This is a genomic window from Alsobacter sp. P4_H11 (genome assembly GCF_056400925.1).
In genome coordinates this window covers 110,729-336,910 of sequence record NZ_JBFUKI010000004.1, presented here as the reverse complement: position 1 = coordinate 336,910, position 226,182 = coordinate 110,729, and the positions used below count along the sequence as shown (strand labels likewise).

The 226,182-nt window shown below is 69.1% G+C and carries 192 protein-coding genes, 2 tRNA genes, 2 other RNA genes, 2 pseudogenes and 1 other annotated feature (2 of these 199 only partly in view); of the genes and pseudogenes, 88 read left to right on the top strand and 110 right to left on the bottom strand.

Going from position 1 to position 226,182, the window contains the following annotated elements; genetic code table 11:
- The 3 genes from AC1DSZ_RS09290 to AC1DSZ_RS09280 all read left to right on the top strand — a co-directional run.
- Positions 1-865 carry the 3' portion of a PhzF family phenazine biosynthesis protein gene (locus AC1DSZ_RS09290; protein WP_476838085.1) on the top strand. Its footprint begins 41 nt before the window's first position, so only the last 865 of its 906 coding nucleotides appear in the window; its start codon lies beyond the left edge, outside the window; the stop codon is at positions 863-865.
- Positions 866-961: 96 nt separating this feature from the next.
- Positions 962-1,621, top strand: coding sequence for an NUDIX hydrolase (locus AC1DSZ_RS09285; RefSeq protein WP_476838084.1), 660 nt, complete (start codon positions 962-964; stop codon positions 1,619-1,621).
- Positions 1,622-1,734: 113 nt separating this feature from the next.
- Positions 1,735-2,184 (top strand): translation initiation factor 2, encoded by a 450-nt coding sequence (locus AC1DSZ_RS09280; RefSeq protein ID WP_476838083.1) that lies wholly within the window; start codon positions 1,735-1,737, stop codon positions 2,182-2,184.
- 38 nt (positions 2,185-2,222) lie between these two features.
- Here AC1DSZ_RS09280 and AC1DSZ_RS09275 read toward each other — a convergent pair whose 3' ends face one another.
- On the bottom strand, positions 2,223-2,582 hold the full coding sequence (locus tag AC1DSZ_RS09275; RefSeq protein WP_476838082.1) for a hypothetical protein: 360 nt from the start codon (positions 2,580-2,582) through the stop codon (positions 2,223-2,225).
- Between the two features lie 591 nt (positions 2,583-3,173).
- Between AC1DSZ_RS09275 and AC1DSZ_RS09270 the strand changes: the two genes are divergently transcribed.
- The 4 genes from AC1DSZ_RS09270 (at position 3,174) to AC1DSZ_RS09255 (ending at position 6,851) form a co-directional block, all read left to right on the top strand.
- The gene (locus tag AC1DSZ_RS09270; RefSeq protein WP_476838081.1) at positions 3,174-3,677 is read left to right on the top strand and encodes a BLUF domain-containing protein; all 504 of its coding nucleotides are present in this window, start codon (positions 3,174-3,176) and stop codon (positions 3,675-3,677) included.
- A gap of 354 nt (positions 3,678-4,031) precedes the next feature.
- Entirely contained in the window at positions 4,032-5,606 is a 1,575-nt protein-coding gene (locus AC1DSZ_RS09265; RefSeq protein WP_476838080.1) for a 2-isopropylmalate synthase, read from the top strand.
- 344 nt (positions 5,607-5,950) lie between these two features.
- Positions 5,951-6,026 (top strand) — tRNA-Lys (locus AC1DSZ_RS09260).
- Between the two features lie 126 nt (positions 6,027-6,152).
- Positions 6,153-6,851, top strand: coding sequence for an ABC transporter permease (locus tag AC1DSZ_RS09255; RefSeq protein ID WP_476838161.1), 699 nt, complete (start codon positions 6,153-6,155; stop codon positions 6,849-6,851).
- Between the two features lie 4 nt (positions 6,852-6,855).
- Here AC1DSZ_RS09255 and AC1DSZ_RS09250 read toward each other — a convergent pair whose 3' ends face one another.
- Together AC1DSZ_RS09250 and AC1DSZ_RS09245 are read right to left on the bottom strand one after the other, a co-directional pair.
- Positions 6,856-7,047 carry a DUF6494 family protein gene (locus AC1DSZ_RS09250; protein WP_476838079.1) on the bottom strand — a complete coding sequence of 64 codons (192 nt, stop codon included), beginning with the start codon at positions 7,045-7,047 and terminating at the stop codon, positions 6,856-6,858.
- A gap of 12 nt (positions 7,048-7,059) precedes the next feature.
- Positions 7,060-7,845, bottom strand: coding sequence for an ABC transporter substrate-binding protein (locus AC1DSZ_RS09245; protein ID WP_476838160.1), 786 nt, complete (start codon positions 7,843-7,845; stop codon positions 7,060-7,062).
- A gap of 355 nt (positions 7,846-8,200) precedes the next feature.
- Between AC1DSZ_RS09245 and AC1DSZ_RS09240 the strand changes: the two genes are divergently transcribed.
- The 9 genes from AC1DSZ_RS09240 (at position 8,201) to AC1DSZ_RS09200 (ending at position 23,354) form a co-directional block, all read left to right on the top strand.
- Positions 8,201-9,862 (top strand): OFA family MFS transporter, encoded by a 1,662-nt coding sequence (locus AC1DSZ_RS09240; RefSeq protein WP_476838078.1) that lies wholly within the window; start codon positions 8,201-8,203, stop codon positions 9,860-9,862.
- Positions 9,863-10,048: 186 nt separating this feature from the next.
- Positions 10,049-11,764: an NAD(P)H-dependent oxidoreductase subunit E gene (locus AC1DSZ_RS09235; protein ID WP_476838077.1), complete on the top strand. Its 1,716-nt coding sequence runs from the start codon at positions 10,049-10,051 to the stop codon at positions 11,762-11,764.
- Between the two features lie 13 nt (positions 11,765-11,777).
- A complete protein-coding gene (gene fdhF / locus AC1DSZ_RS09230; RefSeq protein ID WP_476838076.1) occupies positions 11,778-14,540 on the top strand; it encodes a formate dehydrogenase subunit alpha in 2,763 nt (920 codons plus the stop codon).
- 4 nt (positions 14,541-14,544) lie between these two features.
- Positions 14,545-15,075, top strand: a complete 531-nt coding sequence (gene mobB / locus AC1DSZ_RS09225) for a molybdopterin-guanine dinucleotide biosynthesis protein B (RefSeq protein ID WP_476838075.1) — start codon at positions 14,545-14,547, stop codon at positions 15,073-15,075.
- A 3-nt stretch (positions 15,076-15,078) separates the two neighbouring features.
- Positions 15,079-16,329: a molybdopterin molybdotransferase MoeA gene (locus AC1DSZ_RS09220; RefSeq protein ID WP_476838074.1), complete on the top strand. Its 1,251-nt coding sequence runs from the start codon at positions 15,079-15,081 to the stop codon at positions 16,327-16,329.
- A 4-nt stretch (positions 16,330-16,333) separates the two neighbouring features.
- On the top strand, positions 16,334-17,392 hold the full coding sequence (locus AC1DSZ_RS09215; protein ID WP_476838073.1) for a MoeA family protein: 1,059 nt from the start codon (positions 16,334-16,336) through the stop codon (positions 17,390-17,392).
- Positions 17,389-19,350 carry a molybdopterin biosynthesis protein gene (locus AC1DSZ_RS09210; RefSeq protein WP_476838072.1) on the top strand — a complete coding sequence of 654 codons (1,962 nt, stop codon included), beginning with the start codon at positions 17,389-17,391 and terminating at the stop codon, positions 19,348-19,350. The genes AC1DSZ_RS09215 and AC1DSZ_RS09210 overlap by 4 nt, the downstream gene beginning before the upstream one ends.
- Before the next feature lie 100 nt (positions 19,351-19,450).
- Complete coding sequence (locus AC1DSZ_RS09205; protein ID WP_476838071.1) at positions 19,451-21,757, top strand: MHYT domain-containing protein; 2,307 nt, start codon at positions 19,451-19,453, stop codon at positions 21,755-21,757.
- A gap of 115 nt (positions 21,758-21,872) precedes the next feature.
- Positions 21,873-23,354 carry a protein adenylyltransferase SelO gene (locus AC1DSZ_RS09200; protein WP_476838070.1) on the top strand — a complete coding sequence of 494 codons (1,482 nt, stop codon included), beginning with the start codon at positions 21,873-21,875 and terminating at the stop codon, positions 23,352-23,354.
- A gap of 52 nt (positions 23,355-23,406) precedes the next feature.
- Here the strand turns inward: AC1DSZ_RS09200 and AC1DSZ_RS09195 are convergent, their stop codons facing one another.
- The 5 genes from AC1DSZ_RS09195 to AC1DSZ_RS09175 all read right to left on the bottom strand — a co-directional run bounded on the left by AC1DSZ_RS09195 (position 23,407) and on the right by AC1DSZ_RS09175 (position 27,812).
- Positions 23,407-24,312 (bottom strand): hypothetical protein, encoded by a 906-nt coding sequence (locus AC1DSZ_RS09195; RefSeq protein WP_476838069.1) that lies wholly within the window; start codon positions 24,310-24,312, stop codon positions 23,407-23,409.
- A gap of 97 nt (positions 24,313-24,409) precedes the next feature.
- Positions 24,410-24,823 carry a DUF1236 domain-containing protein gene (locus AC1DSZ_RS09190; protein ID WP_476838068.1) on the bottom strand — a complete coding sequence of 138 codons (414 nt, stop codon included), beginning with the start codon at positions 24,821-24,823 and terminating at the stop codon, positions 24,410-24,412.
- A 279-nt stretch (positions 24,824-25,102) separates the two neighbouring features.
- Positions 25,103-26,125, bottom strand: coding sequence for an ABC transporter substrate-binding protein (locus tag AC1DSZ_RS09185; RefSeq protein WP_476838067.1), 1,023 nt, complete (start codon positions 26,123-26,125; stop codon positions 25,103-25,105).
- A gap of 59 nt (positions 26,126-26,184) precedes the next feature.
- Positions 26,185-26,970, bottom strand: a complete 786-nt coding sequence (locus tag AC1DSZ_RS09180) for an ABC transporter permease (protein WP_188519724.1) — start codon at positions 26,968-26,970, stop codon at positions 26,185-26,187.
- A gap of 5 nt (positions 26,971-26,975) precedes the next feature.
- A complete protein-coding gene (locus AC1DSZ_RS09175) occupies positions 26,976-27,812 on the bottom strand; it encodes an ABC transporter ATP-binding protein (RefSeq protein WP_476838066.1) in 837 nt (278 codons plus the stop codon).
- A 323-nt stretch (positions 27,813-28,135) separates the two neighbouring features.
- Between AC1DSZ_RS09175 and AC1DSZ_RS09170 the strand changes: the two genes are divergently transcribed.
- A complete protein-coding gene (locus AC1DSZ_RS09170; protein WP_476838065.1) occupies positions 28,136-28,672 on the top strand; it encodes a ComEA family DNA-binding protein in 537 nt (178 codons plus the stop codon).
- 323 nt (positions 28,673-28,995) lie between these two features.
- Here AC1DSZ_RS09170 and ilvC read toward each other — a convergent pair whose 3' ends face one another.
- On the bottom strand, positions 28,996-30,015 hold the full coding sequence (gene ilvC, locus AC1DSZ_RS09165) for a ketol-acid reductoisomerase (RefSeq protein ID WP_188519042.1): 1,020 nt from the start codon (positions 30,013-30,015) through the stop codon (positions 28,996-28,998).
- A 238-nt stretch (positions 30,016-30,253) separates the two neighbouring features.
- Here ilvC and AC1DSZ_RS09160 point away from each other — a divergent pair, with 238 nt between their 5' ends.
- Positions 30,254-30,802 carry a DUF924 family protein gene (locus tag AC1DSZ_RS09160; RefSeq protein ID WP_476838064.1) on the top strand — a complete coding sequence of 183 codons (549 nt, stop codon included), beginning with the start codon at positions 30,254-30,256 and terminating at the stop codon, positions 30,800-30,802.
- 24 nt (positions 30,803-30,826) lie between these two features.
- On the opposite strand, the gene AC1DSZ_RS09155 is transcribed toward AC1DSZ_RS09160, so the two are convergent.
- The 6 genes from AC1DSZ_RS09155 to miaA form a co-directional block, all read right to left on the bottom strand.
- Positions 30,827-31,468: a glutathione S-transferase family protein gene (locus AC1DSZ_RS09155; protein ID WP_476838063.1), complete on the bottom strand. Its 642-nt coding sequence runs from the start codon at positions 31,466-31,468 to the stop codon at positions 30,827-30,829.
- 30 nt (positions 31,469-31,498) lie between these two features.
- Positions 31,499-32,038, bottom strand: coding sequence for an acetolactate synthase small subunit (gene ilvN, locus AC1DSZ_RS09150; protein WP_371875801.1), 540 nt, complete (start codon positions 32,036-32,038; stop codon positions 31,499-31,501).
- A gap of 36 nt (positions 32,039-32,074) precedes the next feature.
- Complete coding sequence (locus AC1DSZ_RS09145) at positions 32,075-32,755, bottom strand: glutathione S-transferase family protein (RefSeq protein WP_476838062.1); 681 nt, start codon at positions 32,753-32,755, stop codon at positions 32,075-32,077.
- A 47-nt stretch (positions 32,756-32,802) separates the two neighbouring features.
- Positions 32,803-34,563 (bottom strand): acetolactate synthase 3 large subunit, encoded by a 1,761-nt coding sequence (locus AC1DSZ_RS09140; protein ID WP_476838061.1) that lies wholly within the window; start codon positions 34,561-34,563, stop codon positions 32,803-32,805.
- A 221-nt stretch (positions 34,564-34,784) separates the two neighbouring features.
- Positions 34,785-35,858, bottom strand: a complete 1,074-nt coding sequence (locus AC1DSZ_RS09135) for a hypothetical protein (protein WP_476838060.1) — start codon at positions 35,856-35,858, stop codon at positions 34,785-34,787.
- 75 nt (positions 35,859-35,933) lie between these two features.
- A complete protein-coding gene (miaA, locus tag AC1DSZ_RS09130) occupies positions 35,934-36,881 on the bottom strand; it encodes a tRNA (adenosine(37)-N6)-dimethylallyltransferase MiaA (protein ID WP_476838059.1) in 948 nt (315 codons plus the stop codon).
- Between the two features lie 33 nt (positions 36,882-36,914).
- Between miaA and serB the strand changes: the two genes are divergently transcribed.
- Positions 36,915-37,829 (top strand): phosphoserine phosphatase SerB, encoded by a 915-nt coding sequence (serB, locus tag AC1DSZ_RS09125; protein ID WP_476838058.1) that lies wholly within the window; start codon positions 36,915-36,917, stop codon positions 37,827-37,829.
- 622 nt (positions 37,830-38,451) lie between these two features.
- Here the strand turns inward: serB and AC1DSZ_RS09120 are convergent.
- The 6 genes from AC1DSZ_RS09120 to AC1DSZ_RS09095 all read right to left on the bottom strand — a co-directional run bounded on the left by AC1DSZ_RS09120 (position 38,452) and on the right by AC1DSZ_RS09095 (position 44,336).
- Complete coding sequence (locus AC1DSZ_RS09120) at positions 38,452-39,951, bottom strand: DegQ family serine endoprotease (RefSeq protein ID WP_476838057.1); 1,500 nt, start codon at positions 39,949-39,951, stop codon at positions 38,452-38,454.
- 312 nt (positions 39,952-40,263) lie between these two features.
- On the bottom strand, positions 40,264-41,229 hold the full coding sequence (gene hflC, locus AC1DSZ_RS09115) for a protease modulator HflC (RefSeq protein WP_188519050.1): 966 nt from the start codon (positions 41,227-41,229) through the stop codon (positions 40,264-40,266).
- Positions 41,226-42,359, bottom strand: coding sequence for an FtsH protease activity modulator HflK (hflK, locus tag AC1DSZ_RS09110; RefSeq protein WP_476838056.1), 1,134 nt, complete (start codon positions 42,357-42,359; stop codon positions 41,226-41,228). The genes hflC and hflK overlap by 4 nt, the downstream gene beginning before the upstream one ends.
- Before the next feature lie 152 nt (positions 42,360-42,511).
- Positions 42,512-43,039: a dihydrofolate reductase gene (locus AC1DSZ_RS09105; RefSeq protein ID WP_476838055.1), complete on the bottom strand. Its 528-nt coding sequence runs from the start codon at positions 43,037-43,039 to the stop codon at positions 42,512-42,514.
- A gap of 2 nt (positions 43,040-43,041) precedes the next feature.
- The gene (locus AC1DSZ_RS09100) at positions 43,042-43,527 is read right to left on the bottom strand and encodes an N-acetyltransferase family protein (protein WP_476838054.1); all 486 of its coding nucleotides are present in this window, start codon (positions 43,525-43,527) and stop codon (positions 43,042-43,044) included.
- A gap of 14 nt (positions 43,528-43,541) precedes the next feature.
- On the bottom strand, positions 43,542-44,336 hold the full coding sequence (locus AC1DSZ_RS09095; protein WP_476838053.1) for a thymidylate synthase: 795 nt from the start codon (positions 44,334-44,336) through the stop codon (positions 43,542-43,544).
- 138 nt (positions 44,337-44,474) lie between these two features.
- On the opposite strand from AC1DSZ_RS09095, the gene ssrA reads away from it, so the two are divergent.
- The 4 genes from ssrA (at position 44,475) to AC1DSZ_RS09075 (ending at position 45,904) form a co-directional block, all read left to right on the top strand.
- Positions 44,475-44,841: a transfer-messenger RNA gene (ssrA, locus tag AC1DSZ_RS09090) on the top strand.
- A gap of 27 nt (positions 44,842-44,868) precedes the next feature.
- Positions 44,869-45,423 (top strand): SspB family protein, encoded by a 555-nt coding sequence (locus AC1DSZ_RS09085; RefSeq protein WP_188519055.1) that lies wholly within the window; start codon positions 44,869-44,871, stop codon positions 45,421-45,423.
- Positions 45,424-45,440: 17 nt separating this feature from the next.
- Entirely contained in the window at positions 45,441-45,671 is a 231-nt protein-coding gene (locus tag AC1DSZ_RS09080; protein WP_476838052.1) for a DUF4169 family protein, read from the top strand.
- Positions 45,668-45,904: a ribbon-helix-helix domain-containing protein gene (locus AC1DSZ_RS09075; protein ID WP_476838051.1), complete on the top strand. Its 237-nt coding sequence runs from the start codon at positions 45,668-45,670 to the stop codon at positions 45,902-45,904. Before AC1DSZ_RS09080 ends, AC1DSZ_RS09075 begins: the two co-directional genes overlap by 4 nt.
- Here AC1DSZ_RS09075 and AC1DSZ_RS09070 read toward each other — a convergent pair.
- Both AC1DSZ_RS09070 and AC1DSZ_RS09065 read right to left on the bottom strand, forming a co-directional pair.
- On the bottom strand, positions 45,886-49,797 hold the full coding sequence (locus AC1DSZ_RS09070; protein ID WP_476838050.1) for an AsmA family protein: 3,912 nt from the start codon (positions 49,795-49,797) through the stop codon (positions 45,886-45,888). The two genes, AC1DSZ_RS09075 and AC1DSZ_RS09070, sit on opposite strands and share 19 nt — an antisense overlap.
- 116 nt (positions 49,798-49,913) lie before the next feature.
- Positions 49,914-51,341: an FAD-binding oxidoreductase gene (locus AC1DSZ_RS09065; protein WP_476838049.1), complete on the bottom strand. Its 1,428-nt coding sequence runs from the start codon at positions 51,339-51,341 to the stop codon at positions 49,914-49,916.
- A gap of 119 nt (positions 51,342-51,460) precedes the next feature.
- Here AC1DSZ_RS09065 and AC1DSZ_RS09060 point away from each other — a divergent pair, with 119 nt between their 5' ends.
- Entirely contained in the window at positions 51,461-51,994 is a 534-nt protein-coding gene (locus tag AC1DSZ_RS09060) for a thioesterase family protein (RefSeq protein WP_476838048.1), read from the top strand.
- A 5-nt stretch (positions 51,995-51,999) separates the two neighbouring features.
- Here the strand turns inward: AC1DSZ_RS09060 and AC1DSZ_RS09055 are convergent, their stop codons facing one another.
- Complete coding sequence (locus AC1DSZ_RS09055; RefSeq protein ID WP_476838047.1) at positions 52,000-52,632, bottom strand: LysE family translocator; 633 nt, start codon at positions 52,630-52,632, stop codon at positions 52,000-52,002.
- 545 nt (positions 52,633-53,177) lie between these two features.
- Between AC1DSZ_RS09055 and AC1DSZ_RS09050 the strand changes: the two genes are divergently transcribed.
- Complete coding sequence (locus AC1DSZ_RS09050) at positions 53,178-55,553, top strand: ATP-dependent helicase (protein ID WP_476838046.1); 2,376 nt, start codon at positions 53,178-53,180, stop codon at positions 55,551-55,553.
- Positions 55,554-55,557: 4 nt separating this feature from the next.
- Here AC1DSZ_RS09050 and AC1DSZ_RS09045 read toward each other — a convergent pair whose 3' ends face one another.
- The 3 genes from AC1DSZ_RS09045 to AC1DSZ_RS09035 form a co-directional block, all read right to left on the bottom strand.
- Positions 55,558-55,854 carry a type II toxin-antitoxin system HicB family antitoxin gene (locus tag AC1DSZ_RS09045; RefSeq protein WP_476838045.1) on the bottom strand — a complete coding sequence of 99 codons (297 nt, stop codon included), beginning with the start codon at positions 55,852-55,854 and terminating at the stop codon, positions 55,558-55,560.
- A gap of 10 nt (positions 55,855-55,864) precedes the next feature.
- A complete protein-coding gene (locus tag AC1DSZ_RS09040; RefSeq protein WP_476838044.1) occupies positions 55,865-56,035 on the bottom strand; it encodes a type II toxin-antitoxin system HicA family toxin in 171 nt (56 codons plus the stop codon).
- An 80-nt stretch (positions 56,036-56,115) separates the two neighbouring features.
- Positions 56,116-57,258, bottom strand: a complete 1,143-nt coding sequence (locus AC1DSZ_RS09035; RefSeq protein WP_476838043.1) for a YihY/virulence factor BrkB family protein — start codon at positions 57,256-57,258, stop codon at positions 56,116-56,118.
- A gap of 111 nt (positions 57,259-57,369) precedes the next feature.
- On the opposite strand from AC1DSZ_RS09035, the gene AC1DSZ_RS09030 reads away from it, so the two are divergent.
- A complete protein-coding gene (locus tag AC1DSZ_RS09030) occupies positions 57,370-58,293 on the top strand; it encodes a 50S ribosomal protein L11 methyltransferase (RefSeq protein ID WP_476838042.1) in 924 nt (307 codons plus the stop codon).
- Between the two features lie 90 nt (positions 58,294-58,383).
- Entirely contained in the window at positions 58,384-60,210 is a 1,827-nt protein-coding gene (locus AC1DSZ_RS09025) for an aminopeptidase P family protein (RefSeq protein ID WP_476838041.1), read from the top strand.
- A gap of 95 nt (positions 60,211-60,305) precedes the next feature.
- Here AC1DSZ_RS09025 and ligA read toward each other — a convergent pair whose 3' ends face one another.
- The 23 genes from ligA to AC1DSZ_RS08910 form a co-directional block, all read right to left on the bottom strand.
- Positions 60,306-62,426, bottom strand: coding sequence for an NAD-dependent DNA ligase LigA (gene ligA, locus AC1DSZ_RS09020; RefSeq protein ID WP_476838040.1), 2,121 nt, complete (start codon positions 62,424-62,426; stop codon positions 60,306-60,308).
- A gap of 239 nt (positions 62,427-62,665) precedes the next feature.
- Complete coding sequence (recN, locus tag AC1DSZ_RS09015) at positions 62,666-64,342, bottom strand: DNA repair protein RecN (RefSeq protein WP_476838039.1); 1,677 nt, start codon at positions 64,340-64,342, stop codon at positions 62,666-62,668.
- 527 nt (positions 64,343-64,869) lie between these two features.
- A complete protein-coding gene (locus AC1DSZ_RS09010; protein ID WP_476838038.1) occupies positions 64,870-65,760 on the bottom strand; it encodes an outer membrane protein assembly factor BamD in 891 nt (296 codons plus the stop codon).
- A 173-nt stretch (positions 65,761-65,933) separates the two neighbouring features.
- Positions 65,934-66,875: a UDP-3-O-acyl-N-acetylglucosamine deacetylase gene (gene lpxC / locus AC1DSZ_RS09005; protein WP_476838037.1), complete on the bottom strand. Its 942-nt coding sequence runs from the start codon at positions 66,873-66,875 to the stop codon at positions 65,934-65,936.
- 293 nt (positions 66,876-67,168) lie between these two features.
- On the bottom strand, positions 67,169-68,905 hold the full coding sequence (ftsZ, locus tag AC1DSZ_RS09000) for a cell division protein FtsZ (RefSeq protein ID WP_476838036.1): 1,737 nt from the start codon (positions 68,903-68,905) through the stop codon (positions 67,169-67,171).
- 93 nt (positions 68,906-68,998) lie between these two features.
- Positions 68,999-70,261 carry a cell division protein FtsA gene (ftsA, locus tag AC1DSZ_RS08995; RefSeq protein WP_188519727.1) on the bottom strand — a complete coding sequence of 421 codons (1,263 nt, stop codon included), beginning with the start codon at positions 70,259-70,261 and terminating at the stop codon, positions 68,999-69,001.
- Positions 70,262-70,317: 56 nt separating this feature from the next.
- Positions 70,318-71,274 (bottom strand): cell division protein FtsQ/DivIB, encoded by a 957-nt coding sequence (locus AC1DSZ_RS08990; RefSeq protein WP_476838035.1) that lies wholly within the window; start codon positions 71,272-71,274, stop codon positions 70,318-70,320.
- Complete coding sequence (locus tag AC1DSZ_RS08985; protein WP_476838034.1) at positions 71,271-72,194, bottom strand: D-alanine--D-alanine ligase; 924 nt, start codon at positions 72,192-72,194, stop codon at positions 71,271-71,273. Before AC1DSZ_RS08985 ends, AC1DSZ_RS08990 begins: the two co-directional genes overlap by 4 nt.
- Before the next feature lie 187 nt (positions 72,195-72,381).
- On the bottom strand, positions 72,382-73,296 hold the full coding sequence (murB, locus tag AC1DSZ_RS08980; RefSeq protein ID WP_476838033.1) for a UDP-N-acetylmuramate dehydrogenase: 915 nt from the start codon (positions 73,294-73,296) through the stop codon (positions 72,382-72,384).
- Positions 73,293-74,708 (bottom strand): UDP-N-acetylmuramate--L-alanine ligase, encoded by a 1,416-nt coding sequence (gene murC / locus AC1DSZ_RS08975; protein ID WP_476838032.1) that lies wholly within the window; start codon positions 74,706-74,708, stop codon positions 73,293-73,295. Before murC ends, murB begins: the two co-directional genes overlap by 4 nt.
- A 30-nt stretch (positions 74,709-74,738) precedes the next feature.
- A complete protein-coding gene (murG, locus tag AC1DSZ_RS08970) occupies positions 74,739-75,842 on the bottom strand; it encodes an undecaprenyldiphospho-muramoylpentapeptide beta-N-acetylglucosaminyltransferase (RefSeq protein ID WP_476838031.1) in 1,104 nt (367 codons plus the stop codon).
- Positions 75,842-76,999 (bottom strand): putative lipid II flippase FtsW, encoded by a 1,158-nt coding sequence (gene ftsW, locus AC1DSZ_RS08965; protein WP_476838030.1) that lies wholly within the window; start codon positions 76,997-76,999, stop codon positions 75,842-75,844. Before ftsW ends, murG begins: the two co-directional genes overlap by 1 nt.
- 3 nt (positions 77,000-77,002) lie before the next feature.
- The gene (gene murD, locus AC1DSZ_RS08960) at positions 77,003-78,403 is read right to left on the bottom strand and encodes a UDP-N-acetylmuramoyl-L-alanine--D-glutamate ligase (RefSeq protein WP_476838029.1); all 1,401 of its coding nucleotides are present in this window, start codon (positions 78,401-78,403) and stop codon (positions 77,003-77,005) included.
- A 217-nt stretch (positions 78,404-78,620) separates the two neighbouring features.
- On the bottom strand, positions 78,621-79,724 hold the full coding sequence (mraY, locus tag AC1DSZ_RS08955) for a phospho-N-acetylmuramoyl-pentapeptide-transferase (protein ID WP_476838028.1): 1,104 nt from the start codon (positions 79,722-79,724) through the stop codon (positions 78,621-78,623).
- A 12-nt stretch (positions 79,725-79,736) separates the two neighbouring features.
- On the bottom strand, positions 79,737-81,167 hold the full coding sequence (locus AC1DSZ_RS08950) for a UDP-N-acetylmuramoylalanyl-D-glutamyl-2,6-diaminopimelate--D-alanyl-D-alanine ligase (protein ID WP_476838159.1): 1,431 nt from the start codon (positions 81,165-81,167) through the stop codon (positions 79,737-79,739).
- 11 nt (positions 81,168-81,178) lie between these two features.
- The gene (locus AC1DSZ_RS08945; RefSeq protein ID WP_476838027.1) at positions 81,179-82,618 is read right to left on the bottom strand and encodes a UDP-N-acetylmuramoyl-L-alanyl-D-glutamate--2,6-diaminopimelate ligase; all 1,440 of its coding nucleotides are present in this window, start codon (positions 82,616-82,618) and stop codon (positions 81,179-81,181) included.
- Entirely contained in the window at positions 82,618-84,405 is a 1,788-nt protein-coding gene (locus tag AC1DSZ_RS08940; RefSeq protein ID WP_476838026.1) for a peptidoglycan D,D-transpeptidase FtsI family protein, read from the bottom strand. The genes AC1DSZ_RS08945 and AC1DSZ_RS08940 overlap by 1 nt, the downstream gene beginning before the upstream one ends.
- 7 nt (positions 84,406-84,412) lie before the next feature.
- A complete protein-coding gene (gene ftsL, locus AC1DSZ_RS08935; protein ID WP_476838025.1) occupies positions 84,413-84,823 on the bottom strand; it encodes a cell division protein FtsL in 411 nt (136 codons plus the stop codon).
- Between the two features lie 3 nt (positions 84,824-84,826).
- Positions 84,827-85,846 (bottom strand): 16S rRNA (cytosine(1402)-N(4))-methyltransferase RsmH, encoded by a 1,020-nt coding sequence (rsmH, locus tag AC1DSZ_RS08930; protein ID WP_476838024.1) that lies wholly within the window; start codon positions 85,844-85,846, stop codon positions 84,827-84,829.
- Positions 85,843-86,322, bottom strand: coding sequence for a division/cell wall cluster transcriptional repressor MraZ (mraZ, locus tag AC1DSZ_RS08925; protein WP_476838023.1), 480 nt, complete (start codon positions 86,320-86,322; stop codon positions 85,843-85,845). The genes rsmH and mraZ overlap by 4 nt, the downstream gene beginning before the upstream one ends.
- Before the next feature lie 465 nt (positions 86,323-86,787).
- An RNA gene (rnpB, locus tag AC1DSZ_RS08920) (RNase P RNA component class A) lies at positions 86,788-87,177 on the bottom strand.
- Positions 87,178-87,248: 71 nt separating this feature from the next.
- Positions 87,249-88,049 (bottom strand): lytic transglycosylase domain-containing protein, encoded by an 801-nt coding sequence (locus AC1DSZ_RS08915; RefSeq protein ID WP_476838022.1) that lies wholly within the window; start codon positions 88,047-88,049, stop codon positions 87,249-87,251.
- Positions 88,050-88,279: 230 nt separating this feature from the next.
- A complete protein-coding gene (locus tag AC1DSZ_RS08910) occupies positions 88,280-89,122 on the bottom strand; it encodes a lytic transglycosylase domain-containing protein (protein ID WP_476838021.1) in 843 nt (280 codons plus the stop codon).
- Between the two features lie 354 nt (positions 89,123-89,476).
- Between AC1DSZ_RS08910 and AC1DSZ_RS08905 the strand changes: the two genes are divergently transcribed.
- From AC1DSZ_RS08905 to AC1DSZ_RS08890, 4 genes are all read left to right on the top strand, one after another.
- Positions 89,477-89,755 (top strand): bacteriocin, encoded by a 279-nt coding sequence (locus tag AC1DSZ_RS08905; RefSeq protein WP_476838020.1) that lies wholly within the window; start codon positions 89,477-89,479, stop codon positions 89,753-89,755.
- A 95-nt stretch (positions 89,756-89,850) separates the two neighbouring features.
- Positions 89,851-90,555: a TerB family tellurite resistance protein gene (locus AC1DSZ_RS08900; protein WP_188519085.1), complete on the top strand. Its 705-nt coding sequence runs from the start codon at positions 89,851-89,853 to the stop codon at positions 90,553-90,555.
- Between the two features lie 22 nt (positions 90,556-90,577).
- On the top strand, positions 90,578-91,345 hold the full coding sequence (locus tag AC1DSZ_RS08895; protein ID WP_476838019.1) for an N-acetylmuramoyl-L-alanine amidase: 768 nt from the start codon (positions 90,578-90,580) through the stop codon (positions 91,343-91,345).
- A gap of 107 nt (positions 91,346-91,452) precedes the next feature.
- Positions 91,453-91,884, top strand: coding sequence for a DUF2852 domain-containing protein (locus tag AC1DSZ_RS08890; RefSeq protein ID WP_476838018.1), 432 nt, complete (start codon positions 91,453-91,455; stop codon positions 91,882-91,884).
- A gap of 131 nt (positions 91,885-92,015) precedes the next feature.
- Here AC1DSZ_RS08890 and metF read toward each other — a convergent pair whose 3' ends face one another.
- From metF to AC1DSZ_RS08870, 4 genes are all read right to left on the bottom strand, one after another.
- Entirely contained in the window at positions 92,016-92,954 is a 939-nt protein-coding gene (gene metF, locus AC1DSZ_RS08885; RefSeq protein WP_476838017.1) for a methylenetetrahydrofolate reductase [NAD(P)H], read from the bottom strand.
- Positions 92,954-93,985 (bottom strand): ArsR/SmtB family transcription factor, encoded by a 1,032-nt coding sequence (locus AC1DSZ_RS08880; protein WP_476838016.1) that lies wholly within the window; start codon positions 93,983-93,985, stop codon positions 92,954-92,956. Before AC1DSZ_RS08880 ends, metF begins: the two co-directional genes overlap by 1 nt.
- 212 nt (positions 93,986-94,197) lie before the next feature.
- A complete protein-coding gene (locus AC1DSZ_RS08875) occupies positions 94,198-94,905 on the bottom strand; it encodes a B3/B4 domain-containing protein (RefSeq protein ID WP_476838015.1) in 708 nt (235 codons plus the stop codon).
- A gap of 74 nt (positions 94,906-94,979) precedes the next feature.
- The gene (locus tag AC1DSZ_RS08870) at positions 94,980-96,476 is read right to left on the bottom strand and encodes an AMP nucleosidase (RefSeq protein ID WP_476838014.1); all 1,497 of its coding nucleotides are present in this window, start codon (positions 96,474-96,476) and stop codon (positions 94,980-94,982) included.
- 153 nt (positions 96,477-96,629) lie between these two features.
- On the opposite strand from AC1DSZ_RS08870, the gene AC1DSZ_RS08865 reads away from it, so the two are divergent.
- On the top strand, positions 96,630-98,711 hold the full coding sequence (locus AC1DSZ_RS08865) for an FIST N-terminal domain-containing protein (RefSeq protein ID WP_476838013.1): 2,082 nt from the start codon (positions 96,630-96,632) through the stop codon (positions 98,709-98,711).
- Between the two features lie 286 nt (positions 98,712-98,997).
- Here the strand turns inward: AC1DSZ_RS08865 and ettA are convergent, their stop codons facing one another.
- Entirely contained in the window at positions 98,998-100,653 is a 1,656-nt protein-coding gene (ettA, locus tag AC1DSZ_RS08860; RefSeq protein ID WP_476838012.1) for an energy-dependent translational throttle protein EttA, read from the bottom strand.
- Positions 100,654-100,831: 178 nt separating this feature from the next.
- Between ettA and AC1DSZ_RS08855 the strand changes: the two genes are divergently transcribed.
- Entirely contained in the window at positions 100,832-101,056 is a 225-nt protein-coding gene (locus AC1DSZ_RS08855) for a hypothetical protein (RefSeq protein ID WP_476838011.1), read from the top strand.
- 197 nt (positions 101,057-101,253) lie between these two features.
- On the opposite strand, the gene AC1DSZ_RS08850 is transcribed toward AC1DSZ_RS08855, so the two are convergent.
- Positions 101,254-101,511: a DUF2171 domain-containing protein gene (locus AC1DSZ_RS08850; protein ID WP_476838010.1), complete on the bottom strand. Its 258-nt coding sequence runs from the start codon at positions 101,509-101,511 to the stop codon at positions 101,254-101,256.
- Positions 101,512-101,638: 127 nt separating this feature from the next.
- Between AC1DSZ_RS08850 and AC1DSZ_RS08845 the strand changes: the two genes are divergently transcribed.
- A tRNA-Ile gene (locus AC1DSZ_RS08845) sits at positions 101,639-101,714 on the top strand.
- A 38-nt stretch (positions 101,715-101,752) separates the two neighbouring features.
- Here AC1DSZ_RS08845 and AC1DSZ_RS08840 read toward each other — a convergent pair.
- Genes AC1DSZ_RS08840 through AC1DSZ_RS08800 form a run of 9 tightly spaced genes read right to left on the bottom strand, consistent with a single transcriptional unit; the run spans position 101,753 to position 110,980 of the window.
- Positions 101,753-102,085 carry a cupin domain-containing protein gene (locus AC1DSZ_RS08840; protein WP_188519146.1) on the bottom strand — a complete coding sequence of 111 codons (333 nt, stop codon included), beginning with the start codon at positions 102,083-102,085 and terminating at the stop codon, positions 101,753-101,755.
- Positions 102,086-102,110: 25 nt separating this feature from the next.
- Positions 102,111-102,989, bottom strand: a complete 879-nt coding sequence (locus AC1DSZ_RS08835; protein ID WP_476838009.1) for a branched-chain amino acid ABC transporter permease — start codon at positions 102,987-102,989, stop codon at positions 102,111-102,113.
- On the bottom strand, positions 102,982-103,755 hold the full coding sequence (locus AC1DSZ_RS08830; RefSeq protein ID WP_476838008.1) for an ABC transporter ATP-binding protein: 774 nt from the start codon (positions 103,753-103,755) through the stop codon (positions 102,982-102,984). Before AC1DSZ_RS08830 ends, AC1DSZ_RS08835 begins: the two co-directional genes overlap by 8 nt.
- Positions 103,752-104,729, bottom strand: a complete 978-nt coding sequence (locus AC1DSZ_RS08825) for a branched-chain amino acid ABC transporter permease (protein ID WP_476838007.1) — start codon at positions 104,727-104,729, stop codon at positions 103,752-103,754. The genes AC1DSZ_RS08830 and AC1DSZ_RS08825 overlap by 4 nt, the downstream gene beginning before the upstream one ends.
- Positions 104,698-105,429, bottom strand: coding sequence for an ABC transporter ATP-binding protein (locus AC1DSZ_RS08820; RefSeq protein WP_476838006.1), 732 nt, complete (start codon positions 105,427-105,429; stop codon positions 104,698-104,700). The genes AC1DSZ_RS08825 and AC1DSZ_RS08820 overlap by 32 nt, the downstream gene beginning before the upstream one ends.
- A complete protein-coding gene (locus AC1DSZ_RS08815) occupies positions 105,426-106,565 on the bottom strand; it encodes an ABC transporter substrate-binding protein (RefSeq protein ID WP_476838005.1) in 1,140 nt (379 codons plus the stop codon). Before AC1DSZ_RS08815 ends, AC1DSZ_RS08820 begins: the two co-directional genes overlap by 4 nt.
- 36 nt (positions 106,566-106,601) lie before the next feature.
- Entirely contained in the window at positions 106,602-108,149 is a 1,548-nt protein-coding gene (locus tag AC1DSZ_RS08810) for a hydantoinase B/oxoprolinase family protein (RefSeq protein ID WP_476838004.1), read from the bottom strand.
- A 4-nt stretch (positions 108,150-108,153) separates the two neighbouring features.
- The gene (locus AC1DSZ_RS08805) at positions 108,154-110,217 is read right to left on the bottom strand and encodes a hydantoinase/oxoprolinase family protein (protein ID WP_476838003.1); all 2,064 of its coding nucleotides are present in this window, start codon (positions 110,215-110,217) and stop codon (positions 108,154-108,156) included.
- Between the two features lie 4 nt (positions 110,218-110,221).
- A complete protein-coding gene (locus AC1DSZ_RS08800) occupies positions 110,222-110,980 on the bottom strand; it encodes an IclR family transcriptional regulator (protein WP_476838002.1) in 759 nt (252 codons plus the stop codon).
- 219 nt (positions 110,981-111,199) lie between these two features.
- Between AC1DSZ_RS08800 and AC1DSZ_RS08795 the strand changes: the two genes are divergently transcribed.
- Positions 111,200-112,705, top strand: a complete 1,506-nt coding sequence (locus AC1DSZ_RS08795) for a class I adenylate-forming enzyme family protein (RefSeq protein WP_476838001.1) — start codon at positions 111,200-111,202, stop codon at positions 112,703-112,705.
- 148 nt (positions 112,706-112,853) lie between these two features.
- Positions 112,854-112,909 (top strand) — a sequence feature (sul1 is cis-regulatory element that is thought to sense ions involved in sulfur or methionine metabolism; They are found in Alphaproteobacteria).
- Positions 112,910-113,144: 235 nt separating this feature from the next.
- Positions 113,145-114,116, top strand: coding sequence for a methyltransferase domain-containing protein (locus tag AC1DSZ_RS08790; protein WP_476838000.1), 972 nt, complete (start codon positions 113,145-113,147; stop codon positions 114,114-114,116).
- A 7-nt stretch (positions 114,117-114,123) separates the two neighbouring features.
- On the opposite strand, the gene AC1DSZ_RS08785 is transcribed toward AC1DSZ_RS08790, so the two are convergent.
- The 4 genes from AC1DSZ_RS08785 to AC1DSZ_RS08770 all read right to left on the bottom strand — a co-directional run bounded on the left by AC1DSZ_RS08785 (position 114,124) and on the right by AC1DSZ_RS08770 (position 117,780).
- Entirely contained in the window at positions 114,124-115,155 is a 1,032-nt protein-coding gene (locus AC1DSZ_RS08785; protein WP_476837999.1) for a transketolase family protein, read from the bottom strand.
- Positions 115,155-116,009, bottom strand: a complete 855-nt coding sequence (locus tag AC1DSZ_RS08780; protein WP_476837998.1) for a transketolase — start codon at positions 116,007-116,009, stop codon at positions 115,155-115,157. The genes AC1DSZ_RS08785 and AC1DSZ_RS08780 overlap by 1 nt, the downstream gene beginning before the upstream one ends.
- 11 nt (positions 116,010-116,020) lie before the next feature.
- Positions 116,021-116,770, bottom strand: a complete 750-nt coding sequence (locus AC1DSZ_RS08775; protein ID WP_476837997.1) for an SDR family NAD(P)-dependent oxidoreductase — start codon at positions 116,768-116,770, stop codon at positions 116,021-116,023.
- Positions 116,771-117,075: 305 nt separating this feature from the next.
- Positions 117,076-117,780: a winged helix-turn-helix transcriptional regulator gene (locus tag AC1DSZ_RS08770; protein ID WP_476837996.1), complete on the bottom strand. Its 705-nt coding sequence runs from the start codon at positions 117,778-117,780 to the stop codon at positions 117,076-117,078.
- A 72-nt stretch (positions 117,781-117,852) separates the two neighbouring features.
- On the opposite strand from AC1DSZ_RS08770, the gene AC1DSZ_RS08765 reads away from it, so the two are divergent.
- From AC1DSZ_RS08765 to AC1DSZ_RS08730, 8 genes are all read left to right on the top strand, one after another.
- Positions 117,853-118,290: a VOC family protein gene (locus AC1DSZ_RS08765; protein ID WP_476837995.1), complete on the top strand. Its 438-nt coding sequence runs from the start codon at positions 117,853-117,855 to the stop codon at positions 118,288-118,290.
- 10 nt (positions 118,291-118,300) lie between these two features.
- Positions 118,301-118,786, top strand: coding sequence for a VOC family protein (locus tag AC1DSZ_RS08760; protein ID WP_476837994.1), 486 nt, complete (start codon positions 118,301-118,303; stop codon positions 118,784-118,786).
- A gap of 26 nt (positions 118,787-118,812) precedes the next feature.
- Positions 118,813-119,589 carry a VOC family protein gene (locus AC1DSZ_RS08755; RefSeq protein ID WP_476837993.1) on the top strand — a complete coding sequence of 259 codons (777 nt, stop codon included), beginning with the start codon at positions 118,813-118,815 and terminating at the stop codon, positions 119,587-119,589.
- A gap of 62 nt (positions 119,590-119,651) precedes the next feature.
- Positions 119,652-121,973, top strand: a complete 2,322-nt coding sequence (locus tag AC1DSZ_RS08750; protein ID WP_476837992.1) for a heavy metal translocating P-type ATPase — start codon at positions 119,652-119,654, stop codon at positions 121,971-121,973.
- 75 nt (positions 121,974-122,048) lie between these two features.
- Positions 122,049-123,161, top strand: coding sequence for a mandelate racemase/muconate lactonizing enzyme family protein (locus AC1DSZ_RS08745; RefSeq protein ID WP_476837991.1), 1,113 nt, complete (start codon positions 122,049-122,051; stop codon positions 123,159-123,161).
- Positions 123,162-123,428: 267 nt separating this feature from the next.
- Positions 123,429-123,647 carry a hypothetical protein gene (locus tag AC1DSZ_RS08740; protein WP_476837990.1) on the top strand — a complete coding sequence of 73 codons (219 nt, stop codon included), beginning with the start codon at positions 123,429-123,431 and terminating at the stop codon, positions 123,645-123,647.
- 98 nt (positions 123,648-123,745) lie between these two features.
- Positions 123,746-125,374, top strand: coding sequence for a catalase (locus AC1DSZ_RS08735; protein WP_476837989.1), 1,629 nt, complete (start codon positions 123,746-123,748; stop codon positions 125,372-125,374).
- 1,658 nt (positions 125,375-127,032) lie between these two features.
- Positions 127,033-129,129, top strand: a complete 2,097-nt coding sequence (locus tag AC1DSZ_RS08730) for a methyl-accepting chemotaxis protein (protein ID WP_476837988.1) — start codon at positions 127,033-127,035, stop codon at positions 129,127-129,129.
- Positions 129,130-129,153: 24 nt separating this feature from the next.
- Here the strand turns inward: AC1DSZ_RS08730 and AC1DSZ_RS08725 are convergent, their stop codons facing one another.
- Complete coding sequence (locus tag AC1DSZ_RS08725) at positions 129,154-131,871, bottom strand: ATP-binding protein (protein ID WP_476837987.1); 2,718 nt, start codon at positions 131,869-131,871, stop codon at positions 129,154-129,156.
- A gap of 169 nt (positions 131,872-132,040) precedes the next feature.
- Here AC1DSZ_RS08725 and AC1DSZ_RS08720 point away from each other — a divergent pair, with 169 nt between their 5' ends.
- Positions 132,041-132,643, top strand: coding sequence for a hypothetical protein (locus tag AC1DSZ_RS08720; protein ID WP_476837986.1), 603 nt, complete (start codon positions 132,041-132,043; stop codon positions 132,641-132,643).
- A gap of 478 nt (positions 132,644-133,121) precedes the next feature.
- The gene (locus AC1DSZ_RS08715) at positions 133,122-133,526 is read left to right on the top strand and encodes a group II truncated hemoglobin (protein ID WP_476837985.1); all 405 of its coding nucleotides are present in this window, start codon (positions 133,122-133,124) and stop codon (positions 133,524-133,526) included.
- Here AC1DSZ_RS08715 and AC1DSZ_RS08710 read toward each other — a convergent pair.
- Together AC1DSZ_RS08710 and AC1DSZ_RS08705 are read right to left on the bottom strand one after the other, a co-directional pair.
- Entirely contained in the window at positions 133,516-134,208 is a 693-nt protein-coding gene (locus AC1DSZ_RS08710; RefSeq protein ID WP_476837984.1) for a class I SAM-dependent methyltransferase, read from the bottom strand. The genes AC1DSZ_RS08715 and AC1DSZ_RS08710 overlap by 11 nt on opposite strands.
- 98 nt (positions 134,209-134,306) lie before the next feature.
- A pseudogene (locus AC1DSZ_RS08705) lies at positions 134,307-134,663 on the bottom strand (response regulator transcription factor); the annotation flags it as partial.
- A 254-nt stretch (positions 134,664-134,917) separates the two neighbouring features.
- Here AC1DSZ_RS08705 and AC1DSZ_RS08700 point away from each other — a divergent pair.
- Complete coding sequence (locus tag AC1DSZ_RS08700) at positions 134,918-135,157, top strand: hypothetical protein (protein WP_476837983.1); 240 nt, start codon at positions 134,918-134,920, stop codon at positions 135,155-135,157.
- Between the two features lie 16 nt (positions 135,158-135,173).
- On the opposite strand, the gene AC1DSZ_RS08695 is transcribed toward AC1DSZ_RS08700, so the two are convergent.
- Positions 135,174-136,343 (bottom strand): dipeptidase, encoded by a 1,170-nt coding sequence (locus tag AC1DSZ_RS08695; RefSeq protein WP_476837982.1) that lies wholly within the window; start codon positions 136,341-136,343, stop codon positions 135,174-135,176.
- 100 nt (positions 136,344-136,443) lie between these two features.
- Between AC1DSZ_RS08695 and AC1DSZ_RS08690 the strand changes: the two genes are divergently transcribed.
- The gene (locus tag AC1DSZ_RS08690) at positions 136,444-136,842 is read left to right on the top strand and encodes a response regulator (RefSeq protein ID WP_476837981.1); all 399 of its coding nucleotides are present in this window, start codon (positions 136,444-136,446) and stop codon (positions 136,840-136,842) included.
- Here the strand turns inward: AC1DSZ_RS08690 and AC1DSZ_RS08685 are convergent.
- The 9 genes from AC1DSZ_RS08685 to dnaG form a co-directional block, all read right to left on the bottom strand.
- Positions 136,839-137,870, bottom strand: coding sequence for a sensor histidine kinase (locus tag AC1DSZ_RS08685; protein ID WP_476837980.1), 1,032 nt, complete (start codon positions 137,868-137,870; stop codon positions 136,839-136,841). The genes AC1DSZ_RS08690 and AC1DSZ_RS08685 overlap by 4 nt on opposite strands.
- 3 nt (positions 137,871-137,873) lie before the next feature.
- A complete protein-coding gene (locus AC1DSZ_RS08680) occupies positions 137,874-138,341 on the bottom strand; it encodes a response regulator (protein WP_476837979.1) in 468 nt (155 codons plus the stop codon).
- Complete coding sequence (locus AC1DSZ_RS08675; RefSeq protein WP_476837978.1) at positions 138,341-140,560, bottom strand: ATP-binding protein; 2,220 nt, start codon at positions 140,558-140,560, stop codon at positions 138,341-138,343. Before AC1DSZ_RS08675 ends, AC1DSZ_RS08680 begins: the two co-directional genes overlap by 1 nt.
- Entirely contained in the window at positions 140,553-141,113 is a 561-nt protein-coding gene (locus AC1DSZ_RS08670; RefSeq protein ID WP_476837977.1) for a biliverdin-producing heme oxygenase, read from the bottom strand. Before AC1DSZ_RS08670 ends, AC1DSZ_RS08675 begins: the two co-directional genes overlap by 8 nt.
- 244 nt (positions 141,114-141,357) lie before the next feature.
- Positions 141,358-142,755, bottom strand: a complete 1,398-nt coding sequence (locus tag AC1DSZ_RS08665; protein WP_476837976.1) for an MATE family efflux transporter — start codon at positions 142,753-142,755, stop codon at positions 141,358-141,360.
- Between the two features lie 695 nt (positions 142,756-143,450).
- Complete coding sequence (locus tag AC1DSZ_RS08660; RefSeq protein ID WP_476837975.1) at positions 143,451-143,936, bottom strand: BA14K family protein; 486 nt, start codon at positions 143,934-143,936, stop codon at positions 143,451-143,453.
- Positions 143,937-144,022: 86 nt separating this feature from the next.
- Positions 144,023-144,631: a hypothetical protein gene (locus AC1DSZ_RS08655; protein ID WP_476837974.1), complete on the bottom strand. Its 609-nt coding sequence runs from the start codon at positions 144,629-144,631 to the stop codon at positions 144,023-144,025.
- 590 nt (positions 144,632-145,221) lie between these two features.
- The gene (rpoD, locus tag AC1DSZ_RS08650; protein ID WP_476837973.1) at positions 145,222-147,246 is read right to left on the bottom strand and encodes an RNA polymerase sigma factor RpoD; all 2,025 of its coding nucleotides are present in this window, start codon (positions 147,244-147,246) and stop codon (positions 145,222-145,224) included.
- A 228-nt stretch (positions 147,247-147,474) separates the two neighbouring features.
- Positions 147,475-149,424: a DNA primase gene (gene dnaG / locus AC1DSZ_RS08645; RefSeq protein WP_476837972.1), complete on the bottom strand. Its 1,950-nt coding sequence runs from the start codon at positions 149,422-149,424 to the stop codon at positions 147,475-147,477.
- 192 nt (positions 149,425-149,616) lie between these two features.
- On the opposite strand from dnaG, the gene AC1DSZ_RS08640 reads away from it, so the two are divergent.
- Positions 149,617-149,910 (top strand): BrnT family toxin, encoded by a 294-nt coding sequence (locus tag AC1DSZ_RS08640; RefSeq protein WP_476837971.1) that lies wholly within the window; start codon positions 149,617-149,619, stop codon positions 149,908-149,910.
- Positions 149,858-150,232 carry a BrnA antitoxin family protein gene (locus AC1DSZ_RS08635; RefSeq protein WP_476837970.1) on the top strand — a complete coding sequence of 125 codons (375 nt, stop codon included), beginning with the start codon at positions 149,858-149,860 and terminating at the stop codon, positions 150,230-150,232. The genes AC1DSZ_RS08640 and AC1DSZ_RS08635 overlap by 53 nt, the downstream gene beginning before the upstream one ends.
- Before the next feature lie 107 nt (positions 150,233-150,339).
- On the opposite strand, the gene AC1DSZ_RS08630 is transcribed toward AC1DSZ_RS08635, so the two are convergent.
- Positions 150,340-150,792, bottom strand: a complete 453-nt coding sequence (locus AC1DSZ_RS08630) for a GatB/YqeY domain-containing protein (protein ID WP_476837969.1) — start codon at positions 150,790-150,792, stop codon at positions 150,340-150,342.
- 268 nt (positions 150,793-151,060) lie between these two features.
- Between AC1DSZ_RS08630 and carA the strand changes: the two genes are divergently transcribed.
- The 3 genes from carA to AC1DSZ_RS08615 all read left to right on the top strand — a co-directional run bounded on the left by carA (position 151,061) and on the right by AC1DSZ_RS08615 (position 153,528).
- The gene (gene carA / locus AC1DSZ_RS08625) at positions 151,061-152,281 is read left to right on the top strand and encodes a glutamine-hydrolyzing carbamoyl-phosphate synthase small subunit (protein ID WP_476837968.1); all 1,221 of its coding nucleotides are present in this window, start codon (positions 151,061-151,063) and stop codon (positions 152,279-152,281) included.
- Between the two features lie 96 nt (positions 152,282-152,377).
- On the top strand, positions 152,378-152,716 hold the full coding sequence (locus AC1DSZ_RS08620; RefSeq protein WP_476837967.1) for a c-type cytochrome: 339 nt from the start codon (positions 152,378-152,380) through the stop codon (positions 152,714-152,716).
- 98 nt (positions 152,717-152,814) lie between these two features.
- Positions 152,815-153,528: a class I SAM-dependent methyltransferase gene (locus AC1DSZ_RS08615; protein ID WP_476837966.1), complete on the top strand. Its 714-nt coding sequence runs from the start codon at positions 152,815-152,817 to the stop codon at positions 153,526-153,528.
- Here the strand turns inward: AC1DSZ_RS08615 and AC1DSZ_RS08610 are convergent.
- The gene (locus tag AC1DSZ_RS08610; protein ID WP_476837965.1) at positions 153,525-153,833 is read right to left on the bottom strand and encodes a hypothetical protein; all 309 of its coding nucleotides are present in this window, start codon (positions 153,831-153,833) and stop codon (positions 153,525-153,527) included. The genes AC1DSZ_RS08615 and AC1DSZ_RS08610 overlap by 4 nt on opposite strands.
- 85 nt (positions 153,834-153,918) lie before the next feature.
- Positions 153,919-154,347 (bottom strand): GtrA family protein, encoded by a 429-nt coding sequence (locus AC1DSZ_RS08605; protein WP_476837964.1) that lies wholly within the window; start codon positions 154,345-154,347, stop codon positions 153,919-153,921.
- 277 nt (positions 154,348-154,624) lie between these two features.
- Between AC1DSZ_RS08605 and carB the strand changes: the two genes are divergently transcribed.
- The 3 genes from carB to AC1DSZ_RS08590 all read left to right on the top strand — a co-directional run bounded on the left by carB (position 154,625) and on the right by AC1DSZ_RS08590 (position 159,041).
- Complete coding sequence (carB, locus tag AC1DSZ_RS08600; RefSeq protein WP_476837963.1) at positions 154,625-157,957, top strand: carbamoyl-phosphate synthase large subunit; 3,333 nt, start codon at positions 154,625-154,627, stop codon at positions 157,955-157,957.
- A gap of 114 nt (positions 157,958-158,071) precedes the next feature.
- The gene (gene greA, locus AC1DSZ_RS08595) at positions 158,072-158,545 is read left to right on the top strand and encodes a transcription elongation factor GreA (RefSeq protein WP_188519190.1); all 474 of its coding nucleotides are present in this window, start codon (positions 158,072-158,074) and stop codon (positions 158,543-158,545) included.
- Complete coding sequence (locus tag AC1DSZ_RS08590; RefSeq protein ID WP_476837962.1) at positions 158,529-159,041, top strand: hypothetical protein; 513 nt, start codon at positions 158,529-158,531, stop codon at positions 159,039-159,041. Before greA ends, AC1DSZ_RS08590 begins: the two co-directional genes overlap by 17 nt.
- A 153-nt stretch (positions 159,042-159,194) precedes the next feature.
- On the opposite strand, the gene AC1DSZ_RS08585 is transcribed toward AC1DSZ_RS08590, so the two are convergent.
- The 6 genes from AC1DSZ_RS08585 to AC1DSZ_RS08560 all read right to left on the bottom strand — a co-directional run bounded on the left by AC1DSZ_RS08585 (position 159,195) and on the right by AC1DSZ_RS08560 (position 168,241).
- On the bottom strand, positions 159,195-161,663 hold the full coding sequence (locus tag AC1DSZ_RS08585) for a sensor histidine kinase (RefSeq protein ID WP_476837961.1): 2,469 nt from the start codon (positions 161,661-161,663) through the stop codon (positions 159,195-159,197).
- A complete protein-coding gene (locus AC1DSZ_RS08580) occupies positions 161,638-162,309 on the bottom strand; it encodes a response regulator transcription factor (RefSeq protein WP_476837960.1) in 672 nt (223 codons plus the stop codon). Before AC1DSZ_RS08580 ends, AC1DSZ_RS08585 begins: the two co-directional genes overlap by 26 nt.
- A gap of 63 nt (positions 162,310-162,372) precedes the next feature.
- Positions 162,373-163,560 (bottom strand): alpha/beta hydrolase-fold protein, encoded by a 1,188-nt coding sequence (locus tag AC1DSZ_RS08575; RefSeq protein WP_476837959.1) that lies wholly within the window; start codon positions 163,558-163,560, stop codon positions 162,373-162,375.
- Between the two features lie 140 nt (positions 163,561-163,700).
- Positions 163,701-165,314, bottom strand: a complete 1,614-nt coding sequence (treF, locus tag AC1DSZ_RS08570; protein WP_476837958.1) for an alpha,alpha-trehalase TreF — start codon at positions 165,312-165,314, stop codon at positions 163,701-163,703.
- 426 nt (positions 165,315-165,740) lie between these two features.
- Positions 165,741-166,613: a PPC domain-containing DNA-binding protein gene (locus tag AC1DSZ_RS08565; RefSeq protein WP_476837957.1), complete on the bottom strand. Its 873-nt coding sequence runs from the start codon at positions 166,611-166,613 to the stop codon at positions 165,741-165,743.
- Positions 166,610-168,241, bottom strand: a complete 1,632-nt coding sequence (locus AC1DSZ_RS08560) for an acyl-CoA synthetase (protein WP_476837956.1) — start codon at positions 168,239-168,241, stop codon at positions 166,610-166,612. The genes AC1DSZ_RS08565 and AC1DSZ_RS08560 overlap by 4 nt, the downstream gene beginning before the upstream one ends.
- Before the next feature lie 187 nt (positions 168,242-168,428).
- On the opposite strand from AC1DSZ_RS08560, the gene AC1DSZ_RS08555 reads away from it, so the two are divergent.
- The 12 genes from AC1DSZ_RS08555 to AC1DSZ_RS08500 all read left to right on the top strand — a co-directional run bounded on the left by AC1DSZ_RS08555 (position 168,429) and on the right by AC1DSZ_RS08500 (position 187,588).
- A complete protein-coding gene (locus AC1DSZ_RS08555; RefSeq protein WP_476837955.1) occupies positions 168,429-169,445 on the top strand; it encodes a TRAP transporter substrate-binding protein in 1,017 nt (338 codons plus the stop codon).
- Between the two features lie 254 nt (positions 169,446-169,699).
- The gene (locus tag AC1DSZ_RS08550) at positions 169,700-171,577 is read left to right on the top strand and encodes a TRAP transporter large permease (RefSeq protein ID WP_476837954.1); all 1,878 of its coding nucleotides are present in this window, start codon (positions 169,700-169,702) and stop codon (positions 171,575-171,577) included.
- Positions 171,578-171,926: 349 nt separating this feature from the next.
- The gene (locus tag AC1DSZ_RS08545) at positions 171,927-173,819 is read left to right on the top strand and encodes an autotransporter assembly complex protein TamA (protein ID WP_476837953.1); all 1,893 of its coding nucleotides are present in this window, start codon (positions 171,927-171,929) and stop codon (positions 173,817-173,819) included.
- Positions 173,819-178,105 carry a translocation/assembly module TamB domain-containing protein gene (locus tag AC1DSZ_RS08540; protein ID WP_476837952.1) on the top strand — a complete coding sequence of 1,429 codons (4,287 nt, stop codon included), beginning with the start codon at positions 173,819-173,821 and terminating at the stop codon, positions 178,103-178,105. The genes AC1DSZ_RS08545 and AC1DSZ_RS08540 overlap by 1 nt, the downstream gene beginning before the upstream one ends.
- A gap of 61 nt (positions 178,106-178,166) precedes the next feature.
- Positions 178,167-178,388 (top strand): antitoxin MazE-like protein, encoded by a 222-nt coding sequence (locus tag AC1DSZ_RS08535; RefSeq protein WP_476837951.1) that lies wholly within the window; start codon positions 178,167-178,169, stop codon positions 178,386-178,388.
- Positions 178,388-178,717, top strand: coding sequence for a type II toxin-antitoxin system PemK/MazF family toxin (locus AC1DSZ_RS08530; RefSeq protein WP_476837950.1), 330 nt, complete (start codon positions 178,388-178,390; stop codon positions 178,715-178,717). The genes AC1DSZ_RS08535 and AC1DSZ_RS08530 overlap by 1 nt, the downstream gene beginning before the upstream one ends.
- A 123-nt stretch (positions 178,718-178,840) precedes the next feature.
- Positions 178,841-180,286, top strand: a complete 1,446-nt coding sequence (locus AC1DSZ_RS08525; protein ID WP_476837949.1) for an NAD-dependent succinate-semialdehyde dehydrogenase — start codon at positions 178,841-178,843, stop codon at positions 180,284-180,286.
- A gap of 191 nt (positions 180,287-180,477) precedes the next feature.
- Positions 180,478-182,025 (top strand): acetolactate synthase large subunit, encoded by a 1,548-nt coding sequence (locus AC1DSZ_RS08520; protein ID WP_476837948.1) that lies wholly within the window; start codon positions 180,478-180,480, stop codon positions 182,023-182,025.
- Between the two features lie 153 nt (positions 182,026-182,178).
- Positions 182,179-182,781: a hypothetical protein gene (locus tag AC1DSZ_RS08515; protein ID WP_476837947.1), complete on the top strand. Its 603-nt coding sequence runs from the start codon at positions 182,179-182,181 to the stop codon at positions 182,779-182,781.
- Positions 182,782-182,904: 123 nt separating this feature from the next.
- Positions 182,905-183,882, top strand: a complete 978-nt coding sequence (locus AC1DSZ_RS08510; protein WP_476837946.1) for a DUF2865 domain-containing protein — start codon at positions 182,905-182,907, stop codon at positions 183,880-183,882.
- Between the two features lie 115 nt (positions 183,883-183,997).
- Positions 183,998-185,662, top strand: coding sequence for a DUF2865 domain-containing protein (locus tag AC1DSZ_RS08505; RefSeq protein WP_476837945.1), 1,665 nt, complete (start codon positions 183,998-184,000; stop codon positions 185,660-185,662).
- A 309-nt stretch (positions 185,663-185,971) separates the two neighbouring features.
- Positions 185,972-187,588, top strand: coding sequence for a peptide chain release factor 3 (locus AC1DSZ_RS08500; protein WP_476837944.1), 1,617 nt, complete (start codon positions 185,972-185,974; stop codon positions 187,586-187,588).
- Here the strand turns inward: AC1DSZ_RS08500 and AC1DSZ_RS08495 are convergent.
- Positions 187,564-187,788, bottom strand: a complete 225-nt coding sequence (locus tag AC1DSZ_RS08495; RefSeq protein WP_476837943.1) for a hypothetical protein — start codon at positions 187,786-187,788, stop codon at positions 187,564-187,566. The genes AC1DSZ_RS08500 and AC1DSZ_RS08495 overlap by 25 nt on opposite strands.
- A 404-nt stretch (positions 187,789-188,192) precedes the next feature.
- Between AC1DSZ_RS08495 and AC1DSZ_RS08490 the strand changes: the two genes are divergently transcribed.
- Positions 188,193-188,456: a SemiSWEET transporter gene (locus AC1DSZ_RS08490; protein WP_476837942.1), complete on the top strand. Its 264-nt coding sequence runs from the start codon at positions 188,193-188,195 to the stop codon at positions 188,454-188,456.
- Here the strand turns inward: AC1DSZ_RS08490 and AC1DSZ_RS08485 are convergent, their stop codons facing one another.
- On the bottom strand, positions 188,457-188,978 hold the full coding sequence (locus AC1DSZ_RS08485; RefSeq protein WP_476837941.1) for a DUF1499 domain-containing protein: 522 nt from the start codon (positions 188,976-188,978) through the stop codon (positions 188,457-188,459).
- Positions 188,979-189,084: 106 nt separating this feature from the next.
- On the opposite strand from AC1DSZ_RS08485, the gene AC1DSZ_RS08480 reads away from it, so the two are divergent.
- The gene (locus AC1DSZ_RS08480) at positions 189,085-189,444 is read left to right on the top strand and encodes a DMT family protein (RefSeq protein WP_476837940.1); all 360 of its coding nucleotides are present in this window, start codon (positions 189,085-189,087) and stop codon (positions 189,442-189,444) included.
- Positions 189,445-189,472: 28 nt separating this feature from the next.
- Here AC1DSZ_RS08480 and AC1DSZ_RS08475 read toward each other — a convergent pair whose 3' ends face one another.
- The gene (locus AC1DSZ_RS08475) at positions 189,473-189,697 is read right to left on the bottom strand and encodes a hypothetical protein (RefSeq protein ID WP_476837939.1); all 225 of its coding nucleotides are present in this window, start codon (positions 189,695-189,697) and stop codon (positions 189,473-189,475) included.
- A gap of 103 nt (positions 189,698-189,800) precedes the next feature.
- Entirely contained in the window at positions 189,801-192,770 is a 2,970-nt protein-coding gene (gene uvrB / locus AC1DSZ_RS08470; protein ID WP_476837938.1) for an excinuclease ABC subunit UvrB, read from the bottom strand.
- A 216-nt stretch (positions 192,771-192,986) separates the two neighbouring features.
- Here uvrB and AC1DSZ_RS08465 point away from each other — a divergent pair, with 216 nt between their 5' ends.
- From AC1DSZ_RS08465 to AC1DSZ_RS08435, 7 genes and pseudogenes are all read left to right on the top strand, one after another.
- Positions 192,987-194,447: a DUF1800 domain-containing protein gene (locus AC1DSZ_RS08465; protein ID WP_476837937.1), complete on the top strand. Its 1,461-nt coding sequence runs from the start codon at positions 192,987-192,989 to the stop codon at positions 194,445-194,447.
- Positions 194,448-194,461: 14 nt separating this feature from the next.
- The gene (locus tag AC1DSZ_RS08460; RefSeq protein ID WP_476837936.1) at positions 194,462-195,718 is read left to right on the top strand and encodes a DUF1501 domain-containing protein; all 1,257 of its coding nucleotides are present in this window, start codon (positions 194,462-194,464) and stop codon (positions 195,716-195,718) included.
- Between the two features lie 268 nt (positions 195,719-195,986).
- Entirely contained in the window at positions 195,987-196,472 is a 486-nt protein-coding gene (locus tag AC1DSZ_RS08455) for a DUF992 domain-containing protein (protein ID WP_476837935.1), read from the top strand.
- A 149-nt stretch (positions 196,473-196,621) separates the two neighbouring features.
- Positions 196,622-197,668, top strand: a complete 1,047-nt coding sequence (locus AC1DSZ_RS08450; RefSeq protein WP_476837934.1) for an ABC transporter substrate-binding protein — start codon at positions 196,622-196,624, stop codon at positions 197,666-197,668.
- Positions 197,669-197,915: 247 nt separating this feature from the next.
- Positions 197,916-198,617: pseudogene (locus AC1DSZ_RS08445) on the top strand (ABC transporter ATP-binding protein); the annotation flags it as partial.
- A complete protein-coding gene (locus AC1DSZ_RS08440; RefSeq protein WP_476837933.1) occupies positions 198,614-199,417 on the top strand; it encodes an ABC transporter permease in 804 nt (267 codons plus the stop codon). The pseudogene AC1DSZ_RS08445 and the gene AC1DSZ_RS08440, both read left to right, overlap by 4 nt.
- A gap of 280 nt (positions 199,418-199,697) precedes the next feature.
- A complete protein-coding gene (locus AC1DSZ_RS08435; protein ID WP_476837932.1) occupies positions 199,698-201,782 on the top strand; it encodes an elongation factor G in 2,085 nt (694 codons plus the stop codon).
- Between the two features lie 239 nt (positions 201,783-202,021).
- Here AC1DSZ_RS08435 and AC1DSZ_RS08430 read toward each other — a convergent pair whose 3' ends face one another.
- Positions 202,022-203,104, bottom strand: a complete 1,083-nt coding sequence (locus tag AC1DSZ_RS08430) for an extensin-like domain-containing protein (RefSeq protein ID WP_476837931.1) — start codon at positions 203,102-203,104, stop codon at positions 202,022-202,024.
- A 295-nt stretch (positions 203,105-203,399) separates the two neighbouring features.
- On the opposite strand from AC1DSZ_RS08430, the gene AC1DSZ_RS08425 reads away from it, so the two are divergent.
- Positions 203,400-205,064 carry an L-lactate permease gene (locus AC1DSZ_RS08425; RefSeq protein ID WP_476837930.1) on the top strand — a complete coding sequence of 555 codons (1,665 nt, stop codon included), beginning with the start codon at positions 203,400-203,402 and terminating at the stop codon, positions 205,062-205,064.
- Between the two features lie 72 nt (positions 205,065-205,136).
- Here the strand turns inward: AC1DSZ_RS08425 and AC1DSZ_RS08420 are convergent, their stop codons facing one another.
- From AC1DSZ_RS08420 to AC1DSZ_RS08380, 9 genes are all read right to left on the bottom strand, one after another.
- A complete protein-coding gene (locus tag AC1DSZ_RS08420) occupies positions 205,137-205,655 on the bottom strand; it encodes a DUF2852 domain-containing protein (protein WP_476837929.1) in 519 nt (172 codons plus the stop codon).
- Between the two features lie 230 nt (positions 205,656-205,885).
- Positions 205,886-206,521 (bottom strand): TetR/AcrR family transcriptional regulator, encoded by a 636-nt coding sequence (locus tag AC1DSZ_RS08415; RefSeq protein ID WP_476837928.1) that lies wholly within the window; start codon positions 206,519-206,521, stop codon positions 205,886-205,888.
- Between the two features lie 47 nt (positions 206,522-206,568).
- Positions 206,569-206,907, bottom strand: coding sequence for a hypothetical protein (locus tag AC1DSZ_RS08410; RefSeq protein ID WP_476837927.1), 339 nt, complete (start codon positions 206,905-206,907; stop codon positions 206,569-206,571).
- A gap of 102 nt (positions 206,908-207,009) precedes the next feature.
- On the bottom strand, positions 207,010-207,702 hold the full coding sequence (locus tag AC1DSZ_RS08405) for a ribonuclease T2 family protein (protein WP_476837926.1): 693 nt from the start codon (positions 207,700-207,702) through the stop codon (positions 207,010-207,012).
- Between the two features lie 81 nt (positions 207,703-207,783).
- A complete protein-coding gene (locus AC1DSZ_RS08400) occupies positions 207,784-208,251 on the bottom strand; it encodes a hypothetical protein (RefSeq protein WP_476837925.1) in 468 nt (155 codons plus the stop codon).
- 106 nt (positions 208,252-208,357) lie between these two features.
- Positions 208,358-208,888, bottom strand: a complete 531-nt coding sequence (locus AC1DSZ_RS08395) for a winged helix DNA-binding protein (protein WP_476837924.1) — start codon at positions 208,886-208,888, stop codon at positions 208,358-208,360.
- A 202-nt stretch (positions 208,889-209,090) separates the two neighbouring features.
- Positions 209,091-210,080, bottom strand: a complete 990-nt coding sequence (locus tag AC1DSZ_RS08390) for a TRAP transporter substrate-binding protein (RefSeq protein WP_476837923.1) — start codon at positions 210,078-210,080, stop codon at positions 209,091-209,093.
- A 23-nt stretch (positions 210,081-210,103) separates the two neighbouring features.
- Entirely contained in the window at positions 210,104-211,420 is a 1,317-nt protein-coding gene (locus AC1DSZ_RS08385) for a TRAP transporter large permease (protein ID WP_476837922.1), read from the bottom strand.
- 3 nt (positions 211,421-211,423) lie between these two features.
- Complete coding sequence (locus AC1DSZ_RS08380; protein ID WP_476837921.1) at positions 211,424-211,969, bottom strand: TRAP transporter small permease; 546 nt, start codon at positions 211,967-211,969, stop codon at positions 211,424-211,426.
- A gap of 168 nt (positions 211,970-212,137) precedes the next feature.
- Between AC1DSZ_RS08380 and AC1DSZ_RS08375 the strand changes: the two genes are divergently transcribed.
- The 4 genes from AC1DSZ_RS08375 (at position 212,138) to AC1DSZ_RS08360 (ending at position 217,946) form a co-directional block, all read left to right on the top strand.
- Complete coding sequence (locus AC1DSZ_RS08375) at positions 212,138-215,833, top strand: hydantoinase B/oxoprolinase family protein (protein WP_476837920.1); 3,696 nt, start codon at positions 212,138-212,140, stop codon at positions 215,831-215,833.
- Between the two features lie 97 nt (positions 215,834-215,930).
- Positions 215,931-216,503, top strand: coding sequence for a type 1 glutamine amidotransferase domain-containing protein (locus AC1DSZ_RS08370; RefSeq protein ID WP_476837919.1), 573 nt, complete (start codon positions 215,931-215,933; stop codon positions 216,501-216,503).
- A 79-nt stretch (positions 216,504-216,582) separates the two neighbouring features.
- A complete protein-coding gene (locus AC1DSZ_RS08365; protein WP_476837918.1) occupies positions 216,583-217,458 on the top strand; it encodes a 23S rRNA (adenine(2030)-N(6))-methyltransferase RlmJ in 876 nt (291 codons plus the stop codon).
- 269 nt (positions 217,459-217,727) lie between these two features.
- Positions 217,728-217,946, top strand: a complete 219-nt coding sequence (locus tag AC1DSZ_RS08360) for a cold-shock protein (RefSeq protein ID WP_188519231.1) — start codon at positions 217,728-217,730, stop codon at positions 217,944-217,946.
- Positions 217,947-218,010: 64 nt separating this feature from the next.
- On the opposite strand, the gene AC1DSZ_RS08355 is transcribed toward AC1DSZ_RS08360, so the two are convergent.
- On the bottom strand, positions 218,011-218,643 hold the full coding sequence (locus AC1DSZ_RS08355) for an outer membrane protein (protein WP_188519232.1): 633 nt from the start codon (positions 218,641-218,643) through the stop codon (positions 218,011-218,013).
- A 258-nt stretch (positions 218,644-218,901) separates the two neighbouring features.
- Between AC1DSZ_RS08355 and AC1DSZ_RS08350 the strand changes: the two genes are divergently transcribed.
- Together AC1DSZ_RS08350 and AC1DSZ_RS08345 are read left to right on the top strand one after the other, a co-directional pair.
- Complete coding sequence (locus AC1DSZ_RS08350) at positions 218,902-219,717, top strand: glycosyltransferase family 2 protein (protein ID WP_476837917.1); 816 nt, start codon at positions 218,902-218,904, stop codon at positions 219,715-219,717.
- A complete protein-coding gene (locus AC1DSZ_RS08345) occupies positions 219,714-220,460 on the top strand; it encodes an SDR family oxidoreductase (RefSeq protein ID WP_476837916.1) in 747 nt (248 codons plus the stop codon). The genes AC1DSZ_RS08350 and AC1DSZ_RS08345 overlap by 4 nt, the downstream gene beginning before the upstream one ends.
- 33 nt (positions 220,461-220,493) lie before the next feature.
- Here the strand turns inward: AC1DSZ_RS08345 and pgeF are convergent, their stop codons facing one another.
- From pgeF to lgt, 3 genes are read right to left on the bottom strand one after another with little or no spacing between them, the layout of a single operon-like run.
- Positions 220,494-221,258, bottom strand: a complete 765-nt coding sequence (pgeF, locus tag AC1DSZ_RS08340; protein ID WP_476837915.1) for a peptidoglycan editing factor PgeF — start codon at positions 221,256-221,258, stop codon at positions 220,494-220,496.
- Between the two features lie 33 nt (positions 221,259-221,291).
- A complete protein-coding gene (locus tag AC1DSZ_RS08335) occupies positions 221,292-222,383 on the bottom strand; it encodes a class I SAM-dependent methyltransferase (protein WP_476837914.1) in 1,092 nt (363 codons plus the stop codon).
- Entirely contained in the window at positions 222,380-223,210 is an 831-nt protein-coding gene (gene lgt, locus AC1DSZ_RS08330) for a prolipoprotein diacylglyceryl transferase (protein ID WP_476837913.1), read from the bottom strand. The genes AC1DSZ_RS08335 and lgt overlap by 4 nt, the downstream gene beginning before the upstream one ends.
- 157 nt (positions 223,211-223,367) lie before the next feature.
- Here lgt and AC1DSZ_RS08325 point away from each other — a divergent pair, with 157 nt between their 5' ends.
- The 4 genes from AC1DSZ_RS08325 to AC1DSZ_RS08310 all read left to right on the top strand — a co-directional run bounded on the left by AC1DSZ_RS08325 (position 223,368) and on the right by AC1DSZ_RS08310 (position 226,154).
- On the top strand, positions 223,368-223,643 hold the full coding sequence (locus AC1DSZ_RS08325) for an accessory factor UbiK family protein (protein ID WP_476837912.1): 276 nt from the start codon (positions 223,368-223,370) through the stop codon (positions 223,641-223,643).
- Between the two features lie 205 nt (positions 223,644-223,848).
- The gene (locus AC1DSZ_RS08320; RefSeq protein ID WP_188519238.1) at positions 223,849-224,352 is read left to right on the top strand and encodes a type III secretion system chaperone family protein; all 504 of its coding nucleotides are present in this window, start codon (positions 223,849-223,851) and stop codon (positions 224,350-224,352) included.
- 102 nt (positions 224,353-224,454) lie between these two features.
- A complete protein-coding gene (gene proC, locus AC1DSZ_RS08315) occupies positions 224,455-225,276 on the top strand; it encodes a pyrroline-5-carboxylate reductase (protein WP_476837911.1) in 822 nt (273 codons plus the stop codon).
- An 89-nt stretch (positions 225,277-225,365) separates the two neighbouring features.
- A complete protein-coding gene (locus AC1DSZ_RS08310) occupies positions 225,366-226,154 on the top strand; it encodes a TetR/AcrR family transcriptional regulator (RefSeq protein ID WP_476837910.1) in 789 nt (262 codons plus the stop codon).
- 4 nt (positions 226,155-226,158) lie between these two features.
- On the opposite strand, the gene AC1DSZ_RS08305 is transcribed toward AC1DSZ_RS08310, so the two are convergent.
- Positions 226,159-226,182: the final stretch of an ATP-binding protein gene (locus tag AC1DSZ_RS08305; RefSeq protein WP_476838158.1), read on the bottom strand. Its footprint extends 1,293 nt past the window's final position; the window shows 24 of its 1,317 coding nt (coding positions 1,294-1,317); the start codon falls outside the window, past its right edge; its stop codon occupies positions 226,159-226,161.

Genomic DNA, 226,182 nt, shown 5'->3' with positions numbered 1-226,182 from the left:
GCCGATGGCCGGCAACCCGCTTGCGGTGGTGCTGGACAGCCAGGGCCTCACCGACGCCGCCATGCAGGGCATCGCGCGCGAGTTCAACCTGTCCGAGACGGTGTTCGTGTTGCCGCCCGCCGATGCGCGCAACCGCGCCCGGCTGCGCATCTTCACGCCGGGACGCGAGCTGCCCTTCGCGGGGCATCCGACGGTCGGCGCCGCGGTGCTGCTCGGCTGCCTTGATCACGGCCCGGGCCACGGCGTGCTCGGCTTTGGGGTCGAGGAACAGGTCGGCCTCGTCGCCTGCGTGGTGGAGGTCAAGCACGACGGATGCGGCGAGGCGACCTTTACGCTGCCAAGGCTGCCCGAGAAGCTCGCCGCCCCGCCCTCCGGGGCCGCCATCGCGCGCGCCCTGAGCCTGACGGAGGCTGATCTCGGCTTCGGCGCGCACAGCCCCACGATCTACTCGGCCGGCAACGGCTTCACCTTCGCGCCGCTGCGCGACAAGGCCGCGGTCGATCGCGCCCGGCCGGACCTCTCCTCCTGGGACGCGGGGATCGGGCCCGCCGACCACCCCAACGCCTTCGTGTACACGCGCGAAACCAGCGACGCGTCGAGCGCCTATTACGCCCGCATGTTCGCGCCCGACATGGGCGTCATGGAAGATCCCGCCACGGGCTCGGCCGTGGCGGCGTTCGCCGGCGTCGTGATGGAGTTCGACAAGCCCAGGGACGGAGAGCACAGCCTCGTCATCGAGCAGGGCTACGCGATGGGCCGCCCGTCGCAGATCACGCTCGGCCTCAGCGTGGAAGGCGGGCGTCTCGTCCGCGCCACCATCGGCGGCGGCGCCGTGGTGGTCTCCGAAGGATCGCTGCGGCTCTGAGCGCCGCGGCACGCCATTTTTCAGCCCAGGGACATTGTTGTGACGGATGATTTGCCGCCTCCCGTTTTTGCGCGCGTGACGCGCATCGATTGCCGCGTGGAGCAAAGAACCTGGCATTGGGCTGAGAACGAGCGGGAGCGCATCGACGCGCATTGGGCCGCGCAGGTCGCCGACAACCCGGCGCTGTTCGACGGCAAAGTCCTTGTGCTGCACACCGGCGGCGTGGATGGAGACGTGTTCCGCGCCGCCTATCTGGAAACCCGGTTCTCGCGATTCCTGGCCTGGCGCGACTTCGGCTTTCCCGACCGCGGCATGCGCAACGGCTTCGCGATGGCGGCGCTGCGCAGCCGGGATGGCGCTTACCTTCTTGGCGTCATGGGCCCTCAGACCGCCAACGCGGGTAAAGTCTACTTCCCGGCCGGAACGCCCGACCCCAGCGACGTCTTCGATGGACGCGTCGACCTCGCCGGCAGCGTCGCGCGCGAGCTCGAGGAGGAAACCGGTCTGACGCAGGCGGACGTCACCTTTGCGGACGATTGGACGGTGGTGAGCCACGGCCAGCGTATCGCGCTCATGCGCAGGGTCGACTCCCCCGAACCGGCCGACGAACTCCGCGCTCGCATACTCGCGATCGTGGCGCGCGAGGAGCATCCGGAGTTGTCCGACATCCGGATCGTGCGCACGGCGGCCGATATCGACGAGGCCGCGATGCCGCCCTTCGTGGTGGCCTATCTGCGCAAGGCGCTCGCCGCTTGAGGCCGGCCGCGAGGCAGCTGGGGATAGCCGCGCGACGGACGCGGAAGGCGCCAAACCGAGCTTGAACGTAGCCTTAGGCCATGCTGCTTATCCGCCTTCGTTGAGGGGGAAGCATGAAGATCTTTTTCACACTCGCCGGCCTGGTCCTGATGACCACCGGATGCGCCACGGTCACCCGCGGCACGACCGGGCAGGTGACGTTCAATTCGGAGCCGTCAGGCGCCCAGATGCGGACCTCGCTGGGTCATACCTGCCCGACGCCCTGCACCCTGGAGATCTCCAGGAAATCCGAGTTTGTGGCTGTCTTCACCAAGGATGGTTACAAGGAGCAGCAGGTTCCGGTCGCGACGCGCGTCGCCGGTTCGGGCGCGGCGGGCTTTGCAGGCAACGTTCTGGTGGGTGGACTGGTCGGCATGGGCGTGGACGCCGCGACCGGCTCGACCCTCGAGCATTTCCCCAATCCGGTGAACGTCACCCTCGAGGCGCTCCATCGCGCTCCGGCGTCGACCGGCGGCCGCCGGGGACGCGCCCCGAAGGCCATGGCTCCCGCGCCCGACGCCTGAGGCGCATGCGTCGGCGGCCAACCGCCGACGCAAATCGATCAGCCTTGCGGATAACCATGCCGGCTGCGGGACGAACGGACGAGCGCCTCGGCCTCGCCATCGCGCCCGGCCTGGCACGCGGCTGACGCCTGGGCGATTTCGCCCTTGATCTTGTTGTAGACCGACTGGCTCACATGGCCGGAGTTCAGGTCGTTGTCCATGATGGCATCATAGCGCGCCACCGCGCCCGAACAGCCGCTTCCTTCCGGCAGCCGGAAGCCCGGAGGAGAGACCCCAGCCGGCAGATTGGCGTAGGCGGAGGATGCCGGAGGCGCAGCCGCGACCGGCGCCGGAGGCGTGCCGGCGGCGTTGCAGGCTGCGAGCGCAAAAACGAGAACAGGCGCGACCAGGCGGATCATCGGCGACTCCTTGACGAAGCCACCCGTTTGCATTCGACATGCGCTTGCGTCAACCCGAACATGATGGCCCGGGGATGGCAGGGCGGGCGGCGGAAGACCACGCCGTTGCTGTCGCATTTTCATTCAACGGGGTTCACCGGGAGATCGCCCGATCACCTCAATAACGAAAACACGGATTACTCGGCGAAATAGCATCAATGCTGTTTAAGAATATCACGTTCTTTTCTGGGATTGCATGCTCGGGGCATGGATACCGCCAAGATGCGGTTTCAGGCTCGACAGAGTTCATCGCATAGACGCACACTGCGGCAAGTCAGAACGACAAGACCCAATGGATCCGATCAAAGCGTGAGCGCATTCGCAATTCTGGCCCCAAGCCTGGTCTCGAAGAATTAAAAGCTGCCGTTCAACCTCTATCTTGGCCATTCTGCTGCGTCGGCCCGAGCGTGTTGACGAAGCTACGATCTCTACATGAATGACCGAAACAGCACGTCAGATCTGGAAATTAAACTGGTCGATACAATCCTGGGTTGCTCGACTGATTTGGACATACACCGTGAGTATTCGCGCATCTTTGTACGATAACAACTTGTGTATCCGACGAATCAGCGTAACGATCGCCGCGTTCACAACATGGTTGCTGCGATGCCTTTCAGAGCCATCTACGTCAGCAGTCACATCTTGCCTGTTCGCGAGGATGGGACCTGCGAGGAGTTTGATCGGATTGCCGAGCAGGCGCACCGGTGCAATGCGCGGACCGGGGTGTCGTTCTTTCTCGTCTGCACGCACCACTGGTTTTGCCAGGTGCTGGAGGGCAGTGAACCCGAGGTTCGCCGGACATTGGCCCGGATCGCTGCGGACAAGCGCCATTTCGACTGCCGCGTGATCGAGGCCACGGCGCAGGTTCACCACGCGAAGCTCGATGGCTACGCCACGGTCCACAAGAGCATCGCCAATCGCCTGCTTTTTCTCGAGCGCGGCTTCAGCCGCGCCATCGTACCCTACGACCGGACGCCGGCGGAATTGCTCGATCTCTGCAACGCTCTGCGGAGCTTTGGCGTCCCGAGCGAGCAGCGCCAATCCGAACTTTGCTGATTCCACCCGGGCGTGAGCGATCCAAGCCCGGCCCACGACGCTTGCGCTATGAACCGCGTTTCGTTTATGAAGCTTGTGGCGCGGCATAGCGCCGCCGAACGAGGACGCCGTGGCCGTATCCGCCGCCCATCGCCGCCAGCAGACGCAGACCGTTTCGGTCCGTCCGGCGACGTCGTGCGCGCAGTCCTCCCTGCTTCTTTCCGGGCTTCTTCTCCTTATCCGCCCCTGAGGGCCGGCTGGGCGCTTGCGCCTGGGCGCTCAGGGGTCGCCGAAGCCGGACGCAACGAAGCGCTCTGATCCGCCTTGGCCCACCATGCGGCCCGCGGCAGGCGCAAGCCACGACAAGGACAGCCCATGACCACCAATGCAGCGAGCCAGACCGTATCCGCCAAGGACCGCGTCCTGATCTTCGACACCACCTTGCGGGACGGCGAGCAGTCCCCCGGCGCGTCCATGACGCTGGAGGAGAAGCTGCAGGTCGCCGATCTGCTGGACGAAATGGGCGTCGACATCATCGAGGCCGGCTTTCCGATCGCCTCCGAGGGTGATTTCGAGGCCGTCACCGAGATTTCGCGCCTGGTGAAGCGCGCCACCGTGGCCGGCCTGGCCCGCGCCGGCCAGAAGGACATCGACCGCGCCGGCGAGGCCGTGAAGGGCGCGGTGAAGCCGCGCATCCATACCTTCATCTCCACCTCGCCCGTCCATATGAAGCACAAGCTGCAGATGGCGCCCGAGAAGGTGCTGGACCTGGTCACCTCCTCGGTGACCCGCGCCCGCAACTGGGTGGAGGACGTGGAGTGGTCGGCCGAGGACGGCACCCGCACCGAAATGGACTTCCTGTGCCGCTGCGTGGAAGCCGCCATTCGCGCCGGCGCGACCACGATCAACATTCCGGACACGGTGGGCTACACGACCCCTGAGGAATACGCCCGCATCTTCCGCACGGTGCGCGAGCGAGTGCCGAATTCCGACAAGGCGATCTTCTCGGTGCATTGCCACAACGACCTCGGCATGGCGGTCGCCAACACGCTGGCGGGCCTGCAGGGAGGCGCGCGGCAGATCGAGTGCACGGTGAACGGCATCGGCGAGCGCGCTGGCAACGCCGCGCTGGAAGAGATCGTCATGGCGATCAAGACCCGCAACGACGCCTTCCCGTATGAGTGCGGCGTCGAGACCACGATGCTGACCCGCGCCTCCAAGCTGGTGGCGGCCGTGACCTCGTTCCCGGTGCAGTACAACAAGGCCATCGTCGGCCGGAACGCCTTCGCGCACGAGAGCGGCATCCACCAGGACGGCATGCTCAAGAACACCGAGACCTACGAGATCATGACGCCCGAATCGGTCGGCGTGTCCAAGACCTCGCTGGTGATGGGCAAGCACTCCGGCCGCCACGCCTTCCGTGAGAAGCTGAAGGAACTGGGCTACGATTTGGGCGAGAACGCGCTGGAAGACGCCTTCAAGCGCATGAAGGATCTCGCCGACCGCAAGAAGCATGTCTACGACGAGGACATCGAGGCGCTGGTCGACGACGAGATCCTCACCGCCCACGACGGCATCAAGGTCGTGGCGCTGACCATCATCGCCGGCACCCAGGGGCCGCAGCTCGCCACCCTGACGCTGGACGTGAACGGCTCGCACAAAACCGTGCAGTCGACCGGCAACGGCCCGGTGGACGCCTGCTTCAACGCCATCCACGCGCTGGTGCCGCACGAGGCGCGGCTGGAGCTCTACCAGGTGCACGCCGTGACGGAAGGCACCGACGCGCAGGCCGAAGTCTCGGTGCGGCTCGCCGAGGACGGCAAGTCCGTCACCGCCAAGGCGGCCGATCCCGACACGCTGGTGGCTTCGTGCCGCGCCTATCTGGGCGCCCTCAACAAGCTGATGGTGAAGCGCCTGCGCGGCAAGCCCGAGGCGCTCGCGGCGGGCTGAAGGCAATGCGCGACGGACGGCTTGCGAGGCACGCCGTCCGCGCTCGACCTCGTTGGTGTTGAACGCGAATTTCTCCGTCATCCCCGGCGGCGCGCAGCGCTGGGAAGGGGATCCAGGAAACGGGGTCCACAGCCGGGGCCCCGCGGCCCCTGGATCCCCTTCCCGACCTGCTGCGCAGGTCGCCGGGGATGACGGCGGAGAGGCTTACGGGCCGGGCGATCATGAGAAGCCCTCCCCTCAGCGCGAAAAAGCGCGGCCGGAATGCAAACTGCCGCTGGACATCCCCGCGGGCCTTTGATACTCACCCCCTCGTCGCGGCGGCTTCGGCCCCCGGCAACTTTGATGGGCGCATAGCTCAGTTGGTAGAGCAGCTGACTCTTAATCAGCGGGTCCAAGGTTCGAGCCCTTGTGCGCCCACCATCAAAGTCCGTCAGGCGAGCAGTGATGTCGCTCCGGCTTCTCCCCTAATCTCGAGCTGCACTGGCGCTCAACCTCTCTGAACGTAACAGTGCTGTGTTTCGCGGCCGAACCTGCTATTGCGCCCGCGTGGAAGACCTGTCGCGCGCTTTTTCCCTCGCCGCACGCCTCATCGTGGGTGGGGACGCCGAATTGTTCGGGATCGTCGGGCTGTCGCTGCGCGTCAGCGGCGCGGCGACGCTGATCGCGTTTGTGTTGGGCGCGCCGCTCGGCGCCGCGCTGGCGGTCTGGCGCTTCCCGGGCCGGCACGCCGTGGTGGTCGCCGTGCACGCGCTGCTCGGGCTTCCGCCCGTGGTGGTCGGGTTGCTCTTGTATGTGGCGCTGTCGCGCTCGGGCCCGTTGGGCGCCATGGGCCTGCTGTTCACGCCCGCCGCCATGACGGCCGCGCAGGCGGTGCTCGCCCTGCCGATCGTCGTGGCGCTCACGCATCGGACCGTGGAGGGCTACTGGCGCGACTATGGCGCCGCGCTGCTCGTGGATGGCGCATCGCTGGCCCGCGCCTGCCTGGAGCTGCTCTCCATGGCGCGCGGGGCCCTGGTGACGGTTCTGCTCGCGGCCTTCGGCCGTTGCGTGGCCGAGGTCGGCGCGATCCTGGTGGTGGGCGGCAACATCCGCGGCTTCACCCGCACGATGACCACCGCGATCGCGCTGGAGACAAGCAAGGGCGACCTCGCGCTCGCGCTCGCGCTGGGCCTCACCCTGATCTCCATCAGCGCCGCCGTGAGCGCCGCCGCCTTTGGGCTGCAGCGCGTCGCCGAGGTTCGCTGACGGTTCAGCCGACCGGGATCTCGCCTTCCACCACGTGGTTCAGCGAGCCGTCGTCCGAGGTCAGCGTCATCTTGACCCGCAGCACGCCGCCGGTGGCCTTGCCGTCGCGCACGACCTTCTCGATCTCGCGCTGCGAGGTCACGCCGACCTCCTTCAGGAACTTCCGCAGCGCCATGTTGAAGCGTTCTTCGTCCATGCTCGTCTCCTCTCAGGACCGTTCGGTCGAGGCGTTGGGGAAAAAGAGCTGCTGCCCCTCGATCCGGTAGCTCGCGATGGACCCCTGGCCGTCCGGCGAGATCAGCCAGTCCACGAAGGCCTGCCCATCCTGCACTTTCACGTTCGGGTGCTTCTGCGGGTTCACGAGCATCACGCCGTACTGGTTGAACAGCCGCCGGTCGCCCTCCACCAGGATCGTGAGATCCTGACGGTTCTTGAATGACAGCCACGTTCCCCGGTCGGCGAGCACATAGCCGCCAATCGCGGCCGCCATGTTGAGCGCCGGGCCCATGCCCTGGCCGATCTCACGATACCAGCCATCCTTGGCGGCCGCGATGTCCACGCCCGCCTCCTTCCACGTGCGCAGCTCCGCCGCGTGCGTGCCCGAGCGGTCGCCGCGCGACACGAAGGGCGCCTTGGCGGCCGCGATCTTGCGGAAGGCGTCCAGCACGTCCGGGTCCTGCGCCGTCTTGGCGGGATCCTGCTTCGGGCCGACCACGATGAAGTCGTTGTACATCACGTCGAAGCGCTTCACGCCCTGGCCTTCGGCCATGAATTTGTCCTCGGCCGCCCGGTCATGCACGAACACCACGTCGGCGTCGCCGCGCCGACCGATGTCGAGCGCCTGGCCGGTGCCCACCGCGACCACCCGGACCTCGATGCCGGTCTTGGCCGTGAATGCCCCGAGCAGGTGGCCGAACAGGCCGGACTGCTCCGTCGACGTCGTGGACGCGACCGTGATGAAGCGCGACTGCGCGACGCCCGGCGACGCCGCCATCACGGCCACCCCGAGCGCGAACAATCCCGACACGATATTCTTCAGCATGGATCCTCCTTCCGAGGGCGGCAGCATAGGCAGCCGCTCCGCCGCATCGCAAGCCGGCGCGAACTGACGAAAGTCTCTCCGTATTTCCAAGAAATCTCACGTGCCATTGACGGAGTTGCAACCGACGCGCGTCGTTCTCAATGAAAGCCCGCGAGCCTAGACGAAAGTATAGTTGGTCTGCCTTCAAATCACACTCGTAAGCGCGATGGCTTGCACCTTGTGAGCCGATACACATGACGTAAGCGCCCTGGAACAACTCCGGGCGTCGACCGAGCGTTCGAGCAACGGACGCCTCAGGAGGAAGCACATGAGTGTGACGACCGCCCCCGGGTCCGCCACGGGCACGGCCGCTGGCCTGCTCGACCGCGAACGCATCATCGCGAAAGCTGGATTCAATCGATGGCTGGTTCCGCCGGCCGCCCTGGCCATCCACCTGTGCATCGGCATGGCGTATGGCTTCAGCGTGTTCTGGCTGCCGCTGTCGCAGGCGCTTGGCGTCAGCAAGCCTGTCGCCTGCCCGGATCTCGGCTTTGCGAGCGCCCTGTTCACGACGACCTGCGACTGGAAGGTCAGTGATCTCGGCTGGATGTACACCCTGTTCTTCGTGCTGCTCGGCTCCGCGGCCGCCATCTGGGGCGGTTGGCTCGAGCGCGCGGGACCCCGCAAGGCGGGCGTCGTCTCGGCGCTGTGCTGGTGCGGCGGCCTCCTGATTTCGGCGCTCGGCGTCTACACCCACCAGCTCTGGTTGCTGTGGCTGGGCTCCGGCGTGATCGGCGGCATCGGCCTCGGCCTCGGCTACATCTCGCCCGTCTCGACCCTCATCAAGTGGTTCCCGGATCGGCGCGGCATGGCGACCGGCATGGCCATCATGGGCTTCGGCGGCGGCGCGATGATCGGCTCGCCGCTGGCCGACATGCTGATGAACTACTTCAAGACGCCCACCTCCGTCGGCGTCTGGCAGACCTTCGTCACCATGGCGGCGATCTACTTCGTGTTCATGATGGCTGGCGCGTTCGGCTACCGCGTGCCGCCCGCCGGCTGGCGCCCGGAAGGCTGGACGGCTCCCACCGAGTCCACCAACGCGATGATCACCCACCGCGACGTCCACCTGCGCGACGCGCACCGGACGTGGCAGTTCTGGGCGATCTGGCTGGTGCTGATGCTGAACGTCAGCGCCGGCATCGGCGTGCTCGGCATGGCCTCGCCCATGCTGCAGGAGATCTTCGCCGGCTCGCTAATCGGCCAGCCCGCCGTCGGCTTCACCGATCTGAACCCCGACCAGAAGAAGTCGATTGCCACCATCGCGGCGGCCTTCGTGGGCCTGCTGTCGCTGTTCAACATCGGCGGCCGCTTCTTCTGGGCGTCGATGTCGGACCACATCGGCCGCAAGATGACCTACGCGACCTTCTTCGGCCTTGGCATCCTGCTCTACGCCCTGGCCCCGTGGGCCGCGCATGCGGGAAGCATGATCCTGTTCATCGGGTTCTTCTGCATCATCCTGTCGATGTACGGCGGCGGCTTCGCGACGGTGCCGGCCTATCTGGCCGACATCTTCGGCACGCAGTTCGTCGGCGCGATCCACGGCCGCCTGCTGACCGCGTGGTCGACGGCGGGCATCATCGGCCCGGTGGTGGTGAACTACATCCGCGAGGCGCAGATCGCCGCCGGCGTGCCGCGCGCCCAGGTCTATGACCGGACGATGTACATCCTGGCCGGCATGCTGGTGCTCGGCTTCCTGATCAACCTCACGATCCGGCCGCTGAACGAGAAGTGGTTCATGAAGGAGGAGGAAGTCGCCGCCCTGCAGGCCAAGGCCAAGGGGGCGGCTGCGGCGACCCAGGGCGGGGCCTTCGGCATCGGCCGCGGCGGGCTTACGCCGCTGTCAGGCCTTGCCTGGCTGGCGGTCGGCATCCCGATCGTCTGGGGCGTGTGGATCACGTTGTCGAAGTCCCTCGTGTTGTTCCGCTGAGACCGGGGCGGCGCCCGCAGTCCGCTGCCGGCGCCGCCCAAGCCAGCGACCACAAGGCGCAGCGTTTTGCTGCGCTGCAGTAATGACAGCGTCGCGGACCTGTGGTCTGATTGCTGGCATGCCAGATACCTCCGATACGGATCGCCAAGTTCCGACCGAGGTGAGAGGAAACGGGCCGAGCCAAGAATGAGCGACAATCGCGATCAGAACGTGCTGCGCTTCGAGCATCCCGGCTTGGGCCGCAAGCGCGCCAAATCCACCCCCAAGGGCCGGCAGGTCGATCCCGTCGCCCTGCAGGAAGTGATCGATCTCCTCGGCGACAGCCCGCGTCGCCGCGATCTGCTGATCGAGCACCTGCACCTCATCCAGGACCGTTATCACCAGATCTCCGCCGCCCACCTCGCCGCACTCGCGGACGAGATGAAGATGGCTTTCGCGGAAGTGTTCGAGGTCGCCACCTTCTACGCCCATTTCGATGTCGTGAAGGAAGGTGAGCCCGCCATCCCGCCGCTGACGGTTCGCGTCTGCGACAGCCTCACCTGCGAACTCTATGGCTCGGAGAAGCTCATCGCCGACCTCAAGGCCCAGGTCGGCCCCGACGTGCGCGTCGTGCGCGCCCCTTGCGTGGGTCTGTGCGACCAGGCGCCCGTGGCCGAGGTCGGCCACCACTTCATCCACCAGGCCACGCCCGCAAACGTCGCCGCCGCCATCGAGGCCGGAGACACGCACCCGCACGTGCCGGACGACTATGTCGACTACGATTCCTATGTGGCGGGCGGCGGCTACGCCCTGCTCGGCAAACTGCGCAGCGGCGAGATGTCGGTCGACGAACTGCTGACCAAGCTGGACGGCGCCGGCCTGCGCGGCCTTGGCGGCGCAGGCTTCCCGACGGCCCGCAAGTGGCGCGCCGTGCGCGGCGAGCCCGGCCCGCGCGTCATGGCGATCAACGCCGACGAGGGCGAGCCCGGCACCTTCAAGGATCGCCACTACCTCAACACCGACCCGCACCGCTTCCTGGAAGGCACGCTGATCGGCGCCCATGTGGTGGAGGCCGACGACGTCTACCTCTACCTGCGCGACGAATATCCGGTCGCGCGTGAGATCCTCATCCGCGAAATCGCCAAGCTGCCCGAGGGCGGCCCGCGCATCCATATGCGTCGCGGCGCCGGCGCCTATATCTGCGGCGAGGAATCCTCCCTGCTAGAGAGCCTCGAGGGCAAGCGCGGCCTGCCGCGCCACAAGCCGCCCTATCCGTTCCAGGTCGGCCTGTTCGGCCTGCCGACGCTCATCAACAATGTCGAGACCGTCTACTGGGTGCGCGACATCGTCGAAAAGGGCGCCGAGTGGTGGACCGGCCAGGGCCGCAACGGCCGGGTCGGCCTGCGCACCTTCTCGGTCTCGGGCCGCGTCAAGAACCCGGGCGTGAAGCTCACCCCGGCCGGCGTCACCATCCGCGAGCTCATCGACGAGTTTTGCGGCGGCATGCAGGACGGCCACAGCTTCAAGGCCTACCTGCCGGGCGGCGCCTCGGGCGGGATCCTGCCCGCCCACATGGACGACATCCCGCTCGATTTCGGCACGCTCGAGAAGTACGGCTGCTTCATCGGCTCGGCCGCCGTTGTGGTGTTGTCCGACAAGGACGACATGCGCTCCGCGGCGCTGAACCTGATGCGCTTCTTCGAGGACGAGAGCTGCGGCCAGTGCACGCCCTGCCGCATCGGCACCGAAAAGGCCGTGAAGCTGATGAACCGGCCGGTGTGGGACCAGGAGCTCCTCACGGAGTTGTCCCAGACCATGCGCGACGCCTCCATCTGCGGTCTCGGCCAGGCGGCCTCGAACCCACTGATGTGCGTCATCAAATATTTCCCCGACGAATTCGCCCCCCGCGTGGCGGCCGAGTAAGGGACTGCACGCCATGAACGTGACTTTCGAACTGGACGGCAAGACCGTCGAAGCAGCCCCCGGCGAGACGATCTGGCAGGTCGCCCAGCGCGAGGGCGTGCAGATCCCGCATCTGTGCTACCTGCCCGAGCCGGGCTACCGGCCGGACGGTAACTGCCGCGTCTGTATGGTGGAAATCGAGGGCGAGCGCGTGCTCGCCGCCTCCTGCATGCGCGCCCCGACCGTCGGCATGAAGGTGAAGACCGCCTCCGCCCGCGCCGAGAAGGCGCGCGAGATGGTGATGGAGCTCCTGGTCGCCGACCAGCCCGAGCGCGAGACCTCGCACAACCCTGATTCCAAGTTCTGGAACTGGGCCGACAAGACCGGCGTCACCGAGAGCCGCTTCCCGGCCGCCGAGCGCTGGGCTTCCGACGTCAGCCACACCGCCATGCGGGTGAACCTCGACGCCTGCATCCAGTGCGGCCTCTGCGCCCGCGGCTGCCGCGAGGTTCAGGTCAACGACGTGATCGGCATGGCGTATCGCAACGCCGCCGCCAAGATCGTGTTCGATTTCGACGACCCGATGGGCGAAAGCACCTGCGTGGCCTGCGGCGAGTGCGTGCAGGCTTGCCCGACCGGCGCTCTCATGCCGGCCGCCTATCTGGACGACAACCAGACCCGCACGGTCTACCCGGACAAAAAGGTCGACTCGCTCTGCCCCTATTGCGGCGTCGGCTGCCAGGTCACCTACAACGTCAAGGACGAGAAGATCGTCTACGCCGAGGGCCGCAACGGCCCGGCCAACCAGAACCGCCTCTGCGTCAAGGGCCGGTTCGGCTTCGACTACATCCACCATCCGGACCGGCTGACCAAGCCGCTCATTCGCCTGCCGAACGCGCCCAAGCACGCCAACGACCAGGTCGACCCGGCCAACCCGTGGACGCATTTCCGCGAGGCGACCTGGGAAGAGGCGCTGGACGCCGCAGGCTTCGGCCTGAAGAACATCCGGGACCAGCACGGCCGCAAGGCGCTGGCCGGCTTCGGCTCCGCCAAGGGCTCCAACGAGGAGGCCTACCTGTTTCAGAAGCTGGTGCGCACCGGCTTTGGCTCCAACAACGTCGACCACTGCACGCGCCTGTGCCACGCCTCCTCGGTGGCGGCGCTGATGGAGGGCGTGAACTCGGGCGCGGTGTCGGCGCCGTTCGCGGCCGCCCTGGACGCCGAGGTTATCATCGTGATCGGCGCGAACCCGACCGTGAACCACCCGGTCGCCGCCACCTACATCAAGAACGCGGTGAAGAACGGCGCGAAGCTGATCGTCGCCGATCCGCGCCGCCAGACCCTGTCGCGGCACGCGACCTACCACCTGCAGTTCAAGCCCGGCAGCGACGTGGCGATGCTCAACGCCATGCTCAACACCATCATCGAAGAGGGCCTGACCGACGACAACTACATCGCCGGCTACACGGAAGGCTTCGAGGAGCTGAAGGAGCGCATCAAGGAGTTCACGCCCGAGCGCATGGCTCCCGTCTGCGGCGTCGACGCCCAGACCCTGCGCGAAGTGGCGCGGCTCTACGCCCGCTCCAAGGCCTCGCTGATCTTCTGGGGCATGGGCATCAGCCAGCACGTGCACGGCACCGACAACGCCCGCTGCCTGATCGCGATGGCGCTCACCACCGGCCAGATCGGCCGCCCCGGCGCCGGCCTGCATCCGCTGCGCGGCCAGAACAACGTGCAGGGCGCCTCCGACGCCGGCCTGATCCCGATGGTTTTCCCCGACTACCAGTCCGTCGAGAAGCCGGACATCCACAAGATGTTCTCGGAGTTCTGGCAGAGCGAGCTCGACGACAAGCGCGGGCTCACGGTCGTCGAGATCATGAACGCGATCCACGCCGGCGAAATCCGCGGCATGTACATCGAGGGTGAGAACCCGGCGATGTCCGATCCGGACCTCCAGCACGCCCGCGAGGCGCTGGCCAAGCTCGACCACCTCGTCGTGCAGGACCTCTTCCTCACCGAGACGGCCTTCCACGCCGACGTGGTGCTGCCGGCTTCCGCCTTCGCCGAGAAGGTCGGCAGCTTCACCAACACCGACCGCCGCGTGCAGATTGCCCGCCAGGTCGTGAAGCCGCCGGGCGACGCCCGGCAGGATTGGTGGATCATCCAGGAGCTGGCGCGCCGCATGGGGCTGCCCTGGAACTACACGCATCCGGGCGAGATCTTCACCGAGATGGCGATGGTGATGCCCTCCTTCGCCAACATCACCTGGGAGCGGCTGGAGCGCGAAGGCGCGGTCACCTATCCGGTGGATGCGCCCGACAAGCCCGGCAACGAGATCATCTTCGCGCAGGGCTTCCCGACCGAGTCCGGCCGCGGCAAGATCGTGCCAGCCCGCGTCACCCCGCCCGACGAAGTGCCGGACGAGGAGTACCCGATGGTGCTCTCCACCGGCCGCGTGCTGGAGCATTGGCACACGGGCTCCATGACCCGCCGCGCCGGCGTGCTCGACGACCTCGAGCCCGAGGCCGTGGCCTTCATGTCGCCGCGCGACATGGGTCGCATGGGCGTGCGCGCCGGCGACTTCATCCGCATGGAAACGCGCCGCGGCGCAGTTTCGGTGAAGGTGCGGGCGGACCGTGACGTGCCGCAGAACATGGTGTTCATGCCGTTCTGCTACGCGGAGGCCGCCGCGAACCTGCTCACCAACCCGGCGCTGGACCCTTTCGGCAAGATCCCGGAGTTCAAGTTCTGCGCCGTGCGGGTTTCGGCGGAGGCGGCTGCGACCGCCGCGGAGTAGCCGCGTGCGCGTGATCGGCCTGGCGGGATGGAGCGGCTCGGGGAAGACCACCCTGCTGACCGCCCTCATCCCGCTGCTGACCGCGCGCGGGCTCTCGGTTTCGACGGTCAAGCACGCCCACCACGCCTTTGACGTGGACATGCCCGGTAAGGATTCCTGGGTCCACCGGCAGGCCGGCGCGACCGAGGTGCTGGTCTCCTCCGCGACCCGCTGGGCGCTGATGCACGAAGGCCGCGGCGCGCCCGAACCGCGGCTGGCCGAGCTTCTGGGCAAGCTCTCGCCCTGCGATCTCGTGATCGTGGAAGGCTTCAAGCGCGAGCCCATCCCGAAGCTCGAGATCTGGCGCGCGGCGGTCGGCAAGCCGCCGCTGCATGCCGACGACGACGCCATCGTGCTCGTCGCCTCCGACGACCCCTGCCCGGCCGCGCGCGTGCCGGTGCTGCCCCTGCGAGAACCGGCACGCGTGGCGGAAGCGTTGCTTGAAGCCGCGCAGCCGATCCGCCATGTGTTGGCTGGTCTCGAAGCAGGGGATTAGGCCATGGCGCAACTCACGGACGACGCCTTCGCGTTCGGCGGCGAGCTGATGCCTGTGGACCAGGCGATCGCGTTGATCGCCGAGCGGCTGCCGATCCTGGCCGGCGTCGAGGATGCGCCGCTCTGGAGCGCGGACGGCCGCGTGCTGGCCCACGATTTCGTCGCGCCCATCGCCCTGCCGCCCTTCGACAACTCCGCCGTGGACGGCTACGCGGCTCGCATGGCGGACCTCGCTCCCGGGGCCGCCACCCGCCTCCCCGTTCGGGGTCGCGTGGCGGCAGGACACGGCGCTGCTGCGCTGGGCGCCGGCTCCGCCGCCCGCGTGTTCACGGGCGCGCCCGTTCCGGCCGGAACCGACATCGTCTTCATGCAGGAGGACGTGACGCTCGACGGCGACCACGTCCTGCTTCCGCCCGGCCTCAAGCACGGGGCCAACCTGCGGCGCGCCGGCGAGGACACCGAGCGTGGGTCGTTGGCGTTGCCGGCCGGCCGGCGTCTGCGGCCGCAGGACGTCGCCCTCGCGGCGGCGCTGGGCTGCGCCTCCCTCCAGGTGCGCCGCCGTCTGCGCGTCGGCCTGTTCTCCACCGGCGACGAGCTGCGCGAGCCCGGCGAGACGCTGGGCCCCGCCCAGATCTACGATTGCAACCGCGCCCTGCTGGCGGCCCTGCTCGCCCGCATGGGCGTCGAGGTCAGCGATCTCGGCCGGCTGCGGGACGACCGCGACGCCGTACAGGCGGCGCTGAAGGAGGCGGCCGGCGCCCACGACCTGCTGGTCACGTCCGGCGGCGTCTCGATGGGCGAGGAGGACCATGTCCGCGCCGCCGTGGAGGCGACCGGCTCCATGGTGTTCTGGCGGCTCGCCATCAAGCCGGGCCGGCCGGTGGCGCTGGGCGTCGTGGACGGAACGCCGCTCGTAGGCCTGCCAGGCAACCCGGTCGCGGTGTTCGTCACCGGCGCGCACGTGCTGCGCCCCCTCGTCGCCCGCCTGCGCGGCGAGACGCTGGAGCCCTTGCAGGCGTTCCCGGTGCGGTGCGGCTTCAGCTATCGCAAGAAGGCCGGACGCCGCGAATATGTCCGCGTCAGCCTGCGGCAGGACACGGATGGCGGCGTCACGGCGGCCAAGCACCCGCGCGACGGAGCCGGCGTGCTGAGTTCGCTCACCGAGACCGCCGGGCTGATCGAACTCGAGGAAGACCGGCTCACCGTGGAGCCGGGCGAAAGCGCCCGCTTCATCCCCTACGGCCTGCTGTGGTGACCCGTTGACCCAAGGCGCGACGCCCCCCGCGCGCCCTTCCACGGTGATGCGCCTGACGCCCGTCGCGACGGTTCTGGACCGGATCGCGGAGGCGTTGGGCCCCGCTCCGGCGCGGCAGGTCCCGATCGATCACGCGGTCGGCTCTGTCCTCGCCGCCGATGTCGTGGCGCCCCGGGCCTTGCCGCGGTTCCCCACCGCGCTGCGCAACGGCTGGGCCGTGCTGGCCTCCGACACCGTCGGGGCGTCGCCCTACGGCCCGGCCGCGCTGTCGACGGCGCCTGTCCGCGTCGCGGCCGGCGACGCCCTGCCGGCCGGAACCGACGCCGCGCTGCCCCTTGGCGCGGTGGACGCCGGCGGCCCGATCCCGACCGCATCCGAGGCGGCCGCGCCCTTCGACAACGTCCGCGCGGCCGGCGCGGAGGTCCGGGCCGGCGAGACGCTCGCCCGGGGAGGCCAGCGCCTGTCCGCCCACCAGGCTGTCGCATGCGCGCAAGCGGGCGTCGAGGCCGTCCCGGCCCGGCGCTCCACGGTCGCGTTCGCGGCCGACTGCGACCCCGCCACCCGCGCGGTGATCGCCGGGCTGCTCGGCCGGGCCATCGCAGCCGACGACGGCGCAGGAGCATCCGTGCTGATCGCGCCCTGGAGCCCGCCCCCCACCACCGGCGAGGGCCTGATCTGCGAAGCCCTCGGCCTCGCGCCCGGCGAGGCGACCTGGATCGCCATCGAGAAAGGCCGCGCCGTGTTGCGGCTCCCGCCCGGCTTCGGCCCGGCGGCGGCTGTTGCGCTTGCGATCATCGCGCCGCTGCTGGACCGCCTGGCCGGCGTCGAAGGTCCCGCTCCCGCCCGCAGCATGCCCTTGGCCCGTAAGATCGCGTCCCGCATCGGCTGGAGCGAAATCGGGCTGCTGGGCGTTGAGGGCGAGCGTTGGACGCCCCTCACCGTGGGGGACATCACGATCGCGACGCTGGCCCGCGCAGCCGCTTGGGCGTTGATCCCGCCCGACAGCGAGGGCGCGCCCGTTGGCGCGATGCTGCCGGCGCGCCCCTTTGGAGATGTGCCGTGAGCGCTCCCACCAAGCCCCCTGCCGAGGCGTCCGCCGACCAGGCCCAGTTCCTGTCCGTCCTGTCGCGCGACGAAGCCCTGGTGCGCTGGACGGCTGCGCTGGACCCGAGGCCGTTGGGCTGCGAAACCGTCTCGCTCGACGCCTGCCTCGGCCGCGTGCTGGCCCGCTCGGTTCCGGCCCCCATCGACGTGCCGCCTTTCGATCGGTCGCAGATGGACGGCTTCGCGGTCCGCTCCGCCGATCTCGCGACCGCGACCGATGACGCGCCCGTCCGCCTCGTGCTGAACGCCGAGACCATCGCGTGCGGCGTCTCGCCCGCCCTCGCGGTGGCGCCCGGAACCGCCACCCCGATCGCGACCGGCGGGCCGATGCCGCGCGGCGCCGACGCAGTGATGATGATCGAGCATACCGATCCGGACGGCGACGCCGCGATCTGGGTCCGCCGCTCCGCCCCGCCCGGCGGCGCCATGGCGTATGCGGGCTCCGACATGGCCCGCGGCGAGGTCGTGCTGCGCGCCGGCGCGGTGCTGGGCGCCCGCGAGATTGGCATGCTGGCCGCCTGCGGCGTCGCCGCCGTGGAGGTCTGGCGCCGCCCCCGCGTCGCGGTGCTGTCCACCGGCGACGAGCTGGTGCAGCCCGGCGCGCCGCTCGGCCCGGCGCAGATCTACGATTCCAACGGCCCGATCGTGGCCGCCGCGCTGGCCGAGAACGGCTGCGAGCCCGTGCGCTACGGGGCCGTGCCGGACAATCTGGACGCGCTGGAAGCGGCGCTGCGCGACGCCCATGGGCGATGCGACGCCGTGATCCTGTCCGGCGGCACCAGCAAGGGCGCGGGCGACCTCACCTACCGGCTCATCGACCGGCTGGGCGCCCCCGGCATCGTGGCTCACGGCGTCGCGCTGAAGCCCGGCAAGCCGCTGTGCCTCGCGGTCTGCGCCGGAAAACCCGTGGTGGTGCTCCCCGGCTTCCCCACGTCGGCGATGTTCACCTTCCACGACATCGTCGCGCCGGTGTTGCGCCGTCTCGCCGGCCAGCCCGGTCGCGCCGAGGCGAGCGTGGAGGCGCGCGTGCCGGTGCGCATCGCGTCGGAGCTTGGCCGCACAGAATTCGTGATGGCGTCGCTGACGCGCGCGGAGGACGGCCTTGTGGCGTTTCCGCTGGGCAAAGGCTCCGGCGCGGTCTCGAGCTTCTCGCAGGCGGACGGCTTCCTCACCATCGACGCCCTTCATGACGGTCTCGACGCCGGCGCAACCGCAACCATAACCTTGCTGGACCCCGGCCATCGCCCGCCCGACCTGGTGATCGTCGGCAGCCACTGCGTCGGGCTCGAGCCCATTCTGGACAAACTCGCCCTTGAGGGCGTCTCCGCCCGCAGCATCGCTGTCGGGAGCCTTGCGGGTCTCGCTGCGCTCGGGCGCGGCGAATGCGACATCGCGCCGATCCACCTGATGGATCCCGAGTCCGGCGACTACAACACCGCCTTCGTGCCCGAAGACGCCGAGCTGATCCGCGGCTGGGGCCGGCCGCAAGGCTTGGTGTTTCGGGCGCAGGACGAGCGCTTCGCCGAACTGTCGCTCGAACGTGCGCTCGAGCGGGCGGCGGATGACCCGTCGTTGCTGATGGTGAACCGCAATCCGGGTTCCGGCACCCGCATCCTCACCGACAGGCTGCTCGGCGGGCGCAAGCCGGAGGGCTACCGGAACCAGCCCCGATCCCACAATGCCGTCGGCGCCGCTGTGGCGCATCGGCGCGCCGATTGGGGCGTGACCATCAAGCCCGTCGCGGACGCCTATGGCCTTGGGTTCCTGCCCATCCTGGACGAGAGCTACGACTTCGTGGTCCGGCGCTCCCGTTTGGGAGCGCCGGCCGTTCAAGCCTTCCTGCGCGCCTTGAAAGCGCCCGAGACCGTGTCGGTTTTGCAGCGCATCGGCTTCAAACCGATTGTAGACCCGGCCTGATTGCAATCATCGGTCGAAGAATTCGCAATCACACTAGACACTGAGCCGAGCCGAAACCAAGATTCGCCCAGAACAGGGCATCGAAGAGCCAGCCGCCACCATGCACCACGCCGGCGCCCACGACTCCCTGCTGGTCGCCTTGTCCATCGTGATCGCGGTGACGGCGTCCTATACGGCGCTCGATCTCGCGGCCCGGATGCGCGCCACGAGTGGTTGGCCCGCGCATGGATGGCTCGCCGCCTCCGCGATCGCGATGGGCGGCGGCGTCTGGTCCATGCATTTCATCGCCATGCTGGCTTTTCAGCTGCCCGGCGTAGAGGTCCGCTACGATCTTGGCCTGACGCTGCTCTCGCTCGCATTGCCGATCCTCGCGACCGCCTTCGGGTTCTCCACCGTGGACCGGTTTCGCCAGAGCCGGCCGGCGCTCCTGGCGAGCGGTTTCGTCATGGGGCTCGGCATTGCGGGCATGCACTACGCCGGAATGGCCGCGATGCAGATGCCCGCCGAGCTCACCTACGCGCGGCTGACTGTCGTCCTGTCGGTGCTGATCGCCATCGGGGCCGCCACGCTGGCGTTGTGGCTGGCATTCCGCAACTCCACGGTCGCCGAGCGGGCCTTGGCCGCCCTCATCATGGGCGCGGCTATCTCGGGCATGCACTACGTCGCGATGGCGGGCTCGACCTTCTCGGCCGTGCAGAGCATCGGCTCGCTGAACGATGTCGCGGATCTGTCCCAGACCAAGCTGGCGTTGTGGATCACCAGCACGACGTTCCTGATCCTCGTCCTCGCCCTCGTGGCCGCGATGTTCGACCGCCACTTCGCGAACCTGACCTCGCGCGAGGCCACGGCGCTGCGCGAGAGCGAGGAACGCTTCCGCCTCCTGGTCGAGAGCGTCACCGACTACGCCATCTTCATGCTCGACCGCGACGGGCGCGTCGCCAACTGGAACGCCGGCGCCGAACGCATCAAGGGCTACACCGCGCAGGAGATCGTCGGCAGCCACCTGTCCCGGTTCTATACCGCCGAGGCGCAGGCCATCGGCGCGCCGGAGGCGGCCCTGAAGACCGCCGCCGCCACCGGCAAGTTCGAGGACGAGACCTGGCGGGTCCGCAAGGACGGATCGCTGTTCTGGGCCAGCATCGTGATAGATCCTATTCGGGACGCGCGCGGCGAGCTCGTGGGCTACGCCAAGATCACGCGCGATTTCACCGAACGCAAACAGGCGCAGGAAGCGCTGGACCGGACGCGCGAGGCGCTGGCGCAAAGCCAGAAGATGGAAGCCGTCGGCCAGCTCACCGGCGGAGTGGCGCACGACTTCAACAACCTGCTGATGGCGATCCTGGGCAGCCTCGATCTGCTGCGCAAGCGCGTGCCGTCCGACGATCCGCGCATCACCCGCCTGATCGACAACGCCATCCAGGGCGCGGAACGCGGCGCATCGCTGACCCAGCGCATGCTGGCCTTCGCGCGACGCCAGGACCTGAACCCGCGCGCGGTGGACCTGCCCGATCTGGTTCGCGGCATGACGGAGTTGCTGAACAGGTCCATCGGCCCCCAGATCACCATCGAAACGCGGTTCCCGCTCGGGCTGCCGCGCGTGCAGGTGGACGCCAACCAGCTCGAACTCGCGTTGCTGAACCTCGTCGTCAACGCGCGTGACGCCATGCCGGGCGGCGGCCAGATCACCATCGGCGCCCGCGAGGAGCCTCCGGCGGATGGCGCCGGGAGCGCCACGCGCTACGCCAGCCTTTGGGTCCAGGACACCGGCGAAGGCATGGACGAAGCGACCCTCGCGCGGGCGCAGGAGCCGTTCTTCACCACCAAGGGCGTCGGCAAGGGGACGGGGCTGGGCCTCTCCATGGTGCACGGCCTCGCCGAGCAGTCCAATGGACGTCTCGTCCTGAAGAGCCGTAAGGGCGAGGGGACGATCGCCGAGATCCGTTTGCCGATCTCCGAGGATACCGAGCCGGAGGCCGCGCCCGCGACCGTGATCCCCTACCCGCGCATGGCGCCCCGTGCCTACACGGTGCTGGTCGTGGATGACGATCCGCTGGTGCTCGAGAACACCGCCGCCATGCTGGAGGATCTCGGCCATCGCGTCCTCGAGGCGCGGTCGGGCCGGGAGGCGCTCGAAATGGCGAGCCGCGCCCGGTCGCTGGATGTCGTCGTCACCGACCACGTCATGCCGGGCATGACCGGCATCGAGCTCATCGAGCGCCTCAACGTCGAGCGGCCCGGGCTGCCGGTCATCCTCGCCACCGGCTACGCGGAGCTCTCCGCGGCCGCGCAGAGCCTGCCGCGCCTCAACAAGCCGTTCGACCAGAACACGCTGGCGCGGGCCGTCGACCAGGCCGTACAGGGCCCCGAACCCGACGGCGTCGTCCCTTTCCGGCCCAAGCTCGCCTGAATCCTTCCGCACAACCGAAACAGAACCCTGAGCCGCCGGGGACTCGCCCCGGAGGGCGCCAAGGCCCATCTACCGACCCTAGGGCGCTTTCCAGCGCCGCCGGAGTTCTCGGCCCGTGACGATTTCGCTTCCCTTCGACAACAGCTACGCCCGCCTCGATGGGCCGTTCTTCACGCGGACCAGGCCGACGCCCGTCGGAGCGCCGCGGCTCGTGCGGCTGAACCACGCGCTCGCCGAGGAGCTCGGCCTCGACGCCGACGCGCTGGCGTCTCCCGAAGGCGTGGCGGCGCTCGCGGGGTCCAGCATCCCGGGCGGGGCCGAGCCGATCGCGGCCGCCTATTCGGGGCACCAGTTCGGGCACTTCTCGCCGCAACTGGGCGACGGTCGCGCGATCCTGCTCGGCGAGGTGATCGACCGCGCCGGCCGCCGCCGCGACATCCAGCTGAAGGGCTCCGGCCCGACCCCGTTCTCGCGCGGCGGCGATGGCCGGGCGGCGCTGGGGCCGGTGCTGCGCGAATACCTCGTCAGCGAGGCCATGGCGGCGCTCGGCGTCCCGACGACGCGCGCGCTCGCGGCTGTGATGACCGGCGAGCACGTGATGCGCGAGGACATCCTGCCCGGCGCGGTGCTGACGCGTGTCGCCGCCAGCCACATTCGGGTTGGCACGTTCCAGTTCTTCGCCGCGCGCCGCGACCTCACCTCCCTGCGCAAGCTCGCCGACTACGCCATCGCGCGGCATGATCCGGCTGCCGCCGCAGCGCCGAACCCCTACCTGGCCTTCTTCGAGGGCGTTGTGCGCCGGCAGGCCGACCTGATCGCCCAATGGCTGCTGCTCGGATTCATTCACGGCGTCATGAACACCGACAACATGTCGGTTTCCGGCGAAACCATCGACTACGGCCCCTGCGCGTTCATGGACGCCTATGACCCCGCCACGGTGTTCAGCTCCATCGACCGGCAAGGCCGCTACGCCTACGGGGCGCAGGCCGGCATCGCGCAGTGGAACCTCGCCCGGCTCGTCGAGGCTCTGCTGCCGCTGTTCGGCGAGGACGAGAACAAGGCCGTTGCGGACGCGCAGGCGGCGCTGGACGCCTATGTCGACCGCTTCAACGCCTCCTACCTGGCCGGCCTGCGGCGGAAGTTGGGGCTCACGACCGAGGGGCCGGACGACCTCGCGCTCGCGTCCGCGCTGCTGTCGCTGATGACGGCCGACCGGGTCGATTTCACGGTGCTGTTTCGCCGGCTGTCCGACCTCGCCGCCGACCCCGAGGCGAGCGGCCCGGTTCGCGACATGTTCATGGACCTCGCCGGCGTCGACGCCTGGCTGGCGCGCTGGCGCGACCGCCTGGCTGCGGAACCCGCCGTCGCCCCGGCCGAGCGCGCGAGCGCGATGCGGCGCGCGAACCCCGCCTTCATCCCGCGCAACCACCTAGTGGAGCGCATGATCGCGGCAGCCGTGGAGCGCCAGGATTTCGCGCCGTTCGAGGAGCTGCTGCAGGTTCTGGCCCGTCCCTACGACGACCAGCCCGAGTTCGCCGCCTACGCGGAAGCGCCGCCGCCGAGCCCGCAGGCTTATGTGACCTATTGCGGCACATGAAAAAGGCGCGACCCGCGGGCCGCGCCTCTTAAGCTGGTTCTCGATCAGGCGCTTACTGCGCAGCGCCGGTCTGCGGCTTGACGCTCTGCGAGCCGCCCGAACCCTGCATGCCCATGGAGCCGCCGGCCTTGCCGCTCATCGAGCCGGAGGAACGCGAGGTCGAGCCGCTGTTCACCGAACCGGAGCCCTGCATCTCGGCCTTGCCGCGCACGGAGCCGGTCTCGACGTTGCGCGTCTGCGAACGGGTGATCGCCGCCTCGCCGCGCTCGCGGCTCTCGGCCGAGAAGCGGGTCGTGGAGCGGCTGCGCTCGCCGGCCCGGATCGACACGCTGGTGGACGGCTCGGAATGGCCGTAGCGGGTCACCGTGCGGCTGCGCGTAACGGAGGACGGCTCATCCTGCCAGGTGCGCACGATGTGGCGCTTCTTGCGGATGGTCACGGACGGCTCTTCGACGTAGTGGCGCTTGTGCTTGCGCACGACCACGTACTTGCGGCGCGGCTCGTCATAGCGATGCACGATGCGCTTGCGGCGGATGGTCGTCGTGGTCGGCTCGTCGTCGTAGCTCGTCACCGAGCGGCGATGAACCGAGACGCTGGGGCTGCCTTCGGTGGTGCGCGTCCGGGTGCGGATCGAGACGCCGCCCTCTTCGCGGCTTCGCGAGCCGACCGTGGTCCGGCCCTCGACGCGGGTCGCCGAGGAACCCTCGACCCTGGCCGAGCCGGAGGCTTCGCCGCTGACGCCGGTCCGCTGGGACGAGCGCTGGGTGGTCGCGCCCGTGCTCTGCTTCTCGGCCGAGCCGCTCTTCTGGCGCTGCATGGTGGACGAATCGGAGCCCGAGCCGGAGCTCATCGAGGCGCCGCCGGAGGCGTTGGCGCCGCCGCTGGTGGAAAGGCTGGTCTGGGCCAGCGCCGTCGTGCTGACGAGCGCGAGGGCGAGCCCGAGGCTTGCGAGTTTCATGACATGTTCCCTTCTGGTCGCCGGGGCGCCTTGCGGCGGCATCCCGGCTCTTGATTGGATGAGGCGGACGTCAGGCCCGCCCCTCGTCGGCGATAGGTCAGTCGATGACCTGCACCACGCGGCGGGTGCTCGGGTCGACCAGCACGGTCCGGTCGTTCACGACCGAGTAGCGGTACTTGGTCTTCACGCCGACGGTCTCGGGCACCTCATAGAACTGCACCGAGGACGGCAGGGTCTCGCCGACCACGACCTTTTCCTGGACCCGTACGGACGGCCGGTGCTCACGCACCACGTATTCCTTGAACTTGGTCTCTTCCGGACCCGTCAGGCCGCCCACGACAGCGCCCGTCGCGCCGCCCACCACGGCCCCGACCGGGCCGCCCACAACCGCGCCGCCCACGGCGCCCGCCGTCGCGCCCGCAGCGGCGCCACCAGAAGACTGCGCCTGCGCGGCCATCGGCATCGCGATAGCTGTAGCCAGCGCGGCGGCGGCAAGAAGCGATTTCTTCATGACCATTCTCCGTTGCTCCGCCCCCGCGCAAACAACGAGATGACCGTCGGGCGGTTCCAGAAATCGTCATCGATGGATTGATAATGTGGTTTATGAATACGTGTTCATGACAAACATGAATAAGCATTCATCCACAACCCGAAACCCGATGCTTTCCGCCTGCTTCAATGAAAAAATCAAGCGCGATTGGAAACTTGTTGTGTGACACTGGGATGCCAAAACGAAACGGCCGGAGCATGCAGCCCCGGCCGTCTGGTCACACGCTTGAAAAGAGGCGCGCTATTTGATCGTAGCAGCCGCCTTCTTGGCGAAGCGGTCGTCGAACGTCGTCGCGAGGTCCACCTTGGCGTCCTTCAGCTCGGCGTCGAACTGCTTCAGCATGTCGAGCGTGCTCTTCATGCCGCTCTCGGACACGATGCCGGTCTGCGAGTAGGTCGGCTTGGAGTTCTTCACCGCGAGTTCGTAGAGCTCCTTGTCGCCCAGCAGGTACTCCTCCGGCACCGCGGCGGCGATCTCGGCCGGCGAGGACTTGTTGATCCACACCAGCGCCTTGTAGAGGCCGTTGGTGAGCGCCTGGACGGTGTTGGGGTTCTTGTCGATGAAGTCCTTCTTCACATAGAGCACCGCCGCCGGGTTGGAGCCGCCGAACAGCGCCTTGGTGCCTTCCTCCGTGCGGGTGTCGACCACGATCTTGATGTCGCCCGAGCGCTCCAGCATGGAGAGCACCGGCTCCAGGTGCGAGATCGCGTCGAGCTGCCCGTTGCGGATGGACGCCACCGCCGACTGGGCGCTGCCGACGCCGATGAAGGACGCGTCCTGCGGGGTGAGGCCTTCCTTGGCGAGCAGGAAGTTGACCAGCATGTTGGTGGAGGAGCCCGGCGCGGTGACGCCGATCTTCATGCCCTTGAGGTCCTTCGGCGACTTGTAGGCGTCCGCCTTGGCCTTCGCGATCCCCACCGCGATGCCCGGGAAGCGACCGAGCTCCAGCACGGCGCGGATGTCCTGGCCCTTCGCCTGCATGCGGATCGTGTGCTCATACGCGCCCGTCACCACGTCCAGCGAGCCGCCCACGAGTCCCTGCAGCGACTTCGCGCCGCCGGCGAAGTCCGAGATCTCGACGTCGAGCCCCTGCTCCTTGAAGAAGCCCTTCCGCTCCGCGATGGTGAGCGGCAGGTAGTAGAGCAGCGCCTTGCCGCCCACGCCGAGCTTGATGTCCTTCTTCTCGGGCGCCTGCGCGAAGGCGGCGCTCCCGGCCAGCAGCAGCGCCGCAGCCGCCGTGGCGATCAGCTTGAACGGACTCATGTTTTCACTCCCTGATCCGGTTCTTGTGAACCTTCATCTCGTTATAGTTGAACGTGAACTCAGGCATGGCTCGCAGGTTGCGGACGCCACACCAGCAGCCGGTTCTCGATCAGCGTCACCAGCCAGTCGATGAACAGCACGAAGGCGGCCAGGATCACCATGCCGGCGAAGACGCCGGTGACGTCGAACACGCCCTCGGCCTCGTGGATGAGGTAGCCGAGCCCGGCCGCCGAGCCGAGATACTCGCCAACCACCGCGCCCACCAGCGCAAACCCCACCGACGTGTGCAGCGACGAGAACATCCAGCTCAGCGCCGAGGGCCAATAAACGTGCCGGAACAGCTGGCGCTCGTTCATGCCCATCAGCCGCGCATTGGCGAGCACCACGGAGCTCACCTCCTTCACGCCCTGGTAGACGTTGAAGAACACGATGAAGAACACCAGCGTGACGCCGAGCGCCACCTTGCTCCAGATGCCGAGCCCCAGCCACAGCATGAAGATGGGCGCGAGAACCACGCGAGGCAGCGCGTTCGCCATCTTGACGTAGGGGTCGAACACCGCAGCCACGATCGGCTTGCGGGCGAACCAGAACCCGAACAGCACGCCGCCGACCGAGCCGATCAGAAACGCCAGCACGGTCTCGGTGAGCGTGATCGACAGGTGCTTCCAGATCTGCCCGCCCGCGAACAGCTTCCAGATGCGCGCGATCACGTCGCCCGGCGTCGAGAAGAAGAACTTCGGCAGCAGGTAGGTCCCGCCGATCGGCACGGTCGAGCCGACATGCCAGATCAGCAGCGCCACGGCGGCGACCAGCGCCTGCAGGGCGAAGAGCTTGGTGCGCGATATGCCGATCACGTCGCCGCTCCATACGCCTTTGTGACTTCGTCGCGCAGCTCGCTCCAGATCGCCCGGTGCAGCGCGTGGAAGCGCGGGTCGAGCCGCACCTCGGCCACGTCGCGCGGGCGCGGCAGATCGATGGCGTGGTCGCCGATGATGCGCGCCTTCGGGCCGCAGGACATGATCACGACGCGATCGGCCAGCGCGATCGCCTCCTCGAGATCATGCGTGACGAACAGCACCGCCTTGCGGTCGGTCGCCCAGAGCTCCAACAGCAGCGTGCCCATGATCTGCCGGGTCTGGGCGTCGAGCGGCCCGAAAGGCTCGTCCATCAGCAGGATCTTGGGATCGCGGATCAGCACCTGCGCGAGCCCGACGCGCTTGCGCTGGCCGCCCGAGAGCTGGTGCGGGTAGCGGTCCGCGAAGGCTGACAGGCCGACCCGGCCGAGCCACGCCTTGGCCTGCTTGCGCGCCTCGACGGCCGGGGTCCCGCCGACCTCGATCGCGATCGCGACGTTCTCCAGCGCGGTCTTCCAGGGCATGAGGGCGTCCTGTTGAAACAGGTACCCGGCCTTGCCGTTCAGCCCAGACAGCGGCTCGCCGAAGATCGCCACCGCGCCGCTGGCCGGTTTCAGCAGACCGGCGGCGGCATTCAGCAATGTCGACTTTCCGCACCCGGTCGGCCCCACAATCGCGACGAACTCGCTTTCGGCGACCCGCAGATTGGTGGGCGCGACGGCTTCGTAGAGCGGCTGGGCTCCGCCGCCATACGCGATCGACACGCCGTCCAGCGCCACGGCCGGCGGCTTGGCTCCTGGCGCATCGCGTTCGATGACGCGCAACACCACCATCCCGACGCTCTCCCGTTTTCCCGACCGGCCATGCGGCCTGTTTTCGGCCGTCACGGTAGTCAGCGGCGGGATCGAGGGCAAGAACAACGGGCCGCCGGTTCAGCCGAGAAGGCGAGCGCTGCGCCAGCCGCAGAGCTTGGCGCCCACGAGCGCGACGCCACAATCAATGTGAGCTTGAGCGCAGCTTTGCTTGCAAAAAGTCAAATTTGAGTCACGGTGTCGCGGCTTCCTATGCATGGCTCAACAACGAGCCGCCGCCAGTCGCCGCCGCCCGGCCGGCCCGGTGGATACAACTTCGCCGGGCCCCAGGACCGGACCCAATCATGTCCATCTCTCGCCTTCTCGCCGCTTCCGCTGTCCTCGGTCTCCTGGCCGGTCCCGCCCTGGCGCAGACCGCGCCCGCCACGGCTCCGACCGTGATCCCGCCCGCCACAACCGTGCCCGCAAAGCCGGCCGTCCCCGCGAAGCCGGCGACGCCTGCGGCGACCGTGCCGGCCAAGCCGGTCGTGGCCGCTCCGGCCGCGCCTTCGGCTGCAGCTCCGGCGAAGCCCGCCATGGCGGCTCCGGCCGCTCCCGCGGCGACGCCTGCAGTCGCGGCGACGCCTGCGGTCGCGACCCCGGCCAAGCCGGCAGTGGCAGCTCCCGCTCCGGCCGCCGCCGTCACGGGCGCCAAGGTCAACCTGAACACCGCCACGGTCGAGCAGCTCGACAAGCTGCCGCAGATCGGCCCGGCTCGCGCCAAGGCCATCGTCGAGGCTCGCGCCAAGGGCAAGTTCAAGGATTGGGCCGACTTCCAGGCCCGCAACGTGATCCCGTCCAACGCCGAGGCGGCGATCAAGGACCTCGCTATCGCGCAGTAAGCAGCGCAGTTCTCACGAGAAAGCCCCGGCGGATCGCTCCGCCGGGGCTTTTTTTTCACAATTGGCCTGCGTTCCCGGCCAAGCCGCCTGAACCCGCCCGGCCTAAGAGTCTGGCCGACTACTCGCTCCACGCCCCTCATCATGAGGAGCCATGCGACTTCGCATGGCGTCTCGAAGGACGAGGGGTTCCAGAAGGCTGAGTCGTCCAAGCTGGTCTGCCTCGTCCTTCGAGACGCAGGCCGAAAAACGGCCTGCTCCTCAGGATGAGGGCATCGAGGGTGTTCGAACGACTTTCCGGCGAGGCTCTAAGGGCCGCGAGCGCCTTAGTTCTTCGACTTGTCGACCAGCGCCTTGGCCTTGATCCAGGGCATCATGTCGCGCAGCTTGCCGCCGACTTCCTCGATCTGGTGGGCGGCGTTCTTGGCGCGCACGGCCTTGAACGAGGTCTGGTTGACCTTGTTCTCGAGCATCCAGTCGCGCGTGAACTTGCCGGTCTGGATGTCGTTCAGGACGCGCTTCATCTCGGCCTTGGTCTCCGAGGTGATGATGCGCGGGCCGGTCACGTACTCGCCGTACTCGGCGGTGTTCGAGATCGAGTAGTTCATGTTGGCGATGCCGCCCTCGTAGATGAGGTCGACGATCAGCTTCACCTCGTGCAGGCACTCGAAATAGGCCATCTCGGGGGCGTAGCCCGCCTCGACCAGCGTCTCGAAGCCGGCGCGGATCAGCTCCACGAGGCCGCCGCAGAGCACGACCTGCTCGCCGAAGAGGTCCGTCTCGCACTCTTCCTTGAAGGTGGTCTCGATCACGCCGGCGCGGCCGCCGCCGTTGGCCGAAGCGTAGGAGAGGCCGAGGTCATGCGCGTTGCCGGACGCGTCCTGGTGGATCGCGATCAGGGTCGGCACGCCGCCGCCGCGCTGGTACTCGGAGCGCACCGTGTGGCCGGGGCCCTTCGGGGCCACCATCAGCACGTCGAGGTCCTTGCGGGGCTCGATGAGGTTGAAATGCACGTTGAGGCCGTGCGCGAACATCAGGGCCGCGCCCTGCTTCATGTTCGGGGCGAGCTCGTCGCGGTAGATGTCGGCCTGCAGCTCGTCCGGAGTGAGCATCATCACCACGTCGGCCCACTTGGCGGCTTCCACCACGGTCATGACCTTGAGGCCTTCGCCCTCGGCCTTCTTGACCGTCGGCGAGCCGGCGCGCAGCGCCACCGCGATGTTCTTCACGCCGCTGTCGCGCAGGTTCAGCGCATGGGCGTGGCCCTGCGAGCCGTAGCCCACGATGGCGACGTTCTTGCCCTTGATCAGGTTGATGTCCGCGTCGCGGTCGTAATAAACGCGCATGGTCTGGTCCTCTCCTGGGCTCCCGCCCCCGGCGGTTCGGCCCTCGTGCTTCTGGTTCCGTCCGGCCGGGTGGTGGAAGGAAGGTCCGGCCGGTGCTTTACTGGTCAGGGGCCCGTGAAACAAGCCCCAAGGCCAAGGTTGGCTGCGCGGAACAGCCATGCCGCCGCGCAATGATGTTTCCGCCGCGCTCTACGTTCCGGCGCTTTCCTGCCCGCGAGCCGCATTTCAGGACACAAACATGCCCAAGCCCGCCGCCGCGTCATCGATCCTGGAGTTCTGGCGCGAGGCCGGCCGGGAACGCTGGTTCGCCAAGGACGACGCCTTCGACGCGCAACTGCGCGAGCGGTTCGAACCGACCCGCCAGGCCGCCGCTGCAGGAAAGCTCGACGCCTGGGCGGAGACGCCGGAGGGCGCGCTCGCGCTCGTGCTGCTGCTGGACCAGCTGCCGCGGAACCTCTTCCGCGGATCCGCCGAGGCTTTCGCGACCGACGAGAAGGCCCGCCATGTCGCCTCCGCGGCCCTGGAGCGCGGCTTCGACCGGCAGGTCGACCCGGTGTTGCGACCCTTCTTCTTTCTCCCCTTCATGCATTCGGAGGACCTCGCCGAGCAGGACCTTTGCGTCCGCCTCTATGAAGCCGCCGGCGACGAGGACGGCGCCAAATGGGCGAAGATGCATCGCGACATCATCGCCCGTTTCGGCCGGTTCCCCCACCGCAACCCGGCGCTGGGGCGGGACACAACCGCCGAGGAGGCCGCGTTCCTGGCCGGCGACGGCTTCAAGGGCTAGCGCCAGGCCTGAGCCTCCGGACGATCAGGCCGGAAGCTCCAGCCCTTCCTTCTCGAACACCTTTCGCACGGCCGGCCGCGCCGTGACCCTGCGCACGAGCGCGGTCCAGTTCGGGTAGTCGGCCGCCATGTCGAAGCCCAGAGTCGGGCCGCGGCCCCACAACCAGAACACCGTCAGATAAAGGTCAGCCACCGAGAAGCTGTCGCCGGCCGCCCACTCGCGACCCTTGAGCCGCGCGTCGACCTGCGCCCAGACGTCCCGGCACGTGGCCCGGCCGGCTTCGACCACCTCCGCCTTGGCGGCGTCGGACGCCGCGTAGCGCTCCGGCCGGCGCACATGCGCGTAGGAGACGTGAACCGTGGAGGAGCACCAGGCCAGCCACTCGGCGCAACGCACGTCGTCGCGCACGTCCTTGGGCCACAGGCCGGCGGCCGGATGGGTCAGCGCGACATAGCGCAGGATGGCCGGAACCTCGGTGAGCACCCAGTCGCCATCCGCCAGCGCGGGCACGCGCGCCTTGGGGTTGATCGCCAGGTAGGCCGGCGAACGCTGCTCGGCCTCGGCGAAGTTGATCCGCACGGCCTCGTAGTCCGCGCCGGCTTCCTCCAGCGCCATGTGGGCCGCGAGCGAGCAGGCGGCCGGCGAGAAGTAGAGCTTCAACGTCATGGCGTTTCCTTGGGTCTGTTGTTCGTTGTTTCAGAGCGCCTCGGCGCCGCGCGCCATGGCGGCAATGCCCGTGCGCGACACCTCCACGAGGCCCACCACCGCCATCACGCGCAGGAAGCGCTCGATCTCTTCGGTCGCGCCCGTGATCTCGAACACGAAGGAGGTCAGCGTGGCGTCCACCGTGCGCGCCCCGAAGGCGCTGGCGAGCCGCATGGCCTCGACCCGGCTCTCGCCCGAGCCGACCACCTTCACGAGCGCCAGCTCGCGCTCGATCGCCTCGCCCTGGATGGTGAGGTCCACCACGCGGTGCACCGGCACGAGCCGGTCGAGCTGCGCCTTGATCTGCTCGATCACCGGCCCGGTGCCGGTCGTCACGATGGTGATGCGCGAGACATGCGCCTCGTGCTCGGTTTCCGAGACGGTGAGGCTCTCGATGTTGTAGCCGCGGCCCGAGAACAGGCCCGAGATGCGGGCGAGAACGCCGGGCTCGTTGTCGACGAGCACCGACAGGGTGTGGCGCGCCGGCGGCTGGGTCTTCGGCGCGTCGGAATAGTGGGATTTCATCGGCATGTTCATCGTCGCCCCGCTTCGCTGTTCTGCTTGTTCTCAGCCCCTGAACGGCCCGACCTGCGGCTCGTCCACCTCGTCATGCGCGACGATCCAGGGCTCGGCCATGCCGGCCGCCTGCCACTCCACAAAGGCCGGGTGGTCCATCACGGCGTCCATGTAGGCGCGCGTATCCGCGTCCACCGGGATCGAATAGCCCTGCAGGCGCGTCACCACGGGCGCGAACATGGCGTCCGCCGCCGTGAACGCGCCGAACAGGAACGGCCCGCCTGCCTTCGCGCCGAAGCGCTCGCGCGCCTGCCGCCAGAGATGCGTGACGCGCGCCACGTCCTGCGCGACTTCCGCGCCGCGGTCCCGGGCGGCGTAGCGCTTGCGCAGGTTCATCGGGCAGGCCGCGCGAAGCGCCCGGAACCCCGCATGCATCTCCGACGCGATCGTGCGCGCGTACGCCCGAGCGGCGATGTCCGCCGGCCAGACCGCCTTCTCGGGGAAGCGGTCGGCCAGATACTCCATGATGGCCAGCGTCTCCCACACGGTGACGTCGCCATCCACGAGGATCGGCACCGTCCGCCCCGCCCCGTAAGCCTCCACGCGCGGCCTGAACTCCGGCGTGTCGAGCGGGATAAGATCCTCCTCGAACGGGACGCCGAGCGCCCGCAGCAGGATCCAGGGACGCAGCGACCAGGACGAATAGGCCTTGTTGCCGATGGCGAGCTTCATGGGGCGGGCTCCTGACGTCTAGTGACGGGCTCGCGCCCGCCCGGAAACTAAACCAACTCGCGCCCGCGCGCGTCGATGATGTCGCCGGTCTTGCCCTCGAAGTCAGGCAGGATCATCTCGTTATGCGCCTTGCCGGACGGGATCATCGGGAAGCAGTTCTCTTCCTTGGCGACGATGCAGTCGAAGATCACGGCCTTGGGGCTGTCGATCATCTCCATGATGGCGCGGTCGAGGTCGGCCGGGTCCGAGCAGCGGATGCCGTGGCCGCCATAGGCCTCGGCGAGCTTCACGAAGTCCGGCAGCGCCTGCGAGTAGCTCTCCGAGTAGCGCCCGCCATGCAGCAGCTCCTGCCACTGGCGCACCATGCCCATGTACTCATTGTTGAGGATGAAGATCTTCACCGGCAGCCGGTACTGCAGCGCGGTGGACATCTCCTGCATGTTCATCAGGATCGAGGCTTCGCCGGCGATGTCGATCACGAGTGCGCCCGGATGCGCCATCTGGGTGCCCACCGCCGCCGGCAGGCCATACCCCATGGTGCCGAGGCCGCCGGAGGTCATCCAGCGGTTCGGCTCCTCGAAGCGGTAATACTGCGCCGCCCACATCTGGTGCTGGCCGACTTCGGTGGTGATGTAGGTGTCGCGATCCTTGGTCAGCTCGTAGAGCCGCTGCACGGCGTATTGCGGCTTGATGACCTTGGCGTCGTTGCGGTAGCCGAGGCAGTTGCGCGCGCGCCAGCCCTCGATCCGCTTCCACCACTCGCCCAGCGCCGTCTTGTCGACCTGCGGGGCGCGGCTGCGCCACAGGCGGACCATGTCCTCCAGCACGTGCCCGCAATCGCCGATGATGCCGATGTCGACGCGCACGTTCTTGTTGATCGACGAGGGGTCGATATCGACGTGGATCTTCTTCGACTTCGGCGAGAACGCGTCCAGCCGGCCCGTGATGCGGTCGTCGAAGCGCGCGCCGATGCAGATCATGACGTCGCAGTCATGCATCGCGAGGTTCGCCTCGTAGGTGCCGTGCATGCCCAGCATGCCGAGCCACTGCGGGTCGGCGGCCGGATAGGCGCCGAGGCCCATCAGCGTCGACGTGATCGGGTAGCCCGTCAGCCGCACCAGCTCGCGCAGCAGCGCCGAGGCCTCGGGGCCCGAATTGATGACGCCGCCGCCCGTGTAGAACACCGGGCGCTTGGCGGACGCGATCAGGTCCACGGCCGCCTGGATCTTGCCCATGTCGCCCTTGATCTGCGGGCGATAGGTCTTGTGCTGGTTCGACATGGGGCGGACATAGGTGCCCTTGGCGAACTGCACGTCCTTCGGGATGTCGACCACGACCGGCCCGGGCCGCCCGTTCGAGGCGACGTAGAACGCCTCATGCAGGATGCGCGGCAGGTCCTCGATCGAGCGGACGAGGTAGTTGTGCTTGGTGCAGTGGCGCGTGATGCCGACCGTGTCGCACTCCTGGAATGCGTCGGAGCCGATCAGGTGCGTCGGCACCTGGCCGGTGATGCAGACCAGCGGGATCGAATCCAGCAGCGCGTCGGTCAGGCCCGTCACCGCGTTGGTCGCGCCGGGCCCCGAGGTCACCAGCACGCAGCCGACCTTGCCGGACGAGCGCGCATAGCCCTCGGCCGCATGCACGGCGCCCTGCTCGTGCCGCACCAGCACGTGCTTCACCTTGTCCTGCTGGAAGATGGCGTCGTAGATCGGCAGCACCGCGCCGCCCGGGTAGCCGAAGAGGTGTTCGACGCCCTGGTCCTGCATCGCCTGGACGACCATTTCGGCGCCGGTCATCTGTCGGGTCATCGGTTCGCTCCCATCGGTTCAATCAGTGTTCGTTCGAGGTGAGGCAGACATTCGGGCAACAAAAAAGGCCCCGTTAGGGACCTCGGACACGGCGCCATCGTCGGGAGAGCGGTCTTATGACCGTCCCGTCTCTGGCGCCACGGTTACAATAAGAATGTTGCGCACGCGCGCGTCCCTCGATTGCAAAACGTGCGGGACCGTAGTCGCCCGCGGAGACGCCGTCAAGCGCGGGCGATGATCGCATAGGCGAGTTTCTGCTCCGCCTGGCGCGGCAGGTCCGGCCGCGCGCGCTCGATGTCCTGGAACAGCTGGGTGATCCCGTGCATGCGCGTCGGCACGATGATCCGCCCGGCCGCGCCGGCCGAAATCACGCAGAACTCGCCCATGAACCGGCACGTCTGGATGTCCGCGAAGCGGATCGTTCGGCGACCGAAGAACCCCGTGAAGGCAATCTCGTCCCGGCTCCAATCGAAGGAGCAGTATTTGATGTGGTAGACCACTAAACTGAAAACGAGGATCGTGCCCAAGATCATCCCGATCCCGGCGCTTAGGATCATGACGCCGGACAGTTCCCCCCACATGAGCGCTCCTGCCGATTGAAGAGCGACGGCAAGCCCGAGGCCTGATCCAATGATGACCAGCGTCCACGGATAGGCAGACATGGGCCGGAGAACGAAACGGCCATCGGCGAGCGCTTCGGAACCTGTGTCGACGAACCGGCCTTGGAACATCGCCTCCACGGGAACACCCTGGCCTTCAGCATCGGCCAACAGTTCACTCCAGCCGATGGGAGCCGAGCGAACCCTGAATTCCAGCCCGTTGTGAAGAGTGATCCGTCCGTCGTTGATGCTCCGAACGGCCGGCCACGGCGTGAAACATTCCGACCTGAACGGCGCGGCGCGCCAAAATCCCTCGGAATTCCAACTGAACCGGTAAGCCGCCGCATAGGCGAGACCAAGCGCAACTAATAACTCCAGCAGAACGTCAGAAAGCCCCCGGTCATGCCAGTCGGGCGCCAAGTGTTGGCCCAGCGCAAGCCTGATGGTGGTCGTGTACGCTCCGACAACCGCTAAGCTGAGACAAACTGCAATGGCCCCGCCTATGCTGAAACTGACGCGGAGTCGCTTACGACCGTTTTTCTGGTCGGCCCAGCCCAGGCGCTGCAAGACCAGATCAGGTCCGCAAAACACCAACATCGCAAAGACCAGATTTGCCGTGCTGTACCCCAGCAAGGGCGCGACAGCGATGAAAACGCCTGTCGCAATCACCAGCAACCGCGCCAACCAGATCAGCATTCACGCCTCCTGGCTGTAGAATCGTCTCATCTTACTTATTGCACCACGCACCCTGGGTTGCATCGCGGCGCAGCGTTAATGCGCCGCCACCGGCGCGCCTTCCACGAAGCTCCAGCTCGCCAGCACGGCCCGCTCGGCTTCGGCCGGGTCCAGCCAGAGCCAGCCTTCGCCCTGGTGGCGGAACCAGGTGAACTGCCGCTTGGCGTAGTGGCGGGTGTCAGCCTTGGCGCGCTGGATGGCTTCCGGCAGGGACATTTCGCCGGCGAGCGCTTTCATGAGCCAGGGCGCGCCATGGGCCCGCATCGCGGGCAGCGCCGGATCGAGCCGGCGGGCCGCCAGCGCCTTCACCTCTTCGAGCGCGCCCAGGCTCACCATGGCGTCGAAGCGGGCGTCGATTCGCCGGTAGAGCTCGTCTCGCTCGGGAGCCAGGAACACCCGCAGGCAGGCGTCCGGCTCCAGCAGGGCGCCCGCACGGGCGCCGTGGAAGCGCACCAGCGGCTGCCTGGTCGCCTGGAACACCTCCAGCGCCCGGATGATCCGCTGGCGGTCGCTCGGCCGCAGCCCCGCGGCCGTCTCGGGGTCTCGATGCGCGAGTTCCTCGTGCAATTGCTCGGTCGGCACGTCCTGCGTGGCGGTGCGCACCGCCACGCGGATGTCCTCCGGCACCGTCGGAATGTCGGAGAGACCCTCGGTCAGCGCCTTGAAGTAGAGCCCCGTTCCTCCCGTCACGATCGGCAGCAGCCCTTCGGCCCTCGCCCGCGCCAGCTCGGCCTCAGCCGCCCGCAGCCATTTGCCGACCGACCACGCTTCGGCGGCGTCCACCGTTCCAAACAGCCGGTGCGGCGCGGTCGCCTCCTCGGCCGGGGTCGGCCGCGCGGTCAGGATGCGCAGATCGGCATAGACCTGCATCGAATCAGCGTTGATCACCACGCCGCCGAGCCGGCGCGCCAGCGCGATCGCGAGCGCGGACTTGCCGCTGGCGGTCGGTCCTGCGATGAGGATCGCCTGATAACCCTGCGCCACGGCGCCTTGCTCCTGCCCGGACCACCTCGGCCCATGATCGACCACGTCGCGACGCTCGTCTCGAGCCCCGAACGCCCCGCTCTTTCCGATGCGCTGCTGGCGCGCGTTGCGCAAGTCCTGCCGGACGCGGGTTCTCCGCACATGCTGAATCGGGGCGTGGCGGCCGACATCCCGTTCCGCACTCCGCCGGCGAGCGGCGACGCGCCGTATGACGCCCGAGCGCAAGCCGACCGCGTCCGCGCGGCGCTGGACGGCGCCCCGGTGGACGTGATCGTCCAGCCGGTCGCGACCCGCCGCAAGCGGCTGTTCCTCGCCGACATGGATTCCACCATGATCGGCCAGGAATGCATCGACGAGCTGGCGGATTTCGTCGGCCTCAAGGACCGCGTGTCGGAGATTACCGAGCGCGCCATGCGGGGCGAGATCGCGTTTGAACCCGCCTTGCGGGAGCGCGTCGCGCTGCTGGCCGGGCTGGATGCCGGGGTAGTGGACCGCATCATCGCCGAGCGCATCACGCTGACGCCGGGCGGCTCCGCCCTGGTCCGCACCATGCGGCGCGACGGCGGCTACGCTGCGCTGGTGTCGGGCGGCTTCACGCTGTTCACCGGGCCGATCGGGCGCAAGATCGGCTTTGACGAGGATCGCTCCAACGTGTTGATCACGGATGGAACGAAGCTCGCAGGCCGCGTCGCCGAGCCGATCCTCGGCAAGGAAGCCAAGCTCGCCACGCTGATCGAGCTGCGCAACCGCTTCGGCCTCGCGCACGCCGACACGCTCGCGGTGGGCGACGGCGCCAACGACCTCGCGATGCTCAATGAGGCCGGATTGGGAGTGGCGTTCCGGGCCAAACCCGCAGTGGCCGCCGCCGCCCACGCGCGCGTGGAACACGCCGACCTCACCGCGCTCTTGTACGCGCAAGGCTACCGGTTGGACGAATTCGCGGCCTGACGCTCCGCCGCAGGCAAGCCGCAACCAAAACCGCCCTCCCCTTCATCCCCGGCGGCCTGCGCAGCAGGCCGGGAAGGGGATCCAGGGGCCACGGGCGCGGCTGCTCTGGATCCCCTTCCCGGCGCTACGCGCCGCCGGGGATGACGGGACGATGTCCCAGCCGTTCAGCGCCTCGCCGTCATTGGGAGCCGGAGGCGAAGCAATCCAGTCTGATGGCCCGGCATCAGGCTGGATTGCTTCGCTGGCGCTCGCAATGACGGCGAGGGTGGCATCCACGACAAACACCTCGCCGTCATCCCCGGCGGCCTGCGCAGCAGGCCGGGAAGCGGATCCAGGGGCCATGGGCGCGGCTGCTCTGGATCCCCTTCCCGGCGCTACGCACCGCCGGGGATGACGGGAGGATGGCTCTGCCGTTCAGCGCCTCGCCGTCATTGCTTGCCTGGCGCTCGCAATGACGGCGAGGATGTCTCAACCGTTCGACGCCTTTTCCCTTCGCCCCGGGCGCGCTTTGCGCGCCAAAACGGGGAGAAGGTGGCGCGAAGCGCCGGATGAGGGGAGCGGCTGGACCACCCCCACCCCAGCCCTCTCCCGGTGCCGGGGAGAGGGGGCCGATCGCGTCTCGTTAGTCCAGCCCCACCGCGACGAAGCGCACTTCGCCCTGGGCGTTGGCGACAAGCAGCAGCGCGGACTTCTTGCCGTCCTTCTTGAGCGCGTCGATGCGGCGCGTCATGGCGTCAGGCGTGGTCACCGGCTCCTGCTGCACCTCGACGATCACGTCGCCGGGCTGGATGCGCTTGTCGGCGGCCGGCGAGTTCGGGTCGACCCGGCTCACCACCACGCCGCGCACCGTCTCCTTGATGGAGTAGCGCTTGCGCAGCTCGTCCGTCACGGGCGACAGCTCGAGGCCGAGCGCACGCTTCACCACCGGCTTGTCGGCTTCGGGAGCGCTGTTGTTGTTGCTGGCCAGCCGGGTTTTCTCGCCGTCCTCGAGGCGGCCGAGCTTCACCGTCTTGGTTTCTTCCTTGCCCTTGCGGACGATCTGGACCGCCACTTCCTTGCCCACCGGGGTCTGCCCGACGATGCGCGGCAGGTCCTTGGATTCCTTCACGTCGACGCCGTCGAACTTGACGATCACGTCGCCAGCCTCGATGCCGGCCGGCTTCGCCGGGCCCTTGTCGTCGATGCCGGCCACCAGCGCGCCGCGCGGCGAGCCGAGGCCCAGGCTCTCCGCGATGGCGTCATCCACGTTCTGGATGCGCACGCCGAGCCAGCCGCGGCGGGTCTCGCCGAACTGCACGAGCTGGTCGATCACCGGCTTGGCCATGTTCGACGGCACCGAGAAGCCGATGCCGATCGAGCCGCCCGACGGCGACAGGATGGCGGTGTTGATGCCGATCACGTCGCCGTCCATGTTGAACAGCGGGCCGCCCGAGTTGCCCTTGTTGATGGCCGCGTCGGTCTGGATGTAGTGGCCGTAGCTCTGGTCCGAGATGTCGCGGTTGCGCGCCGACACGATGCCGGCCGACACGGAGCCGCCGAGGCCGAACGGGTTGCCGATCGCGATCACCCAGTCGCCGATGCGCGACTTGTCGCTGTCGCCGAACTTCACCGCCTTGAGCGGCTTGTCGGACTTCACACGCAGCACCGCGAGGTCGACCTTTGCGTCCTTGCCGACCACCTCGGCCTTGAGCTTGCGGCCGTCCGTGAAGATCACCGTCACGTCATTGGCGTCGCCGATCACGTGGTTGTTGGTGATCACGAGCCCGGAAGCGTCGATCACAAAGCCGGATCCCAGCGAATTGGAGCGGCGCTGCGGCCGCGGCGTCCCCGGCCCCTGCTCGCCGTTGGGCCCACGCTGGTTGAAGAAGTCGTCGAAGAACTCCTGGAAGGGCGAGCCCGGCGGCAGCTGCGGCGTCGGCACCGAGCGCTGCTCCGTGACCGTGGTCGCGGCCGAGATGTTGACCACCGCGTCCGTCACCTGCTCGGCGAGGTCCGCGAAGGACTCGGGCGCGCCGCGTGCGAACGCAACGGAGGGCGCCGCGACCGCGCCGGCCCCTATGGCCGTCGCCGCGACAGCCGCGATCGCCGTGCGACGCAGGGTGATCAGGAAAGGCTTGGCCATGGGCATCCTCTGTCGTGTTCGGGTGTTCGGACCGGCGCGGGTTCGCGGCCGGCCCGGGAAACTCTGCCACCCACCGTTGCCATCAATTTAGGGCAGAATGCGGACGCGGACGAGAGGCTGCGCGCCAACTGTCTGCTTCGTGACCCAGGGGATGCGTACCACCGAGGTGCGCAGCCCTTCTCCCCCCGGGAGAAGGTGTCAGCGAAGCTGACGGATGAGGGACTGAACCGTGCAAGCCCAGCCGCTAGACCCTCATCCGGTCCTTCGGACCACCTTCTCCCGAGGGGAGAAGGCGCCCGGTCACCCCAAGCCTCAGGGCTTCGGCTCGCCCGGCGCGGGCGGGGCCGCGGTCGAGACGCCCGGCGCGGGCGCGGGGGCCAGCGTGGCGGGCAGACGCTGCTGGTCCTTCTTGGCGACGGGATCGCCGAAGTACCGGAAGAAGTCCGAGTCCGGCGACAGCACCATCCGGGTGTCTCCCGACCGCATCGACGCCTCGTAGGCCTGCATCGACCGATAGAAGGAGAAGAAGTCCGGATCGCGATTGAAGGCGTCGGCCAGCAACCGGTTCTTCTCGGCCTCGCCGTTACCGCGCAGCTCGTCGGCGCGGCGCGTCGCGTCGGCGCGCAGCACCACCACGTCGCGGTCGGCCTTGGCCTTGATGGTCTGCGACATCTGCGAGCCGTTGGCGCGGATGTCCGCCGCCTCGCGCTGGCGCTCCGTCTGCATGCGCTGGAACACCGCCTGGCTGTTCTGCTCGGGCAGGTCGGCGCGCCGCAGGCGCACGTCGACGATCTCGATGCCAAGCCCGTTGGCCTGGCGGTTCACGTCGTCGCGGATCTTGTGCATCAGCGTCTGGCGATCCGTGCGCACCACGCCCGTGAAGCTCGCATCGGCGAGCACGGAGCGCACCGTCGAGTTCACGATGGATGTCAGCCGCGCGCTGGCGCCGCTCACGGTGCCGACGCTCTGGTAGAAGCGCAGCGCGTCGATGACGCGGTAGCGCGTGAAGGCGTCCACCACGAGGCGCTTCTGGTCGGACGCGATGACCTCCTGCGAGGGCAGCTCGAGATCCAGGATGCGCTTGTCGAGGTCGACCACGACGTCGATGAACGGGGCCTTGACGTAGAGGCCCGGCTCCGTGATCGGCGGCCGGGCGACCTTGCCGAAGCGGAACACGAGCGCCTGCGAGGTCTGCCGGACCACGAAGGTGGAGCTGTAGAGCAGCACCGCGGCGAGCAGCGCCACGATGATGGCGACGAGGCGGGTGGTCGAGTTCATTTCTGCGCTCCCTGCGTCGGACGGCGCTGGAGCTCGTTCAGCGGCAGATAGGGCACCACGCCCTGGCCGTTGCCGTTCTTGGTGTCGATGATGATCTTGTCGGAGGCGCCGAACACGCGCTCCATGGTTTCCAGATACATCCGCTCACGCGTCACGTCGGGCGCCTTGCGGTATTCCTCGTAGACCTGCTTGAAGCGGCTCGCCGAACCATTCGCCTCCGCGATGATGCGCTCGCGATAGGCCTCGGCCTCCTGGACGATGCGGGCGGCCTCGCCTCGCGCTTCGGGCACCACCTTGCTGGCGTAGGTCTCGGCCTCGTTGCGGGCGCGGTCCTGGTCCTGCCGGGCGGCCTGGACGTCGCGGAACGCGTCGATGACCTGCTGCGGCGGGTCGACCTTCTGCAGCTGCACGAGGCGGATCTCGACGCCGGCCTTGTAGGAATTCAGCACGTCCTGCATCAGCTGGCGCACCTCGTTCTCGATCGCGCCGCGATCGGTGGTGAGGATCTGCTGGATGTTGCGGCGGCCCACCACCTCGCGCATCGAGGCTTCGGCCACGGCCTTCACAGAGGCCTCCGGCGCCTGGATGTTGAACACGTAGTCGGCCGCGCGGGCCGGGTTGATCTGCCACTGCACGGCGAAGTCGATGTCGACGATGTTCTCGTCGCCGGTGAGCATCAGGCTCTCTTCGCTGACGTCGCGGAAGCCGACGCTCCGGCGCGCGCCCTCGGCGCTGCGATAGCCGACCTCGGTGGTGTTCACGGTCGTGACGGCGCGCTTCTCGACGCTGCCGATCGGCGACGGGAAATTGTAGTTGAGGCCCGGCTGGGTCGTGCCCGTGTAGCGGCCGAACACCATGTTGAGGCCGACTTCCTCGGGTCGCACGGTGTAGAAGCCGGTCGCCAGCCACAGCAGCACCGCGCCGAGCGCGATCGCGGCCGCGCCCTTGGCGCCCATGCCGCCGCCGCCCGGCATCACCTGCCGGAGCTTGTCCTGACTGCGCCGAAGGAGCTCTTCGAGATCAGGCGGAGCGCCGTTGCCACCGCCGCCGCCTTGCGGGCCCGTTCCCCACGGTCCCTGCTTGCGCGGCCCCCAGGGTCCTCCCCCGCCGCTCTGATTGCTCCACGGCATCCAGCTGTCCTTCTTCCGCTCTGGCTGGTTATCGCTCGCGAGCCCGAGGGCGCGCGGCGTGTTTATGGCACGGAAGTGGGGTCTCGTCTGCGCTTCGTCAACGGAGGCTCGGCCGGATGGTTGACGATCCGGCGCAAAAGCCGCGGTCAGGCTTAACCGCCCGGCTGCGCGCGGATGCGCGCGTAGTCCACGAACGAGAACGCGAACTCGTCGTCCGGCCCGGCCGGATGATCCTCGCGCGAGAGTTGCCGGAAATCCGCGGCGCTCACGGCCGGAAACACCGCGTCGCCCTCCGGGCTCGCCCGCACGACGGTGAGGCGGATCGCATCCACGAGATCCATGGTTTCGGCGTAGACCTGCGCGCCGCCCGCGATCACGACGCTGTCGGCCCCCAGCCGTGCGCCGATCTCCTGCCCCAGCCGCAGCGCCTCGTCGAGCCCATGCGCCACATGGACGCCATCGGCCGCAAACGCCGGGTCGCGCGTCAGCACGATGGTCTCGCGCCCCGGCAGCGGCTTGCCGATCGACAGGAAGGTCTTGCGCCCCATGATCAGCGGCCGCCCGATCGTCAGCGCGCGAAAGCGCCGCAGGTCGGACTTCAGCCGCCAGATCAGGCCGTTGTCGCGGCCGATCACGCCGTTCTCGGCGGCCGCCACCACGCTGACGAGCGGGAGCGCCACCTTCAGCGCGCCTGGTCGGCAAGGCGCCACAGCGCTTCGCCGGTGACACGACACTTGAGCCAGTCGTCCAGCGTCTCGGCCCCCTGCGCCGTGTAGAACGCGATGGACGGCTCGTTCCAGTCCAGCACCTGCCATTCCAGCCGCGCCAGGTTCTCGGCCACGCAGCGCTTGGCCAGGTTGGCGAGCAACGCTTTGCCAAGGCCGTGGCCGCGCGCGTCCGGCCGCACGAACAGGTCTTCCAGGTAGATGCCGTGCCGGCCCCGGAAGGTGGAGAAATTGTAGAACCACAGCGCGAAGCCGACCGGCTGACCGGCCCATTCGGCGATGTCGCAGAACACGCGCGGCTCGCCGCCGAACAGCGCCTCCTCGATCATCTCTGGCGTGGCGTCGATCTCGTGCGCCAGGCGCTCATATTCGCCGAGCTCGCGGATGAGCTGCATCACGAGCGGGGCGTCGCCGCGAAGGGCGGGGCGGATATGCGGGTTCATGAAAGGTCCGGAATTCAGACCGCCACCGGCGCGCGGATCGCGGGGTGCGGCTCATAGCCCTCGATGATCACGTCTTCATACGCGAAATCGAACAGGCTCTTCACGTCGGGGTTCAGGATCAGCCGGGGCAGCGGCCGCGGCGTGCGCGAAAGCTGCAGCTTCGCCTGCTCCATGTGGTTGGAATAAAGGTGCGCGTCGCCGAAGGAATGCACGAATTCGCCCGGCTTCAGCCCGGTCACGTGCGCCACCATGGCGGTCAACAGCGCATAGCTGGCGATGTTGAACGGCACGCCGAGGAAAATGTCGGCCGAGCGCTGGTAGAGCTGGCAGGAGAGCCGCCCCTCCGCGACATAGAACTGGAACAGGCAGTGGCACGGCGCCAGCGCCATCTTGTCGAGGTCGGCCGGGTTCCAGGCCGACACCACCAGCCGGCGCGAATCGGGATTGCGGCGGATCTCGTCCAGCACCCAGCGGATCTGGTCCACCGTGCCGCCGCCGGGCTTCTCCCAGCTGCGCCACTGCTTGCCGTAGACCGGCCCGAGTTCGCCCTCGTCGTCGGCCCACTCGTCCCAGATGCTCACGCCGTTGGCCTGGAGGTAGGACACGTTGGTGTCCCCGGCCAGAAACCAAAGAAGCTCGTGCACGATGGATTTCAGGTGCAGCTTCTTGGTCGTCACCATCGGGAAGCCGTCGGCTAGGTCGAAGCGCATCTGGTGGCCGAACACGCTGAGCGTGCCCGTTCCGGTGCGGTCCGCCTTGCGGACGCCCTCGGTCATCACCCGGCGGAGGAGGTCGTGATAGGCTTGCATTGCAGAATCCTCTTGGCCGGACCTTATGCCATTGCGGCCCGCCGGCCATCACCGGCGCGCTCATCTTCACAACTTTTCCGATATTCCGCTTGGAGTATGCGCCGCCCAGGCGCCGGCCAGGACGGTTTTCGCCCCCCGCCCCTTCCGTTCGCGAAGCCGAGGCCCTATATTCACCTCCGTCGCCCGCAAGGGCGTCTATAGCGATAAACGGTCATCAGAATAAGCCTTACGGACCCGGGGGCGGTACCCGGCGCCTCCACCAGAACCCAGTCTCGGCTCTCCGGAGCTGGGCTCCGGCGGGGGCGAAACAGGATCGACGTGGGTGTAAAAGGTGCTCTTTCGCTCGGCATGGTACCGCCGTTATCGGGCTAAACTTATAGTTGCCAACGACAACTATGCTCAGGTTGCGGTGGCCGCGTAAGCGGTTTCTGAAACCTAAACAAAGCCCTTGCGGGTAGCACCGTAAGGCGGGGCTCGGAGGCGCCTGGCAACAGAAGCCTCCACTTTCCTTTTTCTCCGCTCCGGTTCGGGAATGCCGCAGGACCTCATCCGCTACGACCTTCTGGTGCAGGACGCGCTCAAGGGCGTTGTCCGCAAGGTCCTCGCCGACGCCGCCACGGTGGGCCTGCCGGGCGAACACCATTTCTACATCTCGTTCCGCACGGGCGACCCGGGCGTGCGCATCTCCAGCAGGCTTCGCGAGAAGTACCCGGAGGAGATGACGATCGTGCTGCAGCACCAGTTCTGGGACCTGTCGCAGACCGAGCACGCCTTCGAGGTCGGGCTGTCTTTCTCGGGCATCCCCGAGCGCCTGCTGATCCCGTTCGACGCCCTGACGGGCTTCTTTGATCCGTCCGTGCAGTTCGGCCTCAAATTTGAGCTGTCCGGCGCCGAAAGCGCCGACAACGACGAAGCCGAGCCCGACGAGGACGCCGCCCCGACGCCGATCGCCTCGGCGCCGGCCGCCCTGCCCCTGCGCAAGGTGGAAGCGAGCGAGCCCGCGGCCGACAAGGGCGAGGACGCCGACGCGGACGACAAGTCCGGCGCGCAGGTCGTCAGCCTCGACGCGTTCCGCAAGAAGACCTGATCCGGCGGCGGCTGGGCATGGCCGAGATCATCAACCTGCGGCGCGCCCGCAAAACCAAGGCGCGCGCCCAGGCCGACGCCAAGGCGGATGAAAACCGCGCCCGCTTCGGCCGGCCCAAGGCCGAGCGCACCCTCACCGCGAAAATCGACGACCTCGCCGCCAAGCGCCTCGAAGGACATCGCCTCGAAGGCGGTCAGCCTGAAGGTCCCCGGGGCGAGCCCGACCGCGCCCCCGACGACAAGCAATGAGCGCGCCCCACTCGCGCGTGGTGAAGCGCTCCGTGCTGCTCTCCGGCCATCGCACCAGCGTGTCGATCGAGGAGCCCTTCTGGGACGCCCTGAAGGAGATCGCGCAGGCGCGCGACACGAGCCTCAACGGCCTGATCGCCGCCATCGACGCCGCGCGCAACGGCGAGAACCTGTCCTCCGCGATCCGGATCGCGGTTCTCGCGCATTACCGCCGTCAGGGCGCCGACGGCTGAACAGGCTCCGAGAAGGCCGGCTTGCCGGGGCTTTGCGGGACGCGAAGGTCGGGAGCGGCCTGGCCCATGATGCGGGCCGCCTCGGCCGCTCCTGAGTCGTCCTTGGTCGCCGGAGCCGTCTCACGCGCCGCCTGGGCCCGCGCGGCCCGTTCGGCCTCCACGCGCTGCCGTTCGGCGTCGAGACGCACGGCTTCGGTTCGCGCGGCTTCGATCCTTGCGGCTTCGATTCTCGCGGCTTCGATTCTTGCGGCCTCCCTGCGGGCCGCTTCCGCGGCGGCGTCGCGCGCCGCCTGTTCGCGCTCGGCTTGGTCGCGCGCCGCCTGCTCGCGGAGCGCCTGCTCCTCGCGCGCCTTTCGCTCGGCCGCCCGCTGCTCCTCGAGGCGCTTGGTTTCAGCCGCGATCCGGGCTTCCTCGGCCTTGCGGGCCTCTTCTACAATCCGCGCCTCCTCGGCGGCCCGGGCGGCCTCTGCTTCCTGGCGCTCGCGCTCCAGCCGGTCACGCTCGGCCTTGAGGCGGCGCACGAAGAAGGAGCGTTCGCGCAGGTCTGCTTCGGCGGCCTCGACCTTTTCGAGTTCGCGCGCCACCGCGTGGGTGGTCAGCGTGTTGGTCAGCAGGGACACGTCGAGCTCGCGCTCGGCTGGCCCGGTCCGTGTCTTGCGCCAGGACAGCCCCGCCTGCGGCGCGGGGCCGGACCAACCCGGCGGCGGTTCCGCCGACAGCGCGGCACGGCCGTCAAACCGGGCGGTGCGCAGATCGAAGGTCGCGGAGCCTTGCGCCGCCGTGGCGCCCTGGATCGACGCCGGCCCCAGCCGGGCCACCCCATTGCTCAGCGTAACCGGCAGATCGAGCTGGGCGACCTGAAGTCCCGTGCGGTCCAGCGCCGTCCGCAACGCCGCCGCGACCTTCTGGACATCCCCGACCTCGCTTTGCGCGTCGAGCGACGCCGCCACGGCGGGCAAGGCCGCCGGGTCGAACCGCGGGATGATGAGCGACCGGATCCGTGTGCGCCCCCCGCCCGAGAGCGCGGCCACGAGCGCGGACGGCGTTTCGCCCGCCGCGGCGCCGTCGATCTCGCCGTCCATAGACCCGGCCATCCCGGCGTCGGGCAGCAAGGCCGGCAGCGAGACGCCCGCAAGGCTGAACTTGCCGGACGCGTTGGCGAGGCCGCCCTGGCGGCGCACCTGGAAACCGCCCCCGACCGACCCGCCCATGAAGGCGGCCTGCGCCTGCGACACCTCCAGAAGGTCGGGCGTCCAGCGCAGCGCGAAGCGCGCGTCGTTCGCCGTCCACCCCTGGCCGAGGTCGAGCGCCTTCGTCGAGATGGCGAGTTGCGTCGCGAAGGGCGGCGGCAACACCGGCCCGAAGCGGCTCGACGACCAGAGAGCGCCCGCGATGGGCGGTTGGCTCTGCCCCAGCGAAAGGCCCGCGACTCCCGCCAGAGCGAGGCGCTCGAACGCCAGCGCGCCGTCAAGCGTGGCTTTTTCCAGATCGAGCGCGAGCTTGCCGCTGAAAGGCTGCCCGCCATACTGGCCGCTCAGGTCCGACAGCGCCCACTTGGCTTCGGCGATCGTCACGCTGGCCTTCGCCTGCAGCGGCGCGCGGCTCAGGCTGTCTGGTCCCGGCAGGGCGAGTAGCTGCATCAGCGGCGCCGCATCGGCCGCGCTCAGCGTGAACACGCCCGCCACGTCGGGGTCGGCCGTGGTCTGGCCGATCCGCCCTTCGCCGGCGAGCGTCGAGCCTGCCGCCGAGCCGGACAGCCTCAACGTCGCCCCGCCGCCAAAGCGGCCGTCGACGTCCACGGCGAGGCGGCCGGGACCGAAGCCCGACAATGGCAGCACCTCGAAACCAAGCTGACGCAGGAACGGCGCGCTCTCGGTCGCATCCAGCTTGAAATTCATCGTCACCCGGTCGGCCGATTGGCCGCCCCCGAGCGTCGCCGCGCCGGCCAGCCGCGACCCGGCCGCCGTTCCGTCCAGGTTGATCTCGGTCGCCCCCGCCGCGCCGGCCGCGCGCGTGGCCGAGATCTTCAGCTTCAGCGGGCTGAGCGCGGCCGCCCGTGTGGCGAGCAGCCCCGGGAAGCGGCCCGGCGCGACCTTTTTCAGCAGCTCGGCCAGCGGCTCCACGCGGCGCGCATCCACGGTCGCGTCCAGCCGCCCGCCCTTCTCGCCGACCTGACCGGACGCCGTCACGGACGCGCCGCCCACGTCGGCGATGTCGAGCATGTCGATGGAAACGCCCTCGGCCCCAACCGAGAGCTTCACGCTGAGCCGCCCCGCGCCAACCGTTGGCCCGCGCGCCTGCCCGACACGAACATTGCGGGCGTTGAGAGTGATCGCGACGTCGACACCCTGCGCGGCGGCCGCCAGCGTGGACACGTCCGGAGCCTGTTCGATCGCGAGGCCGTCCGAGGTCAACTGGGCCTCGAAGCGTCCCCGCGTGGTTGCCTCCGGCGGCGTGAAGCGCACCGTTCCCTGCAGCGTCGAGCGTTCCACCCGCAGCTTCAGCCCGCGCGCCGCCATCACGGCGGAGGAGAGCGAAACGTCCGCCTCGGCCGCCATGTCCTTGGCGTCGCCGAGCCGGTTCGACCGCCCGGAACGCTCGGCCTCGGCCCAGCCCAGCATCCGGGAGGCGTCCTTGGACGTGACGCGGATGTGGCCGTCGAGGCGGCCGCCTTGCCCGAACCCTGCCTGGCCGGCGAGTTGCAGGTCGCTCGAACCCGGCAGCGTGGCCTGGAACTGCTCGATCGTGAGCCCGGGCCCGCCCAGCGCCAAAGACGCCCGGGCGCCGCTCACCACGTCGCCGCCCACGAGAAGCGAGCCGACCTTCACGCCCACGGCGACCCGCAGCGGTGGGCTCGCGCCCGCATCGTCCATCCCGAACGCGTTGATCCAGGCGCCGAGAACCTCGGCCGGCGCGGGCGCGGTGCGCCCTTGCAGGGTGAACGGCTTGTCGAGATCGATCTGCTTGGCTTCCAGCGTCAACGCGAGGCGCGGCTCGCCCTGCAGGTCGAGCTGGCCCGAGCCGCTGAGCTTCACCGGGATTTCGTCGCCGCCGGCCTCGATCTCGGCCTGGCTCAGGTCGCCCGTGCGATTGCGCAGGCGCAGATTGGCACCCAGCGTCCAAGGCCGGAGCGCGAAGCCGTCCTTGTCGGGCCAGCGCAGGCGTCCGCCCGCCAGAAGGCGACCGTCGAACGCCGCGACGCCCGCGGCGTCGAACTGGATCCGGCCGTCCGCCTCGCCGCGCTGGTGCCCGTTGATGGCCTGCAGCACGAGCTTGACGCGCGTCCCCTGCTCTTCGGGCGCGCCCGTCGCGAGACGCAGGTCCACCGGGTTGTCGCCGATACGGGCGCGCAGATTGGCCCGCCACGGCCCCAGCAGCGACTGCGCGTCCGCCTCGCCGTCGATGTCCTCAAGCGCCGAGACCCGGCCCGAAGCGGCGTCGCGCACCTGCACGGTTCCGTCGCGCAGCACGAGCCGCTCGATAGCGGCGGCGCGCAGGCCGTCGCTCGCCTGCGCCATGGCGTTCTGGCCCTGGATGGCGCCCTCCGGCGTCACGGTCGCTTCCAGCAGCGGCCGGTCCAGCGTCGCCTCCACCACCCGGATGTCGCCGCGCAGCAGCGGCATCACGGAGATCTCGGCGAGCACCCGGTCGGCCGACAAGGTCAGCCCGCGACCCGCCTGCCCCACCGACACGGTCTGCAGGTCGAGATGCGGCGAAGGCAGCAGCCGGACCTCGATCGGCCCCGCCACCGTGACAGGCAGGCCGAAGGCTTGCGTAAGCCGTTCCTCGATCCGCGGACGCTGCGCCGTCCAGTCGACGAAATACGGTCCGACCAGCGCCGTCGCGAGGGCGACGATCACCAGGATGGCCAGGCCGGTCAGAAGATCACGCAAGAAAAAGGGTCTCGGCTCTTGGGTTTCGAAGCTAGCCCACCTTAGCCGACTCTATGGCGCGAGGGTGACGCGGGCGCGCCGCCCGCCTCATTCGCCCATTCGGCGTGTCCGGGATGTCACGAGGGGAGGATCTTGCCCGGATTCATGATGTTCTGCGGATCCAGCGCCCGCTTGATTGCCCACATGGCGTCGATCGTCGCGGGCGGATGCTCCATCGGGAGGTACTTCATCTTCTTCTGGCCGATGCCGTGCTCGCCCGAGCACGTGCCCTCCATCGCGAGCGCCCGCTCGACGATGCGCTCCACGAAGGCGCTCACCTTGGCGACCTCGGCCGGGTCGTCCGCGTCGAACAGCGGCAGCACGTGGAAGTTGCCGTCGCCCACATGCCCGACGATGGGGGCGAGCAGCCCCGTCTCGGCGATGTCGGCCTGCGTCGCCTCCACGCATTCGGCCAACCGCGAGATCGGCACGCACACGTCCGTGGACAGGCTCTTGGCCCCCGGCCGCAGCGCGTGCGCGGCCCAATAGGCGTCATGCCGGGCCTGCCACAAGCGCGTCCGGTCCTCCGGCTTGGTCGCCCACTCGAAGGCGCCGCCGCCAAACTCGGCCGCGATCTCGCCGAAGCGTTCGGCCTGCTCGCGCACGCCCGCATGGGTGCCATGGAACTCCACGAACAGCATCGGCTGCTCGGGCAGCGACAGCTTGGAATAAAGGTTGATCGCCCGCATCTGCGCGGCGTCCGCCAGCTCGATGCGCGCCACCGGCAGCCCCGACTGGATGGTCGCGATGGTGACGTCGCACGCCGCCGCGATGCTCGGGAACGAGCACACGCCCGCCGACACCGCCTCCGGGATGCCATGCAGCCGCAGCGTCAGCTCGGTGATGACCCCCAGCGTGCCCTCCGCGCCGATCAGCAGGCGGGTGAGGTCGTAGCCCGCCGAGGACTTGCGCGCCCGCCGGGCCGTCTTGACGATCTCGCCGTTCGGCAGCACGGCCGTGATCGACAGCACGTTGTCCTTCATGGTGCCGTACCGCACCGCGTTGGTGCCCGACGCCCGCGTCGACGCCATGCCGCCCAGCGATGCGTCCGCGCCCGGATCGATGGGGAAGAACAGCCCCATGTCGCGCAGGTGCTCGTTCAGCATCTTGCGGGTGACGCCCGGCTCCACCACGCAGTCGAGGTCCTCCGCGTGCACGGCGACAATGCGCTTCATCAGGCTGGTGTCGATGGAGACGCCGCCGAACGGCGCGTTCACGTGCCCCTCCAGCGAGGTGCCGGTGCCGAACGGGATCATCGGCACGCGATGCTGCGCGCAGAGCCGCACGATGGCGGCCACTTCCTCGGTGGTCTCCGGATAGACGACGACGTCCGGCGGCTGGTTCGCCACCCAGGTCAGCGTGTGCCCGTGCTGCTCGCGCACCGCCTGGCTGGTCACCGTCCGGTTGCCGAATTGCCGCGTGAGCTCCAGCGTGACCGCCGCAAGCGCCTCGGCGTCGGGCCGTGCGGGCTTCTCGAACGCCTGTGCGGCGGGTGAAATCGTCATTGCGTCTTGCCTTCGCGTGGCTGTTTGGGGATCATCCTAGCCGGCTTGCCGCAACCGGCAACCTGCCGCCCGCCGAAGCGCGGGGGCGCGCCCGTCGAGATCGAGACCAGAAGGGTTTCATGCCACGGACCCCCGAGAGCGCCGCGTTCTTTTTCGCCCCCTTCGTCTCCTCCACGATGAGGATCGAGCCCGGCTGGATCGACTACAACGGCCATCTCAACATGGCCTACTACAACGTCCTGTTCGATCGCGCCGTCGACGAGGCCTTCGCGATGGTGGGGCTGGGCGAGGACTATGTCCGCGAGCGCCGCGCCTCCTACTTCACGGCCGAGTGCCATGTCCAGTACAAGCGCGAGCTGCGCCTGGAAGATCCCGTGCGGGCCACAATCCAGTTGCTCGATTTCGACGAGAAGCGCCTCCACGTCTACATGGAGTTGCGCCACGCCTCCGAGTTCTGGCTGTCGGCCATCTCGGAGAACATGATGCTCCACGTCGACCTGGACGCGCGCAAGGTCGCGCCCTTCCCGCCGGACGTGTTTGCCAGCCTGGCGATCATGAAGGCCGCCCATTCGGGCCTGCCCCGCCCGGAGGCGCTGGGCCGCGTCATCGGCATGCCGGCCCGCGCCCGCGCGGCGGCGTCCGGGGTCCACTAACCCCGTCAGGCCCGCGACGCGACGCTGCGTCCCGCGTCCACCAGCGATTTCGCCCCGAACAGGATGAACATCACGCCCACGACCCGCGTCACCACGCGGCCGTGCTTCAGGAAGAAGCGCCGCACCAGCGGCAGCCCCGCCCAGAACAGCACCACGATGTAGCCCAGGAAGAACCCGATCACGGCGGCCCCCATCAGGGCCGGCGCGGCGCTCCAGTCGATCTCGGCGGCGTAGCGCACCGTCAGGGCGGTGAAGACGGCCAGCGACACCGGATAGGACTTCGGATTGGTGACGCCGAACAGCAGCCCGGCCCGGATCGGCCGCAGGCTCCCGATGATCGCCGGCTCGCCGCCGCCCCGCGAGAACGCCGCCTTGCAGCCGAGGTAGATGAGATAGAGCCCACAGCCGACGCCGAGCGCATCGAACAGCGCCGGGCCGATCTGGTTCACGCCCACGATGGCGGCCAGCGCCAGCGCCCCCCAGAGCAGGTCCCCGGCCAGATGGCCGAACAGAAACCGGGCCCCGGCGCCGCGCCCATGCTGCGCCGCGAGCGCGAACACGGCCAGAAAGGCGGGCCCCGGCGTGACCGCGTAGATAAAACCCGCCACCACGGTGGCCCAGAATAGCGCTTGCGACATCGTTTTCCCCCCGCCGCAAGATCACATGACCGGCCACCGCCGGGCAAGATCGGGCGACGCAATCCTGACGCTAGATAGAGAGCAATACAACCAAGAAATGCAGCAACTTCATAGTCGATTCAGAGTGTTGTTTCACCTGATCGCAATTCAACTGCCGTACAACTCAGTCCAAATCGCATGCGCATAACAACGATGCATGCGGAGGGACGTCATCATGACCATGGACACAGCTATCCCGGCGATGGCGGCAGGACAACCTTGTCCGCAGCCACGCACGAGGAACAAGCCACGCAAGCGCGCAAGCCTGTTGAGCCGCTTTTTACGGCTCAGGCTGTCTGAATGCCCGCATTGCGAACTCTGCACGTGCCGGAGAACATCCGCGCACGGCGGCTGAGATCTATCCTTTACGGCTTCCCGTCGACTCCGCCGCCCTTTCGCTTCATTTTGGCGGGAGAACGAATCGGAACCAGCGCGACCGTTCTGATGTGCCTCGCCGCCGCACCCTTGCGGCGGGTCCGCATCGGTCGCCTCGACGGACATCATTCGTGAGCAATCCACTCAGCCTCGACGACGACTACCAGCCGCGTCCCGGCGGCCTTGCCGCGCGGGCCCGCGCCAGCGTGTCGGGCGGCCAGCAGGCCAACTACCTTCAGAACCTCAACCCCGAGCAGCGCCGCGCGATCGAGACCACCGAGGGTCCCGTGCTGGTGCTCGCCGGCGCGGGCACCGGCAAGACGCGCGTGCTCACCACCCGCATCGCCCACATCATCGCGACCGGGCTCGCCTACCCGTCCCAGATCCTCGCCGTCACCTTCACCAACAAGGCCGCGCGCGAGATGAAGGAGCGTGTCGGCCACCTGCTCGGCGGCGTGGCCGAGGGCATGCCCTGGCTCGGCACCTTCCACAGCGTCGGAACCAAGATCCTGCGTCGCCACGCCGAGCTCGTCGGCCTGCGCTCGGATTTCACCATCCTGGACACGGACGACCAGATCCGCCTCATGCGGCAGGTCATCCAGGCCGAGGACATCGACGAGAAGCGCTGGCCCGCCCGCGCGCTCGCGGCCTTCATCGACGGCTGGAAAAACCGCGGCCTCACGCCCGACAAGATCCCGGCCGGCGAATCCGCCGCCTTCGCGAATGGCCGCGGCGGCAAGCTCTACGCCGCCTACCAGGCCCGCCTGAAGCAGCTCAACGCCGCCGATTTCGGCGACCTGCTGCTGGAGAACCTGCGCCTGTTCCGCGAGCACCCCGACGTGCTCCAGAGCTACCAGGAGCGGTTCAAATACATACTGGTGGACGAGTACCAGGACACCAACGTCGCCCAGTACCTGTGGCTGCGCCTCCTCGCGCAGGGCCGCCGCAATGTCTCCTGCGTGGGTGACGACGACCAGTCGATCTATGGCTGGCGCGGCGCCGAGGTCGACAACATCCTGCGCTTCGAGCACGACTTTCCGGGCGCGACCGTCGTGCGGCTGGAGCGCAACTACCGCTCCACGGGCCACATCCTGGCGTCCGCCTCCCACCTTGTCGCGCACAACGAGGGCCGCCTCGGCAAGACGCTCCACACCGAGGATGAGCCCGGCGAAAAGGTGACGCTCACGGGCGCCTGGGACTCCGAGGAAGAGGCCCGCCTCATCGGCGAGGAGATCGAGGCGCTGCAGCACAAGGGCCATTCGCCCGCCCAGATGGCCGTGCTGGTCCGCATCTCGGCGCAGATGCGCGAGATCGAGGATCGCTTCGTGACGCTGGGCCTGCCCTACCGGGTCATCGGCGGCCCGCGCTTCTATGAGCGCATGGAGATCCGCGACGCCCTGGCGTATCTGCGCTGCGTCGCCAACCCGACGGACGACCTCGCCTTCGAGCGCATCGTCAACACGCCCAAGCGCGGCCTCGGCGACGCCACCATCGAGCAACTGCACGTCTACGCCCGCAAGGCCCGCATCCCACTGATGCAGGCCGCCCGCCAGATGGTCGAAACCGACGAGCTGAAGCCCAAGCCCCGCTCCACCCTGCGCGAATTGATGTCGGCCTTCGGCCGCTGGTCCTCCCGCATCGAAGGCATGAAGCACAACGAGCTCGCCGAGCTGGTGCTCGAGGAGTCCGGCTACACCGACATGTGGCAGAAGGACCGTACGGCCGAGGCCGCCGGGCGGCTGGAGAACCTCAAGGAGCTCGTCCGCTCCATGGAGGAATTCCCCGATCTCGGGGGCTTCCTCGAGCATGTGTCGCTCGTCATGGAAGCCTCGGACAACGACAGCACCGAGAAGGTGTCAATCATGACGCTCCACGGCGCCAAGGGCCTGGAGTTCGACACGGTGTTCCTGCCCGGCTGGGAGGAAGGCCTGTTCCCGAACCAGCGCGCGTTGGACGAGAGCGGCAAGGCCGGCCTCGAGGAAGAGCGCCGCCTGGCCTATGTCGGCATCACCCGCGCCCGGCGCCGGGCCAAGATCTATTTCGCCTCCAATCGCCGCATCCATGGCATGTGGCAGTCCACCATCCCGTCGCGCTTCGTCGACGAGTTGCCGGAACCGCACGTGGAGGTCACCGAGGCGCCGGCGCATTACGGCGGCTATGGCGGCAGCCGCTTCGACAGGGCGCAGCCCTTCAGCGGCTCGACCTACGACACCCCCGGCTGGCAGCGCGCCCAGGCGCGATCCCGCGAGACGGGCGGCGGCGGCTTCGGCGAAAGCCGACAGAGCGGCTTCGGCGGCGGGCAGGCCCGCAAGGGCCCGCTGCTGATCGAGGGCGAACTGGTGGCCAAGTCGAGCGTCGGCAGCGCCTACTCGACCGGCGACCGCGTGTTCCACGTCAAGTTCGGCAACGGCTCCGTCGCGGCCGTGGACGGCAACAAGCTCACCATCGATTTCGACAAGGCCGGCCGCAAGATGGTGCTGGACGGGTTTGTGCAGCGGGCCGGGTGAGCGGTTAGGCGGCCACCGCCGCCCGCGCTTGGGCAGGCGGCTGCACCGCAAGCACCATCACGGCGTCCCTGAAATCCTCGGCCCATTCCGGGTCCGCCTTGATCTGTGAAAGATCACGCGTCGGAGGCAGCGGGAAGCCTCCCTCGTTCATGCTCTCCGTCCAACCCTCGAGAGCTTCGTTCGCCATGGCGAAAATCTCGTCGAGTTCGTCGGCAGCCGAAAAGCATCCTGGCGCGTCGGGAAACACCATGCCGTATGCGCTGTCAGGGTCCTTCGAAACAAGAACAATATAAGGCTTCATGCCAGTGTCCTCATGCCCAGCCGGCTTGCTTGTGGATGGCCTGCGCAGTTCCAATCGGAAGATCTCGCTTCGGGTGCGGCACCGTTACGATACCAAAATGTCCGACTTTTCCGAAATGGTGATGCGATCCATTGATCCGCAGCAACGACCACCCTTCTTGCCGCAGGCGCCGAATGATCATCCGGCTGTCCCGTTCTAATCGCATAAATTAAATCCTGCGTTCAATCGCAGGAGCTTAGCACTCCGCCCGGGCCGGGCAATTCACGCCTTAGCCTTCCCGATCGTGTCAGCCATCTTGGCGCCGCGTGCGCCCATGGGGGCGCCGTCCTTCTTGGTGGTGTCGCGCGCGGTCTGGTGCTCGACTTCGGAGTTCAGCTCCGCGCCGACCAGGATGATGATGGTGGACACCCACATCCAGATCATGAAGCCAATCGCCGCGCCCAGTGAGCCGTATGTCTTGTCGTAGTTGGCGAAGTTAGACGCGTAGAGCGATAAGCCGCCCGAGGCCGCGAGCCACAGGAACGCCGCGATCAGGCTGCCGGGCGACACCCAGCGCCATTGCGGCTCGGTGCGGCTCGGGCCGTAGCGGTAGAGCACCGCAAGCGCCAGTACAATCACGCCCAGCATCACGAACCACGGCGCGATCGCGACCGCCCATCCGGCAAGCGGGCCCAGCGGCAGCGTGTGCAACACGAGCGGCACGGCCACGACGGTGCCGAGCGTCAGCACCAGGAACACGAAGCTCCCCAGCGTGAACACCAGCGATTGCAGGTTGAGCCACACGAAGGAGCGCTTCTCCTTTTCGTTGTAGGCCACGTTCAGCGCGTCAAACATCGCCTTCATGCCCGAATTGGCGCTCCACAGCGACACCAGCAGGCCGATCGCGAAGGTGAAGCCGAGCGTGCTGGATTCCTTGGAGGTCGCGCTTTTCAACTGCTCGCCGATGATGTCGGCCGCGCCGTAGGGCAGGATGTTCTTGGCTTGGTCGAGATGCTGCTGGATCGTCAGCGGGTCCGCGAACAGGCCGTAGATCGCCACGAACGCGCCGATGGCCGGAAACAGCGCCAGCAGGGCGTAGAAGGTGACGCCCGCCGCGTTCGCCATGACGCGGTCGTCGTTGATCTCCTCGTAGACGCGGAACAGGATGTCCTTCCAGCCCTTGGCCGGGATCTGCTCCGGGCTCGTTGCCGTGCGTCCCCTCCCCGGCTGGGCGGCGTCCAGCAGGCTTCCATGCTCCTTGTGGCCCGGCTCGTCGTCGTGACCGCGATCGGATGCGCCTCCGGGGTTGCGCTCCAGCAGGCCCGCGATTGCGCCGACCAGCGCCATCGAGACGAGGCTGACGGCGGTCGCGCTCAGCCGCGACTTGCGGCGCGGCCGAAACGAGCGGGAGGCGAAGACGGACATGGGTGCTTCCTGAAACGGGCGGAGGAGCCTCGCCTGTGCAACGAAGGCTGCGAACCGCGGTTCCATTCTGTCCGGACCGTGACAGTGGCGTACGCCGCTGTATAAGGGCGCATGCTCGAAGGTCTGCATCCCAACCGCCCCACCCACCTGGCGCGCCTCGTCACGGACGAGCACACGGCCAGACGGGTCGCCGACATCCTCGTCGAGAGCTTCGACCCCGCCGAGACGGCGGCCGCGGCCTTCGAGAACGAGGTGACGCTGGCCTGGGAGGTGGAGGTTTACTTCTCGGCCCCGCCGGACCAGGACGCCTTGCGCGAACTCATCGCGCTGGCGGCCGGCGAGGATGCGGCCCGCGAGATCGTCTTCGAGACCATCGCCGAGAAGGATTGGGTGAAAGCGTCGCTCGACGGGCTAAGCCTCGTGCGCGCCGGCCGCTTCACCGTGCATGGGTCGCATGACCGCGACCGCGTGCCGGGCGCCAGCATCGGCATCGAGATCGAGGCCGCGCTCGCCTTCGGCACCGGCCACCACGGCACCACGCGCGGCTGCCTTTTGATGCTGGACCAGATTCTCAAGCAGCGCCGCCCCGTGCACGTGCTCGATGTCGGCACCGGCACGGGCGTGCTCGCCATCGCGGCCGCGCGGGCGCTCCACCGGCCCGTGGCGGCCGGCGACATCGATCCCGTGGCCGTGGAGGCCGCGCGCCAGAACGCGCGCAACAACAAGGCCGGCGCGTGGCTGCAGCCGGTTGTCGCCAAGGGCGTCGGCCATCCGGCGCTGATGCGCGGCCGGTTCTACGACCTGATCTTCGCCAACATCCTGGCCCGGCCTCTGATGCGCCTCGCGCCCAGCATCGCGTCCGTGGCGGCTCCCGGAGCGGACGTCGTGCTCTCGGGCCTGATCCCGCGCGACGTGCCCGGCGTGCTGGCCGCCTACCGCGCCCAGGGGCTCCACCTCGTGCGCCGCATGGAGCTGGAAGGCTGGGCCACCCTGCAGGTGCGCAGCGGCGGCGCGGGCCCGCTCCCGAGCTTCTGACGCGGTCGCCTTGAAGCCGCCGGGCGGCGCCTTGACGCCGCCGGGCGCCTCGTGCACGGCTTGCGGCCGGTTGCAGCAGGCAGGTGCGTGATGGCGAAAGCGGTGTTCCAGTCGTTCGACGAAAAGGCGGATCCGGCCCACGGCGCGAGCCGCGTCGCCGCCCTGCGGGCCGAGCTGGTCCGCCGCGGCCTGGACGGCTTCGTGATCCCGCGCACGGACGAGCACCAGAACGAATATGTCGCGCCCGCCTATGAGCGCCTCGCCTGGCTGACCGGCTTCACGGGCTCGTGGGGCCTCGCGATCGTGCTCACGAACGCGGCCGCCATCTTTGTGGACGGCCGCTACACCGTGCAGGTGCGCGAGCAGGTCGACGTCGCCGTCTTCGCCCCGCAGCACCTCATCGACGCGCCGCCCGAGGGCTGGCTGGAGAAGCACCTCAAGGCCGGCCAGAAGCTCGGCTACGATCCCAACCTCCACACCCATGACGGCGTGAAGCGCCTCGAGCGCGCCTGCGCGGCCGCCGGCGCGACGCTGGTCCCCACCGACGCCAACCTCGTCGACGCCATCTGGACCGAGCGCCCCGCGCCGCCCATCGAGCCCGTGACGCTGCACCCGCTCGAATACGCCGGCGAGCCCGCCTCCGCCAAGCTCGACCGCATCCGCGCCCGCCTGACGGAGCTCGGCGACGCCGCGCTGGTGATCACCGACCCGCACGCCATGGCGTGGACCTTCAACATCCGCGGCGGCGACGTCTCGCACACGCCGCTGCCGCTCGGCTACGCGATCGTGCCGCGCGAGGGCCGCCCCAGCCTCTACCTCGAAGCCTGCAAGCTCTCCAACGAGGTCCGCTCCACCCTGGAGGACATGGCCGACGTCCGCGATCCCGGCCATCTCGACCGCAGCCTGCAATCGCTCGGGGCCGCCAAGCTGAAAGTCCGCTTCGACGCCGCCACCGCGTCCCGCCGCCTCGTCGCGGTGGTCGAGAAAGCCGGCGGAACGCCGGACGTGGGCGTCTGCCCGGTGGCGCTGCTCAAGGCGGTGAAGAACGGGGCCGAGATCGAGGGCTCGCGCGCCGCCCACCGCCGCGACGGCGCCGCGATGGCGAACTTCCTCGCCTGGTTCCACCGCGAGGCCCCGCGCGGCGGCCAGAGCGAAATCTCCGCCGTGGAGGCGCTGGAAGGCTTCCGCCGCGACACCGGCGCGCTGGCCGACGTGAGCTTCCCGTCCATCTCGGGCGCAGGGCCCAACTCCGCCATCCCGCACTACCGCGTCACTGAGCGCTCCAACCGGCCGATCGAGCCCGGCATTTTCCTGATCGACTCCGGCGGCCAGTACCGCGACGGCACCACCGACATCACCCGCACGATGGCGGTGGGCGAGCCCACGGCCGAGATGCGCGACCGCTTCACCCGCGTGCTCCAGGGCCATATCGCGATCGCGACCGCCGTGTTCCCCAAGGGCACGTCCGGCGCCCAGCTCGACAGCTTCGCGCGCCGCCCGCTCTGGGAGGCAGGCCTCGATTTCGACCACGGCACCGGCCACGGCATCGGCAGCTACCTGTCCGTGCACGAGGGCCCGCAGCGCCTCTCCAAGCTCGGAACCACGCCGCTCGAGCCTGGCATGATGCTGTCCAACGAGCCCGGCTACTACAAGGGCGGCGCCTTCGGCATCCGCATCGAGAACCTGATCCTGGTCGAAAAGCGCGACATCCCCGGCGCCGAGCGCGAGATGTACGGCTTCGAGACGCTGAGCTTCACGCCCATCGACCTCGCGCTTGTGGAGCCTTCGCTGCTCACCGACGCCGAGCTCGCCTGGCTCAACGCCTACCACGCGCAGGTACGCGCCATCATCGGCCCGCTGGTCAGCGGCGAAACCGCCGCCTGGCTGGAAGGCGCGACCCGGCCGATCGGCCGGTAAGGCATCCCGGACCGCGAGCCTCTCGCTGGACCGCGAGCCTCCGGCTCGCATCTTACCACCCGAAGGGCGAGCCGGAGGCTCGCGGTCCGGGAGGCTCAGCCCCCGGCCTCGCCCACCAGCTTGAGCCAGGCGTCCTCGTCCATCACCTCCACGCCGAGCTCGCGCGCATTGGCGAGCTTGGAGCCGGCTCCCGACCCGGCCACCACGATGCTGGTCTTCTTGGAGACCGAGCCCGACACCTTGGCCCCCAGCCGCTCGGCCATGGCCTTGGCCTCCTCGCGGGTCATCTTCTCCAGCGCGCCCGTGAACACCACGGTCTTGCCCGCCACCGGGCTCTCGGCCGCGACCTGCTCGGGCGGCTCCGGCGTCACCTGCTCCCGCAGTTCGGCCACCACCTCGCGATTGTGCGGCTCGCCGAAGAAATCGACGATCGATTCCGCCACCACGGGCCCGATACCCTCGATCGAGGTCAGCTCGTTGAGCGCGCCGGACGCCGGGTCCGCGGCCGCCACTGCCGCGTCCAGCAGCGCTCCCATATCGCCATAGTGGCGCGCCAGCAGCTTGGCGGTGGTCTCGCCCACGTGCCGGATGCCGAGCGCGAAGATGAACCGATGCAGCGCCACGCTGCGCCGCTGCTCGATGGAGGCGAACAGGTTGCGCACCGAGGTCTCGCCATAGCCCTCCCGGTCCTTCAGCCGGCGCAGCGAACGCGCGTCCCGCGCCTGCAGGGTGAAGATGTCCTGCGGACGGGTGATCAGCCCGTCGCGGTAGAAGCTCTCGATCTGCTTGTCGCCCAGCCCCTCGATGTCGAAGGCGTTGCGCGAGGCGAAATGCTTCAACCGCTCCACCGCCTGCGCGGGGCAGATCAGCCCGCCCGTGCAGCGGCGCACCACGTCTTCCTTGCCGGTCTTGGGGTCGATCTCCCGCACCGCATGGCTGCCGCAGGCCGGGCATTCGTGCGGAAACACATAGGGTTGCGCCCCGGCCGGCCGCTTCTCCGGCACGTGCCCGAGGATCTGCGGGATCACGTCGCCGGCCCGCTGCACCACCACGGTGTCGCCGATGCGCACGTCCTTGCGGGCGATCTCGTCCTCGTTGTGCAGGGTCGCGTTAGTCACCACCACGCCGCCCACCGTCACGGGCGCCAAACGCGCCACCGGCGTCAGCGAGCCGGTCCGCCCCACCTGGATCTCGATGTCGAGCAGCTCGGTGGTGGCTTTCTCGGCCGGGAACTTGTGCGCCGTCGCCCAGCGCGGCGAGCGCGACACGAAGCCGAGGCGCCGCTGCAGGTCCAGGTCGTCCACCTTGTAGACGACGCCGTCGATGTCATAGGGCAGGCTGGCGCGCTGCTGCTCGATGTCGCGATACACCGCCAGCATCTCGGCCACGCTCTCGCAGCGCCGCATCAGCGGGTTGGTGGGGAGCCCGAACCGCGCGAAGGCCTCCACCATGCCGGATTGCGTGCGCGCCGGCATCTCGCCCTTCACCTCGCCCCACGCATACGCGAAGAACCGCAACGGCCGCGCCGCCGTGATGCGCGGGTGGAGCTGGCGAAGCGAGCCGGCCGCCGCGTTGCGAGGGTTGGCGAAGGGCGGCTTGCCCTCCGCCTCCTGCCGGGCGTTCATGGCGGCGAAATCCGGCTTGGTCATGTAGACCTCGCCCCTCACCTCCAGCACCTCGGGCGCGCCCGCGATGCGGTTCGGGATCTCGCCGATGGTCCGCACATTGACGGTGACGTCCTCGCCCTCCTCGCCGTCGCCGCGCGTCGCCGCCACCACCAGCTCGCCGCCTTCGTAGCGCAGCGAGCAGGACAGCCCGTCGATCTTCGGCTCGGCCGTCACGGCCAGCGGCTTGTCGGCCGGCCAATCCAGGAACCGCCGGACGCGTCCGACGAACTCCTCCACCTCGTCATCCGCGAACACGTTGGCGAGCGACAGCATCGGCACGCGGTGGCGCACCTTGGCGAACTTCTCGGAGGGCTTCGCCCCCACGCGGTCGAGCGCGCCGGTGGCGACCGCCGGAAACCGCGCCGCGATCGCCTCCGCCCGCCGGCGCAGCGCGTCATAGGCCGCATCCGAAATCGTCGGAGCGTCCTGCTGGTGGTAGCGCACGTCGTGCCCGGCGATCTCGGCCGCCAGGGCCGCATACTCGGCCTTCGCCTCCCGCGCCGTCATCTTCTCCGGATCAAGCGCCCGCAGCGCCTCGCCCTTGGCCATAGGCAACCCTTTTACGCCAGACGCTGGTGTTCCGGCGCTGTCCCGGATCCACTATCAAATTCACAAATCCCCTCATCCTGAGGAGCAGACCCGGTTGGGCCTGCGTCTCGAAGGACGAGGGATTCCAGAAGCCCCAACCCGCGTGCGCGCTGGAATCCCTCGTCCTTCGAGACGCGTCGCCAAGCGGCGACGCTCCTCAGGATGAGGGGCGTTGTAAGAGCGGCTCGAAGCGCCATTCGTCAGTCCGCCGCTTCCAGCAGCCGCCGCGCGGCCGCCCTCGCCTCGTCGGTGATCACCGCGCCGGCCAGCATGCGGGCGATTTCCTCGCGGCGTTGCGCCTGGTCGATCGGCAGCACGCGGGTGGCGATGCGGTCGTCGCCGGCGGGCGCGTTCTCGATCGGCTTCTTGGAGATCAGCAGGTGCCGCTCGGCGCGCGCCGCCACCTGCGGGGCGTGCGTCACCGCCATCACCTGCACGCGCTCGGAGAGGCGCGCCAGCCGTCCGCCGATGGCGTCCGCCACGGCCCCGCCCGCCCCGCTGTCGATCTCATCAAACACCAGCGTGGGGGCCGAGCCCTTGTCGGCCAGCACCACCTTTAGGGCCAGCATGAAGCGCGAGAGCTCGCCGCCGGACGCCACCTTCATGAGCGGCCCGGGCCGCGTGCCCGGGTTGGTCTGCACCCAGAACTCGACGCGGTCGAAGCCTTCCGCGGCGCGGTTCGCCTCGTCGGCGTCGATCTGCACGATGAAGCGAGCGCGCTCCAGCTTCAGCGGCGGCAGCTCGGCGTTCACGGCGTCTTCCAGCGCCTTGCCGGCCTTGCGACGGGCCGCCGACAGCGCCCGCGCGGCCGCCACATAGGCGGCCTCGGCGGCGTCCGTCTGGGTCACGAGGGCGGCCAGATGCTCCTCGCCATGCTCCAGGCTCTCCAGGTCGCCCCTGAAGCGCTGGCGCAGGGCCGCGAGCCCATCCACCGCGACATTGTACTTGCGGGCTGCGGCGCGCAGCGCGAACAGCCGCTCCTCGGTCTTCTCCAGCACGCGCGGGTCGAAGTCGGCGGCGCGCTGCGCCTCCTCGATCACCTGCCTGGCGGTCTCCAGCGCGTTGAGGGCGTCGTCCAGCGCCTTGACGCTGGGGCCGACCAGCTCGGGCGCCTGCACGCCGCGGCGCTCCAGACGCCGCAGGGCGGCCGACAGCGTCTCGATGGGGGAGCCATGCCCGGCCACCGCGTCATGCGCCTCGTTGATCTCGCCGGCCACCTTCTCGGAGGCCATCATGCGCTGGCGCTCGGTCGCGAGTTCCTCCTCCTCGCCCGCAACGGGCGCGAGCTTGTCGAGCTCGGCCGCCGCATGGGTCAGGAAGTCGGCTTCCTTGCGGGCGGCGTCTATGCGCGCCTGCTGGGCCGCCAACGCGTCGCGGGCGGTCTTCCAGGCGCGATGCGCCTCGGCGGCGGCGGCCGAATCACATCCCCCGAAGGCGTCCAGCAGCGCCCGGTGGGCGGCAGGGTCCACCAGCGCCCGGTCGTCGTGCTGGCCGTGGATCTCCACCAGCGCGCCGCCGATGCTGCGCAGCACCTGCACGCTCACGGGCTGGTCGTTTACGAAGGCGCGGGTGCGCCCGTCCGCGAACTGCATGCGCCGCAGAATCAGGTCGCCGTCGTCCGGAATGTCGTGCTGGCGCGCCAGCGCGCGGGCCGGATGGGCAGGCGGCAGGTCGAACACGGCCGTCACCTGGCCGCGGTCCTCGCCATGCCGCACCAACCCGCCATCGCCGCGCCCGCCCAGCGCCAGCGAGAACGCATCCAGCAAGATCGACTTGCCCGCGCCCGTCTCGCCCGTGAGCACGCTGAGCCCGGGGCCGAACGGAATGTCGAGCCGGTCGATGAGAACGATGTCGCGGATCGCGAGCTGAACGAGCATGCGCTATGTGTCGCGAGGCGCGAGCGAAAAATCAACAGGCGATAGAGCCGCGTCGTCTTTCGCGTCCTGTCCTCGCCGCGCGTCCAGACCACAGTCCCCTCATCCTGAGGAGCGTCGCCCCTTGGCGATGCGTCTCGAAGGACGAGGGATCCAGAGCGCACACCATTCGAGCCTCATGGACCCTCGTCCTTCGAGACGCAGGCCCAAGCGGGCCTGCTCCTCAGGATGAGGGCGTTTTGGGGGTGGCGCGAGCTCACCGGATTCGCTCCCGTCATTGCGAGCGAAGCGAAGCAATCCAGCTGATGCTGGGCCAGTTGGCGCCATACGCCGGGCTTCTGGATTGCTTCGTCGCTACGCTCCTCGCAATGACGGGAGATTTTGCCCGAAAGCCTCAATCAAACCCAGCGAACCGTTTCCGTCATGGCCGGGCTTGTCCCGGCCATCCACGCGGGAGCTCATCACGAACTCCCAGAAACGAAAAATGGCCGGGACATGCCCGGCCATTCCAAAAGACGCGACGAAAGCCCCTACGACTGGCCGATCCGGAACGCCCGCATGGCCTTGCTCATCCAGGAGCCGCCGTCCTCGCGGGGCTCGAGGCCGCGCGTCTGCAGCAGCGCGTAGGTGTCCTTGTACCATTGGCTCTCGGGGAAGTTGTGGCCCAGCACGGCGCCGGCGGTCTGCGCCTCGGCGACGATGCCGAGCGCCAGGTAGCACTCGGCGAGGCGGGCCAGCGCCTCCTCGATCTGGTTGGTGGTCTGGTAGGTGCTCACCACCGTGCGGAAGCGGTTGATCGCCGCCGTGTAGTTCTTCTGCTTCAGGTAGAAGCGGCCCACCGTCATCTCGCGGCCGGCGAGCTGATCCTTGGTGACCTGGATCTTGAACTTCGCGTCCGACGCATATTCGGACTGCGGCCAGCGGGTCACAACCTCCTGCAGGGCGAGCAGCGCCTTTTCGGTGCGCTCCTGGTCGCGGCTGACGTCCGGGATCTGGTTGTAATACGACATGCCGACCATGTAGGCCGCGTAGGCGGCGTCCGGCGTCGAGGGATGCAGCGACAGGTAGCGCTTGCCCGCCGTGATCGCCTCTTCGTAGTTGCGGCCCGTGTAGTACGCGTAGGTCTGCAGGATCAGCGCCTTCTTGGACCAGACCGAGAAGGGATACTGCTTGTCGAGGTCGGCAAACTTCTTGGCCGCGCCGTCATACTCGTTCTTTTGCAGCAGGCCGAGGCCCTGGTTGTAGATCGTCTCGGCCGGCACCGAGGGGGTGATCTCGGGCTTGTACTTCTCTTCCTTGTCGAAGGGGTTCAAGTTCGAGATCGTGTCGCAGGCCGTCATCGGCAGGATGAGCGCGAGCGCGAACAGCGAACGCGCAAGACGGGCGCCCTGGGGGGAGAGAAAACGAATCTCGAAGCGCATGAAAGCCAGGCCCTCAGGTGAACGCCGCCCCGACCGCGTGGCGGCGAAGCGCAAATGACGCGCGCTTGTTTAGCGCAAGCCGTGCGGGATCGCTACCCGCCCGCGATGCGCGCCATGAAAATGCCCGAAGCTCGCCCGCGAGGGCGCCCTTCGGGCCACAGGGCGACGGAAGATCAGTTGGTCTCGGCCGCGAAGGCCAGCGCCGGACGGGCGGCCGATTCGGCGTGCCCGGTCTCGCGGCGGCCGCTCTCGACGATCGCATAGTTGGAGCGGTCGGCGAACAGCGCCTGCAGCACCGCCACGTTCATGCGGTGGCCGCCGCAATAGGAGCGGTAGCAACCCAGGATCGGCGAACCGGCGAGCGACAGGTCGCCCACGGCGTCCAGCGTCTTGTGGCGCACGAACTCGTCCGCGAAGCGCAGGCCCTCGGGGTTGATCACGCCGTCGTCGCCCAGCGCGACCGTGTTGTCGAGCGACGCGCCCAGCGCGAAGCCGGCCTTCCAGAGGCGCTCCACGTCCTTCATGAACCCGAAGGTGCGGGCCCGCGCGATGTCGCGGCGGAACACGCCCGGCTCCAGATCCAGCACGCGCTTCTGGCGGCCGATCAGCGGGGTGTCGAAATCGATCTCGACCTCGAGGCGGAAGCCGCGCGCGAAGGGGCGCAGCTCGGAGAACGCCCTGCCCTGCTCGACGCGCACGGGCTTGAGGATCTTGATGTAGCGGCGGCCGGAGCCCTGGCGCTCGAGGCCGACCTGGTCGATCGCGTCCACGAAGGGGGCGGCGCTGCCGTCCATGATCGGAACTTCGGGGCCGTCGATCTCGACCAGGACGTTGTCGACGCCCAGGCCCGAGAGGGCCGCCATGAGGTGTTCGATGGTGGCGACCGCGCCGGAGGCGGTCTCGCCGATGATGGTGCAGAGTTCGGTCGCGCTCACGGCGCTGTGGCGGGCCTGGATGAGACGCTCGCGGCCGCCGTCGAGGCGGGTCCGCAGGAAGCTGATTCCGGAGTCGACGTCGGCAGGGTGGAGAACGATCCGGACAGGAGCGCCCGAATGGACGCCGATGCCCTGCAATTCTACGCGGTCGCGAAGTGTCGTCTGCTTTTGACCAGCCATCATACCGTTCCACACATCCGCAATCCGGCGCTCTGGGCCGGAAAGCCATCCGTGTTCTGTTGACGCGCCCCTGCGAGTTTGTTTGGAGCTTGTTATCGGGCCGAAACCCGTCTCGCGATCCGGAACATACAGACGACCCGGAGTCGGGCCAAATCACGCTTTCTAACGCTTTGTAACACTCGCAATGCGTGCAATTCGTTAAGAAAAATAAAGGGTTCCGGCGTGGTTACAAATGGGTGAAGCCCGGCGCTGCGGGGCGCCGGGCTTCGAGAGGCCACGAGGGTTTCAGAAGATCAGTTCGACTGCCGGCGCAGGAACGCCGGGATCTCGAGCTGATCGTCCTCGAGGCGCTGACTCGTGGGCCGGCCGTGCATGTCGAGCCCGCCCTGGGGCGCGCGGACCTGCGGGGCCGGGCGCTTGGCGTAGTCCTGATGCACGGGGGCCGGCGCCTGCGGCTGGGCCTGCGGCACGTAGGTCGGCTGCGCGGCGCGCGGCTGCGGGGCGGGCTGCTGCAGGGGCTGCTGCGCCGGGGCGGGCGCCGCCTCCTCGCGTCCGTCGCGACGGCCGAACCCGGCCGCGGCCAGGCGCTCCATCAGGGTCACGCGCTTCTTCTCGGGCGCGGGCGCGGGCGCCTGGGCCTGCGCGGGAGCGCGGTCCTGCATCATGCGCTGGCCCGGCAGCGGCAGCTCGTCCACGCGCGGCATGCGGGGCGGACGCACCACCTCCTCGGCGCGCGGGGGGATGAACGACGTGGGCTGGGGCGCGGGCTCCTGCATCGGCGCGCGGGGAGCCTCGGGCATGGGCTCGTACATGGCCGCCTTCGGCTGCGCCGGGCGCAGGGTCACGTCGTTGTGCATCATGGGGGCGGGCGCCGGCTCGGGCTGGGCGTAGACCGGGGCCTGCGCAACGGGCGCGGGCTCGGGCTGCTGCGTCTCGATGCGCGGCACCGCGCGGGCCTGGGCCTGCGCCATCTGCTCGTGACGCGTGCGCACCTGCGTGCGCAGCCGCTCGGCCACTTCCGCGATCCCCTGGTCCATCGCGGGCGCGGAGCTCTTCTCCAGCAACTCGCTGTCGATGCCGGTGGCGACGACCGAGACGCGGACGATGCCTTCCAGCGAGTCGTCGCGGGTGGCGCCGAAGATCACGTTGGCGTCCTGGTCCACTTCCTCGCGGATGCGGGTGGCGGCCTCGTCGACCTCGTAGAGGGTGAGGTCGGAGCCGCCCGTGATGGAGATCAGCAGGCCGCGCGCGCCCTTCATGCAGACGTCGTCGAGCAGCGGGTTGGCGATCGCGGCCTCGGCGGCCCGCATGGCGCGCTTCTCGCCCGTGGCCTCGCCGGTGCCCATCATCGCCTTGCCCATCTCGCGCATCACGGCGCGGACGTCGGCGAAGTCGAGGTTGATGAGGCCTTCCTTGACCATCAGGTCGGTGATGCAGGCGACGCCCGAGTACAGCACCCGGTCCGCCATCGCGAAGGCGTCCGCGAAGGTGGTCTGCTCGTTGGCGACCCGGAACAGGTTCTGGTTCGGGATCACGATCAGGGTGTCGACGGCCTTCTGCAGCTCGTTGATGCCCGACTCGGCGAGACGCATGCGCCGCGCGCCCTCGAACTGGAACGGCTTGGTGACGACGCCGACCGTCAGAATGCCCATGTCGCGGGCCGCGCGGGCCACCACCGGGGCCGAGCCCGTGCCGGTGCCGCCGCCCATGCCGGCCGTCACGAACACCATGTGGGCGCCCGACAGCTGGTCGCGGATCTCGTCGATCACTTCCTCGGCGGCCGCGCGGCCGACTTCCGGCTGCGAGCCGGCGCCCAGGCCCTCGGTGACCTGGATGCCCATCTGGATCACCCGGTCCGCCTTGGACATCGTCAGGGCCTGCGCGTCGGTGTTGCCGACCACGAATTCGCAGCCCTGCAGCCCGAGCTCGATCATGTTGTTGACGGCGTTGCCGCCGGCGCCGCCGACACCGAACACGGTGATTCGGGGCTTGAGCTCACGGATGTCCGGAACCTTCAGATTGATCGTCATGATGTGTGGCCTCTCGCTTCTGTACTGGCGCCCCGCAGCGCCTTGTCTTGCCTTGTGGGACCTTGGCCGCCGCGCCTCGGTCCCGGTCCCTGTTTAGAAACTCTCCTTCAGCCACCGTCCCATGCGGGAGAAGTAGCCGTCGGTTCCGGTCGCCCGATACGCGCTCGGGCGAGGTACGAAATGTTCCAGCGCGGCCACCTGGGGGTAAACCAGGAGGCCGACCGGGGCCGCGAAGGAAGGACCTTTCGCGGCTTCCGGCAAACCCTGCACGCCAAGCGGCCGACCGATGCGGACCTGCTTGGACACGATCGTGCGGGCGAGCTCCGGCATGCCGGTGAGCAGCGCCCCGCCGCCGGCGAGCACGACGCGCCGACCCGTTTCGGCCGAGAAGCCCGACGCCTTGAGGCGATCCCGGACCAGCTCGAGCATTTCCTCGACGCGCGGACGGATGATGCGAACCAGGTGCGACTTCGGCACGTGGTTCACGGCGTCCCGCTCGTCCTCGTCCACGGACGCGACCGCGATGGTCTCGCGCTCGTCCGAGGAGGTCGCGATGGTGGAGCCGTACAGCGTCTTCAGCCGCTCGGCGTGCGCCACGGTGGTGGAGAGCCCCCGCGCGATGTCCATCGTGATGTGATTGCCGCCCACCGCGAGCGAGTCGGTGTGCACCAGGTGCCCGCCCGCGAACACGCCGATGGAGGTGGTGCCGCCGCCAAGGTCGATCACGACGGCGCCCATCTCGGCCTCGTCCTCCACCAGGGCGGAGAGGCCGGCCGCGTAGGGCGTCGCCACGACGGCTTCGACGTCGAGGTGGCAGCGCTCCACTGCGAGCATCAGGTTGCGGACGGCGTTCTGGTCGGACGACACGACGTGCATGTCGACGCCGAGCTTCTCGCCCACCATGCCGTGCGGATCGTTGATGCCCTTGGTGGCGTCCAGCGCGAAGCCGGTCGGCAACGAGTGCAGCACCGTGCGGCCCGGCCGAGCGCCCGTGGTGCTGGCGGCCTCGAGCACGCGATGGATGTCGCCGTCGCTGACGCCCGAGCCGCGCAGGCCGACGCCCGCATGATAGCTGTCCGAACCGAGCCGCCCGCCCGTCATGTTGACGATGGCGGAGCGGATCTCGACCTTGGCCATGCGCTCGGCCGCGTCCACGGCGAGGCGGATGGCCTGCTCTGCGCCCTCGAGGTCGACGATGGCGCCGCCCTTGAGGCCGCGCGACCGCTGGTGGCCGATGCCGATGATGCGCGCCCGGTGGGTGCGGCCGCGCAGGAGATCGCTTTCCGCCGCCGGGTCGAGCCGGGCGACGAGGCACACGACCTTGGTGGTGCCGATGTCGATCACGGAGAGCACCATGCTCTTGCGCGGCGACAGCGGTTTCAGGCGCGGAGTCAGGCTGGGGTGACGATGGCTCACGTCGCGCTGCCCTTTATCTTGCTTTTGGCCTTGAGCGCTTCCGCGCGGGCGGTCGCCGCCTCTTCGCCGAGCCGCAGCACCACCCGGTCGGGGATGCGCAGGTCGATGGCGAGGACGTCGCGGTCGAGGATCTTCTGATCTTTGATCAGCCCGGCGAGCCGGGTGATCGCCTGCGTCGGGTTTTCTTCCGGCAGGCGCACGTCGACGCCGTTGTCGAGCTTCAGCGTCCAGCGGCGCTCGCCCACGAACATGCCGGCGCGCACATGCGCCTTCACGTCGGGAGCCGCGTCCATGAGTTTGGTGAAGGCCGTCGCCTTCAGGTTCGCGCCGGGCCCGACCACGAGGGGCAGCCGGTTCAGGCGCGAATCGCTCAGCGTGTCCGTCACGGTGCCGTCCGCCGCGACCACGAAGACCTGGCCGTTCTTCTGCCAGAGCGCATAGGCCTCGCGCTCCACGAGCGTGATCGCGAGGCCGCTCGGGTAGAGCTTGCGGACCGTGGCGTCCTTCACGAGCGGCATGTTCATCAGCCGCTCGCGGGCGGCGGCCGCGTCGAAGAACGGCAGCGAGCCGCGCGGGTCGATGCCGGCGACCTGCAGCACCTCGGTCTGGTTCAGCTCCACCAGGCCGCTGATCGCGACATTCTGGATGCTGAAGCCGAACGCCCTGGCGGCCACGTCGCGCGGCGAGCCGTAGCGGGCCGAGAAATCATCGTACTGGCCGCCCTGCACGGCGCCGTAGAGGCCGGCGCCGGCGAGAAACAGCGTGAGCAGGATCGTGCCGGTGAAGCGCGGCAGGCGCGAGCCGACCCGCTCGGAGGCGCGGATCAGCGGCTGGCGCGGCCGCGCCGGAGCGCGCCGTGAAACCAGCGCCGTGGACCGGGCCGGCGCCACGGCCGGAACGCTCGCGCCGGCATAGGCCGGCTGAGCCTGCGGAGCCCCAAAGGGCCCGCTCACCGATCGCAGGAGGCGTCCTCCACCATCCATCGAACCAACTCACCGAAACTATGGCCCGCGTGGGCCGCCAATTCCGGCACAAGAGACGTCTCGGTCATTCCGGGTTGCGTGTTGACTTCGAGACAGACGAGCTCGCCGGTTCCATCCGGCCGATCGTCGTATCGGAAGTCAGCACGACTGACGCCCCGGCAGCCAAGTGCTTGATGCGCCGTTAACGCCAACTCTTGAACCTGTTGGTAAATATTCGGTTTAATTTCTGCCGGAAGCACGTGGATCGACCCCCCCTTCGCGTACTTCGCGTCATAGTCGTAAAACAGCCCCGTGGCGGGTCGGATGTCGATCACGCCGAGCGCCTTGTCGCCCATCACCGCGCACGTAAGTTCCCGTCCCGCCACGTAATTTTCGACCAGCATCATCTCCGAGATGTCCCAGTCCTCCCGCGCCAGCTCCTGCGGCGGATGGCTGCGATCCTCGCGCACGATGATCACGCCGACGGACGATCCTTCGTTAACGGGTTTGATGACGTACGGAGGCTGCATGACGTGCCGCTTGGCCGCTTCGAGCCTGTGAACCGTGATGCCGCGCGGCACCGGAACGCCCGCCGCCGCCATCACGGCCTTGGCCCGATCCTTCTGCATCGCAAGGGCCGACGCGAGCACGCCGGAGTGCGTGTAGGGGATGCGCATCATTTCCAGGATGCCCTGCACGATGCCGTCCTCGCCCCAGCGTCCATGCAGCGCGTTGAACGCCACATCGGGCTTCAGGCTCGCCAGCGTGGCCGCAATGTCGCGGTCGACGTCAATCCGCGTGACGCGGTAGCCCTCGCCCTCCAGCGCGTTGGCGCAGGCGCCGCCCGAACTCAGCGACACGCTGCGCTCGGCCGAGAGCCCGCCCATCAGAACCGCGACATGCTTGGTCATCGTGTTGTCTCCTGTTCGGCAGGGGCGGAGCGATCCTTCTCCCCCCGGGAGAAGGTGGCCCGAAGAGCCGGATGAGGGTCTGACGGCCGGCGCTGGCCATCTGCGGCAAGAACTCCCACCGCCAGTCCCTCATCCGTCAGCTTCGCTGACACCTTCTCCCGAGGGGAGAAGGACCGCGCCCCGGGCTCTATGGCAGCCCGACCCGCTTGATTTCCCATTCGAGCTCCACGCCCGACATTTCGCGCACGCGCCGGCGCACCTCTTCGCCCAGGCCCTCGACCTCGGCGGCGGCGGCGCCCGGCTGCGCGATCAGAAAATTGGTGTGCAGCTCGGACACCTGCGCGCCGCCCATGCGCAGGCCGCGGCAGCCGGCCTTGTCGACCAGCTCCCAGGCCTTGAGGCCCGGCGGGTTCTTGAAGGTGGACCCGCCCGTGCGGGTGTTCACCGGCTGCGAGGCCTGCCGCGCCTGCGTGATGTCGTTCATCTCGGCCAGAATGGCGGCCGGGTCGCCGGGCCGGCCCTCGAAGATCGCCTCGGTGAAGATCACGTCCTCGGCGACGCCGCAGTGCCGATAGGTGAAGCCCATGTCGGCGAGCGCGTAGGTCCGGACCGTCCCGTCCCGCGACACGCCCCTGCAGGACACGAGCACGTCCTTGGTCTCGCCCCCATAGGCGCCGCCGTTCATCCGCAGCGCGCCCCCGATCGCGCCCGGGATGCCGCGCAGAAACGAAAGGCCCGCCACGCCGGCCTCGGCGGCGACGCGCGCGACCTTGACGTCCGCCGCCCCCGCTCCGGCGCGGATGCGCAAGCCATCGACCGCGATCGTCTGGAAGCCCTTGCCGAGGCGCACCACGACGCCGGGCACGCCGCCGTCCCGAACCAGCAGGTTGGAGCCGAGCCCCACCACGAGGATCGGGATCTCGGATGGGCAGCCGCGCAGGAAGGCCGCAAGGTCATCCTCGTCAGCGGGCTGGAACAGGGCCTGGGCGGGTCCGCCCGTTCGGAACCACGACATACCCGCCAACGGCGCGTTCGCCTCCAGCGAGCCTCTGAGGCCCGGCGCGGCGGCGCGCAGCGTGGCGGTGATGTCCGGGAAGGTCATCCCTTCGCGCCGTCCAGGGCGGCGAGTTCGCCGGGCAGCGCGTAGGCCCAGTTGGTGATTGTGCCGGCGCCGAGGCAGACGACGTAGTCGCCCGGCTGCGCCACGCCATAGACCAGGCTGGCGAGTTCCGCCGGGCCGCTGAGCCGCATCACGTTGCGGTGGCCGTGCGCCTTGATGCCCTGCACCAGCGAATCGCGGTCCGCGCCCGGAATGGGCTGCTCGCCGGCCGCGTAGGTGTCGGCCACGATCACCACGTCGGCGTCGTTGAAGCAGGTCGCGAACTGGTCAAACAGCGCCGACAGGCGCGAATAGCGATGCGGCTGCACCACCGCGACCACGTTGCCGGTGGTGGACGCGCGCGCGGCGCGCAGCACGGCTGCGATCTCCACCGGATGGTGGCCGTAGTCGTCGAAGATCGCGACGCCGTTCCAGTCGCCCGTGCGGGTGAAGCGGCGCTTCACGCCCCCGAAGGCTCCCAGCGCCTCGCGGATCTTCTCGGGGGTCATGCCCAGATGGTAGGCCACCGCGATCGCCGCCGTGGCGTTGAGCGCGTTGTGATGGCCCGGCATCGGCATCGTGAGGTCGTCGATGCGGGTGAGCTCGCCGCTCTTGCGGTCGCGGATCTGCACGCTGAAGCGCGAGCGGCCGCCGGTGAGGTCGATGTTGGACAGGCGCACGTCCGACTGCGGGTTCTCGCCATAGGTGATCACCCGGCGATCCTCGATCTTGCCGACCAGCTCCTGCACGGTGGGATGATCGAGGCACATCACCGCGAATCCGTAGAACGGCAGGTTTTCGACGAAGGCCCGAAACGCGTCCTTGATGGCCTCGAAGGTCTTGAAGTGGTCGAGGTGCTCGGGGTCGATGTTGGTGATGATCGCCACGTCGGCGGGCAGCTTCAGGAAGGTGCCGTCGGATTCGTCCGCCTCCACCACCATCCAGTCGCCGGCGCCCAGCCGTGCATTGGTGCCGTAGGCGTTGATGATGCCGCCGTTGATCACCGTCGGATCGAACCCGCCGGCGTCCAGCAGGGTGGCGACCAGCGAGGTCGTGGTGGTTTTGCCGTGCGTGCCCGCGATGGCGACGCACTGCTTCAGGCGCATCAGCTCGGCCAGCATCTCGGCACGGCGCACCACCGGCAGCCGGCGCTCGCGGGCGGCCATCAGCTCGGGGTTGTCGCGCTTGATCGCGGTGGAGACCACCACCACGGCGGCGTCGCCCAGCGCCTCGGCGGTGTGGCCGACATGGACGACGATGCCCTTCTCGCGCAGGCGCTTGACGTTGGCGCTGTCGGACGCGTCCGTGCCCTGCACCGTGTAGCCGAGATTGTGCAGCACCTCGGCGATGCCCGACATGCCGATGCCGCCGATGCCGACGAAGTGGATGGGGCCGAGTTCGGTCGGCAGCTTCATGAGGGGTTCTCCATCAACATCGGCATGGCGCTAGCGGGCGGTGGCCGCGACCTCGGCGACGAGGTCGGCGAGCCGGTCCGCCGCATCGGGGATGCCGGCGCTTTTGGCCGCTTCGGCGGCGCGGGTCAAACCGGAGGGGTCGGCCAAGCGGGCCGAGAGCTCGGCGGCGAGGCGTTCGGGGGTGAATTCCGATTGGCGGATCACCGTCGCGGCGCCGCTCGCCTCGAGGCTCACCGCATTGGCGGCCTGGTCGCCATCCAGCGACTGCGCCAGCGGCACCAGGATGGAGGGGCGCCCGATCACCGTGAGCTCCGCCACCGTGGACGCGCCCGAGCGGGCCACCACGAGCTGCGCCTGCGCGATGCGGGCCGGCATGTCGCCGAAAAAGGGCGAGACCTCGGCGGCGACGCCGATCCGGGCGTAAGCGTCGCGGACGCGGGCGAGGTCCTCGTCGCGGGCCTGTTGCACTAAATGCAGCCGGGCGCGCTCGGCGGGCGTCAGGCGCTCCAGCGCGGGCGGGACCACGTCGCTCATCACCCGCGCGCCCTGGCTGCCGCCGAACACCACGAGGTTGAGAGGCCCGCCGGGTTCCGGCGCCGCGAAGGGGATGCGGGCGGCGTCCAGCACCGGCAGGCGCACCGGGTTTCCGGTCTGGCGCTGCTTGCTCTTCAGCGCGCCCGAAACTCCGCGGACCTCCGCGAATCCGGTCGCGATGATCCGGGCGCGCGGCGCCAGCAGCCGGTTGGCGCGGCCGAGCACGCCGTTCTGCTCGTGGATGATGGTGGGAACGCCCCGCAGCGCCGCCGCCAGCACGGGTGGGACGGTGGGATAGCCGCCAAAGCCCACCACGCAGGCGGGCTTCAGCCGCCCGACGAGGCTCCAAGCCGCCAGCACGCCCTGCGCGAGCTTGGCGCCGGCGCCCAGCATCTTGACCGGCGAGCGGCCGCTGGGGGTGGCGGAGGGGATCTCGTGCGTCTCGACGGCCGGGAAGGCCTTGCCATATCGCGTCGCCCGCTCGTCGGTAGCGAGATGCACCGCAAAGCCGCGCGCCGCCAGCGCATGCGCGAGCGCCTCGGCCGGGAACAGGTGGCCTCCCGTGCCGCCCGCCGCGAGCAGGATGAGCTTGCCCGCCATCAGGCGTAGGCCTCCTCGTCGCGGCGGGCCGGGACGATGCGGTCGTAATATTCCGAGCGCGGGCGCCGGCGCGTCACGGCCAGCAGGAAGCCCATGGCCAGCGCGAGCGAGATCAGCGACGAGCCGCCATAGCTGATGAAGGGCAGCGTCATGCCCTTGGCCGGCATGATGTGCACGTTCACGGCCATGTTGATCACGGACTGCAGCCCGAACAGCATCACCAGCCCGGCCGCCGCCAGACGGCAGAACGGCTCCTCGTTGCGCCGCGACAGCACCAGCCCGCGCAGCACCACCATGGCGAAGATCGTCAGAAGGCCGATGCAGACCAAGATGCCGAACTCCTCGGCCGTGACGGCGAAAATGAAGTCCGTGTGGCTGTCCGGCAGGATGCGCTTCACGGTGCCCTCGCCCGGCCCCTTCCCGAGCCAGCCGCCCTGCACGAAGCTGTCGATGGCGTTGTCGACCTGGAAGGTGTCGCCCGAAGCCGGATCCAGGAAGCGGTTGATGCGCGCCGCCACGTGCGGCAGCAGGTGGTAGGCCACGAACAGCCCCAGCATGCTGATGCCGCCGAGGCCCGCCACCCAGAAGAGGTGCAGGCCGGACAGGAACACGAGCCCGCACCACACCAGCGTGATCAGCATGGTCTGGCCGATATCGGGCTGCAGCACGAGCGGCACGATCGTGCAGGCCAGCAGCGCGAAGCCGAAGATGTTGCCCGGCACGTCGTTGCGCCGCCCGCCTTCCGAGAACGCCCAGGCGGCCAGGATCACAAAGGCCGGCTTCACGAATTCGGACGGCTGCACGGCCACGCCCGCGAAAGAAATCCAGCGCCGCGCGCCCTTCACCTCGGCGCCGAACAGCAGCGTGCAGACCACCAGCCCCATCGCGATCACGTATAGTCCCAAGGCCGTCCGGCGCACATGGCGCGGCGACAGGAAGCTGATCACCAGCATTACGATCAGCGCCGGCACGAGGTAGAACACCTGCCGGTAGACGAAATGGAAGGTCGGCAGGCCCAGCCGCTCGGCCACCGGCGGGCTGCCCGCCATGGTGAGCACGATGCCGAGCACCATCAGGAGCATCAGGCTGAACAGCAGCAGGCGGTCGACGGTCCACCACCAGGTCGCGACGGGCGAGCGTTCCAGACGGGACGGCATGGGTCAGGCCTTTCCGAGCGGGGTGACGTCAGGCAAAGCGAGCACGAGATCGCGGAAATGCGCGCCCCGGACCTCGAAGTTGGGATATTGGTCGTAGGACGCGCAGGCGGGCGACAGCAGCACCACGGGCTCGGGCGCGGCCGACGCGGCGGCGTCTCCTGCAGCGGCCGCCACGGCGGCGTCCAGCGTTCCGCAGCGCGCATAAGGGACCTTGCCGTCCAGCGTCGCCGCAAAGGCGTCGCTCGACTGACCGATCAGATAGGCCTTGGCGACCCGGCCGAACAACGGCGCGAGCGGCTCGACGCCGCCCTCCTTGGCGACGCCGCCGATGATCCAGTGGATCGCGCCCGGGAAAGCGGCCAGCGCCTTCTCGGCCGCGTCCGCGTTGGTGGCCTTGCTGTCGTTCACGAACAGCACCTTGCCGGCGCGGCCGACCTGCTCCATCCGGTGCGCCAGCCCGGGAAAGCTCGCGAGCCCGCGCCGGATCGCCTGCTCGTCGACCCCGATCGCCTCGAGGGCCGCAATGGCGGCGGCGGCGTTCTGGGCGTTGTGCGCGCCGCGCAGCGAGCCGATCCCGGCCAGGTCGGCGAGCACGATGCGCCGGCCGTGGTCCTTGCGGACGACCACGTGGTCCTCGGCGTAGAGCCCCTCGTCGAGCTCGCCCTCCACCGAAACCGGGATAACGGCCCGGCCGGCGGCCTGCAGCCGTTCCGCGATGGCGCGGCACCAGTCGTCGTCGACGCCCACCACGGCGAGGTCGGCGTGTGAAACCAGCCGCTCCTTGATGGCGGCGTAGTTCTCCATGGAACCGTGCCGGTCGAGATGATCGGGCGTGATGTTGAGCAGCACGCCGACGCTGGGCGCCAGCGAGGGCGCGAGATCGACCTGGAAGGACGAGCACTCGACGACATGCACGCGCCCGGCCGCGGGCGGCTCCAGCAGCAGCACGGCGGTGCCGATATTGCCGCCCATCTGCACGTCCATCCCGGCCGCTCGCACCAGATGGGCGATCAGCGCCGTGGTGGTGGACTTGCCGTTGGTGCCCGTGATGGCGATGAACGGCGCGTCGGGCGCGACCGCGGCCCGCTCGCGGCAGAACAGCTCCACGTCGCCGATGATCTCAATGCCGGCCGCCTTGGCCTTCTCGACCGTCCAATGCTTCGCCGGATGCGTCAGCGGTACGCCGGGCGACAGGATCAGCGCCGAAAAGCCCGACCAGTCGGCCGTGGTGAGGTCCACGACCGGAATGCCAGCCTCGGCGGCCTTGCCGCGCGACGTCGGCTTGTCGTCCCACGCGGCTACATGCGCCCCGCCGGCCGCCAGCGCCTGCGCGGTGACGAGCCCCGAGCCGCCGAGCCCGAACAGGGCGACCGAGCGCCCGCGAAAGCAGGTGACGGGCGTCATGCGCGAAGGCTCCCGCCATGCGTCCTTCGGAAACAGCCCTCAACCCCCTCATCCTGAGGAGCATCGCCGCTTGGCGATGCGTCTCGAAGGACGAGGGACTCCAGGATGCTCTCACGGATGAGCGCACTGGATCCCCTCGCCCTTCGAGACGCCATGCTGGCGCATGACTCCTCAGGATGAGGGGCATTGAGGCTGGAAGCAGAGGCGGCCATCCCGCTCACCGCAGCTTCAGGGTGGAAAGGCCCACCAGCGCAAGCACGATGGCGATGATCCAGAAGCGGACCACGACCTGGGGCTCGGACCAGCCGAGCTGTTCGAAATGGTGGTGGATCGGGGCCATGCGGAACACCCGCTTGCCCGTGAGCTTGAACGAGACCACCTGGATGATCACCGACATGGCTTCCAGCACGAACAGCCCGCCCACGATCGCGAGCACGATCTCGTGCTTGGTGGCGACCGCCACGGTGCCGAGCATGCCGCCCAGCGCCAGCGAGCCTGTGTCGCCCATGAAGATCTGCGCCGGCGGCGCGTTGAACCACAGGAAGCCGATGCCGGCGCCGATCATGGCGCCGCATAGCACCGCGAGTTCGCCGGTGCCGGGCACGAAGTGGATCTGCAGGTAGTTGGAATAGATCGCGTTGCCGGACAGGTAGGCGATGAACCCGAAGGTCGCGGCCGCGATCATCACGGGCACGATCGCAAGGCCGTCGAGCCCGTCCGTGAGGTTCACGGCGTTGCCGGCCGCCACGATCACGAGCGCCCCGAAGGCGATAAAGAACACGCCCAGATTGATCAGCACGTCCTTGAAGAACGGCACCGCCACCGCGCCGGCCAGCCGCACCGCGCCGAAGCCTGACATTTTCGGGATCACGTAGGCGATCACCACGCAGGCCGCGCCCGCGATCACGAATTCCAGCGCCAGGCGCGAGCGGCCGCCGAAGCCCGCATGGCTCTGCTTCGTGACCTTGAGATAGTCGTCGTAGAAGCCGATCGCCCCGAAGCCGAGCGTCACCACGAGGACGACCCACACATAGGGGTTGAACAGGTTGCCCCAGACCAGCGTCGAGAAAACGAAGCCGGACAGGATCATCAGGCCGCCCATGGTAGGCGTGCCCTTCTTGGCGAGGTGGCTCTGCGGACCGTCCGTGCGGATCGGCTGGCCCTTGCCCTGCTTGATGCGCAGGCTCGCGATGATGCGCGGGCCGAAAAAGAACACGAAGAAAAGCGCCGTGGCGGTGGCCGCGCCGGTCCGCACCGTAATGTAGCGGAAGATGTTCAGCACGCTGAGCGTGGAGGAGAAATCGGAGAGCCAGGCGAGCATGGGGTGGCGACCTCAGGCGGCGTTGGTCGCGAAACGCGACTTGAGGGCGGCCACGATGGCGCCGGTGCGGCTCCCATTGGAGCCTTTGACGGTGACGACGTCGCCGGCGCGCAAGGCGCCCAGCACCGCGCCGGTGAGCTCGGCGGCGTTCGGCGCATAGGCGCCGCGCTTTTCCAGCGGCAGCTTCTGCCAGAGGTTCTTCATCAGCGGCCCGGCCGCGAACACGAGGTCGATGTTGCAATCCGCAACAGCGTCGGCGAGGCCCGCATGCAGGGCCGGCCCCTCGGGGCCGAGCTCCAGCATGTCGCCCAGCACCACGATGCGGCGGCCGCGCAGGCCGACCGGCGTTTGCGCGAGCACGTCCATGGCGGCCCGCATGGAGGCCGGATTGGCGTTGTAGCTCTCGTCGTAGAGCGCGATCTCGCCGCCGGGCGCCGGCAGGCGAACCTGCTCGCCGCGCCCGCTGGGCGGCGTCACCTCCGCCATCGCGATGGCGGCCAGCGCCAGGTCGGCGCCGAGCGCCTCCACGACGGCCAGCACGCCGAGGCTGTTCATCGCCACATGCTTGCCCGGGCTCGCGATGCGATAGGTCGCGGGCTCGCCGAACAGGGTGGCCTCCACGATCGACTGGTCCGGCTGGAGGATGATGCGGGTCATCCGCACATCCGCGCCGGCAGTCTCGCCGAAGCTCACGACGCGGCCAGCGGGCGAGTGTTCGGCCGCCTTGCGCAGGCGCTCGTAATGCGGGTTGTCGCGGTTGATCACCGCTGTGCCGCCGGGCAGCAGGCCGGAAAAGATTTCCGCCTTGGCGTCCGCGATGGCCTCGATTGACCCCAGGTTCTCCAGGTGCACCGGCTCCACGGTGGTGATCAGCGCCACATGCGGCTGCACCATCGCGACCAGCGGCTCGATCTCGCCGGCGTGGTTCATGCCGATCTCGAACACGCCGAAGCGGCTGTCGGCCGGCATGCGGGCGAGCGTGAGCGGAACGCCCCAATGATTGTTGTAGGAGGCCGCCGACGCATGCGTGGCGCCCTGCGCTGAAAGTACGGTGCGCAGCGCCTCCTTGGTTCCGGTCTTCCCCACGGAGCCCGTGACGGCGACGATGCGGGCCTGGCTGCGGGCGCGGGACGCCCGGCCGAGCGCCACCATGGCATCCAGCACGTCCGCCACTGCGTAAAGCGCACCCTGCCCGTCGAACTCGGCGGCGCGATCCTGCGCCACCACGGCGGCGGCCGCCCCCTTCGCGAGCGCGGCGGAAACAAAGTCGTGGCCGTCGCGGGCGTCGCCCTTGATGGCGAAGAACAGGTCGCCCGGCTGCAGCGTGCGCGTGTCGATCGAGACGCCATGGACGTCCGGCGCGCCGCCGATCGCGCGGGCCTGCATGGCGGCCACGAGCGCGTCTCCGGTCCAGAGCGGCGGGCGGGCGGCGGAGGGCGTCATGTCGGTCACGGTCAAGCCTCGGCGAGAGCGGCCGCAACCGCGTCGTGGTCGGAGAAGGGGAGCACCCGGTCGCCTATGATCTGGCCCGTTTCATGGCCCTTGCCGGCCACCAGCAGAACATCCCCGGGCTGTAGCCCCAAAGCCGCAGTGCGGATCGCCTCGGCGCGATCGCCGATCTCGCGCGCCCCCGGCGCCGCGGCCAGGATCTCGGCCCGGATCGCGGCCGGGTCTTCGCTGCGCGGGTTGTCGTCGGTCACGATCGCGAGGTCGGCCTTTTCGGCCGCGATCGCGCCCATGATCGGCCGCTTGCCGCGGTCGCGGTCGCCGCCGCAGCCGAACACGCAGATGAGCCGCCCGGTTGCATAGGGCCGCAAGGCGTCCAGCGCGCTCGCGAGCGCCTCGGGCTTGTGCGCGTAATCCACCACCGCGAGGCCGCCATTGCGCTCGCCGATGCGCTCCAGCCGCCCCTTGACGCCCTGCAAGGACGCCAGCGCCTGCATGACAGCGTCAAGGTCTTCGCCGGCCGCGATCGCGAGCCCGGCCGCCACGAGGGCGTTCGACGCCTGGAAGTCGCCCACCAGCGGCAGGCGCACCTCGAACATGCGTCCCTCGGCCTCGACCGTCAGCCGTTGCGCGAAGCCGTCCCGCTCCAGCGCGGCGAGGCGCAGCGTCTTGCCGGTGCGGCCGGTGGAGAGGATGCGCTGGCCGCGCGCCTTGGCGGCCATCATGACCTCGATGGCGTGCTCGCCGTCCTGGTTCACCACCGCCGCGCCATCGGGCGGCAGCAGCGTGTCGAACAGGCGCAGCTTGGCCTTCAGGTAGTCTTCCACGGTCGGGTGATAGTCGAGATGGTCCCGGCCCAGATTGGTGTAGCCCGCCGCCGCCAGCCGCACGCCGTCCAGGCGGCGCTGGTCGAGACCGTGCGAGGACGCCTCCATGGCGAGATGCGTCACGCCCTGCCCGGCGAGCTGGTCCAGCGTCTGGTGCAGCGTCACCGGGTCCGGCGTTGTGAGCGAGCCGTAGACGGCGCCGCCCGGCGCCACCACCCCGATGGTGCCGAGGCTCGCGGCCTGGCGCCCGCAGGCAGCAAAGATCTGGCGGGTGAACTCCGCCACCGAGGTCTTGCCGCTCGTGCCCGTGACGGCCACGATCACGGCCGGCTGGCGCGGATGCATACGGGCGGCCGCCAGCGCCAGCGCGCGGCGCACGTCGTTCACCTGCACGTAGGCGACTTCGGCCGGCAGGTCCTGCGGCCGGGGCCCCTGCCCCGCCACGGCGCTCGCGCCCGCCTCGGCCGCCGCGCGCGCGAAGGCGAGCCCGTCCGCCTTGGCGCCGGGGGCCGCGAAAAATACGAAGCCCGGTCCGACCTTGCGGCTGTCCACCGCAACGCCCGCGACCGGACGATCACCGTCCGGCCCCGAGGCTTGCGGGAGAAGTTCGGAAAGCTTCATCAGCGGGTTCCCCAGGCCCCCATGCGGGCCATGATCGGGAACGGGGCGACCGGCGGATCGAAGCGCGGCGGGAGGCCCAGGATGGGGGCGACGCGCTCGATGACCTTGCCGGTGGTGGCGCCCGCGTTCCAGGCGGCGGTCGCGAAGCCGTAGGTTTCGGGCAGGCCCTGCGGCTCGTCGTAGATCACCAGGAACAGGTATTTCGGCTTGTCGGCCGGCGCAATCGCCATGAAGGTCGTGAACAGCCGGTTCTTGCTGTAGCGCCCGCCGATCACCTTCTCGGCCGTGCCGGTCTTGCCGCCCACGAAGTAGCCCGGCACCGCGGCCTTGCCGGCCGAGCCCTTCTCGGCGTTGAGCCGCATCACGTAGCGCAGCGCCTCGCTGGTCTCGGGCTTGATCACCCGGTGGCCGAGCTTGGCGGCGTCCTCGGCGGTGCGCTTCAGGAAGGTCGGCGTCAGCATGTTGCCGCCGTTCACCAGCGCGCCCACGGCCGCCACGGCCTGCATGGGGGCCACCGCGAGGCCGTGGCCGAACGCGATCGTCATGGTGTTGAGCTCGCCCCAGCGGGCGGGCACGATCGGCTCGGCGCTTTCGGGCATCTCGGTCCGCATGCGGTCGAGCTGGCCCATCTTGCGCAGGAAGTCCTTGTGCCCCTGCACGCCGATGGCGAGCGCCATGCGGGCGGTGCCAATGTTGGAGGAGTGGATGAACACCTCCGGCACGGTCAGCACCCGGTTGGTGCCGTGGTAGTCGTGAATGCGGAAGCGCCCGTAAGCCAGCGCGTTGCGGGCGTCGAAGCTGGAGTTGATGCTCACCTTGCCGCTGTCCAGCGCCATCGCGGTGGTGAGCGCCTTGAAGGTCGAGCCCATCTCGTAGACGCCCACCGTCATGCGGTTGATGCGGTTGGGCTCCAGCGCGTCGACGGGGTTGTTGGGGTCGTAGTCCGGCAGCGACGCCAGGGCGACGATCTCGCCCGTGTTGACGTCCAGGATCATGCCGGCGCCGGCCTTGGCCTTGTACTTGTCGACGCCCTTCTGCACCTCGTCGCGCAGCGCGTGCTGGGCGCGCAGGTCGATCGAGAGCTGCACGGGCTTCAGGTCGGTGGACTGCCGGGCGAAGCCCGCCATCGCGAGGTCGGCCATGCCCTGGCCGTCGATCCACTTCTCGATGCCGGCGATGCCCTGGTTGTCCAGGTTGGTGAAGCCGAGGATGTGCGCGGCCGCGACGCCGTTCGGGTAGACGCGCTTGTTCTCCGGCATGAAGCCGACGCCCGGCAGGCCGAGGCGGTAGACCTCCTGCTGCTGCTTGGGGGTGATCTCGCGCTTGACCCAGACGAAGCCCTTCTTGGAGCCGAGCTTCTCGCGCAGGTCGCGCGCGTCGACGTCCGGCAGCACGGCGGTGATCAGCTCCACCGCCTCGTCCTTGTCGATGATGCGCCGGGGCTCGGCGAACACCGACACGGTCTTGATGTCGGTGGCCAGGATCTCGCCGTTGCGGTCCACGATGTCGGGCCGGATGCCCGCCGTTTCCTGCTGCGCGCGCTTGTAGTTGGTGGGCGGGTCGGGCCGCAGCCCGAGCTGCACCAGCCGCCCGGCGATCACCGCGTAGATGATCGTGAAGGAGGCCGCCACGATGAAGACGCGGTGCCCGCTTTTGTCGAGCCGCATCTGGAACAGGTTCTGCACGCCGCCGACCAGCCGCTGCGCGATGCTGCGCCGCGGCGCGTGCTCGTGGGCCTCGGGCGCGTCGTCATAGGCCGGATCGGGAGAGCCCTGATGGTCGCTCATCTGATCCTCACTGCTGCTTCTTGCGGATGGACGAGGTGGTGGTCGTGTCCGAGCGCGCCGCGCCCGGCGTCGCCCCTGGCGTCGTGGTCGGGGCCGAGAGCCCCAGCGCCTCGAGCTTCTTGCCGATGCTGTCGACCGGCGCCGGCCGCGTCGGGATCTCCGACCAGCGGGTGATCTGCCCGATCGTGGCGGGCTGCGTCTCGGTGAACTGGTCGGCCAGCGCCTGCAGCCGGTCCGGCTTGTTGAGGAACTGCCACTCGGCCCGCAGGATCGCGATGCTCTCGCGCTCGCGGGAGATCTGGTTCTTCAGCTTGGCGGCCTGCTCGGTCAGGTAGATCGTGTCGTACTTGACCCGATAGGCGTAGAGCGCCGAGCCGATCAGCGCCAGGATAGCGACGAGATGGAGGAAGCGGCGCATGGGTCAGCGGCCCTTCTTCTTGGCGCGGGGGGACGCGTCCGGCGCGGGCGCGGCGGAGGCCGTGGTGCGCTCCGCGGCGCGCAGCTTGGCCGAGCGCGCCCGTGGATTGGCGGCGAGCTCGTCGTGCTGGGCGGTCAGCGGCTTGCGGTTCACCAGCGTGAAGGTGGCTGCGCCCCGCTCCAGCGCGGGCGCATGGCGCGACGGCGCGGCCTCGCGGCCGGCCCGCTCGGTGAGAAAGCGCTTCACGATGCGGTCTTCCAGCGAGTGGAACGTCACCACCACGAGCCGCCCGCCGGGGGCGAGCGCCCGCTCGGCGGCTTCCAGCGCGCGCTCGAGCTCGCCGAGCTCGTCGTTCACGGCGATGCGCAGCGCCTGGAAGGTGCGGGTCGCCGGATGAATGCCGTCCGGGCTCTGCCACACCACCTTGGAGACGATGTCGGCCAGCTGCTTGGTGGTCTCGATCCGCGCGCCCTTGCGGGCCGCCACGATGGCGCGGGCGATGCCGCGCGAACGGCGCTCCTCGCCGTACTTGTAGATCAGGTCCGCGAGCGGCCCCTCCTCCATGCCGTTCACGAGGTCGGCCGCGCTCTCGCCGGCCTTCTCCATGCGCATGTCAAGCGGGCCGTCGAACCGGAACGAGAAGCCGCGCTCGGCGTCGTCGAGCTGCATGGACGAGACCCCGATGTCGAGCACCACGCCGTCGAGCGGCAGGAAGCCATGGCCCGAGGCCACGCTTTCGAGGTCGCCGAAGCGCTCCTGCGCGAGAACCAGACGGCCGTTCATGGCCGCCACGAGCGCCTGCCCGGCCGCGATCGCCTCCGGGTCGCGGTCCAGCGCCAGCACCCGCAGGTCGGGCGCGGCATCGAGGATGGCGCGCGTGTAGCCGCCGGCCCCGAATGTGCCGTCGAGATAAAGGCCGCCGGGCCTGGGAGACAGGGTGTCGAGAACTTCCCGCGCCAGCACGGGAACGTGACGAACCGGTCCGCCAGCGGCCTCGGTTGTCCGAGCGCCGCGATCCGTCATCGTTCCCGTGCTCCGGGCGTCGAACTTGGCCGCAGGCCGCCGAGCTCCTTCTTGAGATCCCTCACCTTCCGCCTGGCCTCGTCGAGATGACGTGCGAAACGGGAGGGCTCCCAGATCTGGAACTTGTGCCCCAGCCCCACGAAGGTCACCGCATCCGTGATCCCCGCATGGGCCTTGAGCGTGTCGGTCAGCCCGACCCGGCCTTCCGGGTCGACCTTCAGCACTTCGCTGATGCCGTAGAGCGCCGTCGAGAAGTGATCCCGCTCGTCCGAGAACGGCGGCAGCGTCTCGATGAGGCTGTCGATCTCCCGCAAGAGACCGTTGCCTCCGGCGTCCAGAGCGTCCGCCTCCAGGGATGGGTGCACGTAGAGCCCCTCGAACCCGTCCCTCGCCAGGACGGACCGGAAAGACGCCGGGATCGATACGCGACCTTTCGCATCCAGTTTGTTGGTGAAGCTGGAAACGAAGCGGTCCATCGAACTCCAGACCCGCACACACTCCCGAAGACGCCGCCTTGGCGTCCGCGATCCCGTCCTGGCGCAGGCCGCAAGGAGCCGTCACGGAAGGGCAGGCCTCTGCCGTTTCCATGGGGTTCCGCCGCGATACAGACGCTTCGAACGGGATGATTTGGGATAGCATGGGCTGGTATGGGCGTCAATGGAAACGGGGCTGCGGAGGCGGTCGATTCCCCCTGCTGGCATTACGGGTCGTTAACGTTAACGAAGGGTTGCGATGGGGGTTGTGGACGCGCCGAAATGGCGCAAAACGCGGCATCCCCGAGCGCCGGACGCGGCGCCGGACGCGGCGTCGGGCCAGTGCGCCGGGCGCAAAAAAGCCGGCGGCGTCGCCACCAGCTTCGTATGTCGCGCAAGTCGAATGGGATGGTTTCGACGGTGGGCCCGAGGCCCGTCGAGCCGTCAGGATGAACCCGGACGAAAGAGATCGCCAGTCGGCCTGTAAGCCGGGTTCTGTAGGGCCGCGGCGCTTGCGCGACGCGACGTGACGGCCATTCCTCTGGGACGATCGTTGCCGACCGCCTCAAGCAACCAACCCGGGCCACAAGGGATTGAGACATCCCCGCGACGGTTTCCCGCCGCCATGGCCCCTATTCGGTTTTGCTCCCGGCGGGGCTTGCCATGCCGCCTCTGTTGCCAGACGCGCGGTGCGCTCTTACCGCACCCTTTCACCCTGACCCCGGCCGGAGCCGAGGCGGTTTGCTTTCTGTGGCGCTTTCCCTGGGGTCGCCCCCGCCGGACGTTATCCGGCGCCGTGTTTCGATGGAGCCCGGACTTTCCTCCCTCCTCGCGGAGAGCGGCCGTCCAGCCGACTGGCCGGGCGGGTATGGCGGAGCCGGCCGGCGCGGTCAAGCGACGCGCCGGCCAGGGTCAATAGCCGGAGAGCCTCAGTTGCTCGCCATGATGGCCTGGGCCTTGCCGCAATAGGCGCGGTTGGCCGCGTTGATGCGCTTGGCGTAGTGGCCGCTCTGGTAGCGCATCACGGTCGCGCAGGTGGAGCCGCCCGACATGCGGTAGGCCTGCGCCAGGTACTTCATGCCGTAGGTCAGGTTGGTCTCGGGGTTCTTCAGGCCGGCGGCGCCGCCGCCATAGCCCAGCCCGCGCGCCGTCTGCGGCTTGATCTGCATGAGGCCGACCGCGCCGCCATTGCTGACGCCCGGCTGGTACCGGCTCTCGATGCGCACCACCGCGTCGGCGAGAGCGAACGGGATGCCGTTGGCGGCCGCGTGCTTGGCGATCATCGCCTTCAGGCCGGAGCGGGCCTCCGCGCCATAGCCGAGCGCCTTGCCGTGGCGCGTGCGCACCGGGGCCTCGACGGCCGGGGCGGCCTGCGGAGCCAGCGCGGGCGTCGGCTGCGCGGCGGAAGCGGCCGGAACCGTGGAGGGAGCCGGCAGGCTGCCGGTCTCGAGCGACGCAACCTTGCCGAGGCGCGAGGCCGCGCGGGCTTCGCGGGCCTTCTGCACCTGTTCGCGGCGAGCGGCGCGGCGCTCCTGGCGGGTCAGCGACTTGGCCTTGGTGTGGGCCTGGGTCTGGGTCGTGGCCGCCTGGGCGGCGTTTTCGGTCCGGGCTTTTTCCTGCAGCAGAACGTTCAGCGGGCTCGAAGGGTCACCGACATTGGCGCTTGCGCCGGTCGAAAAGCCCGTGGCGACACACGCGGCCAGGCAGGCCGCGGCGATCGTCTTCTTCATCGATGTACTCCAACTCGGGTGGTGGAACCGGCAGGGCTGCGCCCGTCTGGCCGGGGGACGCCGATGCGTCCATGCGGTGGCCCCTTCCCCGTCCCCTGCAACGCAGAAGAACATCCCGGGCGCGCGCGTTCTGGCGCTTCCGGCGGCAAAGGGGCCTTCGCGGTTCGCCGTTCCGGCGAGCGCAATGAAGCGCCCGGCGAAGGGATGAGGCGAACCGGAGCTGAAAAAGGCTAGTTGGCGGTCGCGACCGTGGTCTTGACCTTGGCGCAGTAGGCTCGCGCCGCTCCCGTCATCGACGTGGCGCGGTGGCCCGCCTGATACTTCAGAACTGTCCTGCAGGTGTCCCCGCCGGACAGGCGATAGGCCTGCGCGAGATAGAGCATCCCGTAGCGCAGGTTGGTGTCGGCATCGAGCAGGCCGGCCGCGCCCCCCGCATAACCCAGCGAACGGGCCGTCGCGAAGCTGATCTGCGTGAGCCCGAGATTGACGCCGTTGCGGGCCGCCGCGTTGTAGCGGCTCTCGACCCGCACCACCGCGTCCGCCAGCGCCGGCGGGATGCCGTTGCGGGCCGCGTGCTGGGCGATCAGCGCCCGCACCGATCCGGCCGGGGCCGAGGCGTCGGCGGCCTTTTCGATCACGACGGTCGGAGTGGGCTCCGGCCCGATCGAGGCGGTCTCGACGAGCTTGGTGGTGACGACGGCGGGCTTGATCGCGGCCGACCGGGTCTCGCCCTTGTCGCTCACCGCGATGATGCCGGCCTTGATGCGGCGCGCCTTGAGGGCGGCCTGATCGGCGGGCTTGCCATCCTTGCCGGCGCCGAACAGCGCCTCGGCGAGAGACTTCGGCTGCTCGGAGGCTTGCGGCTCGGAGGCGTTGGCGGATTTTTCGGGAACAACCGCGCCAGCGGCGCGTTTCTGGACCGCGCTGCGCTGCTCGGAGGATCCAGCATCATCCTGGCCCGCGGTCGCGGCCACGCGCTTCACCGTCCGGCTCGACGCCTGGACGGGGGAAAACGCTATGACGGCTATGGCCAAGCTCGCGCCGAAAACCGGCAGCTTCGCGCTGATGATCATGGTGGATCCTTTCGCCAAAGCGACATCCAGGTGCTCCTTCGTAGAACGCTCCTCAGGGTAGGGGAGATTAAGGCCAAGATGTGACCGGAGCAACTGGCCAAATTACTGATGCCAAAAGGCAGCTTGGGCGGAGGCATGATAACTAGATTATCGCGCTCTCGAATAATACAACGTTGCATCCGCTCTGCTTGCATGTCCGGCGAAACACTTGCTTTGCAAGAAAAAGGCGTGAATTCGGCAAAATGCCGATTCGCCCCTCTCCCACGGCCAAGTTCCCGTTGGCGTAGCCCCTTAGGGGAGGTACAATCCTCTGCTCGCTGCGGCGGGCTGCCGGGTTGAACTAGGGGGCGTTCGATGAAGAAGTTTCTGGTCATTTCCGCCGTTGCGCTGGCGCTGGCGGGCTGCGGCAGCACCCAAGGCGACCGCGCCCTTGTCGGCGGCGCGATGGGGGCGACGGCCGGCGCGGTGATCGGCGGTTTGGCCACGGGCCGGGCCGGCGGCGCGGTCGCGGGCGGCCTCATCGGGGCGGCCGGCGGCGCCATCGTGGGGGCCGCCACCACGCCGCAGCCGGAGGTGCAGTGCTACTACAGCCGCTACTACGGCCGCCGGGTGTGCCGCGAAGTCGTGTATTGAGTTCAGCAGAACGGGATTGCGCGAACGCCGGCCCCGAGGCCGGCGTTTTCGTTTAAAAGAGCCACCGTGGACAACAGCGTGGGAGAGCGGGTGTGATGTGGGGCAAGCTCGGCGGAGCCGGCCTTGGTTTTGCGATAGGCGGTCCGATCGGCGCCCTGCTGGGCGTGCTGGCCGGGCATGTGGTGTTCGATTCCGGGCTCTTCGCCGACGACAAGCAGCTGGTGTTCACGACCGGCCTGATCGCGCTCTCGGCCAAGATGGCCAAGGCCGATGGCGTCGTGACGCGCGACGAGGTCGCGGCCTTCCGGCAGGTGGTGTCCATCCCCGAGGACGAGGTCGTCAACGTCTCGCGCCTGTTCGATCTGGCGCAGCAGACCTCGGCCGGCTTCGAGGCCTACGCCCAGCAGATCGGCGAGCATTTCCGCGACGAGCCTGCCCTGCTGGAGGACGTTCTCGACGGGCTTTTCCACATCGCCAAGGCCGACCACGCCATTCACGAAGCCGAGCTGCGCTACGTCGCCGAGGTGGCGCGCATCTTCGGCTTCTCGGGCGCCGAATACGGGCGCATCGCGGCCCGCCACGTGCGCCTGCCGGACGACCCCTATTTCGCGCTCGGGGCCGAGCGCTCCTGGGACGACGAGCAGCTGAAGCGCCACTACCGCCAGCTCGTGGCCGCCAACCACCCCGACCGGCAGATCGCGCTCGGCCTGCCGCCCGCGGCGGTGAAGATCGCGACCGACCGGCTGGCCGCCATCAACGCCGCGTGGGAAACGCTGCGCCAGGAACGCAACATCCGTTGAGCGCAGGTTCACCCAAAAAGCCATGTCTCTCCTGACCCCCGACAGCCCCCTCGCCCAGAAGGTCGTGCCCTCCCCCAACCAGGGCGAGCGCAAGGGCGGGCGGCGGCCCGACATCCTGCTCGTTCACTACACCGGCATGCGCGACGCCGCGTCGGCGCTGCAGCGCCTCGCCGACCCGCTCGCGGAGGTGTCCTGCCACTACGTTGTGCTCGAGAACGGCCGCATCCTCCAGATGGTGCCGGAAGCGGCGCGCGCCTGGCACGCCGGCGCATCCGTGTGGGCCGGCGAGGCCGACATCAACTCGGCGTCGATCGGGATCGAACTCGTGAACCCCGGCCACGATGGCGGCTACCCGGACTTCCCCGACGCGCAGGTCGAGGCGACGATTCGGCTCGGGCTCGACATCACGGGCCGCTGGCGCATCCCGGCGCATCGCGTGCTCGCCCATTCGGACGTCTCGCCCGGCCGCAAGGTCGATCCCGGCGAGAAGTTTCCATGGGACGCCCTGCATGCCGCCGGCCTCGGCCATTGGACCTCCCCTGCCCCGCTGGGCGACGGCCGCTCCTTCGGGCCGGGCGAGGAAGGCCAGCCCATCCAGGCGCTGCAGGCCATGCTGGCGATGTATGGCTACGGCCTGGACATCTCGGGCGTCTACGACCCGCGCACCGAGGCGGTCGTGGCGGCGTTCCAGCGTCATTTCCGCCCTGCGCTGGTGGATGGCGTGGCCGACGCGTCCACGATCACCACGCTGCGCGACCTCATCCGGTCGCGGCCGGAGCCCGCGGCGTAAGTTTCTGCGAGGCCTGGCCTACTCGCCTTGCGAGCGCCGCAATCGGTTCCCATCTGCGCCCCTCGTCCGGCGGTTGTCGCCCGGGCCCCGTTCGCGAGGAGGCTCACGTGAACCCCATCCCCGACCAGACCAATGGCGGCTTCGGCTGGCGCTGGAAACCCGTCGACATCGTCGTGCTTGTGATCGCCTTCGCGGTCTACTGGCCGCTCGGCTTCGGCGTTCTCGCCTGGAAACTGTGGAACGACCGCCAGCCGGTCCCGCAGGATCTCGGCCAGGCGCTCCAGACCGGCTTCGACCGCCTGCAGCGCGCCTTCGAGGGCGTGTTCAGCTCGGTGTCCGGCGCCGGCTTCACGGCCGCAGGCCCGACTGCCACCGGCAACGCAGCCTTCGACGCGCATGTGCGCGCCGAGTGGTCGCGCATCGAGGCCGATCTCCAGACGCTCAACGACGAGGTCGCGGCCTTCCGCGATTTCCTCAACAGCGAGCGCACCGGCGACCGCGACGTCTACGAGCGCTTCCGACAGTCGCGCGGAGTGTGAGGGGAAACGCTCCCCGTCATTGCGAGCGAAGCGAAGCAATCCAGCTGATGCTGGGCCAGTGGGTGAGGAGCCCTTCACCCGGCGCCTGGATTGCTTCGTCGCTGCGCTCCTCGCAATGACGGCAGGTAAACTTACCCGTTCGCGGCGCGCCGCAGCTGCTCGTCCGCGGACGTCGTCTCGGCCTCCGGCCGCATCCCCAGCAGATGGCACGTGGCGTAGACCAGGTCCGCCCGGTTCATCGTGTAGAAATGAAAGTCCCGGACGCCGCGATCCAGCAGGTCGATGGCCTGCTCGGCCGCCACCGCGGCGGCAATCAGGCGGCGGGTCGCCGGGTCGTTCTCCAGCCCCTCGAAGCGCTCCGCCAGCCAATTGGGCACGCTGGCGCCGCAGCGCGCCGCGAAGCCCGCCGTCTGCCTGAAGTTCTGCACCGGCACGATGCCGGGCACGATCGCGATGTCGATGCCGCGCGCCCGCGCCCGGTCGACGAAGCGGAAATAGACCTCGTTGTCGAAAAAGAACTGCGTGATCGCGCGCGTCGCGCCGGCGTCCACCTTGGCCTGCAGCACGTCGAGATCATGGTCGACGGACGGGCTCTCGGGGTGCCGCTCCGGATAGGCCGAGACGAACACCTCGAAGTCGCCGTTGCGGCGCACGCCGCGCACCAGCTCGGCGGTGGTCTGGTAGCCCTCCGGATGCGGCGCATAGGCGCTGCCCACGCCGCCGGGCGGATCGCCGCGCAGGGCCACGATGTGGCGCACGCCGGCCGTCGCGTAGTCGCGCACAACGCCGTCGACCTCGTCGCGGCTCGCGCCGACGCAGGTGAGATGCGCGGCGGGCTTCAGCGCGGTCTCGCGCACGAGCCGCGTCACCGTGGACTGAGTCCGTTCGCGCGTCGTGCCGCCCGCCCCGTAGGTCACCGACACGAAATCAGGCCGCAGCGGCTCCAGCCGCTTGATCGCGTCCCAGAGAGCGACTTCGCCCTCGTCGTTCTTGGGCGGAAAGAACTCGAACGAGACGCGGATCGGGCGCTTGCCGCAGCGGCGGCTGAGAGGGATCGGGGAGCGCGGCATCACGCGACCTCCTGGCTCGCACGGGGGATGATGTCGGTGATGACGCGCCGATCGCGCGCCACCCACAGCGAGACGGTGAGCCGGTCCGGCGCTTCGCCCGGCGCGCGCAGCTCGCCATAGCTTTCGGCGTCGAGCCCGGCCTCGGCCAGCCAGCCCTCCATCTGCTCGCGCGCGAAGCCGAGCCGGCGATGGGCGTGCGCCTCGCGCAGGAACTCGAGGCCATGCGGGGCGAAGTCGACCACGATCAGCCGTCCGCCGGGCGCCAGCGCGGCCGCGGCCTCCCGCAGGGCCCGGGGCGGGTCTTCCAGGAAGTGCAGCACCTGGTGGACCACCACGAGGTCGAAGGCCCCGCGCTCCACCGGCGGCGCGTAGATGTCGCCCTGCCGCAGTTCCGCGCCGCGGATGCCGGCGAGCTCCATGTTGGCGCGCGCCACCGCCAGCATGGCGTGGTTGCTGTCCACCCCGACCGCGCGGGCGGCGCGCGGCGCGAGCAGCGCCAGCATGCGGCCGGTTCCGGTGCCGAGGTCCAGCAGCGCCCGGATCGGCCGCTCTCCGACGGCGGCCAGCACGGCGGCCTCGACCTCGTCGTCGGCGGCATGCAGCGAGCGGATGCGATCCCACTCCACGGCGTGTCGGTTGAAGTAGTTCTGCGCCGCCTCGCTGCGGGCCTGCCGGACGGCCGCGAGCCGGGCCTTGTCGGCCGCCATGATGGGGTCGGCAGCATCCAACCGCTCGGCGAGGTCCCGCGCGAGCGCGCCGGCCGGCGTCCGCTCGGCGATCCGGAAGAACGCCCACGCGCCCTCCCGATGCCGCTCGATCAGCCCGGCCTCGGCCATCAGCTTGAGGTGCCGCGAGATGCGCGGCTGCGACTGGCCCAGGATCTCGGTCAGGTCGGACACGTTCAGCTCGCCCTCGGCGAGCAGCGCGAGAAGCCGCAGCCGCGTATCCTCGCCGGCGGCGCGCAGCGCCGTCACGAGCGCGTCGAGGCTGACCGGGGCGAGTGTTGGCGAATGGTGATCTGAGCGCGACATAAAGATATGTTTATGTCGGCAAGCCCTGGTTGGCAAGCGCCACGTCGCAAATGAGCGAAAGCTGGTCGCGCCATCGTTACTGCGCGCCGAACGTGGTCACACCCTCCCGTCATTGCGAGCGACAGCGAAGCAATCCAGCTAACGCCCGGCCATTAGACTGGATTGCTTCGCCTCCGGCTCGCAGTGACGGCGAGGCGTTGAGGCAGCGAGCCCTAAAGCTCGGCCACGGGCCGCGAGGCTTCCACCACGGCCACCCGGCATGTCGCGCCGCAGAAGCGCTCCAGCAGCGCGGAAAGGTCGGCGGCGGCCGCCTCCACGTCGCCCGAGCCGTTGGACTGCAGCGTGACCACGGCGCGGCGTATGTCGGGGGTGATGATGCTGCGCGCGTCCTGGCGCCAGTTCCAGCGGCGGCAGAGCACGTGCCGCTCGTCCGCGAACACCACCTCGCCGGGCTTGGGCGGATCGTTGGGGTCGGCGCCCTCCTCGGCAGCCATGTCCAGGAAGGTGTCGTCAGGCCGCGAATAACGAAAGGCCAGCGGCGGCGCGATCTTGTCGAGGTCGTCGGCGCCGACGCACAGCCCGTGCGCGAGCGACACCGCATTGTAGGCGTCCACGAAGCCGTTGATGCGCGGCAGCTCGCGCTCGGCCAGCACATTCTTCACCAGCCGCTCCACCGAGCAGCGATAGCTCGTCTTCTTGATGCCGAAGCCCTTGTAGGCGCTGCGCCACGCCGCCACGCCCGGAATGGCCGACAGCTCCGTCCCGCCCCAGCGCGACCGGCACGCGGCCTCGCGGCGGGCGATCTCGACGGCCAGCTCCGGCGGCCGCTCGGCCGGGATGGCGAGGTTCTCGGCCACCAGCATGGCGGCGCGGAACTGCGGGAAGGCGTCGACGAGTTCGGTGATGGACAGCAGCGGCATCGGGCTCTCGGCAAAGCGGCGGGCGGCGCGAACCATCGCGCAGCCGTGCGCCCCAGCGCAAGCGCGGCGTCAGCTCAGCGGAATGGCGGCTCGTCGAAGCTGCGGAGCTTGCGAGAATGCAGCTGCTCCTTTTGCTGCTTCAAGAGGTCCAGCGCCGCGATGCCGATGGTGAGATGCTCGCCGATGGCGCGCTCATAGAAGGCGTTGGCCGCGCCCGGTAGCTTGATTTCGCCATGCAGCGGCTTGTCGGAGACGCACAGCAGCGTGCCGTAGGGCACCCGCAGCCGGAAGCCCTGCGCCGCGATGGTGCCGCTCTCCATGTCCACCGCGATGGCGCGCGAGAGGTTGATGCGGCGGCGCTCCTGCGTCCAGCGCAGCTCCCAGTTCCGATCGTCGTTGGTCACCACCGTGCCGGTGCGCAGGCGCCGCTTCAGCGCCTCGCCGCGATCGCCCGTCACCTGCGCGGCGGCCTCCTGCAGGGCGACCTGCACCTCGGCCAGCGCCGGGATCGGCACGTCGGTCGGCACCAGCGCGTCGAGGATGCGGTCCTGCCGCAGATAGCCGTGGGCTAGCACGTAGTCGCCGATCATCTGGCTCTGCCGCAACCCGCCGCAATGGCCGACCATGAGCCAGGCCTGTGGCCGCAGCACCGCCAGATGGTCGGTGATGTTCTTGGCGTTGGAGGGGCCGACGCCGATGTTCACCAGCGTGACGCCCATGCCGCCCGGCGCGGTGAGATGGTAGGCCGGCATCTGGAAGCGGTGCCAAGGCGCCTCGGCCACCAGGGCGTCCACGGCCTGCGGCGACATGCCGGGCCGGATCACGCCGCCGCCGGGCAGGATCAGCGAATCGTGCGGGCCCTCGCCCGAGGCCAGCTTCTCGACGCCCCAGCGCACAAACTGGTCGACATAGCGATGATAGTTGGTGAGCAGGATCCAGGGCTGGATGCCGCGCCAGTCCGAACCCGTGTAGTGCACCAGCCGCCGCAGCGAATAGTCGACCCGCACGGCGTCGAACAGGGAGAGCGGCCGCGGCTCGCCCTCGCGGATCTCGAACTGTCCGTCCGCAATTTCGTCGCCCACCGCCGAGAGCAAAGGCGTCGGGAAAAAGCGCGCCAGCTCGGCCGCCGTCACGCCGCCGCGGCCCAGCTCGTCGCCCCGCTCGAACACGTAAGGGTACGGGATCTCCTGGTCGCCGACTCCCACCTCGATGCGCGCGCCGAACTCGCTGGACAGGGGCCGCAACTGCTCCAGCAGGTAGGCGCGAAATGCGCGCGGCTGCGTGATCGTGGTGGCGTAGACGCCCGGGGCCGGAAATTTCGCGAAGGCGCGCCTGTTCGTCGCCGGCACGCCGTCGGGTTCGTAGACGAGGCGCAGCGCCGGATAGCGGAAGGCGAGCCGCTCCTCGGCGGTGGGATGCGCGCCGCCCGACAGGTAGCGCTCGAGCGCATCCCTCAGCGCGCCCGTGGCCGCATCGTAGAGCGCTTCGAGCCGATCCACGGCGGCCTCCGGGGAGGCGACCTGGACGTAGCTCGCGCCGAGCGCGGGGGCGGAGGGAGGGGAAACCGTCAAGACGAACCTCGCTGCAATTCCCCAGCCAGATACGCCGCTGGCCGCGTGCGAGTCAAAGCAAGGCGCGAATTCAGGCTGTCATTCATGTTGATGTTTATCAAATGTTCAACAATCGACTACAATCTGTCTTGGCGCGCAGTTGGTCCCTTATCCATGTTTCAACGTCTCCTTCGCACGTTCACGACGGCCGCCGAGGAGCCGGATGCTTCGGCGCCGGTTGCGATTGCGGTCGCGGCCGAGGTTGCGCCGCCCTCGCCCGTCCACATCGGCACGCGGGTGATCAACCTTTCCGAGCTTTCCGGCCTATCGGCGAGCGACTTCGAGCTGAACGGCGAGCCCGCCGCCATGGCGCTGGTGTTCGTGACGCCGCATGCCGACTTCGGCGCGGTGATGCACGGCCTCAAGCGGATCGCCTCGGCGCGCACCACCCTGCTGGGCGTGTCGACAGCCGGCGAGTTGTGCAGCTCGGGCGCCGCATCCCTGTATCTTCCGGCCGACGGCCCGTGGCGTACCGTGGTGCTGCAGCTCTTCTCGCGCGCCATGATCGCCGAGATCTCGATCGCGGTGGTGGACCTCCACTGCGCCGACATCCGCTCCGGCACGGTCCGCCACACCGAGGCCGAGCGCGTCGCGCTGATCCGCCGCGAGTTGGAGCGCGTGTCCATCCCGTTCGACGTCGACAATCGCGACACGTTCGCGCTGACGCTCGTGGACGGGCTTTCGGCCAGCGAGAGCTTCCTGATGGAGGCCGTGTACCAGAGCGGCCGGTTTCCGTTCCTGTTCGCGGGCGGCTCGGCCGGCGGCACGCTCGACTTCAAGAACACCTGGCTATTCGACGGCGACAAGGTGGTCCAGAACGTTGCCATCCTGGCCTTCGTCAAGACAGCGCCGGACTACCGCTTCGGCCTGCTCAAGACGCACAATTTCCGCCGCACCAATACGAGCTTCCTGGTGCTGGAGTCCGACCTGCCCAAGCGCACCGTCTCGCTGGTTGCCGGCGAGGACCATCTGGAGCCGGCCTCCATAATCGACGCGCTCTGCAAGGCGCTGCGCTGCGACCGGCATGAGCTCACCGTGAAGCTGCGCAAGTGCACGCTCGGCATCGAGCTCGACGGCGAGATGTATGTGCGCTCCATCGCCAACATCGACCTCGACGCCGAAACCATCGCGTTCTTCTGCGACATCGGCCGCGGCGACCGGCTGTGGCTGCTCGAGGCGGAGGACATCGTCCAATCCACCACGGCCGCCTATGCGGAGTTCATGCGCGGCAAGCCGCCCGCCATCGGGGCCATCCTGTCCGACTGCATCTGCCGGCGACTGAACAACGGCCCGGATCTCGCGCGCCTGCGCCTGTTCGACAAGATCCCGACGGCGGGATTCTCCACCTTCGGCGAACTGCTCGGCATCAACATCAACGAAACGCTCTGCGCGCTGGTGTTCTTCCATGCGCCGGCCGGTACGCGCTTCCGCGACAAATATGTCGACGAGCTGCCGGTCCACTACGCGCGCTTCGCCAATTATTTCATGCACCGGCGTGTCGCCCACGCGGACTATCTCGGCCAGGCGCGGCGCCGGCTCATCGACATGCTGAACCACGAGCTGCAGGCCGGCGCCAAGCTGGTGGAGCAGATCAACCTCGTGACCCGCAAGGTCGGCGACCTGTCCAACGACATCGCGAGCGTGGAATCCAAGCTCACCGACACCACGAGCTCGCTCGGCATTTACGAGAAGTCGCGCGCCCAGCTCGACACGGAACTCGGCAAGCTCACTGAGGTGGGCCGCTCCATCGAGGCCGTGCTTAACGTCGTGAAGGGCATCGCCGACCAGACCGCGCTGCTCTCCCTCAACGCCACCATCGAGGCGGCGCGCGCCGGCGAAGCGGGGCGCGGCTTCGCGGTGGTGGCCAACGAGATCCGCAAGCTCTCGGCCGACACCAAGATCGCGCTCGAAAAAGCCGCCTACGGCATGGACCGCAGCGGCGGCGAGGCGATGTCGATCATCCAGAGCGCCGTGGATGCGGTGGGCCGGCAGGTGCAGGACACCTCCAAGACGGTGCGCAACGCGCGCGGCTCCAGCCAGAAGCTCGAAGTGGAGCTGCGCGGCATCCTCGAGGTCGCGGCCTCCCGCTTCGTCGAACTGCGCACCGAGCTCGACAGCTTCAGCGGCTACAACGACCAGGTCGCCCGCCTCTCCCGCGTTGCCTTGCGTCTGGCGGACCTGGACCGGGCTGCGTAAGCGTCGGCTCCTCCGATTGGCGGTTCAAACTCTCCGTCTTCCCCGGCGGCGCGCAGCGCCGGGAAGGGGATCCAGGGGTGCGCGCCTTAGCCCCTGGATCCCCTTCCCGACCTGCTGCGCAGGTCGCCGGGGATGACGGCGGAGAAGACGCGCCAAGCCAAAAAGCTGCCCGTAATCTCCGGGCCACCCTCCCCGTCATTGCGAGCGACAGCGAAGCAATCCAGCTAACGCCAGCCTTTTAGACTGGATTGCTTCGCCTTCGGCTCGCAATGACGGCCAGGCGTTGTCAGCGCGAGAACTTCTTGTACTTGATCCGGTGCGGGATGATGCTGTCGATACCGAGCCGGCGCTTCTTGTCTTCCTCGTAGTCCTGGAAGTTACCCTCGAACCACTCGACGTGGCTCTCGTCCTCGAAGGCCAGGATGTGCGTCGCGATGCGGTCCAGGAAGAAGCGATCATGGCTGATCACCACCGCGCAGCCGGCGAAATCCTCCAGCGCCTCTTCGAGCGCCCGCAGGGTGTCGACGTCGAGGTCGTTGGTGGGCTCGTCGAGCAGCAGCAGGTTGGCGCCGGTCTTCAGCATCTTGGCCAGATGCACGCGGTTGCGCTCGCCGCCCGAGAGCATGCCGACCTTCTTCTGCTGGTCGCCGCCTTTGAAGTTGAAGGCCGCGCAATAGGCGCGTGAATTGATCTCGCGCTTGCCCAGATAGATGATGTCGTTGCCGCCCGAGATCTCCTCCCAGACCGTCTTCTTGTCGTCCAGCGCGTCGCGCGACTGGTCCACGTAGCCGAGCTTCACGCTCTCGCCGATCGTGATCTTGCCGGCGTCCGGCGGCTCCTGGCCGGTCAGCATGCGAAACAGCGTCGTCTTGCCCGCGCCGTTGGGCCCGATGATGCCCACGATGCCGCCAGGCGGCAGCTTGAACGACAGGTCGTCGATCAGCAGGCGGTCGCCGTAGCCCTTCGACAGGTGCTCGAAGTCCACCACGTTGTTGCCCAGGCGCTCGGCCACCGGGATGATGATCTGCGCCGTCGTCGGAGCCTTGTCGTTCTGCTTTGCGACGAGGTCCTCGTAGCGCTGGATACGCGCCTTGGACTTGCTCTGCCGGGCCTTGGGCGAGGCCGAGATCCACTCGCTCTCGCGCTCCAGCGCGCGCTGGCGGGCCTCTTCCTCGCGGCCTTCCTGCATCAGGCGCTTCTGCTTCTGCTTCAGCCAGGACGAGTAGTTGCCCTCGTAAGGGATGCCGCGGCCGCGATCGAGCTCCAGGATCCAGCCCGTGACGTTGTCCAGGAAATAGCGGTCATGGGTGACGATCAGGATCGCGCCCGGATATTCGCGCAGGTGGCCTTCCAGCCAGGCGATGCTCTCGGCGTCGAGATGGTTGGTGGGCTCGTCGAGCAGCAGCAGCTCGGGCTGCGACAGGAGCAGCTGGCACAGCGCCACGCGGCGGCGCTCGCCGCCCGAGAGCTTGGCCACGTCGGCGTCGTCCGGCGGGCAGCGCAGCGCGTCCATGGCCTGGTCGACCTTGCTGTCGAGATCCCACAGGCCCTTGGCCTCGATCTCGTCCTGCAGCCGCATCATCTCGTCGGCGGTCTCGTCCGAGTAGTTCATCGCGAGTTCGTTGTAGCGGTCGAGCACGGCCTTCTGCGGGGCCACGCCTTCCATCACGTTCTCGCGGACGGTCTTGGTGGCGTCGAGCTGCGGCTCTTGCGCCAGGTAGCCGACGCGCGCACCCTCCTGCACGAAGCCGTCGCCGGAAAATTCCTTGTCGATGCCCGCCATGATGCGCAGCAGCGTCGACTTGCCCGAGCCGTTGACGCCGAGCACGCCGATCTTGGCGGTCGGGTAGAAGGACAGGTGGACGTTGTCGAGGACCTTCTTGCCGCCCGGGTAGGACTTGGTCAGGCCCTGCATGTGATAGACGTATTGATAGGAGGCCATGACCCGCCCTTCCGCTCTTCGCCGCCGCAATGGGATTGCGGCGTATCTAGCGATTGTCGCGGGCTCCGGCAAGGGAAACGCCGCCGTCACGGCGCCGCGCAAGCCGCCTGCGCCAGGCGCGCCGGAACCCCGGCCCCTCCCCGCCCATTGAGCCATCGGCCCACAGGAGGATCAGCCGATGACCCGCGACCAAGCCCCCGCCCCCGGCGAAATGGGCGGCGCCCTCAACCAGAACCAGCAATCCGACGCCAACCAGAACTCGGAGACGCCCGGCGGCAAGTCGCAAAAGGGCCCGCCCGCCCACCAGGGCCCGGTCGGCGGCGGCAAGGAGAACGCCGAGATGCGCCGCCGCGGAGCCGGCGTCGACACCGCCGACGACCGCGTGAAGGGCTGGCGGGACTGAGAAGCCGGCCGAAGGCTCGTCGTAACCCCTCGATACCCTCATCCTGAGGAGCAGGCCCCCTCGGGCCTGCGTCTCGAAGGACGAGGGCTCCAGCGCGCTCAACCATGGTTGCGGACTGGGCTCCCTCGTCCTTCGAGACCTATCGCCAGCGGCGATGGTCCTCAGGATGGGGGATTATTGGCCTGAAGCCCGTCGCCTCAGGCGGCCGGCGAGCCCTTTTCTTCTTCCTCAAAGGTCACCGCCACGGCGGCGTTGGCCGACAGGCGCACCTTGTCGCCTTCGACGTCTGCGACGAGGCCGAGCGACACATAGTGGTGGTGCCCCTTGTGCGCGCCCTCGCCGCTGTCCTGCTTGGTCAGCTTGATGCGCTGGCCGTCGACCCGGTCGACGGTGCCGACATGCGCCCCGTCGGCGCCGATCACTTCCATGTGCTCTTTGATCTGGCTCGCATTCATCGTGGGATCTCCGTTGGAGGTTGCGGGCGACAACGCCCGACCCGCCGCGAAGATGCGTCCCGATCGCAAGCAACAAACCACCGCAGGGATTGCGCCCCGCGCCCCGAATCCGTACCACTGCGGCCGGGGGCCTGTAGCTCAATGGTTAGAGCCGACCGCTCATAACGGTCTGGTTGCAGGTTCGAGTCCTGCCGGGCCCACCACGCCTCCTCGGACGCACCGCACGGAGAGGCCTTAAGCCTCAGGCGTATTCGGGTCTCGCCGGCGTAAAGACGTCCAGGTTCAGCACCGCCTCGTCGCCGATGACCTCGCCCCAGTGCTCGACGTTGGGCGGCACCACGAGAAGCTGGCCCGGGCCCAGGATGTGCTCCTCGCCGCCCACCACGAAGCGGATCCGGCCCGCCAGGATGTAGGCGATCTGCTCGTTTGGATGCGAATGGGGCTTCGGCTCATGGCCGGGCTGGAGCCGATGCAGCGCCACCGTGGCGCCGTCGCCCGTGAAGCCCTTGCGCTCGACGCCGGGACGCACCGGCGTCCACGGGATGTCGTTCCAGTTGATCGTGGGGATGCTCATCGGCCGATCTCCGTTGGTGTGACGCCTACTTGGCTGCGCCCAGGATGCCGCCCGGACGCAGGAACAGGAACACGAGCAGCATCGAGAGCGCCGCCACGTTCTTCAGGCCGGACCCCAGCGCCGCGATGGCGCCCGCCTGCACGAGCCCGAGCAGCAATCCGCCCAGAAAGGCCCCGAGCGGCCGACCGAACCCGCCCACGATTGCGGCGATGAAGCCCGAGATCGCGAACGGCACGCCGACATTGAACGCCGTGTATTGCGTCGGGGTGATCAGGATGCCCGCCGTGGCCCCGAGCGCCGCGCTGAGCGCAAAGGACAACGCCAGCATGCGCTTCACCGGGATGCCCTGCAGGGCCGCCGCCTCGCGGTCGATCGAGCACGCCCGCATGGCCTTGCCGGCCAGCGTGTAGCGGAAGAAGGCCGTCAGGGCCGCGATCACGAGCGCCGACGCGCCGAGGATCCAGAGCAGCTGGACGCTGATCGCGACGCGCCCCAGCATCAGCGGCGGCACGTCGGTGAACACCGGCAGCGTGCGCGGCTGGTCGCCGGCCGCAAGCAGCGTGGCGCGCTCCACCACGATCTGGGCCGCGAGCGTCGCCAGGATCATGACGAACATCGTCGCGTTGCGGTCCCACAGCGGGCGCACGACGAGGCGCTCCAGCAGCATCCCCATGGCGGCCACGACCACGATGGCGACCGCGGCGGCCGGCAGCAGCGGCACGCCGTAGCGCATCAGCAGCAGCTGCGTCAGCATCCCGCCCAGCATCACGAACGCGCCCTGGGCGAAGTTCACGATGCCGCTCGCGTTGTAGATCACGCAAAAGCCGATGCCGATGAGCCCGTAGATGCAGCCCGTGCCGAGGCCGCTCACCAGCACCTGGGCGATGTAGGTCGGATCAGACATCGGCGATCTCCACTCCACCCAGATAGGCGGCGATCACCGCCGGGTGGGCGCGCACCTCGGCCGGGGCGCCTTCCGCGATCTTGCGGCCGAAATCGAGCACCACGACCCGATCGGCGACGTTCATCACCAGCGACATGTCGTGCTCGATCAGCAGCACCGTGACGCCCTGGTCCGCGATGGTGCGGATCACGGCGGCGAGGCGCTTCGACTCGGCCGCGTCCAGCCCGGCGGCGGGTTCATCGAGCAGCACGAGCCTGGGGCCCGCAGCCAGCGCCCGTGCGACTTCGAGCAGGCGCTGCTGGCCATAGGAAAGCACCTTGGCGGGCTGGTCGGCGACGTCCAGCAGGCCGACCAGCGCCAGCAACTCGCGGGCGCGCGCCGAGACGGTGGCCTCCTCGCGCCGGGTGGAGCCCGGGCGAAACACCGCAGCCAGCAGGCCGCTGCGGGTCTGCAGATGCTGGCCGACCTTGACGTTGTCGAGCGTCGTCAGGTCCGGAAAGAGCTGCACGAGTTGGAACGTGCGCACGAGCCCCTTGGCGGCGAGCCTGTCCGGCCGCATGCCGACGATGTCCTCGCCTTCGAACAGGATGCGGCCCTGGTCGGGCGTCAGGAAGCCGGAGACAAGGCTGAACAGCGTCGTCTTGCCCGCCCCGTTGGGGCCGATCACGGCGGTGACGCCCTTGGCGGGCACGTCGAAGCTGACGTCGCCCGTGGCGGTGACGCCGCCGAAACGCTTGGTGACGCCCTGGACGCTGAGGCGGGTCATAGGTCGGCGCTCCGCGGGCGGGCCTTGGCCCGGTCGAACAGCGAGGCCAAGCCGCGCGGCGCATAGATGAGGATCACGATCAGGGCCGCCCCATAGGCGAGATCCTGGTAGTCCTTGAAGCCGCGGAACACCTCCGGCATCAGGCTGACGATCAGCGCGCCGACCAGCGGCCCGGCGACGCTGCCGACGCCGCCCACATACAGCATCGTGAAGCCGAGGATCACCATGTGCAGGCCGAACACCTCGGGGCTCACATAGCCGACCACGTGCACGAACAGGCACCCGGCCAGCGCCGCGAACGCGGCCGACACCAGGAAGGCGAGCAGCTTGGTGCGGGCGACGTCGACGCCCAGCGCCAGCGCCCCGTTCTCGCTCGCGCCGAGCGCCAGAAAGGCCCGGCCCATGCGCGAGTCGCGAATGCGCGCCGAGATGAAGGTCGACGCCAGCACGATGGCGACCAGCAAGGCGAGCTGGCCGCGATCCGACGTCACCTCGTAGGAGCCGACGCCAAGCGGCGGGATGCCCGAAATGCCGAGATAGCCCTGCGTGACCGACTGCCACTCCACCGCGATCTCGTAGGTGATCAGGCCGATCGCCAGCGTGCCCATCGCCAGGTAGTGGCCCTTGAGGCGCAGCGTCGGATAGCCGATCACCAAGGCGAGCAGCACCGCGGCCGCCACCCCCGCCCCCATGGCGGGCACGACCGGCCACCCGTAGTTCGTGGTCAGCACCGCCGACATGTAGCCGCCCACCGCCGCAAAGGCGTTCTGGCCGAACGAGACCTGGTTGGTGTAGCCCATGAACAGGTTCAGGCCCGTCACGAACACCGCGTAGACGAGTGCGAAGCCGATCACGGTCGCCGGATAGCCTCCGGCCACGAAGCCATAGCCCACGAAGAGCGCCGAAAGGCCCCATGGCAGCAGGCGAAGCGCGCTGCGCCAGTCAGGTGAAGTAGTACTGCGCAAGGTCTTCATGGCTCGTGATCTGATCGGCGTCCAGGCTGGCCGCGATGCGGCCAAGGGAAAGCACATACACGCGGGTGGCCATCTTGAGCGCCGCCGGGGCCTTCTGCTCGACGAGCAGGATGGGCAGCCCCTCGTCGCGCAGGGTCGCGAGCTTCTCGAAGATCTCGGCCGTGATGCGAGGCGCGAGGCCCAGCGACGGTTCGTCGAGAAGCAGGATCTTGGGGTCGCCCATCAGGGCGCGCCCGATGGCGAGCATCTGCTGCTCGCCTCCGGACATCGAGCCCCCGAGCTGCGCCCGGCGCTCGCCGAGACGGGGAAAAAGCTCCAGCACGCGCGCCAGCCGGCGCTCGAACTCGGGCTTGTCGCGGCCCAGCCGGTAGGCGCCGAGCTGCAGGTTCTCCTCCACGGTCATCGGGCCGAAGATGCCGCGCCCCTCGGGCACCAGCACGACGCCGCGCGCGCTCACCGCCACGGCGTCGCCGCGGGGCAGCGGCTTGCCCTGGAACATCACCTGCCCGGTGGTCGACGTCAGCCCCAGGATGGCGCGCAGCAGGGTCGATTTCCCGGCCCCGTTGGGGCCGAGAATGGCGACGAGTTCACCCGTCCGGACCCGGATGTCCGTCGGGGCGAGGACGCGCACGTGCCCGTAGCGGGCCGTGAGCGCCTGCGTCTCGAGGATCGCGTCGCCGGGCGCGCTCGCCAGGGTCATTGAACGACCTTCACCTTGCCGTCGCTGATCGTCGCGATGAAGAACGGGTTCTTGGTCAGGCCCTGATGCACGGTGGCGCTCATGTCGTAGACGCCGGTCGTGCCCTGGAAGCCGCTCAGCGTCTCCAGCGCGTCGCGCACCGCCGGTCCCTCGACCGACTTCGCCTTCTCGATCGCCGCCACGGTGAGCATCACGCCGTCCCAGCCGCGCGAGGCCCAGTTCGGGTCGCGGTCCTGGAACTTGGCCTTCCAAGGCTCCAGGAACTTGCCGATCTCGCTCTTCAGCGGGCCGGCCGGCAGGCCCTCGTAGACCTGCGACGGCGAGGCCACGAACAGGAACTTGTCGCCCAGCACCTCGGCCACCGGCTTGAACACCGCGATGTCCTCCAGGCTAGTGAGCATCAAGAGGTCGCCGCCGAGCTGCTTGATGTTCTTGGCCGCCGTCAGGGTCGTGCCGCCGAGGCCGATCTTCAGGATCGCCTTGGCGCCGGCCGCCTTCATCTTGGCGATCTGGACGGAGAGGTCCGCATCGTCCTGCTTGTACTGCTCGACGCCCACGACCTCGATGCCGTAGTCGGCCGCCGACTTCTCGGCCGCCGCCTTCTGCAGGTTGGCGTAAGGGGTCGGGTCATGCAGCACGCCGATCTTTTTGACGTCGGTCTTTTCCTTCAGATATTCGAGACGCTTGGTCACCTCGAAGCCGGCCGGCGGCAGGGTCGTGTAGGCCCACTTCACCTGGTCGGGCTGCTGCGGCAGGATCGAGCACAGCACCATCGGCACCTGCGCGCGCACCACGAGGCCGGCGGCCGCGAAGTTGCCGGCCGAGACGCAGCCGCTGATGAAGATATTGACCTTGTCGGACGTCAGCATCTTTCGATAGACGGTGACGGCCTCCTGCGGCTCGGACCGGTTGTCCTCGACCACCACCTCGACCTTGCGGCCCGCGACGCCGCCCTTGGCGTTCACGGCCGCGACCGCGAGCTCCACGCCGTCACGCCAGGCGCGGTCGACCGTCGCCGCGTAGCCGGTAAGCCCGGCCGAGATGCCGATCTTGTAGGGCTCCTGCGCCAGCGCAGGCCCGCTGGCGACGACGCCGAGCGCCAGGCCGATCGCGGCCATTCTCATCGTGTTGGACATTGTTTCCCTCCCGTTTTTTGTTTCGCGGACGCCCGTTTAGTCGGGCGATCCGAACCCTCCACCGCCGGGCGTCTCCAGCAGCACGACGTCGCCGGCCTGCATGGTGAGCTTGCGCGGCTCGCTGACGTCACGGCCATTGATCTGGAAGCGACCGGCCTTGCCGGGCATGCCTCCGCCCACACCGTCCGGCCCGCTGTCGAGGCGGCTCGGCACGGCGTTCAGCAGCCATGGCTGGTCGGTCAGCATCCTGAACTGGATGATCTGCCCGTCGCCGCCACGCGAGTGGCCGGCGCCGCCGGAGCCCTGGCGCAGCTCCTTGCGCTCGAACACGATCGGCATGGCGGCTTCCAGGATCTCGATTGGCACGGCTGCCACGCCTGTGGGGTAGCAGGTCGCGCTCGGGCCGGGCTTCGTGGCGCGCGCGCCCATGCCGCCGGAGTAGTTGAACATCGAGGATGTGAAGGGCTCGCCATCCGGCTTCTTGCCCTGGATCTGGATGGTCCACACCGCGCCCGATCCCTCGGCCAGCACGCGCTCGGGCATCACCTGGTGCAGCGCCTTCAGGATCGGCATCGGCACATACATGCCCACCACATGCCGGGCGTTCACCGGCGCGGGGTATTTGCAGTTCACGATGGAGCCGAGCGGCGCCTTGATCTCGATGGGCGCGAGGCTGCCGGTGTTATTGGGCAGCTCCGGGTTGAGGCAGCTGCGGATCGCGAAGGTCGAGTAGGCGTGCGTGTAGTTCAGCACCACGTTGATGCCCATCGGCACCTGCATGGTGGAGCCCTCGAAGTCGACCGTGATCCCGCCCTTCTCGGCGTCGATCGTGACCGCGGTCTTCAGCGTGATCACCTGGCCGCCCGGCACGTCGAACTGGCTCTCGCCATGGTAGACGCCCGGCTTCAGCTTGCGGATGGCCTCGCGCGTGGCGTCTTCCGAGCGCTGGATGATCTCGTCCGACAGCGCCTCGATGTCGTCGATGCCGTGGCGGCGGCACAGCGCGATCAGGTGCTCGGCGGCGGCGTGCCCGCTCGACACCTGCGCGGCGAGATCGCCGAACACCGCGTCCGGCGTGCGCACGTTGCGGCCGATGATGGCGTGCAGCACCGGATTGGGGACACCGCGCTTATAGAGCTTCAGCGGCGGGATCCAGAGCCCCTCCTCATGGACGTCGCGCGCGCCGGCCCCGATGCCGTAGCCGCTGATGTCCGTGTGGTGGATGGTTGAGCCGATATAGGCGATCAGCCGCTTGCCGTCATAGATCGGCGTCAGGATGGTGATGTCGAAGAAGTGGCCGGCCGACAGCCACGGATCGTTTGTGATCAGCACGTCGCCCGGCTCGCATTTTCCTTCGAACAGCCGCACCAGATGCGCGCCCGCGAAGGCCAGCGAGTTGATATGGCCGGGCGTGCCCGTGTTGGCCTGCGCCACCATGCGGCCGCGCAGGTCGAACAGCGCGCAGGCGAGGTCGCCCGCCTCACGCACGATGGGGCTGAAGGCGATGCGCTGGAGCGCCTTGGAGCGCTCCGTCACGATGCCGATGAGGTTGGACCAGAGAATTTCGAGTTCGACGCCGTCCATCGGTTTATCCCTTCGTGGCGACGATGCAGCCGAGGCTGTCGATGACGGCGACCCAGCCGGGCGGCAGGGCGGTGGTGGTTTCGCGCTCCTCGATGATCGCCGGGCCGGTGATCGACTGGCCCACGGCGAGGTCGGCGCGATTGTAGACAGGCGTGTTCTGGCTGTCTGCCCAAGCGTGGACGAGACGGTGGCGGCGCGGCTCGCCGGGCGATGAGCCCGCCTTGGGAATGGCCTTGACGCCGACCAGCGGCCCACGCGCGGTCACCCGCCAGGTGACGATCTCGACCGGCACATGCGAGGGGTTCATGCCGTAGAGCGTGCGGTAGGCTTCGGTGAACCGGCGCTCGACATCGGCGAGGTCGCGCCCGGCGCGCGGGTCCTCGGCGAATGTCACAGCCACCTCGTGCTGCTGGCCGACATAGCGCATGTCCGCGCCGAAGCTGAAGCTCACGTCCCCGGGCGCGCAACCAGCCTCGCCCAGAGCCGCGGTCGCCTCTGCGGTGAGCTCGTTGAGAATGCCGTCGACGCGGCTCCAGTCGAGCTCGCCCAGCCGCCCGAGATCGCTGCGCACGAGGTCGAGCCGGACCGGCGTTACCAGCGTGCCGAAGGCCGACAGCACGCTCGACTGCGGCGGAACGATCACGCTGGTGCTCTGCAGCAGGCTCGCGACCTCGCAGGCGTGGAGCGGACCCGCGCCCCCGAAGGCGAACAGCGGCAATCCGCGATAATCGACGCCGCGATCGGTCGCGTGGGTGCGCGCCGCCGACGCCATCGCCTCGGTGACCACCCGGAACACGCCGCGCGCGGCCTCCACCGGGGTGACGTGCAGCTTGTCGGCCAGCGCCGCCATGGCGCGCTCGGTCGCCGGTAGGTCGAGCCGCATGTCGCCGCCGAGGAAGTTCTCGGCGTCGATGAGGCCCAGCATCAGGTCGGCGTCCGTGACCGTGACGTTCTGGCCGCCGCGCCCGTAGCAGGCGGGACCCGGCTGCGAGCCGGCGCTGTGCGGGCCAACCTTCAGGAGCCCCAGCGCATCCACATGCGCGATGGAGCCGCCGCCGGCCCCGATCTCGATCATGTCGATGGACGGCACCGTCACCGGAAGGCCGCTGCCTTCCTTGAAGCGGTAGCGCCGGTCCACCTCGAACAGCCCGGTGACGAGCGGCTGGCGATCCTCGATCAGGCAGGCCTTGGCGGTCGTGCCGCCCATGTCGAACGACATCAGCCGGTCGACGCCCAGCAGCTCGGCGTAGTGGCAGGCCGCCAGCGCGCCGGCGGCCGGGCCGCTCTCGATCATCCGGACGGGGTTGCGCCCCGCCGTCTCGGCCCCGACCACGCCGCCCGAGCTCAGCATGATCAGCGGCGTGTTGGCGAAGCCCTCGCGGCCCAGGCGCTCGGACAGCCGGCGCAGATAGGGCTGCGAGATCGGCATCGCGTAGGCGTTCACCGTGGTGGTCGACGCCCGCGGATATTCGCGGATCTGCGGCGCCACGTCGGACGAGCAGCAGATGAAGAGATCCGGCAGCGCCTCGCGCAGGCCGGCGACCACCAGCCGCTCGTTCTGGGCATTGGCGAAGCTGTTGAGGAAGCACACCGCCAGCGCCTTGGCGCCGCTCGCCGCCACCTGCTCGACCAGCGTGGCGATGGCGGCTTGCGTGGGCTCAAGCGTGACTCGGCCGTCCGCCAGCGTCCGCTCCGCGACCCCGAAGGTGAGCTCGGCCGGCACCAGCGGCTCAGGGAACTCGATCTGCGGGTCGTACATCTCGTAGCGGTGCTCGTTGCGGATGAAGAGCACGTCGCCGAAACCCTCGGTGGTCACCAGCGCGGTGGGCTGGCCCTTGCGCTCGATCAGGGCGTTGGTCACCACCGTGGTGGCGTGCACCACGACGCCGCCGACGTCGGACGGCTGGACGCCGGCCTTGGCCAGCACCGCGTGGACGCCGCCGAAGAAGCCTTCCAGCAGGTCATGGTGGGTGGTGAGCGTCTTGTCGACGGTCAGCGCGCCGCCGTCATGGCGCAGCACGATGTCGGTGAATGTGCCGCCGATGTCGACAGCGAGCGAGTACGTCATGGGGTTACTCTCTCCAGCCCAAGGCCCGCGAAATGCGTCTCGCGGTCCCGACGACCGCCTCGACCTGCGTGTCGGCAGGGTCGGCGGGGATGAATTGCTTGGCTCCGACGATCGCGATGGACGCGACGAGGCGGCCCTGATGGTCGTAGACCGGCGCCGCGATGGTGTTGACGCCGCTGATCACCTCGTCCGGCGCCGTGGACCAGCCGCGCGCGCGGACCTTCGCGACATCGCGCTCCAGCGTCTGCGGATCCGTGATGGTCTCGGGCGTCCAAGCCGGGAGCGGCTCCCGGCGCACGGCCTCGAGCAGCGTGGCCGGGCCGAAGGCGAGCCAGATCTTGCCGTGCGCGCTGGCGTGCATCGCGAGCCGCGTTCCGGGCCGGGTCGCGAACTCGATCACGGTGCGGCCTTGGGTGAGCTCCAGCACCACGACGTCGCCGTCCACCAGGGCGCAGATCGTCACCGCCTGGCCGGTGAGGTCGCGCAACTGGATTAGCTCGGGCCGGGCCGTGGTGACGATGTCGAACCGGCTGCGGCAAGCCTCGCCGAGCACCATCAGCTTCACGCCGACGTCGTAGCGGCCCGTGGCCGGGTCCTGCCGGACGAAGCCCCGGCTCGCCAGGCCCCGCAGGTGCCGATGAACGGTGGCCTTGGACGCGCCGAACTCGGTCGCGATGGCGGCGAGCGTGGTCGGGCCGCTCTGATAGGCCAGGAACTCGACGATCCGCAGCGCCAGATCCAGCGTGCTCGTCGCGCCTGCCATGGGCCTGTCCAGGACGTCGTTCATTTCCAACCCTGAGCGTTTCAAATAGTGAAACGCTGTTTCATTATTTCAAACAGTGCTGGAACTTCGCGGCGTCGTCAACCATCATGTCGGTTGTGTCGACACAGTGGGTCGAGCCGCTCGCCGGAACGCCCGCGACGCGAGAAGCACCGGGCGCTCGGCCAAAGGCACGATGCGCAACAAGGGGAGAAGGACGCCATGAACCTCGCCGCGATGATCCGGGACGTGGCCCGCCGCCAGCCCGACGCCCCGGCGGTGACGGACGGGCCGATCACGCACAGCTACGCGACCTTCGTGGACAGGGCCGCCCGCATCGGCGCCGCCCTGGGCGCGCGCGGGCTCGTTCCCGGCGACCGCGTCGTACTCGCGATGGAGAATTGCGGCGAGTTCCTTGAGTTGCTCGTCGCCTGCTGGACGGCGGGCCTCTGCGTCGTGCCGGTGAACGCCAAGCTGCACCCCCGCGAGGTCGAGCACATCGTCCGCGACTCCGGCGCGCGCTTCGCCTTCACGACCCCGGGCCTCGCCGAGAGCCTGGCGCCCCTCCCCTCGCAGGCAGAGACGCTGGAAGCTCTGATCTGCACCCGCACGCCGGACTACGCAAAGCTGCTCGAAGCCGGCCCGCGCGCCGTTCACGCCGGCGACGCCGAGGAGCGGGCCTGGATCTTCTACACCAGCGGAACCACCGGCCGGCCGAAGGGCGCGATCCTGAGCCACCGCAACCTGCTCTTCATGAGCTATTCCTACTACGCCGACATCGACGCGCTCGACGCCCGCGACGTGAAGCTGCACACGGCGCCGCTCTCGCATGCGTCGGGCCTGTTCGCCCTGCCGCACTTGCTCAGGGGCGGCCACCAGGTCGTGCTGCCCGGCTTCGACATCGAGGCCATCGCGGACGCGCTCACGCGGTACCGGAACGTCACCATGTGGGCGGCCCCCACCATGCTGACGCGGTTGGTCCACAGCCCCCTCGCGGCGTCGCTCAGGACCGAGAGCATCAAGACGATCTATTACGGCGGCGGCCCGATGTACGTCGCCGACCTCCAGCGCGCCCTGGCGATCTTCGGGCCTCGGCTCTACCAGATCTACGGCCAGGGCGAGTCGCCCATGACCATCGCCGGGCTCGCGAAGGCCATGCACGACCCCGCCGGCGCGCCCGACGATCTGCGCACCTGCGGGGTCGCCCGGACAGGCGTGCTGGTGCGGGTGGTGGACGACAACGACCAGGACCTGCCCCCAGGCGAGATCGGCGAGGTCGTCACCCGCAGCGACTGCATGATGCAGGGCTACTGGAACAACCCGGCCGCGAGCGCCGAGGCCCTGCGCGGCGGCTGGCTGCACACGGGCGATCTCGGCAGCATGGACGAGCGCGGCTTCCTGACCCTGCGCGACCGGTCCAAGGACATGATCATCAGCGGCGGCAGCAACATCTATCCTCGCGAGATCGAGGAGGTGCTGCTGCGCCATCCGGGCGTGCTGGAGGTCTCGGCGGTGGGCCGGCCGCACCCCGAATGGGGCGAGGAGGTGGTCGCGTTCGTGGTCGCCAGCCCCGGCGAAAGCGTCGACCCGGCTGCCCTGGACGCCCTGTGCCTCGACAACATCGCGCGCTTCAAACGCCCGAAGAGCTACGAGTTCGTCGAGGCGCTGCCCAAGAACAACTACGGCAAGGTGCTGAAGACCGAGCTGCGCGAGCGCATCAAGACGTGACGGGCAGGCGCGCCGACCGCGCTCTAGCGCCAAGGCGCCACGGCGCCACGCTGCCGAACGTCGCGGCTCGAAAGGCCAAGCTTGGGCGCTGCGCCACCCTTTAGGCGTATTGCGCCCCCGGCGCGTTGCCCGTACACCTGAGGCATCGCAAGGACCCGGTGAAATCCCGGGTGGCTCTTCCGGCCGCCGATCCGCCGGACAACGCAAAAATGTCCGAGACTGAGCTGTCGCCCGAGTAGCGCCACTGTCTGACTGTTGCGGTCTTCCAAATCCTGTAGCCGGTGAGAACGGTCCGTCGTGACCACTCCTCATGCGGTGACTCACTGGATTGATGCTCTGCCGACCCGCGCCGCGGATCGGGGGATCATCAGGACATAGCGGTTCTCGTGGACGAGACCTGAGCGACGCTTCGTCTCCAGCGAAAGCTGTGTGAGCGATGATGAGTGTTGAACCAATGGTCCGCCGTGAGGCGGCCGAAACTGTCCGTGGCCACGGACTTCCCCCCATCGTGGTCTGCCCGGCGTGCCACGGCGCGCTTTTGGGCGGAGACGCGGACTTCCGCTGCACGGGTTGCGGAACGAATTATCCCCAAGCCAACGGCCAGCCCGACCTGCGACTGCGGAGCCAGATCGACAGAACGGTGCATTACAGCCCGGACGCCACGGGCGCCTCGAAGCTCATCGACGAGATCCCGCTCGACAACGCCGGCGCGGGCGAATCCGTGTCGGACCTGCATTTCACGCCCGACCTCGCCTACGGCAACCGGCTGACTGCGCCTTTGGTCAGCCACTTTCCCCGCGCGTCCCGCGAAGGCGAGAGGATGCTCGACCTCGGCTGCGGCAACCGCAATTTCGAGGAGATCTGCCGCAAGGTGACGGGGTTCGACTACCTCGGCGTCGATTATGACGGCGACAAGCCGGACCTGCTCGCCGACGCGCATGCGCTCCCGTTCAGCGATAGCGCCTTTGCGTTCGTGCTCTCGATCGCCGTTCTGGAGCACCTCGCCTTTCCGGACATCGCCGTGAGCGAAGCCTTCCGGGTGCTCCAGCCGGGCGGCATGTTCATCGGGACGGTCGCGTTCCTCGAGCCCTTCCACATGAACAGCCACTATCACATGACCCATCTCGGCCTGCAGGCGGTGCTGAGCCGGGCGGGCTTCGACGTGGTCGCGATCGCGCCCAATCACGACTGGAGCGGATCGCGCGCGCAGGCCGAGATGGCGCTCTATCCAGGCATGCCGCCGCGCCTGCAGCAGGCTGTCGCGGCGGCGCCGAACTGGATCAGCCGGTTGTGCTGGGCGGCGAAGCGTCAGCTCAAGGGAACGGCGGACGCCTCCGACCTGCTCCGGATCACCCGGAACGCCGGCGGCTTCCGCTTCGTGGCGCGCAGGCCCGCCACGGCGCTGAACTGAGGCGCCCTCACCCCAGCCACCCCCGCACGCGCTCCACGACCTTGGGCGTGGAAATCCCGTAGCGGTCGTGCAGAGTCGGCAGCGCGCCCGCGTCCAGAAAGGCGTCGGGCAGCGCGATCTGCCTGAACGCCGCCGGGATCACGCCGGCGCGCAGCAGCACGCCCGCCACGGCTTCGCCGAGCCCACCCACGATCGTGTGGTTTTCGGCGACGACCATCAGCCGCCCGGTGCGGCCCGCGACCTCCAGCAGCGTCGCTTCGTCCAGCGGCTTGATCGTCGGAACATGGGTCACGCCGACGTCGACGCCGTCCCGGGCCAGCAGCGTCGCGGCTTCCAGGGCCCGCATGGTCATGAGGCCGGTGGAGACGATCATGCAGTCGCGGCCGTCGCGCAGCACCTTGGCCCTGCCGAGCTCGAAGCGGTAGCCGTACTCGTCCAGCACCAGCGGAACATTGCCGCGCAGCAGGCGCATATAGACCGGGCCGGGGTGGTCCGCGATCGCCACCGTGGCCTGCTCGATCTCGTGCGCGTCGCAGGGGTCGATGATCGTCATGTTCGGCAGGCCGCGGAAGATCGCCAGGTCCTCGGTGGCCTGGTGGCTCGGCCCGTAGCCGGTGGTCAGCCCCGGCAGGGCGCAGACGATCTTCACGTCGAGGTTTTCCTCCGCGATCGCCATGCAGATGAAGTCATAGGCGCGGCGCGACGCGAACACCGCATAGGTGGTCACAAAGGGCTGGAAACCCTCGCGCGCCATGCCGGCGGCCGCGCCCATCAGGAGCTGCTCTGCCATGCCCATCTGGTAGAAGCGGTCCGGATGCGCCTTCGCGAAGACATGCAGGTCCGTGTACTTGCTCAGGTCCGCCGTCATGCCGACGATCTGCGGCCGCGATTGCGCCAGCGCGGCCAGCGCCTCGCCAAAGGGTGCGGGCTTCGTCCGCTGGTCCGGCCCCGCGATGGAGGCGATCATCGCGGAGGTCTTGGCCCGCCCGCCTTCGGGCGCGGGCTCGCGCACCGGGCGCTCATATTTGGAACGGCGCATCAGGGCCTCCCGGCTTCGAGCACGTCCAGCGCCTGCGCCCATTCGTCGGGCTCCACGCGAAGGAAATGGTTGCGCTCGCGCGCTTCCAGAAAGGGCACGCCCTTCGCCATCTTGGTGTCGCAGATGATGACGCGCGGGCGCGGCTCGTCGAGGTTGCGGGCGGCGTCGAAGGCCGCCACCAGCGCCTCGATGTCGTTGCCGTCCACGCGCTGCGCATGCCAGCCGAAGGCCTCGAACTTCGGCAGCAGTGGCTCGAAGTTCAAGACGCCCTTGGAGGGCCCGTCGGCCTGCATGTTGTTGACGTCGACAATGCCGATCAGGTTGTCGAGCTTCCAGCTCCCGGCCGACATCGCCGCCTCCCAGACCGAGCCCTCGTCGAGCTCGCCGTCCGAAAACAGCGTGTATACGAAGGAGCGCGAGCGCTTGCGCTTCAGCCCGAGCGCCATGCCGACCGCGACGCTGAGCCCCTGGCCGAGCGAGCCGCCCGTGATCTCCATGCCGGGCGTATAGGCGGCCATGCCGCTCATCGGCAGGCGGCTGTCGTCCGAGCCGTAGCTGTCGAGCTCGTCCTCGGGCAGCACGCCGGCCTCGATCAGCGCCGCATAAAGCGCGATGGCGTAATGGCCGATGGACAGGAGAAAGCGGTCGCGCCCCTCCCAGGCCGGGTCCTCCGGCCGGTGGTTCAGGGCGTGAAAATAGGACACGGCGAGCACGTCCGAGATGCCGAGCGCCTGCGCGATGTAGCCCTGCCCCTGCACCTCGCCCATGCGCAGCGCGTGGCGGCGGATGCGCCAGGCGCGCTCGGCTAGCGAGAGATTGGCGCGCGCCGCGCCCGGGTCGTCAGTTGGCGTCATGGCGAGACCTTTCAGTGGATCAGCATTCCGCCGTTCACGTCGATCACCGCGCCGGTGACATAGGCGGAGAGGTCGGAGGCCAGGAACAGGTAGATCCCGGCGACGTCGCGGGCCTCGCCCAGCCGCCCCAGCGGGATGCCCTTGATGATGTCCGCCCGCATGGCCTCGGTGAGCTTGTCGCCCGTGATGTCGGTCTGCACCAGCCCGGGCGCGACGCAGTTCACCCGGATGTTGTCCGGCCCGAGCTCGCGCGCCATCGCCTTGGCGAGGCCGAGCACGCCCGCCTTGGCGGCCGAGTAATGCGGGCCGCCGAAGATGCCGCCGCCGCGCTGCGCCGACACGGACGACATGCACACGATGGAGCCGGCCCGCCGCTCGCGCATGTGCGGGATCACGGCCTGGCTGAGGTTCAGCACGCCCGTGAGATTGACGTCCAGGATGCGCCGCCAGCTGGCCTCATCGATCTCCATGGTGCGCACCGGCTGGGTCACGCCGGCGTTGTTGAGCAGGATGTCGACCTGCCCGAAAGCCGCCAGCGTCTGCGCGATCGCGGCCTTGCACGCCTGCGCGTCCGTGACGTCGCAGCCGACGCCGAGATGCCCCTCGCCCAGCGACGCCGCCGCCTCGGCCGCCCCCGCCGCGTCCACGTCGAGGATCGCCACCCGCGCCCCATGCTCGGCGAACAGCCGCGCCGTCGCGAGCCCGATCCCACGCCGCCCCGCCGCCCCCGAAATCACGGCGGTCTTTCCCCCCAGCAGCATCGTTCCCTCCGGCGTTTTGGCGAGTATGGAGGACCAACCGCCACGCGGGCAACGCCTAAGCCGCACGGAATTCCGCCACCTTGGGTCTGGCCGCCAACTTCCCGAAAGTCGTCATTTCAGTTGCTATTGAGCTCGAGTCTCTCCGTCATCCCCGGCGGCGCGAAGCGCCGGGAAGGGGATCCAGGGCAGCCGCGCCCATGGCCCCTGGATCCCCTTCCCGACCTGCTGCGCAGGTCGCCGGGGATGACGGCTCGAAAGCTGAAGTCATCACTCGACACATCGCGAATGAGCAGTGTTGGCGAAACTCAGCCCCGCGGCGTCTCGCCCACCTTGGGCGGCAGCGGAAACAGCGTCGCGAAGCGTTCGAACAGGGCGCGGTCGCCTTCCACCCGCAGGGCGCCCTGCGCTTCCAGCGCGGCGAGCGGGACCTGGCCGTAGACGACGGCCGCGACGGCGGTGGGCTCGCCGGTGAGCACGGCGGCTCCCTCGCCGGCGGGTCCGCGGTTCGCCGCGATGCGGCCGTCAGCCACCACCACCAGGAATTCCTCGTCACGCAGCCGAAAGCCGATCCGCGCCGTAAGCCCGTCGGCCCGAGCCGCGTCGAACATGGTGCGGAACGACAGCATCAGCGACGTGGCGCTCAGCGGCAGCGACGGATCGTGCAGGGGCGAGCGCGTCGCCCAGCGCCCAAGGGACTGCACGATGGGCTCCGCCTCGTAGCCCCAGGGCGTCAGTTCGTAGACCTGCGCGGCGGCAGGCGGCGGCAGCTTGCGCCGCAGAACGAGGCCGGAGGCTTCCAGCCCTTCGAGGCGCTGCGTCAGCACGTTGGCGCTGATGCCCGGCAGGTCGGCCCGCAGGTCGCTGAAGCGCTTGGGGCCGAGCATGAGCTCGCGCATCACCAGCAGCGCCCAGCGCTCGCCAACCAGCTCCAGCCCATGCGCGGTGCCGCACGCGTCGTCATAGGTGCGCCGGGCGGGACGAGGCTGTTCAGTTATTTTTTCTAACTTCATGGTTGTTTTTTATAACACGTTCGGCTACTGGTCGCAAATGCTCCCCGAGAGGAGCCATGGAGGATCCCCCCGATGCCCAAGATGATCTTCGTGAACCTGCCCGTCGCGGACCTCGCCAAGGCGACCGCCTTCTACGAGGCGATCGGCGCCACCAAAAACGAGATGTTCAGCGACCACACGGCCGCCTGCCTGGTGTTTTCCGACACGATCCACGCCATGCTGCTGACGCACGACAAGTATCGCCAGTTCACCTCCAAGGCGATCGCGGACGCGCGCTCCACGAGCGAAGTCCTGATCTGCCTCTCGGCCGACAGCCGCCAGGAGGTGGACGATGCGGTGGCCAAGGCCGCCGGCGCCGGCGGAAAGCCCGATCCCAGCGCCGTCCAGGACCACGGCTTCATGTATGGCCGCTCTTTCGAGGACCCGGACGGCCACGGCTGGGAGATCATGTGGATGGACCTGGAGGCCTGCAAGACCGCCATGGCCCCGGCCGAAGCCGCGCAGATCTGAGGAGCGCCCGATGACCGAACTCTCGCACTGCCTCTGGTTCAACGGCCAGGCCGAGGAAGCCGCCCGCTGGTACTGCTCGGCGATACCCAATTCGCGCATGGGCGCGGTGATCACCACCCCGGTGGACACGCCCGCCGTGAAGCAGGGCGGCGTGCTGCTGGTCGAGTTCACGCTCGCGGGCCAGCCCTACGCGGCGCTGAATGGCGGCCCGAATTTCAGCTTCACGCCCGCCATCTCGCTCGTGCTCTCCTGCGACGGGCAGGACGAGGTGGACCGCGTCTGGAACGCCATCCTGGAGGGCGGCGGCCAACCCATGGCCTGCGGCTGGATCGCGGACCGCTACGGCGTCTCCTGGCAGGTCGTGCCGGCGGAAGCCTTCACGATGCTGAAGGACCCCGATGAGACCAGGCGCCGGCGCTACATGAACGCCATGATGGACATGGTGAAGCTCGACCTGCCAACCTTGCGCCGCGCCTTCGAGGGCGAGGCGACCTGAGCCGACCACCCCGCGAGGAGGATCCCATGGCCCAACCTTTCGTCTGGTACGAGTTGATGACCACCGACCTCGACGCCGCGCTGGCGTTCTACGCCGACGTGGTCGGCTGGACGCCCAACCGCTACCCCAACGGCGCCGAGCCCTACTACCTGATGATGCCGCCGGGCGAAGCCATGCCGGCGGTGGGGGCCATGACGCTGCCCGAGGAGGCCCGCCAGAACGGCGGCCGCCCCGGCTGGATCGGCTATGTGGGCGTGCCGGACGTGGACGCGGCGACGCAGGAGGTTCGCGCCGCCGGTGGCAAGGTGCACCGCGAACCGGCCGACATCCCCGACATCGGCCGCTTCTCCGTGGTGGCGGACCCGCACGGCGCCGCGTTCTGCCTGTTCAGGGCCAATGCGAGCGGCCAGAACCCCTGCGAGCAGAAAACCGCGCCGGGCCATGTCGGCTGGCGCGAGCTCTACGCCGGCGACGCCATCCCGGCCTTCGACTGGTACGCGGCCCGCTTCGGCTGGACGGTGGACCACGACATGGACATGGGCCCGATGGGCGTCTACCGCATCTTCGCGGTGGACGGCGTCGTGCAGGGCGGCGTCATGACCAAGCCCCCGCAGATCCCCGTTCCGCACTGGCTGTTCTACTTCAATGTCGGCTCGATCGAGGCCGCGCTGGAGCGCGTCAAGGCTGGCGGCGGAACCGTGCTCAACGGCCCGATGGACGTCCCGAACGGCGGCCGCATCGCCCAGTGCATGGACCCGCAGGGCGCCGTGTTCGCGATGGTGGCTCCCGGCGCGCAGGGCTGACCCGCCCGCATGGCGCGCCGGCCGGAAACTCCCTATATCCGGTCGATACAGGGAGTTTCTCCATGACGGCCGCCGGCGACACCATCGAACTCGCCATTGAGGGCATGACCTGCGCGTCCTGCGTCAGCCATGTCGAGCGCGCGCTGCTGCGAACGCCGGGCGTCACCGCCGCGGCCGTGAACCTCGCCACCGAGCGCGCCGCCGTGACGGCCCCGGGCGTCGCGCCCGCCGCCCTGATCGAGGCGGTCGAGAACGCCGGCTACGACGCCACGCTGGCGAGCTCCGGCCAGGAGCAGACCGACCGCGAGCGCGAGACGCGCGCGGCCGAGATCGCGGCGTTGCGCAGCGACGTGGTGCTGGCCGCGATCGGCACGGCGCCGCTGCTCGTTCTCGAGATGGGCGCCCATCTCTACGCGCCCTTCCACCACTGGCTGCTCGGGACCTTCGGCGAGCAGCCGATCCGGCTCATCTCCTTCGTGCTCGCCACCCTGGTGCTGTTTGGCCCCGGCCTGCGCTTTCACCGCAAGGGCTGGCCCGCGCTGGTCCGCCTCGCGCCCGACATGAACAGCCTCGTCGCGCTGGGCGCGGCCGCCGCCTATGGCTACTCGCTGGTCGCCACCTTCGCGCCGCTCTGGCTGCCCGAGAACGCCCGCTTCACCTACTATGAAGCGGCCGCAGTGGTGGTGACCCTGATCCTGCTCGGCCGCCTGTTCGAGGCCCGGGCCCGCGGCGGCGCCGGCGAGGCCATCCGCCGCCTCCTCACGCTCGGCGCGAAAACCGCCCGCGTGGTCCGCGACGGGCAGGAGCAGGAGATCGCCATCGAGGCCGTGCAGGTCGGCGACATCGTGTCGGTCCGCCCCGGCGAGAAGATCCCGGTGGACGGCGTCATCGTCGAGGGCGCGTCGCATATCGACGAGGCCATGATCACCGGCGAGCCCATCCCGGCCAGCCGCCGCGTCGGCGATCCGGTGATCGGCGGCTCCGTGAATGGCGTCGGCGCCTTCCGCTTCCGGGCCGCCAGGGTGGGAGCCGACACGCTGCTCGCCCAGATCGTCCAGACCGTCCAGCAGGCCCAGGGCGCCAAGCTGCCCATCCAGGCCACCGTGGACCGCGTCACCCTGTGGTTCGTCCCCGCCGTGATGGCGCTGGCGGCGCTCACCTTCGCGGCCTGGCTGGCCTTCGGCCCCTCCCCGGCCCTCACCTACGCGCTGGTCAACGCCGTCGCGGTGCTGATCATCGCCTGCCCGTGCGCGATGGGGCTGGCGACGCCCACCTCCATCATGGTCGGGACCGGCAAGGCGGCCGAGCTCGGCATCCTGTTCCGGCGCGGCGAGGCGTTGCAGCAACTGCGCAACGCCACTGTGGTCGCGGTGGACAAGACCGGCACGCTGACGCGCGGCAAGCCGGAGCTCACCGACATCGAGGCCCTGCCGGGCTTCGCCGCCGACGATCTCCTGCCCCTCGTCGCCGCCGTGGAGAGCCGGTCCGAGCACCCGGTCGCGGCCGCCATCGTGGCCGAGGCGCGCCGGCGCGGCTTTACGATCCCGGAGACCAGCGGCTTTGCGGCCGAGCCCGGCTACGGCGTCTCGGCCGAAGTCTCTGGCCGCACAATCCAGGTCGGAGCGGATCGATACATGCGCAAGCTCGGGCTGGATCCCGCGCCGCTGGCCGACGCCGCCGCCCGCCTCGGCCGCGACGGCAAGACGCCCCTCTACGCCGCCGTGGACGGCCGGCTCGCCGCCATCCTGGCGGTCTCGGACCCGATCAAGCCGACCACGCCCGCCGCCCTGGACGCGCTGCGCGCGCTCGGCCTGCGGATCGTCATGATCACGGGCGACAACCGCGCAACCGCGGACGCCATCGCGCGCCGTCTCGGCATCGACGAGGTGGTCGCCGAGGTGCTGCCCACCGACAAGGCCGCCGTCGTGGCGCGCCTACAGGCCGACGGCGCCGCCAGGGTGGCGTTCATCGGCGACGGCATCAACGACGCCCCCGCACTCGCGCAGGCCGATGTCGGCGTCGCGATCGGGGCCGGCGCGGACATCGCCATCGAGAGCGCCGACGTGGTGCTGATGTCCGGCGACCTCGCCGGCGCGGCCAACGCGATCGCGCTCAGCCGCGCCACCATCCGCAACATCCGCGAGAACCTCGCCTGGGCGTTCGGCTACAACGTCGTGCTCATTCCGGTCGCCGCGGGCGCGCTCTACCCGGCCTTCGGCATCCTGATGTCGCCGATGTTCGCCGGCCTCGCGATGGCGTTCTCCAGCGTCAGCGTGGTCGCGAACGCGCTGCGGCTCCGCCGCTTCAAGCCGGTCCTGCGCGAAGCCGAACCTGCCGCCCCGACCGGCGCGCATAGGCCGGACGCGGCCGGCGCGGTTGCGTAACGCGATCCCCGCACCCTAACCTCCGCCCCGCAAGCGCGGCCGCCCCCGAGCCGCGCGCCCAAGCGGAGGATACCCATGGCGGCAGGCTCGATCATCCGGGATGTGAAGGCGCGCCTGTTCAACGTGCCGCTGGACGAGGTGCTGTCGGACTCCAAGCACGGCGACCACACGCATTTCCAGCTCGTCACGGCCACCATTCGGCTCGCCGACGGCCGCGAGGGCACGGGCTACACCTACACGGGCGGCAAGGGCGGCGCCGCCATCCTGGCCATGATCGAGCACGACCTCGCGCCCTTTCTCCTGGGCCAGGACGCCGCCGACATCGACGCGCTCTATGACGGCATGCAGTGGCACGTCCACTATGTCGGGCGCGGCGGCGTAGCGTCCTTCGCGATCTCGGCGGTCGACATCGCGTTGTGGGACCTGCGCGGCAAAGGCGAGAACGCCCCGCTCTGGCGCATGGCCGGCGGCGCCGGCCGCACCGCCAAGGCCTATCGCGGCGGCATCGACCTTGGCTTCTCCACCGAAAAGCTCGTCGCCAGCGTCGGTTCCTATCTCGACGCCGGGTTCAACGCCGTGAAGATCAAGGTCGGCCGGCCCGATCTCGCCGACGACGTCGCCCGCGTGGCGGCCGTGCGCGAGCGCATCGGCCCGGACGTCCGCTTCGCCGTGGACGCCAACTACGCGCTCAGCGTGGAGCAATCCATCGCGGCCGCGGTCGCGTTCGAGCCCTACGATCTCCTCTGGTTCGAGGAGCCCACCATTCCGGACGACTATTTCGGCTACGCCCGGATCGCCCGCGAAACCGGCATACCGCTCGCCATGGGCGAGAACCTCCACACCATCCACGAATTCGAGCTGGCGCTCGACCATGCGGCGCTGTCCTTCATCCAGCCCGACGGCTCCAATTGCGGCGGGATCACCGGCTGGCTCCGCGCCGCCTCGCTCGGCCGCCGCAAGGGCCTGCCGGTGTGCAGCCACGGCATGCAGGAGCTGCATGTCAGCCTTGTCGCCGGGCAGGACCCGCCCGACGTCGCCCGGGCTGGCTGGATCGAGGTCCACAGCTTCCCGATCGACCGCTACACCACCCGCCCGCTCGTGATGAAGAACGGCCTCGCTGTCGCCCCCGACGAACCCGGCACGGGCGTGTCCTTCGTCTGGGACAAGCTGGAGCCCTATGCGGCCTGAGCGCCAAGCTGTTCCAGTGTTTCCAGCCCTCCGCCGTCATCCCCGGCGGCCTGCGCAGCAGGTCGGGAAGGGGATCCAGGGGCTGCCGCCGGAAACTTCGCCCGGTCTCCTGGATCCCCTTCCCGTCGCTTCGCGCCGCCGGGGATGACGGCGGCGAAACTCCCCTCAACGCGTCTACAGCCCCGCCCGAGTTCGCAAAAGAAGAGCACGTCGCCATGGAGACGACGTGATTGACGCACACCCTCGGCACAACTCAGAGGAGTGTTCATGATCCGAATCATCGTCCTAGCCGCCTGCGTGGCGTGCGCCCCCGTCGCGGCTTTCGCCCAGCGGCAAACGGATGCCCGCGAGGCCGCCGAAATCCTGCAGCGTGACAACCTCGTCGACGAGTATTGCGGCGACCAGGCCACCGAGCCCCTGCCGGGCTTCACCGAGGAAGCCACCGACGAAGCTTGCGAAATCGTCGCGAGCGAAGACGCAGACTGAGAACGCCCCGCTTCGGCCGCCCCCGCGGCCGGAGCGCGACAACGCCCCGGGCCTCCCCCCCGCCCGGGGTTCCCGACCCCGACAAGCGGAGACCCCTCATGAGCGAATCAGGCCAGAAACAACCCGGCGCCCCGGAGACCGGCAAGGTTTTGACCACCCGGCAGGGCCACCCGGTGTCGGACAACCAGAGCCTGCGCAGCGTCGGCGAGCGCGGCCCCGCGACCCTTGAGAACTACCAGTTCATCGAGAAGATCACGCATTTCGACCGCGAGCGCATTCCCGAGCGCGTCGTCCACGCCCGGGGCACGGCCGCGCACGGCTATTTCGAGGCCTATGGCAAGATCGGCGACGAGCCGGCCGCCAAATACACCCGCGCCAAGGTGCTGACCCAGGCCGGCGTGAAGACGCCCGTGTTCCTGCGCTTCTCCACGGTGATCGGCGGCAAGGAGAGCCCCGAGACCGCCCGCGACCCGCGCGGCTTCGCGATCAAGTTCAAGACCGTGGACGGCAACTGGGACCTGGTCGGCAACAACCTCAAGGTCTTTTTCATCCGGGACGCCATCAAGTTCCCGGACATGATCCACGCCTTCAAGCCGGACCCGGTGTCCAACCGGCAGGAAGCCTGGCGCTTTTTCGACTTCGTGATGCACCACCCCGAGTCGCTGCACATGGTGACCTGGGTGAAGAGCCCCTGGGGCATCCCGGCGGATTATCGCCACATGCAGGGCTCCAGCGTGAACACCTACAAGCTGGTCAACGACCAGGGCGAGGCCGTGCTGGTGAAGTTCTCCTTCGAACCCAAGCTGGGCGTGAAGAACCTCACGAGCCCCGAGGCCGCCAAGATCCAGGCCATGGATGTCGGCCACGCCACCCGTGACCTTTATGACGCGATCGATCGCGGCGACTATCCCGAGTGGGAGATGTGCGTCCAGATCATGTCGGACGACGACCACCCCGAGCTCGATTTCGATCCGCTGGACGACACCAAGCGCTGGCCCGAGGACCAGTTCCCGCTGCTGCCCGTCGGCCGGCTCGTGCTGGACAAGAACCCCAACAACTTCTTCGCCGAAACCGAGCAGTCGGCCTTTGGCACCGGCGTGCTGGTGGACGGGATCGACTTCTCGGACGACAAGATGCTGCAGGGGCGGACGCTGTCCTATTCGGACACGCAGCGCTACCGCGTCGGCCCCAACTACCTGCAACTGCCCGTCAACGCCCCGCAGGAGCGCGCCCGCGCGGCCACCAACCAGCGCGACGGCCAGATGACCTACCATGTCGACGGCGGCGGCGAGAACCCGCACGTCAACTACGAGCCGAGCGCCATGGGCGGCCTGCGCGAGGCGCCCAAGCCTGCCCGCGACTACCACCCCTTCGTGGAGGGCCACCTCGGCCGCTACCAGACCACCCGCACGGGCGACGACTACCGGCAGACCGGCGAGCGTTACCGGACCTTCGAGGACTGGGAGCGCGACGACCTGATCGCCAATCTGGTCGACGACATGAAGCAGTGCCCCGAGCCCATCGCTCTGCGCATGGTCTGGCACTTCTGGCACTGCGACGAGGACTACGGCCGCCGCGTCGCCGAGGGCGCCGGCATTGACCTCGAAAAGGCCAAGGCCCTGCCGCCCCTGCCCGGCCACCCCGGCCCCAACCGCCACCGCGACCGCGTCACCTACACGGACGGCAGGCCCGAAAGCGGCAGCCGCTCGAGCCAGGCCGCGGAGTAAGCGCCATCGCTTGAGGCGGCGCGGATTGATCCACGCCGCCCCCGGACCGCGAGCCTCCAGGCTCGCCTCTCTGCGGCGTCGGAGAGATTGCGAGCCTGAAGCCTCGCGATCCCGGGGAGCCCTCCCGTCATTGCGAGCGACAGCGAAGCAATCCAGCCTAACGCCGGGCCCCTAGACTGGATTGCTTCGCCTCCGGCTCGCAATGAATGCGAGGCGTTGAGAAGGCGAGGACCTCACCAGGAAGGGATTTCGCGCAGTCCCCACCACCGTCATCCCCGGCGGCGCGCAGCGCCGGGAAGGGGATCCAGGGGTGAGCGCCTTTGCTCTGGATCCCCTTCCCGACCTGCTGCGCAGGTCGCCGGGGATGACGGCGGCACATGGAGGTGGAGTCGCTGCGGCGCCTGCCCCACCCTCCCGTCATTGCGAGCGCCAGCGAAGCAATCCAGCCTGACGCCGGGCAATTAGACTGGATTGCTTCGCTTCCGGCTCGCAATGACGACGAGGCGCTAGGAAAGACCCTCATCAGGGAGCGATTTCGCGCAGTCCCCACCACCGTCATCCCCGGCGGCGCGGAGCGCCGGGAAGGGGATCCAGGGGTGCGCGCCCCTGGCCCCTGGGTCCCCTTCCCGACCTGCTCCGCAGGTCGCCGGGGATGACGGCGGCACATGGAAGTGGAGTCGCTGCGACGCCTGACCCACCCTCCCGTCATTGCGAGCGACAGCGAAGCAATCCAGCCTGACGCCGGGCAATTAGACTGGATTGCTTCGCTTCCGGCTCGCAATGACGACGAGGCGCTAGGAAAGCGAGGACCCTCATCAGGGAGCGATTTCGCGCAGTCCCCACCACCGTCATCCCCGGCGGCGCGGAGCGCCGGGAAGGGGATCCAGGGGTGAGCGCCCCTGGCCCCTGGGTCCCCTTCCCGACCTGCTGCGCAGGTCGCCGGGGATGACGGCGGAATGAAAGTGGAGTGTCTGCGGCGCCTGACCCACCCTCCCGTCATTGCGAGCGACAGCGAAGCAATCCAGCCTAACGCCGGGCAATCAGACTGGATTGCTTCGCCTCCGGCTCGCAATGACGACGAGGCGCTAGGAAAGCGAGGACCCTCATCAGGGAGGGATTTCGCGCAGTCACCACCACCGTCATTCCCGGCGGCGCGCAGCGCCGGGAAGGGGATCCAGAGGTGAGCGCCTTTGCCCCTGGATCCCCTTCCCGACCTGCTGCGCAGGTCGCCGGGGATGACGGCGGAATGAAAGTGGAGTGTCTGCGGCGCCTGACCCACCCTCCCGTCATTGCGAGCGCAGCGAAGCAATCCAGCCTGCCGCCGGGCCTCTAGACTGGATTGCTTCGCCTCCGGCTCGCAATGACGGCCGGGAGCGGGCGCGGCAGGGGTTTCCCAGCGCCGCGGCGACAACAACAGCCAGCAAGCAGCCAGATTTCGCGACTATTCCCGTCTTTGTCGTAGTCAGTCATTATAATCAACTGCAGGTTGCAAGCGTGAACGTAAAATAGGCGACTGCCTGAAACATGGACTTACGGAGCCTCGACCAAAGTCTGCATCCGCAAAGCTTTGTTCATCCCTTCCGGCTTATGAAAAACGGGTGTTTTGGCCGGAGCCCGTCATGGCGTTGTCCTTCAGCAAAGTTTCGATTTCCGCGCGCATGACAATTTTGAGCTGTGCATCGATCCTGGGATTGCTGGTGGTCGGTGGAGTTTATGTTGACGGAAGCCGGCGCGTTGCGGCGGCGTTCGACGAAGCGCAGCGTTTTTCGGCGATCCGCCAGCAGGCGCAGCTGTTCGGGATCGCGCAGACGGACCTGAAGAGCATCAGCCGCGACCTGCGCTTTCGGCGCGACGACGTGGACGTCGAACAGTTCGGCGCAGCGTTGAAGCGGTCTGATGGAGTTGCGGCCGCGTGGCGTGAACTGCCCCTGGCCGAACGCTATGACGCGGAGCTGAAGTCCGCGAAACAGCACGGCGAGGCTCTGGCGGCGCAGTTCGCCGCCTTGCAGAAGCTGAAGACGGAGATCGGCGCGGAGGGTTTCGACGGCCGCGCCGCGGCCGTGGCCGAAGCGGGCGACAAGTTCACCAGCAGCCTGCGCGGCGCGGTGGACGACGCCGACGCGGTGATGACCGAGCGCATTCTCCAGTCGCTCGCGACCATGAAGGCCGCGCGCTCCGAATATCGGCGCTCCACCGACAACAGCCAGCTCGGGGCCTTCGAGGCCAGCAAGAGCCGGATCGAGCGCGCCATCGGCAAACTGACCGTGCCATGGTCCAAGCAGGCCGAGCTGGCCACCGAACTCGACGCCTATGGGGAAGCCTTCACGGCCTGGAGCACGGCCGAAAACGAATTCGTCCAGGCCGCCGAGAAGCTCAGCGGCGCCTTCGACGTGGTTGGCCCGATGCTGGCCGACCTCGACCAGAAAGCCGCCGCCGACGGCGACGCCGCCGCGCAACGGCTGGCGGCCGCCCAGGGCTTCACGCAGGCCGTGATCCTGGCCGCCATCCTGGCCGGCGTGCTGGTCGGGCTTCTGTCGGCCTTCATCATGACCCGCACGACCTCCCGGCCGCTGGCGCGGCTGCGCGACGCCATGCTGGCGCTTGCGGGCGGCGCCATGGACGTCGAGGCGCCCGGGGCGGAGCGCGGCGACGAGATCGGCCAGATGGCCCAGGCGGTGCTCACCTTCCGGCAGGCCGCGATCGACCGCGAGCGCCTGGAGCGCGAGGCGCAGGACGAGCGCCGCATGACCGAGGGCGAGCGCCTGGCGCGTGAGGCCGAAACCCGCCGCAACGAGGCCGACCGCGCCGCCGCGAGCCGCGAGCAGGCCGACGTGGTGCAGGTTCTCGCCGAAGCCCTGAAAGGTCTCTCCACGGGCGACCTCACGGTCCACATCGACGCCCCCTTCCCGCCCGACTACGAAGCCCTCCGGCACGATTTCAACGAGGCGGCGCAGCAGATGCGCGCGGCCATGGGCGAGGTGCTGGCGACCGCGGGCGCCATCCGGGCGCATGTGGGCGAGCTCGCGGGCGCGTCGGACGACCTCGCGCAGCGCACGCAGACTCAGGCGGCCTCGCTCGACCTCGCAGGCGCCCGCGCGCGAGAGCTCGCCCTCTCCGTGCGCGCCTCCGCGCACGCCTCGGCGGACGCCGCCCAGGCCGCGCGCAAAGCCATGTCCGTCGCCGAGACGGGCGGCGGCGTGGTGGTGCAGGCGGTGGATGCGATGGGGCGGATCGAGGGCGCGTCCAAGCGCATCAGCGAGATCACCACGCTGATCGACGACATCGCGTTCCAGACCAACCTGCTGGCGCTGAACGCCGCCGTGGAGGCGGCCCGGGCCGGCGACGCCGGCAAGGGCTTCGCGGTGGTGGCCTCGGAAGTGCGGACCCTGGCCCAGCGCGCCGGCGCATCCTCGCGCGACATCAGCGGCCTGATCGCGACCTCGTCGGCCGAGATCGCGCAGGGCGCCGCCCTGGTGCGCTCCACCGGCGAGGCGCTGTCGCAGATCGTCTCGGCCGCCCGCCAGGTCGCGGGCGACGTCGACGGCATCTCGAACGCAGCCGCCGACCAGATGCAGCGCATCGCCGCCATGGGGGACGCCGTGTCCGAGATGGAGCAGGTCACCCAGCAGGACGCCGCGCTGGCGGAAGAGAGCGCCGCCTCGGCCGCCACCCTCACCGAGGAGGTCGAGCGCCTCAACGCGCTGATCGGCGAGTTCCAGATCGAGACGATCGCCCATGCGCGCCGCGCGGCCTGACCGGGCCGCGCCAGTCGCGCCGGCCTAGCCGCGGCCCTTCAGCACCGCCGCCACCTTGGCGGCGAGGCTGGTCGCCGTGAACGGCTTGGTGAGAAGCTGCACGCCCTCGTCCAGCCGCCCGTGATGCACGATGGCGTTGCGGGTGTAGCCGGTGGTGAACAGCACCTTCAGGTCAGGCCGGCGGCTCAGAGCCTCGTTGGCGACCATGCGGCCGTTCATGGGCCCGGTCAGGATCACGTCCGTGAACAGCAGGTCGATCTCCGGATGGGCGTCGAACAACGCCAGCCCGCTCGGCCCATCCTCGGCCGCGAGCACGCGATAGCCGGCGTCCTCCAGGGCCGCCACCGAGAGGTTGCGCACCAGCATCTCGTCTTCCACGACGAGGATCGTTTCACCCTGCCCGGACGCAATCGCGGTTGCGGCCTGGGGCTCCGGCAGGCTGGCGCGCTCTCCCACGGCGCGGTAGCGCGGCAGGTAGATCTTCACGGTAGTGCCTTGCCCGGGCTCCGAATAAATCGCCGCGTGGCCGTTGGACTGCTTGGCGAAGCCATAGACCTGCGACAGGCCGAGCCCCGTCCCCTTGCCGACCGCCTTTGTGGTGTAGAAAGGCTCGAACGCCTTGGCGACCACGTCCGCCGCCATGCCCGCGCCGGTGTCGCAGACCGCGATCATCACGTACTGCCCCGGCGCGATCTCCTCGCGGCCCGCCAGATAGCTCTCGTCCAGGTGGGAGTTCACGGTCTCGATGGTCAGCTTGCCGCCGTCCGGCATGGCGTCGCGGGCATTCACGGCGAGGTTCAGCACGGCGTTCTCGAGCTGGTTCGGGTCCGCATGCGTGCGCCACAAGCCGCCGGCCAGCACGGTCTCGATCGCGATGTTCTCGCCCAGCGTGCGCTCCAGCAGGTCGGACATCCCGGCCACCAGCCGGTTGACGTCCACGGGCTCGGGCGCGAGCGGCTGCTGGCGCGAGAAGGCGAGCAGGCGCTGCGTCAGCGCGGCGGCGCGGTCCGCGCCCTCCACAGCCTGGCCGAGCAGGCGCTTGGCCCGCGCGTCCTCGCCGGGGGCGAGGCGTCGGCCCAACATGTCGAGATTGCCGGTCACCACCGTGAGCAGGTTGTTGAAATCATGCGCGACGCCGCCCGTGAGGCGTCCGAGCGCCTCCATCTTCTGCGACTGGCGCAGCTGCTCCTCGGCGCGCTGCCGGCTCGCCGCCTCGGCGACCAGCTGGGCGTTGGCGGCCTCCAGCTCGCGCGTGCGGGCCGTCACGAGCTGCTCCAGCGTCTCGTTCAGCGAACGCTTGGCCTCCTCCACCTCGAACTCGCGCGTGCGGTCGCGCAGGATCTTCAGGAAACCGGACGGCGCCCCGCCTTCGCCGCCCCGCATGGGCAGCAGCGCGCCGGTGGCGAAGAAGCGTTCGCCGTCTCGTCGCACCATCCAGCGGTCGTCCGACGCCCGGCCGGCCGCCAGCGCCTGGCCGAGCTCCATGTCGGGCACGAACGCGGCGCGGTCCTCCGGCGTGAAGATGATGCGCAGATGCTGGCCGACCGCCTCGGCGGCGGTCCAGCCCAGCACGGCCTCCGCGCCGACATTCCAGGTGCGGATCACCCCGGTGAGATCCGTGCTGAGGATGGCCGAGTCGGTGGCGCTTTCGAGGATCAGGCGAAGCTGGCCTTCGCTCTCGCGCAGCTCCCGGGTCCGCTCCGCGACCGTGCGCTCGAGGCCGACATTCACGGCCGCCAGATCGGTTTGAGCCCGCTCGAGCGCCCTTGTGCCCTCGGCTTCCCGGCGGGCCTGGCGGAAGCCAAGGAAGCTGAGCGCCCCGAAGGCCAGCCAGGCCGTGGCCGCATAGACGCCGTAGACGGTGACGCGATCGCGCCAGGCCGCGTGGAGCGCGGCTTCCGAAACGGTGACGGATACATAAAGCGGCTTGTCGCCGACGCGGCGGTAGGCGCCGAAACGCGTCGTGCCGTCGGCGCCGACATACTCGCCCATCACGCCGCTTTCGGGGGTCGCCGAGATGGCGGCCTGCATCACGGAAGGCGGCTGCGCGCCCACGTATTCGGTGATCTCCGGATAGCGATCCAAAACGTCCAGCGCGGGAGCCCGCCTCAACGTGACGCGCGCGTCGTAGGGCAGCGGGATCCGCTTCCAGTATTCGCCGAAGTAGCGCAGGTCGGCGGTGGCCGAAACCATGCCGCCAAAAGCGCCATCGGCCCGGCTCAGCCGGCGCGCCAGCAGAAAGGTAGGCTGGCCGGTGACCCGCCCCAGGATGCGTTCGCCGATGAACAGCCTGTCGCCAGCCGCCGTCACCGCCTTGAAGGCGTCGCGGTCCGAGGCGTCCGAATAGGGCGCCGGCATCGCGAAGGTGGTGAACCGCAGGAGGCCGGCGGCGTCGTTCAGCCAGATGTCCTCCACATAGGGCAATGCGTCGGTGAGCGCCTTGAGCTGCTCGAAAAGGGCCTTGTCTCCCTCCAGGCTCGCCAACTCACGCTGGCCAACCGCCGCCGTGGCGCTGCGCAGCGCGACATCCACCACCTCGATCAGGCGACCGGCATGGTCTGACAGCAGAAAGGCCTGGCTTTGCAGTTCGCCGATGGCGTCGCGCCGCATCTGGCGGCGGAGTTCGGTGGCGAGAAGAAGAAACGAGATCAGGATCAGCGCGAGCCCGAACAGCCCCATGACCCCGGTAATGGAGCCGAGCGTCGCCGATTTCCGCAGATTGTTTGTGTCGCCTGTCCCCATGACCCCGGTATTCTGTTGAGCTTTGGCCGCGGCGACGAGCCGAATTTCACCAAAAGGGCCGAAAACTTTCGAGTCAGCCGGTGCGCATGCGGGAAAGTTCCATATTTGTACGCGGCTGTCGATCGGCGAACGCCTTCCGACTTGACGCCAGACAGTTTGATAAATTTTTATGTATTTGCAGATCCAGAGCAGGGTTCCGTCCGTAAGAGATCAACGTGTTTTGCAATCGTGCAGGGGCGGGGGTGGTGCGATGATGCGAAACGACCCTCCAGGACGCACGGATTTTGCGTCCGCCAACGAGTCCGACCAGCGCGAGCGATCCATCGAGACAGTGGCGGCCTTGCTGGCCAACTCCATTCCGGACGCGTTTGCGGGCGTAGCGCGCAGTCAGCCAAACCACATCGAGTTCGATCTCGATCGGGACTTTTCCGACCAGGAGCAGCGGCGTTTCCGTGATCTCGCGGCGGCGGTTATCCGCCAACTCGCTCATGGAAGCGGGCGCGCCCCCATCAACTGGAACGCGATGGGGATCATGGGCATTGCGGCTGTGGAGGCCCCGATGTCAAACAAGCCCACAGCCGCCGACGAGCCGGCGAACGATCCGTCCCAGCATCCCGGGCCGTCCGGCACGCCGCCCCTCGACGTCGATCCGATGGAGGGCGGGGGCGTGGTCCCGGGCGCCCCCCCGGGCGAAACCTTCGGCAGCGTCGCCACGACGCCGCCGTCCGAAGCCGAACAGAACGAGCGCGCCGGCCGTCGCCCGAAGCCCTGACGGGCGTATGGCGTCGCCCTGCGCGTGGTTGCCCCTCGCCGTCATTGCAAGCCGAAGGCGAAGCAATCCAGTCTAGAGGCCCGGCATTAGGCTGGATTGCTTCGCTGCGCTCGCAATGATGGAGGGTGGCCCCGGCCTCGCAGCGACGCCATTTCCATGCCGCCGTCATCCCCGGCGACCTGCGTAGCAGGTCAGGAAGGGGATCCAGGGCAAAGGCGCTCACCCCTGGATCCCCTTCCAGGCGCTCCGCGCCGCCGGGGATGACGGCGAACAATCCTCGATGCCGCAGCCCCTCGCCGTCATTGCGAGCCGGAGGCGAAGCAATCCAGTCTAACGGCCCGGCGTTAGGCTGGATTGCTTCGCCATCGGCCCGCAATAAACGGGAGGATGGCCCCGGCGCCTCGATCAACCTGAGGAGCGGCGCTCACCCGCCCCGAGCGGCATTGTCCGGCGTCGGCGGCTGCGCTATGGCGGGCGCATGTCGAGCACGGTTTCCCTTTACGATCTCATCGGCGGCGAGGCCGTCGTGCGGGCGCTGACGCGGCGGTTCTATGCGCTGATGGACAGCCTGCCGGAGGCGGCGGCGTGCAGGGCTGTTCATCCGGCGAGCCTGGCGGGCAGCGAGGCGAAGCTGTTCGATTATCTAACCGGCTGGCTCGGCGGTCCCCCGATCTACGTGCAGAAGAACGGGCCGCCGATGCTGCGCGCCCGGCACCTGCATGCGCCGATCGGCCATGACGAGATCGAGGGCTGGCTCGCGTGCTTTCGCCAGGCCTGGGCCGAGACGGTCCCGAACGAGGCCGCGGCCGCGGTCGTGCTGCCGCGCGTCGAGGCGCTGGCCCGCCACATGAACAACCGGCCCGACGGGGCGGTCAGACCCTGAGGTCGTCCGGCCGCACCTCGAACACGCTGGATCCCGTCCAGGCGCGCCAGTGCCGCTCGGGAAGGTTGATCTCGCGCAGCCGCTCCGGGCTGAAGCGCTCGGTGACGTCGTAGCGCGCCGGGGTGCGGAAGATCATCCCGATCGTGTCGGGGATGAACGCGTCGCCGAAGCGGCGCACGTGGATCATCGGGCCGAAACGCTCGATCATCTGCGCTTCGGGCAGGTCGACGAGTTCTTCCGTGAAAGGCCCGGGCAGGATCGGTATCGTGAACAGCATCACGCCGCCGGGCGCGAGAGCCTGCGCGAGGCGGATCAGCGGAACCGAATAGCTGCAGCGGATGTGCTCCAGCACGTGGTTGTGCACGATCAGGTCGTAGTGGCCGCGGGGCAGGTCGAACACGTCGGCGCACAGGTCGAACCGCCGCACCCCGAGCCCCGGGTATTTTCCCGGCTCGATGTCGACGGCGTCGTAATGGTCGCCGCCGATCGGGCGCAGCAGCGCCGCAAGCCCCCTCTCCGGCGCGAAATGCAGGATGCGCGAGCCTGCCGCGGGGCGGATACGCTCCTGGATGTGCAGCCCCACCAAGCGGGTGCGCTCCAGCGAGCCGCAGGAGGCGCAGCGAACCTGCGGGCGCTTGGGCATGTCGGTGAAGCGGTCGCCGCCGCACAGGTTGCAGTGCATTCAGAAAGCCTCGGAGGAACGGAAAGGCGCAGCAGCCTCGATCAGGCGACCTGCCGCGGCGCGGCCGCGAAAGGCGCGGACCCGGCCGCGACGCCCACGCGCCGCAACACCGCGCGGATGCGGGCCAGCAACTCCCGCAGATCATAGGGCTTCACGACGTAATCGTCAGCGCCGAGTTCAAGGCCCACGACGCGATCGATGTCGCCGCCATGCGCGCTCGCGAAAATGATGCCGGCTTCGCCCTGCTCCATCACCCAGCGCGCCAGCGAAAGCCCGTCCTCGCCCGGCATCGAGATGTCCAGCACGGCCACGTCGATCGTCTCCCGGCCGACGATGCTGCGAAAGGCTGCGCCATCGCGGGCGGCCAGCACCCTGAAGCCGTGCGCGGTCAAATATTCGGCCACGGCGTCGAGCAGATCGGCCTCGTCCTCGGCGATCGCGATCGTGGCTGTCATGCGCCGGCCCCTCGTGCCTGGATAGCGGCGGGAGCCTAGCACTCGGTCCGTTTGGTCACAATCGACGGTTCGCCACCTCCCTTTGGGGGAACGGCTCGGGCGCCGCTACGCCCAAGCCGGGGCCGGGCGGAAAATTGTCGCTCCTTTCGGTGAAGTTTCAGGAACAAGTCTCCGGCATCAACGTTGATGAACAAGCCGGGCCACGCCGACGCGAGAGCGCAGCCCGAGAAGACGACAAACGAGGGGGACGATCCATGCCGCATCTGAACGCCCGCGCCATCGAGATCGACCCTGAGGGCATGGACCGCCTGCGCCGCGTGATCGCTTCGGCGGCGGGCGGCGCGATCGCGTATGACCCCGACGCCTTCGCGCTGGACGGCGACAACCGCGCGGTGGCCCGTCCCCAGCCCGCGAGCCGGATCGCCCGCAGCCTCTTCGGCGCGGCGCGGGCGCAGCGGATCTACGCTGAGCCCAACGCGCTCGTCTGGGCCTGAGCCCTCCTCCAGCTGACTAGCTGAAGTCCATGATCCGCCCGACGCGCGGCGGCTCGCTCGCCCGCAGCTTGCGCCCGGTCGCCTCCACCTTGCGAAACACGCGCAGGAAGTTGAGGCCCGAGATTCCCGCGATCGCATCATCCGACCAGCCTCGCCGGATCAACTCGGCGAGCAGGTGCGGGAAGCGGCTGACGTTTTCCAGCCCGACCGGGACTCTCCCGCCATAGAAGTCCGACCCGATGCCGAGATGATTCGGGCCGGTGCGCTGCGCGATGTACTGGATGTGGTCGCACAGCTGCTCCAGCGTCGCCGGCGGAATGGCGCCCGTGCGGCGGCTGGGCGCCGAAACCGCCTGCGCGTCCTCCACCGGAGGGGCCTTGCCGTAGGGGTCGCTCAGCGGCTTGAAATGATCCCGGACGTCCTGGCTGATGAAGGTGGGCACGAAGGTCGCCATCACGAGCGCGCCGTTCGGCTTCACGAGATCGAGCACGTCGTCCGGCACGTTGCGCGGGTGGTCGCACAGCGCAAACGCGTTGGAGTGGCTGAACACCACCGGAGCGCGCGACAGGCCGAGAACCTGCCGCATGACGCTGGGCGCCACATGGGCGAGATCGACAATCACGCCAAGCCGGTTGAGCTCCAGCACGACGGCTTCGCCGAAGCGCGTCAGGCCGCCATGCCTGGGGGCGTCGGTGGCGCTGTCCACCCAGTCCAGCGTCTCGTTGTGGCAGAGCGTCATCAGGCGCATGCCGGCCGCGTGCCAGATCCGCAGCGGCGAGAGGCTGTTTTCCAGCCCGACGCCGCCTTCCACCGTGAGGAAGGACGCGATCTTGCCGAGCTTCTTGGCGCGCAGGATATCGGAGGCCCGCCGCGCCGGCAGGAACACGTCCGGATAGCGCTCCTCCATCTGCAGGATGACGTCCAGCACCTCCATCACGGTGCGGCCCGGATGCGGGCTGTGGGTGGGGATGAACGCGGCCCAGAACTGGGCGCTCAGCTTGCCTTCCCGCAGGCGCGGGATGTCGGTGTCATGATCCTGGTGCGCGCGGGACGGGTCCCATTTGGCGACGTCGCCGCGCGCGTCGCGATCGGCGCGGATCACGTAAGGCAGGTCGTTGTGCCCATCCACCAGGGGAATGCGCTCGAGCAGGTCGAACGCATGGGCGAGGGCGCGATCTTTGGACATGGAAACTCCCGTGGGGCCTCTGCGGCGACGCTAGGCTGCGGCCTGCCGATTTCTGCGTCCACCCCCGGAACCCGCAGCCCGGCCTTGCGTTATGGGGACCATGAACGATTTCTCCGGTTTGCGGGTCCTCGTTGTCGAGGACGAACTCCTGGTTGCGCTCGCACTGGAGGACATTCTGAACGATATGGGATGCGACATCGTCGGTCCCTTTTCGCATATCGAGGAGGCCGAGGCCCAGGCGCGCAGCGCCGAGCTCGACGCCGCGATCCTCGACGTGAACGTGCGCGGCCGGTTGATCTACCCCGTCGCCGAGATCCTCGGCGAGCGCGGCGTGCCGGTGCTGTTTTGCAGCGGCTATGCGGACACCCCGGTCTTGCCCGCGCCCTTTCGCTCCCTCCCCCAGGTCGCCAAGCCCTATGACGAGGCCGCGCTGCGGCGCGCCATGGAGAGCGCGTTCGGCGACGCCTGCCGGGCGCGTGACGCCTCGCCCGCCAGCTAGGCCTGCAGCGCGATGTCGCGCTGCTCGGGCGTGAGCGGGAACTGCAGCACGCACACGACGCCGGTCTCCGGGAAATCCAGCGACACGGTTCCGCCAAGCTCGAAGCCGACGCTGCGCTGAATCAGCGTGGAGCCGAAGCCGCGCTTCAGCGGCTCCTTCACGGGCGGCCCGTCCTGCTCGCGCCAGGTGAGGCGCAGGTGGTCGTCGCCGTCGCGCTTCTCAATCGCCCAGTCCACGAAGATGCGCCCGCCGTCGGAGGCCAGCGCGCCGTATTTCGCCGCGTTGGTGGCGAGCTCGTGAATGATCAGGTTCACGGTCAGCGCATGCTGGGGCGGCAGCCGCACGGGCTCGCCCTGCAGGATGACATGCCGGCCGTCGCCGCGCCGGAACGCCTTCAAGGCGTCGGACAGCAACTCCTCCAGGTCCATGTCGCCCCAGTTGGCGCGAAGCAGCAGGGAGTGCGCGCCCGCCAACGCGTGCATGCGGCCCAGAAACGCCGTTTCGAAGGTTTTCAGGCTGTCGCTGCGGCGCATCGTCTGCTGCGCGATAGAGATCACCGTCATCAGGGTGTTCTTCACCCGGTGGCTGAGCTCGGCCACCAGCAGCCGCGTTCGCTCCTCGGCGCGCCGGCGCTGGTTCAGCGCCTCGCTTTCGCGCAGCGCGCGCTGCACGGCCGGCCCAAGCCGCTCCAGGCGCGGCTTCAGCACGTAGTCGGTGGCGCCCTGCTTCAGCGACTCGATCGCGATTTCCTCGCCCAGCACGCCGGACACGAAGATGAAGGGCGCATTGGGGGCCAGCTCGCGGGCGAGCGACAGCGCCGCCATGCCGTCGAAGCGCGGCAGCGAGAAGTCGGAGAGGATCAGGTCATAGCCACCGCGCATCAGCTCGGTCGTGAAAGCCTCGCGTTCCTCCACCCGCTTGATGGTGAACTGCAGGCCGCTGCGGCGCAGATACATGTTCGCCAGGTCCGCGTCGAGTTCGCTGTCCTCGACCAGGAGGATGGCCACCGTCCCGTTGTTGCTCGCCACGCGTTATTCCTCGCCCGTCCGGGGTTTGCTGGTTCCCGGAGGCGGCGGCTCGTTGAGGATGGCCCAGAACATCCCAAGCTCCTGGATGGCTTTGAAGAACTCCTGGAAATCAACGGGCTTCACCACGAATGCGTTCACGCCGAGCTGGTAGCTGCGCACCAGATCCCGCTCCTCTCGCGAAGACGTGAGCATCACCACGGGCACGGGCCGCAGGTCGGGATCGGTCTTGATCTTCTCGAGCACCTCGAGCCCGTCGATCTTGGGCAGCTTCAGGTCGAGCAGCACCACGGCGGGTTCGCCCCGCTCGCGCTCCGCGAAGGCGCCGCGCGCATACAGGAAGTCGAGCGCCTCGGCGCCGTCGCGGACGACAATCACCTCGTTGGCGAGCTGGCACTTGGCGAGCGCCGCCAGGGTCAGCTCGACGTCGCGCGAGCTGTCCTCCACCAGGAGGATGGGTCTGAGTTCGGCCATCAGCGGCCCTCCGAATTCGGCAAAGCAAAAAAGAACGCGGCGCCCTGGTCGAGCGCCGACTCGGCCCAGACGCGGCCGCCGTGGCGCTCCACCATCCGCCGCACATTGGCGAGCCCGATGCCGGTGCCCTCGAATTCCTCGGCCCGGTGCAGGCGCTGGAACACGCCGAAAAGCTTGCCCACATAGGCCATGTCGAAGCCGACGCCGTTGTCGCGCACGAGGTATACGGTCTCGCGGCCCCGGCGCTCGGCCCGGATCTCGATCACGATGCGCTCGCGCTTGGCCGAGTATTTCACCGCGTTGGAGATCAGGTTCTGCCAGACCTGCCGCAGAAGGCTCGGGTCGCCCAGCGTCGGCGGCAGCTTCTCGACACGCCAGTCGATATCCTTGCCCTCGGTCTCGGGCGTCAGCAGCCGGCGCACCTCCTCGACGAGCTTGTTCATGTCGACCCGAACGGGATGCAGCGTCACGCGCCCGGCCTGCGAGAAGCTCAGGAGGTCGTCGACGAGCCTGCCGGCCGAGAAGGCCGACTGGATGATGGTCTCCAGGTAATGCGAGGCCTTGTCGTCGAACTTGTCGCCGTCACGCTCGCGCAGGAGCTCGGCGTAGCCGACGATGTGGCGGAACGGCGCGCGCAGGTCGTGCGACACCGAATAGGAGAACGCCTCCAGCTCCTTGTTGGACTTTTCCAGCTCGCCGGAGAGCTCCGCCATCTGCTCGGCCTTGCGCAGCACGATGTCGATCAGGGCCGTGCGCAGGCCCCGCACGGCGTCGATCTCCGGCCTCGACCACGGCGTGGCGGTCTGGCTCACGGTCTCCTTCCAGGCCGCGAAGGAGGTGCGCGGAGAGAGCCGGCCGGTCACCGGCTCGCGGCTCTTCACCGGCTCGCCCGCCCACGTGACGGTGCGCACCACCTCGGGGCGGAACCACATCACGTAGCTGGGGTGGATCTGCGAGATCGAGATCGCCGCCAGCCCGCTGGCCTTGTCGGTGATCGCCGCCGCCTCCGGCATGTCGCGCACCAGCGAGTCGGTGGCGTAGAAGCCGTCCTCGACCAGGTCCGCGAGCTTGTCCGCCACCATCCGGATCGCGTCCTCGTCGGGCGCGTCGCCGACCACACGGACGTCGAACTCCGACACCACCGCCGCACCGGTCGCGCCCGCCAGCGCGAGCAGGCGCTCTCCGTCCTGCGCGAGCCCATCCAGGAACTGGTGCGACACCGCCATGTTGGTGAGCAGCCGCGCGTGCACGGCCTGCAGGCGCACCCGCTCGGCGGCTTCCGCATAGAGGCTCAGGCCCGCCAGCCGCATCGCGGCGAGCTGGCCGATGAAGTCGCAGGCGGCCCGCACCGGCTGCGGCGCGCGCCGGCTCTCTGCGCTGTGGCAGGAGATGAGGCCCCAGAGCTGGGCGTTGACGACGATCGAGATCGACATGGACGCGGCCGTGCCCATGTTGCGCATATATTCGAGATGCACCGGCGAGACGCTGCGCAGCACCGAATAGGACAGGTCGAGGCTGGCCGGCGACGGGACGTCCCGCGCCCGCAGCAGCGGCTGCGGCTCGTAATTCGCGCTCGGGATCTGCCGGACGCGATTGAGCCGATAGAGCTCGCGCGCCTGGGCGGGAATGTCCGAGGCCGGGAACCGCAGCCCCAGATAGGACGGCAGCACGCCGTTGGAGCTCTCGCCCAGCACTTCGCCGCTCCACTGCGCGTCGAAGCGATACACGAGCGCCCGGTCGAACCCGGTCACGCGCCGAACCGCGTCCGCCACCTTCTGGGCGACCTCGTCGCTGTCGGCGCAATCCTGCAGGTCCTGCGCGAGCTTGCGCACATCCGAATAGGCGTCCTCGAGCCGCACGTCGGCGCCGCGGGCGGCCTCCTCGAACTCCAGCACCGCGAGCCCATCGGCCTGATGCAGCACCGGATGGTAGTCGACGCCCCCGACCCGAACCACCCGCGAGGCCGCGAACCCGTCCGCGCTGGCGAGCCCGGCCGCGATCTCGCCGCCCGCATCCGCAAGCAAATCCGGCAAGGCGCCTCCGAGCGCCTCCTCGACACGGCGCGACAGCACCCGCCCCGCATTGGCGCTGGCCTGCGCGATGCGCCAGTCGCCGGGCGTCAGCGCGAACAGCACGCCATGCGGCTGGATGCTCCCGGGCGTGCGGATCGGCTCCACCGCGCAGCTGTCGAGCATCGGATCGGTCAGCGGCTCACCCATGGGCGACGGCCTTTCCTGGCGCGAGCCACCGGTGGAGGGTTTCAAAGGTTTGCAGCGCAGCCGCCACCACGCCGCCGTCCGTCTGCGGCGCCGAGATCCCGGCCAGCGTGGCCCGGAAAGCGCGCCAGCGCTCCGCCGCGTCGCGTCCGTAGTTTTCGAAATAGCGCGCCCCGGGGCCGCTGACGCCCAGCGTCCGCCGGACATGCGCGGCGATCACAAGGCCGCCCATGGTGGAGCCCTCCAGAACGTAAAGCGACCCCATGGCGTGCGCCGCTGTGGCGAACGGCTCCACGCGCGGCTCGTCGGCGAGCGGTTCGACGCCGAGATCCTCGAGGTCCTGATCAAGAAGGTGAAGCTTGCGGCGCGGACCGAAGAACCCCTCGTCGCCTATCGCCTCGCCGACGGCCGGCTCCCATACGCGGAAAAACGCCTGGTATCGCGCCAGCAGCGCCGCGTAATCGGCGAGGGACAGGTTCGGCCGCAAGAGATCGAGATCGGCCTCGATCCGGTCATGCGCCACACGCGTTTCGGTTTTCAGTCTGTCGAGCAGCATCTCGGCCTGAATCCAGGTCAGTCGCCGGCGCGCGACAGCGGCGACGCGGCGGCTATCCGCGCGGTCCGGGAAAATGAACGCCAGACGTGCTGTACGGTTCCGCGCTCCTGGCGCGAAACACGGGTGTCGGCTCGCGCGCCAGAGCGCACGCGCCGAACGGGGTCCCAGAGCATCGGGGGGAAAGCTCCTTGGCCGGTTGCCGCAACCTTATATTGCAGCCGAAACGCACGTCCAGCGTGTCTCTTCAGCGCAGACCCGCGGTCAACCCCAGCGCATCGCGCCGCGACCAGCGCCACAGCATCAGCGCCGCCACCACGGTGAGCCCGCTCGCCAGCCCGGCCCAGACGCCGGCGCCGCCGAAGCCGAGCGGAAACGCCATCACGGCGCCAAGCGGAAGACCGATGCCCCAATAGCCGAGCGCCGCGTAGAGCATCGGCACCCGCGTGTCGTGCAGGCCGCGCAACATCCCGGCGCCCACCACCTGCGCGCCATCCGCCACCTGGAACAGCGCCGCAAAGGCCAGAAACAGCGTCGCGGTTTGCACCACGGCCGCGTTGGCGGGCAGCGAGAGGTCCAGAAACGCGCCGATCAGCAGCCGCGGCGCGGCCAGCATCAGGATCGCGGTGCAGACCATGAAGCCGACGCCGAGCGCGAGCCCGGTCCAGCCCGCCACGGTCACGCCATGGCGGTCGCGCGAACCGAAAGCCCTCCCCACCCGCACGGTCGCGGCCTGCGCGATGCCGAGCGGGACCATGAAGGTCAGCGACGCGATCTGGATCGCGACCGCATGCGCGGCGAGCGCATCGGGGCCGATGATCCCCATCAGCATCACGGCCGCGTTAAAGATCGAGACCTCGAAGATCACCGTGAGGCCGATCGGCAGGCCGATCCCCCAGAAAGCCTTGAACCGCGGCCAGTCGGCGCGCCAGAGCCGACCGAAGAGCCGATAGCGGCGGAACCGCCGGTCGGTGGTCAGCACCGCCACGAGGATCGACGCCATCAGGATGGTGGCGCTGAGCGTCGCCAGCCCCGAGCCCCGCAGCCCCATGGCCGGGAAGCCCCAATTGCCGAAGATCAGCACCCAGTTGGCGAGCGCGTTGACGCCCAGCCCGATGAACACCGCCATCATCGCCCAGGCTGGCCGCTCCATCGCGGCCATGTAGGAGCGGAAGGTAAGATACAGCAGAAACGGCAGCATGCTCCATTGCAGGAACCGCAGGTAGCCGCCCGCCGCCGCCGCAAGATGAGGCTCCTGCCCGAGCATCAGCAGCACGCTTTCGCCATTCCACAGCACGATCCAGCACGGGATCGCGATGCAAAGGGCCGCCCAGATGCCCTGCCGCACGGTGCGGCGCACCATCTTCACCGAATGCGGCTTGCGCCCGCGCTCGGCCGCCACCAGCGCCGAGGTGGCGCTCATCACGCCGATGCCGAAGATCAGGAAAAAGAAATAGAGGTTCGCCCCCAGCGCGCTCGCCGCCACGGCGTCCGGCCCCAGCCGGCCGAGCATCAGCACGTCCGTCGCCGTCATTCCGGTCTGGGCCACGTTGGTGAGGATCAGCGGCCAGCTCAGGCCAAGGGTCGACCGGATCTCTCCCACCCACGCATCGCGGGTCGGCCGGGCGGCGATTGCTTCGTTCATTCGCGCGGTTGTAGTGCGATTGGCCGCCGGGGGCCACCCTCGCCTGATCAACACTGTCGCTGAAAGATGCGCGACTTTCTCCGTCATCCCCGGCGGCGCGAAGCGCCGGGAAATGGATCCAGAGGTGAGCGCCTTTGCCCCTGGATCCCCTTCCCGATCTGCTCCAGGTCGCCGGGGATGACGGTGCGAAAAAGGCGCGGCCACCCTCACGTCATTGCTGTGCAGCGACGCAATCCAGCCTGAAGCCTGCCCGTTAGACTGGATTGCTTCGCCTCCGGCTCGCAATGACGGCGCTTGGACCGACCGGCGCCGGGAAGGCCAACGCCTCCCCGATGCCCCTCATCCTGAGGAGCAGGCCCGCTTGGGCCTGCGTCTCGAAGGACGAGGGTTTCCAGAAGCTGAATGGTCGAGCGCTCTGGACTCCCTCGTCCTTCGAGACGCATCGCCAAGGGGCGACGCTCCTCAGGATGAGGGGATGGAAAGTGGTGCGAGCAGCCTCACTCATTGGGCCACCCTCCCGTCATTGCGAGCGACAGCGAAGCAATCCAGTCTAGCGCCCGTCCTTTAGGCTGGGTTGCTTCGCCTCCGGCTCGCAATGACGGCGAGGCGCTGCGGCGTTGCGGGTGGCTCTCGAAAAAGACCGCGCACGAAAAAGGCCCGCCGAAGCGGGCCTTTCCGATGTCGCTTTTCACCCATCACGGGCAGGAGTGGCGCAGGCCGTCGTAGCCCAGATAGGTGCCGCTGGCCGGGTCGTAGGACCGGAAGCGCTGGGCGCAGTAGTCCGAGCCGCCGGCGTCCACCGCGCCGTAGCCGTAGCCGGGCTCCACATAGGTGGTGCGCGGCTGCGAGAGCACGCCGCCGATGATGGCGCCGGTCGCCAGGCCGGCGATGCCGGCCGCGGCCGCGCCGCCCCAGTTGTTGCCGCGGCGGTAGTAGCCGTAGCGCGGGCCGTAACCACCACGGCCATAGTAGCCGCCACGATAGCCGCCATAGCTGCGATAGCCGCCGTAACGGCGCCACTGAACCTGCGTGGCGAGGCCGCCGTCAGGCGCGGACTGGGCGATCGGGGCGGCGGCGACAGGGGCCGCCGCGGCCGGCTGCGCCCCGATCATGGAGGCGCCGGCCAGCGTGGCGGCGGCGAAAATCATCGTCAGCGACGTGCGCGGAAGAGCCAAGCTCATGGATTGCTCCTGTTATTGTCGATTGCGGAGTCAACGCATGACCTTGCCGATAGGTCCCCGGCGCGACGCTACGCCCCAGCCGACGCTCAGGGCGTCTTCGGCGCCGTGCTGGGCGCCGTCGAGCCGGGGCCCACCGCTCCGCCGGCCGACGGGCTCGTCGGCTCGCTCGAGCCGGAGCTGCGGCTGCTCGATCCGCCCGACGAGAGCGTCTTGGCCTGGTCCATCAGGCTCGTGGCGGCGTCCACGCAGGCCTTCATGCTCTCGGACGGGTTGCAGCGCACCGCGAGCCGCACGTCGCCGGCGCGCAGCATGAAGCTGGCCCCGCCCATGCGGCGCATCATCTCGCCATGCATGCGGCCCATGTCGCCGTGCATCATGTCGCCGTGCATCATGCCGCCCTGCATCATGCCGCGGCCGCCCTCGGCGCGACCCTGCCCGCGCATGTCGTTTCCACGCATGTCTTGCCCGCGCCGCTCGCCGCCGTCCCGCCAGGCGCTGCGGTTGTCGTGCGACTGCTCATGATCGTCGTCGTCCTGGTCGTCGTAGCTTCCCTGGTTGGATTGGCCGCGCCAGTCGCCCCGGCTGCCCGACTGCTGCATCCAGTCGCCGCGGCGGTCCCAATCGCGGCCGTCGCTCTGGGCCTGTGCCGCCATCGGCAGGCAGGCGAGCGCGCTCGCCAGAATGATCATGCGCATCGTGGTTCTCCCTGGGCTTCACGTCGTTCGTGTCCCGCCGCAAGGGCGAGAGCCGTGGGAACGCGCGCCAAGAGACGGTCGTTCCGGCGACCGGCCCGATTGTCGGCCCCAATGGCGGCGACGCGATGGTGGAGCGGCGCCCCTTGCAATCGGCGCGCGCATCGCCATCTAGGGATCAGACGATGGCGTGGAGCTGCAAGGCTCCGCCGTCGGATCGCCGCCACGCTATGGGCTCGAAGTCGCCGGATGTACGCGCTTCGCCCCTGACCGTGGCGGTTTGCTTTTGTGGCCCTTCGCAGGCTGCCTAGTCTCCCCTCTCACGGCGACGATCCCCTTGTCCTCCGAGACGCCATGCGAAGCCGCATGGCTCCTCAGCCTGGCCGGAAAGTCGTTCGACACCCTCGATACCCTCATCCTGAGGAGCAGGCCGTCTTCGGCCTGCGTCTCGAAGGATGAGGGGCGTTGAGGGACGTATCGGCCAGGCTCTCAGGACGAGGGGTGTGAGGGTTGGATGGACAGTCTTCGGCCCCACCCACGAAAAAGCCCGCCTTTAGGCGGGCTTTTTGCTGTCCGTTCGAGGCGCGTGCGGCTCAGTTGTCCAGGAAGCTGCGCAGCTTGCGGCTGCGGCTCGGGTGCTTGAGCTTGCGCAGCGCCTTCGCCTCGATCTGGCGGATGCGCTCGCGCGTCACCGAGAACTGCTGGCCGACTTCCTCCAGCGTGTGGTCGGTGTTCATGCCGATGCCGAAGCGCATGCGCAGCACGCGCTCCTCGCGCGGCGTGAGCGAGGCCAGCACGCGCGTGGTGGTCTCGCGCAGGTTCGACTGGATCGCGGCGTCGATCGGCAGGATCGCGTTCTTGTCCTCGATGAAGTCGCCGAGATGCGAATCTTCCTCGTCGCCGATCGGCGTTTCGAGCGAGATCGGCTCCTTGGCGATCTTCAGCACCTTGCGCACCTTCTCGAGCGGCATGGCGAGCTTTTCAGCCAGCTCCTCCGGGGTCGGCTCGCGGCCGATCTCGTGCAGCATCTGGCGCGACGTGCGGACGATCTTGTTGATCGTCTCGATCATGTGCACCGGGATGCGGATGGTGCGGGCCTGGTCGGCGATCGAGCGGGTGATCGCCTGCCGGATCCACCAGGTGGCGTAGGTCGAGAACTTGTAGCCGCGGCGGTACTCGAACTTGTCCACGGCCTTCATCAGGCCGATGTTGCCCTCCTGGATCAGGTCCAGGAACTGCAGGCCGCGGTTCGTGTACTTCTTGGCGATCGAGATGACGAGGCGCAGGTTGGCCTCGACCATTTCCTTCTTCGCCTGCCGGGCCTCGCGCTCGCCCTTCTGCACCATGTGGACGAGCTTGCGGAACTCCTGGATCTCCATCCGGGTGTCGGCCGCCAGCGTGTGGATCTCCTGGCGGATGTCCTTGATGGTGTCCTTCTCGGACGCGATCAGCTCCTTCCAGCCGCGGGTGCCGAGCTTCGACACGCGCAGCACCCACTTGGGGTCCAGCTCCGAGCCCTGGTAGTTCTTCAGGAAGTCCTCGCGCGACACGCGATAGCTCTCGGCCAGGCGCATGAGCCGGCCTTCGAGGCTGATCAGCCGCTTGTTGATGTCGTAGAGCTGCTCCACCAGCGCGTCGATGCGGTTCTGGTTGAGCGACAACGACTTCACGTCGGTGACGATCTCTTCCTTGAGCTTCTTGTACTTCCGCTCCTGGGCCGGCGAGAGCGTCGTGTTCTGGAGCTTGGACTCGACGTTCTGGTCCTGCAGGCGGCCGAGCTTCTTGTAGGCGTCCGCGATGCGGTCGAAGGTTTCGAGAACCTTCGGCTTCAGCTCCGCCTCCATGGCCGACAGGGAGACGTTGTTCTCCATGTCGTCTTCCTCGAGGTCGCCCTCGGGGATCGGCGCTTCCTCGCCCTCGGCGCGGGCCTCCGGCTGCGGCGGCGCGATGCCGTCCACGACCTCGCCGCCCTCGCCTTCCGGCTTGGGTCCGTGCTTGCCTTCGGGGCCCGCATAGGTGGCCTCGAGGTCGATGATGTCGCGCAGGAGGACCTTGGCCTCCATGAGCTCGTCACGCCAGATGATGATGGCCTGGAAGGTCAGCGGGCTCTCGCAGAGACCCGCGATCATGGCCTCGCGGCCGGCCTCGATGCGCTTGGCGATCGCGATCTCGCCTTCGCGGGACAGGAGCTCCACAGAGCCCATCTCGCGCAGGTACATGCGCACCGGATCGTCCGTGCGGTCGGTCGGCTCGGCCTTTTCGGCGCGCGCCACCACGGCGCGCGGCGCGGCCTCCACGAGGTCGCCGCCCGGCTCGTCGTCGTCGTCGGCCGCGGCGGCGCCTTCGCCGCCCTCGGTGCGCTCGCTGTCGGCCTCCTCGGAATCCACCACGTTGATGCCCATGTCGTTGAGCATCGCGAAGATGTCTTCGATCTGGTCCGAGGTGTTCTGATCCGGAGGCAGAACCTCGTTCAGTTCGTCGTGCGTCACATACCCGCGCTTTTTGGCGAGCTTGATCATCCGCTTGACGGCCTGGTCGGTCAGGTCGAGAAGCGGGCTGTCGACCTGCGGCGCATCAGCCACGTCGCCCTCGTTCTTCTCTGTCGTTTTTGTCGCCATGCCCGGTCGCTCCAAGCCTGTCCCGCTCGCCGCGGGCCTCTATCAACGCAATGCAGGGCGGAAAGGACCGCAGCCCTTCCGCCCACGCCACATGCAATCCGGATCAAACTCGCGAATCGTTTAAGTCACCCTTAACCTACCCGCGACGCTCCGGCGTCCGTCGTGCCCCAGCGCACATTTCCCGGCTCGCGCTCCGCCGGAACGCGTGGGATATCTGGGCCGGCAGCCTCAGTCGTTCGCCGCAAGCGGATCGTCGCCGCGCCCGAGCTTCTCGATTTCGGCTTCCATCCCGTCGATGGTGGACAGCTGCAATCGGAGATCCCGGATCCAGGCGAGGCTGGCCTCGCTCTCGTCCTGGGCGAACGCCATTTCGGCCAATCCGAGTTCCTTATGTAGCGTCCGCGCCTTGTGATGCAAGGTCGTGGCCTGACGAAGGCTTTCCCTGACTTCGTCGGGATCGGCCGAAGAGTCAAGGCACCACCGGTCGCCGGGGCGGACGGCCGCCTCCAGGCGCGCCAGCAGCGGGCCCAGGCCTTGCGCCTCCAGGGCGGCGCGCACGTCCGTGGCGGACCCCCGCTCAAGGTGCGCGTCGATGTCCACCAGCGCCTGCCGCAGGCGGTTGGTGTCCGGGTGCGCGAGGTCGAGCTCGCCCAGCGCCTCCGCCTGCGTGGCCAGCAGCATGCGGTGCGCTGCGAGCGCGAGCAGGATCAGGGCCTCGCGCGGCGAGACCGTGGGCGCCTGCGAGAACAGGGGGCTGCGCGCCAGGCTCTCGGACGCCCGCATGGGCTCGGACCCGAACCCGCCCCGGCGCGGGTCGCCCCGGCGCTGGCCCCCTCGCGCGGGCGCGCCTGCGCCAGGCCGCGCTCCCCCGTAGGCGCCGCCCGGGCGCCCGGCCCCGTAGCCGCCGCCGCGCGGCGTCAGCTCGCGCATGCGCGCGTCCATCTCGGCGCGGTAGTGCCGGCGCAGGTCCTCGTCGCGCACGCCCGCCAGCAGCGTGCGGATGCGCCGCTCCAGCATGGCCTTGCGCTCGGGCGTGTCGAGCGGGCCCGCCTCCGTCTCCCGGCGCCAGAGCACCTCCGCCATCGGCAGCGCGCCTTCCAGCACCCGCGCGATGGCGGGCCCGCCGCCCGAGCGCGCCAGGTCGTCCGGGTCCTGGCCCTCGGGCAGGAGCGCGAAGCGCAGGGACTTGCCCGGCTCCAGGAGCGGGAGCGCGACCTCGATCGCCCGGTAAGCCGCGCGCTGGCCCGCCTTGTCCCCGTCAAAGCACAGGATCGGCTCGTCCGTCATGCGCCAGAGCAGCGTGAGCTGGTCGGGCGTCAGCGCGGTGCCGAGCGGCGCGACGGCGTGCGGGAAGCCCGCCACGCTCATCGCGATCACGTCGACGTAACCCTCCACCGCGATCACGGTCCCGCGCTCATGCGCGGCCTTGCGGGCGTTGTGATGGTTGTAGAGCACCGCGCCCTTGTGGAAGAGCGACGTCTCCGGGCTGTTCAGATACTTGGCCGGCACGTCGGCCTGGAGGGCGCGCCCGCCGAACGCGATGGCGCGGCCGCGGATATCCCAGATCGGAAACATCAGCCGGTCGCGAAACCGGTCGAAGGGCACCGCGACGTCGTCGCCATGCACCAGCAGCCCGGTCTCGATCATGGCGTCGACGCCGACGCCTTTTCCGGCTAGATGATCGCGCAACCCGTGCCGCTCGGCGCTCGAATAGCCGAGGCCGAAGCGCTCGCGCACGTCCGGGCCGAGCCCCCGGTTCTCGCAATAGGCCCGCGCCTTGGCGCCGACCCGGCCTTCCAGCTGCGAGCGATAGAAATCGGCCGCGAGTTGCATGACCTCGTTGAGGCCCCGGACCTTGCGCTCCTGCTCCTCGGCCTCGCGCGAAATCTTGGGCAAGGCGACGCCCGCCTGCCCGGCCAAGCGCTCAACCGCCTCCGGAAAAGCCACGCCTTCCGTTTCCATCACGAAAGCGAAGATGTCGCCGTGCTTGCCGGACGAGAAATCGTGAAAGAAGCCCTTCTGGTCGTTCACGAAGAACGACGGCGAGCGCTCTGCGTTAAAGGGCGACAGCCCCTTCCACTCGCGCCCGGCCTTCTGAAGGCGCACGCGCTTGCCCACGACCTCCGAAACCGGAAGCCGCGCGCGGATCTCATCGAGGAGGCCGGGCGGGAATTTCATCGGGATCTGTGTAGCCGAATTGCAGCTCTGCGCGATAGATGTTGCCCCATGAAGCCGACCTGTATATACGTTTGCATGCTGCGGAGTTTTCACGGCAGAGGAAAACCCCAGCGACCAGGGCAGAAGACAGATTTGGGACGGAGCCATGAACATCCACGTGTCCGTTTTTTGGTGGCCTAAAAGGAATTTGGAATGGCCCTCGTCTTCACCTGGGATGCGCAGAAATGCGCGAGCAATTTAGAAAAGCATGGGATCCACTTCACAGAAGCGGCCGCAGTTCTAAGTGGTTGGACATTAGCAATCCGGTCTGATCGAGACGAAGAAGTGCGCTGGCTTGCTCTCGGGCCACTTCCAGAGGGTACACTGATTGCCGTCGTCTACACCGTCAGGGAAGAAGCCGTTCGGATCATCTCTGCGCGGAAAGCGAGGACTTATGAACGGGAAGCGTATCGACGACACAGTCGAATATCTCGGGACCCTGAGTGACGGTCGCGCGGTGCTTCGCTCGGCGGCTGGTCACATCAACCTTCAGGAGGCGCGCTCCGATTTCGCCAGGGTGGAACGCCTTTCGGATAACGACGTGGATCGCGCTTCGTCAGGCGACCGGGACTTCACTGATTTTGAAGACGTCGACTGGTCTACAGCCGAGTGGATGCCGCCGCTCGTCAAGAAGCGTCCGATTTCCATTCGCGTTGACGAGGACGTCCTCACGTTCTTTCAGGAGGCTGGGCCTGGTTACCAGAAGCGGATGAACGCCGTGCTGCGGCGCTTCATGGAGGAGTCGCGCCGGACGAAGCGCACTGCTTAGTCATCCCCGCTTTCCACAGAGTCAGCGCTGATCCAAGATCAGATTCGCCGCGACCGCGCCCGATCAGCAAACGCCGGTTGTGGCCGGCGCCTGCCCCCTCCTGCCACTCAGCCCTGCAGCTTCGCCTTGATGGCCGCGCTGGCCTTGCCGAAGTCCATCTTGCCGGCGTAGCGCTCCTTCAGGGCGGCCATGACCTTGCCCATGTCCTTCATGCCGGCCGCGCCGGTCTCCGCGATGGCGCCGTCGATGGCGCCGGAGACCTCGGCGTCGTCCATCTGCTTGGGCATGAACGACATGATGATGGCGATCTCCTCCCCCTCCTGCTCGGCGAGCTCGGGGCGGGCGTTGTCCTGGTAGATCTTCTGCGATTCCTGGCGCTGCTTGATCATCTTCTGCAGCAGGCCGAGGATCTCCTCGTCGCCGAGCGGCTCCTTGCCGGCGGTGCGCGCCTCGATGTCGCGATCCTTCAGGGCGGCCGTGATCAGCCGCACGGTGGAGATCCGGCGCTTGTCGCCCGCCTTCATGGCCTCTTTCAGCGCAGTGGTGAATTGCTCGCGCATGGCGATCGTCTTTCCTGGTTGAGGCTTTCGCCCGTCCTGCCCGATTCGTCTTCGGCAGATTCGTCGGCAGTGCGGCGGAATCGTTAAGTCACTGAAAGCGGTTGTGAATTCCGGAATGCTTTCCGGTTGACGCCGCGCGCCCGTCCCCCTAGTTTGCCGGTCCGGCGCTCGGGTCCCAAGGACCCGGGCCGCGAGCGTGCGACGGATGTGCAACGCTCCCAGGCGCGGCGAAGAGTTCCGCGTCCGGGCGGCAGGACTTAGGACGAAAATGGCGACGCTTCAAGATCAGGCCCCCGGGCAGGCCCAGGGCGCGACGGATCACGGCGGCTGGGCGGAGCCCCGCGCCACGGCGCTTCTCGTGCTGGCGGACGGCACCGTGCTGGAAGGCTTCGGCGCCGGCGCCGAGGGCTCGGCCGTCGGCGAGGTCTGCTTCAACACCGCCATGACGGGCTATCAGGAGATCCTGACCGACCCGTCCTATGCGGGCCAGATCATCACCTTCACGTTCCCGCACATTGGCAATGTCGGGGTGAACGACGAGGACGTCGAGACCGTCAACATGGCGGCCAATTCGGGCGTGCGCGGGGCCATCCTGCACACCGCCATCACGGACCCGTCCAACTGGCGCGCCGCCCGCCACTTCGACGCCTGGCTAAAGAGCCGCGGCATCGTCGGCCTGGCGGGGATCGACACAAGGGCGTTGACGGCGCTGATCCGCGAGAAGGGCATGCCCAACGCCGTGATCGCGCATGCGCCGGACGGCGTGTTCGACGTCGAGGCGCTGAAGCGCGAAGCCGCCGCCCTGCCCTCCATGGACGGGCTCGACCTCGTCCCAATGGTGATGGCCGCGCAGCGCTACACATGGGACGAGAAGAGCTGGAAGTGGGGCGAAGGCTTCGGCCTCCAGGAGAACCCGACCCGGCACGTGGTCGCCATCGATTACGGCGTGAAGCGCAACATCCTGCGCCTGCTGGCCGACCGCGGCTGCAAGGTTACGGTGGTGCCCGCCACCGCCACCGCCGAGGACGTGCTGGCGCTGAAGCCGGATGGCGTGTTCCTGTCCAATGGCCCGGGCGACCCGGCCGCGACCGGCGAGTATTCGGTCCCGGTGATCCGCGAATTGCTGGACCAGAAGATGCCGACCTTCGGCATCTGCCTCGGCCACCAGATGCTGGCGCTGGCCGTGGGCGGCAAGACCGCCAAGATGCACCAGGGCCACCATGGCGCGAACCACCCGGTGAAGGACTTCACGACCGACAAGGTCGAGATCGTCTCCATGAATCACGGCTTCGCGGTGGACCGTGACAGCCTGCCGGCCAACGCCAAGGAGACGCACGTCTCCCTGTTCGACGGCTCGAACTGCGGCATCGCGCTCACGGACCGCCCGGCCTTCTCGGTGCAGCACCACCCGGAAGCCTCGCCTGGCCCGCAGGACAGCCACTACCTGTTTGATCGCTTCGTCGAGATGATCGACGCCAACAAGCGTTGAACGCCTTCGCGCCTTGCCCTCGCGGGCTGGGCGCTGCACCATCGTGATCCCCCCGATTCACGCTGCCGCCCCTCGCGCAGCGTTTGGGAGGTTGCGATGAAGCTGCTGTCGATGTGCCTCGCGGCTGCGGGAGCGGCCCTGGCCGTCCTCCCGGCCGACGCCGCCAGCCTCAAGCGCGGCGCCGCGATCGCGCAGGCCAATTGCGGGCCTTGCCATGCGGTGGGACGAAGCGGCCAGAGCCGCAACGCCGCCGCCCCGCCCTTTCGGACATTGTCCGAGCGCTACCCGATCTCATCGCTGCAGGAAGCGCTCGCCGAGGGCATCATGGTCGGCCACGAGGACGCGGGCATGCCGGAGTTCAACTTCTCGGTCGAGGAGGTCGACAGTCTGGTGGCCTATATCGACAGCCTTTCGCCGCGCCGAAAGAAACGCTGAACCGCCGAAGCGCCGGGCCGCTTTCCTTGTTCTTCCAGCCGGTTACAATCGGCGTACAACCATCGGCGGCCCATCCTTCGCCGCGAGGGGAAGGCTGAATGGCGATGTCCTGGCGCGAGTTCTTCGACGGCGATCACGCGCTCTACGTCAACGAGCGACACAAGCTGCTGCATGGCCGCATGGTGGCGCGCGACGTCGCTGCGCTGGTGCGCGAGCTCTCGCCGCCGGGCCGAAAGCCGATTGTGCTCGATTTCGGCTGCGGCGAGGCTTCGGAGGCCAGGGTCGTGGCGGCGGTCGCCTCACGGTTGATCCTCTCGGACGCCGCGCCAGGCGTGCTGGCGGGGGTGCGCGCGCGGTATGCCGGCGATACGGCCATCGAGGCGCTCTCCCCCGAGGAGGTCGACGCGCTGGCCCCGGGGTCGCTCGACATCGTGGTGGTCAACTCGCTGCTGCAATACCTGCCGCGCCCCGAGCTCGACCGGCTGCTCGCGCAGTGGAACCGCCTCTTGCGTCCCGGCGGCCACCTCGTGTTGGGCGACGTGATCCCGCCGGACGTGAACCCGGTGACGGACGCGGCCGCGTTGCTGCGCTTCGGCTACGAGGGCGGTTTCCTGCTGGCCGCCGGCGCCGGCCTCGTCCGCACCGCGCTGTCGGATTACCGCAAGCTCCGGGCCGAGCTCGGCCTCTCCACCTATGACGAGAACGCCATGCTGACGATCCTTGAGAACGCCGGCTTCGACGCCGAGCGCCGCCGCCCCAACATCGGCCACAACCAGGCCCGCATGTGCTTCGTGGCGACCCGGCCGGACTAGGCGCTCGCGCGAGCTTCCAGGCGCTCGCGGTGCTGGCGGCGCTTCACCATCGTGAGCGCGATCACGATGGCGCAGCCCGCCGTGTTGACGCCCGAGATGAAGGCGAGCCACGGGTCGTGCAGGTTCACGGCCGCATAACCCAGCGTCGAGCCGTTGGCGCAGGTCCACATCGCCCAGGTGCTGTACGAGATGGCGGATGCCCCGTGCTCGTCGCGCGCGACCTTGATGATTTGCGGCACGTAAGAAAAGACACGCAGAAAATTGAAGAAGCTGAAGAGCGCCAGCATCAAGTCGGCAGTACTCATTCCACCCTCGCGCGGTGTGCGGCTCAAGCCGTGACGCCCCGCAATCGAGTGTGCACGATCCACTGCGCCTGATCTGTGCCTTGCTTCACAGCGGAGCGGGAGGAATCTCCCGGTGACCCTGGAATGTCCACCACCGGTTGGCCGCAAAGCTCCAGAGCATCACGCAGCCCGTGGTGATGACCTGCGCAAGCAGATAGGGGATGTCCCAGCGCCCGTGCAGCAGGCCCATCGCGAGGCCGGTGAGCACGAAGCCCACCGCCGCCACCAGCGCGAACCGCCACGTCGCCTCGCCATGCGGGCGGTTGCTGCGGAACGCAAAGCGGCGGTTCAGCGCGTAGGACACCACGCCGCCCGCCACATAGCCGGCCAGCGTGGCGGCCACCACGGGCGCGCCCGCGCCCTCCACGAGGGCGACCAGCACGCCGTAATGGGCCACGGCCGAAACCAGCCCGACGCCCGCGAAGGCGGAGAACTGGCGCTTCAGGGCGGAGGCGGGCGGCTGCGGTGCGGACATGGCGGGCTTGTGGGCCTCCGGCCCCATGCGGTCAACCCGCTCGCGAGCGCGTCCTCCACAGCCCAAGCCGCGTTTCCGCTTCCCACGGCTTCGATTCTCGTCTAAGGACACCCGACTTTCGGCGGGAAGTCTCGATAACCGGCGTCCCCGCCCGAAACCTGATCCAGGTTCCCGCGAGGACGCGCTCCGGCCGTGTTGATGGCCGACAGCGCGGCCTTTTTTTGTGCGCGCGTCCAGGCGGATTTCCGGCTGGCGCATAGCCCTGACGAAGAGCGACATGCCAAAGCGGACAGACATCTCCACCATCCTGATCATCGGCGCGGGCCCCATCGTCATCGGACAGGCCTGCGAATTCGATTATTCCGGCACGCAGGCCGTGAAGGCCCTCAAGGAAGAGGGCTACCGGATCGTGCTGGTGAATTCGAACCCGGCCACGATCATGACCGACCCGGACATGGCGCACCGAACCTATGTGGAGCCGATCACCGCCGAGGTGGTGGCCAAGATCATCGAGAAGGAGCGCTACGCGGTTCCGGGCGGCTTCGCGCTGCTGCCCACCATGGGCGGCCAGACGGCGCTGAACTGCGCGCTCTCGCTGAAGAAGCTCGGCGTGCTGGAGAAGTTCGACGTCGAGATGATCGGCGCCACCGCGGAGGCCATCGACAAGGCCGAGGATCGCGAGCTCTTCCGCGACGCCATGACGAAGATCGGGCTGGATACGCCCCGCTCGCACCAGATCAAGACGCTGGCGGGCGCGCTGGAGGCGCTGGCCGACATCGGCCTGCCGGCCATCATCCGGCCCTCCTTCACGATGGGCGGCACCGGCGGCGGCATCGCGTACAACAAGGCCGAGTTCATCGAGATCATCGAGCGCGGCATCGACGCCTCGCCCACCAACGAGGTGCTGGTCGAAGAGAGCGTGCTCGGCTGGAAGGAATACGAGATGGAGGTGGTCCGCGACCGCGCGGACAACTGCATCATCATCTGCTCCATCGAGAACATCGACCCGATGGGCGTCCACACGGGCGATTCGATCACCATCGCGCCCGCGCTGACGCTCACCGACAAGGAATACCAGCGCATGCGCGACGCCTCGCTGGCGGTGCTGCGCGAGATCGGCGTCGAGACGGGCGGCTCCAACGTGCAGTTCGCCGTGGATCCCGACACCGGCCGCATGATCGTGATCGAGATGAACCCGCGTGTGTCGCGGTCCTCGGCGCTGGCCTCCAAGGCCACCGGCTTCCCTATCGCCAAGGTCGCGGCAAAGCTGGCCGTCGGCTACACGCTGGACGAGATCGCCAACGACATCACGGGCGGGGCCACGCCGGCCTCCTTCGAGCCGACCATCGACTACGTGGTCACCAAGATCCCGCGCTTCGCCTTCGAGAAATTTCCGGGCGCCGAGAAGACGCTGACGACTTCCATGAAGTCGGTCGGCGAGGCCATGGCGATCGGCCGCACCTTCCAGGAATCGCTCCAGAAGGCGCTGCGCTCGCTGGAGACGGGCCTCACCGGCCTCGACGAGATCGAGATCGAGGGGCTGGGCCTCGGCGACGACAAGAACGCCATCCGGGCCGCGCTCGGCACGCCGACGCCGGACCGGCTGCTGCAGGTCGTCCAGGCCATGCGCTACGGCTTTGACGTCGAGCAGATCTACCAGGCCTGCAAGATCGACCGCTGGTTCCTGGAGCAGCTCTGGTCGCTGGTCGAGACCGAGAACAAGGTCCGCGCGCTCGGCCTGCCGACCACGCCCGGCGCGTTCCGGCAGCTGAAGTCCATGGGCTTCTCGGATGCGCGGCTGGCCGTGCTGGCCAAGCTCTCCGAGGCGGAAGTCTCCAAGCGCCGCCGCGCGCTCGAGGTGCGGCCGGTGTTCAAGCGCATCGACACCTGCGCGGCCGAGTTCGCGTCGCCCACCGCCTACATGTACTCCACCTACGCGCCGCCTTTCGCGGGCGTCTTCGCGGACGAGGCGCAGCCTACCGACCGCAAGAAGATCGTGATCCTGGGCGGCGGGCCCAACCGCATCGGCCAGGGCATCGAGTTCGACTATTGCTGCTGCCACGCCTGCTTCGCGCTCAGCGAGGCCGGCTTCGAGACCATCATGGTCAACTGCAATCCCGAGACGGTCTCGACCGACTACGACACCTCCGACCGGCTCTATTTCGAGCCGCTCACGGCCGAGGACGTCACCGAGATCCTGCTCAAGGAGAAGCAGAACGGCACGCTCGTCGGCGTCATCGTGCAGTTCGGCGGCCAGACCCCACTGAAGCTCGCCAAGGCGCTGGAGCAGGCCGGCATCCCGATCCTCGGCACCTCGCCGGAAGCGATCGACCTCGCCGAGGACCGCGACCGCTTCAAGCGCCTGCTGGACAAGCTCGGCCTCAAGCAGCCGCAGAACGGCATCGCGTATTCGGTGGAGCAGAGCCGCCTGATCATGCAGGACCTCGGCCTGCCGCTGGTGGTGCGCCCGTCCTACGTGCTCGGCGGCCGCGCCATGGAGATCATCCATGACGAGGCCATGTTCGACAAATACCTGCTCGGCACGCTGCCCGAGCTGGTGCCCAACGACATCAAGGCCCGCTACCCCAACGACAAGACCGGCCAGATCAACACGGTGCTGGGCAAGAACCCGCTGCTGTTCGATCGCTACCTGACGGACGCGATCGAGGTCGACGTCGACGCGCTCTGCGATGGTAAGGACGTCTACATCGCGGGCATCATGGAGCACATCGAGGAGGCCGGCATCCACTCGGGCGACAGCGCCTGCACGTTGCCGCCCCACTCGCTGAAGCCCGAGACCATCGCCGAGCTGGAGCGGCAGACCCGCGAGCTCGCGCTGGCGCTGGACGTCGGCGGCCTCATGAACGTCCAGTACGCGCTGAAGGACGGCGACATCTACGTGCTGGAGGTGAACCCCCGCGCGTCCCGGACGGTGCCGTTCGTCGCCAAGGTGATCGGCGAGCCGATCGCCAAGATCGCGTCGCGCATCATGGCGGGCGAGAGCCTGGCGAGCTTCGGCCTCCAGCCGAAGCAGCTCGCCCATATTGGCGTGAAGGAGGCCGTGTTCCCGTTCGCGCGCTTCCCGGGCGTCGACGTGCTGCTCGGGCCGGAGATGCGCTCCACCGGCGAGGTCATCGGCCTCGACAGCTCCTTCGGCATCGCCTTCGCCAAGAGCCAGCTCGGCGGCGGCGCCTCGGTGCCCAAGGCCGGCGCGGTGTTCGTGTCGGTGCGCGAGGACCACAAGCCCCGCATCGTCGAGACCATGCGGACGCTGGCCGATCTCGGCTTCAAGATCATCGCCACCTCGGGCACGCAGCGCTTCCTGGAGGAGCACGGCGTCCATGCGGCGAAGATCAACAAGGTGCTGGAAGGCCGCCCGCACGTGGTCGACGCCATCAAGAACGGCGAGATCCAGCTGGTGTTCAACACCACCGAGGGCAAGCAGGCGCTGGTGGACTCGCGGTCCCTCCGCCGAGCGGCCCTCTTGCATAAGGTGCCGTATTACACCACGCTAGCGGGAGCCGTGGCTGCGGCGCAGGGGATCAAGGCCTACGCGGGCGGCGATCTTCGGGTTCGCGCGTTGCAGGACTACTTCACGGCCCGGGGCTGAGGTTCGCCAAAGGCGGACCTCATCGTCCGAAAGTGATCCGCCGTCGTCCGGGCTCTTGAAAGGGAGCGTCGGGACGGCGGCTTTTTCGGATTTTCTGATCGAACGGAAGCAGTGATGGAAAAGATTCCGCTGACCCCCTCGGGTTACAAGTCCCTCGAGGATGAGCTGAAGCACCGCCAGCAGGTCGAGCGCCCGCGCATCATCCAGGCGATCGCGGAAGCGCGCTCCCATGGCGATCTTTCGGAAAACGCCGAATATCACGCCGCCAAGGAACAGCAGTCCCTGAACGAGGGCCGGATCGCCGAGCTCGAGGACAAGTTGTCGCGCGCCGAGATCATCGACATCAGCAAACTGTCCGGCGGGACGATTAAATTCGGCGCCACCGTGAAGCTCATTGACGAGGACACGGACGAGACCAAGACTTACCAGATCGTCGGCGAATCCGAGGCCGACGTGAAATCTGGACGGGTGAGCATAACTTCCCCCATCGCTCGCGCGTTGATCGGCAAGAAGACCGGTGACTCGGTCGAGGTCAACACGCCTGGTGGAGGCAAGAGCTATGAAATCGTGGATGTCGCGTTCGTTTGATCGTCGCGCGGTTCTGGGCCTGGGCGCATCCGCGCTCGCGGCCGGCGTCGTCGCATCCTCGCCCGTGCTGGCCCAGATGGCCGGCGGGCCGACGATCAGCGGCATCTCGGTGGACATCCGGCCGCTCGAGGCCAAGGGCCTGAACGGCTTCGCGGAGGCGCTCGGCGCCGCCGTGCACCAGCAGCTCTCGCGGGAATTCGCCGGCCGCATCACGCGCGACCGCCGCGCGCCGGTGCTCTATGTCCAGCTCACCGGCATCTCGATGACGCCCCCGGCCGGCCCTGCCGTAGGTCGTGGCCGCGGTGGCGGCGGCGGCGCGGAAAGCGACTTCCTGGAAGGCACGGTGTCGCTCGGCGGCCAGAGCTTCCCGCTGCTCGTGCAGCAGAACGCCGGCACGGCCGGCGACTGGCGCCGCCCCGAAGTCAACGACCGCCGCCGCTTCGACGCCCTCGCCTACGCGTTCGCGCATTGGACGCGGCGGAAGGTGGGCGGGTGACACGCTCGTGATAGGGAACTTGCGCCTTCTCCCCTCGGGAGAAGGTGGCCTGAAAGGCCGGATGAGGGCCTAGCGGGTCCGTGTTGACGCCAGGCCCTCATCCGTCAGCTTCGCTGACATCTTCTCCCGGAGGGAGAAGGACCCCGCCGATCCTCAATTCGGCGAGACGATCTGCAGCCAGCTTTGCAGGAAGCGCGACCTTCGTTGCTGGTCCAGGAACGCCAGCAACCATGGTCCGATCGTGATGGGCTGCAAAGGCCCCCTCGCCTGCTCGGCGATGGCGGCGGCGGTGCCGGGGCCCTCGCCCAGGATGGCGCCGAGGCCGGCGGCGCCCGCCACCACGGCCTGGCCGCGGGGCGAGAGCGTGTAATCCACGAAGGCGCGGGCGAGTTCGGGATGCGGAGCGCTGCGCGGGATCAGCATCACGCGGCTCAAAACCAGCGTGTAGTCGCTCGGCGTCACCACCCCGATGCGGGCGCCGGCCGCCCGGCGCGCCAGCGCGTAGGAGCCGAGCGCGTTGTACGCCATCGCGAGTTCGCCGCGCTCGACCTTGTCGATCATCTCGCCGGTGCAGCACAGGAGCTGCGCGCCCGCGCCGCCCAGCGCGCTGGCGACGCGCCAGAACAGGGAGGACACCTGCGCGTCCTGGGCGGCCAGCAGGTGGCCGACGCCGCTCTTGACGATGTCGTAGGTCGCGACCTTGCCGCGGAAGCGCTCGGGATTGCGGTCCAGCAGCTGCACCCAGGCCGAACGCGAGCGCGGCGCCTCGGGCACGAGGTCGGGGTTGTAGACGATCACGGCGGGCTCGAACGTGAAGCCGAACACCTCGTTGCGCCACCGCGCCCAGGAGGGCAGCGCCCGCGTGAAGGCGGATTCATGCGCCAGCGCCAGCCCGTCATTGGCGAGCTTCACCTGCAGGTCGATGGCCGAGCTGACCAGCAGGTCGGGTTTGGGCTGTAGTGACCCGGCCAGAAAGCGCTCCTGCAGTTCGCCCGTGTCGAGCTCCAGGTAGACGACGCCCTGCCCCGCATGCGCGGCGCGATAATCCTCGATCAGCGGCGCGAACTGCGCCGCGTCAGTGGTGCCGGCGATCACGAGCGGCCGGCCGCCGCCCTCTCCGAAAGCGTGGACCTGCGGCTCGGCGGCCCGAGCGCCCGCCAAGGGAGCCAGCACCGCGCCGATCGCCAGCAGCGCCGCGATCCCGCCCATAAGCGCCGAGCGCGCCGGCGCGGCCTCCGCTTCCAGCGTCACGGACGCGTGGAGCCCGCCGCCGGGCCGATCCTGCAGCAACAGCGCGCCGCCATGGCCGCGCGCCACCTGGTCGACGATGGAAAGCCCGAGCCCGGAGCCCGTGCCCTCGCGGGCGAGCTTGCCTCGCCTGAACCGCTGCAACACCAGCGCCTTCTCGTCATCCGGGATGCCGGGGCCGCGATCCAGCACCGCGATGGCGACGCGCCCGGGCCCGGGCTGGCTCACCGCCACCTCGATGAGGCCTTCGGGCGCGTGCAGCAGGGCGTTTTCGACGAGGTTCTTCAGCATTTCGCGGAGCGCGATGCGATCGCCCGAGATCACCGCGCCGGCGGCGGCCGGATCGAGACTGGTGCGGATGCGCCCGGCCGCGTCCGGATCGAGGCTCTTCAGCGCGTCCTCGACGATGCCGGCCACCGGCGCTGGCGCGACGTCGCGGCTCTCCAGCCGGTGAATGAGCGTGGCGTCCATCAGCACCTGGCCGACGAGCTGGCTCGCCTGCACGGCGTTGGCATGGATGCGCGCCAGCCTGTCGCGCAGCCGCGCCGGGTCGGTTTCCTCCAGCGCGATCTCGGATTGCGCCCGCAGGGAAGCCAGGGGCGTGCGCACCTGGTGGGCGGCGTCGGCCAGCAGCGAACTCAGCCGGCCGAACACGCTGGCGAGCCGCGCCATGAAATCGTTCAGCGCGGTCACGAGCTCTTCGACCTCGTGCGGCACGGGCGCGGCGAGCGGCGCGAGATCGTTGGGCGCGCGGCCGCGCAGCTCGCGCTCGATCGCCCGCAAGGGCCGCAGCGCCCGCTTCACGCCGAAATGCACCAGCAGCAGCGCGAAGCCGGCCAGCGCCAGCAGCGGCCACACGGCGCGCTGGATCAGCTCGGAGGCGAGCAGCGCCCGCGCGTCGCGCGTTTCGCCGACCCGCACGGTGACCCACCCGGCGCGATCGCCGAGCGACACGAGCCGGCCCACCGTGACGACGCGGATCTCGTCGCCCCTGAAGGCGAGGTTCTGGAACACCGGATCGGCCGAGCGGGCCGCCGGCAGCCCTTCGCCGAGGTCGGCGTAGCCCGTCACCGGCCGCCCTTCCGGGTCCAGCACCTCGTAGAAGATGCGGTCCTCGGCCGCGAAGCCCAGCATGGCCAGGGCCGCGAACGGCACCTCGACGGCCACCTTGCCCTCCTCGGCCTGCACGGCGCCCGCGATGGAGAGCGCTGAGGCGGCGAGCAGCCGGTCGAACGCCGCGTCGGCGGCCTGGCGCGAATACACGGCGCTAATTGCCACCAACGCGACGGTGGCGACGGCGAGCGCCGCCGTGGCGGCGGCCAGCAGCCGCCGGCCGATCGAGAAGCCGCTATGCCTCGTGGGGACGAGCCGCATAGCCGGCGCCTCTCACGGTGACGATGCTGAGGGGCGCGCCGTGCATCTTGCGGCGCAGGCGCGAGACATAAAGCTCCAGCGCATTTTCGGAGACCTCGTCCTCGAGGCTGAAGAGCTGGTCCATGAGCCGCTGCTTGGGGATCACCTGCCCAAGCCGGCTGGTGAGGATTTCCAAGAGCCGGAACTCGCGCCGGCTCAGCTCCAGCGGCCGCGCGCCAAGCTGCGCGGTGCCGGCCGCATGATCGAGCACGAGATCGCCGATCCGCACCGCGCTGGCGGCCGCGCCCGAGGGCCGCCGCAGCAGGGCGCGCAGCCGGGCTTCGAGCTCGCGCAGGTCGAAGGGCTTCACCAGGTAGTCGTCGGCGCCGAGGTCCAGGATGCCGATCTTGTCGTCGATCTCGGACCGGGCCGTCATCACGAGCACGGGCGTGGCGATACGCGCGGCCCGCAGGGAGGCCAGCACCGCGAAGCCGTCGCGGCCCGGCAGGTTGATGTCGAGCAGAATGGCGTCGAAGCTTTCGCCGAGTCCGAGCTCCGCGGCCGCATCGCCGTCGCGCGCCCACTCCACCGCGTGGCCCGACAGCCGCAGCTTGGACGCGACGGCGTCGCCCAGATCCTCCGAATCCTCGACCAGCAGAATACGCACGCCCGGCGGCTCCCCTTCCGCAAGGCCAGTGTTAGCACCCTGCGGCGGCGAGGCGAAGCGGCTCTACTGGAACGCTTTCTGCGCGAAATCGCGCAGGCTGGCCCGCCAGACCCACCAGTCGTGGTTGCCCGGTCTCGGCTCCGTCGTGAACGCGATGTTGTTGGCCTTCAGCATCGACCAAATCGCCTGGCTGTCGCCGTAGCCGGCGTCCTCGGTTCCGACCGACCAGTACAGCACTTTGGCGCCCGCCATGGAGACGCGCAGCGTTTTCCACTGGTCGGCCGTCATGCTCTCCAGCTCCTTGCGGAACAGCGACACGCGCGTCCGTGAGTAGCTGAACACGCCGACATTGCCGAAGTCGCCGGGCGCCGCCCGCACGATGTCGACGATCTGCCCGGCCCCGCGCGAGAGCCCCGCGATGGCCCGATCCTTGGCCTCCTTGGAGACCGAGTAGTTGGCCTCGACGAAGGGCATGATGCCCTGGACCACTTCGGCGGTGGTCAACTCCGGCAGGGCGCCGGACGGAACCTTGAAATCGTCGAGGTAGCCGTCCGGCATCACGATGATCATCCGCTTGGCTTTTCCTTCGGCGATGAGTTTGTCGAGGATGAATCCGGCGCGGCCGAGCTTGGGCCACTGATCCTCGGACTGCGTGCCGCCGTGCAGAAGGTACAGCGTCGGCAGCGTTTCGGCCGCCGGGTTGTAGCGCGGCGGCGTGTAGACGCGCATGCGCCGCTCGAACGCTACGCCGGGCGCGCGGTAGAACACCTCCGCGATGACGCCGTGAGGAATGTCCTTGTCGTTGCGGGCGAACTCTTCGCCTCCGCCAATCTCGACCATGTTCTCGTAACGGTTGCGCCCACCCACGACCGAGAGATTGTTGGGGTCGAGCATGCCCAGGCCATCCACCTCCACGGCATAACTCTCGTAGCCGGGCTTGAGCTTGGGCGACGTGTAGATCCAGACGCCGTCGTCGCCCTTTCTGGCGGAAGCCGGCTTCGGATCCAGGCCGCTGATCACCACCTTCTTAGCCTCGGGGGCCCAGATCTTCACCGTGACCTGCCCATCGGGGCTGACCGTCGGCGACACGACTTCGGGCTTGGGGTTGGCCTTCTTGGCCCGACAGGTGCTGTCGCAATAATCGGCCGGGACGCCGCCGACCGGGGGCGCCGCCTGTTGCGCGACCGCCCAAGGACTCAGGACCAGGAACGCCAGCACGGGCGGCGCGAGACGGAACCCTCGTGTCCTCACTTCGACTCTCCTCTGGTTCGCTCCCGGGAGGCGCAGTGCATTTTTTGTTGATTGAGCGCTCGATGATCGAGATTGCGCCGCCTGCTCAGGGGAGCTTAGGCGAGGATGGTCGATTGTCAACAATCGACACTCGCTGCGAACTACGGCCCCGCGTTCGCCACGTCCGCCGCCGGCGTGGCCTGCGCGGCGAGTTCGGGGTAGCGCGCCATCAGCTCGCGGGTGACGCCGTTGGTCCAGCCGAAGCCGTCCTGGTTGGGGTATTCGCCGCCGCCGGCCGCGAGATCCTCGCTGACGACGTCGTATTTCTCCATCAGCTTGCCGGTGGCCGCGTAGACCTGGCCGACCTTGGCGATCCAGCGCCGCGCGATCTCGTTCGCGAGGGCGTGCTCGTCGAACTGCGTCAGCCCCGCCACCGCGATCCACTGCAGGGGCGCCCAGCCATTGGGCTCGTCCCACTGCTCGCCGGAGCGGACGCGCGTCGTCACCAGCCCGCCGGGGGCCAGCAGCTCGCGCCGCACGGCCGAGGCGACCGCCCGGGCGCGCCCGCCCGTCGTGAAGCCGAGAAACAGCGGAAACAGGGTCGCGGCGCTGAGCACGCCGGTGTGGCGGCCCCTCTCCCACAGGAGGTCGCCGAACACGCCCTGCCGCGGATCCCAGAAATGCGCGTGGATGGCGTCGCGCCGGCGCCGGGCGGCGTCCTTCACGGCTGCGGCCGCCTGCGTTTCGCCTGCCCATTCATAAGCTTCGCCCAGCGTGGATTCGAGCTGCAGCAGGAGGCAGTTCAGGTCGATCGGCGCGATGCTGGTGGTGCGGATCGTCTCCAGCCCGGCGCCCGGCTCCAGCCATCGGCTGGAAAAGTCCCAGCCGCTCTCGGCCGCGGCGCGCAGGTCGCGCCAGACCTGCGTGGGCTCGCGCCCGGGCGCGGCCTCGGCGGTCTCCATGTCCTCGCGCCAGCTCTCGTCGCGGGGCGTGGCGCGGTCGTCCCAGTAACGGTTCAGGATGGCGCCGTCCGCCAGCCGCACGACGCGGCGATGCGCATGCCCGGGCGCGAGATCCTCCGCGCCCGCCATCCAGAACGCGTACTCGGCCTCCAGCGCCGGCAGATAGGTGCGATAGGTCTCGGCGTGATCCCGCAGGCCGGCGACCAGCGCCACCATCAGGGCGAAGAACGGCGGCTGCGAGCGGGTGAGATAATAGCTGCGATTGCCGTTGGGCACGTGGCCGTAGGTCTCGATCAGGTGGGCGAAGTTCTCCACCATCGCGGCGGCGAGGTCCTCGCGCCCGCTGCGGACGAGGCCCAGCATCGTGAAATAGCTGTCCCAATAGTAGATCTCGCCAAAGCGGCCGCCCGGCACCACGTAGGGCCTGGCGAGCGCGAGCAGCGAGGAGCCGGGCGCGGGCGCCTCGGCATGACGCTCCAGCAGCGGCCAGAGCGCGTCGATATGGGCGGGCACGTCGCGGCCCGCCACGGTCATGAAGCCGGTCTCGGACGCGGGCGGCAGCATGAAATGCGCCGCCACGAAGCCGGCGAGATCGAAGTCGTCGCCGCCGCGCTCGGCTTCCCAGGCGGCCAGGATGGCGGCCGGGTCCGAGCGGGGCGTGCAGTCCGCGAAAGTCTTGCTGTCCGGGAAAAGCCGCGCCGACTGCACCGCCTCGAACAAGGCGCGGAACAGGCGCGACGGCGGCAGCGCCTCCTCGCCCGGAAAACGAAGCGAAACCTGAGAGCGCTGGACGGAGAGAGCTTCGAACGCCATGACGGACCGGGGGAGCCGAAAGGGAGGGAGGCTAATAAACGGGCGCCGACTCACACCAGCGATCGTTTTGTGATCATCAGTCCGAGCAGTCTGCAGTTCTTCTTGGTAAGATTCCCTATCAGGCTCAACCGAAAGAGTATTTTTGCACCGCACACCTGATCGAATTGTGGAGCCCGTGTCAGGAAAAGCACGAACGTGAGCTACACTTTACATCTCCGGAGAATCTGCGCCTAATTACAAGGCAAGCGAATCCAACCGGCCGGCCTGATCACCCGCGCCCGGTGAAGGACTTGGAGCCGGACCGCGCGCCTATAAACGACAGGGCTCAACAACAACAATCGCCCTGCTGGACCGACTTTGGGGGTCTCGCCTGAACAATCGCCCGGCTCAGCCGGGCGTTTTGCTTTTGAGCCGGCGGGCCGATGCTCAGCCCTCCTCCAGCGCAACCTCGAACGTGATGCACACGGGCGCCTCGCCGGGCACGAGCCGGCCCGCGTGGATTTCGCCCTTGGTGTCCACCAGCACGATGTCGACCTCCGCCTCCAGCGCGCCGGACGCGCCGGGCCGCACCACACCGCGCTCCACGAAGATCTCGGTGGCGATGTCGCCGACCCGATGCCCATCCGCATAGAGCGGCTGGATCAGGCTGCCGATGCTGCCGCGCACCCGCGCGGTCGCAAAGCCGTGCCGCTGCGCCAGGGCGACCAGCGCGCCGCAAAAGTCGATGTTGGGCCGCATGCGGGCGAGCGCGAGGCGCGGCCCTGGGCCGGGCGGGCCGGGGTCGGCCAGCTCCACCGGGCCAAAGATCTTGAACGCCGTCTCGGCGTCCTCCCGGGCGTCGATGCCGTGTTCGGCGAGCCCCCACGCGGTGGCGGCGATCGGCTCGGCCACCATGGCGTCGTGCGGCATCATGTGGCCGCCGGTGCGCCGGCCGTCGGCCTCCACCCAGACGCCGTGCACGTGCACGAAGGGCGCGCCGTCGCGCGTGCCGAAGGTCACGTTGGCGCGCTCCAGCCGCGTCACGCCCGGGGGCGAGAACGGAGCGCTGTACCAGGCGGCGTGGACCCCGTCGGTGGAGAGCGCCGGCCGAACATAGGTGAACGGCGCCAGCGCGCCGCCGGAGAGCTCCAGCGTCCCGCCCCGGATGCCCGCGCCCGCCATCAGCCGGGCTATCGCCTCGTTGATCGAGAGCCCGGGCTCCAGCACGCCGGACACGGTGATCCCGCGCCCCGCGAGGCTGTCGATGCGCTCAGCCGGCGCGGGTCCGGGATGCGCCAGCGCCCTGATGACGCCGCTCACTGCGCGACGCCGGCGGGCGCGAGCAGGCCGCGCGCCTCGAGTTCCTCGCGCACCATCTTCTTGGTGATCTTGCCGTAGCCGGACTTCGGCAGCTCCTCCCAGAAGAACACCCGGCGAGGCAGCTTGTAGCGCGCCATCTTGTCTCCCATCCAGGCGACGAGATCGCCCTCCGCCAACGCCGCGCCGGGCTTCAGCACGCACACGGCCACGCCGATCTCGCCCCAGGTCGGGTCCGGCACGCCCAGCACCGCCACTTCGGCGATCGCCGGGTGGGTGAGGATCTTCTCCTCCACCTCGCGCGGATAGATGTTGGAGCCGCCCGAGATGTACATGTCGGATTGGCGGCCCGTAATGTAGACGAAGCCCTCGGCGTCCATGACCCCGAGGTCGCCCGTGCGGAACCAGCCGTTGCGGAACGCCTTGGCGTTGGCGTCCGGGTTGTCGTAGTAGCCCGCGAACACGGCCGGGCCACAGACGCAGATCTCGCCCGTCTGCCCGTACGCAACCTCCGCGCCCGCATCGTCCTGGATCTGCACCTGCATGCCGGTGCGCTCGAACCCGCAGGTGCCGAGCTTCAGGTTCGGCCCGTCCTCGGCCTCGTGCAGCGCCGCCGGCAGCACCGTGATGTTGCCGGTCACTTCGCCGAGGCCGAAATATTGCACGATCACGGGGCCGAGCTTGCGCAGCGCGACCTTCTGGTCCTCGCGGTACATCGGCGCGCCCGCATAGATGACGTGGCGCAGCGAAGAATGGTCGTGCCGGTCGACGCCCGGGTGCTCCACCAGCATCTTCAGGATGGTCGGCACCGTGAACATGTTGGCGACCCGGTGCTCGGCGATCAGCCGCCAGGCCTCCTCGGCGTCGAAGCGGTCGCCCGGCAACAGCACGGTCTTCACCGCCCGGGCGGTCTGCACGAGTTGGTGCACGCCCGCGCCATGCGACAGCGGCGCGACCACGAGCGCGGCGTCGCTCTCGGAGGCGCCCGGCGTCAGGTCGGCGAGGTGATTGGTGATCACGAAGGCCATCTGGCCATGTGTGAGCACCGCCGCCTTGGGCCGGCCGGTGGTGCCCGACGTGAAGAAGAACCAGCACGGATCATTATACTCGACATCCGCGAGCGGCGCCGCGGCGCCGTCGTGCTGCGCGATCATGGCGCCGACCGAGACCTCCGCGAACGGCGCCTCGCCGAAGCTCGCCAGCAGTTCCAGCGCCGGGCACGCCGCCTGCACGGCCGCCGCATGGGCGGGGAATTCGGCATGGCACAGAAACACCTTCGCGCCCGAGGCCGACGCCAGATATGCGACCTCGTCGGGGATCAGCCGGAAATTGGTCGGCACCCACACGGCCCCGAGCCGCAGCGTGGCGAACAGCGAGATCCACATCTCCTCGCCGTTCTTGGAATGCACCAGCACGCGGTCGCCCTTCTGGACACCCCGCTCGGCCAGCGCTGCGGACAGCGCCTTGGCCCGGGCGCTCATCTGCGACCACGTCCAGGAGCGCTCGCCCCAAACGAAGCCGACGCGGTCGGGAAAGCGCCGGGCGGCCTGGTCGAGCAGATGCGCCAGGTTCATGACCCGGTTGGACACCCGTGCGATTCCGCCCCGGATCGCCTGGTTTTCCCCTGACATGCCGCTTCCCCCGTTGAACTCACATTGACCGGACGTGCTTTCGGCTTAGATTGAGCCGCCCTTTGACGGGTCCGAATGGATCATCGAAAGGCCGCAAAAAGCAACACGGGGTGGGAGGCGCCGCCTCTGCGGAAAACGCAAAGCGTTGCCGCGGACGCCATCTCACCGGCTCGGGAGAGACCTCAAGATGGCACGTTTGACCCGCCGCGACCTGCTCGCAACCACAGGCGCCGCTTTCGCGGCCGGCACGTTCGGCATCATCGGGCGCGCCGCCGCGGCCGACTTCACCTACAAGTTCGCGAACAATCTTCCGGTCACGCACCCGCTCAACCTTCGCGCCCAGGAAGCCGCCGAGAAGATCAAGGCCGGCACAGGCGGTCGAGTCGAAATCCAGATCTTCCCGAACAACCAGCTCGGCTCCGACACCGACATGCTGAGCCAGGTGCGCTCCGGCGGCGTCGAGTTCTTCACGCTCTCGGGCCTGATCCTGTCGACGCTGGTGCCTGCCGCCTCGATCAACGGCATCGGCTTCGCGTTCCCTGACTACGACACGGTCTGGAAGGCCATGGACGGCGACCTCGGCAACTATGTCCGCGGCCAGATCGGCAAGTCCGGCCTGGTCGTGATGGACAAGGTCTGGGACAACGGCTTCCGCCAGACGACCTCGTCCAACAAGCCGATCACGACGCCGGACGACCTCAAGAACTTCAAGATTCGCGTGCCCGTGAGCCCACTCTGGACCTCGATGTACAAGGCCTTCGACTCGGCCCCGACCTCCATCAACTTCAGCGAGGTCTACTCGGCGCTGCAGACCAAGGTGGTGGACGGCCAGGAGAACCCGCTGGCGATCATCTCCACCGCCAAGCTCTACGAGGTGCAGAAGTTCTGCTCGCTCACCAACCACATGTGGGACGGCTTCCACATGCTGGCCAACCGCCGCGCCTGGGAGAAGCTGCCCGAGGCCGACCGCGCCGTTGTGGCCCGCGAACTGAACGCCGCCGCCGTGCTGGAGCGCGTCGACGTCGCCAAGCTCAACGCCGGCCTCAAGGGCGACCTGGAAAGCAAGGGCCTCGCCTTCAACCAGCCTGACCCCGCCGCCTTCCGCGAAAAGCTCCGCTCCGCCGGCTTCTACTCCGAGTGGAAGGGCAAGTACGGCGACGAGGCCTGGGCCCTGCTCGAAAAGGCTGTCGGCAAGCTGTCGTAAGGACGCGCGCAAGTCCCGCGCGTGAAAAGCGAGGCGGGGCATCAACAATCCCCTCATCCTGAGGAACATCGCCCCTTGGCGATGTGTCTCGAAGGACGAGGGCCTTCCAGTGAGCGAGCAGTCCGGAGCGCTCTGGACCCCTCGTCCTTCGAGACGCAGGCCCAAGTGGGCCTGCTCCTCAGGATGAGGGTTCTGGAGAGGTGGCCAGCTCTCGGATTGAACGACTTGCGCCTTTTCGGCCGGGTTTCAGGATCATGGCGAGCATACAAACGATCGAGCCCCACGCGGCCGTCCCCGCCACCGGCGCGCGCGGGGTGGCGGCGCGGATCGAGGCCGCGATCTGCCGGGCGGTCGAGATCCCGGCCGCCATCCTGGTCGCCGCCGAGGTGCTGGTGCTCTTCGCCGGCATCGTGGCGCGCTACGTGCTGCACAAGCCGCTGGTGTGGTCGGACGAGCTCGCCTCCATCCTGTTTCTGTGGCTCGCGATGCTGGGCGCCGTGGTGGCGTTCGGGCGCGGCGAGCACATGCGGATGACTGCGCTGGTCGGCAAGGTCGGCCCGCGCGCCCGGGCGTTTCTGGACGCGGTGGCGCTGGCGGCCGCGCTCGCGTTTCTGCTGCTGATCGTCTACCCGGCCTATGACTACGCCTATGAGGAAACCTACATCACCACCCCGGCGCTGGAGATCCAGAACGCCTGGCGGGCGGCGGCGCTGTGCGTCGGCGTGGTGCTGATGATCGCGCTGGCGCTGCTGCGCCTCGCCCGCGTGGCCGATCTCGCCACCACGGTCGGGGCGCTGGGCGGCGTGCTCGCGGTCAGCGTTGCGATCTGGCTGCTCGGGCCGGCCCTGAAGCCGCTCGGCAACGTCAACCTGCTGATCTTCTTTGTCGGCATCGTGGCCGCCACGGTGCTGTCGGGCGTGCCGATCGCGTTCGCGTTCGGGCTGGCGAGCTTCGGCTATCTCGCCACCACCACGAGCGTGCCCATGCTGGTGGTGATCGGCCGCATGGACGAGGGCATGTCGCACCTCATCCTCCTGTCGGTGCCGCTGTTCGTGTTTCTCGGCCTGCTGATCGAGATGACCGGCATGGCCCGCGCTATGGTGCAGTTCCTGGCCAGCCTGCTCGGCCACGTGCGGGGCGGCCTCTCCTACGTGCTGGTCGGCGCAATGTATCTCGTGTCCGGCATCTCGGGCGCCAAGGCGGCCGACATGGCCGCGGTCGCGCCGGTGCTGTTTCCCGAGATGAAGGCGCGCGGAGCGAAGCCAGGCGACCTCGTGGCGCTGCTCTCGGCCACCGGCGCGCAGACCGAGACGATCCCGCCCAGCCTCGTGCTGATCACCATAGGGTCGGTGACGGGCGTCTCCATCGCGGCGTTGTTCACCGGCGGGTTGCTGCCCGGCGTGGTGCTCGCCATCACGCTCTGCCTCGTGGTGCGGCATCGCTATCGGAACGAGGACCTCTCGCATGTGCGCCGCGCCACCGGCGCCGAGATCGCCCGCACCTTCGCGATCGCGCTGCCCGCGCTGGCGCTGCCCTTCATCATCCGGGCCGCCGTCGTGGAGGGCGTCGCCACCGCCACCGAGGTGTCGACCATCGGAATCGTCTACTCGGTCGCGGCCGGGCTGCTGATCTATCGCCAGTTCAACTGGCGCCGCGTCGTCCCCATGCTGGTGGAGACGGCGGCGCTCTCGGGCGCGATCCTGTTCATCATCGGGGCCGCAACCGCGATGGCGTGGGCGCTGACGCAGTCCGGCTTCTCGCGCGACCTCGCCGCCATGATGGCCAAGCTGCCCGGCGGCGGCGCGAGCTTCCTGGCCGTGTCGATCGTGGCCTTCATCATCCTGGGCAGCGTTCTGGAGGGCATCCCCGCCATCGTGCTGTTCGGCCCGCTGCTGTTTCCCATCGCCCGCCAGCTCGGCGTGCACGAGGTGCACTACGCCATGGTGGTGATCCTCTCCATGGGCATCGGCCTCTTCGCCCCGCCCTTCGGCGTCGGCTACTACGCCGCCTGCGCGATCGGCCGCGTCAGCCCGGACGAAGGCATGCGCCCCATCTGGGGCTACCTGCTCGCGCTGGTGGTCGGGTTGATCGTCGTCGCGGCCGTGCCATGGATCTCGATCGGGTTTTTGTGAGCCTGCCCTCCCGTCATCCCCGGCGGCCTGCGCAGCAGGCCGGGAAGGGGATCCAGGGGCAAAGGCGCGCACCCCTGGATCCCCTTCCCGGCGCTGCGCGCCGCCGGGGATGACGGCGAGGCGTGGGGCCAGCCGTGTCGAAACAGCGCGGCGCCCGTCCTCCAGGGTGCGGTTCCGTCCCGGTGCAATCAGTAGGTGTTTCGACTAACCTGAGCCCCACAACCCCGGGAACAATCGTCGCGTAGAGGCGTTCGCTCCCGGTGAGGGGAGCGTTCTGGTGGGTCGAAGACTTGTTGTTGCGTGCGCGTGCGTCCTGGCGGGATTTTCAGTCCTTCCGGGCCGACAGGCGTTGGCCCTGGACATCCTGGGCGCGCTTGGATTTGGTGAAAAGCCGCCGGAACCCTCGGCCACGGCCTTCCCGTACGAGCTGAAGATCGACCGGCAGGATGCGCCGCGCGAGGTCGAGACCGCCATCGAGGACGCGTCCTCGCTGCAGAAGTTGCGCAACCAGGCGCCGGGCGCGCCGGACCAGCTGGTGCGCATCGCCGAAAGCGACCTGCCCAAGATCGTCGACGCCTTGTGGGGCATCGGTTTCTATGACGCCGCCGTTACCATCGAGGTCGCGGGCGTGCCCCTGGCGCTGGGCGCGAGCCGCACCGATGCGGCCGTGCGGGCCGTGGAGGCCTATCGGGCGCGGGCGAAAGTGCCGGTCCGCATCGTCGTCGACGCCGGCCCTCAGTACAAATTCCGAAACGTCATCGTGCTGGACGACGCCACCGGCCAGCCTTTCTCGCGCCAGGAGTTGCCCGAGCGCGCCATCAAGGCCCAGCCGGGCGAGCCGGCCCGATCGGCCGAGGTGGTGGCCGCCGAGGCCGGCATCGTCGACAATTTCCGCGAGAAGGGCCACCCCTTCGCCAAGATCACGTCGCGCTCGCCCGTCGTGATCCACCCCGAGCGGGCGATGGATATCACCCTGCGGGTGCGTCCGGGCCCCGTCGCGCAGCTCGGCGCCATCACGGTGTCGGGCGCCCCGGGCGTTGATCCCGCGGTGGTGCGCTCATTCATCTACGCCGAGCCGGGCGATCCCTATTCGCCCACCGCGCTCGCGGGCATCCGCAAGTCCGTCGGCCGCATTGAGGCGCTGGGCGGCGTGCGCATCCGCGAGGGCGAGGCGCTGGACCGCAATGGCGGGTTGCCGATCTTCGTGGAGCTCTCCGAGCGCAAGCGCCATGCGCTGGGCGTCTCGGCCTCCTATTCCACCGTGGACGGCCCGGAAGTTCGCACCTACTGGACCGACCGCAACATGTTCGGCGGCGGCGAGGTGCTGCGCCTCGAGGCGTCGAGCTTCTACACCGGCCGGGCGATCGGCGAACCTGCCTACAGGCGCGACGAGAAGCGCCTCGTCAGCTCCGACATCGGCGGCCGCTTCGGCTTCACCTTCCTGAAGCCCGGCCTCTGGGGCACGCGCAACGATTTCCTCGCCTCCGCGCAGGCCGCCCGCGAAAAGGGCTACGCCTACACGGTGCGCCGCGCCGGCGGCGAGATCGACCTGCGCCACCGCTTCTCCGACACCAGCGCCTTCCAGGTCGGCCTGCGCGCCGAGCGCGGCCAGAGCAGCGACGCGCTGGGCCAGATCGACTACACGCTGGTCGGCGTGCCGGTGTCCTACACCTACGACTCCACCGACAAGCCGCTGGACCCCAGCCGCGGCGTCCGGTTCTCGGCCGCGGTGACGCCCTACCCGGCCTTCCTGGGCTCCACCGTCGGGATGACGATCGCCAAGGCCAACGCCTCGGCCTATTACGCGCTGGACGAGGACGCCCGCTACATCCTGGCCGCCCGCGTCGGCCTCGGCTCGATCATCGGCGGCGACCTGGAGGACATTCCCTCCAACTACCGGTTCTACGCCGGCGGCGGCGGCTCCGTGCGCGGCTATCGCTACCAGAGCCTGAGCCCGCGCATCGGCCGGATCCCGATCGGCGGCCAGAGTCTCGTGGACGGCTCCATCGAGGCGCGCATCAAGATCACCGACACGATCGGCGTCGTGCCCTTCGTGGACGCCGGGCAGGCCTATGCGGAGCGCTATCCGCGCTTCAACGAGCCCATCCGCGTCGCGGCCGGCTTGGGCCTGCGCTACTACACGTCGCTCGGGCCCATCCGCCTCGACGTGGCCGCGCCCGTGAACCCGCGCAAGGGCGACAAGCCCGTGTCCATCTACATCAGCATCGGGCAGTCCTTCTGATGAGAAAGCTCAGCGCCGGCCTTCTCGCCTGCCTGGCCGCCTCTGCGGTCGGCTACGCCACGCTCGGCGAGCGCCCCGCCTGGGCGCAGGAGAGCGACCAGGGCTCGCTCGCCAAGCTCTTCTCCTGGGCGCTGTCGACGCCCGAGAACCGCGTCCGCATCGGCGCCGTCGAGGGCGCGCTTTCGTCCGACGCGGTGATCCGCGACGTGCAGATCTCGGACAAGAACGGCGTCTGGATCACGCTCGACCGCGCCCGCATCGCGTGGAGCCGCACCGCCCTGCTCGCCCGCCGCCTCGACATCAGCGCGCTGGAGATCGACAAGATCACCATCGCGCGTAAGCCGACGCCCGACGAGGCCGACGCCGCGAAGGCCGCCGAGGCGCCGGCGCTTCCAGCCCTGCCCGTGAAGCTGATCGTCAAGAATTTCAGCATGAAGGAGCTGGCGCTCGGCGAGCCCGTGCTGGGCCAGGCCGCCCGCATCGCCGTGCAGGGCAACACCGTGCTGGGCAACCCCTCCGAGGGGCTCGACCTCAACCTGCAGGCCACCCGCACCGACGCGCAGGGCCGCTTCGCGGTGCGGCTCAACTACGTGCCGCAGACCGCGCGGCTCGCCGTGAACCTTGACTTCACCGAGCCGCAGGGCGGCCTTGTCGCCAGCGTGGCCAATCTCCCCGGCCAGCCGCCGATCGACCTCAAGGTGCAGGGCGACGGCCCGCTCGACAATTTCGCCGCCAGCCTGAACTTCGTGTCGGGCCCCGAGCTCGGCGCGCAGGGCCGCGCCACCGTGACCCGCGAAGGCGCGAGCCGCCGCCTCGCCCTGGCGCTGGGCGCGCGCATCTCGGCCCTGCTGCCGCCCGTGGTCGCACCCATTTTCGCCGGCTCGACCGACCTCAACGGCGACGTGCTGGTGGGCGACGACGGCGGCCTCAATGTCCGCAATGTCGAGATCGCGGCCCGCGCCGCCCGTCTTACGGTGGGCGGCACCATCGACGCCCAGCAGCAGATGGACATGCGCCTCGCCATCCGGGCGGTGCCGACCGATGGCGCGCGCACCCGCGCGGGCGACGCCGAGATCGGCCGCCTCACGCTGGACGCCACCGCCAAGGGCGCAGCCACGTCGCCCAACGTGCAGGCCACCCTGGACGGACGCGAGATCTCGGTTCCCTGGGGCAAGGTCGCGTCCGTGACGGGCGCGCTCGCCATCAATCCCGCCGCCGAGGGCGCGGCCGACACGCGCTCCGCCGTGTCGTTCGACGCCCATGCGCGCGGCGTCGCCCCGGTAGACGCCGGCGAGGCGCGCGCCATCGGCGACCGCCTCGACATCGTGGCGCGCGGCAAGGTGGACGCCAGCTTCAACGCCGACCTGGCCGAAGCCCGGCTGGCCACGCCAACGCTCGAAACCAACTGGACGGGCGTTGTCGGCCGCCGCACCGTCACCGGAACCGCCAACGCGCGCGTGCCCCGGATCGCGGCGTTCTCGGGCCTCGTCGGGCGCGAACTCGGCGGCTCGGCTGAGCTGGAGGCCAAGGTCACGGGCGATCCCGGCCGCTACCGCATCGACGCCGCCCTGGACGGGCGGCTGAACGACGCCCGCGTCGGCGTCGAGCAACTCGACCGGGCGCTGGCCGGGCAGGTCTCCATCAAGGGCCTGGCGCGGCGCCTGCCGGGCGGCCTCGGCTTTGCGGACCTGCGCATCGACGGTCCCAACATCCAGACACGCATCGACGGCGACGCCACCACGGAGGCCGCCAACCTGGTGGCGCGGCTCACCCTGCCGGAGCTGAAGCGCGTCGACGACCGCATCACCGGGCGCGCCGAGGCGCAGGCCAACCTCACCGGCTCGCTGGAGCGGCCGGACGTCACCGCCAACCTCACCGTCACGGACGCGCGCGCGCTCGGCAAGCCGATCCCGCGCCTCGCCGTTGACCTGACGGCCACCAACGTCACGGGCGACCTCGACGCGCGCCTGAAGCTCGACGGCGAAGTGGACCGCAAGCCCGCGCGGGGCGGATTCCACCTCATTCGCCAGGGCGCGAACAGCCGCCTCGAAGAGCTCGACGTGACCATCGGCTCCGTGCGCCTCGCCGGCGGCCTCACCATCGACGAGCGCACGCTGCTGGCCGGCAAGGTCGCGCTCACGGCCGGCGACCTGAACGACCTTTCGGCGCTGGCCCTCGTGCCGCTCGCAGGACGGCTCGACGCGGCCGTGGATCTCTCGGCGCCGGACGGCAAGCAGAACGCCGCCATCACGGCGACCGGAGACCGCATCACGGCGGCGGGCCAGAGCCTGCGGCGCCTCGAAGCGCGCCTCACCGCCGCCGACATCTACGCGGCCCCGGTGGTGGACGGGAACGCCTCGGCCGAGGACGCCGTGCTGGGCGGCGTGCGGTTCAAGACGCTCCGGCTCACCAGCCGCGGCACGCAGCAGGCGAGCGCCTTCACGCTCGCGGCCATTGGCGACATGGACGTGAACGCCGAAGGCCGCCTCTTGCCCGGCCCGCCCATCCGCGTCGATCTCTCGACCCTGAGCCTCACGCGCAACAAGCAGCGCCTCGCCCTTGCGGGCGCGACCTCGATCACGATCGAGAACGGCGACGTGGTGATCCCGGGGCTGGCCATCACGGCGGGAACGGGCCGCCTGCGCGTTGCCGGGCGCGCGGGCAATCGCCTTGCGCTCACGGCCGACGCCACGAACGTGCCGCTCTCGATCGCCGATCTGATCTCTCCCGGCCTTGGCCTCGCCGGCACGCTGGACGCCCACGCCGAACTGGGCGGAACCGCCGCCGCGCCTACCGGCCCCTATCGCCTCAGCGTTTCGCGCGCCGCAACGGCCGCGAGCCGGAACGCCGGCGTGCCCCCGATCGACGTGAGGGCGGATGGCCGGCTCGACGGGCAGCGTGCGACCGTCAACGCCACCGTTTCGGCCGGGCCCGGCGCGAGCGTGCGGGTCGGCGGCTCGGCCCCCCTCAACGCCGCCGGCGCGCTCGACCTGACGATCCGCGGCCCCCTCGACGCCTCGCTGGCCAACGGACTGCTCGCGGCCGGCGGCCAGCGCGTCACCGGCCGCCTCAATCTCGACCTGCGCGTCCAGGGCCGGACGTCCGCGCCGCAGATCGGCGGAACCGCATCGCTCACAGGCGGCAGCTTCAACGATCCCATCGCGGGCATTCGCCTCCAGTCCATCGAAGGCCGTTTCGCCGCCCGCGGCGAGGACATCGCGATCGAGCGGTTCACGGCCGCCACCCGCAACGGCGGCACGCTCTCGGCCTCGGGACGCGTCCGTGTCGATCCTGCGGCCGGCTTCCCGGCCGACATCCGCATCACCGGCAACCGGGCCGAGCTCGTCTCCAACGACACCGTTTCGGCCACCGCGAACCTTTCGCTCGCGCTGAGCGGCGCGCTGGCGCAGACGCCCCGCATCGCCGGCCGCGTCGACGTGATCTCGATGGACGTGTCCATCCCCGAGCGCCTGTCCGGCGTCGCGGAGCCGTTGCCCAACACGAAGCACATCGCGCCCGGCCCGGCCGCCCGCGCCCGCCTTGCGGCGGCGCGCCGCGCCGGGGCCAAGCGCGCCGGCCCGCCCTTCGTGGCGGCGTTCGACCTCACGCTCACGGCCCAGAACCGCATCTTCGTGCGCGGCCGCGGGCTGGAAGCCGAGCTCGGCGGCGACCTGCGCCTCACCGGCACCAGCCGTGCGCCCAACGCCATCGGGGCCTTCAACCTGCGCAACGGCCGCATCGATCTCGCCGGCCAGCGCATCGACCTCGTCCGCGGCCGCCTGACTTTCGCGGGCGACCTCACGCCGGAGCTCGACTTCCTGGCGCAGACGCAGGCCGCCGACATCACGGCCCAGATCGCCATCACGGGCGTCGCCAACGAGCCGACATTCGCGATCACGTCGACGCCCGGCCTGCCGCAGGACGAGATCCTGTCGCGCATCCTGTTCGGCCGGGCGGCCGGAGGCCTCACGGGCGTGCAGGCGCTGCAGCTCGCCCAGACCATCGCGCAGCTCTCGGGCGGCGGCGGTCCGGACCTGCTCGGCGGCCTGCGCAAGGCGCTGGGGGCCGACAGCCTCGATGTTAGCGCCGGCTCGGGCGGTGGCCTCGGCGTCGGCGTCAGCCGATACGTCAACCGCCGCGTCCGCATCGGCGTGCGCGCCGGCGTCAACCCGGCCGACACCGGCGTGGGCGTCGACATTGACGTCACCAAGAACATCAAGCTCCGCGGCCAGGTCGGCGCAAACGGCGGCGCCTCCGCAGGCGCGGCGTATGAGATCGAGTATTAGGGGCGAACTTGCGCGAGTGGCCGATGCGCTTACATTACATGTAACGCATCGGAGCCGTCGGATGAGCACCACCCCGCAGCGAGACGCAAACCGCGATCGGGTCAAAAGTTTCCGAGATCGGCAGAAGGCCGAAGGACTTCGGCTTGTGCAGTTTTGGGTCCCGGACGTCCGAACGCCGGAGTTCAAGGCCGAAGCGCGCCGACAGGCCGCCGCCGTGGCGGCCAGCCCTCACGCGCAGGACGACCAGGACTTCGTCGACGCGATCTCAGAGTTCAAGAGTTGATGCTGCGTGGCGATTTGTGGACCATGTCCGGCGGCCCAGACTACGCCGGCAAGCCCCGCCCCGTGCTGATCGTGCGGGACGACGACTTCGCCAATTCGGCGTCCCTGACGGTGTGCCCACTCACCTCTGACCTGACCGGAGCGCCGTTCATTCGCGTCGCGGTCGAGCCCGAACCCGCCAACGGGCTCCGCGCCCCCTCGCACGTCATGGTCGACAAGATCACCACCGTCCCGCTCACAAAGATGGGCGCCCGGATCGGCGCTCTGGGCTCCCGCGAGATGGCGGCCGTGAACCGGGGCATTCTTGTCTATCTCGGCCTGGTGCGCTGAGCCAAGGCAGGCCGCAGAATGTGCGGCCGAATGCGCTTCTGGCGCCACCTTTTCGCAGACGCCACAATCCGGGCCGCACTACCGTAAGCCCGACACACACACCCATCGTCCGGAGACCAGCCCATGTCCAAGCTCCTGCCCTTCCAGCGCGAAAAGAACCTGATCGGCGGCGAGTGGATCGACGCTGACTCGGCGGGGACCATCGAGGTCACCAACCCGGCCACCGGCGAGGTGATCGGCACGGTCCCGAACTGCGGCGCGGCCGAAACCAAGCGCGCCATCGCGGCGGCCCAGAAGGCGTTCGAGGGCTGGCGCGCCACCACGGCGGCCGAGCGCGCTGACAAATTGCGCAAGCTCGCGGCCGCGCTGGAGAAGAACAAGGAGGAGCTCGCCGTGCTCCTCACCACCGAGCAGGGCAAGTCGCTGGCCGAAGCGCGCGGCGAGGTCGGCATCAGCGCCGCCTATGTGCTGTGGTTCGCCGAGGAGGCGCGTCGTGTCTATGGAGACACGATCCCGTCGCCCTGGGCCAACCGGCGGATCCTGGTCACCAAGGAGCCGGTCGGCGTCGTGGCGGCGATCACGCCGTGGAACTTCCCGTCCTCCATGCTCTCGCGCAAGCTCGGCGCCGCGCTGGCCGCCGGCTGCACGGTGGTGACCAAGCCCGCCACGCAGACGCCCTATTCGGCCATCGCGTGGGGCCTCCTCGCCGAGGAAGCCGGCATTCCGCCGGGCGTGATCAACATCCTCACCGGCTCGGCCACCCAGATCGGCGGCGAGATGACGTCGAACCCGCTGGTCAAGAAGGTGACGTTCACGGGCTCCACCGAGATCGGCAAGCTCCTGATGAAGCAGGCCTCCGGCACCATGAAGCGCGTTTCCATGGAGCTCGGCGGCAATGCGCCGTTCCTGATCTTCGACGACGCCGACCTCGACGCCGCCGTGGAGGGCGCGATCGGCTCGAAATACCGCAACTCCGGCCAGACCTGCGTGTGCGCCAACCGCTTCTATGTGCAGGCCGGCGTCTATGACGCCTTCGCGGAAAAGTTCGCCAAGGCGGTGCGCGACCTGAAGGTCGGCAATGGCCTCGAGCCCGGCGTCACCCAGGGCCCGCTGATCGATGAGAAAGCCGTCGAGAAGGTGGAGGAGCACATCGCCGACGTGCTCGCCAAGGGCGGCCGCGTGGTGACGGGCGGCAAGCGGCATGCGCTGGGCCACTCCTTCTTCGAGCCCACCATCGTGGCCGACGTCACGCCCGGCATGAAGGTCGCCAAGGAAGAGACCTTTGGCCCCCTCGCGCCGCTGTTCCGCTTCGACACGGAAGAGCAGGCCGTCGCGATGGCCAACGACACGGAGTTCGGCCTCGCCGCCTACGCGTATACGCGCGACCTCGGCCGGGCCTTTCGGGTGATGGAGGGTCTGCAGTATGGGCAGGTCGGCATCAACGCCGGCGTGATCACCACCGAGGTCGCGCCCTTCGGCGGCGTCAAGGAGTCGGGGCTGGGCCGCGAGGGCTCCAAGTATGGCCTCGATGACTACCTGAACATCAAATACGGCTGCATCGGGCTGTAAGGCTCACCACCCGATCCCGTCATGGCCGGGCTTGTCCCGGCCATCCACGCCGGCGCCCAGCGCGTGGGTCCCCGGGTCAAGCCCGGGGATGACGGTGGAGAGCGCCAGCCTAAGGCCCACAACGGCTTCCACCAACGCCCGCTCCGGGCCATGGTCGTGATCGAAACTGAACCCAACCCCAAGAGATCCTCATGAATGGCGCCGACCGGCTGTGCGACGTGCTGCTCGCCAATGACATCGACGTGTGCTTCGCCAATCCGGGCACGTCCGAGATGCATTTCGTGGCGGCGCTGGACCGCAAGCCCAAAATGCGCTGCGTGCTGGGCCTCTTTGAAGGCGTCGTGACCGGCGCGGCGGACGGCTATGGCCGCATGGCCGACAAGCCCGCCGCCACGCTGCTGCATCTCGGCCCCGGCCTCGCCAACGGCCTCGCCAACCTGCACAACGCCCGGCGCGCCCGCACGCCGATGCTGAACGTGGTCGGCGACCACGCGACCTACCATCTCCAGCACGACGCGCCGCTCACCAGCGACATCGCCAGCCTGGCGAAGCCCATGTGCCACTGGTACGCGGAGACCAGGACCCCCGAGGACATCGCCCCCACCACCGCGCAGGCCTATGTGGCCGCCATGACGCTGCCGGGCGTGGCCGTCATGACCCTGCCGGGCGACGCCGCCTGGGGCGATCTCGCTCCCGCCCCCGTGGAGCGCACGCCGCTGCCGGCCCTCCCGCATGTCAGCGCCGACGCCATCCGGGACGCTGTGGCGGCGCTTCGCTCGGGCAAGCGCGTCGCCATGCTGATGACCGGCAAGGCGCTGCGCACCGAGGGGCTGACGATCGCGGGCCGCATCGCCGCCAAGACCGGCCTGCGCCTGCTCACCCCGCAGAGCATCAACCGCATCGAGCACGGCGTCGGCCGCGTGTCTGTCGACAAGGTGCCCTATCCGGTGGACCAGGGCGTCGAGCACCTCGCCGACATCGACGTGCTGCTGATGCTGGGCACGCAGGTTCCGGTCGCGTTCTTCGCCTATCCGGGCAAGCCCGGCCGCCTCATCCGCGACGACTGCGAGGTGCAGACGCTGGCAAGGCCCGGCGACGATCTCGTCCACGCGCTCTCGTGGATCGCCGACGAGGTCGGCGCCAAGGAGCAGCCGCGCCTCGTCCAGCCGGGCGGCCTCGCGGACGCCCTGCCGCCGGGCGCGCTCACGGCCGACTCGGTCGGCTACGCGGTGGCGAAGCTGCTGCCCGAAGGCGCCATCGTGTGCGACGAGGCGGTGAGCTCCGGCCGCAAGTTCTTCAAGATCTCGGAAAATTCCGCCCCGCACACCTATCTGCAGCTCACCGGCGGCGCGATCGGGGTCGGCATCCCGATGGCGACCGGCGCGGCGGTGGCCTGCCCGGACCGCAAGGTCGTCGGCCTGCAGGCGGACGGCAGCGGCATGTACACCGTGCAGGGCCTCTGGACGCAGGCGCGCGAGAACCTGGACGTCGTCACCGTGGTGTTCGCCAACCGCTCCTACGCGATCCTGCATGGGGAGATGCGCAATGTCGGCGTCAACCAGTTCGGCCGCAACGCCGCCCGCATGCTGAACCTGGACGAGCCGTTCCTCGATTGGGTGACGATGGCCAAGGGCATGGGCGTCGAGGGTGGCCGGGCGGAGACCATGGAAGAGTTCGAGAAGCTCTTCCGCGCCGCGCTGGGGCGCAAGGGCCCGTTCCTGATCGAAGCCGTGATCTGAGCGCCGAATCGCCAAAGCTCAAATGGGGCTGGAATCTTCGTCAACCTCGCGGATCGCGGTTGTCGGAACGGGTGGGCCGTAGCTCGCGTTGTGTTTCTGAAGCTCGGCCACGCAGGCGCTTGCCTGCACGGCTGGCCGAGCCAAGGAGGACACATGACCGTCTCGACCTTGAAGCATAGCCTCTCGCTCAAGAGCCTGCTGGTGGCCGGCGCCCTCGTGGGCGGCGCCTTCGCGGGCCTCACGAGCTCGGCCTCGGCCGCTCCGATCCCGGTCGCGGCCGCGACGGGCGTCGCCGCCAGCGATCTCACGCAGGATGTCGCCTACAAGAAGCGCCATCACGTCACCCGTCACGTGACCCACCGCCGCTACGCGCATCGCCGCTACTATCGCGGCCATGACCGTGCCGGCGCCCGGGCCGCCATCGGCGCCTTCGGGCTGATCGCGGGCGCGATCGCCACCAACGCGGCGCGTGATCGCTACTATGACGACTACGGCTATGGCGGCTACGGCTATGGCGGCTATCCGGCCTATGGCTATGGATACGGCAACCGCTACCGCTCGAGCTACCGCTATGGTTCGGCCTACCCGGCCTACGGCTATCGCCACAACGGGGCCTGGGCTGGACGCCAGCCCTGGGGCGGCGGCGGACGGCATTGGGACGGCGGCGGGCGCCACTACAATGGCGGGGCGGCTGTCCGCGGCTATGGCGGCGGCGCGGCCCACTTCGGCGACCACGGCCAGTTCGTGCGCGATTAAGGATCTCCCGCCGGCCGCCCTTCAGGGGTCGTAAACCCTGCGGGGCGGTCGTGCGGATTTCGCTGTCGACGACCACGCAGCTCCGGAACTTCGTCATTCAACGGCCGTTTTTGAGCCATGATGATGGTCCCTCCCCGCCGTAACGCTTGCCGCCGGATCGCTCTGGCGGCTTTCGCCTGTCTCGGCGTTGCCGGCGGCGCGTTCGCGCAGTCGTGCGAGGCGCTCAAGGCTGAGTTCCGCACCTTGGGCGGCGGGTCGGCCTCCCTCGCGCGGCAGGAATACGGACAGCTCGTCGGCGTCTACCAGCAGCTCAATTGTGGCGGAGGCGGCTTCCTGTTCTTCGGCCCGCCGGCGGCATGCCGGGGCATCGGCGCACGCCTGCGCTCGCTGCAGGGCGTGATCGCCGCCGGCGGCGGCGAGGATGTGCGCGCCCGCAAGGCTCAGTTGCGAGCCGAAATCGCCCAGGCCTGCGGCGATGGCGAGCATGCGTCGGCCAGCCGCGGGTTCTCGCCGCGCGGCGGCAAGCGCCTCGTCTGCGTCCGGGCTTGCGACGGCTTCTATTTCCCGCTGGCCAACCGCCCCGAGGACGGCGACAGCGAGAGCCTGTGCCAGGCGCTGTGCCCGGGCTCCGAAACCACCGTGTTCCGCATGCCGGAGGGCGGCGCCATCCAGGAGGCCGTGTCGAGCCGCGGACAGGCCTACATGGACCTGCCCAACGCGCTGAAATACCGGACTTCGGTCGACAAGAGCTGCGCCTGCAAGGGCGAGGGCCAGAGCTGGACGGAGGCTCTGGCGCGCGCCGAAACAATGATCGCCCGGCGCGGCTCCGACATCGTGGTGGACGCCAAGATCGCGGCGAAGCTCTCGCAGGCGGTCAACGGCAAGGCGGTGGCGGCAAACCGCAAGCCGGTGCGCGAAGAGCCGGTCGAGAATGACATCGTGGTTCGCCCCGCTTCCACGGCGGCCGCCACGCCCGTATCCGTTCCGAACGAGGCGGCCGCCACGCCGCTCGTGTCGCGGGTTCGCGTCATCGGGCTCAACCCCGCGGCCGCGCAGGTCGGGGCTGCCGAACTCCAGACCGGAGCAGTCACGAGCCCCTGAGCCGGTATTCACGCCGGCAATACTCAATTAACCACGAAACCATCTACGTCGTTTTTGATATTTGGTAACCACGTTGGTTAGCCATGCCGGAAGTTCGGCGTGGCAGCTTTTCGTCATGATGACGAAAACCTTTCCGGCCCTGACGGTGTTGCTCGGCGTGCTCGTCTCCTCCTCGGCGCTCGCCCAGGGCTGTGAGGACCAGCGACGCTGGCCGTGGAGCGATCACACGGCGATCACGGCGGCGCTGCGCAGCGAATACATGCAGTTGCACGCGTCCTACCAGGCCATGAGCTGTACAGGCCGGCCCAGCGTGCTGACCGGGGCCGAGCGCTATTGCGGGGCCATGGCCGACCGTCTCGTCGCCATCCATCACGAGCTCGAGCGCAACCACTGGCTCGGCAAGCGCGTCACCGCCTGCGGACCGGAGGGGACCCGTCCGCCGCTGGCGCTGGAGCCGGTCGAGGAGGAAGCTCCAGTGAAAGCGGAAGCGCCCGCCAAGCCCAGCAAGGGCCGTGTCGCCAAGGCCGCCAGGAACACCGAGCAGCCGCTAACGACCGCCGCCCAGGCGGACGCCGCACCATCGGCCAACACGACGGCGCCGACGGGCTCGCCAAAGCAGCCCATGGCGCGTCGCAACCAAGCTGAAGCAGACCCAACCACGACCCCAGACATCACGAAGCCCGCAGCGCCGAGCCCGCGCCCCTCGCCCGTGGCGCGCGCTGCAAGCGCCACTTCCCAGCCCGCTCAAGCGCGGCACCCCCCCTCTCAGCCACAGAACCAGGCGCGGGTGCAGCCCCAGGATCAACCTCCGGCGCAACCCAACGCGTCCCGGCCCAAGCGGCCCCAACCCGCCCCTTTGGCCGCGGCGCCGTCAGACGCGCCGCAGATGGTCGCGGCCGATCCGGTCCTGATCCTGCCGCAACCGACGCCGCGCCCGCCGACAGCGCGCCCGATGCTTGCCACGCGGAGCGAGGCGCCCGCGACCCAGGCAACGCCGCCGAAATCCGAAGCGCAGGCCAGGCCGCGCGAGCCCGCCGCCACGTCCCCCAATCCGGACGCCACGTTGGCCCTGGTGGCGCAGTTTGCCGCCGAGCCGGAGGCCACCGCCGCGATTAGCGCAGGTTACTTCGCCACCGTGTCAGGCGCGGGCCTTTACACGGCGGCCGAGCCGCCGATCGAGCCGGCCGGTTCGCCCACCCGCAAGCGCTTCATGGCGAAGGGCGGCCGCTTCGCCTGCGTGCGCTCCTGCGACGGCTTCTACTTTCCGCTGAACCAGTCCGTGCGCGGCGGCGACGCGCAGGACATGTGCACGTCGCTCTGCCCCGGGGCCCGCACGGAGGTCTACAGGGTCCCGCAAGGCGGACGCATGGCCGACGCCGTGTCGATGAAGGGCCAGCGCTACGCGGACTTGCGCTCCGCCTTCCTGTATCGCCGCAAGGTGAATGCCGGCTGCGGCTGCAAGGTGCAGGGACAATCCTGGGAGGCGCTGCTGCGGCCGGCCGAGCGCGTGCTGGCCTCGCCGCACCGCGATCCGATCCTGGACGAAGCCACGGCCGACCGGCTGTCGCGCGCGCAACAGCGGGCGAAGCTGCGGGCCGAGGCCGCCCAGGAAGCCGCGTCGCGCGAGCCGGCCGCCCAGCAGGCCGCCGGCGGCGCGCCCCCGATCGCTCCACAGCGCCAGCCGAGCCGCCCGACGCCGGCCGCGCAGCGGCTGGAGGAACCGCGGCAGGAAAACGAGCCGGCCGAGACGGGCTCAATCCGGCTGCACCGGCGGCGCTGAAAGCCTATGCGTCAAAGAGAAAGGCCGCCCCTCGCGGGACGGCCTTTCCATTGTCGAGACCGCGGTCCCTAGCAGGACCCGGAACGCCTCGTCAGGCGCAATTCTCCGCGGCGGCGGAGATCCAGGTCGAGACCAACAGGCGCGGCTGATGACAATGAGACACTGGATCACCTCCTTTCAATTGTTTCGGTAAGCGATTATGTGGGGCATCGACCGGCTTTCGCAAGAGTGAAAGCTCCTGGTCCATTCTGTCGCAGGGGAGCGGCCGCCAGCCCTGGCCGGCCGCCCAGCAGCACGATCGCAGGTTCCATGACCGACGGTTCCAAAACCGACGCCAGCGTCACTGACGGCTCGCCCGTCTCCCGCCGGCGAACCTTCGCCATCATCTCGCACCCGGACGCGGGCAAGACCACGCTCACCGAAAAGCTGCTGTTGTTCGGCGGCGCGATCCAGCTCGCCGGCGAGGTGAAGGCCAAGAAGAACCGCGTCAGCGCCCGCTCGGACTGGATGGGAATCGAGAAGGAGCGCGGCATCTCGGTCGTCACCTCGGTGATGACCTTCGAATACGCCGACTGCGTCTTCAACCTGCTCGACACGCCCGGCCACGAGGACTTCTCGGAGGACACCTACCGGACGCTGACGGCGGTGGATTCCGCCATCATGGTGATCGACGCCGCCAAGGGCATCGAGGCGCGCACCCGCAAGCTGTTCGAGGTCTGCCGCCTGCGCGATATCCCGATCGTCACCTTCATCAACAAGCTCGACCGCGAGAGCCGCGACCCCTTCGACCTCCTGGACGAGATCGAGAAGACGCTGGCGCTCGACACTGCTCCGGTGAACTGGCCCATCGGCCGGGGCCGCTCCTTCGCGGGCACCTACGACATGGCCAAGAACACGGTGCGCCGGCTCGACGCCGACGACGAGGCGCAGCCCGTGAACGGCCCGGACTCGCCCGCCGTGCTCGAAATGCTGCCCGAGCACGAGCGCGACGCCTTTTCGGAGGAGATCGGGCTCGCGATGGGCGCCTGCCGGCCGTTCGAGCTGAAGCCCTTCCGCGAAGGCCATCTGACGCCTGTGTTCTTTGGCAGCGCGCTGCGTAATTTCGGCGTCCGCGACCTCATCGACGCGCTGGCGGCCTTTGCGCCGCCGCCGCGCGGGCAGGATGCGGACACGCGCCGCGTCGAGGCCGAGGAGCCGCGCATGACCGGCTTCGTGTTCAAGATCCAGGCGAACATGGACCCGAACCACCGCGACCGCATCGCCTTCATGCGCGTGTGCTCCGGCCGGCTCAGCCGCGGCATGAAGGCCAAGCTGGTGCGCACCGGCAAGCCCATGGCGCTGAACACGCCGCAGTTCTTTTTTGCCCGCAACCGCGCCATCGCGGACGAGGCCTGGGCTGGCGACGTGGTCGGCATCCCCAACCACGGCACGCTGCGCATTGGCGACACGCTGACGGAGGGCGAGGACCTGCTGTTCCGCGGCGTCCCGAGCTTCGCGCCCGAAATCCTGCGCCGGGTGAAGCTGCAGGACGCCATGAAGGCCAAGAAGCTGCGCGAAGCCCTGCAGCAGATGGCCGAGGAAGGCGTCGTGCAGCTCTTTCTGCCGCAGGACGGTTCCGGCGCTATCGTGGGCGTTGTCGGCGCCCTCCAGCTCGACGTGTTGAAGGAGCGCCTGCTGGCCGAATACGGCCTGCCGATCGACTACGAGCAGACCCGCTTCAGCATCTGCCGCTGGATCACGTCCGACGCACGGCAGGACCTGGAGAGCTTCATCTCCAAGAACCTGTCCTCCATCGCGGACGACCTCGACGGCGCGCCGGTGTTCATGGCCGCGAGCCCGTTCTCGCTGCGCTACGACGAGGAGCGCGCGCCCGCGATCCGCTTCTCGGACATCAAGGACTATCAGGTCCGCGACAAGGCCGCCTGAGCGGGCGCTCCGGCGCCAGCCTCGAACGGCCGCGGCTGCGCGGCCAGCTTCGGCGCGAGCGCGGCGACAAGCGACGCCAGCGCCGCGCCGGCGACCAGGAACGCGATGATCATGAGCGTGAAGTCCGGCTTCGCGCTCGCGACCACGCTGAGCAGCCAGCCCGCGACCGTATAAGCCGCCACGATGATGAGTTCGAGCATGGGTCCCCCTCGGCCGTAGCCGTCCGTGTCTGACGCCGCGCGACACGGGCGCGGCGGGCCGCCGAGCGGCCGGTGCGTGGGGGAGCGCCGGCAGGATTCCAGATCGAGGCCGAACGACGCTATTCGGATGTTTGCGTAAGTCGTTCGCAGCCCTGGATTCGGGGAGATCAGGCCGCAGCCAGGAACCCTCTCCCGCGCAGCGGGGGAGGGCAGGGAGGGGGCGGAGCGCCGCAACGCCAAACCAAGCGGCGCTCGACCGCCCCCACTGTCGGCTTCGCCGACATCTCCCCCGCTGCGCGGGAGAGAGTTAGCGCCCGGCGCCGCGGGGGCTGGAGCGGCGGCTCGCCCGTTGACTTCCGACCTCGCTCCCTGCATTCCCGGGCGGCCTGCCCGCCGGAGCCGCCATGCTGTCACCCGCCATGATCGAAGGCGTCGGCAACCTCGCCGCGTTGATCACGACCCTGTGCTGGATCCCGCAGGCGCTGCGCGTGATCCGCACCCGCGACACGCGAGCGATCTCGCTGCTGGCCCAGGGCGCGCTGCTGGTGGGCGTCGGGCTGTGGCTCGTCTACGGGCTGCTGCAGGGCGTCGGCCCGCTGATCTGGTCCAACGTCATCACCTTCGCGCTGGTGGGCGTGATCGTGGTCCTGAAGATCCGCTACGGCTGATCAGCCGCGCTGCAGCGCAACGAGCCGCGGGTCCGCCAGCCAGCCCTGCACGCGCCTGAGGTTCACGCCGAAATCGCTGCTGCCGATAAGGCTGCGCGAATAGATCGCCAGCGTGGCCCCGCCCTCCCCGGCCGGCAGCGCCACTGCCTCTACGGTGTCGGGAAAGCGCATCAGCGGCGTGCGCACCACATAGCGGTCGCGCGGCTCCTCCGGGGAGGAGGCCGCCAGCCGGGCGTCTGGATTGGCGAGGATCAGCGCGCGCAAGGTTTCCCGCAGCTGTTCCGGCGTTGCGGCGTAGCGAGGCGGCGTGAGGTCGACAGGCGCGGCGCAGAAACCGGCAGGGCAAACCAGCGCATCGTTGCGCCCGGGGCGGCGCGCCAGATGGGCGAAGTCGACGGGTCCCTGATCGGCCGGCCCGACGATTTCCCAGACCCGGCCGATGCCGCCGGGCTTGTCCTTCCTGAGCACGACGACGCCGGCCGCCAGCGCGGCCGCCCCGATCGCAATCACGAATCCGCGCATCAGCCCATCAATCCATGGTTGGGGAGATCCAGGATCGGAACTCTCCGGGCTACTCTGGCCTATGTTCCGGTCGTTTGCACAACGAAGCAGATCCTGAAAGGTCCCGATGTCCGCGATCCCTCACTCCGCCTTCGTGGCGCCCATCCTAATGCTCGTCGCCTCCAACGTGTTCATGACCTTCGCGTGGTACGGGCACCTGAAATTTCCGTCCGTGTCGCTGCCGCTCGTGGTCGTGATCAGCTGGGGCATCGCGTTCTTCGAGTACTGCCTGGCCGTGCCGGCCAACCGCATCGGCCACGCGGTCTATTCGGCCGCGCAACTCAAGACGATCCAGGAAGTGGTGACGCTGCTGGTATTCGCCGTGTTCTCGGTGACGGTGCTGAAGGAGCCGCTCACCTGGAACCACGCGGTCGGGTTCGGACTGATCGCCGGCGGGGCATTCTTCATCTTCCAGGGGCCGCTATAGCGGCGTAGCGCTGCGGCGCCCTGACGCCTTAGCGGCTCAGCGTCGCGGGCGGCAGCGACGACACCTGCACGGGCGCGGCGGGGCCGAACAGGGCGATCGCGATGGTGGCGACGCTGAGCGCCGCGACGAGCCACACCGACATCCGGAACTGGCGCTGCGCTTCGAGGTGCGCGCCGGCCATCACGCGCCCGCCCTGCGGCATGCGCAGCGGAGCGTCGGCGGAGAGGCGGGCGATGGTCGGGGCGCGGAACATGGCGAGGATCTCGGTGCGGCTTCGTTGGCCGCTTCTATGATCCCGCCTTGGCCAGGCCGATGTGCGCCGCCGCACATGATCGTGCGGCCGCGCAGCCTTGCCGTCAGCCCTTCTTGCCGCCCCTGAACGCCCGCGTGCCGGGCCGGCCCGCCTTGCTGCGCGCCGCCGCGGCTTCGCCGCCCAGCGGACGGCCGAGGCCGCCGCCGAGATTGTGCGGCCCCATCTCGTCCAGCGTCGGCTTGCGGGCGCGGGTGGGAGGCAGGGGCGCGTCGGTGGGAGTGTCGTCAGAGAAGCGCGGACCGTCCGGGAAGCGGTCGTCGCCGCTTGTGCCGGCGCCGCGGCCGGGCTTGGCGGCTGCGGGAGGCAGGTTGCCGGCGCGGCCGTATTTCTTGGGGCCGGCGTAGCCGCCCGTTTTCTCGTCCACCTGGGTCTGTGTCGCCATCGGGTCGGCGGCCAGCACCAACTCGGTGGCCTGCAGGCGCTTGATCTCGTCGCGCAGGCGGGCCGCGACCTCGAAGTCGAGATTGGCGGCGGCCTCGCGCATCTTCTTCTCGAGATCGGCCAGCGTGGCCTTCATGTTGTGGCCGACCAGCGCGCCCTCCTTGGCGACGCCGGTGTCGACGCGGACATGGTCGCGCTCGTAGACGCTTTCCAGGATATCGCCGATGTTGCGCTTCACGCTCTCAGGCGTGATGCCGTTGGCCTGGTTCCAGGCGTTCTGCTTCTCGCGGCGGCGGTTGGTCTCCTGGATGGCGCGGTCCATGGAGCCGGTCACCTGGTCGGCGTAGAGGATGACCTTGCCGTCGACGTTGCGGGCGGCGCGGCCGATCGTCTGGATCAGCGACGTCTCGGAGCGGAGGAATCCCTCCTTGTCGGCGTCCAGGATGGCGACGAGGCCGCACTCGGGAATGTCGAGGCCCTCGCGCAAGAGGTTGATGCCCACCAGCACGTCGAAGGCGCCCAGGCGCAGGTCGCGCAGGATCTCGATGCGCTCGATGGTGTCGATGTCGGAGTGCATGTAGCGCACCCGCACGCCGTTCTCGTGCAGGTATTCGGTCAGGTCCTCGGCCATGCGCTTGGTCAGCACCGTGACGAGCGTGCGGTAGCCGTGGGCCGCGACCTCGCGCACCTCGCCCAGGAGATCGTCGACCTGCGCGCGGGCCGGGCGGACGTCGATCACGGGGTCGATGAGCCCCGTCGGGCGAATGACCTGCTCCACGAACACGCCGCCGGTGCGCTCCATCTCCCAGGTTCCGGGGGTGGCCGAGACGTGGACGGTCTGGGGCCGCATGGCCTCCCACTCCTCGAAGCGCAGCGGCCGGTTGTCCATGCAGGACGGCAGGCGGAAGCCGTATTCGGCCAGCGTCGCCTTGCGGCGGAAGTCGCCCTTGTACATGCCGCCGATCTGCGGAACCGTGACGTGACACTCGTCCGTGAACACGATGGCGTTGTCGGGCAGGTACTCGAACAGGGTGGGCGGCGGCTCGCCGGGCCGGCGGCCCGTGAGATAGCGCGAATAGTTCTCGATGCCCGCGCAGGAGCCCGTGGCCTCCAGCATCTCGATGTCGAACAGCGTGCGCTGCTCCAGCCGCTGCGCCTCCAGCAGCCGTCCCATGCGGTAGAGCTCCTCGAGGCGCTGCTTGAGCTCGTCCTTGATGCTCTTCACGGCCTGCTGGAGGGTAGGCTTGGGCGTGACGTAGTGCGAATTGGCGTATATTTTCACGAATTCGAGGTCGGCCGACTTGTTGCCCGTCAGCGGGTCGAACTCCTGGATGCTCTCCACCTCGTCGCCGAAGAGGTTGATGCGCCAGGCGCGGTCCTCATAGTGGGCCGGAAATATCTCGACCACGTCGCCGCGCACCCGGAAGGTGCCGCGCGAGAAGTCGCCCATGTTGCGCTTGTATTGGAGGGCCGTGAGGTCGGCCAGGAGCTGGCGCTGGTCCAGCCGCTCGCCCACCTTCACGGTGAACGTCATGGCCGTGTAGGTCTCCACCGAGCCGATGCCGTAGATGCACGACACGGAGGCCACGATGATGACGTCGTCGCGCTCCAGCAGCGCGCGCGTGGCGGCGTGGCGCATGCGGTCGATCTGCTCGTTGATCGAGGATTCCTTCTCGATATAGGTGTCGGTGCGCGGGACGTAGGCCTCCGGCTGGTAGTAGTCGTAGTAGGAGACGAAATACTCGACGGCGTTGTTGGGGAAAAAGCTCTTGAACTCGCCGTAGAGCTGCGCCGCCAGCGTCTTGTTGGGAGCCAGGATCAGCGCCGGCCGGTTGGTGCGGGAGATGACCTGCGCCATCGTGAAGGTCTTGCCCGAGCCGGTGACGCCAAGCAGCACCTGATCGCGCTCGTGGCGCTTCACGCCCTCAACGAGCTCCGCAATGGCGGTGGGCTGGTCGCCCTTGGGCTCGAACTCGGAGACGAGGTCGAAGCGCTTGCCGCCTTCGGATTTGTCCGGGCGGGGCGGCCGATGCGGCGCCCAGGGCTTCTTCTCGCGCAGGTTCGGGTCGCCCTGCTCCAGCAGCGCCTTCAGCGAATCCATGGTGGCGGTGGCGCCGACGAGGCCGTTGCCGCGCACCTGGTCGTCGTCGTCCTCGTCGCGCAGCACGTTGCCCTGGCGCACGCGCTTGGGCGCGGCCTTGAGGATGTCGTCGCGCGATAGCCCGACATCGCGCTTGCGGTTGCCGGGGTGGATCTCGCCCTCGACCGGGGGCGGGTTCGCCTTGGCGCGGCGCGCGGCGGCGCCCGGGGCGGCGCGGCCGTTGTCGCCATCGGAAGGAAAATCGAGCCCGAGCTTGCGGGCCAGCGCCGGGTCGACGCCCTCGACGTCGTCGGGGTCGTAGCCGGCCTGCGGCGACTCGGCGAAGCCGGCGCCGGAGCGATCGGCTTGCGACTTGGCGCTCCTGGCCGCCTCGCGGGCGATGCCGGGGTTGAGCAGCGCGGCCAGATGCTCGTCCAGCGGCTTCAATTCTGGCTTGGACGCCTTGGAGCGCGGCGTGCGCGGGCTGAGCGCGCTGTCGCGGCCGGAGGACTGCGCGGACGGGCGCGCGGGCGATTTCGGTGCTTTGGCCATACCGTGAACATGGGGCGAGTCACGCCTCGGGGCAAGCCGGAGCGGCCTCATGAGCCCCGTCTCCGGCGCGGTTTGGCGCAGCCTGTCGGATGGTGTGCGCCTCACAAAAAGTTTAGCGCCGGAGGTCTCAACGGAGTTGGCCAAACATTAACGAATGTTAGGCCTTACTTCAGCCGTTGTCTGCCGCCTCCTTGGCGCGCAGATCCGGATTGCGCCATGGCCACAGATCCCCGCCTCGCCCTCGCCGCCCTGAATCGCTTTGGCCTGGGGGCGATCCCGGGCGAGCTGAACCGCGCGGCGGCCGATCCGCGCGGCTACGTGCTGGCGCAGATCAACCCCGCCGCCGTGCGGCCGCTGGACAGCGTCGCGGGCATGCCTCAGCTCAAGGACAGCGGCCAGAATCTGGTCGAGGCTCGGCAGTTCGACAAGGATCGCAAGGCCGCGAAAGCCGCCCAGGCGGCCATGGCGGCGGCCGCGCCGGGCGTCAACATGCAGGACGATTCCAGCGCCAGGGGCATGCAGCCGTCCATGGCGGGCGGCGCCATGGCGCAGCCGGCGAAGCAGCCGGAGTCGCCCGAACAAGCCAATTTCCGCGCCGAGGCGGCGGCGCGGTTCGTCCGTCTGACGAGCTCCGAAGCCGGGCTGGTGGAGCGGCTGACGCTGTTCTGGTCGAACCACTTCGCGATCTCAGCCGCCAAAGGGCCCGGGCTTCGGATGCTGGCCGGCGCCTATGAGCGCGAGGCGATCCGCCCGTTCGTGCTCGGCCGCTTCGGCGACATGCTGCGCGCCGTGGAGCAGCACCCGGCCATGCTCTACTACCTCGACAACCACCAATCGATCGGCCCGACCTCCAAGGGCGGCCAGAACGGCAAGCGCGGGCTGAACGAGAACCTCGCGCGCGAGATCCTGGAGTTGCACACGCTCGGGGTGAGCGGCGGCTACACGCAAAGCGACGTCACGAGCCTGTCGCGGATTATCACCGGATGGACGGTGACCTCCCCGGACGAAGACCTCATGCATGGCGGCCGCTTCACCTTCGCGCCGGCGCGGCATGAGCCGGGCGCGCATACGGTGCTCGGCAAGGCCTATCCGGAGGACGAGCATCGGCAGGGCGAGGCCGTGCTGGCCGATCTCGCCGTGCATCCCGCAACCGCGCGCCACATCGCCCGCAAGCTGGCGACCCATTTCATCGCCGACGACCCGCCCAGGATGCTGGTGGACCGTCTCGCCAAGACCTTCCTGGACAGCAAGGGCGACCTTGCGGCGGTGACGCGCGTGCTGGTGAGCGCGCCGGAGGCGTGGGCCGCGCCGCCCACCAAGCTGAGGACGCCGCAGGAACTCGTGATCGCGGTTTTGCGGGCGACCGGCAAGGCCCCCGATGTCGGCAACGTCGTGGGCCTGCTCGGCATCATGGGCCAGCCGCTCTGGCAGCCGATCGGCCCGAACGGCTTCTCCGACCAGTCGGCCGAGTGGGCCTCGCCGGAGGGCGTCGCGGCGCGGCTCGACGCAGCCGCGCAATGGGGGCGGCAGAACGCCAAGCTCGACCCCAACGCCCTGCTGGAAGCCGTGATCGGCCCGGCGGCGTCGCCCGAGACGCGTCAGGCCGTGGCCCGTGCCGAGAGCCGCGCGCAGGGGCTGGCCTTGCTGATCATGTCCCCCGAATTCCAGCGCCGCTGAGGCCGGAGCCCGCCATGTCGCACTCGTTTTCCAACGGCCCGGACACGCTGGCCTGCTGCGAGGCCCCGGACGCCACCCGCCGCGCCGTGCTGGTGACGGGCGGCGCGCTTTTCGCCTGGGCGTTCACGCCCCGCTTCGCCCATGCGTCGGGCGGCAAGGACCCGCGGCTCGTCACCATCGTGCTGCGCGGCGCGCTGGACGGGCTGTCGGCCGTTGCCCCGGTGGGCGACCCCGATTACGTGGCGTTGCGCGCCGGCATCGCGCTCTCGGCGACGGGCGACAACGCGGCGCTGCCGCTCAACGGCTTCTTCGCCCTGCACCCGGCGATGCCGAACTTCGCCCGGCTCTTCAAAGCCGGGCAGGCCAGCGTGGTGCACGCAACGGCGACGCCCTACCGGTCGCGCTCGCATTTTGACGGGCAGGACGTGCTGGAAAGTGGGCTGCCCGGCGTGTCGCCGGTCAACAGCGGCTGGATGAACCGCGCGCTGGCGGCGCTGCCGAAGGGCGAGCGCATCGCAAAGCTCGGCGGCGTCGGAGTCGGCGCCACGACGCCTCTGGTGATCCGCGGTAAGGCCCCGGTGCTCGGCTGGTCGCCGCAGGGGCTGCCCAAGGCCGAGGATGACCTCGCCGCGCGGGTGCTCGACCTCTATCGACAGAAGGACCCTGCTCTGGGCGATGCGCTCACGCGAGGCCTCGACGCCGACATGATCGCCACCCGGAACGGCGGCGCGCAGGCCCGAAAGGGCGCTGGCGGGGCCGAGGCGATGAAGCGTGCGGCCGAAGGCGCGGCGCGGCTGATGGCGGCCGATGACGGCCCCCGCCTGGCCGCGCTGGCGTTCGGCGGCTGGGACACGCACGCCAACGAGGGCGGCGCAACCGGCCAGCTGGCGCAATTGCTGGCCGGGCTCGACGGCGCGCTGGCGGCGTTCGAGCAGACGCTCGGGCCGGTGTGGAAGGACACCGCAATCCTCGTGGTGACGGAATTCGGCCGCACCGCGCGGGTCAACGGCACTGTGGGCACCGACCACGGCACCGCCACCTGCGCGTTCCTTGTGGGCGGCGCCGTGAAGGGCGGCCGCGTGATCGCCGACTGGCCTGGGCTCAAGGAGGCGCAGCTCTACGAGCGCCGCGATCTCCAGCCCACGACCGACCTGCGGGCCGTGCTGAAGGGCGTGATGGCCGAGCATCTCGGCCTCTCCCGCGCCGTGCTGGGCTCGCAGGTGTTCCCGGACTCCACGGCGGTGGAGCCGATGCGCGGCCTCGTCGCCTGAGGGCGCAAGCGCTTTGAATTCACGACCCGATGCCCCTCATCCTGAGAGCCTGACCGATCATTCGCTCAACGCCCCTCGTCCTTAGAGACGCAGGCCGAAAGCGGCCTGCTCCTCAGGATGAGGGTATCGAGGGTGTTTCAGTGGCTTTTTGGCCAAGCTACCGGGCCCCTCAGCAGGAGCGCTCGCGCCCAAGAACGAACCTTTCCGCCGCTCAGCTGTTGTCGGGCGATTTCACGGTTTGCGCCGTCCCATCCACAGGAGCTCTTCCATGAAAAGCCGCAACCTTCGCGCTCCCCTCCTCGCAGCCGCCGCGCTGGCGGCCGGCATCGTGGCTGGCCTCCCCTCCGCGGAGGCGGCCGTCAAGGTCGGCACGCTGCGCTGCAACGTGTCGGGCGGCCTCGGGCTGATCATCACGTCCAGCAAGACCATGGCGTGCAGCTTCACGCCCTCGCGCGGCGCCCGCGAGACCTATGTGGGCACGATCCGCCGCTTCGGCCTCGACATCGGCGCCACCGACAAGGGCGTGATGGTGTGGGGCGTGTTCGCGCCCACCAACGCCTGGCCGCGCGGCGCGCTGGCCGGGGCCTATGCGGGCGGCTCGGCCGAGGCCACGGCGGGCGCGGGCGTCAGCGCCAACGCGCTGGTAGGCGGCAACAACAACACCATCAGCCTCCAGCCGCTCTCGGTGGGCGCGCAGACGGGCGCCAGCCTGGCGCTCGGCGTCTCCGCGCTGGAGCTGCGCCCGGCCCGCTGAGCCTGGATTTTTGCGATGAACAGGGGCGGCCGGCTCACGTCGGCCGCCCTTTTCGCATGCGAGCGCGGCGTCTGCGCTGTTTCCTCGGCGGCGAAAACCACTAATGTCGCGGCGTTTCGGCCGCGTAGACGGCCTCGGGAGGATCCCCCATGCCGTTGCTCCGCACCCGCCTCTTGTCGCTGTTCGCCGCCGCAATCTCGGCCGGGCTGGCCCTCGCCGCCCCCGCATCCGCGCAGGAGAAGGTGAATGTCGGCGTTCTGCGCTTCGTGTCGTCAGGCGGGCTCTTCACGGCGTTCGAGAAGGGCTACTTCAAGGCTGAGGGCCTCGACGTGAACCTCACCTTCTTCGAGGCCGCGCAGCCGATCTCGCTCGCGGTGGTGTCGGGCGACGTCGATTTCGGCGTCACGGCCTTCACGGGCGGGTTCTTCAACCTCGCCGGCAAGGGCGCGCTGAAGATCATCGCCGCGCAGGCCAAGGAGGCGAAGGGCTACGAGGGCAACCTCGTGCTGGCCTCCAAGGGGGCGGCCGAGAAGGGCTTCACGGATATCGGCCAGTTCGCCGGCAAGTCGCTCGGCATCTCGCAGGTGGGATCGTCGTTTCACTACCAGATCGGGCAGCTCGCCCGCATCAAGGGCTTCGATCTCGCCAAGGTCGACATGAAGCCGCTGCAGTCGCTGCCCAACATGATGGCGGCGCTGAAATCGAGCCAGGTGGACGGCATCATCATCGCCCCGCACCTCGCCAAGGCGCTGATCGCCAGCGGCGACGCCAAGCTGCTGGGCCGCTACTCGGATTTCGACGAGTACCAGTTCGGCGGGCTGTTCACGGCCTCGCGCACGATCACGAACAAGCGCGCAACGGTGGAGAAGTTCGTGCGCGCCTACCAGAAGGGCGCGGCCGATTACTACGCGGCCTTTCTCCAGAGAGACGCCTCGGGCGCCATCGTGACGACGCCCACGACGGACGAAACCGCCGCGCTGATCGCCAGGTCGGTGTATCCGGGCGAGCCGGCCGAAACGGCAGTTCCCAAGGTCAAGGCGTCGGCCTTCTTCGTCGACCCGCAGGCCCGGCTGGACGTGGCCGATCTCGTCCGGCAGGTGGAATGGTGCAAGCAGCAGGGCCTGGTGGACGCCGCCGTGGACGCCAAGGCAATGCTGGACCTGAGCTTCGTGCAGGGGCACCTCAACGCGAATTGAGCGGGCGCTCGGCGCTCGGGATGACGCCGCAGCCACCCCCTCCCCTTGAGGGGGAGGGTGCGCTTCGCGGCGCCTCCTGAAATCCCTCGCCCTTTGACGCGCCATGCGAAGTTCGCATGGCTCCTCAGGATGAGGGGCGCTAGAGGTGTGAGCTCAATCGCATCCAGAGTCTCAAGCCCTCTCCATGAAGCTCGCCGCCTCCAACATCACCCATCGCTACGGCCCCTTGCCGGTGCTGGACGACGTGTCGCTCGCGGTGGCGGAGGGCGAGGTGGTGGCCGTCGTGGGGCCGTCGGGCTGCGGCAAGTCGACCTTGCTGCGCATCCTGGGCGGGTTGGAGCGGCCGGACGGCGGCAGCGTGGAGACGCAAGGCGCTGCGCCGGCGCGGTCGCTGAACCCGATCACCTATGTGTTCCAGGATTTCGCGCTGCTGCCGTGGCGCACGGTGGCCGGCAATGTGCGGCTGCCGCTGGAGGAGCACGCCATGCCGGAGAGCGAGCGCGACGCCGTGGTGCGGGATGCGCTCGCCCGCACGGGGCTGGGGGACTTCGCCGGCGCTTGGCCGCGCCAGCTCTCGGGCGGCATGCGCCAGCGCGTCGGCATCGCGCGGGCGCTCGCCGTGCGGCCCGCGATCCTGCTCATGGACGAGCCGCTCTCGGCGCTGGACGGGCAGACGCGCGAGCTCCTGATGGACGACCTGGTCGCGCTGCACGCGGGCGGCGAGCTCTCCACCGTGTATGTGACGCACAACCTGGACGAGGCCGTGCGGCTGGCCGACCGCATCGTGGTGCTGTCTCGCCGGCCCGGACGGGTGCGGGCCGAGGTGCGGCTGGACCGGCCTCGCAGCGAGCGGCGGGCGGGCGATCCCGCCTTGGTCGCGCAGGCGCGGGAGCTGTGGGAGCTGATCCGCGCCGATGCGGCGGCGGCCGACCGGGAGCTTGCGCGATGACGAACCTTACGAACCCCACCGCCAAGCCTGTCGCATTCCGGGGCGACCTCTTTCTGCCGCGGACCCGGCGAGCGGCGGGCGCGGCCGCGCTGGTCGCCTTGGTGGCGTTCTGGCAGCTCGCGTCGAGCGTCGGCTGGCTCGACCCCGTGATGGCGCCGAGCCCGCGCGAGGTGTTCGGTTCGCTTGCCGCGCTGGCGCGGTCCGGCGAACTCGCCGGCCACCTGGCGGCCTCGCTCGGGCGGCTCTTCGGCGGCTTCGCAATCGGGGCCACGGCGGGGGTGTGCTTTGGGCTGGCCGTGGGGCTGTTCTCGGCCGTGCGCTCGCCCGGCGTGGCGGTGGTGTCGGCGCTGTTCCCGATCCCCAAGATCGCGCTGCTGCCGCTGTTCATCCTGTGGTTCGGCATCGGCGAAGGCTCGAAGCTCGCCACCATCGCGTTCGGGTCGTTCTTTCCCACCGTGGTGGCCACCTATGGGGCGGTGGACGGCGTCGACCGCTCGCTGGTCCGCATGGGCCGCGCATTCGGGCTCTCGTCCTGGTCGATCGTGCGCAAGATCGTGCTGCCGGGCGCGCTGCCCGGCATCCTGTCGGGGCTGCGCATCGCCTCGTCGATCTCGATCGTGTTGCTGGTGGCCGCCGAGATGATCGGCGCGAACCGGGGCATCGGCGCGATGGTGCTGGCGGCCGGCAACCTGATGCAGTCCGACCGGTTGCTCGGCGGCGTGGTGGTGCTCTCCCTGCTCGGGCTCGCGATCGCGGGGCTGCTGGGGTGGATCGAGCGGCGGCTGACCGCGTGGCGGTAGGGATGGCAAGCCCTCACCCCAACCCTCTCCCCATTCCGGGGAGAGGGGGCGCATCGCGGCTGCGGCGCCGCTCTCCCCTTCGCCCCGGCACGGGGAAAAGGTGGCCCGAAGGGCCGGATGAGGGGCCCACCCACCAGCAATTCAGACAACCATCCTGACCTGCATTTCGCTTGCATCCGCGTCCTGACGGGCGGAGCATCGGCCCGTTCGAAAGGCCATGTCAGGAGACAGTTGGCCGGCGCTACGGCCAACGCGCCTCCCGTTCAAGGGAGATCAGGCCATGTCAGGTCAAGCACCCGCAGGATCGGAGAACAACGCCGGAAGATCAGCCGCCGGCCCGCGATGCGTCGCCATCGTGGGGCCGTTTCAGAGCGGCAAGACCACCTTGCTGGAAGCCATACTGGAGCGAACGGGCGCACTGACCCGCGCCGGCCGGGTGACGGACGGAACCGCCACAGGCGACGCCAGCGCCGAGGCGCGAGCGCATGGGCATGGCGTGGAGCCCAACATCGCGAGCTGCACCTTCCTGGGCGAGCGGATGACCTTCGTGGATTGTCCCGGCTCGGTCGAATTCCTGCATGAGATGCGGGCCGTGACCCCGGCCTGCGACGCCGCCATCGTGGTGTGCGAGCAGGACGAGCGGAAGTTGCCGGCCCTGCAGGTGATCCTGCGCGATCTCGAGGAGGCCGGCATCCCGCGCTTCCTGTTCATCAACAAGATCGACACCGCGTCGCGGCGCGTCCACGAGACGCTGGCGCTGCTGCAGCCCGCCTCGCGCACGCCGCTGCTGCTGCGGCAGATTCCCATTTGGAAGAACGGCATCGCGGTGGGGTTCATCGACCTCGCGCTGGAGCGGGCCTTCGTGTACCGCGAGCACGCCGCCAGCGAGGTGGTGGACATCCCGGCCGAGGAAGTCGGGGCCGAGCGCGAGGCGCGCTACTCCATGCTGGAGCGGCTGGCCGACTATGACGACGCCCTCATGGAGGAGCTGATCGAGGAGATCGAGCCGCCGCGCGACCAGGTGTTCGAGGACCTGCGGCAGGAGCTGCGCGAGGGGCACGCCGTGCCGGTGCTGTTCGGCTCGGCCGACCGGGGCAACGGCGTGACGCGCCTGCTGAAGGCGATCCGGCATGAGGCGCCCGGCGTCGCGGCCGTGCGCAACCGCCTGGGCGTGGCTGCGGACGGGCCGCCGCTCGCGCATGTGATGAAGACCGTGCACACCGCGCATGGCGGCAAGCTCTCGGTCGCCCGCGTGCTGCGCGGCGCCATCAAGGAAGGCGACGTGGTGGTGGGCTCGCACGGCGCCGAGGCCCGCGTCGCGGGCGTGCAGCGCCTGGCCGGCGCAGCCAGCTCCCGCGAGGGTGAGGCGCAGACCGGCGACGTGCTCGCCTTCGCCAAGCTGGAGGGCATCGGCACCGGCGACAGCTTCGGCGTCGGCAAGAGCCCGCCGCGCGCGGTGGCCTCCGTTGCGCCGCCCGAGCCCGTCTACACGATCGCGATCGCGACCCGGGACCGCAAGGACGACGTCCGCCTGAACGCCGCGCTGCAGAAGCTGACCGAGGAGGACCCGGCGCTGATCGTCCGGCACATGCCCGACACGGGCGAGCTGCGCATGACCGGCCAGGGCGAGGTGCACCTCAAGGTCGCGACCGAGCGGCTCGCCAGCCGCTACGGCGTCCAGGTGGACCGGCGCGAGCCGCATGTCGGCTATCGCGAGACGGTGCGAAGCAAGACCTCCGTGCGCGGGCGGCACAAGAAGCAGACCGGCGGCCACGGCCAGTTCGGCGACGTGGTGATCGAGGTGGAGCCGCTGCCGCGCGGAACCGGGTTCGAATTCGTGGACCGCATCGTCGGCGGCGTGGTGCCGCGCCAGTACATCTCATCCGTGGAGCACGGCGCCCGCGAGGCGCTCGGCGCTGGCGGGCTTGGTTTCCCCGTGGTGGACATCCGGGTGACGCTCACGGACGGGTCGCACCACTCGGTGGATTCCTCCGACATGGCGTTCCGGCAGGCCGCCCGCATCGCCATGGCGGAGGCCCTGCCGAAATGCCAGCCGGTGCTGCTGGAGCCCATCCAGTCGGTCGAGATCGCGATCCCGTCCGACTGGATGGCCAAGGCGACCGCCATCGTGACCGGCCGCCGCGGGCAGATCCTGGGCTACGACTCGCGCCCGGGCTGGGACGGGTGGGACGTGCTGAAGGCGCTGATCCCCGAGGCCGAGATGGGCGACCTCATCATCGAGCTGCGCTCGGCCACGGCCGGCGTGGGAGCCTTCACGGCGAGCCTCGACCATCTTGCCGAGCTCTCCGGCAAGCCGGCTGATGCGGTGGTGAAGCGGGCGGGCGCGATGGCGCGGCACGGCTGAGGGTGGCTGAAGCCTGAACGGCGGTCGCTTACACGACGCCATCATTCTGAGGAGCAGGCCCCACTTGGGCCTGCGTCTCGGAGAAAAAGGGATCCAGAGCGCTCGATCTCGCTCGCATTCTGGAGCCCCTCGTCCTTCGAGACACATCACCAAAGGGCGACGTTCCTCAGGATGAGGGGTTCCCGATCGTTTGGCGCCATGATCAAGGGTCTGTTCCGCGCCCAAGGCGCTTGGAGCCCCTACCATAACCAGCCCTTCTTCGCCGGCGCCGGCGGAGAGGCAGCTTGCGGCTGCGCCGCGTAGGGGTCCTCGTCCGATTCCAGCATGTCCTCCATGTCCGAGCCCTCCGGCGTGGAGGCCGCGCCCGGAATGCCGAGCGACATCGGACCGCCTGCGATGCCAGGATAGGTGGCGGGCCGGGGCGCAGAGGCGCCGTAGAGGCCGCCCGTGCCGGTGGCGGGCGCCCGCATGACGCCGGCCTGCTGGCCATAGGCGGGCGAGGTACCCACCGCCGGATAGCCTTGCGCGACCGGCCGGCGCTCGCCCGGGCCGGCGCCCACGACGCCGCCCTCCGCGTAGCGCGGCGTCTGTCCCGAGCCCATGCCCACCGGCCGCGGCGTCAGCATGCCGCCCGCCCGCGCGATGGCGTCGAGCCGCGGCGCGAACTTGATGATCGGCTTGCAAACCTTGCGGCCGCCCGCATGGCGGGCGAGGTCGAGGTGGAAATGGTCGTCATGCTGCGGATAGCCCGGCCCGAGCACCGTGGTGAACCGCTCGCACGAGGCGACGAAGATTTCGCGCAGGAATTCCTGCTCGATCTGCTGGCCGCGCCAGCCGCGCGCCACCGAGATCTCCCGGCCATCCGAGAGGCGAAACGCCATCACGTCCATGGCGTTGCCGAAGGCGTGCTCGGAGCGCGGCCCGCCGCGACGGTTCATGACGCTGCGGCAGGAATAGGACCCCGCCTTCAGCTCCACCACGCGCGCGCCGTAGTAGAGTTCGGCCGCTGGCTGCACGACTTCGTTCACCCAGCCGTCGATGACCGGGATCACCGGGCAAGCCCAGGTGGCCTTGCTGCTCAGGGCGACGGATCCCTCCGCCACGGCCGAGACCCGGAACGGCTGCAGCATGCCGCAGGCTCCGGGGCCCGAAATCTCTCGCGCTGGCTCGACATAGTTCGAGACGCGCACGGCCTTTGAGGCCAAGCAGGCTTGTTCCGCCTGGTCTCGCCACGGCGCGCGCTGCTCGTAAACGAACAGGCCGCAGCCGGACAGACCGAGGACGGCGGAGCCGACTAAAAACAGGGCTACTCCGCGTCGCATGGTCGAGACAATGCGATCGGTTTCTTTAAGGAAGATAAAGAACGCCGGCGCCGTGTCGCGGCCGCATCAGTTTTTCCGCGCGCCCACTCCGGAGCTCTCCGAACCGCTTCGCGGGAGCTTTCCACAGCCAATAAAAAGCCAGCCTGCGGTTGCGGGCTCCTCAAGAAAAGATCGTGTCGAAACTACGGCGGGATAGTGTAGAACGAGGTTATTAAGCGGTTACCGGCCATCCTGCGCCGCCGTGCCGCCAAGAGCCGCCGCGGAGAGCACCGGGCGGGATGAAGTGGGGAGCGCCATGTGGCAGCAAGTCTATAATCCGACCGGGAGCACGGTGCTCTCGACCCTTCTGGCGGCGCTACCTGTGGTGGTGCTGCTCGGCCTCATCGCGTGGGGCAAGGTGGAAGCCTATGTGGCGGCTTTCATCGCGCTCGTGATCGCGCTGCTGGTTGCGATCTTCATTTTCACGATGCCGGCGGGCGTCGCCATCCGGGCCGCGGTGTTCGGCGCCGTCACGGGCCTGTTTCCGATCGGCTGGATCATCCTGAACGTGATCTTCCTCTACCGCCTTACGGTGGAGAAGGGTTGGTTTCAGGTGCTGCAGGGCTCCATCGGCGGCATCACGCCGGACCGGCGCCTGCAGCTGCTGCTGATCGCCTTCTCGTTCGGCGCCTTCTTCGAGGGCGCGTCCGGCTTCGGCACCCCGGTCGCCGTCACCGGCGCCATCCTGATGGGCCTCGGCTTCTCGCCGCTGGCGGCCGCCGGCCTGTCGCTGATCGCCAACACGGCTCCGGTCGCCTATGGCGCGCTCGGCACGCCCATCCAGGGCCTCGCCACCGTGACGGGCCTTGATCCCTATCTGCTGGGCGCGATGGTGGGCCGGCAGCTGCCGTTCTTCTCGCTGATCGTCCCCTTCTGGCTCATCTGGGCCTTCGCGGGCTGGCGCGGCATGATCCAGATCTGGCCCGCCATCCTGGTGTGCGGCGTATCGTTCGCGGTGCCGCAATTCGTGGTGTCGAACTACATCAACCCGTGGGTCGTCGACATCGTCGCCGCCATCGTGTCGATGGTTTGCCTGATCGGCTTCCTGAAGGTCTGGCAGCCGGCCGAGCTCTGGCTCTCGCCCAAGCTCCGCACCCGTGACGACTCGGCCGCCACGGCGCCGCCGGCCGCCGCTGTCGCGATCCCCAATCCGACGCCCGAGCAGGTGCGGATGTCGTGGGTTCCGTGGGCGATCCTGTCCGTGGTGGTCATCATCTGGGGCGGCCAGTGGTTCAAGAACCTGGTCAACCCGATCTTCACCTGGAACTACCCGGTGGAGGGCCTGCACAACATGATCCAGAAGGTGCCTCCGGTGGTGGCGAAGCCCGCCAACGAGGGCGCGGTGTTCGCCTTCACGTACCTGTCCTTCACCGGCACCGGCATCCTGATCGCGGCCATCATCGCCGGCTTCGTGATGAAGTTCACGCCCGGGCAATTGGTGCGGGCCTATGGGCAGACGCTCTGGGTGGTGCGCTACTCGCTGCTGACCATCATGGCCATGCTGGCGATCGGCACCCTCACCCGCTACTCGGGCCTCGACGCTACGCTCGGCCTCGCCTTCGCGGCGACGGGCGTGCTCTACCCCTTCTTCGGCACCCTGCTCGGCTGGCTGGGCGTGGCGCTGACGGGGTCGGACACGGCCTCCAACGTGCTCTTCGGCGGCTTGCAGAAGATCACCGCCGAACAGCTCGGCCTTTCCCCCATCCTGATGGGCGCGGCCAACTCGTCCGGCGGCGTGATGGGCAAGATGATCGACGCCCAGTCGATCGTCGTCGCCTCCACGGCCACCAACTGGTTCGGCCACGAGGGCACGATCCTGCGCTACGTCTTCTGGCACTCCATCGCGCTCGCCTGCCTGGTCGGCGTGCTCGTGATGCTGCAGGCCTATGTGTGGCCCTTCACCGCGATGGTGATACACTAAGCGGCTGACGCCATTCAAAAGCCAGAAGGGCGCGCCTCACCGGCGCGCCCTTTTTTATGAGCCGAGGCCCGATCAGGCCTGCGGCTGCCCGGGAGCCCCGCTGTCCTGCCCGCCGCCCTGCGCGTTGCTCCGGCTCGCCAGGAAGGCGTCGAACTCTTCCTTGTCCTTGGCCCGGCGCAGGCTTTCGAGATGCTCGCCGAAGGCGCGCTGCTCGTCCACGAGCCTCTCGAACTCGGCCTGGAGGCGCGCGATCTCTGCCGCCTTGTAGTCCTCGAACGCCGAGTTGCCGCTGTCGCGCCGCAGCTCATGCCGGCGCCAGCCCGGCCCGCGGCCTTCGCCGCCGCCCCGGCCCTGCCCGCCCCAGCGCATCGCCATCCGGCCCTCGCCGTCGGGCGCGCGGCAGGAGGCGAACCACCAGCCTTCCTTCCATCCCTTGTAGAACAGGATCGCGAGGCCGACTGGCCAGAAGAGCACGAAGCCGGCGATCATGGCGGCGAGTTCGAACGGCCGCCATGCGCCCCGCCCCTCGCGTCCATCCCGGGTCTTCCAGCCGGAGCGACCCTCAAACCCGTAAGCTGCTGAACAGGACATCCTGTCCCTCCCATGTGAATGTAACATGCATTTACATTGGGGGTCTCGGCGGGTGTGTCAAGGGACTGGAACTCAGGACGAGGTCTCTGAGATGCGGGGGGGAACAAGTCTCGAACTCAGGATGAGGCGCGTCGATCCCGAGTGAGGGGCCTGGTGTGCACGGAGAGGGCGCCGATACCGTGCAGCGCAGCAACGATCGCCCGGCCGGCGCGTCAGGCGTTCGAGGGCCTCTAGGCGGAGCCGCGGATCAGCGCTTCGACGCCGCTGACCAGCAGATCCTCCGCCCGGGAGGCGTCTGGCGGGCCGAAGCAGCCGGAGCGCTCCAGCGTGGCGACGCCGTGGCTCATCGCCCAGACCTGCCGGGCGATGCGCTCGGCGTCCACGCCGTCGCTGACGCGCCCTGCCAGCGCGCCCGAAACGCCGCGCAGCAACATCGCATAGGCGTCGCCGCCGGACGGCTCGGCGTCGGGCTCCTCGGAAACGCGCCGCGAGAACATGGCGGCATAGAAGCCGGGCTCCTCCCGGGCAAAGGCCAGGTAGGCCCGGCCCATGGCGGCGAAGCTCGCCTGTGCGTCCGGGCCGGCCGAAAGCGCCCCGGCGAGCCGCTGGGCGAACAGCGCGAATCCCTCGCGGGCAACTTCGGACAACAGCGCCTCGCGGTCGCGGAAGTGGCGATAGGGCGCGGCCGGGCTGACGCCCGCATGCTTGGCCGCATCGGTGAGCGAAAAGCCCTCCGGCCCGCGCACGCCCAGCAGTTCGCGCGCCGCCGCGATCAGGGCCTCGCGCAACTGTCCGTGGTGATAGCCGCGGCGCCGGAACGGCCCGCAGCCTTGGGGCGGCCCGGATGGGCCATGGCGCCAACGCATGCGCCAGCGTTAGCCGATGCGCCCCCGGCGAGCAAACGCTGCGGCGGTCAGGAACGCCCCCGCAGGCACGCATGCGGAGCGAGCCGCGCCGTCGCGATCAGGCCTTTGCGGCCCGGCGCCGAAGCTTGCGGGCATGGCGTGGCGGTCGGCTCCCAGCTCGTGTTGTTGAGCACCATCACGCAGCGGGCGATGCGCGATCCATCAGGCGTGCGCATGCAGATCGTGTCGCCCATCTGGAAATCCTGCCCCTGCGCCCGGCAGGTGCAGGGCGGCAGCGGCGGATCAGGCCCCCATGGCGCAAAGCGGCCCTCCGCCAGGGCGAACCCCGGCGCGGCGGCGGCGGCCGCGATCGCGCAGGCCGCCAGGGCGAGAACGCGCGTGAGCATGCGCCAGCATAACAGCGCCGCCGCGACGCGAAAGGGCGGCGCGAGCCTTCTGCGACACCGTGGAAGCGCGCGATGCGCTTGCTGACGCGATCACGCCATGCTTCAGCGGACGGCCGGCACCTTCATCTCGCGGACCCGGCAGGCCCGGCGGTTGACCTCCGGGCAGGCCACGAACTCGCGCAGGTCCTTGCTGAAGCAGACCCGGATTTCCTGCAGGGTCTCGCGCTTGCAATCGACGCTCATCATGTCGGTGCGCAGGCCGGGGTTTGACGCCACGAAGGCGCGCTCCAGGTCGATCGGCGTCCAGGTCTGGTCCGCCTTCGGCTCCTTGAGGCCGGGCGGAATGGCGAGCCGGTCGCGCGCCGCTTTCACGGCCGCGAAATAGTCGCTGGGGCTCAGGCCCGAGCAGGTCCCGTGCTTGCGCCATTCGTAGCGGGCCAGGCCCTCGTCCGGGAACACGCCCTTGGTCGCCTCTAGGGCGATGCGCGACGGACTGCGCCCGGCCGGCGAGCACTCGCTGGGAAAGCCGCGTTCATATTGCGGCCAAAGCCCATGCACCACGAAGCCGAGGTTGGAGCCGGACTGGCACTGGTCCCGCGCCTTGTCGTCACCGCCGCCTGCGGAGCAGAAGCCGGGCGACCAGGACAGCGCGAGGACGTAGAAGTCGAAATCACCCGCGCTGCCGCCTCGCCGCTCGCCCTGCTGGGCCGAGGCGGCCGACGCAAAGCCGATGGCCAGAACAGCGAACGCCGCCCCGATGAACCCGCGCAAGCTGCGCGCCCTGCTCGAACCCATGGCTGGCTCCAATGACCGAAAGAAACGATTGAACGATGCGCCAACGAAAAAGGGCCGCCCCAACGGACGGCCCTCGGTTGATCAGGGGCGGGCCATCTTGCAGGCCGGCGAGTAGGCCCGTTCGCGGTCGAAGCCTTGCACGCAGTATTCGACGCCCCAGCCGTAGCCGAAGAGGCCGAGGTCCTCGGCCACCGAGTAGTCGATCCTGTGGCGATGGCCGTCGTTCACCACCACGGTGCCGGTGCAGAACAGCCGCGGGATGAAGTCGAGCCCCCACGGCCGGAAGCCCAGCGGCCGCACGGTGTCGAAGGCGACGATCTGCGCCGCGGACGCCCAATAGGTGCTCTCCGTTTCGGAGAAGCGATCCTGGATCTTGCTGAGCACCGCCGGGTCGGCGCAGGCCGGGATGTTTTCCGGATAGGCCTTGTAGGGCAGCGTCCAGCGTTCCGCCGGAATCCGCTCCTCGGCGGCTGCGGGCCCGACGATTGTGGCGGTCGCGACCAGCGCGCCCACCAGGGCCTTCAGGACGTGTCGCATCATTCCGTGCATGGCCGGCTCCGATTGATTTGCTGCACGATGCGAAAGCGTCGCCGTGGGGTCAAGTGCACGGCGGACACGCTCGGCCACAATCTTGACGCGAAATCTCCACCGAAGACTAAAGCGACGCCGCCGAACGCGCCGCCTGGTCGTAATGGCCCGACAGCGCCCGCATGGCGGCGGCGAGTTCCGAGAGGCGTCCCTCCTCGAAGCCGAGCCCCTTGACGGCCTGCACCAGCAGCCCCTCGCGGATCTCGCGGTAGCGGTCGCAGGCCTGCGCGCCGGCCGGCGTGATCGCGACGGTCTTCTCCTTGCCGGCCTTGCCGCTCTTCACCAGCCGCAGGCGCTCCAGCTTCTTCACCGCATAAGTGACGAGGTGCGTGTCCTCGATGTTGAGCACGAGGCAGATGTCGGCCAGCCGCTTGGCCTTGCCGCGATGGTTGACGTTGTGCAGCACCAGAACGTCCAGCGCCGACAGGTCCGGAAAGCCGGCCGCCGCCATGGCGCGCACCATCCAGCGATGGAACGCGTGCGACACCAGGATCAGCCCGAACTCGAACTCCGACAGAGCCGGCAGCGCCCCGGCGGCGAGATGCGCCGAGGACACGATCGGGCCGAGGTCGGACGAAGAGCGCGGGCGTTCGGTCATCGGGTTCGCTGGCTCAACCAGTGGGGCGGTGTGTCTCAACCGTCATCCCCGGCCGAAGCGGCGAAGCCGCGCAGGGGAAGGGGATTCAGGGGCAACGGTCCGGAGACCACGCCCAGTCCCCTGGATCCCCTTCCCGCGCCTGCGGCGCGCCGGGGATGACGGCATAGATGGTGGGCGGCCCCGGGGAGCCGCCCGGCGTTCGTCACATCTTCTTGTAGGCGTCCACCACGGCCTGGCCGTCGGCGCCGGCCTTCTTGATCCAGTCGGCGGTGAGCTGCTCGCCGATCTTCTTGAAGCCTTCGGCCAGCGCCGGGCTCGGGGCCTGCACCTTCATGCCCTTGGCGGTAAGCTGGTCGAGGTACCACTTGGTCTTGTCCTCGGAGAGCTTCCATCCGCGCTCCTGGGCGGCGGCGGCGGCCTTCATGACGACGTCCTGGGTGGGCTTGTCGAGCGCGTCGAAGGCGGCCTTGTTGACGAAGATGAGGTTCTTCGGCAGCCAGGCCTGGGTGTCGTAGAAGTGGTCCAGGCTCTCCCAGACCTTGCTGTCATATCCGGTTGCGCCCGACGACATGAACGAGTTCACGACGCCGGTGGCCAGCGCCTGCGGCAGCTCGGCGGCCTGGATGGTGACCGACTGCGCGCCCACGAGCTCGCCGATGCGCGCCGTGCCGACATTGTAGGAGCGCCACTTCAGCCCCTTCATGTCCTCGACGGCGTTGAGGTCCTTCTTGGCGTAGATGCCCTGCGGCGGCCACGGCACGGCATAGAGGGTGACCAGCCCCTGACTGGCGAGCTTCTTCTCGACGGCCGGGCGGGACGCGTCCCAGAGCTTCTTGGAATCCTTGAAGCTGGATGCGAGGAACGGCACCACGTCGACGCCGAAGATCGGGTCCTCGTTCTCGTGCAGCGACATCAGCACCTCACCGATCTGCGCCTGCCCGGTTGCGACCGCGCGCTTGATCTCGGGCGCCTTGAACAGGGAGGCGTTGGCGTGGATCGTGATCACCAGCTTGCCGCCGCTGCCGCTCTCCACGTCCTTCACGAACTGGGCGAGGTTCTCGGTGTGGAGGTTGTCGATCGGATAGGCGGTGGGCAGGTTCCACTTGGTCTGCGCCATGGCGGGCGCGGCAAATGCCAGCGCGCCGAAGCCGGCGAGGATGGCGGAGATCGCGAAGGTGCGCGGTGTCGTCATGCGGGGTGTCCTCGTTCGGCGGTTCAGTCAGGGAAGGCGAGCTTCGGCAGGTAGAGCACGATCTGCGGAAAGGTCGTGATGATCAATACGGCGACGTTCAGGAGAATAAAGAACGGGAACGCCGCCTTGGCGATCGTCATCGTGTCCTTGCCGCTCATGTTCTGCAGCACGAACAGGTTGAAGCCGACCGGCGGCGTGATCTGCGCCATCTCGACGTGAATGATCAGGTAGACGCCGAACCAGACGAGGTCGAACCCGGCCTGCTTCACCATGGGCAGCACGATCACGGCCGTGAGCACGATCATCGAGATGCCGTCGATGAGGCAGCCCAGGATGATGTACATGCAGGTCAGCGCCAGCACGAGCATGTGCGGCGAGAGCTGCTGGCCCTTCACCCACTCGGCCAGCGCCGCCGGGATGCCGGTGAACGCCATAGCGGCGGTGGTGAAGGCCGCGCCGGCCAGGATCAGCATGATCATGCAGGTGAGGCGGGTGGCGCTCATCACGCTGTCGAAGAAGGCCTCGCGGGTCAGCGTGCCGCTCCACCATGCCAGCCCCAGCGCCCCGGTGACGCCCCAGGCGGCGCATTCGGTGGCGGTCGCGAAGCCCAGGATCAGCGACAGAAACACCACCGCGATCAGCAGCATGCAGGGCAGCAGCTTGGCCGATTGGCGCAACTTTTCCATGAACGGCATGGACGGATCGCGCGGCGGCTGCTTGTCGGGGTTCAGCAGCGCCCAGATGATCACGTAGCCCATGTAGAGGGCCATCACGAGCAGGCCGGGCAGGAAGCCGCCGAGAAAGACCTGCAGCACCGAGACGTTCGCCGTCACGGCGTAGACCACCATCGGGATCGACGGCGGAATCAGCAGGCCAAGCGTGCCCGAGCCCGCGAGCGTACCGAGGCTCATGCGCGCGTCATAGCCGCGCTTCTCGAGTTCCGGCAGCGCGATCTTGCCGATCGTGGCGCAAGTGGCGGCAGAGGAGCCCGACACGGCCGCAAAGATGCCGCAGCCGATGATGTTGGTGTGGATGAGCCGCCCCGGCAGCCACTGCAGCCAGGGCGACAGGCCCCGGAACATCTGCTCGGACAGCCGGGTGCGGAACAGGATCTCGCCCATCCAGATGAACAGCGGCAGCGCCGCCAGCGTCCACGACGCCGAGGCGCTCCACACCGTGGTGGCGAGCACCTGCCCGATCGGCACATTGGTGCTGAGCACCATGGCGAGAAGGCCGACGAGGCCGAGGCCGACCGCGATCCACACCCCGCTCGCCAGGATGACGACCAGGAACCCGAGCAGGATCATCGACAATTCGGGAAGCGGGATGGCTCCGAACATGGCCTACACTCCCCCGCCCGACGCAATGCGCTCGATGAGTTCCTCGGGCGTGGCGGCCGGCTCCTTCTCGTAGGTTGGCCGACGGCCCTGCAGCACCACCACGAGCTCGTCCACGACCCCGATCAACAGGATCGCCAGGCCGGCCACCATGCCGAATTGCGGGATCCAGAGCGGGATCACCACCACGCCTTGCGACATGTCGCCGAAGCGCCAGGAATCGAAGGCCAGACGGCCCGCCTGCCAGGTGAAGTAGCTGATGAACGCGCCCGCGACGCTGAGCGAAATGAGCTCAGCGATCTGCTTGGGTCGCCCGTGGAGCCGCTCCAGCAACAGCCCGACCCGGATCATCTCGCCGCGCTTGAAGGTGTGCGCCAGGCCCAGGAACGCCATCGCGACCAGCGACCAGGCGGCGAAATCGTCGCCAGATGCGACGTTGAGGTTGAACTCGCGCCCCACCGAGAGGAGCATCATGAGAACAAAGATCGCGATCAGGAAGGCCCCGGCCGCATAGCCGGACCAAAGGTAGAGTCGATCCAGCACCATGCGCATGAAGCGTGTCTCCGCGTCTCGTGGGTCGGCCGCAGCGCCGGTCCGGGGCGCCGGGCAGAAACCGTCGCCACATTTCGATCGTATTCGGCCCCGCGACCTTGTCAACGAAACACTGACGATTTATCGATGTTTCTGAGTTGAGGCTCAACCCGCCGCCAGGAGACCGCCATGACCGCCACCCGTTGGGACTTCTGGATCGACCGTGGCGGCACCTTCACGGACGTGATCGGCCGTGACCCGGGAGGCAAGTTGCATGCCCGCAAGCTCCTCTCCGAAAATCCGGAGGCGTATAGCGACGCCGCCGTGCAGGGCATCCGCGATCTCCTGGGTCTCGCGCCCGGCGGCGCGATCCCGAGCGGCGCCATCGGCGACGTCCGGATGGGCACCACAGTGGCGACCAATGCGCTGCTGGAGCGCAAGGGCGAACGCACCCTGCTGGTGACCACCAAGGGCTTCCGGGACGCGCTGCGCATCGGCTACCAGGCGCGCTCGGATATTTTCGCCAAGGAGATCATCAAGCCCGAGCAGCTCTACGCAGAAGTCGTGGAGGTCGCAGAACGCGTGCGCGCCGACGGCGCCGTCGAGCAGGCGCCGGATCTCGCAGCCATCCGGACGGAGCTGGAGGCCGCCAAGGCCGCTGGCTTCAAGGCCGTCGCGGTGGTGTTCATGCACGCCTACCGCTACCCCGAGCACGAGCGGCAGGTAGGAGCGCTCGCGCGCGAACTCGGCTTTCCGCAGGTGTCGGTGAGCCACGAGGTGAGCCCGCTCATCAAGCTGGTCGGACGCGGCGACACCACCGTGGTGGACGCCTATCTCTCGCCCATTCTTGGCCGCTATGTGCGGCAGGTCGCCTCCGAATTGGACGCGGAGCGCTCAGGCGCCCGCCTGATGTTCATGATGTCCTCCGGCGGACTCACGGCCGCCAGCCTCTTCGCCGGCAAGGACGCGATCCTGTCCGGCCCGGCCGGCGGCGTCGTGGCGCTCGCCGAGACCGGCAAGGAGGCGGGCTTCGGCCGCGTCATCGGCTTCGACATGGGCGGCACCTCCACGGACGTCGCGCATTTCGACGGCGAGTACGAGCGCGCCTTCGAGACCGAGGTGGCCGGCGTGCGCATGCGCGCCCCGATGATGCTGATCCACACCGTCGCGGCCGGCGGCGGCTCCATCCTGCATTTCGACGGCGCGCGCTTCCGTGTGGGCCCGGACTCGGCCGGCGCCAATCCGGGGCCGAAATGCTACCGCCGTGGCGGACCGCTCGCCGTCACGGACGCCAACGTCATGCTGGGCAAGCTGCAGCCCGCCTTCTTCCCGAAGATCTTCGGCCCCGGCCAGGACCAGCCGCTCGACGCCGACAGCGTGCGCGCCGCCTTTGCGGAGCTCGCCGCCCAGGTGGGCGACGGCCGTTCGCCCGAGGAGGTCGCGGACGGTTTCGTGCGTATCGCGGTCGCCAACATGGCCGAGGCCATCAAGAAAATCTCGGTGGCGCGCGGCTACGACGTCACCCAATACGCGCTGAACGCCTTCGGCGGCGCGAGCGGCCAGCACGCCTGCCTAGTGGCGGACGCGCTGGCCATGAAGACGGTGCTGATCCACCCCTTCTCGTCGCTGCTCTCGGCTTACGGCATGGGCCTCGCCGACATCCGCGCCACGCGCCAGCAGGCCATCGAGGAGCCCTTCGCGCCGGCAGTGCTGGACACGCTGGCCCGCGAGGCCGAGCGCCTCGGCGCCATCTGCCGCGACGAGGTCGCCGGCCAAGGTGTGCCGGCCGACGCCATCGCGCTGCATGTGCGCGCCCATGTGCGCTACGCCGGCACGGACACCTCGCTCGAGGTTCCGGTGGCGGTGGAAGCGCTCGCCACCCTGGACCGCGAGCCTCCAGGCTCGCATGCCGCAGCCCCGGAAGAGGCGAACCTGGAGGCTCGCGGTCCGGATGGCGCCCTCCTCGCCGCCATGCGCGAGCACTTCCAGGCGGCGCACCGGGCGCGCTTCGGCTTCATTGACGAAACCAAGCCGCTCGTCGTCGAGGCCATCTCGGTGGAGGCGGTGGGCGGCGGCGCCGGCATCGCCGAGACCGAGGAGGCGATCGCGGCCTCTCCCCTCCCCGACCCGATGCAGCGCACCCGCATCTTCAGCGCCGGCGCGCTGCGCGACGCCGCCGTGTACGCCCGCGAGCAACTGGCGCCTGGCCACACCGTGCGCGGCCCCGCGCTGGTCATCGAGCCGCACCAGACCGTGGTGATCGAGGACGGATGGCAGGCCGCCCTCACCGCCAAGGATCATCTGGTCCTCACCCGCGCGGTCGCGCTGCCCAGGCGCACGGCGGTCGGCACCAGCGCCGATCCGGTGATGCTGGAGATCTTCAACAACCTGTTCATGTCCATCGCCGAGCAGATGGGCGTGACGCTGCAGAACACCGCCTATTCGGTGAACATCAAGGAGCGGCTCGACTTCTCCTGCGCGGTGTTCGACCACGAGGGCGCGCTGGTCGCCAACGCGCCGCACATGCCGGTGCATCTCGGCTCCATGGACAAATCGGTCGAGACGATCATCCGCCAGAACGAGGGCCGCATCCGGCCCGGCGACGTCTACATGCTGAACGCCCCGTACAATGGCGGCACGCACCTGCCCGATATCACGGTCTGCACGCCGGTGTTCGACCAGGCGGGCGCCAGGATCCTGTTCTGGGTGGCCTCGCGCGGCCACCACGCCGACGTCGGCGGCGTCGCGCCGGGCTCCATGTCGCCGCTCGCCACCACGATCGAGCAGGAAGGCGTCTACATCGACAACTTCAAGATCGTGGACCAGGGGCGGTTCCGCGAGGCCGACACCGAGGCGCTGCTGCTGGGTGCGACCTACCCGGTCCGCAACGTGGTGCAGAACGTCAACGACCTGAAGGCCCAGATCGCCGCCAACGAGAAGGGCGTGCGCGAGCTCTCCAAGGTCATCGGCGAGTTCGGGCTGGACGTCGTGCAGGCCTATATGGGCCACGTGCAGGACAACGCCGCCGAGAGCGTCCGGCGCGTGCTGGACCGGCTGCGCGACTGTGAGTTCACCTACCCGATGGACCAGGGCTGCGCCATCAAGGTCCGCATCACGGTGGACAAGGCTAAGCGCGAGGCCACGGTCGATTTCACCGGCACCTCGCCCCAGCGCGGCGACAACTTCAACGCCCCCGCGCCGGTGACGCGCGCGGCGGTGCTCTACGTGTTCCGCGTCATGGTGGACGACGACATCCCGATGAACGCCGGCTGCCTGCGGCCGATCCGCATCGTCATTCCGAAGCAATCGATGCTGTCGCCCGAATACCCGGCCGCCGTGGTGGCCGGCAACGTGGAGGTGTCGCAGGCCGTCACGAACTGCCTGTTCGGCGCGCTGGAGGCGATGGCGGCCTCGCAGGGCACCATGAACAACCTCACCTTCGGCAACGACGAGTACCAGTATTACGAGACGATCTGCTCCGGCTCGCCGGCCGGCCCCGGCTTCAACGGCACGCCGGGCGTGCATGTCCACATGACGAACTCGCGCCTCACCGACCCGGAGGTGCTGGAATATCGCTTCCCGGTGCTGCTGGACGACTTCCACATCCGCCTCGGCTCGGGCGGCAAGGGGCGCTGGAACGCCGGTGACGGCACCAGCCGCACCATCCGCTTCCTGCGCCGCATGGAATGCGCGATCCTGTCCAGCCACCGCAAAGTGCGCCCCTTCGGCATGGACGGCGGCGAGGCGGGCGAACTCGGCCGCACCCTGGTGCGCCGCCTCGACGGCCGCATCGACGAGCTCGGCGGCTGCGACCAGACCGTGCTGGAGGCGGGCGAAGCCGTAACGGTGGTGACGCCCACGGGGGGCGGGTTCGGGAAGGCGTGAGTTCGGAGCGGCGCGTCATCGCGCCGCTCTGACGCCCGGAACCACACCACCACGCCTGCGTTTGCCCGGCTCCCAATCACCAACACGGAGCCAAGCCATGACCGATATCGGGCAGGCCAAGATTCTCATCCTCGCCACCGACGGCTTCGAGCAGTCGGAGCTCATGAAGCCTCTGGAGCAGCTGAAGGCGGCCGGCGCGACCGTGCATGTCGCGTCACCCGAGAAGACCATGAAGCCCGGCGAGATCCGCGGCTGGGACCAGACCGACTGGGGCCAGAGCGTGAAGGTCGACAAGCCGCTGTCGCAGGTCAGCGCCAACGATTATGACGCCATCGTGCTGCCGGGCGGCCAGATCAACCCGGACAAGCTGCGCCTCGAGCCGCAGGCCGTGCAGTTGGTGAAGACCTTCTTCGACGCCGGCAAGGTCGTCGCCGCCGTCTGCCACGGTCCCTGGCTGCTGGTCGAGGCCGGCGTCGCCAAGGGCCGCACCGTGACGTCCTGGCCGTCCGTGAAGACGGACCTGATCAACGCCGGCGCGAACTGGGTCGACCAGCAGGTCGTGACCGACAAGGGCCTGATCACCAGCCGCAAGCCCGACGATCTCGACGCCTTCGTGGCCAAGATCATCGAGGAGGTGAAGGAAGGCCGGCACGAGCGCCGCGCCGCCTGAGCCCGCTCAGGGGAGGGCCGCCCCGCCCTCCCCGCTCGGCGATTGTTGACCCGGCGCGCGAAATGCCCCTTGTGGCGGCATGAATTACCGCCACGCCTTCCATGCCGGAAACTTCGCCGACGTGCTCAAGCACGTCGTGCTGGCCCGCATCCTCGTCCACCTCGCCCAAAAGCCCGCCGCATTCCGGGTCATCGACACCCATGCGGGGATCGGCCGTTACGATCTGGCCGGCGTCCAGGCCGGCAAAACGGGCGAATGGCGGGACGGGATCGGCCGGCTGGAAGCCAAGCCGCTGGCCGGCGACGCCGCGCCCCTGATCGAGCCTTACCTGCAGGCCATCCGAGAGGTTCGGGCCTTTCATGGAGAGACCGCCTATCCGGGCTCGCCCCTGATCGCGGCCGCGCTGGCCAGAGCGCAGGACCGGCTCGTGTTCATCGAGAAACACCCCGAGGACGTGCGGCGTCTCACGGAGTCGGTCGGTAAGGACAGGCGCGCCAAGGTCATCGAACTCGATGGCTGGACGGCGCTGAACGCCTACGTTCCGCCGCCGGAAAAGCGGGGCCTGGTGCTGATCGACCCGCCGTTCGAGGAGCCGGGCGAGTTCGACCGCATGGCGGACCGGCTCGCGAAAGCGTGGAGCAAATGGCGAACCGGGATCTACATGGCCTGGTTTCCGGTGAAGGACGCGGCCGAGCGCGACGCTTTCTATGACGCGCTGCAGGCGAGCGGCGTCCCAAAGATCCTCCGCATCGAGCTCTTGCGCGAGCCCATCGCCCGCACGGGCGACATGCTGGCCGGCAGCGGCATGGTCATCTTCAATCCGCCATGGACGCTGCTCGACGAGATGCAGGTGCTGGGCCCGGCCCTGACGCAGGTTCTTGCCCGCAAAGGCTCAGGTCTGTTTCGCTGCGATTGGCTGGTGGACGAGACCTCGCGCACTGATCCGATGGATTAGGCCGAACGATCACGTATTCGCTGACGAGCGGTCACTAATCCGCCTTTCGCCATAGGTCATCAGAACTGTTTAACACGGCTGTGTACTTGAACCGTGCGGCGGTTTCGAGGACAGTTTGGTTAATACGTGCTGAGCGGGCGATGAGTGCTGTCTAGCTCCATGGGTCGAACCTCGGGCAATGCGGTTCGACCCTGGATTCGTGTTCCCTCGGGCGCGAGTGGTTCGTTGCGCGGTGCGCGCAGGCCGGCCCGACACGGGAGCTGACGGTGATGACGCAACAGGGCGTGGTGAAATTCTTCAATTCCGAAAAGGGCTACGGCTTCATCAAGCCGGACGACGGGGGTCGGGACATTTTCGTCCATGTCACGGCGGTGTCGCAATCGGGCCTGCCGGCGCTCGACCAGGGGCAGAAGGTCGCGTTCGAGATCGAGCCCGACAAGAAGGGCAAGGGCCCGAAGGCCGTGAACCTGGTCGTGCTGGACGCCTGACGCACGCCGACGAAAAAGGCCCGGCGCGGAGCCGGGCCTCGATCGCGGTCTCGACCAGCGAGGGCTAGAACTTGTAGTTCGCGCCGGCGCGGATCACGTTGATGCTGTTTTCCACCTTCACGGGGCCGAGCAGCGGCGACGGATAGGTCGCATCGCCGAGGCCGTAGTGCAGGTATTCGGCGCGCACCGTGACGTTCGGGCTCATCATCATCTCGGCGCCGGCGCCGACCGCATAGCCCGCATGGGTGCCGTCGCTCTTGCCGCCGATGCCCTTGATCTCGGTGGTCGCCATCGCGACGCCGCCGGTGACGTAGGGCAGCACGTTGCCGACCGCGTAGCCGACACGGGCGCGGGCGCTGCCGAGCCACTTCTGACGCGTCTTGTCCGTGTAGCTGTTGTTGCGGATCCCCGACGCGCTTAGGTCAGCCTCGACGCCGGCGACGAAGTTGTTCATCTGGAGATTGTAGCCAACCTGGCCGCCCGCAACCAAGCCGGACGTGTTGGTCGGGCCGGCCTTGCCGAAGCCGCCGCCGGCGTGAACGCCCGCGTAAAGGCCCTGCCAGGTGGGGACGGGAGCCGCATAGCCCGTGGCCACATAGGGGTCGCGCCGGCTCGGAAGGTCCGCGGCCTGCGCGCGGCCGGTGGCCGCAAGGGCCAGCAACATGGCGACCGGAACGATCGTGCGTGAAACCGACATCATACTCATCCTCTGCTCGCGGTCGGCGTTGCGACCGGCTTGAACGAAGGCAATAGACTTGATGATCGGTAATGTTAATCGAAGCTGAGTTTCAGGGTGTATATTCGATGAAGGCGGAAGTACTTCATTAACCCTCCGGTAGCACACATGAAGCATTCCTTAACGTAAACACTTCCTGAACGTATGTGGCCCGGTTGTGGCGCCGCCGCCGCGCCGCCACGATCCCTCCAGGCGAGGCCTTGTTCAAGGTCGTCGGACATGGCACTCCCAACCGCCATGACAGCCGCCAAGCCCCCTTTGTCCGTCTTCGTGATCGCGAAAAACGAGGCCGACCGCATCGCCCGGACGATCGAGGCCGTGCGGACGATCAGCGACGACGTGATCGTGATCGACAGCGGCTCGACAGACGACACCCTTGCGGTGGCGGCCCGCAGCGGCGCGCGCGTAGTGGAGCACGCCTTCGAGGGCTACGGCCTCCAGAAGCGTTTCGGCGAGACGCTGTGCCGCCACGACTGGATGCTGAACGTCGACGCCGACGAGGTCGTCCCGCCCGATCTCGCCGAAGAGATCCGGGCGCTTTTCGCCACGGGAGAACCGGAGGCGGACGCCTACAAGATCCGCATCGCCGAGATCTTCCCGGGCGAGGGCGCGCCGCATCGCTTCGCCTATGCGCTCGCGCCGGTGCGGCTCTATCGCAAGGCCAAGGGAACCTACAATCCATCGCCGGTGCATGACCGCGTGGATCTCGTCCCTGACGCCCGGGTGGCCAAGCTGCGCGGCACGATCCACCATTTCTCGGTGCGTTCGCTGGGCGACCAGATGGCCAAGCTGAACCGCTACACGGATGCGCTCGTAGATGATCTGGCGGCCCGGGGCGAAACCATCAGCATGGTGAGGCTGGTGCTGGAGTTTCCGGCCAACTTCATCAAGGCCTATTTCGGCCGCCGCCATTTCCTGCGGGGAGCCTATGGTTTCATGACGGCCATGAACTTCGCCTTCTACCGCTACCTGCGCGTGGCAAAGCACATCGAGATGCGCCAGCGCGTGAAGGCCCGGAAGGACGGTCGCCTTTGAGCAGGCCCGTCGCGCTGGTCACCGGCGGGGCCAAGCGCATCGGCGCCGCCATCGTGCGCCGGCTGGCGGAAGCCGGATATGACGTCGCCATCCATTGCGGCCGGTCCCGCGAGGAAGCGGACGCGCTCGCGGCCGATCTCGGCGGCGCCGGCGCGCGCGCGGCGGTGTTGCAGGCCAATCTGGCCGATCTGGCCGAGGTCGCGGGCATCATACCCGCCGCGAATGCGGCGCTCGGGCCCGTGAGCCTCCTCGTCAACAGCGCCTCGCGTTTCGACGACGACGCGCTTGGCGAGCTCGAAGCGGCGATCTGGGACGTTCACTTCGCCGTCAACCTGCGCGCCCCGGTCTTCCTGGCCGAAGCCTTCGCCAGGCAGGCCCCGCACGACGCCGACCCTTCGGTGGTGAACCTGCTGGACCAGCGGGTGCTGCGGCCGAACCCGAGCTTCTTCTCCTACTCGCTCACCAAGTCCGCGCTGCACGTCGCCACCACCACGATGGCGCAGGCGCTTGCGCCGCGGATCCGGGTGAACGGCGTGGCGCCCGGCCCGACGCTAGCCAACGTGCATGATGGCGACAAGGGGCTGGAGCGCGAGATCGCGGGGGTGCCGCTCCAACATGGCGTCGACCCGGCCGAGATCGCCGAAGCGGTGCTGTATCTCGCCCGCGCCCGCAGCGTCACGGGCCAGACGCTCGCGGTGGACGCCGGCCAGCACCTGGGGTGGCGCACCCCCGATTTCGGGTGAGGCGCGCCACGGCCTTGACGGGACCGCTTCGGCTCATCCTTCCAGAACGATCGCCGAAATCAGCCGGCCGTAGTCAGGCTCGCCGCGATGCGTCGTGCGGCGGTAGCTAAAGAAGCGCTCTTCATCCGCATAGGTGCAGAGCTTCAGGTCGACGAAACGCCCCACCCCGGCGGCGGCCATGCGGCTCGCGATATAGGCCGGCAGGTCGAACATCGCGTGCTCGGGCTTGCCGCTCGGCGCGAAGAAGCGGGAATTGGCGGGGCTCTGCGCCGTGAAACGGGCGACGAACTCCGGACCGACCTCATAGGCGGCGGCCGAGATCATTGGGCCTAGCACCGCCGTGATGCGCTCACGCTGCGCGCCCAGTTCCTCCATGCGGGCGAGCGTCGACTCCAGCACGCCCGTGAACGCGCCTTTCCAGCCTGAATGGCAGCCGCCCACGACCCGCGCTTCCGGGTCGGCGAAGAGCACGGGTCCACAATCGGCCGTCGAGATCGCCAGCGCGACGCCCGGACGATTGGTGACGAGCCCGTCGGCTTTCGGTCGCTCGGCCGGCCACGGCCCATCCGCCACCACCACGTCCGGCGAGTGCACCTGATGCACGTTCACGAGATTATCCGGCCGGACGCCCAGCGCCTCCGCCATGCGCCGCCGGTTCTCGGCCAGCGCGGCCTTGTCGTCGTCGGATCCGAGGCCGCCATTCAGGCTCGTGTAGATGCCATCCGAAACGCCGCCCTGCCGGGTGAAGAAGGCGTGGCGGATGCCGGGCGACGCAAGCGCGGGGGCGGTGATCATCATGGGGGTCAGGTTCCGATTCGAACGGCGCAAGGCTCAGGCCGGCGCCGCCCCGGTGTCAAATCCGGCGAGTGGTCCCAGCCGTGGATCCGCGACAGCCAGAACCTTGAACAACTCGCCCATGCCGGCGCCCCCTCCCGCCAACCGATCCACGGCCGCGTCGATCCCGGCCGCTGTCTCGGCCGAGGCGTGCCGCCGCAGGGCTTCGGCGCGGGCCGAAAGGCCGAGCGAGCGCAGGAAAGCGCCCTGCGTGACAGGGCCATGAACGGACGCCCCGCTCTGCGCGGCGATACGCCCGAGCGCGGCGAAATCCACATGGGCGGTGACGTCGGCCTCACCGGGCTCCGAGAGCGCATCCACGAAGGCGTGGCGCCGCACCGCCTGGAGCGTCTCGCCCGTTTGGGTGCGGGCATGGCCGTAGTCAATCGCCAGCACCGCCCCACCCTGTTGCGCGACGCGGCTTGCCAGCGTCCGCATCACGGCGGCGCCCTCCTCGGCGATCTCCAGAATGGCCCCGAGCGGCCCGGCCACGCCGGCCAGCGACGGCGCCGGCTCCGGGGCCAGCCCGAAGGCGAGCCCGCCCCCCTCGCCAAGGCCAACGAGCCGCTCGCGCCAGCCATCGGGAGCGCGCACGAATTGCCGGATCGGCAGGGCGTCGAAGAATTCGTTGGCGACGACCAGCGCGGGCGCCTCCGGGACGGTCTCGACGCGTTCGTGCCAGGTTGCCGTTATGCCGCCCGCCTCCAGGGTCGCGCGCTGAGTGTTCCGCAGCGCCGGGCTCATCTCGACCAGGTGGATGTCCAGCGCCGCCCGGAACGGCGGCAACGCGCGAGCGGCGCGCGCCGCGTCGGCGATCAACGTGCCTCGGCCCGGGCCGAGCTCCACGAGGCGCACGACCCCGGGCGCGCCCATGCGGCTCCAGGTGTCAGCGCACCACAGCCCGATCAGCTCGCCGAACATCTGCGAGACCTCGGGCGCGGTCACGAAATCGCCCGCCGCCCCGAACGGGTCGCGCGTCATGTAGTAGCCATGGCGCGGGTCGCCGAGGCAGAGCGCCATGAAGCGCGCCACGCTGACGGGGCCCTCCGAGGCGACCAGCGCGGCGATCTCGCGGCCGAGCGGCGTCACGGGGCCGCCGGCTCCAGCGCCGGCCGGCGCAGCGCGTTGATCAGCAGCGCAAGGCCGGCCAGCAGCATCGGGGTGGAGAGCACCATCCCCATGGTCAGCACCGAATTGATGACCTCGCTATCATCCGGCTGACGGAAGAACTCGCAAAAGCTGCGCGCCAGCGCGTACCCGATGGCGAACACGCCGGCGAGCAACCCGGGCCGGCGGAAGCCCGTGCGCCGCGCCACGACCCCAACCACGATCAGCAGCAGGACGCCTTCGGTAAGGGCTTCATAGATCTGGCTCGGGTGCCGCGGCAGGTCGTCGGCGCGCGGGAAGATGAACGCCCAGGGCACGTCGGTGGGACGTCCCCAGAGCTCCTGGTTGATGAAGTTGGCCATGCGGCCGAAGAAGAGCCCGATCGGGGCCACCACGGCGAAGAGGTCCAGCACCGTGAGCGTCGACAACCCCCGCCGGTAGGCGAACAGCGCGATCGCCACGAGCACGCCGATCAAGCCGCCGTGAAACGCCATGCCGCCGCGCCACACCTGCAGGATCTCCAGCGGGTTCTGGCGATAGTAGTCGAACCCGTAGAACAGCACGTGGCCGATGCGCCCGCCGAGCACGACGCCGAGCGCCGCGTACACCAGGAGGTCGTCCAGATCGGTCACGCTCGGCCGTTTCTGGCTCGGCGCCCAGAGGCCGTCCGTCTCGCACAGCTTGCGCATGACGAGCCAGCCGAGAACCAGCCCGGCCACATAGGCGAGCGCATACCAGCGGATCGCCAGCGGGCCGACGCTGATCACCACCGGGTCGATCACCGGAAACGGTATCGCAAAGAGGGGCATCGTCGGCTCCGGACGCGGCATGGCCGCGGGCCGCCTGAATGGGGCCCTGCGGGCGGGTGGTCAAGGGCGGCGCGCTGCTGCAACGCGTCCGGCCCCGTGCTATGGAGCCGCAACGCGCGGCCGCCCATCGGGGCGGAGCCAGCCAGAGGAGCACAGCATGGCCCAGAACCGCATCTTGGACGACATGGCTCGCCTGTTCACGGACGCGGCCGGAATGGCGCAGGGCGTGCGCCGCGAGGCCGAGGGCGTCGTGAAGGCGCAGTTCGAGCGCATGATCCGCGACATGGACGTCGTCACCCGCGAGGAGTTCGAGGCCGTTCGCGAGATGGCCATCCTGGCCCGGGACGAGAACGAGCGGCTGGCTGCCCGCATGGCCGCGCTGGAAGCCAAACTGGACGGCGCCGCCAGCGGAGACGCGGCCGCGGAGCTCTGAAAACGGGCCTCCCCGGCTCATCGGTTGTGGACGGAGAGGCGCCGCGAATTGCGCCGCGGCGCCGAATCCATGACGGTCCAACTCGCTCGTTGTGCGGCGTGACTCGCGCGCTGTATCGTCGAGACGAGAGGTGATTCGCCGCGTGAATCCAGAGAGTTGCTAAGACTCTCTTATTGCGGTCGAAACGCCCCAACCGGGGAACGGCATGTCCGCCATGGAAATCGAGATCGTCGAACGCAACGAGCATCCGCTCGATATCGTGGAGCGACTCGCGAGCGTGCACGACTGGTCGTTCGATCGCGCCGACGTCAACGAGATCTCGGTTGCGGTGGCGGGCTCCTGGGGCGATTACCAGATCGCGTTCACGTGGCTGGACGAGCTGGAGGCGCTGCACATCGCCTGCGCGTTCGATCTCAAGATCCCGCCCCGGCGTCGCGCCGACATGCTCGAACTCGTGTCGCTGATCAACGAGCAGCTCTGGGTCGGACATTTCGACCTCTGGCCCAGCGAGGACGTGGTGATGTTCCGCCACTCGCTGCTGCTGGCCGGCGGCGCCGAGCCGAACGGCCGCCAGTGCGAGACGCTGCTGAAGGTCGCCACCCAGGCTTGCGACCGCTACTACCAGTCCTTCCAGTTCGTGCTGTGGGCGGGCAAATCCCCGCGCGAGGCCATGGAAGGCGCGATGTTCGAGACCGTCGGCCACGCCTGACCGCAATGACCGCCGGTCCGACCGGGCCACTCGACAGACCTCCGACGCTTCGGCGATAACGGTAGGCCGCCTGCGTCGGGCGGTCGCACCGAGGTCGCCGCCATGTCCGCCACCCTGCCCTCGTCCCTTGTTCTCGTCGGTTGCGGCAAGATGGGCGGCGCCATGCTGGAAGGCTGGCTCCGTGGCGGCCTCTCGGGCGACCGCGTCACCGTGATCGACCCGCACGCCAATATGGGCCTTGTCGCCTTCTGCGAGCGGCACGACGTGACCCTCAACCCGCCCGCCTCCCAGGTCGAGACGCCCGAAGTGCTGGTGCTGGGCATCAAGCCCCAGATGCTCGAGCAGGCGGCGCCCGAGATCGCGCATCTGGCCGGCGTCGACACGCTCGTGATTTCCATTCTGGCCGGCAAGACGCTCGGCGACCTGATGTCGCGCCTGCCGGCCGCCAAGGCGGTCATTCGCGCCATGCCGAACCTCCCGGCGTCGGTGGGACGGGGCGTCACCGGGTGCGCGGGCAGCCCCGAGGTCAGCGACCGGCAACGCGAGGTCGCCAACGCCTTGCTGCGCGGTGTCGGCCACGTTGAATGGGTCGAAAGCGAAGACCTCATCGACGCCGTCACGGCCGTCTCCGGCTCGGGCCCCGCCTATGTGTTCTACCTCGTCGAATGCCTCGCCAATGCGGGCGCCGCCCAGGGCCTGCCGCCCGACCTCGCCGAGCGCCTCGCCCGCGCCACCGTGGAGGGGGCCGGCGAACTGCTGCACCGCTCCGACCTTCCTCCCTCGACCCTGCGCGAGAACGTCACCTCTCCGGGCGGCACCACGGCGGCGGCGCTCTCCGTGCTGATGGCCGGCGACGGCCTGGAGCCGCTGATGCGCGACGCCGTCGCGGCCGCCCGCAAACGCGCCGAGGAGCTGAGCGGCTGACGCCTGCGCGCCTGCGTCCCTTGGACGGCGAGCCCCCGCGCCCTACCTAGAGGGGGTGACCAGAACAGCAGCTTGATCCGGAGAGCCCCATGGCCAGGCAGCCCAATCGCAAGACCGACCCGACCGCGACGGCGGACGCCGCCGCGACGACGTCCGGAACCGCAGGCGCCCCGCCCTCCGGCGGCTCGCCGCGCGACCGCATCGTCGACGCCCTGATGGCGCTCGCCGCCGAGCGCGACTGGGACGAAATCGAGATCCGCCACATCGCCGAACGCGCCGGCGTGAGCCTGTCGGAGTTCCGCGACGCCTTTCCGTCCAAGGGCGCGGTGCTGGGCGGCTTGTCGCGCCGCATCGACAAGATCGTGCTGGACGGAACCAGCGAGGACCTGGACGGCGAAGGCGCGCGCGAGCGCGTGTTCGACGTGATGATGCGGCGCCTCGACGCGATGGCGCCGTACCGCGAGGCCCTGCGGCGGATTTCGCCCGCCATGCGGCGCGATCCCTTGTCGCTCGCCGCCATGAACCAGCTGGCGTCCAACTCCATGCGCTTCATGCTGGCCGCCGCCGGCGTCGACACCAGCGACCAGCTCGGCCCCGTGAAGGTGCAGGGCGCGGTGCTGGTCTGGGCCCGCGTGCTCGACACTTGGCTCCACGACGACGACCCGGGCCTCGCCCGCACGATGGCGACCCTCGACAAGGAGCTCGCCCGCGGCGGCCGCTTCCTCCAGGGGCTCGGCGACTTGTGCCGCGTCACCGCCCCGTTCCGGGCCTTCTTCGATCGCGCCGCCCGCAGCGGCCGTGACTTCCGCGAGCGTCGCCGTGCGCCGCGCGATGAGGAAGAGTATCCCGGCGACGAAGCCGGCGCGGCCGCGATCTGAGCGCCTAGACCGGCACCCGCACGACGGC

What these genes read in the sequence shown, in the direction of transcription:
- AC1DSZ_RS08750 (WP_476837992.1), top strand. Translation starts at nt 119,652, where the DNA reads ATGACGGCCGCCGGCGACACCATCGAACTCGCCATTGAGGGCATGACC.
- ligA (WP_476838040.1), bottom strand. Translation starts at nt 62,426, where the DNA reads ATGGCCAAGGGCGAGGCGCTGCGGGCGCTTGATCCGGAGAAGATGACG.
- AC1DSZ_RS09155 (WP_476838063.1), bottom strand. Translation starts at nt 31,468, where the DNA reads ATGACGTTGAAGCTCTACTTCTCGCCGGCCGCCTGCTCGCTCGCGGCC.
- AC1DSZ_RS08425 (WP_476837930.1), top strand. Translation starts at nt 203,400, where the DNA reads ATGTGGCAGCAAGTCTATAATCCGACCGGGAGCACGGTGCTCTCGACC.
- AC1DSZ_RS08550 (WP_476837954.1), top strand. Translation starts at nt 169,700, where the DNA reads ATGGCGAGCATACAAACGATCGAGCCCCACGCGGCCGTCCCCGCCACC.
- AC1DSZ_RS08945 (WP_476838027.1), bottom strand. Translation starts at nt 82,618, where the DNA reads ATGAAGCTTTCCGAACTTCTCCCGCAAGCCTCGGGGCCGGACGGTGAT.
- AC1DSZ_RS08325 (WP_476837912.1), top strand. Translation starts at nt 223,368, where the DNA reads ATGGCCCAGAACCGCATCTTGGACGACATGGCTCGCCTGTTCACGGAC.
- AC1DSZ_RS09045 (WP_476838045.1), bottom strand. Translation starts at nt 55,854, where the DNA reads ATGAAGCCTTATATTGTTCTTGTTTCGAAGGACCCTGACAGCGCATAC.
- AC1DSZ_RS08915 (WP_476838022.1), bottom strand. Translation starts at nt 88,049, where the DNA reads ATGAAGAAGACGATCGCCGCGGCCTGCCTGGCCGCGTGTGTCGCCACG.
- AC1DSZ_RS08940 (WP_476838026.1), bottom strand. Translation starts at nt 84,405, where the DNA reads ATGAGCGACCATCAGGGCTCTCCCGATCCGGCCTATGACGACGCGCCC.
- AC1DSZ_RS08630 (WP_476837969.1), bottom strand. Translation starts at nt 150,792, where the DNA reads ATGCGCGAGCAATTCACCACTGCGCTGAAAGAGGCCATGAAGGCGGGC.
- AC1DSZ_RS08760 (WP_476837994.1), top strand. Translation starts at nt 118,301, where the DNA reads ATGACCGAACTCTCGCACTGCCTCTGGTTCAACGGCCAGGCCGAGGAA.
- AC1DSZ_RS08350 (WP_476837917.1), top strand. Translation starts at nt 218,902, where the DNA reads ATGGCACTCCCAACCGCCATGACAGCCGCCAAGCCCCCTTTGTCCGTC.
- AC1DSZ_RS08910 (WP_476838021.1), bottom strand. Translation starts at nt 89,122, where the DNA reads ATGATCATCAGCGCGAAGCTGCCGGTTTTCGGCGCGAGCTTGGCCATA.
- AC1DSZ_RS09265 (WP_476838080.1), top strand. Translation starts at nt 4,032, where the DNA reads ATGACCACCAATGCAGCGAGCCAGACCGTATCCGCCAAGGACCGCGTC.
- murG (WP_476838031.1), bottom strand. Translation starts at nt 75,842, where the DNA reads ATGGCGGGCAAGCTCATCCTGCTCGCGGCGGGCGGCACGGGAGGCCAC.
- ftsZ (WP_476838036.1), bottom strand. Translation starts at nt 68,905, where the DNA reads ATGACGATCAATCTGAAGGTTCCGGACATCCGTGAGCTCAAGCCCCGA.
- AC1DSZ_RS08515 (WP_476837947.1), top strand. Translation starts at nt 182,179, where the DNA reads ATGACCGTCTCGACCTTGAAGCATAGCCTCTCGCTCAAGAGCCTGCTG.
- AC1DSZ_RS08800 (WP_476838002.1), bottom strand. Translation starts at nt 110,980, where the DNA reads ATGGCAGGCGCGACGAGCACGCTGGATCTGGCGCTGCGGATCGTCGAG.
- AC1DSZ_RS08950 (WP_476838159.1), bottom strand. Translation starts at nt 81,167, where the DNA reads ATGACGCCCTCCGCCGCCCGCCCGCCGCTCTGGACCGGAGACGCGCTC.
- AC1DSZ_RS08710 (WP_476837984.1), bottom strand. Translation starts at nt 134,208, where the DNA reads ATGCACTGCAACCTGTGCGGCGGCGACCGCTTCACCGACATGCCCAAG.
- AC1DSZ_RS08810 (WP_476838004.1), bottom strand. Translation starts at nt 108,149, where the DNA reads ATGGACGGCGTCGAACTCGAAATTCTCTGGTCCAACCTCATCGGCATC.
- AC1DSZ_RS08405 (WP_476837926.1), bottom strand. Translation starts at nt 207,702, where the DNA reads ATGGGTTCGAGCAGGGCGCGCAGCTTGCGCGGGTTCATCGGGGCGGCG.
- AC1DSZ_RS08585 (WP_476837961.1), bottom strand. Translation starts at nt 161,663, where the DNA reads ATGCGGCTCGTCCCCACGAGGCATAGCGGCTTCTCGATCGGCCGGCGG.
- fdhF (WP_476838076.1), top strand. Translation starts at nt 11,778, where the DNA reads ATGAACGTGACTTTCGAACTGGACGGCAAGACCGTCGAAGCAGCCCCC.
- AC1DSZ_RS08855 (WP_476838011.1), top strand. Translation starts at nt 100,832, where the DNA reads ATGACCCGCGACCAAGCCCCCGCCCCCGGCGAAATGGGCGGCGCCCTC.
- AC1DSZ_RS08500 (WP_476837944.1), top strand. Translation starts at nt 185,972, where the DNA reads ATGACCGACGGTTCCAAAACCGACGCCAGCGTCACTGACGGCTCGCCC.
- serB (WP_476838058.1), top strand. Translation starts at nt 36,915, where the DNA reads ATGATCGACCACGTCGCGACGCTCGTCTCGAGCCCCGAACGCCCCGCT.
- AC1DSZ_RS09030 (WP_476838042.1), top strand. Translation starts at nt 57,370, where the DNA reads ATGCTCGAAGGTCTGCATCCCAACCGCCCCACCCACCTGGCGCGCCTC.
- AC1DSZ_RS09025 (WP_476838041.1), top strand. Translation starts at nt 58,384, where the DNA reads ATGGCGAAAGCGGTGTTCCAGTCGTTCGACGAAAAGGCGGATCCGGCC.
- rsmH (WP_476838024.1), bottom strand. Translation starts at nt 85,846, where the DNA reads ATGACGGATCGCGGCGCTCGGACAACCGAGGCCGCTGGCGGACCGGTT.
- AC1DSZ_RS08780 (WP_476837998.1), bottom strand. Translation starts at nt 116,009, where the DNA reads ATGACGCCAACTGACGACCCGGGCGCGGCGCGCGCCAATCTCTCGCTA.
- AC1DSZ_RS08715 (WP_476837985.1), top strand. Translation starts at nt 133,122, where the DNA reads ATGTCGAGCACGGTTTCCCTTTACGATCTCATCGGCGGCGAGGCCGTC.
- AC1DSZ_RS09075 (WP_476838051.1), top strand. Translation starts at nt 45,668, where the DNA reads ATGAGCGCGCCCCACTCGCGCGTGGTGAAGCGCTCCGTGCTGCTCTCC.
- AC1DSZ_RS08725 (WP_476837987.1), bottom strand. Translation starts at nt 131,871, where the DNA reads ATGGGGACAGGCGACACAAACAATCTGCGGAAATCGGCGACGCTCGGC.
- AC1DSZ_RS09190 (WP_476838068.1), bottom strand. Translation starts at nt 24,823, where the DNA reads ATGAAGAAATCGCTTCTTGCCGCCGCCGCGCTGGCTACAGCTATCGCG.
- hflK (WP_476838056.1), bottom strand. Translation starts at nt 42,359, where the DNA reads ATGCCGTGGAGCAATCAGAGCGGCGGGGGAGGACCCTGGGGGCCGCGC.
- AC1DSZ_RS08475 (WP_476837939.1), bottom strand. Translation starts at nt 189,697, where the DNA reads ATGTTCCGCGCCCCGACCATCGCCCGCCTCTCCGCCGACGCTCCGCTG.
- AC1DSZ_RS08485 (WP_476837941.1), bottom strand. Translation starts at nt 188,978, where the DNA reads ATGCGCGGATTCGTGATTGCGATCGGGGCGGCCGCGCTGGCGGCCGGC.
- AC1DSZ_RS08840 (WP_188519146.1), bottom strand. Translation starts at nt 102,085, where the DNA reads ATGAGCATCCCCACGATCAACTGGAACGACATCCCGTGGACGCCGGTG.
- AC1DSZ_RS08520 (WP_476837948.1), top strand. Translation starts at nt 180,478, where the DNA reads ATGAATGGCGCCGACCGGCTGTGCGACGTGCTGCTCGCCAATGACATC.
- AC1DSZ_RS09235 (WP_476838077.1), top strand. Translation starts at nt 10,049, where the DNA reads ATGAGCGACAATCGCGATCAGAACGTGCTGCGCTTCGAGCATCCCGGC.
- ilvC (WP_188519042.1), bottom strand. Translation starts at nt 30,015, where the DNA reads ATGCGCGTTTATTACGACCGCGACGCGGACATCAACCTGATCAAGGGC.
- AC1DSZ_RS08495 (WP_476837943.1), bottom strand. Translation starts at nt 187,788, where the DNA reads ATGCTCGAACTCATCATCGTGGCGGCTTATACGGTCGCGGGCTGGCTG.
- AC1DSZ_RS08355 (WP_188519232.1), bottom strand. Translation starts at nt 218,643, where the DNA reads ATGTCGGTTTCACGCACGATCGTTCCGGTCGCCATGTTGCTGGCCCTT.
- AC1DSZ_RS08730 (WP_476837988.1), top strand. Translation starts at nt 127,033, where the DNA reads ATGACAATTTTGAGCTGTGCATCGATCCTGGGATTGCTGGTGGTCGGT.
- pgeF (WP_476837915.1), bottom strand. Translation starts at nt 221,258, where the DNA reads ATGATGATCACCGCCCCCGCGCTTGCGTCGCCCGGCATCCGCCACGCC.
- AC1DSZ_RS08690 (WP_476837981.1), top strand. Translation starts at nt 136,444, where the DNA reads ATGAACGATTTCTCCGGTTTGCGGGTCCTCGTTGTCGAGGACGAACTC.
- murC (WP_476838032.1), bottom strand. Translation starts at nt 74,708, where the DNA reads ATGAAGCTGCCGACCGAACTCGGCCCCATCCACTTCGTCGGCATCGGC.
- AC1DSZ_RS09040 (WP_476838044.1), bottom strand. Translation starts at nt 56,035, where the DNA reads ATGATCATTCGGCGCCTGCGGCAAGAAGGGTGGTCGTTGCTGCGGATC.
- AC1DSZ_RS09035 (WP_476838043.1), bottom strand. Translation starts at nt 57,258, where the DNA reads ATGTCCGTCTTCGCCTCCCGCTCGTTTCGGCCGCGCCGCAAGTCGCGG.
- AC1DSZ_RS09055 (WP_476838047.1), bottom strand. Translation starts at nt 52,632, where the DNA reads ATGTCGCAAGCGCTATTCTGGGCCACCGTGGTGGCGGGTTTTATCTAC.
- AC1DSZ_RS08830 (WP_476838008.1), bottom strand. Translation starts at nt 103,755, where the DNA reads ATGACCCGCCTCAGCGTCCAGGGCGTCACCAAGCGTTTCGGCGGCGTC.
- AC1DSZ_RS09100 (WP_476838054.1), bottom strand. Translation starts at nt 43,527, where the DNA reads ATGAACCCGCATATCCGCCCCGCCCTTCGCGGCGACGCCCCGCTCGTG.
- AC1DSZ_RS09085 (WP_188519055.1), top strand. Translation starts at nt 44,869, where the DNA reads ATGCCGCAGGACCTCATCCGCTACGACCTTCTGGTGCAGGACGCGCTC.
- AC1DSZ_RS08540 (WP_476837952.1), top strand. Translation starts at nt 173,819, where the DNA reads ATGAGAAAGCTCAGCGCCGGCCTTCTCGCCTGCCTGGCCGCCTCTGCG.
- AC1DSZ_RS08320 (WP_188519238.1), top strand. Translation starts at nt 223,849, where the DNA reads ATGTCCGCCATGGAAATCGAGATCGTCGAACGCAACGAGCATCCGCTC.
- lgt (WP_476837913.1), bottom strand. Translation starts at nt 223,210, where the DNA reads ATGCCCCTCTTTGCGATACCGTTTCCGGTGATCGACCCGGTGGTGATC.
- ettA (WP_476838012.1), bottom strand. Translation starts at nt 100,653, where the DNA reads ATGGCCTCCTATCAATACGTCTATCACATGCAGGGCCTGACCAAGTCC.
- AC1DSZ_RS08640 (WP_476837971.1), top strand. Translation starts at nt 149,617, where the DNA reads ATGGCCCTCGTCTTCACCTGGGATGCGCAGAAATGCGCGAGCAATTTA.
- AC1DSZ_RS08460 (WP_476837936.1), top strand. Translation starts at nt 194,462, where the DNA reads ATGTCGCACTCGTTTTCCAACGGCCCGGACACGCTGGCCTGCTGCGAG.
- AC1DSZ_RS08985 (WP_476838034.1), bottom strand. Translation starts at nt 72,194, where the DNA reads ATGACCAAGCATGTCGCGGTTCTGATGGGCGGGCTCTCGGCCGAGCGC.
- AC1DSZ_RS08675 (WP_476837978.1), bottom strand. Translation starts at nt 140,560, where the DNA reads ATGGGTGAGCCGCTGACCGATCCGATGCTCGACAGCTGCGCGGTGGAG.
- AC1DSZ_RS08790 (WP_476838000.1), top strand. Translation starts at nt 113,145, where the DNA reads ATGAGTGTTGAACCAATGGTCCGCCGTGAGGCGGCCGAAACTGTCCGT.
- AC1DSZ_RS08635 (WP_476837970.1), top strand. Translation starts at nt 149,858, where the DNA reads ATGAACGGGAAGCGTATCGACGACACAGTCGAATATCTCGGGACCCTG.
- AC1DSZ_RS08455 (WP_476837935.1), top strand. Translation starts at nt 195,987, where the DNA reads ATGAAAAGCCGCAACCTTCGCGCTCCCCTCCTCGCAGCCGCCGCGCTG.
- AC1DSZ_RS08740 (WP_476837990.1), top strand. Translation starts at nt 123,429, where the DNA reads ATGATCCGAATCATCGTCCTAGCCGCCTGCGTGGCGTGCGCCCCCGTC.
- AC1DSZ_RS08385 (WP_476837922.1), bottom strand. Translation starts at nt 211,420, where the DNA reads ATGTTCGGAGCCATCCCGCTTCCCGAATTGTCGATGATCCTGCTCGGG.
- AC1DSZ_RS08605 (WP_476837964.1), bottom strand. Translation starts at nt 154,347, where the DNA reads ATGTCCGCACCGCAGCCGCCCGCCTCCGCCCTGAAGCGCCAGTTCTCC.
- AC1DSZ_RS08480 (WP_476837940.1), top strand. Translation starts at nt 189,085, where the DNA reads ATGTCCGCGATCCCTCACTCCGCCTTCGTGGCGCCCATCCTAATGCTC.
- AC1DSZ_RS08835 (WP_476838009.1), bottom strand. Translation starts at nt 102,989, where the DNA reads ATGTCTGATCCGACCTACATCGCCCAGGTGCTGGTGAGCGGCCTCGGC.
- AC1DSZ_RS08875 (WP_476838015.1), bottom strand. Translation starts at nt 94,905, where the DNA reads ATGCCGCTGCTGTCCATCACCGAACTCGTCGACGCCTTCCCGCAGTTC.
- AC1DSZ_RS08490 (WP_476837942.1), top strand. Translation starts at nt 188,193, where the DNA reads ATGCTGTCACCCGCCATGATCGAAGGCGTCGGCAACCTCGCCGCGTTG.
- AC1DSZ_RS08775 (WP_476837997.1), bottom strand. Translation starts at nt 116,770, where the DNA reads ATGCTGCTGGGGGGAAAGACCGCCGTGATTTCGGGGGCGGCGGGGCGG.
- AC1DSZ_RS08590 (WP_476837962.1), top strand. Translation starts at nt 158,529, where the DNA reads ATGTCGCGTTCGTTTGATCGTCGCGCGGTTCTGGGCCTGGGCGCATCC.
- ftsL (WP_476838025.1), bottom strand. Translation starts at nt 84,823, where the DNA reads ATGCGCCGCTTCCTCCATCTCGTCGCTATCCTGGCGCTGATCGGCTCG.
- AC1DSZ_RS08365 (WP_476837918.1), top strand. Translation starts at nt 216,583, where the DNA reads ATGAATTACCGCCACGCCTTCCATGCCGGAAACTTCGCCGACGTGCTC.
- AC1DSZ_RS09145 (WP_476838062.1), bottom strand. Translation starts at nt 32,755, where the DNA reads ATGAAGCTCGCCATCGGCAACAAGGCCTATTCGTCCTGGTCGCTGCGT.
- ftsW (WP_476838030.1), bottom strand. Translation starts at nt 76,999, where the DNA reads ATGCCGTCCCGTCTGGAACGCTCGCCCGTCGCGACCTGGTGGTGGACC.
- greA (WP_188519190.1), top strand. Translation starts at nt 158,072, where the DNA reads ATGGAAAAGATTCCGCTGACCCCCTCGGGTTACAAGTCCCTCGAGGAT.
- AC1DSZ_RS09120 (WP_476838057.1), bottom strand. Translation starts at nt 39,951, where the DNA reads ATGGCCAAGCCTTTCCTGATCACCCTGCGTCGCACGGCGATCGCGGCT.
- AC1DSZ_RS08820 (WP_476838006.1), bottom strand. Translation starts at nt 105,429, where the DNA reads ATGACCCTGGCGAGCGCGCCCGGCGACGCGATCCTCGAGACGCAGGCG.
- AC1DSZ_RS09140 (WP_476838061.1), bottom strand. Translation starts at nt 34,563, where the DNA reads ATGACCCGACAGATGACCGGCGCCGAAATGGTCGTCCAGGCGATGCAG.
- AC1DSZ_RS08785 (WP_476837999.1), bottom strand. Translation starts at nt 115,155, where the DNA reads ATGCGCCGTTCCAAATATGAGCGCCCGGTGCGCGAGCCCGCGCCCGAA.
- murB (WP_476838033.1), bottom strand. Translation starts at nt 73,296, where the DNA reads ATGACCTTCCCGGACATCACCGCCACGCTGCGCGCCGCCGCGCCGGGC.
- AC1DSZ_RS08850 (WP_476838010.1), bottom strand. Translation starts at nt 101,511, where the DNA reads ATGAATGCGAGCCAGATCAAAGAGCACATGGAAGTGATCGGCGCCGAC.
- AC1DSZ_RS08670 (WP_476837977.1), bottom strand. Translation starts at nt 141,113, where the DNA reads ATGCTGCTCGACAGACTGAAAACCGAAACGCGTGTGGCGCATGACCGG.
- AC1DSZ_RS08660 (WP_476837975.1), bottom strand. Translation starts at nt 143,936, where the DNA reads ATGAGCTTGGCTCTTCCGCGCACGTCGCTGACGATGATTTTCGCCGCC.
- ftsA (WP_188519727.1), bottom strand. Translation starts at nt 70,261, where the DNA reads ATGGTGCTCTCCGTGATCGACATCGGCACCACCAAGGTCGTGTGCCTC.
- AC1DSZ_RS08430 (WP_476837931.1), bottom strand. Translation starts at nt 203,104, where the DNA reads ATGCGACGCGGAGTAGCCCTGTTTTTAGTCGGCTCCGCCGTCCTCGGT.
- AC1DSZ_RS08510 (WP_476837946.1), top strand. Translation starts at nt 182,905, where the DNA reads ATGGTCCCTCCCCGCCGTAACGCTTGCCGCCGGATCGCTCTGGCGGCT.
- metF (WP_476838017.1), bottom strand. Translation starts at nt 92,954, where the DNA reads ATGCCGCGCTCCCCGATCCCTCTCAGCCGCCGCTGCGGCAAGCGCCCG.
- AC1DSZ_RS09065 (WP_476838049.1), bottom strand. Translation starts at nt 51,341, where the DNA reads ATGACGATTTCACCCGCCGCACAGGCGTTCGAGAAGCCCGCACGGCCC.
- mraY (WP_476838028.1), bottom strand. Translation starts at nt 79,724, where the DNA reads ATGCTCGCCTGGCTCTCCGATTTCTCCTCCACGCTCAGCGTGCTGAAC.
- AC1DSZ_RS08895 (WP_476838019.1), top strand. Translation starts at nt 90,578, where the DNA reads ATGTCTCTCCTGACCCCCGACAGCCCCCTCGCCCAGAAGGTCGTGCCC.
- AC1DSZ_RS08865 (WP_476838013.1), top strand. Translation starts at nt 96,630, where the DNA reads ATGTTTCAACGTCTCCTTCGCACGTTCACGACGGCCGCCGAGGAGCCG.
- AC1DSZ_RS08400 (WP_476837925.1), bottom strand. Translation starts at nt 208,251, where the DNA reads ATGCACGGAATGATGCGACACGTCCTGAAGGCCCTGGTGGGCGCGCTG.
- carB (WP_476837963.1), top strand. Translation starts at nt 154,625, where the DNA reads ATGCCAAAGCGGACAGACATCTCCACCATCCTGATCATCGGCGCGGGC.
- AC1DSZ_RS08905 (WP_476838020.1), top strand. Translation starts at nt 89,477, where the DNA reads ATGAAGAAGTTTCTGGTCATTTCCGCCGTTGCGCTGGCGCTGGCGGGC.
- AC1DSZ_RS09240 (WP_476838078.1), top strand. Translation starts at nt 8,201, where the DNA reads ATGAGTGTGACGACCGCCCCCGGGTCCGCCACGGGCACGGCCGCTGGC.
- AC1DSZ_RS09160 (WP_476838064.1), top strand. Translation starts at nt 30,254, where the DNA reads ATGCCCAAGCCCGCCGCCGCGTCATCGATCCTGGAGTTCTGGCGCGAG.
- AC1DSZ_RS08535 (WP_476837951.1), top strand. Translation starts at nt 178,167, where the DNA reads ATGAGCACCACCCCGCAGCGAGACGCAAACCGCGATCGGGTCAAAAGT.
- AC1DSZ_RS08310 (WP_476837910.1), top strand. Translation starts at nt 225,366, where the DNA reads ATGGCCAGGCAGCCCAATCGCAAGACCGACCCGACCGCGACGGCGGAC.
- AC1DSZ_RS09175 (WP_476838066.1), bottom strand. Translation starts at nt 27,812, where the DNA reads ATGGTGGTGTTGCGCGTCATCGAACGCGATGCGCCAGGAGCCAAGCCG.
- AC1DSZ_RS09205 (WP_476838071.1), top strand. Translation starts at nt 19,451, where the DNA reads ATGCACCACGCCGGCGCCCACGACTCCCTGCTGGTCGCCTTGTCCATC.
- AC1DSZ_RS08390 (WP_476837923.1), bottom strand. Translation starts at nt 210,080, where the DNA reads ATGACGACACCGCGCACCTTCGCGATCTCCGCCATCCTCGCCGGCTTC.
- AC1DSZ_RS08755 (WP_476837993.1), top strand. Translation starts at nt 118,813, where the DNA reads ATGGCCCAACCTTTCGTCTGGTACGAGTTGATGACCACCGACCTCGAC.
- AC1DSZ_RS09245 (WP_476838160.1), bottom strand. Translation starts at nt 7,845, where the DNA reads ATGGCGGCGTCGCCGGGCGTCGCGCAGTCGCGCTTCATCACGGTCGCG.
- AC1DSZ_RS09185 (WP_476838067.1), bottom strand. Translation starts at nt 26,125, where the DNA reads ATGAGTCCGTTCAAGCTGATCGCCACGGCGGCTGCGGCGCTGCTGCTG.
- proC (WP_476837911.1), top strand. Translation starts at nt 224,455, where the DNA reads ATGTCCGCCACCCTGCCCTCGTCCCTTGTTCTCGTCGGTTGCGGCAAG.
- AC1DSZ_RS08680 (WP_476837979.1), bottom strand. Translation starts at nt 138,341, where the DNA reads ATGGCCGAACTCAGACCCATCCTCCTGGTGGAGGACAGCTCGCGCGAC.
- hflC (WP_188519050.1), bottom strand. Translation starts at nt 41,229, where the DNA reads ATGAACTCGACCACCCGCCTCGTCGCCATCATCGTGGCGCTGCTCGCC.
- AC1DSZ_RS08695 (WP_476837982.1), bottom strand. Translation starts at nt 136,343, where the DNA reads ATGTCCAAAGATCGCGCCCTCGCCCATGCGTTCGACCTGCTCGAGCGC.
- AC1DSZ_RS08415 (WP_476837928.1), bottom strand. Translation starts at nt 206,521, where the DNA reads ATGCGTTGGCGCCATGGCCCATCCGGGCCGCCCCAAGGCTGCGGGCCG.
- AC1DSZ_RS09080 (WP_476838052.1), top strand. Translation starts at nt 45,441, where the DNA reads ATGGCCGAGATCATCAACCTGCGGCGCGCCCGCAAAACCAAGGCGCGC.
- AC1DSZ_RS08370 (WP_476837919.1), top strand. Translation starts at nt 215,931, where the DNA reads ATGACCGATATCGGGCAGGCCAAGATTCTCATCCTCGCCACCGACGGC.
- recN (WP_476838039.1), bottom strand. Translation starts at nt 64,342, where the DNA reads ATGCTCGTTCAGCTCGCGATCCGCGACATCGTTCTCATCGACCGGCTC.
- AC1DSZ_RS08770 (WP_476837996.1), bottom strand. Translation starts at nt 117,780, where the DNA reads ATGAAGTTAGAAAAAATAACTGAACAGCCTCGTCCCGCCCGGCGCACC.
- AC1DSZ_RS08620 (WP_476837967.1), top strand. Translation starts at nt 152,378, where the DNA reads ATGAAGCTGCTGTCGATGTGCCTCGCGGCTGCGGGAGCGGCCCTGGCC.
- AC1DSZ_RS09010 (WP_476838038.1), bottom strand. Translation starts at nt 65,760, where the DNA reads ATGCGCTTCGAGATTCGTTTTCTCTCCCCCCAGGGCGCCCGTCTTGCG.
- AC1DSZ_RS08825 (WP_476838007.1), bottom strand. Translation starts at nt 104,729, where the DNA reads ATGAAGACCTTGCGCAGTACTACTTCACCTGACTGGCGCAGCGCGCTT.
- AC1DSZ_RS08900 (WP_188519085.1), top strand. Translation starts at nt 89,851, where the DNA reads ATGTGGGGCAAGCTCGGCGGAGCCGGCCTTGGTTTTGCGATAGGCGGT.
- AC1DSZ_RS08665 (WP_476837976.1), bottom strand. Translation starts at nt 142,755, where the DNA reads ATGAACGAAGCAATCGCCGCCCGGCCGACCCGCGATGCGTGGGTGGGA.
- AC1DSZ_RS08375 (WP_476837920.1), top strand. Translation starts at nt 212,138, where the DNA reads ATGACCGCCACCCGTTGGGACTTCTGGATCGACCGTGGCGGCACCTTC.
- uvrB (WP_476837938.1), bottom strand. Translation starts at nt 192,770, where the DNA reads ATGGCCAAAGCACCGAAATCGCCCGCGCGCCCGTCCGCGCAGTCCTCC.
- AC1DSZ_RS08360 (WP_188519231.1), top strand. Translation starts at nt 217,728, where the DNA reads ATGACGCAACAGGGCGTGGTGAAATTCTTCAATTCCGAAAAGGGCTAC.
- AC1DSZ_RS08450 (WP_476837934.1), top strand. Translation starts at nt 196,622, where the DNA reads ATGCCGTTGCTCCGCACCCGCCTCTTGTCGCTGTTCGCCGCCGCAATC.
- AC1DSZ_RS08815 (WP_476838005.1), bottom strand. Translation starts at nt 106,565, where the DNA reads ATGTCCAACACGATGAGAATGGCCGCGATCGGCCTGGCGCTCGGCGTC.
- AC1DSZ_RS08655 (WP_476837974.1), bottom strand. Translation starts at nt 144,631, where the DNA reads ATGCGCATGATCATTCTGGCGAGCGCGCTCGCCTGCCTGCCGATGGCG.
- AC1DSZ_RS08440 (WP_476837933.1), top strand. Translation starts at nt 198,614, where the DNA reads ATGACGAACCTTACGAACCCCACCGCCAAGCCTGTCGCATTCCGGGGC.
- AC1DSZ_RS08720 (WP_476837986.1), top strand. Translation starts at nt 132,041, where the DNA reads ATGTATTTGCAGATCCAGAGCAGGGTTCCGTCCGTAAGAGATCAACGT.
- mraZ (WP_476838023.1), bottom strand. Translation starts at nt 86,322, where the DNA reads ATGGACCGCTTCGTTTCCAGCTTCACCAACAAACTGGATGCGAAAGGT.
- AC1DSZ_RS09275 (WP_476838082.1), bottom strand. Translation starts at nt 2,582, where the DNA reads ATGATCCGCCTGGTCGCGCCTGTTCTCGTTTTTGCGCTCGCAGCCTGC.
- AC1DSZ_RS08465 (WP_476837937.1), top strand. Translation starts at nt 192,987, where the DNA reads ATGGCCACAGATCCCCGCCTCGCCCTCGCCGCCCTGAATCGCTTTGGC.
- AC1DSZ_RS09135 (WP_476838060.1), bottom strand. Translation starts at nt 35,858, where the DNA reads ATGCTGATCTGGTTGGCGCGGTTGCTGGTGATTGCGACAGGCGTTTTC.
- AC1DSZ_RS09170 (WP_476838065.1), top strand. Translation starts at nt 28,136, where the DNA reads ATGTCCATCTCTCGCCTTCTCGCCGCTTCCGCTGTCCTCGGTCTCCTG.
- AC1DSZ_RS08435 (WP_476837932.1), top strand. Translation starts at nt 199,698, where the DNA reads ATGTCAGGTCAAGCACCCGCAGGATCGGAGAACAACGCCGGAAGATCA.
- AC1DSZ_RS08505 (WP_476837945.1), top strand. Translation starts at nt 183,998, where the DNA reads ATGATGACGAAAACCTTTCCGGCCCTGACGGTGTTGCTCGGCGTGCTC.
- dnaG (WP_476837972.1), bottom strand. Translation starts at nt 149,424, where the DNA reads ATGAAATTCCCGCCCGGCCTCCTCGATGAGATCCGCGCGCGGCTTCCG.
- AC1DSZ_RS08530 (WP_476837950.1), top strand. Translation starts at nt 178,388, where the DNA reads ATGCTGCGTGGCGATTTGTGGACCATGTCCGGCGGCCCAGACTACGCC.
- AC1DSZ_RS09095 (WP_476838053.1), bottom strand. Translation starts at nt 44,336, where the DNA reads ATGCAAGCCTATCACGACCTCCTCCGCCGGGTGATGACCGAGGGCGTC.
- ilvN (WP_371875801.1), bottom strand. Translation starts at nt 32,038, where the DNA reads ATGCCGATGAAATCCCACTATTCCGACGCGCCGAAGACCCAGCCGCCG.
- AC1DSZ_RS08880 (WP_476838016.1), bottom strand. Translation starts at nt 93,985, where the DNA reads ATGTCGCGCTCAGATCACCATTCGCCAACACTCGCCCCGGTCAGCCTC.
- AC1DSZ_RS08735 (WP_476837989.1), top strand. Translation starts at nt 123,746, where the DNA reads ATGAGCGAATCAGGCCAGAAACAACCCGGCGCCCCGGAGACCGGCAAG.
- AC1DSZ_RS08805 (WP_476838003.1), bottom strand. Translation starts at nt 110,217, where the DNA reads ATGACGTACTCGCTCGCTGTCGACATCGGCGGCACATTCACCGACATC.
- AC1DSZ_RS08765 (WP_476837995.1), top strand. Translation starts at nt 117,853, where the DNA reads ATGCCCAAGATGATCTTCGTGAACCTGCCCGTCGCGGACCTCGCCAAG.
- AC1DSZ_RS09195 (WP_476838069.1), bottom strand. Translation starts at nt 24,312, where the DNA reads ATGAAACTCGCAAGCCTCGGGCTCGCCCTCGCGCTCGTCAGCACGACG.
- AC1DSZ_RS08745 (WP_476837991.1), top strand. Translation starts at nt 122,049, where the DNA reads ATGGCGGCAGGCTCGATCATCCGGGATGTGAAGGCGCGCCTGTTCAAC.
- AC1DSZ_RS08380 (WP_476837921.1), bottom strand. Translation starts at nt 211,969, where the DNA reads ATGCGCATGGTGCTGGATCGACTCTACCTTTGGTCCGGCTATGCGGCC.
- lpxC (WP_476838037.1), bottom strand. Translation starts at nt 66,875, where the DNA reads ATGGCTGGTCAAAAGCAGACGACACTTCGCGACCGCGTAGAATTGCAG.
- AC1DSZ_RS08610 (WP_476837965.1), bottom strand. Translation starts at nt 153,833, where the DNA reads ATGAGTACTGCCGACTTGATGCTGGCGCTCTTCAGCTTCTTCAATTTT.
- AC1DSZ_RS08525 (WP_476837949.1), top strand. Translation starts at nt 178,841, where the DNA reads ATGTCCAAGCTCCTGCCCTTCCAGCGCGAAAAGAACCTGATCGGCGGC.
- AC1DSZ_RS09250 (WP_476838079.1), bottom strand. Translation starts at nt 7,047, where the DNA reads ATGGACGAAGAACGCTTCAACATGGCGCTGCGGAAGTTCCTGAAGGAG.
- AC1DSZ_RS08615 (WP_476837966.1), top strand. Translation starts at nt 152,815, where the DNA reads ATGGCGATGTCCTGGCGCGAGTTCTTCGACGGCGATCACGCGCTCTAC.
- AC1DSZ_RS08555 (WP_476837955.1), top strand. Translation starts at nt 168,429, where the DNA reads ATGGCACGTTTGACCCGCCGCGACCTGCTCGCAACCACAGGCGCCGCT.
- AC1DSZ_RS08700 (WP_476837983.1), top strand. Translation starts at nt 134,918, where the DNA reads ATGCCGCATCTGAACGCCCGCGCCATCGAGATCGACCCTGAGGGCATG.
- rpoD (WP_476837973.1), bottom strand. Translation starts at nt 147,246, where the DNA reads ATGGCGACAAAAACGACAGAGAAGAACGAGGGCGACGTGGCTGATGCG.
- AC1DSZ_RS09220 (WP_476838074.1), top strand. Translation starts at nt 15,079, where the DNA reads ATGGCGCAACTCACGGACGACGCCTTCGCGTTCGGCGGCGAGCTGATG.
- AC1DSZ_RS09060 (WP_476838048.1), top strand. Translation starts at nt 51,461, where the DNA reads ATGCCACGGACCCCCGAGAGCGCCGCGTTCTTTTTCGCCCCCTTCGTC.
- murD (WP_476838029.1), bottom strand. Translation starts at nt 78,403, where the DNA reads ATGACGCCCGTCACCTGCTTTCGCGGGCGCTCGGTCGCCCTGTTCGGG.
- AC1DSZ_RS08410 (WP_476837927.1), bottom strand. Translation starts at nt 206,907, where the DNA reads ATGCTCACGCGCGTTCTCGCCCTGGCGGCCTGCGCGATCGCGGCCGCC.
- AC1DSZ_RS08560 (WP_476837956.1), bottom strand. Translation starts at nt 168,241, where the DNA reads ATGTCAGGGGAAAACCAGGCGATCCGGGGCGGAATCGCACGGGTGTCC.
- AC1DSZ_RS08420 (WP_476837929.1), bottom strand. Translation starts at nt 205,655, where the DNA reads ATGTCCTGTTCAGCAGCTTACGGGTTTGAGGGTCGCTCCGGCTGGAAG.
- AC1DSZ_RS08795 (WP_476838001.1), top strand. Translation starts at nt 111,200, where the DNA reads ATGAACCTCGCCGCGATGATCCGGGACGTGGCCCGCCGCCAGCCCGAC.
- carA (WP_476837968.1), top strand. Translation starts at nt 151,061, where the DNA reads ATGGCGACGCTTCAAGATCAGGCCCCCGGGCAGGCCCAGGGCGCGACG.
- AC1DSZ_RS09280 (WP_476838083.1), top strand. Translation starts at nt 1,735, where the DNA reads ATGAAGATCTTTTTCACACTCGCCGGCCTGGTCCTGATGACCACCGGA.
- treF (WP_476837958.1), bottom strand. Translation starts at nt 165,314, where the DNA reads ATGGCGTTCGAAGCTCTCTCCGTCCAGCGCTCTCAGGTTTCGCTTCGT.
- AC1DSZ_RS08395 (WP_476837924.1), bottom strand. Translation starts at nt 208,888, where the DNA reads ATGACCGAACGCCCGCGCTCTTCGTCCGACCTCGGCCCGATCGTGTCC.